At 66.1% G+C, this 223,699-nt stretch carries 211 protein-coding genes, 5 tRNA genes, 1 pseudogene and 1 riboswitch (2 of these 218 cut by a window edge); of the genes and pseudogenes, 116 read left to right on the top strand and 101 right to left on the bottom strand.

All coding sequences use genetic code 11. The features are described 5' to 3' along the window. From AC1RHV_RS23760 to AC1RHV_RS23745, 4 genes are all read right to left on the bottom strand, one after another. A protein-coding gene (locus tag AC1RHV_RS23760; protein ID WP_492302121.1) for a catalase crosses the window boundary here: on the bottom strand, positions 1–1,086 show its 5' portion. Its footprint begins 372 nt before the window's first position; 1,086 of the gene's 1,458 nt are visible here — the first part of the coding sequence; its start codon is at positions 1,084–1,086; the stop codon falls past the left edge of the window. 84 nt (positions 1,087–1,170) lie between these two features. Then, positions 1,171–1,404 (bottom strand): hypothetical protein, encoded by a 234-nt coding sequence (locus AC1RHV_RS23755; protein ID WP_192354634.1) that lies wholly within the window; start codon positions 1,402–1,404, stop codon positions 1,171–1,173. A 78-nt stretch (positions 1,405–1,482) separates the two neighbouring features. After that, positions 1,483–1,556 (bottom strand) — tRNA-Cys (locus tag AC1RHV_RS23750). A 271-nt stretch (positions 1,557–1,827) separates the two neighbouring features. Continuing rightward, positions 1,828–1,903: transfer RNA gene (locus AC1RHV_RS23745), tRNA-Gly, on the bottom strand. 229 nt (positions 1,904–2,132) lie between these two features. Between AC1RHV_RS23745 and murB the strand changes: the two genes are divergently transcribed. Then, positions 2,133–3,179: a UDP-N-acetylmuramate dehydrogenase gene (murB, locus tag AC1RHV_RS23740; protein WP_492302118.1), complete on the top strand. Its 1,047-nt coding sequence runs from the start codon at positions 2,133–2,135 to the stop codon at positions 3,177–3,179. 67 nt (positions 3,180–3,246) lie between these two features. Here the strand turns inward: murB and dapB are convergent, their stop codons facing one another. Both dapB and AC1RHV_RS23730 read right to left on the bottom strand, forming a co-directional pair. Further along, the gene (gene dapB / locus AC1RHV_RS23735) at positions 3,247–4,038 is read right to left on the bottom strand and encodes a 4-hydroxy-tetrahydrodipicolinate reductase (protein ID WP_492302117.1); all 792 of its coding nucleotides are present in this window, start codon (positions 4,036–4,038) and stop codon (positions 3,247–3,249) included. Positions 4,039–4,053: 15 nt separating this feature from the next. After that, entirely contained in the window at positions 4,054–4,590 is a 537-nt protein-coding gene (locus AC1RHV_RS23730; protein WP_054450027.1) for an outer membrane protein assembly factor BamE, read from the bottom strand. 152 nt (positions 4,591–4,742) lie between these two features. Here AC1RHV_RS23730 and fur point away from each other — a divergent pair, with 152 nt between their 5' ends. After that, on the top strand, positions 4,743–5,162 hold the full coding sequence (fur, locus tag AC1RHV_RS23725) for a ferric iron uptake transcriptional regulator (protein WP_043543731.1): 420 nt from the start codon (positions 4,743–4,745) through the stop codon (positions 5,160–5,162). A 142-nt stretch (positions 5,163–5,304) separates the two neighbouring features. On the opposite strand, the gene recN is transcribed toward fur, so the two are convergent. Together recN and AC1RHV_RS23715 are read right to left on the bottom strand one after the other, a co-directional pair. Then, positions 5,305–6,960 (bottom strand): DNA repair protein RecN, encoded by a 1,656-nt coding sequence (gene recN, locus AC1RHV_RS23720; protein WP_119450762.1) that lies wholly within the window; start codon positions 6,958–6,960, stop codon positions 5,305–5,307. 13 nt (positions 6,961–6,973) lie between these two features. Beyond that, complete coding sequence (locus AC1RHV_RS23715; RefSeq protein ID WP_054450031.1) at positions 6,974–7,873, bottom strand: NAD kinase; 900 nt, start codon at positions 7,871–7,873, stop codon at positions 6,974–6,976. Positions 7,874–8,014: 141 nt separating this feature from the next. Here AC1RHV_RS23715 and hrcA point away from each other — a divergent pair, with 141 nt between their 5' ends. The 7 genes from hrcA to dnaJ all read left to right on the top strand — a co-directional run bounded on the left by hrcA (position 8,015) and on the right by dnaJ (position 14,853). Next, a complete protein-coding gene (hrcA, locus tag AC1RHV_RS23710; RefSeq protein ID WP_054450033.1) occupies positions 8,015–9,019 on the top strand; it encodes a heat-inducible transcriptional repressor HrcA in 1,005 nt (334 codons plus the stop codon). A 45-nt stretch (positions 9,020–9,064) separates the two neighbouring features. Continuing rightward, the gene (gene hemH, locus AC1RHV_RS23705; RefSeq protein ID WP_306650454.1) at positions 9,065–10,180 is read left to right on the top strand and encodes a ferrochelatase; all 1,116 of its coding nucleotides are present in this window, start codon (positions 9,065–9,067) and stop codon (positions 10,178–10,180) included. Next, complete coding sequence (locus tag AC1RHV_RS23700; protein ID WP_013391860.1) at positions 10,170–10,403, top strand: hypothetical protein; 234 nt, start codon at positions 10,170–10,172, stop codon at positions 10,401–10,403. Before hemH ends, AC1RHV_RS23700 begins: the two co-directional genes overlap by 11 nt. Positions 10,404–10,633: 230 nt before the next feature. Further along, on the top strand, positions 10,634–11,191 hold the full coding sequence (gene grpE / locus AC1RHV_RS23695; RefSeq protein ID WP_492302114.1) for a nucleotide exchange factor GrpE: 558 nt from the start codon (positions 10,634–10,636) through the stop codon (positions 11,189–11,191). Positions 11,192–11,205: 14 nt separating this feature from the next. Continuing rightward, positions 11,206–11,610, top strand: coding sequence for a thioredoxin family protein (locus AC1RHV_RS23690; protein ID WP_054450037.1), 405 nt, complete (start codon positions 11,206–11,208; stop codon positions 11,608–11,610). An 80-nt stretch (positions 11,611–11,690) separates the two neighbouring features. Beyond that, positions 11,691–13,616, top strand: coding sequence for a molecular chaperone DnaK (gene dnaK, locus AC1RHV_RS23685; protein ID WP_054450039.1), 1,926 nt, complete (start codon positions 11,691–11,693; stop codon positions 13,614–13,616). A 109-nt stretch (positions 13,617–13,725) separates the two neighbouring features. Next, on the top strand, positions 13,726–14,853 hold the full coding sequence (gene dnaJ, locus AC1RHV_RS23680; RefSeq protein ID WP_059373782.1) for a molecular chaperone DnaJ: 1,128 nt from the start codon (positions 13,726–13,728) through the stop codon (positions 14,851–14,853). A 295-nt stretch (positions 14,854–15,148) separates the two neighbouring features. Here the strand turns inward: dnaJ and AC1RHV_RS23675 are convergent, their stop codons facing one another. Together AC1RHV_RS23675 and AC1RHV_RS23670 are read right to left on the bottom strand one after the other, a co-directional pair. Then, a complete protein-coding gene (locus AC1RHV_RS23675; RefSeq protein ID WP_119450764.1) occupies positions 15,149–15,538 on the bottom strand; it encodes a DUF4148 domain-containing protein in 390 nt (129 codons plus the stop codon). A gap of 283 nt (positions 15,539–15,821) precedes the next feature. Then, positions 15,822–18,578: a M16 family metallopeptidase gene (locus tag AC1RHV_RS23670; protein WP_119450765.1), complete on the bottom strand. Its 2,757-nt coding sequence runs from the start codon at positions 18,576–18,578 to the stop codon at positions 15,822–15,824. 120 nt (positions 18,579–18,698) lie between these two features. On the opposite strand from AC1RHV_RS23670, the gene AC1RHV_RS23665 reads away from it, so the two are divergent. The 3 genes from AC1RHV_RS23665 (at position 18,699) to AC1RHV_RS23655 (ending at position 20,600) form a co-directional block, all read left to right on the top strand. Beyond that, entirely contained in the window at positions 18,699–19,298 is a 600-nt protein-coding gene (locus AC1RHV_RS23665; RefSeq protein ID WP_492302111.1) for a GNAT family N-acetyltransferase, read from the top strand. A gap of 251 nt (positions 19,299–19,549) precedes the next feature. Further along, positions 19,550–19,927 carry a hypothetical protein gene (locus AC1RHV_RS23660; RefSeq protein WP_054450052.1) on the top strand — a complete coding sequence of 126 codons (378 nt, stop codon included), beginning with the start codon at positions 19,550–19,552 and terminating at the stop codon, positions 19,925–19,927. A gap of 115 nt (positions 19,928–20,042) precedes the next feature. Beyond that, entirely contained in the window at positions 20,043–20,600 is a 558-nt protein-coding gene (locus AC1RHV_RS23655) for a GNAT family N-acetyltransferase (RefSeq protein WP_119450767.1), read from the top strand. Between the two features lie 9 nt (positions 20,601–20,609). On the opposite strand, the gene AC1RHV_RS23650 is transcribed toward AC1RHV_RS23655, so the two are convergent. Both AC1RHV_RS23650 and AC1RHV_RS23645 read right to left on the bottom strand, forming a co-directional pair. Further along, positions 20,610–21,782 (bottom strand): vWA domain-containing protein, encoded by a 1,173-nt coding sequence (locus AC1RHV_RS23650; protein ID WP_054450056.1) that lies wholly within the window; start codon positions 21,780–21,782, stop codon positions 20,610–20,612. A gap of 42 nt (positions 21,783–21,824) precedes the next feature. After that, a complete protein-coding gene (locus AC1RHV_RS23645; protein ID WP_042796600.1) occupies positions 21,825–22,706 on the bottom strand; it encodes an AAA family ATPase in 882 nt (293 codons plus the stop codon). Between the two features lie 176 nt (positions 22,707–22,882). Between AC1RHV_RS23645 and AC1RHV_RS23640 the strand changes: the two genes are divergently transcribed. Together AC1RHV_RS23640 and AC1RHV_RS23635 are read left to right on the top strand one after the other, a co-directional pair. After that, on the top strand, positions 22,883–23,236 hold the full coding sequence (locus AC1RHV_RS23640) for a c-type cytochrome (RefSeq protein ID WP_013391872.1): 354 nt from the start codon (positions 22,883–22,885) through the stop codon (positions 23,234–23,236). A gap of 12 nt (positions 23,237–23,248) precedes the next feature. Continuing rightward, positions 23,249–23,611, top strand: a complete 363-nt coding sequence (locus AC1RHV_RS23635; RefSeq protein WP_054450058.1) for a c-type cytochrome — start codon at positions 23,249–23,251, stop codon at positions 23,609–23,611. 129 nt (positions 23,612–23,740) lie between these two features. Here the strand turns inward: AC1RHV_RS23635 and AC1RHV_RS23630 are convergent, their stop codons facing one another. Then, a complete protein-coding gene (locus AC1RHV_RS23630) occupies positions 23,741–24,166 on the bottom strand; it encodes a DUF1841 family protein (RefSeq protein ID WP_054450061.1) in 426 nt (141 codons plus the stop codon). 203 nt (positions 24,167–24,369) lie between these two features. Here AC1RHV_RS23630 and icd point away from each other — a divergent pair, with 203 nt between their 5' ends. Together icd and AC1RHV_RS23620 are read left to right on the top strand one after the other, a co-directional pair. Further along, on the top strand, positions 24,370–25,626 hold the full coding sequence (gene icd / locus AC1RHV_RS23625) for an NADP-dependent isocitrate dehydrogenase (protein ID WP_054450062.1): 1,257 nt from the start codon (positions 24,370–24,372) through the stop codon (positions 25,624–25,626). 211 nt (positions 25,627–25,837) lie between these two features. After that, a complete protein-coding gene (locus tag AC1RHV_RS23620) occupies positions 25,838–27,379 on the top strand; it encodes a methyl-accepting chemotaxis protein (RefSeq protein WP_054450065.1) in 1,542 nt (513 codons plus the stop codon). Here AC1RHV_RS23620 and AC1RHV_RS23615 read toward each other — a convergent pair. From AC1RHV_RS23615 to kdpF, 9 genes are all read right to left on the bottom strand, one after another. Then, positions 27,357–28,256 carry a 4-hydroxy-tetrahydrodipicolinate synthase family protein gene (locus AC1RHV_RS23615; RefSeq protein ID WP_119450769.1) on the bottom strand — a complete coding sequence of 300 codons (900 nt, stop codon included), beginning with the start codon at positions 28,254–28,256 and terminating at the stop codon, positions 27,357–27,359. The two genes, AC1RHV_RS23620 and AC1RHV_RS23615, sit on opposite strands and share 23 nt — an antisense overlap. Positions 28,257–28,259: 3 nt before the next feature. Continuing rightward, entirely contained in the window at positions 28,260–28,550 is a 291-nt protein-coding gene (locus AC1RHV_RS23610) for a hypothetical protein (RefSeq protein WP_054450069.1), read from the bottom strand. A gap of 177 nt (positions 28,551–28,727) precedes the next feature. Continuing rightward, positions 28,728–29,504, bottom strand: a complete 777-nt coding sequence (locus AC1RHV_RS23605) for a TorF family putative porin (protein ID WP_119450770.1) — start codon at positions 29,502–29,504, stop codon at positions 28,728–28,730. 117 nt (positions 29,505–29,621) lie between these two features. Continuing rightward, complete coding sequence (gene kdpE / locus AC1RHV_RS23600; protein ID WP_054450072.1) at positions 29,622–30,314, bottom strand: two-component system response regulator KdpE; 693 nt, start codon at positions 30,312–30,314, stop codon at positions 29,622–29,624. A 12-nt stretch (positions 30,315–30,326) separates the two neighbouring features. Beyond that, positions 30,327–33,113, bottom strand: a complete 2,787-nt coding sequence (locus AC1RHV_RS23595) for a DUF4118 domain-containing protein (protein ID WP_492302109.1) — start codon at positions 33,111–33,113, stop codon at positions 30,327–30,329. Between the two features lie 51 nt (positions 33,114–33,164). Then, positions 33,165–33,773 (bottom strand): potassium-transporting ATPase subunit KdpC, encoded by a 609-nt coding sequence (gene kdpC, locus AC1RHV_RS23590; RefSeq protein ID WP_119450772.1) that lies wholly within the window; start codon positions 33,771–33,773, stop codon positions 33,165–33,167. Between the two features lie 25 nt (positions 33,774–33,798). Then, positions 33,799–35,958, bottom strand: coding sequence for a potassium-transporting ATPase subunit KdpB (kdpB, locus tag AC1RHV_RS23585; RefSeq protein ID WP_175213866.1), 2,160 nt, complete (start codon positions 35,956–35,958; stop codon positions 33,799–33,801). A gap of 8 nt (positions 35,959–35,966) precedes the next feature. Continuing rightward, positions 35,967–37,769: a potassium-transporting ATPase subunit KdpA gene (gene kdpA, locus AC1RHV_RS23580; RefSeq protein WP_492302107.1), complete on the bottom strand. Its 1,803-nt coding sequence runs from the start codon at positions 37,767–37,769 to the stop codon at positions 35,967–35,969. Beyond that, positions 37,769–37,858, bottom strand: coding sequence for a K(+)-transporting ATPase subunit F (kdpF, locus tag AC1RHV_RS23575; protein ID WP_013391886.1), 90 nt, complete (start codon positions 37,856–37,858; stop codon positions 37,769–37,771). Before kdpF ends, kdpA begins: the two co-directional genes overlap by 1 nt. Before the next feature lie 598 nt (positions 37,859–38,456). Between kdpF and AC1RHV_RS23570 the strand changes: the two genes are divergently transcribed. Then, positions 38,457–38,735 carry a DUF4212 domain-containing protein gene (locus AC1RHV_RS23570; protein WP_054450082.1) on the top strand — a complete coding sequence of 93 codons (279 nt, stop codon included), beginning with the start codon at positions 38,457–38,459 and terminating at the stop codon, positions 38,733–38,735. Then, complete coding sequence (locus AC1RHV_RS23565) at positions 38,735–40,825, top strand: sodium:solute symporter family protein (RefSeq protein WP_175159458.1); 2,091 nt, start codon at positions 38,735–38,737, stop codon at positions 40,823–40,825. Before AC1RHV_RS23570 ends, AC1RHV_RS23565 begins: the two co-directional genes overlap by 1 nt. Here AC1RHV_RS23565 and AC1RHV_RS23560 read toward each other — a convergent pair. From AC1RHV_RS23560 to trxB, 5 genes are read right to left on the bottom strand one after another with little or no spacing between them, the layout of a single operon-like run. Beyond that, positions 40,822–41,913 (bottom strand): hypothetical protein, encoded by a 1,092-nt coding sequence (locus tag AC1RHV_RS23560; RefSeq protein ID WP_492302105.1) that lies wholly within the window; start codon positions 41,911–41,913, stop codon positions 40,822–40,824. The genes AC1RHV_RS23565 and AC1RHV_RS23560 overlap by 4 nt on opposite strands. A gap of 37 nt (positions 41,914–41,950) precedes the next feature. Beyond that, the gene (locus tag AC1RHV_RS23555) at positions 41,951–42,598 is read right to left on the bottom strand and encodes a hypothetical protein (RefSeq protein WP_175159462.1); all 648 of its coding nucleotides are present in this window, start codon (positions 42,596–42,598) and stop codon (positions 41,951–41,953) included. Then, entirely contained in the window at positions 42,595–42,924 is a 330-nt protein-coding gene (locus AC1RHV_RS23550) for a DMT family transporter (protein ID WP_054450090.1), read from the bottom strand. The genes AC1RHV_RS23555 and AC1RHV_RS23550 overlap by 4 nt, the downstream gene beginning before the upstream one ends. Beyond that, complete coding sequence (locus AC1RHV_RS23545) at positions 42,921–43,589, bottom strand: Smr/MutS family protein (RefSeq protein ID WP_054450092.1); 669 nt, start codon at positions 43,587–43,589, stop codon at positions 42,921–42,923. The genes AC1RHV_RS23550 and AC1RHV_RS23545 overlap by 4 nt, the downstream gene beginning before the upstream one ends. After that, positions 43,576–44,535: a thioredoxin-disulfide reductase gene (gene trxB, locus AC1RHV_RS23540; RefSeq protein ID WP_054450094.1), complete on the bottom strand. Its 960-nt coding sequence runs from the start codon at positions 44,533–44,535 to the stop codon at positions 43,576–43,578. The genes AC1RHV_RS23545 and trxB overlap by 14 nt, the downstream gene beginning before the upstream one ends. A 42-nt stretch (positions 44,536–44,577) precedes the next feature. Between trxB and AC1RHV_RS23535 the strand changes: the two genes are divergently transcribed. Then, the gene (locus AC1RHV_RS23535; RefSeq protein WP_119450774.1) at positions 44,578–46,962 is read left to right on the top strand and encodes a DNA translocase FtsK; all 2,385 of its coding nucleotides are present in this window, start codon (positions 44,578–44,580) and stop codon (positions 46,960–46,962) included. Next, the gene (gene lolA / locus AC1RHV_RS23530; protein ID WP_054450098.1) at positions 46,962–47,585 is read left to right on the top strand and encodes an outer membrane lipoprotein chaperone LolA; all 624 of its coding nucleotides are present in this window, start codon (positions 46,962–46,964) and stop codon (positions 47,583–47,585) included. The genes AC1RHV_RS23535 and lolA overlap by 1 nt, the downstream gene beginning before the upstream one ends. Before the next feature lie 43 nt (positions 47,586–47,628). On the opposite strand, the gene AC1RHV_RS23525 is transcribed toward lolA, so the two are convergent. The 9 genes from AC1RHV_RS23525 to AC1RHV_RS23485 form a co-directional block, all read right to left on the bottom strand. Beyond that, positions 47,629–48,042 carry a RidA family protein gene (locus AC1RHV_RS23525; protein WP_118931699.1) on the bottom strand — a complete coding sequence of 138 codons (414 nt, stop codon included), beginning with the start codon at positions 48,040–48,042 and terminating at the stop codon, positions 47,629–47,631. Between the two features lie 53 nt (positions 48,043–48,095). Next, complete coding sequence (locus AC1RHV_RS23520) at positions 48,096–49,550, bottom strand: N-acyl-D-amino-acid deacylase family protein (protein WP_192354620.1); 1,455 nt, start codon at positions 49,548–49,550, stop codon at positions 48,096–48,098. Between the two features lie 13 nt (positions 49,551–49,563). Continuing rightward, a complete protein-coding gene (locus AC1RHV_RS23515) occupies positions 49,564–50,436 on the bottom strand; it encodes a MurR/RpiR family transcriptional regulator (RefSeq protein WP_054450103.1) in 873 nt (290 codons plus the stop codon). A gap of 36 nt (positions 50,437–50,472) precedes the next feature. Then, a complete protein-coding gene (locus AC1RHV_RS23510; RefSeq protein ID WP_054450105.1) occupies positions 50,473–51,474 on the bottom strand; it encodes an ABC transporter ATP-binding protein in 1,002 nt (333 codons plus the stop codon). Beyond that, a complete protein-coding gene (locus tag AC1RHV_RS23505) occupies positions 51,471–52,478 on the bottom strand; it encodes an ABC transporter ATP-binding protein (protein ID WP_054450107.1) in 1,008 nt (335 codons plus the stop codon). Before AC1RHV_RS23505 ends, AC1RHV_RS23510 begins: the two co-directional genes overlap by 4 nt. 2 nt (positions 52,479–52,480) lie before the next feature. Further along, positions 52,481–53,356 carry an ABC transporter permease gene (locus AC1RHV_RS23500; protein WP_054450108.1) on the bottom strand — a complete coding sequence of 292 codons (876 nt, stop codon included), beginning with the start codon at positions 53,354–53,356 and terminating at the stop codon, positions 52,481–52,483. A gap of 1 nt (position 53,357) precedes the next feature. Further along, positions 53,358–54,299 carry an ABC transporter permease gene (locus AC1RHV_RS23495; protein ID WP_054450111.1) on the bottom strand — a complete coding sequence of 314 codons (942 nt, stop codon included), beginning with the start codon at positions 54,297–54,299 and terminating at the stop codon, positions 53,358–53,360. Positions 54,300–54,438: 139 nt separating this feature from the next. Next, positions 54,439–55,995 (bottom strand): ABC transporter substrate-binding protein, encoded by a 1,557-nt coding sequence (locus tag AC1RHV_RS23490; RefSeq protein WP_054450112.1) that lies wholly within the window; start codon positions 55,993–55,995, stop codon positions 54,439–54,441. Positions 55,996–56,113: 118 nt separating this feature from the next. Beyond that, positions 56,114–57,385 carry an amino acid deaminase gene (locus AC1RHV_RS23485; RefSeq protein ID WP_306650054.1) on the bottom strand — a complete coding sequence of 424 codons (1,272 nt, stop codon included), beginning with the start codon at positions 57,383–57,385 and terminating at the stop codon, positions 56,114–56,116. A 152-nt stretch (positions 57,386–57,537) separates the two neighbouring features. On the opposite strand from AC1RHV_RS23485, the gene AC1RHV_RS23480 reads away from it, so the two are divergent. The 4 genes from AC1RHV_RS23480 (at position 57,538) to AC1RHV_RS23465 (ending at position 61,630) form a co-directional block, all read left to right on the top strand. Then, positions 57,538–58,329 (top strand): deaminated glutathione amidase, encoded by a 792-nt coding sequence (locus AC1RHV_RS23480; RefSeq protein ID WP_082400636.1) that lies wholly within the window; start codon positions 57,538–57,540, stop codon positions 58,327–58,329. A gap of 78 nt (positions 58,330–58,407) precedes the next feature. Further along, positions 58,408–59,748 carry a replication-associated recombination protein A gene (locus AC1RHV_RS23475; protein WP_054450116.1) on the top strand — a complete coding sequence of 447 codons (1,341 nt, stop codon included), beginning with the start codon at positions 58,408–58,410 and terminating at the stop codon, positions 59,746–59,748. A 42-nt stretch (positions 59,749–59,790) separates the two neighbouring features. Next, positions 59,791–61,149, top strand: a complete 1,359-nt coding sequence (serS, locus tag AC1RHV_RS23470) for a serine--tRNA ligase (protein ID WP_175181159.1) — start codon at positions 59,791–59,793, stop codon at positions 61,147–61,149. 232 nt (positions 61,150–61,381) lie between these two features. Continuing rightward, entirely contained in the window at positions 61,382–61,630 is a 249-nt protein-coding gene (locus tag AC1RHV_RS23465; RefSeq protein ID WP_082400638.1) for a hypothetical protein, read from the top strand. A gap of 242 nt (positions 61,631–61,872) precedes the next feature. Here AC1RHV_RS23465 and AC1RHV_RS23460 read toward each other — a convergent pair whose 3' ends face one another. Together AC1RHV_RS23460 and AC1RHV_RS23455 are read right to left on the bottom strand one after the other, a co-directional pair. Beyond that, positions 61,873–62,202, bottom strand: coding sequence for a virulence factor (locus AC1RHV_RS23460; protein WP_119450778.1), 330 nt, complete (start codon positions 62,200–62,202; stop codon positions 61,873–61,875). A gap of 307 nt (positions 62,203–62,509) precedes the next feature. Further along, positions 62,510–63,022: an ASCH domain-containing protein gene (locus AC1RHV_RS23455; protein ID WP_054450123.1), complete on the bottom strand. Its 513-nt coding sequence runs from the start codon at positions 63,020–63,022 to the stop codon at positions 62,510–62,512. A 191-nt stretch (positions 63,023–63,213) separates the two neighbouring features. On the opposite strand from AC1RHV_RS23455, the gene AC1RHV_RS23450 reads away from it, so the two are divergent. Further along, a complete protein-coding gene (locus tag AC1RHV_RS23450; RefSeq protein ID WP_013391913.1) occupies positions 63,214–63,411 on the top strand; it encodes a hypothetical protein in 198 nt (65 codons plus the stop codon). Between the two features lie 67 nt (positions 63,412–63,478). Further along, the gene (locus tag AC1RHV_RS23445; RefSeq protein WP_175159471.1) at positions 63,479–64,675 is read left to right on the top strand and encodes an amidohydrolase family protein; all 1,197 of its coding nucleotides are present in this window, start codon (positions 63,479–63,481) and stop codon (positions 64,673–64,675) included. A gap of 10 nt (positions 64,676–64,685) precedes the next feature. Here AC1RHV_RS23445 and AC1RHV_RS23440 read toward each other — a convergent pair whose 3' ends face one another. Beyond that, positions 64,686–65,564 (bottom strand): LysR family transcriptional regulator, encoded by an 879-nt coding sequence (locus tag AC1RHV_RS23440; protein WP_054450126.1) that lies wholly within the window; start codon positions 65,562–65,564, stop codon positions 64,686–64,688. A 158-nt stretch (positions 65,565–65,722) separates the two neighbouring features. Here AC1RHV_RS23440 and AC1RHV_RS23435 point away from each other — a divergent pair, with 158 nt between their 5' ends. From AC1RHV_RS23435 to AC1RHV_RS23425, 3 genes are all read left to right on the top strand, one after another. Then, positions 65,723–66,850, top strand: a complete 1,128-nt coding sequence (locus AC1RHV_RS23435) for a mandelate racemase/muconate lactonizing enzyme family protein (protein ID WP_054450128.1) — start codon at positions 65,723–65,725, stop codon at positions 66,848–66,850. 144 nt (positions 66,851–66,994) lie between these two features. Beyond that, positions 66,995–67,975, top strand: coding sequence for a Bug family tripartite tricarboxylate transporter substrate binding protein (locus AC1RHV_RS23430; RefSeq protein WP_054450130.1), 981 nt, complete (start codon positions 66,995–66,997; stop codon positions 67,973–67,975). 98 nt (positions 67,976–68,073) lie between these two features. After that, positions 68,074–69,660, top strand: a complete 1,587-nt coding sequence (locus AC1RHV_RS23425; protein ID WP_054450132.1) for an EAL domain-containing protein — start codon at positions 68,074–68,076, stop codon at positions 69,658–69,660. Between the two features lie 15 nt (positions 69,661–69,675). Here AC1RHV_RS23425 and AC1RHV_RS23420 read toward each other — a convergent pair whose 3' ends face one another. Beyond that, complete coding sequence (locus tag AC1RHV_RS23420; RefSeq protein ID WP_054450135.1) at positions 69,676–70,515, bottom strand: IclR family transcriptional regulator; 840 nt, start codon at positions 70,513–70,515, stop codon at positions 69,676–69,678. A gap of 171 nt (positions 70,516–70,686) precedes the next feature. Here AC1RHV_RS23420 and AC1RHV_RS23415 point away from each other — a divergent pair, with 171 nt between their 5' ends. The 3 genes from AC1RHV_RS23415 to AC1RHV_RS23405 are packed head-to-tail and all read left to right on the top strand — an operon-like array spanning position 70,687 to position 73,925. Then, on the top strand, positions 70,687–72,339 hold the full coding sequence (locus tag AC1RHV_RS23415) for an MFS transporter (RefSeq protein ID WP_054450137.1): 1,653 nt from the start codon (positions 70,687–70,689) through the stop codon (positions 72,337–72,339). Positions 72,340–72,353: 14 nt separating this feature from the next. Next, positions 72,354–73,304: a carbon-nitrogen hydrolase family protein gene (locus AC1RHV_RS23410; protein WP_054450139.1), complete on the top strand. Its 951-nt coding sequence runs from the start codon at positions 72,354–72,356 to the stop codon at positions 73,302–73,304. A 3-nt stretch (positions 73,305–73,307) separates the two neighbouring features. Then, positions 73,308–73,925: a flavin reductase family protein gene (locus AC1RHV_RS23405; RefSeq protein WP_119450782.1), complete on the top strand. Its 618-nt coding sequence runs from the start codon at positions 73,308–73,310 to the stop codon at positions 73,923–73,925. Between the two features lie 79 nt (positions 73,926–74,004). Here AC1RHV_RS23405 and AC1RHV_RS23400 read toward each other — a convergent pair whose 3' ends face one another. After that, the gene (locus AC1RHV_RS23400; RefSeq protein WP_192329814.1) at positions 74,005–74,304 is read right to left on the bottom strand and encodes an EAL domain-containing protein; all 300 of its coding nucleotides are present in this window, start codon (positions 74,302–74,304) and stop codon (positions 74,005–74,007) included. Positions 74,305–75,157: 853 nt separating this feature from the next. Continuing rightward, positions 75,158–75,248, bottom strand: a tRNA-Ser gene (locus tag AC1RHV_RS23395). Positions 75,249–75,534: 286 nt separating this feature from the next. On the opposite strand from AC1RHV_RS23395, the gene AC1RHV_RS23390 reads away from it, so the two are divergent. The 3 genes from AC1RHV_RS23390 to yaaA all read left to right on the top strand — a co-directional run bounded on the left by AC1RHV_RS23390 (position 75,535) and on the right by yaaA (position 78,423). Beyond that, the gene (locus AC1RHV_RS23390; protein ID WP_054450164.1) at positions 75,535–76,752 is read left to right on the top strand and encodes a cation:proton antiporter domain-containing protein; all 1,218 of its coding nucleotides are present in this window, start codon (positions 75,535–75,537) and stop codon (positions 76,750–76,752) included. 102 nt (positions 76,753–76,854) lie between these two features. Beyond that, positions 76,855–77,637: a 3-hydroxybutyrate dehydrogenase gene (locus tag AC1RHV_RS23385; RefSeq protein WP_119450785.1), complete on the top strand. Its 783-nt coding sequence runs from the start codon at positions 76,855–76,857 to the stop codon at positions 77,635–77,637. A 15-nt stretch (positions 77,638–77,652) separates the two neighbouring features. Then, a complete protein-coding gene (yaaA, locus tag AC1RHV_RS23380; RefSeq protein WP_054450168.1) occupies positions 77,653–78,423 on the top strand; it encodes a peroxide stress protein YaaA in 771 nt (256 codons plus the stop codon). Between the two features lie 58 nt (positions 78,424–78,481). On the opposite strand, the gene AC1RHV_RS23375 is transcribed toward yaaA, so the two are convergent. After that, positions 78,482–80,704: an FUSC family protein gene (locus tag AC1RHV_RS23375; protein WP_119450786.1), complete on the bottom strand. Its 2,223-nt coding sequence runs from the start codon at positions 80,702–80,704 to the stop codon at positions 78,482–78,484. 418 nt (positions 80,705–81,122) lie between these two features. Here AC1RHV_RS23375 and AC1RHV_RS23370 point away from each other — a divergent pair, with 418 nt between their 5' ends. From AC1RHV_RS23370 to pssA, 4 genes are all read left to right on the top strand, one after another. Beyond that, positions 81,123–82,892: an acetolactate synthase 3 catalytic subunit gene (locus AC1RHV_RS23370; RefSeq protein ID WP_255423500.1), complete on the top strand. Its 1,770-nt coding sequence runs from the start codon at positions 81,123–81,125 to the stop codon at positions 82,890–82,892. 11 nt (positions 82,893–82,903) lie between these two features. Next, positions 82,904–83,395, top strand: a complete 492-nt coding sequence (gene ilvN, locus AC1RHV_RS23365; protein ID WP_054450173.1) for an acetolactate synthase small subunit — start codon at positions 82,904–82,906, stop codon at positions 83,393–83,395. Positions 83,396–83,471: 76 nt separating this feature from the next. After that, positions 83,472–84,488: a ketol-acid reductoisomerase gene (gene ilvC, locus AC1RHV_RS23360; RefSeq protein WP_013391929.1), complete on the top strand. Its 1,017-nt coding sequence runs from the start codon at positions 83,472–83,474 to the stop codon at positions 84,486–84,488. A 177-nt stretch (positions 84,489–84,665) separates the two neighbouring features. Beyond that, positions 84,666–85,439 carry a CDP-diacylglycerol--serine O-phosphatidyltransferase gene (gene pssA, locus AC1RHV_RS23355; RefSeq protein WP_054450175.1) on the top strand — a complete coding sequence of 258 codons (774 nt, stop codon included), beginning with the start codon at positions 84,666–84,668 and terminating at the stop codon, positions 85,437–85,439. A gap of 66 nt (positions 85,440–85,505) precedes the next feature. Here pssA and AC1RHV_RS23350 read toward each other — a convergent pair whose 3' ends face one another. Next, positions 85,506–86,024 carry a hypothetical protein gene (locus tag AC1RHV_RS23350; RefSeq protein ID WP_054450177.1) on the bottom strand — a complete coding sequence of 173 codons (519 nt, stop codon included), beginning with the start codon at positions 86,022–86,024 and terminating at the stop codon, positions 85,506–85,508. A gap of 312 nt (positions 86,025–86,336) precedes the next feature. Between AC1RHV_RS23350 and rpsO the strand changes: the two genes are divergently transcribed. From rpsO to AC1RHV_RS23330, 4 genes are all read left to right on the top strand, one after another. After that, a complete protein-coding gene (rpsO, locus tag AC1RHV_RS23345; RefSeq protein ID WP_006223612.1) occupies positions 86,337–86,606 on the top strand; it encodes a 30S ribosomal protein S15 in 270 nt (89 codons plus the stop codon). 90 nt (positions 86,607–86,696) lie between these two features. Next, the gene (pnp, locus tag AC1RHV_RS23340) at positions 86,697–88,859 is read left to right on the top strand and encodes a polyribonucleotide nucleotidyltransferase (protein ID WP_054450179.1); all 2,163 of its coding nucleotides are present in this window, start codon (positions 86,697–86,699) and stop codon (positions 88,857–88,859) included. Positions 88,860–89,146: 287 nt separating this feature from the next. Further along, positions 89,147–89,809, top strand: coding sequence for a hypothetical protein (locus AC1RHV_RS23335; RefSeq protein ID WP_370127071.1), 663 nt, complete (start codon positions 89,147–89,149; stop codon positions 89,807–89,809). 13 nt (positions 89,810–89,822) lie between these two features. Beyond that, entirely contained in the window at positions 89,823–91,040 is a 1,218-nt protein-coding gene (locus AC1RHV_RS23330; RefSeq protein WP_054450181.1) for a threonine ammonia-lyase, read from the top strand. A gap of 15 nt (positions 91,041–91,055) precedes the next feature. Here the strand turns inward: AC1RHV_RS23330 and AC1RHV_RS23325 are convergent, their stop codons facing one another. From AC1RHV_RS23325 to AC1RHV_RS23315, 3 genes are all read right to left on the bottom strand, one after another. Next, positions 91,056–91,619: a PIN domain-containing protein gene (locus tag AC1RHV_RS23325; RefSeq protein WP_233564572.1), complete on the bottom strand. Its 564-nt coding sequence runs from the start codon at positions 91,617–91,619 to the stop codon at positions 91,056–91,058. A 177-nt stretch (positions 91,620–91,796) separates the two neighbouring features. Continuing rightward, positions 91,797–92,486: a glutathione S-transferase family protein gene (locus AC1RHV_RS23320; protein WP_492302096.1), complete on the bottom strand. Its 690-nt coding sequence runs from the start codon at positions 92,484–92,486 to the stop codon at positions 91,797–91,799. A gap of 523 nt (positions 92,487–93,009) precedes the next feature. Further along, entirely contained in the window at positions 93,010–93,933 is a 924-nt protein-coding gene (locus AC1RHV_RS23315; RefSeq protein WP_119450836.1) for a carbon-nitrogen hydrolase family protein, read from the bottom strand. Between the two features lie 82 nt (positions 93,934–94,015). Between AC1RHV_RS23315 and AC1RHV_RS23310 the strand changes: the two genes are divergently transcribed. From AC1RHV_RS23310 to AC1RHV_RS23290, 5 genes are all read left to right on the top strand, one after another. After that, on the top strand, positions 94,016–94,960 hold the full coding sequence (locus AC1RHV_RS23310) for a LysR substrate-binding domain-containing protein (protein WP_054450190.1): 945 nt from the start codon (positions 94,016–94,018) through the stop codon (positions 94,958–94,960). A 71-nt stretch (positions 94,961–95,031) separates the two neighbouring features. Then, entirely contained in the window at positions 95,032–95,952 is a 921-nt protein-coding gene (locus tag AC1RHV_RS23305) for a LysR family transcriptional regulator (protein WP_054450193.1), read from the top strand. A 169-nt stretch (positions 95,953–96,121) separates the two neighbouring features. Beyond that, positions 96,122–97,330, top strand: a complete 1,209-nt coding sequence (locus AC1RHV_RS23300; RefSeq protein ID WP_082400642.1) for a CaiB/BaiF CoA transferase family protein — start codon at positions 96,122–96,124, stop codon at positions 97,328–97,330. A 70-nt stretch (positions 97,331–97,400) separates the two neighbouring features. After that, complete coding sequence (locus tag AC1RHV_RS23295; protein WP_492302093.1) at positions 97,401–98,360, top strand: Bug family tripartite tricarboxylate transporter substrate binding protein; 960 nt, start codon at positions 97,401–97,403, stop codon at positions 98,358–98,360. Positions 98,361–98,382: 22 nt separating this feature from the next. Further along, on the top strand, positions 98,383–99,309 hold the full coding sequence (locus tag AC1RHV_RS23290; RefSeq protein WP_492302091.1) for a hydroxymethylglutaryl-CoA lyase: 927 nt from the start codon (positions 98,383–98,385) through the stop codon (positions 99,307–99,309). 14 nt (positions 99,310–99,323) lie between these two features. Here AC1RHV_RS23290 and AC1RHV_RS23285 read toward each other — a convergent pair whose 3' ends face one another. After that, on the bottom strand, positions 99,324–99,761 hold the full coding sequence (locus AC1RHV_RS23285) for a universal stress protein (RefSeq protein ID WP_054450200.1): 438 nt from the start codon (positions 99,759–99,761) through the stop codon (positions 99,324–99,326). A 93-nt stretch (positions 99,762–99,854) separates the two neighbouring features. Further along, positions 99,855–101,411 carry an AMP-binding protein gene (locus AC1RHV_RS23280; protein WP_492302090.1) on the bottom strand — a complete coding sequence of 519 codons (1,557 nt, stop codon included), beginning with the start codon at positions 101,409–101,411 and terminating at the stop codon, positions 99,855–99,857. Between the two features lie 227 nt (positions 101,412–101,638). Here AC1RHV_RS23280 and AC1RHV_RS23275 point away from each other — a divergent pair, with 227 nt between their 5' ends. Then, positions 101,639–102,652, top strand: a complete 1,014-nt coding sequence (locus tag AC1RHV_RS23275; protein ID WP_158598566.1) for a Bug family tripartite tricarboxylate transporter substrate binding protein — start codon at positions 101,639–101,641, stop codon at positions 102,650–102,652. A 3-nt stretch (positions 102,653–102,655) separates the two neighbouring features. Here AC1RHV_RS23275 and AC1RHV_RS23270 read toward each other — a convergent pair whose 3' ends face one another. Continuing rightward, positions 102,656–103,564, bottom strand: a complete 909-nt coding sequence (locus AC1RHV_RS23270) for a LysR family transcriptional regulator (protein WP_119450841.1) — start codon at positions 103,562–103,564, stop codon at positions 102,656–102,658. Between the two features lie 87 nt (positions 103,565–103,651). Here AC1RHV_RS23270 and AC1RHV_RS23265 point away from each other — a divergent pair, with 87 nt between their 5' ends. The 10 genes from AC1RHV_RS23265 to AC1RHV_RS23220 all read left to right on the top strand — a co-directional run bounded on the left by AC1RHV_RS23265 (position 103,652) and on the right by AC1RHV_RS23220 (position 112,129). Then, positions 103,652–104,812, top strand: a complete 1,161-nt coding sequence (locus AC1RHV_RS23265) for an acyl-CoA dehydrogenase family protein (RefSeq protein ID WP_492302088.1) — start codon at positions 103,652–103,654, stop codon at positions 104,810–104,812. Further along, a complete protein-coding gene (locus tag AC1RHV_RS23260) occupies positions 104,809–105,948 on the top strand; it encodes a CaiB/BaiF CoA transferase family protein (RefSeq protein WP_310530608.1) in 1,140 nt (379 codons plus the stop codon). Before AC1RHV_RS23265 ends, AC1RHV_RS23260 begins: the two co-directional genes overlap by 4 nt. A gap of 117 nt (positions 105,949–106,065) precedes the next feature. Beyond that, a complete protein-coding gene (cobA, locus tag AC1RHV_RS23255) occupies positions 106,066–106,857 on the top strand; it encodes a uroporphyrinogen-III C-methyltransferase (RefSeq protein WP_175181167.1) in 792 nt (263 codons plus the stop codon). Beyond that, positions 106,836–107,183, top strand: a complete 348-nt coding sequence (locus AC1RHV_RS23250; RefSeq protein ID WP_082400648.1) for a c-type cytochrome — start codon at positions 106,836–106,838, stop codon at positions 107,181–107,183. The genes cobA and AC1RHV_RS23250 overlap by 22 nt, the downstream gene beginning before the upstream one ends. A gap of 7 nt (positions 107,184–107,190) precedes the next feature. Next, complete coding sequence (locus AC1RHV_RS23245) at positions 107,191–108,360, top strand: cytochrome D1 domain-containing protein (protein WP_492302086.1); 1,170 nt, start codon at positions 107,191–107,193, stop codon at positions 108,358–108,360. Further along, positions 108,350–109,348 (top strand): siroheme decarboxylase subunit beta, encoded by a 999-nt coding sequence (gene ahbB / locus AC1RHV_RS23240; protein ID WP_310530615.1) that lies wholly within the window; start codon positions 108,350–108,352, stop codon positions 109,346–109,348. The genes AC1RHV_RS23245 and ahbB (AC1RHV_RS23240) overlap by 11 nt, the downstream gene beginning before the upstream one ends. Then, a complete protein-coding gene (locus AC1RHV_RS23235; RefSeq protein WP_054450217.1) occupies positions 109,341–109,826 on the top strand; it encodes an Lrp/AsnC family transcriptional regulator in 486 nt (161 codons plus the stop codon). The genes ahbB (AC1RHV_RS23240) and AC1RHV_RS23235 overlap by 8 nt, the downstream gene beginning before the upstream one ends. Before the next feature lies 1 nt (position 109,827). Beyond that, positions 109,828–110,346: a siroheme decarboxylase subunit beta gene (ahbB, locus tag AC1RHV_RS23230; protein ID WP_310530620.1), complete on the top strand. Its 519-nt coding sequence runs from the start codon at positions 109,828–109,830 to the stop codon at positions 110,344–110,346. A gap of 13 nt (positions 110,347–110,359) precedes the next feature. Then, positions 110,360–111,499 carry a heme d1 biosynthesis radical SAM protein NirJ gene (nirJ, locus tag AC1RHV_RS23225; protein ID WP_310530622.1) on the top strand — a complete coding sequence of 380 codons (1,140 nt, stop codon included), beginning with the start codon at positions 110,360–110,362 and terminating at the stop codon, positions 111,497–111,499. Then, a complete protein-coding gene (locus AC1RHV_RS23220) occupies positions 111,500–112,129 on the top strand; it encodes a DUF4202 domain-containing protein (RefSeq protein WP_054450225.1) in 630 nt (209 codons plus the stop codon). 35 nt (positions 112,130–112,164) lie between these two features. Here the strand turns inward: AC1RHV_RS23220 and AC1RHV_RS23215 are convergent, their stop codons facing one another. From AC1RHV_RS23215 to AC1RHV_RS23205, 3 genes are read right to left on the bottom strand one after another with little or no spacing between them, the layout of a single operon-like run. After that, complete coding sequence (locus AC1RHV_RS23215) at positions 112,165–113,157, bottom strand: precorrin-2 dehydrogenase/sirohydrochlorin ferrochelatase family protein (RefSeq protein ID WP_310530624.1); 993 nt, start codon at positions 113,155–113,157, stop codon at positions 112,165–112,167. A 14-nt stretch (positions 113,158–113,171) separates the two neighbouring features. Beyond that, on the bottom strand, positions 113,172–113,519 hold the full coding sequence (locus AC1RHV_RS23210; protein ID WP_118931727.1) for a c-type cytochrome: 348 nt from the start codon (positions 113,517–113,519) through the stop codon (positions 113,172–113,174). A gap of 16 nt (positions 113,520–113,535) precedes the next feature. Next, the gene (locus AC1RHV_RS23205) at positions 113,536–115,095 is read right to left on the bottom strand and encodes a nitrite reductase (protein WP_119450851.1); all 1,560 of its coding nucleotides are present in this window, start codon (positions 115,093–115,095) and stop codon (positions 113,536–113,538) included. Between the two features lie 233 nt (positions 115,096–115,328). Here AC1RHV_RS23205 and pdxR point away from each other — a divergent pair, with 233 nt between their 5' ends. Both pdxR and ccsB read left to right on the top strand, forming a co-directional pair. Continuing rightward, positions 115,329–116,855: a MocR-like pyridoxine biosynthesis transcription factor PdxR gene (pdxR, locus tag AC1RHV_RS23200; RefSeq protein WP_492302082.1), complete on the top strand. Its 1,527-nt coding sequence runs from the start codon at positions 115,329–115,331 to the stop codon at positions 116,853–116,855. 167 nt (positions 116,856–117,022) lie between these two features. Further along, the gene (gene ccsB / locus AC1RHV_RS23195; RefSeq protein ID WP_310530630.1) at positions 117,023–118,384 is read left to right on the top strand and encodes a c-type cytochrome biogenesis protein CcsB; all 1,362 of its coding nucleotides are present in this window, start codon (positions 117,023–117,025) and stop codon (positions 118,382–118,384) included. 47 nt (positions 118,385–118,431) lie between these two features. Here ccsB and AC1RHV_RS23190 read toward each other — a convergent pair. Continuing rightward, positions 118,432–118,519, bottom strand: a tRNA-Ser gene (locus tag AC1RHV_RS23190). 115 nt (positions 118,520–118,634) lie between these two features. On the opposite strand from AC1RHV_RS23190, the gene AC1RHV_RS23185 reads away from it, so the two are divergent. From AC1RHV_RS23185 to AC1RHV_RS23170, 4 genes are all read left to right on the top strand, one after another. Next, a complete protein-coding gene (locus AC1RHV_RS23185) occupies positions 118,635–119,612 on the top strand; it encodes an NAD(P)H-quinone oxidoreductase (protein WP_054450236.1) in 978 nt (325 codons plus the stop codon). Positions 119,613–119,752: 140 nt separating this feature from the next. After that, positions 119,753–120,499 carry a triose-phosphate isomerase gene (gene tpiA, locus AC1RHV_RS23180; RefSeq protein ID WP_054450238.1) on the top strand — a complete coding sequence of 249 codons (747 nt, stop codon included), beginning with the start codon at positions 119,753–119,755 and terminating at the stop codon, positions 120,497–120,499. A 21-nt stretch (positions 120,500–120,520) separates the two neighbouring features. Further along, on the top strand, positions 120,521–121,012 hold the full coding sequence (gene secG, locus AC1RHV_RS23175) for a preprotein translocase subunit SecG (protein ID WP_054450241.1): 492 nt from the start codon (positions 120,521–120,523) through the stop codon (positions 121,010–121,012). Positions 121,013–121,177: 165 nt separating this feature from the next. Next, a complete protein-coding gene (locus tag AC1RHV_RS23170; protein ID WP_225588996.1) occupies positions 121,178–122,080 on the top strand; it encodes a MurR/RpiR family transcriptional regulator in 903 nt (300 codons plus the stop codon). Here the strand turns inward: AC1RHV_RS23170 and AC1RHV_RS23165 are convergent. Then, positions 122,074–122,913, bottom strand: coding sequence for an HAD-IIA family hydrolase (locus tag AC1RHV_RS23165; protein WP_175159513.1), 840 nt, complete (start codon positions 122,911–122,913; stop codon positions 122,074–122,076). The two genes, AC1RHV_RS23170 and AC1RHV_RS23165, sit on opposite strands and share 7 nt — an antisense overlap. Before the next feature lie 232 nt (positions 122,914–123,145). Here AC1RHV_RS23165 and AC1RHV_RS23160 point away from each other — a divergent pair, with 232 nt between their 5' ends. The 13 genes from AC1RHV_RS23160 to AC1RHV_RS23100 all read left to right on the top strand — a co-directional run bounded on the left by AC1RHV_RS23160 (position 123,146) and on the right by AC1RHV_RS23100 (position 136,175). Beyond that, positions 123,146–124,081, top strand: a complete 936-nt coding sequence (locus tag AC1RHV_RS23160) for a phosphate/phosphite/phosphonate ABC transporter substrate-binding protein (protein ID WP_054450247.1) — start codon at positions 123,146–123,148, stop codon at positions 124,079–124,081. Positions 124,082–124,098: 17 nt separating this feature from the next. Beyond that, the gene (locus AC1RHV_RS23155) at positions 124,099–124,938 is read left to right on the top strand and encodes a phosphonate ABC transporter ATP-binding protein (protein ID WP_054450248.1); all 840 of its coding nucleotides are present in this window, start codon (positions 124,099–124,101) and stop codon (positions 124,936–124,938) included. Continuing rightward, a complete protein-coding gene (gene phnE / locus AC1RHV_RS23150) occupies positions 124,935–125,954 on the top strand; it encodes a phosphonate ABC transporter, permease protein PhnE (protein ID WP_175213882.1) in 1,020 nt (339 codons plus the stop codon). The genes AC1RHV_RS23155 and phnE overlap by 4 nt, the downstream gene beginning before the upstream one ends. Before the next feature lie 86 nt (positions 125,955–126,040). Next, the gene (locus AC1RHV_RS23145) at positions 126,041–126,211 is read left to right on the top strand and encodes a hypothetical protein (protein WP_166738396.1); all 171 of its coding nucleotides are present in this window, start codon (positions 126,041–126,043) and stop codon (positions 126,209–126,211) included. 37 nt (positions 126,212–126,248) lie between these two features. Then, the gene (locus AC1RHV_RS23140; RefSeq protein ID WP_175159515.1) at positions 126,249–128,504 is read left to right on the top strand and encodes a phosphocholine-specific phospholipase C; all 2,256 of its coding nucleotides are present in this window, start codon (positions 126,249–126,251) and stop codon (positions 128,502–128,504) included. Between the two features lie 79 nt (positions 128,505–128,583). Continuing rightward, positions 128,584–130,005 carry a YadA family autotransporter adhesin gene (locus tag AC1RHV_RS23135; protein WP_119450857.1) on the top strand — a complete coding sequence of 474 codons (1,422 nt, stop codon included), beginning with the start codon at positions 128,584–128,586 and terminating at the stop codon, positions 130,003–130,005. A gap of 86 nt (positions 130,006–130,091) precedes the next feature. Next, complete coding sequence (locus AC1RHV_RS23130; protein WP_306650103.1) at positions 130,092–131,033, top strand: LysR substrate-binding domain-containing protein; 942 nt, start codon at positions 130,092–130,094, stop codon at positions 131,031–131,033. An 81-nt stretch (positions 131,034–131,114) separates the two neighbouring features. Next, a complete protein-coding gene (gene hglS / locus AC1RHV_RS23125; RefSeq protein WP_492302077.1) occupies positions 131,115–132,512 on the top strand; it encodes a 2-oxoadipate dioxygenase/decarboxylase HglS in 1,398 nt (465 codons plus the stop codon). After that, positions 132,509–133,684 carry an alpha-hydroxy acid oxidase gene (locus tag AC1RHV_RS23120; protein ID WP_492302075.1) on the top strand — a complete coding sequence of 392 codons (1,176 nt, stop codon included), beginning with the start codon at positions 132,509–132,511 and terminating at the stop codon, positions 133,682–133,684. The genes hglS and AC1RHV_RS23120 overlap by 4 nt, the downstream gene beginning before the upstream one ends. A 98-nt stretch (positions 133,685–133,782) precedes the next feature. Then, positions 133,783–134,772, top strand: coding sequence for a Bug family tripartite tricarboxylate transporter substrate binding protein (locus tag AC1RHV_RS23115; RefSeq protein WP_192352546.1), 990 nt, complete (start codon positions 133,783–133,785; stop codon positions 134,770–134,772). A 157-nt stretch (positions 134,773–134,929) separates the two neighbouring features. Next, positions 134,930–135,014 (top strand) — tRNA-Leu (locus AC1RHV_RS23110). 283 nt (positions 135,015–135,297) lie between these two features. Continuing rightward, positions 135,298–135,567, top strand: a complete 270-nt coding sequence (locus AC1RHV_RS23105) for a hypothetical protein (RefSeq protein ID WP_119450861.1) — start codon at positions 135,298–135,300, stop codon at positions 135,565–135,567. A gap of 41 nt (positions 135,568–135,608) precedes the next feature. Continuing rightward, complete coding sequence (locus tag AC1RHV_RS23100) at positions 135,609–136,175, top strand: GrpB family protein (protein WP_119450880.1); 567 nt, start codon at positions 135,609–135,611, stop codon at positions 136,173–136,175. Positions 136,176–136,206: 31 nt separating this feature from the next. Here AC1RHV_RS23100 and AC1RHV_RS23095 read toward each other — a convergent pair whose 3' ends face one another. The 13 genes from AC1RHV_RS23095 to AC1RHV_RS23035 all read right to left on the bottom strand — a co-directional run bounded on the left by AC1RHV_RS23095 (position 136,207) and on the right by AC1RHV_RS23035 (position 149,348). Further along, the gene (locus tag AC1RHV_RS23095) at positions 136,207–137,415 is read right to left on the bottom strand and encodes an NAD(P)/FAD-dependent oxidoreductase (protein ID WP_119450862.1); all 1,209 of its coding nucleotides are present in this window, start codon (positions 137,413–137,415) and stop codon (positions 136,207–136,209) included. A gap of 134 nt (positions 137,416–137,549) precedes the next feature. After that, positions 137,550–137,729 carry a hypothetical protein gene (locus tag AC1RHV_RS23090; RefSeq protein WP_054450268.1) on the bottom strand — a complete coding sequence of 60 codons (180 nt, stop codon included), beginning with the start codon at positions 137,727–137,729 and terminating at the stop codon, positions 137,550–137,552. A 256-nt stretch (positions 137,730–137,985) separates the two neighbouring features. Next, positions 137,986–138,618: a helix-turn-helix domain-containing protein gene (locus AC1RHV_RS23085; RefSeq protein ID WP_125472416.1), complete on the bottom strand. Its 633-nt coding sequence runs from the start codon at positions 138,616–138,618 to the stop codon at positions 137,986–137,988. Between the two features lie 83 nt (positions 138,619–138,701). Further along, the gene (locus AC1RHV_RS23080; RefSeq protein WP_492302073.1) at positions 138,702–140,156 is read right to left on the bottom strand and encodes an N-acyl-D-amino-acid deacylase family protein; all 1,455 of its coding nucleotides are present in this window, start codon (positions 140,154–140,156) and stop codon (positions 138,702–138,704) included. A gap of 12 nt (positions 140,157–140,168) precedes the next feature. Next, complete coding sequence (locus tag AC1RHV_RS23075; protein WP_054450273.1) at positions 140,169–141,182, bottom strand: ABC transporter ATP-binding protein; 1,014 nt, start codon at positions 141,180–141,182, stop codon at positions 140,169–140,171. 8 nt (positions 141,183–141,190) lie between these two features. Beyond that, on the bottom strand, positions 141,191–142,198 hold the full coding sequence (locus AC1RHV_RS23070) for an ABC transporter ATP-binding protein (RefSeq protein WP_054450277.1): 1,008 nt from the start codon (positions 142,196–142,198) through the stop codon (positions 141,191–141,193). A gap of 8 nt (positions 142,199–142,206) precedes the next feature. Further along, entirely contained in the window at positions 142,207–143,082 is an 876-nt protein-coding gene (locus AC1RHV_RS23065; RefSeq protein ID WP_054450278.1) for an ABC transporter permease, read from the bottom strand. Positions 143,083–143,095: 13 nt separating this feature from the next. Further along, positions 143,096–144,031 (bottom strand): ABC transporter permease, encoded by a 936-nt coding sequence (locus tag AC1RHV_RS23060; protein WP_054450281.1) that lies wholly within the window; start codon positions 144,029–144,031, stop codon positions 143,096–143,098. A 52-nt stretch (positions 144,032–144,083) separates the two neighbouring features. After that, entirely contained in the window at positions 144,084–145,655 is a 1,572-nt protein-coding gene (locus AC1RHV_RS23055) for an ABC transporter substrate-binding protein (protein WP_119448993.1), read from the bottom strand. 52 nt (positions 145,656–145,707) lie between these two features. Further along, a complete protein-coding gene (locus AC1RHV_RS23050; protein ID WP_492302071.1) occupies positions 145,708–147,153 on the bottom strand; it encodes a M81 family metallopeptidase in 1,446 nt (481 codons plus the stop codon). A 127-nt stretch (positions 147,154–147,280) separates the two neighbouring features. Next, positions 147,281–147,697 carry a RidA family protein gene (locus tag AC1RHV_RS23045; protein ID WP_054450287.1) on the bottom strand — a complete coding sequence of 139 codons (417 nt, stop codon included), beginning with the start codon at positions 147,695–147,697 and terminating at the stop codon, positions 147,281–147,283. Positions 147,698–147,726: 29 nt separating this feature from the next. Next, on the bottom strand, positions 147,727–148,863 hold the full coding sequence (locus AC1RHV_RS23040; RefSeq protein WP_175213897.1) for an NAD(P)/FAD-dependent oxidoreductase: 1,137 nt from the start codon (positions 148,861–148,863) through the stop codon (positions 147,727–147,729). A gap of 113 nt (positions 148,864–148,976) precedes the next feature. Next, complete coding sequence (locus AC1RHV_RS23035) at positions 148,977–149,348, bottom strand: tRNA-binding protein (RefSeq protein ID WP_119448997.1); 372 nt, start codon at positions 149,346–149,348, stop codon at positions 148,977–148,979. Between the two features lie 181 nt (positions 149,349–149,529). On the opposite strand from AC1RHV_RS23035, the gene AC1RHV_RS23030 reads away from it, so the two are divergent. Beyond that, positions 149,530–150,129, top strand: coding sequence for a nitroreductase family protein (locus AC1RHV_RS23030; protein ID WP_054450292.1), 600 nt, complete (start codon positions 149,530–149,532; stop codon positions 150,127–150,129). A gap of 98 nt (positions 150,130–150,227) precedes the next feature. Here the strand turns inward: AC1RHV_RS23030 and AC1RHV_RS23025 are convergent, their stop codons facing one another. Next, positions 150,228–150,995: an extracellular solute-binding protein gene (locus AC1RHV_RS23025; RefSeq protein WP_492302068.1), complete on the bottom strand. Its 768-nt coding sequence runs from the start codon at positions 150,993–150,995 to the stop codon at positions 150,228–150,230. 296 nt (positions 150,996–151,291) lie between these two features. Between AC1RHV_RS23025 and AC1RHV_RS23020 the strand changes: the two genes are divergently transcribed. The 6 genes from AC1RHV_RS23020 (at position 151,292) to AC1RHV_RS22995 (ending at position 157,964) form a co-directional block, all read left to right on the top strand. Next, on the top strand, positions 151,292–152,116 hold the full coding sequence (locus AC1RHV_RS23020; RefSeq protein WP_492302066.1) for a lysozyme inhibitor LprI family protein: 825 nt from the start codon (positions 151,292–151,294) through the stop codon (positions 152,114–152,116). 430 nt (positions 152,117–152,546) lie between these two features. Then, positions 152,547–153,269, top strand: a complete 723-nt coding sequence (locus tag AC1RHV_RS23015; RefSeq protein WP_199728259.1) for an META and DUF4377 domain-containing protein — start codon at positions 152,547–152,549, stop codon at positions 153,267–153,269. A gap of 132 nt (positions 153,270–153,401) precedes the next feature. After that, on the top strand, positions 153,402–153,908 hold the full coding sequence (locus AC1RHV_RS23010; RefSeq protein ID WP_175159536.1) for a sigma-70 family RNA polymerase sigma factor: 507 nt from the start codon (positions 153,402–153,404) through the stop codon (positions 153,906–153,908). Then, the gene (locus tag AC1RHV_RS23005; protein ID WP_492302064.1) at positions 153,905–154,888 is read left to right on the top strand and encodes a FecR domain-containing protein; all 984 of its coding nucleotides are present in this window, start codon (positions 153,905–153,907) and stop codon (positions 154,886–154,888) included. The genes AC1RHV_RS23010 and AC1RHV_RS23005 overlap by 4 nt, the downstream gene beginning before the upstream one ends. Positions 154,889–154,954: 66 nt before the next feature. Beyond that, positions 154,955–157,393, top strand: coding sequence for a TonB-dependent siderophore receptor (locus tag AC1RHV_RS23000; RefSeq protein ID WP_492302062.1), 2,439 nt, complete (start codon positions 154,955–154,957; stop codon positions 157,391–157,393). A gap of 127 nt (positions 157,394–157,520) precedes the next feature. Beyond that, positions 157,521–157,964: a CopD family copper resistance protein gene (locus AC1RHV_RS22995; RefSeq protein ID WP_054450306.1), complete on the top strand. Its 444-nt coding sequence runs from the start codon at positions 157,521–157,523 to the stop codon at positions 157,962–157,964. A gap of 40 nt (positions 157,965–158,004) precedes the next feature. Here the strand turns inward: AC1RHV_RS22995 and AC1RHV_RS22990 are convergent, their stop codons facing one another. Further along, the gene (locus AC1RHV_RS22990) at positions 158,005–158,454 is read right to left on the bottom strand and encodes a DUF6389 family protein (RefSeq protein WP_054450307.1); all 450 of its coding nucleotides are present in this window, start codon (positions 158,452–158,454) and stop codon (positions 158,005–158,007) included. A 94-nt stretch (positions 158,455–158,548) separates the two neighbouring features. After that, complete coding sequence (locus tag AC1RHV_RS22985) at positions 158,549–159,454, bottom strand: LysR family transcriptional regulator (protein ID WP_054450309.1); 906 nt, start codon at positions 159,452–159,454, stop codon at positions 158,549–158,551. Between the two features lie 133 nt (positions 159,455–159,587). Between AC1RHV_RS22985 and AC1RHV_RS22980 the strand changes: the two genes are divergently transcribed. From AC1RHV_RS22980 to mntP, 3 genes are all read left to right on the top strand, one after another. Continuing rightward, on the top strand, positions 159,588–161,171 hold the full coding sequence (locus AC1RHV_RS22980; protein ID WP_192354591.1) for a sulfatase family protein: 1,584 nt from the start codon (positions 159,588–159,590) through the stop codon (positions 161,169–161,171). A gap of 51 nt (positions 161,172–161,222) precedes the next feature. Further along, entirely contained in the window at positions 161,223–162,191 is a 969-nt protein-coding gene (locus AC1RHV_RS22975) for a Bug family tripartite tricarboxylate transporter substrate binding protein (RefSeq protein ID WP_054450312.1), read from the top strand. Positions 162,192–162,224: 33 nt separating this feature from the next. Further along, positions 162,225–162,404, top strand: a riboswitch (yybP-ykoY riboswitch). A 6-nt stretch (positions 162,405–162,410) separates the two neighbouring features. Beyond that, complete coding sequence (gene mntP, locus AC1RHV_RS22970; protein ID WP_054450314.1) at positions 162,411–162,983, top strand: manganese efflux pump MntP; 573 nt, start codon at positions 162,411–162,413, stop codon at positions 162,981–162,983. Positions 162,984–163,026: 43 nt separating this feature from the next. On the opposite strand, the gene AC1RHV_RS22965 is transcribed toward mntP, so the two are convergent. After that, a complete protein-coding gene (locus tag AC1RHV_RS22965; RefSeq protein ID WP_054450316.1) occupies positions 163,027–163,977 on the bottom strand; it encodes a LysR substrate-binding domain-containing protein in 951 nt (316 codons plus the stop codon). A 91-nt stretch (positions 163,978–164,068) separates the two neighbouring features. On the opposite strand from AC1RHV_RS22965, the gene dsdA reads away from it, so the two are divergent. Genes dsdA through AC1RHV_RS22950 form a run of 3 tightly spaced genes read left to right on the top strand, consistent with a single transcriptional unit; the run spans position 164,069 to position 168,282 of the window. Next, positions 164,069–165,382 (top strand): D-serine ammonia-lyase, encoded by a 1,314-nt coding sequence (gene dsdA, locus AC1RHV_RS22960; RefSeq protein WP_192329851.1) that lies wholly within the window; start codon positions 164,069–164,071, stop codon positions 165,380–165,382. 40 nt (positions 165,383–165,422) lie between these two features. Further along, positions 165,423–166,742: an MFS transporter gene (locus AC1RHV_RS22955; RefSeq protein ID WP_054450320.1), complete on the top strand. Its 1,320-nt coding sequence runs from the start codon at positions 165,423–165,425 to the stop codon at positions 166,740–166,742. Between the two features lie 16 nt (positions 166,743–166,758). Next, positions 166,759–168,282 carry a M81 family metallopeptidase gene (locus tag AC1RHV_RS22950; RefSeq protein ID WP_192329853.1) on the top strand — a complete coding sequence of 508 codons (1,524 nt, stop codon included), beginning with the start codon at positions 166,759–166,761 and terminating at the stop codon, positions 168,280–168,282. Positions 168,283–168,413: 131 nt separating this feature from the next. Here AC1RHV_RS22950 and AC1RHV_RS22945 read toward each other — a convergent pair whose 3' ends face one another. From AC1RHV_RS22945 to AC1RHV_RS22925, 5 genes are all read right to left on the bottom strand, one after another. Beyond that, entirely contained in the window at positions 168,414–169,643 is a 1,230-nt protein-coding gene (locus tag AC1RHV_RS22945; RefSeq protein WP_492302060.1) for a hypothetical protein, read from the bottom strand. A gap of 94 nt (positions 169,644–169,737) precedes the next feature. Further along, the gene (locus tag AC1RHV_RS22940; protein ID WP_460360282.1) at positions 169,738–170,610 is read right to left on the bottom strand and encodes a nucleotidyl transferase AbiEii/AbiGii toxin family protein; all 873 of its coding nucleotides are present in this window, start codon (positions 170,608–170,610) and stop codon (positions 169,738–169,740) included. After that, entirely contained in the window at positions 170,598–171,668 is a 1,071-nt protein-coding gene (locus AC1RHV_RS22935; RefSeq protein WP_492302059.1) for a type IV toxin-antitoxin system AbiEi family antitoxin, read from the bottom strand. Before AC1RHV_RS22935 ends, AC1RHV_RS22940 begins: the two co-directional genes overlap by 13 nt. Positions 171,669–171,778: 110 nt before the next feature. Beyond that, positions 171,779–172,297, bottom strand: a complete 519-nt coding sequence (locus tag AC1RHV_RS22930; protein WP_492302058.1) for a hypothetical protein — start codon at positions 172,295–172,297, stop codon at positions 171,779–171,781. A 14-nt stretch (positions 172,298–172,311) separates the two neighbouring features. Further along, positions 172,312–173,187 carry a leucine-rich repeat domain-containing protein gene (locus AC1RHV_RS22925; RefSeq protein ID WP_492302056.1) on the bottom strand — a complete coding sequence of 292 codons (876 nt, stop codon included), beginning with the start codon at positions 173,185–173,187 and terminating at the stop codon, positions 172,312–172,314. A 139-nt stretch (positions 173,188–173,326) separates the two neighbouring features. Between AC1RHV_RS22925 and AC1RHV_RS22920 the strand changes: the two genes are divergently transcribed. The 4 genes from AC1RHV_RS22920 to AC1RHV_RS22905 all read left to right on the top strand — a co-directional run bounded on the left by AC1RHV_RS22920 (position 173,327) and on the right by AC1RHV_RS22905 (position 176,565). Then, positions 173,327–173,908 carry a CGNR zinc finger domain-containing protein gene (locus AC1RHV_RS22920; RefSeq protein WP_054451302.1) on the top strand — a complete coding sequence of 194 codons (582 nt, stop codon included), beginning with the start codon at positions 173,327–173,329 and terminating at the stop codon, positions 173,906–173,908. A gap of 191 nt (positions 173,909–174,099) precedes the next feature. Further along, the gene (locus AC1RHV_RS22915; RefSeq protein ID WP_054451303.1) at positions 174,100–174,972 is read left to right on the top strand and encodes an alpha/beta fold hydrolase; all 873 of its coding nucleotides are present in this window, start codon (positions 174,100–174,102) and stop codon (positions 174,970–174,972) included. A 129-nt stretch (positions 174,973–175,101) separates the two neighbouring features. Beyond that, complete coding sequence (locus tag AC1RHV_RS22910) at positions 175,102–176,043, top strand: sensor domain-containing diguanylate cyclase (protein ID WP_125472439.1); 942 nt, start codon at positions 175,102–175,104, stop codon at positions 176,041–176,043. 78 nt (positions 176,044–176,121) lie between these two features. Further along, entirely contained in the window at positions 176,122–176,565 is a 444-nt protein-coding gene (locus AC1RHV_RS22905; protein ID WP_119449014.1) for a DUF695 domain-containing protein, read from the top strand. 31 nt (positions 176,566–176,596) lie between these two features. Here the strand turns inward: AC1RHV_RS22905 and AC1RHV_RS22900 are convergent, their stop codons facing one another. Further along, positions 176,597–177,457: a DMT family transporter gene (locus AC1RHV_RS22900; protein WP_119449015.1), complete on the bottom strand. Its 861-nt coding sequence runs from the start codon at positions 177,455–177,457 to the stop codon at positions 176,597–176,599. Between the two features lie 118 nt (positions 177,458–177,575). Here AC1RHV_RS22900 and AC1RHV_RS22895 point away from each other — a divergent pair, with 118 nt between their 5' ends. Then, positions 177,576–178,961 carry an aminotransferase-like domain-containing protein gene (locus tag AC1RHV_RS22895; RefSeq protein WP_175181188.1) on the top strand — a complete coding sequence of 462 codons (1,386 nt, stop codon included), beginning with the start codon at positions 177,576–177,578 and terminating at the stop codon, positions 178,959–178,961. A gap of 145 nt (positions 178,962–179,106) precedes the next feature. Here the strand turns inward: AC1RHV_RS22895 and AC1RHV_RS22890 are convergent, their stop codons facing one another. Beyond that, entirely contained in the window at positions 179,107–179,430 is a 324-nt protein-coding gene (locus tag AC1RHV_RS22890) for a hypothetical protein (protein WP_054450347.1), read from the bottom strand. 552 nt (positions 179,431–179,982) lie between these two features. Here AC1RHV_RS22890 and AC1RHV_RS22885 point away from each other — a divergent pair. Continuing rightward, entirely contained in the window at positions 179,983–181,038 is a 1,056-nt protein-coding gene (locus tag AC1RHV_RS22885) for a hypothetical protein (RefSeq protein WP_175181190.1), read from the top strand. Positions 181,039–181,105: 67 nt separating this feature from the next. Then, positions 181,106–181,534 carry a VOC family protein gene (locus tag AC1RHV_RS22880; RefSeq protein WP_054450349.1) on the top strand — a complete coding sequence of 143 codons (429 nt, stop codon included), beginning with the start codon at positions 181,106–181,108 and terminating at the stop codon, positions 181,532–181,534. Between the two features lie 38 nt (positions 181,535–181,572). Here the strand turns inward: AC1RHV_RS22880 and AC1RHV_RS22875 are convergent, their stop codons facing one another. The 9 genes from AC1RHV_RS22875 to AC1RHV_RS22835 form a co-directional block, all read right to left on the bottom strand. Beyond that, a complete protein-coding gene (locus AC1RHV_RS22875) occupies positions 181,573–182,277 on the bottom strand; it encodes an ABC transporter ATP-binding protein (protein ID WP_088138874.1) in 705 nt (234 codons plus the stop codon). After that, entirely contained in the window at positions 182,277–182,993 is a 717-nt protein-coding gene (locus AC1RHV_RS22870; protein WP_492302052.1) for an ABC transporter ATP-binding protein, read from the bottom strand. The genes AC1RHV_RS22875 and AC1RHV_RS22870 overlap by 1 nt, the downstream gene beginning before the upstream one ends. Continuing rightward, complete coding sequence (locus tag AC1RHV_RS22865; protein WP_175181192.1) at positions 182,990–184,003, bottom strand: branched-chain amino acid ABC transporter permease; 1,014 nt, start codon at positions 184,001–184,003, stop codon at positions 182,990–182,992. Before AC1RHV_RS22865 ends, AC1RHV_RS22870 begins: the two co-directional genes overlap by 4 nt. Further along, on the bottom strand, positions 184,003–184,884 hold the full coding sequence (locus AC1RHV_RS22860; protein WP_054450355.1) for a branched-chain amino acid ABC transporter permease: 882 nt from the start codon (positions 184,882–184,884) through the stop codon (positions 184,003–184,005). The genes AC1RHV_RS22865 and AC1RHV_RS22860 overlap by 1 nt, the downstream gene beginning before the upstream one ends. A gap of 69 nt (positions 184,885–184,953) precedes the next feature. Then, positions 184,954–186,213: an ABC transporter substrate-binding protein gene (locus tag AC1RHV_RS22855; protein ID WP_119449019.1), complete on the bottom strand. Its 1,260-nt coding sequence runs from the start codon at positions 186,211–186,213 to the stop codon at positions 184,954–184,956. A gap of 49 nt (positions 186,214–186,262) precedes the next feature. Next, entirely contained in the window at positions 186,263–187,492 is a 1,230-nt protein-coding gene (locus tag AC1RHV_RS22850; RefSeq protein WP_492302050.1) for a serine hydrolase domain-containing protein, read from the bottom strand. A gap of 2 nt (positions 187,493–187,494) precedes the next feature. After that, complete coding sequence (locus AC1RHV_RS22845; protein ID WP_054450358.1) at positions 187,495–188,424, bottom strand: phytanoyl-CoA dioxygenase family protein; 930 nt, start codon at positions 188,422–188,424, stop codon at positions 187,495–187,497. Between the two features lie 24 nt (positions 188,425–188,448). Then, entirely contained in the window at positions 188,449–189,996 is a 1,548-nt protein-coding gene (locus AC1RHV_RS22840) for a class I adenylate-forming enzyme family protein (protein WP_082400654.1), read from the bottom strand. Further along, a complete protein-coding gene (locus AC1RHV_RS22835) occupies positions 189,993–190,841 on the bottom strand; it encodes a phytanoyl-CoA dioxygenase family protein (RefSeq protein WP_054450362.1) in 849 nt (282 codons plus the stop codon). The genes AC1RHV_RS22840 and AC1RHV_RS22835 overlap by 4 nt, the downstream gene beginning before the upstream one ends. 165 nt (positions 190,842–191,006) lie before the next feature. On the opposite strand from AC1RHV_RS22835, the gene AC1RHV_RS22830 reads away from it, so the two are divergent. Continuing rightward, on the top strand, positions 191,007–191,972 hold the full coding sequence (locus tag AC1RHV_RS22830; protein WP_054450363.1) for an AraC-like ligand-binding domain-containing protein: 966 nt from the start codon (positions 191,007–191,009) through the stop codon (positions 191,970–191,972). A gap of 6 nt (positions 191,973–191,978) precedes the next feature. On the opposite strand, the gene AC1RHV_RS22825 is transcribed toward AC1RHV_RS22830, so the two are convergent. From AC1RHV_RS22825 to AC1RHV_RS22805, 5 genes are all read right to left on the bottom strand, one after another. Beyond that, on the bottom strand, positions 191,979–192,299 hold the full coding sequence (locus AC1RHV_RS22825) for a DUF4148 domain-containing protein (RefSeq protein WP_054450364.1): 321 nt from the start codon (positions 192,297–192,299) through the stop codon (positions 191,979–191,981). A 301-nt stretch (positions 192,300–192,600) separates the two neighbouring features. Continuing rightward, positions 192,601–193,686 carry a helix-turn-helix transcriptional regulator gene (locus AC1RHV_RS22820; RefSeq protein ID WP_119449023.1) on the bottom strand — a complete coding sequence of 362 codons (1,086 nt, stop codon included), beginning with the start codon at positions 193,684–193,686 and terminating at the stop codon, positions 192,601–192,603. Positions 193,687–193,970: 284 nt separating this feature from the next. Next, positions 193,971–195,056, bottom strand: a complete 1,086-nt coding sequence (locus AC1RHV_RS22815; protein ID WP_492302047.1) for an ABC transporter substrate-binding protein — start codon at positions 195,054–195,056, stop codon at positions 193,971–193,973. Then, positions 195,046–196,515 carry a sensor histidine kinase gene (locus AC1RHV_RS22810; protein WP_225591409.1) on the bottom strand — a complete coding sequence of 490 codons (1,470 nt, stop codon included), beginning with the start codon at positions 196,513–196,515 and terminating at the stop codon, positions 195,046–195,048. Before AC1RHV_RS22810 ends, AC1RHV_RS22815 begins: the two co-directional genes overlap by 11 nt. Continuing rightward, on the bottom strand, positions 196,472–197,179 hold the full coding sequence (locus AC1RHV_RS22805; RefSeq protein ID WP_054450369.1) for a response regulator transcription factor: 708 nt from the start codon (positions 197,177–197,179) through the stop codon (positions 196,472–196,474). The genes AC1RHV_RS22810 and AC1RHV_RS22805 overlap by 44 nt, the downstream gene beginning before the upstream one ends. A 156-nt stretch (positions 197,180–197,335) precedes the next feature. Here AC1RHV_RS22805 and AC1RHV_RS22800 point away from each other — a divergent pair, with 156 nt between their 5' ends. After that, the gene (locus tag AC1RHV_RS22800) at positions 197,336–198,676 is read left to right on the top strand and encodes a CitMHS family transporter (protein WP_054450371.1); all 1,341 of its coding nucleotides are present in this window, start codon (positions 197,336–197,338) and stop codon (positions 198,674–198,676) included. Between the two features lie 38 nt (positions 198,677–198,714). Then, the gene (locus AC1RHV_RS22795; RefSeq protein WP_054450373.1) at positions 198,715–199,455 is read left to right on the top strand and encodes an SDR family oxidoreductase; all 741 of its coding nucleotides are present in this window, start codon (positions 198,715–198,717) and stop codon (positions 199,453–199,455) included. 10 nt (positions 199,456–199,465) lie between these two features. On the opposite strand, the gene AC1RHV_RS22790 is transcribed toward AC1RHV_RS22795, so the two are convergent. Then, positions 199,466–200,431 (bottom strand): tripartite tricarboxylate transporter substrate binding protein, encoded by a 966-nt coding sequence (locus AC1RHV_RS22790; protein WP_460360272.1) that lies wholly within the window; start codon positions 200,429–200,431, stop codon positions 199,466–199,468. 41 nt (positions 200,432–200,472) lie between these two features. Continuing rightward, on the bottom strand, positions 200,473–201,804 hold the full coding sequence (locus AC1RHV_RS22785; RefSeq protein WP_492302045.1) for an arylsulfatase: 1,332 nt from the start codon (positions 201,802–201,804) through the stop codon (positions 200,473–200,475). Positions 201,805–201,900: 96 nt separating this feature from the next. On the opposite strand from AC1RHV_RS22785, the gene AC1RHV_RS22780 reads away from it, so the two are divergent. Next, entirely contained in the window at positions 201,901–202,794 is an 894-nt protein-coding gene (locus AC1RHV_RS22780; protein WP_492302044.1) for a LysR family transcriptional regulator, read from the top strand. Here AC1RHV_RS22780 and AC1RHV_RS22775 read toward each other — a convergent pair. The 5 genes from AC1RHV_RS22775 to AC1RHV_RS22755 are packed head-to-tail and all read right to left on the bottom strand — an operon-like array spanning position 202,791 to position 207,164. Further along, on the bottom strand, positions 202,791–203,585 hold the full coding sequence (locus tag AC1RHV_RS22775; protein ID WP_492302042.1) for an SDR family NAD(P)-dependent oxidoreductase: 795 nt from the start codon (positions 203,583–203,585) through the stop codon (positions 202,791–202,793). The two genes, AC1RHV_RS22780 and AC1RHV_RS22775, sit on opposite strands and share 4 nt — an antisense overlap. Beyond that, positions 203,585–204,379, bottom strand: a complete 795-nt coding sequence (locus AC1RHV_RS22770) for an ABC transporter permease (protein WP_054450381.1) — start codon at positions 204,377–204,379, stop codon at positions 203,585–203,587. The genes AC1RHV_RS22775 and AC1RHV_RS22770 overlap by 1 nt, the downstream gene beginning before the upstream one ends. Next, complete coding sequence (locus AC1RHV_RS22765) at positions 204,367–205,176, bottom strand: ABC transporter permease (protein WP_054450384.1); 810 nt, start codon at positions 205,174–205,176, stop codon at positions 204,367–204,369. The genes AC1RHV_RS22770 and AC1RHV_RS22765 overlap by 13 nt, the downstream gene beginning before the upstream one ends. Then, positions 205,169–206,092 carry an NAD(P)-dependent oxidoreductase gene (locus tag AC1RHV_RS22760; RefSeq protein ID WP_054450385.1) on the bottom strand — a complete coding sequence of 308 codons (924 nt, stop codon included), beginning with the start codon at positions 206,090–206,092 and terminating at the stop codon, positions 205,169–205,171. Before AC1RHV_RS22760 ends, AC1RHV_RS22765 begins: the two co-directional genes overlap by 8 nt. Before the next feature lie 19 nt (positions 206,093–206,111). Next, the gene (locus AC1RHV_RS22755) at positions 206,112–207,164 is read right to left on the bottom strand and encodes a LacI family DNA-binding transcriptional regulator (protein ID WP_054450386.1); all 1,053 of its coding nucleotides are present in this window, start codon (positions 207,162–207,164) and stop codon (positions 206,112–206,114) included. 221 nt (positions 207,165–207,385) lie between these two features. Between AC1RHV_RS22755 and AC1RHV_RS22750 the strand changes: the two genes are divergently transcribed. The 11 genes from AC1RHV_RS22750 (at position 207,386) to AC1RHV_RS22700 (ending at position 219,430) form a co-directional block, all read left to right on the top strand. After that, positions 207,386–208,438 carry an ABC transporter substrate-binding protein gene (locus AC1RHV_RS22750; protein WP_492302039.1) on the top strand — a complete coding sequence of 351 codons (1,053 nt, stop codon included), beginning with the start codon at positions 207,386–207,388 and terminating at the stop codon, positions 208,436–208,438. Positions 208,439–208,468: 30 nt separating this feature from the next. Further along, a complete protein-coding gene (gene hpsN / locus AC1RHV_RS22745; RefSeq protein WP_054450388.1) occupies positions 208,469–209,782 on the top strand; it encodes a sulfopropanediol 3-dehydrogenase in 1,314 nt (437 codons plus the stop codon). A 19-nt stretch (positions 209,783–209,801) separates the two neighbouring features. Further along, complete coding sequence (locus AC1RHV_RS22740) at positions 209,802–210,563, top strand: SDR family NAD(P)-dependent oxidoreductase (protein ID WP_254593310.1); 762 nt, start codon at positions 209,802–209,804, stop codon at positions 210,561–210,563. Between the two features lie 24 nt (positions 210,564–210,587). After that, on the top strand, positions 210,588–211,577 hold the full coding sequence (locus AC1RHV_RS22735) for an alcohol dehydrogenase catalytic domain-containing protein (protein WP_492302037.1): 990 nt from the start codon (positions 210,588–210,590) through the stop codon (positions 211,575–211,577). A gap of 79 nt (positions 211,578–211,656) precedes the next feature. Beyond that, complete coding sequence (locus tag AC1RHV_RS22730) at positions 211,657–212,469, top strand: ABC transporter permease (RefSeq protein ID WP_054450393.1); 813 nt, start codon at positions 211,657–211,659, stop codon at positions 212,467–212,469. Continuing rightward, positions 212,457–213,275 (top strand): ABC transporter permease, encoded by an 819-nt coding sequence (locus AC1RHV_RS22725; RefSeq protein ID WP_054450394.1) that lies wholly within the window; start codon positions 212,457–212,459, stop codon positions 213,273–213,275. The genes AC1RHV_RS22730 and AC1RHV_RS22725 overlap by 13 nt, the downstream gene beginning before the upstream one ends. Before the next feature lie 68 nt (positions 213,276–213,343). Then, the gene (locus tag AC1RHV_RS22720; protein WP_492302034.1) at positions 213,344–214,426 is read left to right on the top strand and encodes an ABC transporter substrate-binding protein; all 1,083 of its coding nucleotides are present in this window, start codon (positions 213,344–213,346) and stop codon (positions 214,424–214,426) included. Positions 214,427–214,462: 36 nt separating this feature from the next. Further along, entirely contained in the window at positions 214,463–215,281 is an 819-nt protein-coding gene (locus AC1RHV_RS22715) for an ABC transporter ATP-binding protein (RefSeq protein WP_054450398.1), read from the top strand. Between the two features lie 12 nt (positions 215,282–215,293). Next, entirely contained in the window at positions 215,294–217,522 is a 2,229-nt protein-coding gene (locus tag AC1RHV_RS22710) for an alpha-ketoacid dehydrogenase subunit alpha/beta (RefSeq protein WP_492302033.1), read from the top strand. A 23-nt stretch (positions 217,523–217,545) separates the two neighbouring features. Then, complete coding sequence (locus AC1RHV_RS22705; RefSeq protein WP_088138916.1) at positions 217,546–217,998, top strand: VOC family protein; 453 nt, start codon at positions 217,546–217,548, stop codon at positions 217,996–217,998. A gap of 61 nt (positions 217,999–218,059) precedes the next feature. Further along, positions 218,060–219,430, top strand: a complete 1,371-nt coding sequence (locus AC1RHV_RS22700; protein ID WP_492302031.1) for an alpha/beta fold hydrolase — start codon at positions 218,060–218,062, stop codon at positions 219,428–219,430. Here the strand turns inward: AC1RHV_RS22700 and gcvA are convergent. Further along, a complete protein-coding gene (gene gcvA, locus AC1RHV_RS22695; protein WP_054450403.1) occupies positions 219,393–220,304 on the bottom strand; it encodes a transcriptional regulator GcvA in 912 nt (303 codons plus the stop codon). The two genes, AC1RHV_RS22700 and gcvA, sit on opposite strands and share 38 nt — an antisense overlap. Positions 220,305–220,460: 156 nt before the next feature. On the opposite strand from gcvA, the gene AC1RHV_RS22690 reads away from it, so the two are divergent. The 3 genes and pseudogenes from AC1RHV_RS22690 to acuI all read left to right on the top strand — a co-directional run. Continuing rightward, positions 220,461–221,672, top strand: a complete 1,212-nt coding sequence (locus AC1RHV_RS22690; protein WP_492302029.1) for a CaiB/BaiF CoA transferase family protein — start codon at positions 220,461–220,463, stop codon at positions 221,670–221,672. After that, positions 221,669–222,811: pseudogene (locus tag AC1RHV_RS22685) on the top strand (acyl-CoA dehydrogenase family protein); the annotation flags it as partial. The gene AC1RHV_RS22690 and the pseudogene AC1RHV_RS22685, both read left to right, overlap by 4 nt. Positions 222,812–222,871: 60 nt before the next feature. Next, on the top strand, positions 222,872–223,699 hold the 5' portion of the coding sequence (gene acuI / locus AC1RHV_RS22680; protein WP_370528709.1) for an acrylyl-CoA reductase (NADPH). It continues 180 nt past the right edge of the window; 828 of the gene's 1,008 nt are visible here — the first part of the coding sequence; its start codon is at positions 222,872–222,874; the stop codon falls past the right edge of the window.

Here is a 223,699-nt window from a genome sequence, read left to right as displayed (position 1 = left end):
ATAACTGTGAAATGGGCAGCGAGGCGCGTTCACCGGGATCTGCGGGTAGTTCACGCCCAGCCGATAGCGCTGCGTGTCGCCATACGAGAACAGGCGGCCCTGCAGCATCTTGTCCGGAGAGAAGCCAATGCCGGGCACGATTGCCGCGGGACTGAACGCGGCTTGTTCGACCTCGGCGAAGAAATTCTCGGGGTTTCGATTGAGCTCCAGGACGCCGACTTCGATCAGCGGATAGTCCTTGTGCGGCCAGACCTTGGTCAGGTCGAAGGGGTTGAGATGATAGGTATGGGCTTCGGCGTCGGGCATGATCTGCACATACAGGGTCCAGCGCGGAAACTCGCCGCGTTCGATCGCTTCGTACAGGTCACGCTGATTGCTTTCGCGGTCCGCCGCGATGACCTGACCGGCCTCGGCGTCCGTCAGGTTCCGGATGCCCTGCTGGGTCTTGAAGGTGAACTTGACCCAGAAGCGCTCGCGGGCGGCGTTGATGAAGCTATAGGTATGGCTGCCGAAGCCATGCATGTGGCGATAGCTCTTCGGAATGCCGCGGTCGCCCATGATGAGCGTCACCTGGTGCAGGGTCTCGGGCAGCAGCGTCCAGTAGTCCCAGTTGTTCTGCGGGCTGCGCATGCCGGTGCGAGGATCGCGTTTGACGGCCCGGTTCAGGTCGGAGAATTTCAGCGGATCGCGCACGAAGAAGACCGGCGTGTTGTTGCCGACCAGGTCCCAGTTGCCCTCCTCGGTATAGAACTTGAGCGCGAATCCGCGGATGTCGCGTTCCGCGTCGGCCGCGCCGCGTTCGCCCGCCACGGTCGAGAAGCGGGCGAACATTTCGGTCTGCTTGCCTACCTGGCTGAAGATCCTGGCCTTGGTGTAGCGCGTGATGTCATGGGTGACGGTGAACGTGCCGAAGGCGCCGGCTCCCTTGGCGTGCATGCGCCGCTCGGGGATCACTTCGCGGTCGAAGTGCGCCATCTTTTCCAGGAACCAGACGTCCTGCAACAGCGCCGGCCCGCGCCGGCCGGCGGTCATCGTGTTGTCGTCGTCGGGCACGGGGGCGCCGAACGCGGTGGTGAGTTTGCTCATGATGGGCTCCTTGCGTGGTTCAACGGGGCAGCGGCCTTCAAGAGCGGGAGCATCGCAACGGGCTCGGATCCGGCCGCGCCAATCTCAGACGTAGTGCTCGATGGGGGAATGGTCTTCCAGGCGCAGCACACGACCATCGATGACGAGGGACGGCAGGCGGGTGATGCCAAGCGCCCGGGCCTGGGCGGCGGACCCGGGCTGCCGCGCGAGATCGAATGATTCGTAGCGATGCTGAGGCGTCGCGAAGGCCGCGGCCATGTTGCGGTCTATGCCCAGGCAGAGATTGCAACCGTCGTGGAACAGGGTGACTTGAATCAAGGCGATCTCCTTGGCGTGCCGCCAGGGCGGCTGCGTCCCGGCACCCGTGCCTCATGGGCCGACATGCCAGGCTGGTCTTGGAGGCGCGGGCTGGAATCGAACCAACCTCAGGAGATTTGCAATCTGCCGCATGACCACTCTGCCACCGCGCCGTTTTGTTTGTCCTAGGACGTAATGAATGGTACGGAAGCCGGGCAGGGCGCGGGCTTCTTCGAATCCACGAAAATTGTCCTGGCGTCCAGCATGAATGACGCAGGCCAAGGCCGCGTATGTCATAGGGCGTGTGACAGTGGGGGGACGGAGAGGGCGGCGCAATATGGCCGCAGGCAGCGTGGAGAGATGCCCGCGTTGCGAGCAGAAATGAAAAAAGGGCCCGAAGGCCCTTTCTCAAGGATTTCCAGAAAGAATCTGGAAATCAGAATTTGGAGCGGGAGACGAGTCTCGAACTCGCGACCTCAACCTTGGCAAGGTTGCGCTCTACCAACTGAGCTACTCCCGCATGGGTTCTGCACTTGAAACAGCCAGAACCTGTTTTCTTATTCACTCTGATCAACTTGGTTATCGATCAGAAGGCGCGCATTCTACATGATTTTTTTGAGCTTGTCTTGGCCTGGACTTATTTGGGTCTGTTCACTGCAAGCAGTTTGCGAACAAAGCCTGAAATTCAGGGCAAGCACTCAATCAAGTAATATGAGCGAAGACAGAAACTATAGCAATCCGCAGCATCCATGTCAAATTCTCCCGCCAAAGTTCTTCCGTCCCCAGCCTTGTCGCCCGTCAGCCAGGATCTCACCCGGCTGAATACGTTGGGCCTGGCGTCGCGGGCCGGGGCCTTTGTGACCCTGGAAGATGCGGCGCAGTTGCCGGCGTTGTCGCAGCTGGCGCACGAGACGTCTTCCCTGCTGGTGCTGGGGGGAGGCAGCAATCTGGTATTGCCGAGCCAGGTGCAGGGATTGGTGGCTCGCGTCGCGTTCAAGGGCGTGCGCTTGCTGGAAGCTCGTCCGGATGCCTGGCTGATCGAGGCGGCGGGCGGCGAGACCTGGCACGGCTTTGTCGAAACCTGCGTGAACCAGGGCTGGGACGGGCTGGAAAACCTGGCGCTGATCCCGGGTACGGTGGGCGCGGCACCGGTGCAGAACATCGGCGCTTACGGCGTTGAACTGCAGGAGCGTTTCCACAGCCTGACCGCCTGGGACGTGCGCGCAGGGCGCCTGGTCGAAATGAGCGCGGCCGATTGCCGCTTTTCCTACCGCGACAGCGTGTTCAAGCACGACGAGCCCGGACGCTGGGTCATCGTGAGTGTGCGTTTCGCCTTGCCCCGGCCCTGGCGGCCTGTGCTGGGCTACCCTGATTTGCAGCGCCACGCGCGGCTGGCGGCGGGACAGCCGAGCGCCCGCGCTATCTTCGACGCGGTGTGCGAGATCCGCCGCGCCAAGCTGCCCGATCCGGCGGTGACGGGCAACGCAGGCAGTTTTTTCAAGAACCCTATCGTGTCGGCGCAAGTGCGGGACAGGCTGCTGGACCGTTTTCCCGGTCTGGTGTCCTACGTCCAGCCCGACGGCGGCTACAAGCTGGCGGCCGGCTGGCTGATAGACCAATGCGGCTGGAAGGGCCGCTCGCTGGGGGCCGCGGGCGTGCATGAGCGCCAGGCTCTGGTACTGGTCAATCGCGGCGGGGCCACGGCGGCCGACATCATGGGCTTGGCGCATGCCATCCAGGCCGCGGTGTCCGAGCGCTACGGCGTGCGGCTCGAACCGGAACCCGTGGTGGTGTGAGGCCGTTTGGACCGGGCAAGAAAAAAGGACCCCGCAGGGTCCTTTTTTGCAGGCGAGGGCTTGGGCTTCAGAGGCCCAGCACCGATTGCATGTCGTACAGGCCGTTGTGCTTGCCTTCCAGGAAGCGGGCGGCGCGCAGGGCGCCTTCCGCATAGGTGGCGCGGCTGGCCGAGCGGTGCGTGATCTCGATGCGTTCGCCGGTGCCGCAGAAGGACACGGTGTGGTCGCCGACGATGTCGCCGCCGCGCAGCACCGAGAAGCCGATGGTGCCCGGCTTGCGCACGCCGGTATCGCCGTGGCGGCTCCAGGTGGCGACGTCCGGCAGGGCCACGTTCCAGGCCGAAGCAATGGTTTCGCCCATTTTCAGCGCGGTGCCCGAAGGCGCGTCGACCTTGTTGCGGTGGTGCGCTTCGAAGACTTCGACGTCGTAGCCGGAGTTCAGGATGCGAGCGGCCATGTCCAGCAGCTTGAGCGTGGCGTTCACGCCCACGCTCATGTTGGGCGCGAAGACGAGGCCGATCTTCTGGGCGGCGACTTCGATCGCGGCGCGGCCGTTGTCGTCGAAACCGGTGGTGCCGATGACGGCGTTCACGCCGTGCTTGACGCAGGCCTGCAAGTGTTCAAGCGTGCCTTCGGGGCGGGTGAAGTCGATCAGGCAGTCGGCCTGGGCCAGGGCGTCGAGGTCATCGGTGATGGCCACGCCCGTCTGCTTGCCCAGCGGCGCGCCGGCGTCCTGGCCCAGCGCGGCCGAGCCCTGGCGGTCCAGCGCCACGGCGAGCTGCAGGCCGGAGGCGTTCAGCACGGCTTCGATCAGCATCTGGCCCATACGGCCGCTGGCGCCGGCAATTGCGATACGCATAGATAGTCCTTGGTGTTACTTGAGCGGCTCTGGGGCGTTGCCGGGCTGGCCAGGGTACTGGTTGAGGGGGCTGACCGGGGCGGCGGAGTCGCGCTTGCGCTGGTCTTCCTCTTCCTTCTGGCGGGTTTCTTCTTCGATGAGGCGCTTGTCTGCCTTTTCGTCGGCGACGGCGTTGGGCGTATTGATCTGGTAAGGCTGCAGTTCTGGCTGCTTGTCGCCTTCCCAGCGGGTCAGGCGGTCGTTTTCGAACCAGACGGTGAATTTGCGTTCCTGGGCGTCGCCGTAGCCAGGCTTGTAGTAGTAGGGGTAGTCCCAGCGGTTGGCGTGCAGCACGCTGGTCAGCGTGGGGCTGCCAAGGGCGAAGCGCACCTGCTCGCGCGTCATGCCGGGCTGCAGCAGGGCGACCTGCTCCTGGGTGATCCAGTTTCCTTGCTGGACGCCGGCCTTGTAGGGGAAGCCCCACTTGTCCCCCGAGCATCCAGCCAGGGCGACGGCCAGAGCGGCCACCGCCAGGCCGGTCTTCAGCGAGCGGGAGGGAATTCGTGCAATCATGGACACTACGCGCCCCTATTATTTGGAAGCAGACAAAACCGTTATCATAAAGGTTTCATAAGGATAGTTCCGCGTGGCGGCATGATTTCGGTGAGCCGGCTCGCGGTGAACCTATCCTGCCCATGCCAACGCGGACGGAGAGCGATTACACCATGAGCGACCAAAGCGAACTGAAGAACATGGGTTTGAAGGCGACGTTTCCCCGCCTGAAAATTCTTGATATTTTCCGGAAATCGGATCAACGGCACCTGAGCGCCGAAGACGTCTATCGCGCCCTTATCGGCGAAAACGTCGAAATCGGGCTGGCCACCGTCTATCGCGTCCTGACCCAGTTCGAACAGGCCGGCATCCTTGCCCGCAGCCAGTTCGACAGCGGCAAGGCGGTGTTCGAGCTCAACGACGGCGATCACCACGATCACCTGATCTGCACGAATTGCGGCAAGGTGGTCGAGTTTTCGGACCCCGAAATCGAAAAGCGTCAGCAAAAGATTGCCAAGGACAACTCCTTCGCGCTGGAAAGCCACGCCATGGTGTTGTATGGCATCTGCGGCAGTTGCATGAAGGGCCGCTGATCCGGCCCTGCCTACGGCCCGCGGCTACGCTCGCAGCGGGTCCGTGAGATCCAAATCCCCTTCAATGTGAAGGGGATTTTTTTATGGCGCGAATCGGCCCTGTTTTTGCCGGCGTCCCGCCGTAAAGCGGCGGGCCAGCGCTTCAGTTCTGCCCGAAACCTTCCAGCATTTCGCGGGCGTGTTCGCGGGTGGTCGCGGTGAGCTTGATGCCGCCCAGCATGCGCGCGATTTCCTCGACGCGGGAGGAAGCGTCCAGTTCCTCGATGCTGGAGCGGGTGGCGCCGCGCGATTCCGCCTTGCTGACCAGGAATTGGTTGTTGGCGCAGGCCGCGACCTGGGGCAGGTGGGTCACGCACAGCACCTGATGACGTTCGCCGAGCTCGCGCAGCAGCTTGCCGACGGCCTCGGCCACCGCGCCGCCCACCCCGCTGTCGACTTCATCGAAGATCAGCGTCGGCACGCGCGCAGCGCGACTGGCGATGACCGACAGCGCCAGCGAAATCCGCGACAGTTCGCCGCCCGAAGCCACCTTGGCCAGCGGCCGCGGCGTGGTGCCGGCATGGCCGGCCACCAGGAATTCAACCTGCTCGTTGCCGTGCGCGGACGGCGCCGATTCGGCCAGCGTGGGTTCGAACTTGCCGCCCTGCATGGCCAGCGTCTGCATGGCTTGCGTGACCTGCTTGCCCAGGTCCTTGGCGACCTTGCGGCGCGCCGTCGTCAGCTTGGCGGCCGTGGCGTCGTATTGCGCCTGCGCAGCTTGCGTCTGGGCGCGCAGGGCATCGATGTCGCCCGCGGCTTGCAGCGCCTTGAGCTGCGCATGCAGCGTGTCGCGCAGCTCGCAAAGCGCGTCGGGCTCGACGCGGAATTTGCGAGCGGTTTCGAATACCAGGCCCAGGCGCGCCTCGACCGCTACGAGCCGCTGAGGATCGAGATCGACTCGGCTGACGTAGTTGTTCAGGTCCGATACGGCCTCGCTGATCGCGATGCGGGCCGATTCCAGTTCATCGTAGACGCCCTGCAAGCCGGGATCGTGGCGCAGCATCTGCTGGATGCGGTGGTTGGCCGCGGTGAGCCGGTGGTGCGCGGAATCGCCTTCGCCGTCCAGCCCTTCGAGGATCTGGTTGGCGCCATCCAGCAGGGATTGCGAATGCGACAGGCGGGTGTGCTCGGACTGCAGCGCATCCCATTCGTCGGGACCGAGATTCAGCTGATCGAGTTCGTCGACCTGCCATTGCAGGCGGTCGCGTTCGGTAGCCAGGCTTGCGGCGTCCTTTTCGGCGGATTCCAGCTGGCGCGCCAACGCGCGCCATTGCTTCCAGGCCTGGCCGACCGAGTTGCGCAGTTCGCCATGGCCGCCGTGGGCATCCAGCAGGTCGCGCTGGGCGTCGGCGCGCATCAGGCTCTGGTGCGCATGCTGGCCGTGGATGTCGACCAGGCTGTCGCCCAGTTCGCGCAATTGCGCCACGGTGGCCGGCGTGCCATTGATGTAGGCGCGGCTGCGGCCCTGGGCGTCGATGACGCGGCGCAGGGACAGTTCCGTGTCGGCGTCGATCTCGCGCTCTTGCAGCCAGGCGATCAGGCCCTTGGGGGTATCGAAGACCGCGGTGATGTCGGCGCGCGGCGCGCCCTCGCGCAGCATGCTGGCGTCGCCGCGTTCGCCCAGCGTGAGCGCCAGCGCGTCCACCAGTATGGATTTGCCTGCGCCGGTCTCACCGGAAAAGACGGTAAAGCCGGGGCCGAAATGGATCTCGGTCTGTTCGACGATGACGAAGTCGCGGATATGCAGGGTGCGCAGCATGTCGGGGCGCTTACTACTCTACGTTGTCGGAGGCTTCGGGCATCAGGTTCCAGTGCAGCTTGCGGCGCAGGGTGGAGAAGAAACTGTAGCCTTCGGGATGCACGAAGCGGATGGTATAGGGCGCGCGCTGCACGACGATGCGGTCGCCCGGCTGCAGGTCGGACCAGGTCTGCATGTCGAAATGCACGCTGGCGCCGACTTCCACGCGGCCCATGGCCGTGAGCGTCATGTTCAGCACGCCGGAGTCGGGAATGACGATGGGGCGGTTGGACAGGGTTTGCGGCGCCACCGGCACCAGCACCATGGCGTTCATGCCCGGATGCAGGATGGGACCGTTGGCCGACAGCGCATACGCGGTGGAGCCCGTGGGCGTGGCGATGATCAGGCCGTCGGCGCGCTGCGTGTACATGAAGGCGCCGTCCAGCTCCACCCGCACTTCGATCATGCCGCCGCGTCCCGCGCGGTTCAGCACCACGTCGTTCAGGGCCGACGCGGAATACATTTTCTGATCGCCGCGCCACACGCTGCCTTCCAGCAGCATGCGTTCCTCGATCTGGAAGCTGCCTTCGAGCACGCGCGCCAGCGCGCCATGCGCGTCCTGCAACGCGATGTCGGTGATGAAGCCCAGGCGTCCGTGGTTGATGCCGACCAGCGGCATGCCATAGGGAGCAAGGTGGCGGCTGGCGCCCAGCACGGTGCCGTCGCCGCCCATGACGACGGCCAGCGACGCGGTCTTGCCGATTTCCTCGAGCGTGGCGACGGGGTATTCGGTCAGCCCGGTGTTGCGCGCCGTGTCCGCATCGATGAGCACCTGCCGGCCCGCTTGCGTCAGCGCGTGGGCGAGTGCTCTCAGCGGTGTGTCCAGGCCGGTGTCCTGGTATCTGCCGATCAGGGCTACGGTAGGAAAATGCATGGCTGCTTGCGTATCAAAAAAGGCCGGACCAGAAGCCGAAACCTGCCCGGAATGGGCGGTTTAGCCGATTATATGGGGCCGCATATGTGCTTGCGGGACAAAAATCGCCTCAATTGAAAAAGATTCCCTAAAATACTTGTTATGGATGACCGCGCACGCGCACTACTGAAAGCGTTGATCGAACGCTATATCGCCGATGGGCAGCCAGTCGGCTCGCGGACGCTATCGAAAGTATTCGACTTGTCCCCGGCCACGATCCGCAATGTGATGGCGGATCTCGAAGAACTGGGACTGATCCACAGCCCGCACACCTCCGCCGGCCGCGTGCCCACGCCGCGGGGCTACCGCATGTTCGTCGATTCGCTGCTGGCGGTGCAGTCCTACCAGCTAGAACCGCACAACATGGGCGAGATGCTGGCGGCCGCCGAACCTACGCGCGCCGTCAATGCCGCCGCGGCCCTGCTGTCCAACCTGACCCAGTTCGCGGGAGTGGTGCTCACGCCCAAGCGCGCCCAGGTGTTCCGCCAGATCGAATTCATCCGCCTGTCCGATAAGCGCGTGCTGCTCATCATCGTCACGCCCGACGGCGATGTTCAAAATCGCATCCTTTTCGTTCAGCGCGACTATGCCGAAGCGGAACTGCTGGAAGCCGGCAATTTCTTCAACATGCATTTCGCCGGCAAGTCCTTCAATGTCGTGCGGCAAACCCTGTCGACCGAACTGGCGCAATTGCGCGAGGACATCTCGCGCCTGATGCAGGCCGCGGTCGAAGCCAGCGCGGAAGCCGCCGAGGACGGCGATGCCATGGTCATTTCCGGCGAGCGCAAGTTGCTGGACGTGACTGACATCGCCTCCGACATGGACCGCCTGCGCAAGATGTTCTCGCTGTTCGAGAAAAAGACCGACCTGCTGCAGCTCCTGGACGTGTCCACCCGCGCCCAGGGCGTGCAGATCTACATCGGCGGCGATTCGCAGTTGGTGCCGATGGAAGAGGTCTCGGTCATCACCGCGCCTTACGGCGTGGACGGCAAGGTCGTGGGCACGCTGGGCGTGATCGGTCCCACGCGCATGGCCTACGAGCGCGTCATTCCCATCGTGGATATCACGGCGCGCTTGCTGTCCAACGCCCTCAGCCACAACCAGTAGGTCCATCCGAAGCTACATCCTCCTTGCGGAGGAAGGGGAGTGTTTGTGTTTCTTCGCCTGTTCAAGTACCTGTGGCCTGAGCGCTATCTGCCGGAACCCGAGCGGGAGGACCCCTTCAACGAAGACCCCGCGCCGCGCGGGCCGGCCAAGGTCGGCGTGCTGCTGGTGAACCTGGGCACCCCGGACACCCCGGGTAAGCAAGACATACGCAAATACCTGGGCGAGTTCCTGTCCGACCCGCGCGTGATCGAGATCCCGCGCTATCTGTGGAAGCCCATCCTGCATTGCCTGGTGCTGACGATGCGGCCCAAGAAGCTGGAGCCGCGCTACGCCGGCGTCTGGATGAAGGAAGGCTCGCCCCTGATGGTGTACAGCCAGCGACAGGCCGATGGTGTGCGCGCGGCCCTGGCCGAGGCCGGAATCGACGCCGTGGTGGAGCTGGGCATGCGTTACGGCAACCCCTCGATCCCCGACGCCATTTCCCGGCTGCGCCGGCAGGGCTGCGAACGCATACTGACCGTCCCGCTCTATCCGCAGTACGCCGCCAGCACCACCGCCACGGTGGTGGATGCGGTCACCCGCCATGCCGGCCGCCTGCGCGACCAGCCCGAGCTGCGCTTCATCAAGCGTTTCCACGAAGAGCCGGCCTATCTGGACGCGCTGGCCGGTCGCATCGAACGCTATTGGCAAGAGCACGGCAAACCGCAGAAGCTGGTCATGAGCTTTCACGGCCTGCCGCGCTATTCGATCGAACTGGGCGACCCGTACTACCGCGACTGCATGGAAACGGCGCGCCTGCTGGGCCAACGCCTGTCGCTGCCGCGCGAACAGGTCGAGGTGACCTTCCAGAGCCGTTTCGGTACGGCCCGCTGGCTGGAGCCCTATACCGAACCGACCCTGAAGGCGCTGGCCGCCGCCGGGGTTACCGAGGTCGATGTGGTGTGCCCGGGTTTTGTGGCAGACTGTCTGGAAACCCTGGAAGAGATCAGCCTGGAGTGCCGCGACGCCTTTATCGGGGCGGGCGGCAAGCGTTTCCGCTACATCCCGGCGATCAACGACGATCCGGCCTGGATCGCAGGGCTGGCCGACCTGGTGGCACGCCACTTGCAGGGGTGGCCCACGCAAATCACGGACTTGAAGGAGAAGGCGCATGCACCATGATCCCAAGACTGGAAAGATCGTCAAAAAGGGGCAGGTCAGTACCCCGGTGGACGAAGATCAGGTGGAACACGAACTGGACGAGGCGCTTGCCGAGACCTTCCCCGCCAGCGACCCCATCGCGATCAGCCCCGAGCCGGACGAGGACCGCGCCGTGGACCGCGCCCTGAAGGACAGTTTTCCCGCCAGCGACCCGGTGGCGCCCGCACAGCCGCACAAGAAATAGCCTGGCGCAGAGGGCGTCCGCCATTTGCCGGATGGCGTCGAAAAGCGCTGAATCTATGCTTGCAGTCTGAGATTTGACGGCATTTGGCAGAAATTGGGCGGATTTGTGATTACATTCCGCCTGCCTCTGCTGGCTGGCGCCGTCAGGGAATATTTGCTTTCCCGGGCTTGAAATAGGGGTATTGGCCCCCATTCATGTCTGCGAAAGCCATACTTTTTGGAGGATTCCCCATGACGGCACCCAACGAGCCTGTAGATCAGACGCCCGAAGTCGGCCAGAACGCCGATGCGGCCTCCGCCGCCGAGGACGCCGTGCAGGCCGAGCTGAACGAGTTGCGCGCCCAGCTGGACGCCGCCCAGGCTACCGTCAATGAGCAGCAGGACCAGCTTTTGCGCATCCGGGCCGAAGCCGAGAACGTGCGCCGCCGTGCACAGGAAGACGTGTCCAAGGCGCGCAAGTTCGGCATCGAGTCGTTCGCGGAAAGCCTGGTCCCGGTCAAGGACAGCCTGGAAGCAGCGCTGGCCCAGCCTGAGCAAACCGTTGAAACCCTGAGCGAAGGCGTCCAAGTGACCCTCAAGCAGCTGACGGCCGCCTTCGAGCGCAATCTGCTCAAGGAAATCGTGCCGGCACAGGGCGACAAGTTCGACCCGCACCTGCACCAGGCCATTTCGTCCATCCCCGCCGAGCAGCCCGCCAATACCGTGGTCCAGCTGCTGCAAAAGGGCTACGCCATCGCCGACCGGACCTTGCGCCCCGCGCTGGTCGTGGTGTCCGCCGGCCAGGGCTGAGCAGGCGGCGCGCCATGACGGATCCCCGGTTCGACCCCGCCCAGATATTCCAGGTGTTCGGCATGCGGCACGTCGACACCGAGGGATTCGACGCGGCGGTGGTGCAGGCGCCGGGGACGGATCTGCGCTGCGTGTTCCTCTGGGGACAGGATTGCTATAACTGCAATATTTTCAAGCAGACCGCCTTGCTGCACCGGGACGCGCTGCTGGAGCTGGGGCTGACCTGGTTCGAAGCCGACGTCTACGCGGACGAAGCGCTGGGAAGGCGCTTCTCGCTGCATGGTGTCCCCACTTTTGTGCTGTACCGCGCTGGCAAGCGGCTGGGCCGCGTCACCGGCTGGCCCGGCCTGCCGCAGTTCACCGCGGCCATGCGCCGCCTGCAGGAAACGGCTGTAGAAAATTCCGGCCAGGCGTCTTGAAAAACCCTGCGGGCAGCCCCAGTTATGTGGGGACAAGAAGTTTCTCCCTATTTTCATAGATTCAATCAAGGTAACCGACCATGAGCAAGATTATTGGCATTGACCTGGGCACGACCAACAGCTGCGTGGCTGTCATGGACGGCGGGCAGGTCAAAATCATTGAAAACGCGGAAGGCGCTCGCACCACCCCCTCCATCGTCGCCTACATGGACGATGGCGAAACCCTGGTCGGCGCGCCGGCCAAGCGCCAGGCCGTGACCAACCCGCGCAACACCCTGTATGCGGTGAAGCGCCTGATCGGCCGCAAGTTCGAAGAGAAGGCGGTGCAGAAGGACATCAACCTGATGCCCTATGCCATCGTCAAGGCCGACAACGGCGACGCCTGGGTGGAAGTGCGCGGCAAGAAGATGGCGCCTCCCCAAGTGTCGGCCGACGTGCTGCGCAAGATGAAGAAGACCGCCGAGGACTACCTGGGCGAAGAAGTGACCGAGGCCGTCATTACCGTGCCCGCCTACTTCAACGACAGCCAACGCCAGGCCACCAAGGACGCTGGCCGCATCGCCGGTCTGGAAGTCAAGCGCATCATCAACGAACCCACCGCTGCCGCGCTGGCGTTCGGCCTGGACAAGACCGAAAAGGGCGACCGCAAGATCGCCGTCTATGACCTGGGCGGCGGCACGTTCGACGTGTCCATCATCGAAATCGCCGATGTGGACGGCGAAAAGCAGTTCGAAGTGCTGTCGACCAACGGCGACACCTTCCTGGGCGGCGAAGACTTCGACCAGCGCATCATCGACTACATCATTGCCGAGTTCAAGAAGGAGCAAGGCGTTGACCTGTCCAAGGACGTGCTGGCCCTGCAACGCCTGAAGGAAGCGGCCGAAAAGGCCAAGATCGAGCTGTCCTCGGCGCAACAGACCGAAATCAACCTGCCGTACATCACGGCGGATGCCTCGGGCCCGAAGCACTTGAACCTGAAGATCACGCGCGCCAAGCTGGAAGCGCTGGTCGAAGAACTGATCGAACGCACGATCGAGCCCTGCCGCGTGGCCATCAAGGACGCCGGCGTGAAGGTTTCCGACATCGACGACGTGATCCTGGTCGGCGGCATGACCCGCATGCCCAAGGTCCAGGAAAAGGTGAAGGAATTCTTCGGCAAGGATCCGCGCAAGGACGTGAACCCCGATGAAGCCGTCGCCGCTGGCGCCGCCATTCAAGGTTCCGTGCTGTCGGGCGACCGCAAGGACGTGCTGCTGCTGGACGTCACCCCCCTGTCCCTGGGCATCGAAACCCTGGGCGGCGTGATGACCAAGATGATCCAGAAGAACACGACCATTCCGACCCGGTTCTCGCAGACCTTCTCGACCGCTGACGACAACCAGCCGGCCGTGACGATCAAGGTGTTCCAGGGCGAGCGCGAAATCGCTGCGGGCAACAAGGCCCTGGGCGAGTTCAACCTCGAAGGGATCCCGCCGTCGCCCCGCGGCATGCCGCAGATCGAAGTCACCTTCGACATCGACGCCAACGGCATCCTGCACGTGTCCGCCAAGGACAAGGGCACCGGCAAGGAAAACAAGATCACCATCAAGGCCAACTCGGGTCTGTCGGAAGACGAGATCCAGCGCATGGTCAAGGATGCCGAGGCCAATGCCGAGGAAGATCACCGCGTTGCCGAACTGGCCCAGTCGCGTAACCAGGCCGACGCGCTGGTGCATGCCACCCGCAAGTCGCTGACCGAATATGGCGACAAGCTCGAGGCTTCCGAAAAGGAAGGCATCGAAGCCGCCATCAAGGAACTGGAAGACACGCTGAAGGACGGCGACAAGGCCGCGATCGACGCCAAGGTGGAAGCCCTGTCGACGGTTTCGCAGAAGCTGGGCGAAAAGATGTACGCCGACATGCAGGCGCAGCAAGCCGCCGGCCAGCAGCAAGCGGCCGACAACGCGAAGCCGGTGGACGACAATGTCGTCGACGCCGACTTCAAGGAAGTCAAGCGCGACCAATAATGGCCGGGCGCTGACCTGCCTCTGCCGCCCGGTAGCCGGAGAAATCCGCCTACCGGGCGTACTCATTCTGTAGCACTGAAAAGAAGGCTCGTTTTCGAGCCCACGGATCATGGCAAAACGTGACTATTACGAAGTCTTGGGCGTAGCGAAGAACGCCTCGGACGACGACCTCAAGAAGGCCTATCGAAAGCTGGCCATGAAGTACCATCCGGACCGCAATCCGGACAGCAAAGAAGCCGAAGAGAAGTTCAAGGAAGCCAAGGAAGCCTACGAGGTCCTGGGTGACGATCAGAAGCGCGCCGCCTACGACCGCTACGGCCACGCGGGCGTGGACCCCAACTCCGCCGGCATGGGCGGCGGCATGGGCGGCGGTTTCGCCGATGCGTTCGGCGACATCTTCGGCGAAATCTTCGGCGGCGGCGGCGGTGGCCGTCGTGGCGGCGGCCCGCAGGTTTACCGCGGCGCCGACCTGAAGTACGCGCTGGAAATCACGCTGGAGCAGGCCGCGGCCGGTTTCGACACCGAGATCCGCGTGCCCAGCTGGGAAAACTGCGACACCTGCCACGGTTCCGGCGCCAAGGCCGGTACCTCGCCCAAGACCTGCCGCACCTGCGGCGGCTCGGGCGCCGTGCGCATGCAGCAGGGTTTCTTCAGCGTGCAGCAGACCTGCCCGACCTGCCACGGCAACGGCAAGGAAATCACCGATCCCTGCCCCGCCTGCGACGGCGTGGGCCGCATCCGCCGCAACAAGACGCTGCAGGTCAAGATTCCGGCCGGCATCGATGACGGCATGCGCATCCGCTCCAGCGGCAACGGCGAACCGGGCATCAACGGCGGTCCTCCGGGCGATCTGTATGTGGAAATCCACATCAAGCAGCACAAGATCTTCCAGCGCGACGGCGACGACCTGCATTGCGAACTGACCATTCCGTTCACGTCGGCGGCGCTGGGCGGCGAGCTTCAGGTACCGACGCTGGGCGGCAAGGCCGAAATCTCGATCCCCGAAGGCACGCAGTCGGGCAAGACCTTCCGCTTGCGCGGCAAGGGCATCCGCGGCGTGCGCGGCAGCTACCCGGGCGATCTGTACTGCCATGTAGTGGTGGAAACGCCCGTGCGCCTGAGCGACGACCAGAAGAACATCCTGCGCCAGTTCGAGGCTTCGCTGAACGATGGCGGCGACCGCCATTCGCCGCAAAGCAAGTCCTGGACCGACCGGGTGAAGGAATTCTTCAGCTGAATTGGCTGAGGCATGCAAAAAGCCGCGATCATGATCGCGGCTTTTTTTTGCCCGGCGAGGGCGTGGGGGCGGGGGCAGCGCGCATATGAAAAGACCGCGGCTTGCGCCGCGGTCCAGTGCTACTGCTACTGCGAGTACTGCAACTGCTGTATCGACTGCAACTTCAACTTCAGCTTCTACTGCTACTTTCACAGCTACTGCTACTTCTACTGCTACTTCGACCGCCGCTGTCGCCGATAAAAACCGGCCTCAAACCATGATGCCGTCCGAGGCCGGCCGGGCCACAGCAAGCAGCTCACCGGGTGATCGGCGGGTACTCGAGTTCGCCGAACGTGTATTGGCCGCTGGCCTTGGCTTGCGCCAGTTCCTGCTGGACTTCAGCGCTGGTCTTGGCGCTGGCGGGGGCGGATACCGCCGCCGGGTATTCCAGTTCACCGAAGGTGTACTGGCCGCTGACCTTGGCTTGTTGCAGCTGGGCTTGCACTTCCTGCGAGCTCAGGCTGGTGGTCTGGGGCAGGGCGGGCGGATAGTCCAGCTCTCCGAAGGTGTACTGGCCGCTGATCTTGGCTTGCTGCAGTTCAGTGGCGACCTGGGCGCTGCTCTTGGCTTGTTCAACGCCGGCGGCTTGGGCGCCAACGCCAACCAGGGCCAGGGATAGCAGCAGGGTGGTGGTTAGGGTTTTCATGGTAGACCTCCAATTCGTCTTGGTTGGGGACCGAATCCGGCGGCCCTCCGTCGTGGTTCGTTGTGTGTTCCCGATGACTGAATTGTGCTCGTTATCCCACCTGGGATAAACCCGTATTTCTTGAAAACATCTTTCCAAATAATCGAGTAATCACGTTCGATTTTATGATTTCATCCATTTTTGGCATAGTCGGGGGGCGTTCTGGTGAATTTTGGTGAGCTGACCAGCGCCGGAAAGCCAAAAAAAGCCCCGCCGCAGCGGGGCTTGGGCGAGGCGGGCCTGGTCAGGGCGCCGGCTTCTTCTTGAAGTCGCCGGCAACCGCGGTGCTGAAACCGTCCGCGCGCAGATACTTGCGCAAAGCCGCATTGACCGAATCGGCCGTCAGCGCGGAGATCTTCTTGTCCATGTCGGCCGACCAGGCGAAGGTGCGGCCGCGCTGCATGTAATCCAGCCAGGTGCTGGCCAGGACGTCGTCCTGGGCGCGGGCCAGATTGCGGTAGTTCAGCAGGGCCGTGATGCCGTCCGAGATTTCCTTGTCCGTGAAGCCGTCCTTCAGCACGCGCGCCAGTTCTTCGCCGATGGCCTTTTCCAGGCGCTCGCGGTTTTGCGGCGCGTAGATGGCGTACATGGTCCAGCTGGCGGAGGGCTCGAACGACGAGACCGACAGCGAGCTGCGCACGTTGTACGAGAGGCCGTCGGTTTCGCGTACGCGGTTCCACAGGCGCGAGGTTTCGGAGGCGCCGAACAGGTAGTTGGCCAGGTACAGCGCGGCGTAGTCCGCGTCCGTGTCCTGCAGCTTCAGCGGCATGCGCGAAATGTAGAACGCATTGGCCTTGTCGGGCGTGTCGATGTCGAACTGCTTGGCGGGAATGTCGCGGTACGGATTGGGCACGCGCGTGTAGCCAGGAGCCTTTTTCCAGCCGGCCAAACCGGTCTTGAGCGCCTTTTCCACGGCTGCGGGCTCGAAATCGCCCACCGCCGAGTACTCGATGTTGCCGGCGCCGTAGAACTTGGAATGGAACTTGACCAGGGCGTCGCGGTTCAGGGCGCGCACGCCGGCCAGCGATTCCTCGAAGGTCGGCACGTAGCGCAGGTCATTGGCGGGCCACGGATTGTCCTGGCGGGCCAGCGCGCGTCCGGCCAGTGCCGACGGTTCGGTCATGGCGTTCTGGATCGAGGTTTCGAGCTGGCGCTGATATTCCTCCAGTTGCTCCTTGGGGAAGTTGGCGTTGCGGACGATGTCCAATGCCAGCGCGGTGAGTTCGGGCAGGTTTTCGCCCTTGGTCGACATGGCGATCTTGAGCGTGGTGCCGCCGCCGCTGAAGCCGAGTTCGGCCTGCAGCTTGTCCAGGCGGTCCTGGATGTCCTGGCGCGACAGCTTGGCCGTGCCGCGGGTCAGCAGGTCGGCCACGGCGCTGGAATTCACGCGTTGGCCGAGCAGGTCTTTTTCGTTGCCGAACTGGATCAGCATCTGCGCCTGCACCCGGTTGCCGCGCGTGGCCTTGGGCAGCAGCGCCAACTGCACGGAGCCGTTGGGCAGGTCCAGCTTCTTGCGCTGCGTCAGCTTGTCGATGTTCTCGGGCGTGGGGTCGAAGGCCGATGCGGCCTTGAAGTCCGGATCGCCCTTGTAGTCCTTGAAGACGGCCGTCAGGTCCACCCGTTGTTCTTGCGGCGCGCGCACGGGCTTCTCGGTGGGGATGTAGCGGCCTTCGATGCTGTTGCTTTGGACCAGGTAGGTGGTCGCGGCGCGCTGCACTTCGGCCAGCGTGGCCTTGCGGGCGCGGTCGCGCTGCAGGAAGAACAGGCGCCAGTCGCCGGCGGCGATGGCCTCGGACAGCGCCACGCCGACCTGTTCGGGATCGCTATAGGTCTGTTCCCAGGCAGTCAGCCATTTGCTGCGGGCGCGGTCCAGCTCCTGCTGTGTGAAGGGCTTCTTGTCCAGGGTCTCCAGCGTGCCGGTCAGCGCCTTCATGGCGGCGTCCAGGCTCTTGCCCGGCGTCAGTTGGGCGGCGAACATCGCCAGGCCCGGATCCAGGTTTTCCATGGTGAAGCCGAACACGCCCGAGGCCAGCTTGGTCGGGACCAAGGCATGGTAGAGACGGCCGGAGGGCGTGTCGGCCAGGATGGTGGCGGCCAGGTCCAGCGGCACGAAGTCGGCGCTGCCGGCGGCAGGAATGTGGTACATGGCCGCGACCAGCGGCGTGCCGCCCGTGCGGCGCAGGGTTACGGAACGTTCACCGTCCTGCACGGGTTCCACCGTGTATTCGGGCGGGAGCTTGCGCTCGGGCTTGGGCAGCTTGCCCAGCGTTTCCTCGATGTCGGCCAGGGTTGCCTGCGGGTCGAACTTGCCCGCCACGATCAGCACGGCGTTATCGGGCTGGTAGTACTCGTGATAGAAGGCGCGCAACTGGCCGATGTCCACGTTCTCGACGTCGGAACGGGCGCCGATGGTGTTCTTGCCGTAGCTGTGCCACTGGAAGGCCGCGGCCTGCATCTTCTGCATCAGGATGCGGAAGGGGCTGTTTTCGCCGCTTTCCATTTCGTTGCGGACTACGGTCATTTCCGAGTCCAGGTCTTCCTTGGCGATCAGGGAATTGACCATGGCGTCGGCCTGCCAGCCCAGGTACCACTTGAGCGTGTCGGGGTTGGCGGCGAAGCTGGCGAAGTAGTTGGTGCGGTCGCTGGAGGTCGAACCATTGGCCTGCAAGCCGCGGCGCGAGAACTCGCCCATGGCGTTGCGGGTGGTCGAGGTGCCCTTGAACAGCATGTGCTCCAGCAGGTGAGCCATGCCTGTCTGGCCGTAGTTCTCGTTGCGCGAGCCCACCAGGTAGGTCATGTTGACGGTGGTGGACGGCTTGGATTCATCGGGAACCAGCAGCACCCTCAGGCCGTTGGCCAGGCGGTATTCGGTGATGCCTTCGATCGAGGCGGCCTCCGAGACGCCCGCCGGCAGGCTGGCGGCGCCGGCCTGAAAGGCCAGGAAGGAGGAAAACAGCAGCACGCTCAGCGGGCGCGGCAGCTTCGACAGGGACAGGCGCATGGCAGACAATTCCTTTGGCATGGCAGAATCCGTTGGAGTGTATACGTTGGCAATGGTTCAGGGGCGCGGCGCGGCGTTGTCCGCGGCGCGCGGCCCGGGACCGCAAGCAAGGAAGTCCTCATGTCTCTATCCCTGGAAGTCGAAACGCCGCGCCTGGTGCTGCGCCAATGGCGCGCCGCCGACCGTGAACCTTTCGCGGCGCTGAACCAGGACCCCCGCGTCGCCGAGTACCTGCTGGCGCTGAATGCACAGGAAAGCGATGCGCTTGCCGACCGGCTGGCCGCCGGCATCGACGAGCACGGCTGGGGCTTCTGGGCCGTGGAGGCGCCAGGCGTGGCGCCCTTCATCGGTTTTGTCGGCATCAAGCCGCTGGCGCCCACCCTGCCGTTCGCGCCAGGCGTGGAGATAGGCTGGCGCCTGGCGCAGCGGCACTGGGGCAAGGGCTACGCCAGCGAAGCCGCCGAGGCGGCCTTGCGCGCGGGGTTCGAGCAGGTGGGACTGGATGAGATCGTGGCCTTCACGGCCACGGGCAACCAGCGTTCGCGCGCGGTGATGGACCGCTTGGGCATGAGGGAGGATCCGGAAGGTTTCGACCATCCCGCCGTTCCACAGGGGCATCCGCTGTGTCGACATGTGCTGTACCGCATTGGGCGTGAGGACTGGCGATTGCGGCAAATTGGTGACACAGGTGAAGCAGCCGTGCCAGTTGCGGCGGCATAAGGGTCCAGGAGGGGCGTCCGGCTGTGATGTTGCGGCGCAATATGACGAAATGACGGGGCTGATTTGAGCTGTCCCGGCCCGCGGGTGTAAGCTTTTCAAGACGCAGTACCCAGTTGCAGACGGGATGCGCGACAGCCCGCCCACAGGTTTCCCGTCCAACGCCAGACGCCGTTTTCTGCCCGGCGCCGGTGCTTGTCGTTCGCGCCTTCGCCGCCGGCATTGTGCCGGCGCACTTACCGGAGGAACGACCCATGCTGACCGAGATCGTCACGCGTGCCTTGTCCCAATTGACCGGCAGCCCATTGAGCGGCGACGGGATCAAAGGACAGTTTCAGTACGCCTATGCCAGTGATGACGGCCAATTCGTGGCCATATTGACCCATGACATGACCACCTATGTGGTGGACTTGAGCACACAACGATATTTCGCGGAGTGCGGCGGCTCGCCACGGGGCTTCGCCGGGCACGTGCTGGAAATGGAAGGCGCGGCGGCGCGCAGCCATCCCTGGCCCGCCGCCAACGATCTGTTCGACCTGGACATGGATGCGGATGAGCTTGCATGGCGCAACTGCCCTGGCTTGCGTGGCGAGCCGCCCGCCGCCCGATCTGCTGAGAGCCGCGCCGCCTGAGAGTGGCCAGAAGCGGCAAGATCCAATTGAACCGGCGGCTCCGCCGGTTTTTTTTGCCTGTAGCGGCCGAAAGCCGAATCGCCGCAAGGCCTTGCGGGTCGCTACAATTTGCGCCATGACTACGCACGCCGAAACCCGCGCGCCGGATGGCGCAACCCTGGTCGATTGCACGCATGAGCGCCATGCCGACCAGATACTGGCCATATTCAACGACGCCATCGTCAATTCCACCGCGCTGTACGACTACAAGCCGCGGCCGCGCGAGGCGATGCTGGGCTGGTTCCAGACCAAGCAGCAGGGCGGTTTTCCGGTGCTTGGGTACGAGAATGCCGACGGCGAACTGATGGCCTTCGCCAGCTACGGCACCTTCCGCGCCTGGCCGGCCTTCAAGTACTCGGTGGAGCATTCCGTGTACGTGGACGGACGTTTTCGCGGACTGGGCTTGGGCGAGGCGCTGATGCGCGAGCTGATCCAGCGGGCGCGCGCCAATCAAGTGCACGTGCTGGTCGGCGGCATCGACGCGAGCAATCAGGGCAGCATCCGCCTGCACGAGAAGCTGGGCTTCACGCATGCAGGCACCATCCGCGAGGCAGGCTTCAAGTTCGGACGCTGGCTGGATCTGGCGTTCTATCAGCTGACGCTGGATACGCCTGAAAAGCCGGTCGACGGGTGACCGGCAGTCCTACTTCGATAGCACACGCATGGCCTGTTCCAGGCCGGCGACCGTCACCGGGTACATGCGGCCCTGCATGATGTCGCGCATCAGCGCGATGGACTGGCGGTATTGCCAGGACGCGGTGGGCTCGGGATTGAGCCAGACCGATTTGGGCCAGGCGTCCAGCAGGCGGCGCATCCATTCGGCGCCGGGCTCCTTGTTGTAGTGCTCGACGGAGCCGCCCGGCTGCAGGATTTCGTAGGGGCTCATGGTGGCGTCGCCGACGATGATCAGGCGCCAATCCGGGTTGTACTTGCGCAGCACGTCCCAGGTGTCGAAGCGTTCGTTCTGGCGCCGGCGGTTGCTTTGCCACAGGCTTTCGTACGGGCAGTTGTGGAAGTAGTAGACCTCCAGGTTGCGGAATTCGCTGCGCGCCGCCGAGAACAATTCCTCGACGCGTCCGATGTGGTCGTCCATGCTGCCGCCCACGTCCAGCAGCATCAGCACCTTCACGGTGTTGTGGCGTTCGGGGACCATGCGCAGGTCCAGATGGCCGGCATTGCGCGCGGTGCTGGCGATGGTGTCGTCCAGGTCCAGTTCCATTTCGGCGCCTTGCCTTGCGAAGCGCCGCAGGCGGCGCAGCGCCACCTTGAAGTTGCGCGTGCCCAGCTCGACCTGATCGTCGTAGTCCTTGAACTGGCGCATGTCCCAGACCTTGACCGCGCTGCGGTTGCCGGCAGAGTCGCCGCCCACGCGTATGCCTTCGGGGTGGTAGCCGCCATTGCCGAAAGGCGAGGTGCCGCCGGTGCCGATCCATTTGCTGCCGCCGGCGTGGCGTTCCTTCTGCTCTTCCAGGCGCTCCTTGAAGAGCTCCATCAGCTTGTCCCAGCCGTGCTTTTCGATTGCGGCTTTTTCTTCCGGGCTCAGGCTTTTTTCGAACTGCTTGATGAGCCAGTCCAGCGGGATTTCCTTGCCTGGGGGCAGGGCGGCCGCGATGCCCTTGTAGTAGGCGCCGAAAGCCTTGTCGTAGCGGTCGTAGAGCGCCTCGTCCTTGACCAGCGTGGCGCGCGCCAGGAAGTAGAACTCGTCCAGCGTGGGCGCCATGAGATCCTGGCGCAGGGCGTCCACCAGGGTCAGGTATTCCTTGACCGAGACGGGCAGCTTATGCGCCCGGAGGTGATAGAAGAAGTCGATCAGCATTTGCGGGCTGCCGGTAGTTGCTGGCGGGTCGTTGCTGGCGGATCAGCGGCGCTGGCCGCCGCGCGTCATGGCCGCCAGGCGTTCCAGCAGGTGCACGTCCTGCTCGTTCTTGAGCAGCGCGCCGGCCATCAGCGGCACGGCCGTGGCCGTGTGCGCGTCGATCTCGGCGGCGGTCGAACCCTCGGCCAGCAACAGGCGCAACCAATCCAGCAGTTCGGAGGTGGACGGTTTTTTCTTCAGGCCCGGCGCGTCGCGCAGCGCGAAGAAGGTGTCCAGCGCCGCGCGCAGCACGTCCTGCTTCAGGTGCGGGTAGTGCACGGCCACGATGTCGCGCATGGTTTCGCGGTCGGGGAAACGGATGTAGTGGAAGAAGCAGCGGCGCAGGAAAGCGTCGGGCAGGTCCTTTTCGTTGTTGGACGTGATGATGACCAGCGGACGGTGCCGCGCGGAGATGGTCTCGCGCGTTTCGTACACGTGGAATTCCATGCGGTCCAGTTCGCGCAGCAGATCGTTGGGGAATTCGATGTCGGCCTTGTCGATCTCGTCGATCAGCAGCACCACCGGCTCAGGCGACTGGAAGGCCTGCCACAGCGTGCCCTGCACGATGTAGTTGCGAATGTCGCGGACCTTTTCGTCGCCCAGCTGCGAGTCGCGCAGGCGCGACACCGCGTCGTATTCATACAGGCCCTGATGGGCCTTGGTGGTCGACTTGATGTGCCACTGCAACAGCGGCCGTCCCAGCGCACGCGCCACTTCCTCGGCCAGCATGGTCTTGCCGGTGCCGGGTTCGCCCTTGATCAGCAGCGGACGCTGCAAGGTGAGGGCGGCATTGACGGCGAGTTTCAGGTCATCGGTGGCGACATAGTTGTCGGTCCCGTCGAAGCGGTCTGGCGAGGCGGAAGTAGCGGACTGGGCTGCGGACATGGTCTGATGGCTTCTGAGATTTGACGGTGATCAATACCATGGTAAAGGTATTAATCCTGAGCAATTATCGTACAATCAGGCGGTTTTGCTTTGGGTTCGACCCGCAACGTGTTTGCCGAGGGCCTTTTCGTGTGAGCAGGCCCTAGTCCTTAGCCATACCAAGAAGAGCCATTCCAATGAAGTTGCGAACCTCTCTGAAGTACACGGTATCCGTGTTGGCCGCGATGGCATCCTGTGCGATCGCCGGCCAGTCTGTTGCTGCAGACGCAGCAGTGGTCGGTAATGTCCAGAACGCCCGCGACAAGGTTTCCATGTGCATCGGTTGCCACGGCATCGAAGGCTACAAGGCAACGTTTCCCGAGCTGTACCACGTGCCGATGATCGCTGGGCAGAACGCCAAGTACATCGAAACCGCCCTCAACGAGTACAAGAAAGGCGCGCGCAGCCATCCCACGATGGACGCCATTGCCGGCAGCCTGTCCGACCAGGACATCGCCGATCTGGCCGCGTACTACTCGAATCTCAAGTAAGGGGGCAAACACATGAATCGCTACATGCTTGCCCTTGCGGGCGCGACCCTGGCCATGACGGGCGTTGCCGCCCAGGCGCAGGACCTGGCGGCCGGCAAGGCCGTCTTCGACAAATTCAACTGCGCTTCCTGCCACGGCGCCGACGCCAAGACGGCCGTGGATCCGGCCTATCCGACGCTGGCTGGCCAGCACGCGGACTACCTGGTTCACGCCCTGAAGGCCTACAAGCGCGGCGCGTCCGGCAGCGCGGCCACGGCCAACGTGCGCAAGAACCCCATCATGGGCGCTTTCGCGACGCAGCTGTCCGACCAGGACATCTCCAACGTGGCGGCATGGCTGTCGGCGCAGCCGAGCGACCTGGGCGTGCGCAGGTAAGCCGTCCGGATCCGTTCCGTAAACAAGAAAGCCCTCGGTCGAGGGCTTTTCTTTTTCCGCCGGGCCGTCCCAAGGAAAAAAAGCCCCCTCGGGGGGCAGCAAGCCGAAGGCGCAGCGTGGGGGCGGTGCTCAGCGGCTGGCGCGCTGGCGGATCAGGTCGATATAGGTGTCGCTGTCCAGCGGCGTGCCCAGGCGCTGCGCTTCCCACACCACCTGCCCCAGGCATTCCATGATTTCATGCGCGGCCTGGTGCGCGTCGCCGCGCGACACCAGCTGCTGGTAGGCCTGCCGGATTCCCGGCGGATGGTCGATGGACAGCTGCTCTGCAATGGCCAGATGCATGGACAGGTGCAGAAAGGGATTGGTGCGCCCCTTTTCCACCGAGTATTCGGCCGTCATGGCCTCGGGGTTTTCCAGGTCGCCGTGGTATTCGGGATGTTCGATGATCCAGTCCAGCGCGATGGCCTCGAGCGGTGTCAGCACTTCGGAGGCGCGATGCTTGCGCCAGGTTTCGATGAAGAATTCGCGGACTTGGTCGCGTGAGGGATTGAACATCTGATGGGGCTGAAAAGCGGGCTGGTGATGCATTATTTTACCGCCGCGCGCGGGCCGTCAGGCCCGCTGGCCCCTTTGCGATATAGAATTGGTTGCTATCGGCCATCCAGTGCGCGGTTCCCGTGGGCGATCTTCCCCGCCGGAACGGACGCTTCCCGATGCCGGCGCGTGCAGAAAAACCACTCGGAGCAAATGGAGCATTCATGTCCTACCAACATATCAAGGTTCCCGCTGGCGGCCAGAAGATCACGGTCAACGCTGATTTCTCGCTGAATGTGCCCGATCAGCCCATCGTCCCCTACATCGAGGGCGACGGCACGGGCGCCGACATCACCCCGGTGATGATCAAGGTCGTCGACGCGGCGGTGCAGAAGGCCTATGGCGGCAAGCGCAAGATCCACTGGATGGAAGTCTATGCCGGCGAGAAGGCCACCAAGGTCTACGGCCCCGACGTGTGGCTGCCCGACGAGACCCTGGACGTCGTCAAGGACTACGTGGTGTCGATCAAGGGCCCGCTGACCACGCCGGTGGGTGGCGGCATCCGTTCGCTGAACGTGGCCCTGCGCCAGCAGCTGGACCTGTACGTCTGCCTGCGCCCGGTGGCGTACTTCAAGGGCGTGCCCTCGCCGGTGCGCGAACCCGAAAAGACCAACATGGTGATCTTCCGCGAGAACTCGGAAGACATCTACGCCGGCATCGAATACATGGCCGAAAGCGAGCAGGCCAAGGAGCTGATCCAGTTCCTGCAGACCAAGCTCGGCGTGAAGAAGATCCGTTTCCCGAACACTTCGTCCATCGGCATCAAGCCGGTGTCGCGCGAAGGCACCGAGCGCCTGGTGCGCAAGGCCGCGCAGTACGTCATCGACAATGACCGTACGTCGCTGACCCTGGTGCACAAGGGCAACATCATGAAGTTCACGGAAGGCGGCTTCCGCGACTGGGGCTACGCGCTGCTGCAGAAGGAATTCGGCGCGACGCTGATCGACGGCGGCCCGTGGTGCAAGTTCAAGAATCCGAAGACGGGCCGCGAGGTCATCGTCAAGGACGTGATTGCTGACGCGTTCCTGCAGCAGATCCTGCTGCGCCCGGCCGAATACGACGTGATCGCCACCCTGAACCTGAACGGCGACTACATCTCGGACGCGCTGGCCGCGCAAGTGGGCGGCATCGGCATCGCCCCGGGCGCCAACCTGTCTGATTCGGTGGCCATGTTCGAAGCTACCCACGGCACTGCGCCGAAGTACGCAGGCAAGGACTACGTGAACCCCGGTTCCGAAATCCTGTCGGCCGAAATGATGCTGCGCCACATGGGCTGGACCGAAGCCGCCGACCTGATCATCTCCAGCATGGAAAAATCCATCCTGTCCAAGAAGGTCACGTACGACTTCGCGCGTCTGCTGGAAGGCGCGACCCAGGTGTCGTGCTCGGGCTTTGGCCAGGTGATGATCGAAAACATGTAATCGACAGTGCGGCTCAAAAGCCGCCTCCATGAAAAAACGCAAGGCAAGCGCGCCTTGCGTTTTTTTTATGGGCCTTGCGTTAAATCAAACGCCCTCTGCAGTCTTGGTGAAAACCCTGGTGCTGTCCCTTATTCTGACGGAATACATACATAAACCGTCACATTCTGCCTTGATTGGTTTCATTGGGCGGGTGAAGAAGGATGAGAGGACTATGAAGAATTCCAGCTTGCGCAGGGAACTGCTGTGGTTTGTGTTCGCGGTCGGCGCTGTCGTGCTGGCCCTGGGCGCCTGGGACGCCTGGGAGCGCCGCGCTGAGATGGTGGCCGAGCGCAGGAGCGAGCTGCGCCACGTCCTCGATCTGGCGTCCGGCATCGTGCGCAATGGCAAGCAAAGCGTGCGCGAGGGCATGCCCCTGGACGAGGCCAAGCGCAATGTGGCGCGCCGATTGGCGCAACTGCGTTATGGCGAGGACGGCTATGTGGGCGCCTTCGGCGACGGCTACGACCTGCTGGTGCATCCCGATCCCAAGCTGGTCGGCACCAACGTCCGGGCCGTCAAGGACAGCGCCGGACAGCCGATCTTCGAAAACCTCTATGCCCAAGGCAAGGCGGGCGGCGGCTATACGCGCTACCAGTTCCCGCGGCCGGGAACGGATCGGGCGCTGCCCAAGATCAGCTATGCCACCTACGACGCCGACTGGGGCTGGTTGTTGTTCACGGGCCTGTACGTGGATGACGTCGATCAGGCGTTCTACGGCACTTTGTGGCGGCAAGGCGGAGTGACGCTGGGCCTTCTGGTGTTGCTATTGGCGGCGGCGCTGCGCTTTTTCCGCACGCATATCCTCGGCCCGCTGGACCAGGCGGTGGTGGTGTGCGAGCGCGTGGCCAATGGCGACTTGTCGGGCAGCGTGCCGCGCAATCAGCGCGGCGAGATCGGCCGCCTGTTCGACGCCCTGGCGCGGATGCAGCAACGCCTGGACGGGGCGGTGCGCAGCATTGTGCATTCCACGGCTTCCATTGCCGCGGCCTCGCGGCAGATCGCGGCGGGCAGCATGGACCTGTCGGACCGCACCGAGAAGCAGGCCGCCGCGCTGGAGCAGACCGCCGCCAGCGTGGAGCAGATCACCGCGACCGCGCAGCAGAGCGCGCAACATGTGCGTGAGGTCAGCGCGCTGGCCGGTCAGGCAGCGCAACTGGCCAGGCAGGGTAGCGATGAAACGCAGCACGCCATCGACGCCATGCGCGAGATTTCGCATAGCTCGCAGCGCATCGACGAGATCATCCGGCTGATAGACGAGATCGCGTTCCAGACCAACATCCTGGCGCTGAACGCCGCGGTGGAAGCGGCGCGGGCCGGAGAACAGGGCCGGGGCTTTGCCGTGGTGGCGGGCGAGGTGCGCGCGCTGGCTCAGCGCTCGGCCACCGCCGCCAAGGAGATCAAGACGCTGATCGAAGCGTCGGCGGATTCGGTGGCTCGTGGCAGCCAGCGCGTCGAGCAGGCCAGCGCGACGATGGGCAACGTGCTGGAGTCCGCCGCCACCAGCGCGCCGCTGATGGGGGAGATTGCCACGGCCTCGGCCGAGCAGAGCGTGGGCATCGAACAGATCAATCAGGCCGTGACGCATCTGGACGGCGTGACGCAGCAGAACGCCGCGCTGGTGGAAGAGTTCGCCGCATCGGCTGGCGCGCTGCGCGATCAGGCGGCCGAGCTGGCGAATGCGGTGTCCGTCTTCAGGCTGTCTGCAGCCGCCTAGGCGAGCCCTGCACCACGTTCATGGCCCGCTGCAGGCGCTGCCCAAGCTCTCGGCTGGCGCTGGTCATGGGCATGCGAAGCTCATCGGTGATCAGGCCCTGCATCGAGAGGGCGCGCTTGATCGGAGCAGGATTGGGTTCGGTAAACAGCAGGCGGATCAGGCCGCGCAGGGGCTCGAAGAGTTCGCGCGCGGCCTCCGCGTGGCCGTCGCGGGCCAGCTGCATGACCTCGACATAGCGCTCGGGATAGACATGCGCGGCGGCCGGGATGGCGCCGAGGCCGCCGGCCAGGAAGTGGTCCAGCAGGGCCATATCTTCCCCGCATAGCGGCGTCAGCGTGCCGCGCCGGTTCAAGGCCGCCAGTACCGCGGGATTGCATTCCTTGACGGCGCTGAAGTTGGGCAGCGCGGCCAGCGCTTCCATGGTTTCGACCGTCATGGTGACGCCGGTGCGCTTGGGGATGTTGTACAGGATGATGGGCCGCTGCGTGGCCCAGGCAATCTGGCGGTAGTGCCACAGGATGCCGGCCTGCGAAGGGCCCAGGTAGTAAGGCGGCGGCACCAGGTAGCCGGCCGGCTGGTACTTGTCGAGGCGCCGGATGGCGGTTGCGACGCCGCGCGTGTCCACGCCGCCCGCGCCGAACACCAGCGGCAGCGCGTGCGGATCGCTCGATATGGCTTCTATCATGTCGACCTTTTCCGGCACGCTCAGCAGATTGCCCTCGCCGGTGGAGCCAAACAGCACCAGGCCGGCGATACCCGCGTTGCGGTAATAGCGGGCCAGCGCCTGCGCGGCGTCCAGGTCCACATAGCCGCCGCGCATCGGCGTGACCATGGGCAGCCAGATGCCTTCAAACGCGGTCTTGCGTGGCGTGTCCATGGCTTACTGCCCCGTCATCGCGTATGCGGGAAGCACCGGACCGAACTCGGCGCGGGGCAGGCCCGACATCACCGCGTGCATCAGCGCATCCAGCTGTCCGCGTTCGCACTGCAGTTGCAGCACGCTTTGCGCATGGACGTGATCCACCGACAGCACGTAGACGCCGATGCGTTCGCCCAATGCGCGATGCAGCGCCAGCCGCACGTTCAGTGCGTCCAGCGTGTCTATCCTGATGGTCAGCGCGACTCGTTCGACGCGGGCGTGCGTACGCTGCGCGGGCAGGATGTCGGACATGGGGGCGAGGCAGGCTTGAAGTCGGGGGATCATGGCGGGTAGCGGGACCGGAGGCGCCGCTTGCGGCGTTCCGGGGATCCGGTTGGTTAATGACGGTTCCACTATAGGAAGCGCGCCGTAAATCCTGCCGATAAAAGCGGACGCAGCGCGTAAAAAACGCGTCAACGTCCGGGGCGCTCAGAACGTCTTGGTCAGCGACAGCAAGCCCGTTGCGCGGCCCATGTCGCGGCCGCGCGTATTGGTGTAGACGGCGCGGTCCGCGTTGGTGTCCAGATAGGCCAACGAGACCGACAGGCCCCGGCCGAAGTCCTTCGTCAGCCCCAGCTTCCAGTCCGTGTAGTTGCCGTTGTCGACGTTGCGCACCAGTTGCCGGCCGACGTGCGCGTTGACGGTCAGGCCCCAGACGCCCGTATCGAAGTTGCCGGACAGGTCGAAGTACTGGCTGTGCTTGCTGTCGGCGAAGCCGAACAGGTTGGTCAGGGAGAGGGAGTACTTGAACATCAGAGGTCCATAGCCGATGCCGGCATACAGCTCGGTGGTGTCGGGACTGGTGTAGCCGGACGGATAGTCGCCAGGGTAGTAGTACTGCAGGACGCCCAGGTCGACGGGCACGTCCTGCGCGAGATTGCCCTTGTAGCCGCCGTAGAAGTCCATTTCCACGGGCGCGGACACGTCGCTGTTGCTGTCGTCGAGCCAGCTGATGCTGGAGTTCCAGTTGCCCAGGTAAAAGCCGCTGGAGTGGGCCAGGTCGAATCCGCCCTGGATGGCCGGCTTGTTATTGCTTTGCATCAGGCCGCGATAGCGGTATTGGCTGGCCAGGGTGACGTTGGCCGTCAACGTGAGGTCGGACGCGGCAGGCGCTGCGTCGGCGGGCGCGTCGGCGGCCAGTGCGTTGCCGGCTTGCGAGGCGGCCAGGGTCAGCAGCGCGAGCGCGGCCAAGGTGTGGCGGGGCATGGAATTGCTCCTACTGTTGGATGGGACCGCAACAATAGGAGCAAGCGCGTAAAGGCCGAGACAAGACTTGCGGGTTGCGCGTAAACGCGGCGTCAATGCGCGTCCGGGGCGCGCGCCTCAGCCGGCGAAGCGGTAGCCCACGCCGATCTCGGTGAGCAGGTAAACCGGCTGGGCGGGATCCGCTTCCAGCTTCTGGCGCAGATGGCCCATGTAGATGCGCAGGTAGTGGTTGCTTTCCACGTGCGACGGACCCCACACCTCGCGCAGCAGTTCGCGGTGCGTCATGACCTTGCCGCGATGCGCCAGCAGCGCCGCCAGCAGGCGGTATTCCATCGCAGTCAGGTGCACGTGCTGGCCGCTGCGCTCCACCACGCGTTTGGCGAAGTCCACGCGCACGTCGCCGAAGCTGATCTCGGAAGCATTGCCCGCGCCGCCTCTTGCGTGCCGCCGCAGCAGCACGCGCAGGCGCGCCAGCAGTTCACTGACGCCGAACGGCTTGGTGAGGTAGTCATCGGCCCCGGCGTCCAGCGCGGCGACCTTGTCGGCCTCGGCGCTGCGGGCGGACAGCACCAGTACCGGCACCTCGGTCCAGCCGCGCAGTTCTCGGATCAGGATCATGCCGTCTTCGTCGGGCAGGCCCAGGTCCAGCACCACCGCGTCGGGCTGCCGGGTGCCGGCTTCGATCAGGCCGCGCTTGACGGTTTCGGCTTCGTGGACGACGCAGCCCTCGCTTTCCAGGGCCTGGCGCACGAAGCGCCGGATGTTGGCGTCGTCTTCAATGATCAGGACGGTAGGCTGGTAATCGAACATGCGTTGCGGCGTTCAAGGGGTTTCGGATTGGATCGGAGGCGGCGCGCCCAGGGGCAGCGTAAAGACGAACTGGGCGCCGGATTCCTGGCCCGGCGCGTGTTCGACCCAGATTTTCCCATGGTGGGCGGCGATGATGGCCTCGCACACGGCCAGGCCCAGGCCGACGCCCGGGGTGGCGGACTCGCGGTCGCCGCGCGTGAATTTTTCGAAGATGCGGCGCTCAGCGCCCGGCGGCACGCCCGGGCCGTTGTCGCTGACCGCCACGCGCAGTTCGCCCTCGTGTACGTCCGCATGCAGACGCAGGGCGCTGCCGGCAGGCGTGTACTTGGCCGCGTTCTCCAGCAGATTGCAGAGCACGCGTTCGATCAGTACGCCGTCGCATTCCACCAGCGGCAGATGCGACAGGCTGTCCACGGTGACGCGGTGTGCGGCCAGCGGTTCGCGCATGGCGGCAAGCGAGGCGCCGACCAGTTCTTCGATGGATTGCCATTCCAGGCGCAGCGGCGTGTCGCGGTTCTGCAGCCGCGCCATGTCCAGCAGATTGACCACCAGCGCGTGCATGCGCTGGGCCTGGTCGCGCATGGCGCGGACGGTGTCGTGGATGTCGGGCGGCAGCGTCGCCTGCTGGCGCATCAGCGTGTCCGTCATGCCGACCAGGCTGGTCAGCGGGGTGCGCAGATCGTGCGACACGGCCGCCAGCAGCGAGTTGCGCAGCTTTTCGGATTCCATGCTGACCAGCGCCTGCTGCGCCACTTCCACGTAGTGCAGGCGTTCCAGCGCGATGGCGATCAGGGTGGCGTAGGCCTCGATCTGGCGGCGCGAGTCGGGATTCAGGAACAGGCTGCGGCGCGGAGCGGCCAGCGCCAGCACGCCGCGGGTGCGCATCGGCGCCTTCAGCGGCAGGTACAGCAGTTCGCTGTTGGACAGGGTGGAGGTGCCTGCGCCGGCCGGCTGTCCGTGGTCGTAGACCCATTGGGCCAGCGCGGATTCCAGCGGCGGCATGTCGTCCGCGGCGGGAGACGCCAGCTTCAGGCGGTCGTCCATGCCCAGGATGTATAGCGCGCAGCGCGAACCGAAGGTGGCATGCACGAAGGCGCCCGCCAGGGTGACGATCTGCTCGGGCAGCAGCGCGGACGACAATTCGCGCGCGAATTCGTAGAGGCTGCGCGCATCGGCTTCGCGCTTGACCGAAGCCTGCGCCTGCAAGCGCAGGCCGGCCGTCAACTGGCCGATCAGCAGGCCCACCGACAGCAGCACGCCGAAGGTCAGCAGATACTGCACGTCCGATACGGCGAAGGACGCCAGCGGTTGCACGAAGAAGAAATCGAACAGCCCTACGCTGATGACCGAGGCCAGCGCCGCCGGTCCGCGCCCGTGGCGCAGCGCAACGGCCACCACCGCCAGCAGGAACAGCATGACGATGTTGGTCTGGTGCAGCGCCGGGAAGGCCAGCATGGACAGCGCGGTGGCCGCGGCGCAATAGCACAGCGCCCAGGCGTAGCCCGCCAGCGGCCGCGGATTGCGCTCGTCGGCGGCCTGGCGCGTACGTTGTCCCAGCGTGAGCGGATCGCGCCCCGGCGCGGATGCGGCCGGCAGTGGCGGCGCGCCCAGGCGGATGATGTCGATCTCGGGGCAGCCCGCGGCCAGCATGTCGGCAAAGCTGTGGCGGCGCCACAGCCAGCCCGGCGAGATGGCCGCGGTCAGCAGCGCGGACAGCGACAGGCGCAGGCGTTGCAGGCCGCTGGCGCGGGTGCGGCCGATAATGGCCTTGGTGATGTTGTGGCGGCGCACATAGCGCACCACGGCGTCGACCATGTCGCCGCCGGCCAGGACTTCGCTGCGCGCGCCCAATGCATCCGCCAGGGCCAGGCTGCGCTGGATGCGCTCCTGTTCGGCCTGGGGCGGCGGGGCCGCGCGCGGTGTGTCGATGGTGACCACGTGCAGATCGCATTCCAGCTGCTGGCTCAGGCGGTGTGCGCTGCGGATGACGTACTCGGCGTCCACGTCCGGACCGATACACGCGACCACGGCTTCGCGCGTACGCCACACGGGTTCGATGGCGCGGTCGCGGCGGTAGGCCTGGACGTCGTCGTCGACGTGGTCGGCGGTGCGGCGCAGCGCCAGCTCGCGCAGCGCTATCAGGTTGCCCTTGCGAAAGAAATTGCGGGTGGCGTGGCGGGCCTGTTCCGGCAGATAGACCTTGCCTTCCTTCAGTCGGCGCAGCAGCTCGTCGGCCGACAGGTCCACCAGAATGACTTCGTCGGCCGCATCGAAGACCTCGTCCGGCACGGTTTCCCAGACGCGCACGCCGGTGATGCTGCCCACGGCTTCGTTCAGGCTGTCCAGGTGCTGCACGTTCAGCGTGGTCCAGACGTCGATGCCTGCCGTCAGGAGTTCCTGGATGTCCTGCCAGCGCTTGGCATGGCGCGAGCCTGGCGCGTTCGAGTGCGCCAGCTCGTCCACCAGCACCAGGTCGGGATGGCGGGCCAGTGCGCCGTCCAAATCAAATTCCTTCAGCACGTGGTCGCGGTACGGCACGTCCTTGAGCGGCAGGACAGGCAGGCCTTCCAGCAGCGTGGCGGTTTCGCGCCGGCCGTGGGTCTCGACGATGCCGGCCAGCACGTTGGCGCCCTGGGCGGCCTGCGCGCGCGCCGCCTCCAGCATGGCGTAGGTCTTGCCCACGCCTGCCGACGACCCGAAGTAGACGCGCAGCTTGCCGCGCACCGCCTGGCGCGCGGCGTCGTCCAGGGTCTTCAAGAGCGCGTCGGGGTCGGGACGCTCGCCAGCGATATCAGCCATGAACGCGCAGTAGGTGTGAGGGAACGGCTGGCAATACTATACGCCGCGGCATCAGCGGGCTGGACGCAATTGGTCCAGCGCCAGGTTCAGCGTCAGCACGTTGACCGCGGGGTCGCCCAGCACGCCCAGCCAGGGCTTCTCGGTATGGGCCTGGATCAGCGCGTCGACCTGCGCGCGCGGCAGGTCGCGGGCGCGCGCCACGCGCGCCGCCTGGTAGGCAGCGGCGGCCGGGCTGATGTGCGGATCCAGGCCGCTGCCTGATGCGGTGACCAGGTCCACCGGCACCGGGACCGGGTTGTCCGGATCGGCCGCCTTCAGGGCAGCGATGCGCGCCTGGATGGCATCGGCCAGCGCCGGATTGCGCGGCCCCAGGTTCGAACCGCCGGAGCCGGCGCCGTTGTACGGCATGGGCGCGGTGGCCGACGGGCGGCCCCAGAAGTAGGCAGGCGAACTGAACGACTGGCCGATCAGTTCGGAGCCGACGACGCGGTCGCCTTGCTTGATCAGCGAGCCGGCGGCCTCGTGCGGGAAGACGGCGGCGGCGATGCCCGTGGTCAGGAAGGGATAGGCCAGGCCGGTCACCAGCGACAGCGCGGCGAAGACGACCAGCGCGGGACGCAGGATGCCGCCTTGGCGCGGCAGTGTGGCGGAATTTTTCATGATGGGTTCCTTGCGGTTTCGGGGCTCAGGCCCAGCCCAGGGCGGCCAGGACCATGTCGACCAGCTTGATGCCGGCAAACGGCACCAGCAGACCGCCCAGGCCATAGATGAGCAGATTGCGGCGCAACAGCACGGCCGCGCCCAGCGCGCGATAGCGCACGCCCTTGAGCGCCAACGGGATCAGCACCACGATGATCAGCGCGTTGAAGATCACGGCAGACAGAATGGCCGAGGCCGGTGTGGCCAGGCCCATGATGTTCAGCACGTTCAACTGCGGATAGACGGTGGCGAAGGCGGCCGGAATGATGGCGAAGTACTTGGCCACGTCGTTGGCCACGCTGAAGGTAGTGAGCGCGCCGCGGGTCATCAGCATCTGCTTGCCGATCTCGACGATCTCGATCAGCTTGGTGGGGTTGGAATCCAGGTCCACCATATTGCCGGCCTCCTTGGCGGCCTGGGTGCCCGAATTCATCGCCACCGCCACGTCCGCCTGGGCCAGCGCAGGCGCATCGTTGGTGCCGTCGCCCGTCATCGCTACCAGCCGGCCCTCCGCCTGGTAGGCGCGGATCAGCTTGAGCTTGGCCTCGGGCGTGGCTTCCGCGAGGAAGTCGTCCACGCCCGCCTCGGCGGCGATGGATGCGGCCGTAAGCTTGTTGTCGCCCGTGATCATCACGGTCTTGATGCCCATGCGGCGCAGCTCCGCGAAGCGCGACTGGATGTCCGGCTTGACGATGTCCTTCAGCTCGACCACGCCCAGCGCCCGATTGCCGTCGCTGACCATCAGCGGCGTGCTGCCGCGGCGGGCCACGTCCTCAGCCAGGCGCAGGGCCTGTTCCGGCACGGTCGAGTCCTGCTCGGCCAGCCAGGCCTGCACGGCGTCGACCGCGCCCTTGCGGATCATGCGGCCATTAAGGTTCACGCCGCTCATGCGCGATTGCGCGGTGAAGGGCACGAATTCGGCATGCGCCATGGGCGCGGCCGGGGCGTGGATGGACTTGTCGGCCAGCGCCACGATGCTGCGGCCTTCCGGCGTTTCATCGGCCAGCGAGGCCAGGCGCGCGGCCTCGGCCAGTTCGCGCGCGGACACGCCGGGGGCAGGCAGAAAGGTCGAGGCCTGGCGGTTGCCGAAGGTGATGGTGCCGGTCTTGTCCAGCAGCAGCACGTCCACGTCGCCAGCGGCTTCGACGGCGCGGCCGGACGTAGCGATGACGTTCGCGCCCATCATTCGGCTCATGCCGGCCACGCCGATGGCCGACAGCAGGCCGCCGATGGTGGTGGGGATCAGGCAGACCAGCAGCGCGACCAGCACCGTGACCGTCACCACAGAACCGCCGCCAGCGGCGTTGACCGCGTAGATCGAGAACGGCATCAGGGTCACGACCACCAGCAGGAACACCACGGTCAGGCCCACCAGCAGGATGGTAAGGGCCAGCTCGTTGGGCGTCTTCTGGCGCTTGGCGCCTTCGACCATGGTGATCATGCGGTCCAGGAAGCTCTCGCCGGGGTCGGCGGCGATGCGCACGAAGATCCAGTCAGACAGCACCCGGGTGCCGCCGGTGACCGACGAGAAGTCGCCGCCGGACTCGCGGATCACGGGCGCGGATTCGCCGGTGATGGCGCTTTCGTCCACTGACGCCACGCCGGCGATGACCTGGCCGTCGCCAGGGATGATGTCGCCCGCTTCGACCAGCACTACGTCGCCCCGGCGCAGCAGGCCCGAAGGCTGGCTGACTGCCTGGTTGCGCCAGGCGCCGGGCGCAGCCAGGCTGGCGTCGGCATCGCGAAAGCCCTTCAGCAGACGGGCGTCGATGGTGGTGCGCAGGCCGCGCAGGGTGGCCGCCTGCTGCTTGCCGCGGCCTTCGGCCAGGGCTTCGGCGAAGTTCGCGAACAGCACGGTGAACCATAGCCACACGGCGATCGCCAGGATGAACCCGGCGGGCGCTTCGGCCCGGCCGCGCAGGGCCATGACCCACAGCACCGTGGTCAGGATGCTGCCGACGTAGACCACGAACATCACGGGGTTCTTCAACTGCGCGGCGGGCGATAGCTTGCGCAGGCTGTCCAGCACCGCCGGACCGATCAGGGCGCGCGACCACATGCCGAACTGGCGTTCACGCGCAACGCCAGTCGCGGCGCGGGCGGCGCCGCCGCCGGCGCCGGTAGTAGAAGTTTCAATCTTGGCCATTTTCATTCCTAGCCTTTAATTTGCAGGTGTTCCGCCACCGGGCCCAAGGCCAGTGCGGGCACGTACGTCAAAGCGCCTACCAGCAGCACCGCGCCGATCAACAGCACCACGAACAGCGGGCCGGTGGTGGGCATGCTGCCGGGACCGGCGGGCAGCCGGCGCTTGGCGGCCAGCGAGCCGGCCATCGCCAGGATGGCGACGATGATGGCGAAGCGGCCGAACCACATGGCGACGCCCAGCAGCACGTTGTAGAAGGGCGTGTTGGCCGACAACCCGGCGAAGGCGCTGCCGTTGTTGTTGGCGGCCGACGTCAGGCCATAGAGGATTTCGGAGAAACCGTGGATGCCCGGATTCAGCACGCCAGCCTGGCCGGCCGGCACCGAGACCGCCAGCGCCGTGCCGACCAGCACCAGCAGCGGGGTAGCCAGGATGACGATGGAGACCATCTTCATGTCATAGGCTTCGATCTTCTTGCCCAGGTATTCCGGGGTGCGGCCTATCATCAGTCCGGCGATGAAGACGCCCAGGATGGCGAAGGCCAGCATGCCGTACAGGCCCGAACCCACGCCGCCGAAGACCACCTCGCCCAATTGCATCAACAGCATCGGCGTCAGGCCGCCCATGGCGTTGAGCGAATCGTGCATGCCGTTGACCGCGCCGCAGGACGCCGCCGTGGTGACGGTGGCGAACAGCGAGGTGGTGGCGATGCCGAAGCGGGTTTCCTTGCCTTCCATGTTGCCGCCCGGCGAGAACGCGCTGAGCGCGCTGTCGGCGCCGGCCTGGGCCGCCATCGGATTGGGCTGCTGCTCGAAGTAGGCGGCGGATAGCGCAAACACCGCGAACAGCACGGTCATGGCCGCCAGGATCGCGATGCCCTGGCGCCGGCTGCCCACCATTTCGCCGAACGAGAAGCACAGCGCGGCGGGAATGGCCAGGATGGCCAACATCTCCAGGAAGTTCGCCAGCGGCGTGGGGTTCTCAAAGGGATGCGCGGAGTTGGCGTTGAAGAAGCCGCCGCCGTTGGTCCCCAGCAGCTTGATCGATTCCTGCGAAGCGACCGGACCCATGGCCAGGGTCTGGGTCTTGCTGACGGCGGGATCGGTCACGGCCTGTCCCTGGGCGTCCAGCACGGGCTGGCCTTGGGCGTCCACGCGGGGCTGCTCGTAATGCACCGCCTCGATCGTCTGGACTTCCTGATAGGGGCTGAAATTCTGGATCACCCCCTGGCTGACCAGCGCCAGCGCCAGGACCAGGGACAGCGGCAGCAGCACGTACAGCGTGCTACGCACCATGTCGGTCCAGAAGTTGCCCACCGTGGCCGAGCAATGGCGCGACAGGCCGCGGATCAGCGCGAACAGCACGGCGATGCCGGTGGCGGCCGAGACGAAATTCTGCACCGTCAGCGCCAGCATCTGCGTCAGGTAGCTCATCGTCGATTCGCCGCCATAGCCCTGCCAGTTGGTATTGGCCACGAAGCTGATGGCGGTGTTCAGGGCCGAGTCCGGTGACACCGCGCCCATGCCGGCGGGATTGAGCGGCAGCATGCCCTGCAGGCGCTGCAAGGCGTAGACGGCCGCGATGCCGATGATATTGAAGGCCAGCACCGCCACGGCGTAGCGCTTCCAGCCCATTTCGGCCTGCGGGTCTATGCCCGCCAGCCGGTAGATGCCGCGCTCGATTGGACGGCCCCAGGCGGTCAGCCGGGATTGCCCGTTTTCCATGGCGATGCGGATGTAACGCCCGAGCAGGGGCGCGATCGCAAGCAGGACTGCCAGGTACGCGACCAGCAATCCGACGAATTCGGCGGTCATCAGAATTTCTCCGGTTTGAACAGCGCGACCAGCAGGTACACGAACAACAAGGCGGCCGTCAGGCCGCTCAGCCAATAGAGCCAGTTCATGGCTGCTCTCCCGCAGACAAGGTTTCGCAGAACCGCAACAGGGCGAAAGTCAGCCCGGCCATGACGGCAAAGATGGCGATATAGAAGGCATCCACGTTTTTCCTCCCGGGAGCGGCGCTCCCTTCGAACGACGGGCCTGCTCGGCGAATAGGGATGCGCGCCGGGCAGGCGTAGTGACCAATCAGGACACCGGCAGGTTATGGAGCGGGGGGTAAAAACGGGGTATACGTTTGGGAGGGGGGTGTAAATGAAACGTAAAATCCCAATATTCAGTACGGGAACACCGAATTGCACCATCTTGGTGCATGGAATATGTAAATGAATGCTCCTTCTTAGGGCATTCCCCTAGTGTGACAATCCCGCATCTGGTGCAGAATCTCTTCCCATGCAGGTGAGGAGACAAAGCCCTGCATGGGCAAATACCGGCGGCACCGGTACATAAAAAAAGTAAAGCAGTACCCAAAAAAAGCAAAACGCACAACGGCTGGCACCAGGTAGTGCCGGCCGTTGTCGCATAAAAAGCCGGCATTTCAAGCGCAAAAAGGCTTTTCAAGCGCCGCGTTTCGCGATAATCAGACAGGGTTCGCTCATCCCAGCTATGTCGGAATCGCGCCTTTCATCCTCGGCACCCGCCACGACTCCCTATTGGCGCCGCAACTTGTGGCTGATCCTGGTGTTGCTCGTCGCCTGGGCCGCGCTGACCTTCATTCCCGCTTTTTTTGCCCGCAGCCTGAACTTCGATTTCATCGGCTGGCCGTTCGCGTTCTGGATGGCGGCCTATGGCGCGCCGCTGGCCTACCTGGTCATCATCGGCATCTACGCCCGGATCATGAATCGCGCCGATGAGCGCTCCGACGACACGGGAGGGCACCGCTGATGCCGTTTTTCAGCGGAGACACGCCCCAGCAATTCAGAGTCCGGCTGCGCCGCATCTACGTGCTGTACACGGCGGGCTTCGCGTTGATGATCCTGTTGATGGCGCTGGCCGAGATCCTGGGCATGCCGCGCAACTGGATCGGCTATGTATTCCTGCTGGTCACGGTCAGCCTGTACGCCGGTATCGGCATCGTCTGCCGGACCTCGGATCAGGTGGAATACTACGTGGCCGGCCGGCGGGTGCCCGCGATCTACAACGGCATGGCCACCGCCGCCGACTGGATGTCGGTGGCTTCCTTCATCGGGGTGGCCGGCACGCTCTACCTGACGGGCTACGGTGGGCTGGCCTACATCATGGGCTGGACCGGCGGCTACGTACTGGTGGCGATGCTGCTGGCGCCTTATCTGCGCCGCTTCGGCCAATACACCATCCCTGACTTCATGGGTGCGCGCTATGGCGGCAACATGCCGCGCCTGGCGGGCGTGGCCTGCGCCATACTCTGTTCCTTCACCTACCTGGTGGCGCAGATCTACGGCGTGGGCATCATCACCACGCGCATGACCGGCATTTCCTTCGAGCTCGGCATCTTCGTGGCGCTGGGCGGCATGCTGGTCTGTTCGTTCCTGGGCGGCATGCGCGCGGTCACCTGGACGCAGGTGGGGCAGTACATCATCCTGGTCATTGCCTATCTGGTGCCGGTGGTCTGGCTGTCCATCAAGCACACCAACATGCCCGTGCCGCAGTTGTCGGCCGGGGTGGTGCTGCAGCAGGTCACCGAAAAAGAAATCTACCTGCAGAACGACCCGTCCGAAATCGAGGTGCGCAGGCTTTGGCAGGAGCGCGCCGACGAAATGGGCCGCCGGATGGCGGCATTGCCAGAATCCTGGACACTGGAAAAGGACAAGCTGCGCAGCCGGCTGGCGCAGTTGACGGCGAACGATGCGCCCATGGTCGAGATCCGCTCGGCCGAACGCGAGCTGGCCGGCTATCCCCCCAGCGTGGAGGAGGCGCGTGTCGCATGGGCGCAGGCCAAGGCCGCCTTCGAGGCGCGGGCGGCGCCCGCCACACCGCATGCGGAACCGTTCCCGTCCAAGGATCCGGAAGAGCAGCGCAATATGCGCGTCAACTTCCTGGCGCTGGTGCTATGCCTGATGCTGGGCACCGCCGGCATGCCGCACATCCTGATGCGTTCATACACCACGCCTTCAGTCATCGAGGCGCGCAAATCGGTGTGTTGGTCGCTACTGTTCATCCTGCTGCTGTATTTCATGGCGCCGGCGCTGGCGCTGCTGGTGAAGTACGAGGTCTATACACAGGTGGTGGGGTCCAGCTTTCTCAGCCTGCCCAACTGGGTGCATGCCTGGAGCGCCGTCGACAGCAATCTGCTGGACGTGACCGACGTCAACCGCGACGGCATCGTGCAGTTGAGCGAAATCAGCATGGGTGCCGACGTGGTGGTGCTGGCCATGCCGGAAATCGGCGGGCTGCCCTACGTCATATCGGCCCTGGTGGCGGCGGGCGGGCTGGCTGCGGCGCTGTCCACCGCCGATGGCCTGTTGCTGACCCTGTCCAACTCCCTGTCGCACGACATGTGGTACCGCATGGTGTCGCCGCGCATGTCGGCGGCGCGCCGCGTGATGGTGTCCAAGATCCTGTTGCTGCTGGTGGCGTTCGGTGCGGCCTGGGTGGCGGCGCGCAAGCCGGCGGACATCCTGTTCATGGTGTCGGCCGCGTTTTCCTTCGCGGCTTCGTCGTTTTTCCCGGCGCTGGTCATGGGCGTGTTCTGGCGCCGGGCCAACAAATGGGGGGCGACGCTGGGCATGGCGGCGGGGCTTGCGGCGACGTTCGCCTACATGACGCACACGCATCCGTGGCTGCGCGAATGGGTGCTGGGCATTTCACGCACCCAGCCCGTGGACCTGTGGTGGGGCATCCAGCCGATCGCGGCGGGCGTGTTCGGCGCGCCGGTGGCATTCCTGACGATCATTGTGGTGTCCCTGCTGACGCCGCCTCCCGACCGGGCCACGCTGGCGCTGGTGGACTACCTGCGGCATCCGGGCGCACCCAAGCCGCAGGGCGAACGCGCCTAAGGCGCTGCGCAGGCGTCGGCCTTCCGGTTTTCCGGATCGACGCAGGAAGCCCATGCCGCCGCGGGCATCGTTTGCAGCAGGGTATAGGTCTGGCCGGGCGCCCATAGCCATTGCACGCCGCCCGGCGTCTGGCCGGCGGCCTCCCAGACCCGTTTGCGTTGCGCGCTGGTCATGGGGAACTGTCCATCGTCGCCGCTTTTGCCTTTTGCCAGCACCTGGGCGGGGTCCCGCTTGGCGTCATAGATGCTGGCCATGCCTGCGGCGGTCTGCTTGGGTTGCACGATGGTCCAGTCGTAGTTGTACGAATCCAGCGCTGGCGCTTTCCAGGCCGGACCGGGCAACACTAGTACGGCATAGTGGCCCGGACTTTCGCGGTAGGGCAGTCCCAGAACGGCGGGCTCGTCCGCCCACGCCCTCCGCTGGCGCAAGTAGCGCTGCGCCCTGCGGCCCTGAGCGTCATACGTCACGACTTCGAACGCGTCTTCGGATCTGTCTTGATAGGAAATCGTGCGCAACAGCCGGCCTGCCGCGTCATGCACGTAGCGGGCCATGGGCCGGGAGCGCGCCGAGCAATCGTTGGCGCCCAGCTCGGCCAGCCAGCCGTGGGCGTCGTAGCGCAGGCAGTAGCGCGCCGGCCGGTTGCGGCGGCCGTCCCATGCGCGCGAGCGCTCCTCGTAGCCAGTCAGCCGACCGGCGGCGTCATAGTAGAAGCGCGTTTCAGCGTCTGGCGGGGGCAGCTCGGCCTTGCCCGATGCGCGGGTTTCGTGGACTGCGTTGGCACTGTAACGGGCGATGCCGCACAAATGCTGGCGGCCGTCGGGGGCGCTTTCCCAGCGCAGCATCGTGACGCCGATGCGGGCGTGCGGCGCGGCGGCGTAGACGGACCAGTCCACCTGTTCGGCCCAGATGGCGGGGGAGGCGCGTCCGTCCGTGTCTATGGCGACGCCAGGCAGCCATGACCGGATGCGCGAGCCGTCCAGCGCCAGCAAGGTATTCGTGTCGTCCAGGGAAATGTCCATCACCCTGGTGTGGCGCTGCGCGGACGCCGCCAGTGGCTCGCAGAGCGCGCTGGCCAGCCCCGGCGCCATGGAAAGTGCCGTCAGCGCAAGCAGACGCAGAGAGCAATCAAAGCGCGGCATTGTGCAGGTAGGCGATCAGCCCCCAGAGTTCGCTGCTGACGCCGCCCAGGCGCAAGGCGTTGTCGCGGGTGTCCATCAGCAGGAAGGGGTAGGCGTTGCGTTCCAGCTTGCCCGGAGGAGGTAGTCGGTAAGGCGTGAAGTGCTCGCCCGACAGCAGGTAGGTATTGGTCATGTCGCCGACATCCACATGCAGGTACCAGACGGTCAGCTCCGCGACGTTCAGGGCAGCATCCGCTTCCGGATACAGGCCGCCCTGGCCGGCGGGGATGGCACTGTCCAGCACGGCCATGAGCACGGCGCGCGGGCCAGGCTTCGGAAAGTTTGCGCCTTCACTGCCGCGCTGCGTGAACGCCTGGCGGATGAATCCCGCGCCGCGTGAGCCGGGCACCACCGTGCGGGCGAACATCGCCTCCAGCTGGGCTTGCGACAAGGGGCCGGGGGTAGCGGACAACTGGTCCAGGTCCTGCTTGAAAGCGCTCAGCCAGGTCCGGTAGCGCACGAGCTCAGCCGCGCGGTTGAACTCCTGGGCCCAGGCATTGCCGGCCGGCAGCAAGCCCAGACAGCCCAGGCACAGCCAGGCCGCCAGCCAGCGGCGGATCCGGGAACTCGCCGTGGACCCGTCGCGGGGCTTCAATGCGAAACGGATTTCGAGAACACGTTCATCACCACCACGCCGGCGATGATGAGGCCGATGCCGATGAGCGCGGGCGTGTCCAGGTGCTGCTTGAACAGCACCGCGCCCACGATGGATATCAGCACGATACCCACGCCGGACCAGATGGCGTAGGCGATGCCCACCGGGATCTCGCGCAGGGTCAGCGACAGGAAGTAGAACGAGATCAGATAGCCGAACACCGTCACGATGGACGGCGCCAGGCGGGTGAAGCCTTCGGACCCCTTGAGCGCGCTGGTCGCGAAGATCTCGGCGATGATCGCTATGCCCAGATAGAGCCACTTCATTTGCGCGTTCCTTCGGCTTGTCGCAGCAGCACCAGCAGGGCGCCCGCGCCGCCTTCGCGCTCGGGCGCCTCGGAAAACGCCAGCACCTCGTTTTTCTGCACCAGCCAGGTGCGGGCCTTGTCCTTGAGCACCGGTTCCAGCCCCTGTGAGCCATAGCCCTTGCCGTGCACGATGCGCACGCAACGGATGCCGTGCTCCTGGCATTCGTCCAGGAACGACAGCAGGGCGTGGCGGGCCTGTTCCACCCGCAGACCATGCAGGTCCAGTTCGGCGCCTGCGCGCCATTGGCCGCGGCGCAGGTTGCGCGCGGTGTCGGGCGCGGCGTCGCTGCGTACGAAGGCGGTGCCGCCTTCGGACAGCAGATGCGTGATTTCGCCGCCGTCTGAGACGCCGGCGTCGGCGCGCGTGGGCGTTTCGCCCAGCGCGTTGGCGCGGCGCAGCGCGGGCGCAGGCTGTGCCACGGGCTTGTGCTCCACCCGGGCGGCCTGCTTGATGGGCGTGACCGACTGCATCGTGCGCTTGAACGCCGCCATGTCGTCCACGGGGGCGGTGTCGGCTTTTTTCAGCACCGCCACCCGCTGGGCCAGGGCGGCGCGTTCGCGCTCGGCCTGCAGGTCTTTCTTCAGGCGTTTCAGGTCGGCCAGGCCGACCTTACTGCCCCGCATTCTCCAGCCACCGTTGTGCGTCCAGCGCGGCCATGCAGCCGGTGCCGGCGCTGGTGATGGCCTGGCGGTAGACGTGGTCCTGCACGTCGCCGGCCGCGAACACGCCCGGGACCGAGGTCATCGTGGCCATGCCGGACAGGCCGCTCTTGGTGACGATGTAGCCGTCCTTCATTTCCAGTTGGCCCTGGAAGATTTCGGTGTTGGGCTGGTGGCCGATGGCGATGAAGGCGCCGGTGGCCGCCATGTCTTCGGTGACGCCGGTGTCGACGTGGCGCACGCGCACGCCGGTGACGCCGCTGTCGTCGCCCAGCACTTCTTCCAGGGTATGGAACAGCTTGAGTTCCATGTTGCCGTTCTCGACCTTGCTCATGAGCTTGTCGACCAGGATGGGCTCGGCGCGGAACTTGTCGCGGCGATGGATCAGGGTGACCTTGCGGCAGATGTTCGACAGGTACAGCGCTTCTTCCACGGCGGTATTGCCGCCGCCGACGACGACGACGTCCTGGTTGCGGTAGAAGAAGCCGTCGCAGGTGGCGCAGCCGGACACGCCGCGGCCCATGAAGGCCTCTTCAGACGGCAGGCCGAGGTACTTGGCCGAGGCGCCGGTGGCGATGATGAGGGCGTCGCAGGTGTAGATCTTGCCGGTGTCGCCCGTGAGGGTGAACGGGCGCTTGGACACATCGACCTTGGCAATGTGGTCGAAGATCATTTCGGTGTTGAAACGTTCGGCGTGCTTCTGGAAGCGCTGCATCAGGTCCGGACCCTGCACGCCATCGGCGTCGGCCGGCCAATTGTCGACGTCCGTGGTGGTCATGAGCTGGCCGCCTTGGGCCAGACCTGTAACAAGAACAGGGCTCAGATTGGCGCGTGCCGCATAGACGGCCGCCGTGTAACCGGCGGGGCCGGAACCGAGTATCAAAACTTTAGCGTGCGTAGGCGTGGACATGGGCGGGTATCTTTAGGTTAACGCCCAATTATAATGAGCCGCATGCCGCGTATCTCGACTGCTTCTCCGCGCGCCTCGCGCAATACCCGTAACGGGCCTTCCCCCCTGCAGACGCGCTTGTCCGCCCTGCTGCGCGAAGCCCGCTGGATCCTCTTCGCCGCCCTGGCGGCCTGGCTGACGCTGGTGCTGGCCACCTGGAATGCGGCCGACCCTGGCTGGTCGCATTCCGTCCCCGCCGGCGCCATCCACAACAAGGGCGGGACCCTGGGCGCCTATCTGGCGGACATCCTGCTCTATCTGTTCGGCTTTTCCGCCTGGTGGTGGGTAATTTTGCTGCTGCACCGGGTGCGCGCGGGCTACCGCCGCCTGGCCAGCCATCTTCGCGTTACCAATAGTAAGCAGCCGGAAGTGTTGCCCCGCGTCCACTGGGAAGAGGGCATCGGTTTCTTTCTGCTGCTGGTGGGGTCGCTGGGCATGGAAGCCCTGCGCCTGGCCAGCCGCGGCACGCATCTGCCCGGCGCCTCCGAGAACACCAGCGGCGCCGGCGGCGTGATCGGCCAGACGCTGGCCGACCTGATCGGCCGCAGCATCGGTTTCACTGGCAGCACGCTGGCCTTTCTGGTCATGCTGGCCATCGGCCTGAGCCTGTTCTTCTCGTTTTCCTGGCTGTCCATCGCCGAACGCGTGGGCTCGTGGCTGGAGGGCCTGGTGCGTCGCGTGCGCGACTCCTACGCCGCCCGCGAAGACCGCAAGGTCGGCGAGGTCGCCAAGGCCGTGCGCACCGAACAGGTCGTGGCCAAGCAGGAAAAGCTGGTCCACGAGCAGCCGGTGCGGATCGAACCCGCCATTACCGTGGTGCCCAAGTCCGAACGCGTTGAAAAGGAAAAGCAGCAATCGCTGTTCTTCGCGCCCTCGGGCGGCGCGGAAGGCGATCTGCCCGCGATCAGCCTGCTGGATCCACCCCTGGCCAACCAGGAAACGGTGTCGGCCGAAACCATTGAATTCACTTCGCGCCTGATCGAAAAGAAGCTGGCCGACTTTGGCGTGTCGGTCACCGTGGTGGCGGCGCAGGCCGGCCCGGTCATCACGCGCTACGAAATCGAGCCCGCCACGGGCGTGAAGGGCAGCCAGATCGTCAACCTGGCCAAGGACCTGGCGCGCGCGCTCAGCCTGGTCAGCATCCGGGTGGTGGAAACCATTCCGGGCAAGAACCTGATGGGCCTGGAACTGCCCAACCCGCGCCGCCAGATGGTGCGCCTGTCCGAGATCCTGGGTTCGCAGACCTACCACGCCAGCCATTCCGTCGTGACGATGGCGCTGGGCAAGGACATCGCCGGCAATCCGGTGGTGGCCGACCTGGCCAAGATGCCCCACCTGCTGGTGGCGGGCACGACCGGTTCGGGCAAGTCCGTGGGGATCAACGCCATGATCCTGTCGCTGCTGTACAAGGCGGACGCGTCCCACACCCGGCTGATCCTGATCGATCCGAAGATGCTCGAAATGAGCGTCTACGAAGGCATTCCGCATCTGCTGGCGCCGGTGGTCACCGACATGCGCCAGGCCTCCAACGCGCTGAACTGGTGCGTGGGCGAAATGGAAAAGCGCTACCGCCTGATGAGCAAGATGGGCGTGCGCAACCTGGCGGGCTACAACACCAAGATCCGCGACGCCATCAAGCGCGAGGAACCCATTCCGAATCCGTTCTCGCTGACGCCGGACGCGCCGGAGCCGCTGTCGCCGCTGCCCACCATCGTGGTGGTCATCGACGAACTCGCCGACCTGATGATGGTGGTGGGCAAGAAGATCGAAGAGCTGATCGCCCGCCTGGCGCAGAAGGCGCGCGCCGCCGGCATCCACCTCATCCTGGCCACGCAGCGTCCCAGCGTCGACGTCATCACCGGCCTGATCAAGGCCAACATCCCGACGCGCATCGCGTTCCAGGTGTCGTCCAAGATCGACTCGCGCACCATTCTGGATCAGATGGGCGCCGAAACCCTGCTGGGCCAGGGCGACATGCTTTACATGCCGCCGGGCACCGGCCTGCCGGTACGCGTGCACGGCGCGTTCTGCAGCGATGACGAAGTGCACCGCGTGGTGGAAAGCCTCAAGGCGCAGGGCGAACCCAACTACATCGAAGGCCTGCTGGAAGGCGGCCTGGACGGGGATGCGGGCGAAGGCGCCAGCAGCGTCACCGGCATCGGCGGCGACGCCGAATCCGACCCGATGTACGACCAGGCTTGCGAAGTGGTGCTCAAGCACCGCCGCGCGTCCATTTCGCTGGTGCAGCGCCACCTGCGCATTGGTTACAACCGTGCTGCCCGGTTACTGGAGCAGATGGAGCAATCGGGTATGGTGTCGGCGATGCAGTCCAATGGCAACCGCGAGATCCTGGTTCCCGCAGCCGCCGCCGCCCGAGAGGAAGCTTGATGAAGATGTTCCGCCGACTGGCCGCCGTGGCGGCCCTGAGCCTGGCGCCCGCCATGGTGTTTGCCGCCAGCGCGCAGGAGCAGCTGCGCGCTTTCGTGGCCACGGTGACCTCGGCCACCGGCTCGTTCTCGCAGTACACGGTGAACAATCAGGGCCGCACGCAGCCCGCCCAGACCGGCGTGTTCTCGTTCCAGCGTCCCGGCAAGTTCAAGTGGGCGGTGCAGAAGCCCTATGAGCAACTGGTGATCTCGGATGGCCGCCAGGTATTCCAGTTCGATCCGGACCTGGCCCAGGTCACCGAACGCAAGGTCGATGCCGCCATCGGCACCTCGCCCGCCGCCATCCTGTTCGGCTCGGGGTCGCTGGAGCAGTCGTTCGACGTTTCGGCCCTGCCGTCCAAGGATGGGATCGATTGGCTGCGGGCCAAGCCGCGCACCGCCGATGCGGGCTTTTCGCGCGTGGACATCGGCATGAAGGACAACCTGCCGGTGCGCGTGGAGCTGCTGGATTCATTTGGCCAGACCACCCGCGTGGATCTGTCCGGCATCGCAGCCAACCCACAGCTGCCGGCCAAGGAATTCCAGTTTGTCGCGCCCAAGGGTGTTGATGTCGTGAAGATGTGAAAAAAGCCTGGCAACGCCAGGCTTTTTCTTGTGTGGTGTCCGCTTAGGGACGCTTATACGCGATGCAGTCGACCTCGACCTTGGCGTCGACCACCAGCGACGACTGCACGCAGGCCCGCGCCGGCGGGTTCTCGCCGAAGTATTCCTTGAACACCTTGTTGAACGACGCGAAGTCGCGCGCGTCGTCCAGCCACACGCCGCAGCGCACGACGTGTTCGGGACCGTAGCCGGCTTCCTTCAGGATGGCCAGCACCTGCTGGATGGCCTTGTGCGATTGGGTCACGATGCCGCCTTCGACGACTTCGCCGTTGTCCATCGGCACCTGGCCGGACACGTGCAGCCAGCCGTCGGCCGCGACCGCGCGGGCAAAGGGCATGTGCGAGCCGCCCTGGCCCGTGCCGCCGGCGACGCCGTAGCGGGTGATGCCGTTGCTGTCGGCGGTGGGAGCATTGCTCATGGTTCTCTCCTTGAAATGAATGGCCGGTTTTGCACCGGGATTTCGCCCGTTGCTTACTGGAAGTTCTTGCGCAGGTCGCCGCTGCGCGGCAGCCAGCGGCCGGCGCGGTCGCCGGTGGCCTCGCCCTGGCGATAGGACAGGGCGCCATTGACCCACACCGCCTCGATGCCAGCGGCAGTCTGCACCGGCGCGGCGAAGGTGGCGCGGTCGATGACCGTGGCCGGATCGAACAGCACCAGGTCCGCGTGGTAGCCCTCGCGCACCAATCCGCGCTCGGCCAGGCCGAAGCGGGCGGCGGACAGGCCCGTCATCTTGTGCACGGCCTCCGTCAGCGGGAACAGCCCCACGTCGCGGCTGTAGTGGCCGAGCACGCGCGGGAATGCGCCCCAGAGCCGGGGGTGAGGCATGGGATCGTTGGGCAGGCCGTCGGAGCCCACCATGGTGAGCCGGTGCGAAAGCACGCGGCGCACGTCGTCTTCATGCATGTTGTGGTACACGGCGCCGGCCGGCTGCAGGCGCGCGGCCGTTTCGAGCAGGCTCAGGCCCCAGTCGGCGGCAATGTCGGCCAGCTTGCGGCGGGCCTGCTCCGGATGCGGCACGGACCAGGTGATGTCGATGTCGAACTCGTCCGTGACCTGCTTTAGGTCCAGGGTCGAGGAGCTGGCGGAGTAGGGGTAGCAGTCGCAGCCCACGTGTTGCAGGCGGCCGGCGGTCTCGAGCGCGGACAGCACTTCTTTCGTGCGGCCCCAGTTGCCGGCGCCGGCGCATTTCAGGTGCGACACCACCACCGGCACGCGGGCATGCTGGCCGATGTCGAAGGCTTCCTGCATGGCCTCCAGGATGGCGGCGAACTCCGAGCGCAGGTGGGTGGTGTAGAGCGCGCCGAATTCATCCAGCGCCTCGGCAAGCAGCTTGACCTCTTCGGTGTCCGCGTCGAACGCGGAGGCATAGGCCAGGCCGGTGCTCAGGCCGATGGCGCCATGGGCCAGCGCGTCGCGCAGCTGCTCGCGCATGGCCAGCACTTCCTCGCGAGTGGCGGCGCGGTCGAGCCGGTCCATGTGGTTGCTGCGCAGGGCGGTGTGGCCGACCAGCGCGGCCACGTTCACGGCGGGGCGCGCGGCCTCGATGGCGCGGGTGTAGTCCGCGAAGGTGGGGTAGCTGAAGTCCGCGCGGGCGCCCAGCAGGTTCATCGGGTCCGGCGGTTCGCCGCGAAGGGCCACGGGCGACGCGCTGATGCCGCAATTGCCCACCACTACGGTGGTCACGCCCTGGGACAGCTTGGGCAGCATGTCCGGCGTGCGGATGACGTTGGTGTCGTCATGCGTGTGCACGTCGATGAAACCCGGGGCCAGCGCCAGGCGGGTGCCATCGATGATCTGGCGCGCCGCCGCGCCGGGCAGGTCGCCGATGGCCGCGATGCGGCCGTCGGCCAGCGCCACGCTGGCGCGGTAGGCGGGTTCGCCGGTGCCGTCCAGGACCAGCACATTGCCTATGAGGGTGTCGTACATCTTGTGTTCCAGTTCAATCGCCCAGCGGCAGGCGGTTCGGACCGCCGCGGTGTTCGTCCAGCGCCAGCTTGATGCGGCGCAGGCGCTCCCGGTTTTCTTCCTGGTTCAGCATGGCCAGTTCGGTCGAGAGCAGGTCTATGGCCAGCATCATCGCGTAGCGCGATGCCGAGGGCTTGTAGATGAAGTCGGTTTCGTCGGTGCGGATGGGCAGCACCACGTCGGCCAGTTCAGCCAGGGCGGAGGTGGCGTCGGTGATGGCGACGATGCGCGCCTGGTACTGCTTGACGATGCGGGCCGCGCCCACGATTTCCGGCGTGAGGCCCGAGGCCGACAGGATCAGCACCGCGTCGCGTTCGTCCAGCGTGGCCGCGACCATGCGCAGCAGCACCGCATCGCTGTACACGGCAATGGGATAGCCCAGGCGCACCAGGCGCGACTGCACTTCCTGCGCCAGTACGGCCGACGCGCCGCCCATGCCGAAGACGTAGATCATGCGCGCGCCGTCCACAATGCCGGCGGCCGCCTCGAACAGTTGCTCGGTGAAGTTGGGCAGGTGGGCGCGCAGCGTGCTTTCGATGTCGGCGTAGATGCGGGCGTAGAAGGTGCTTTCCTCGGTTGGCGCGCTGGGGTCCAGGAAGCGGCTGCCCACTGTGCTGGCCTGGGCCAGCTTGAGCTTCAGGTCGCGGGTGTCGTCGCAGCCGACCGTGCGCGCGAAGCGCGAGATGGTGGCGATGCTGACGCCGGCCTTGGCCGCCAGCTGGTCGACGGTGGCGCTGGCGCCCCAGATGATGTCGTCCAGGATGGCGTCGGCGACCTTGCGTTCGGTCACGCTCAGCGAGTCCCGCCGACTGCGTATCTGGAAGACGATGTCGCGGATGATGTTCATGTGGGCTTCCTGGATCTGTTCTGGACTGGGCGATTATCAGGCGGCCAGCTCGGCGTCGCCGATGCGCGAACACGCCACATAGTGGCCCGGGCCGACATTGGCGGCCTGCGCCTCGGTGGTTGCGCAGCTTTCGATGGCGTAGGGGCAGCGGGTGCGGAACACGCAGCCGGAAGGCGGGTTGACCGGGCTGGGGATGTCGCCCTTCAACAGGATACGCGAGCGCGGCGCGCGCGGGTCCGGCACCGGCGCGGCGGACAGCAGCGCGCGGGTATAGGGATGGCGGGGGCGGGCGTAGACCTCACTGGTCGGGCCGCGTTCCATGACACGGCCCAGGTACATCACCACGACCTCGTCGCACAGGTAGTCCACCACCGCCAGGTCGTGGGCCACGAACAGCATGGTCAGGCCCAGGTCGCGCTGCAGGTCCTGCAGCAGGTTCAGCACCTGCGCCTGCACCGACACGTCCAGCGCGGACACCGGCTCGTCGGCCACGATGAAATCGGGCTCGACCGCCAGCGCGCGGGCGATGCCGATGCGCTGGCGCTGGCCGCCGGAGAACTCGTGCGGATAGCGGCGGCTGTGGTCGGCGTTCAGGCCCACGCGTTCCAGCAGCTCGCCGATGCGGGCCATGCGGCGATTCTGGGCAAGCCGGTGGGTGTCCAGCGCTTCGCCCAGGATCTCGGCCACCGTCATGCGGGGGTTGAGGCTGGCGTAGGGATCCTGGAACACGATCTGCATGCGGCGGCGCCAGGGCAGCATCTGCTTTTCGGACAGCTTGGTGATGTCCTGGCCGTCGAACAGGATGCGGCCGGCGGTGGGCGCGAACAGGCGCAGCAGGGCGCGGCCGGTGGTGGTCTTGCCCGAGCCGGATTCGCCGACCAGGCCGACGATGGTGTTGCGCGGCACGTCGAAGCTGACGCCGTCCACGGCCTTCACGACCGGCGCATGGCGCGCCTGCGAGGTGGGGAAGTGGACCTTGAGGTCCTGGATCCGCACCAGCGGCTCCTCGGCGCGGATGGGAATGGGGCTACTCGTCATATCGGATTCACCTTGATGCAGCGCGCGCGGTGGTCGGTCTGCACCGGCATGAGTTCGGGTACGGCGGCGCGGCAGTCGTCGGCAGCCAGCGGGCAGCGCGGCGCGAAGGTACAGCCGGCCGGCAGCGACAGCACGCTGGGCACGTTGCCCGGGATGGCGCGCAGCCGTTCGCCGGAGGCCAGCAGGGCGGCCGTGGGGATGCAGGACAGCAGACCGCGGGTGTAGGGGTGCGTGGGCTTTTCGAACAGGTCGTAGACGCCGGCGTCCTCGACCACGCGGCCCGCGTACATGACCGCCACGCGATGCGCGATCTCGGCCACCACGCCCAGGTTGTGCGTGATGAACAGGATGCTCATGTTCATCTCGGCCTGCAGCCGGCGCAGCAGGTCCAGGATCTGCGCCTGCACGGTCACGTCCAGCGCGGTGGTCGGCTCGTCCGCGATCAGCACGGCGGGGTTGCACGCCAGGGCCAGCGCGATCATCACGCGCTGGCGCATGCCGCCCGACATCTGGTGCGGGTACTCGTTGATGCGCCGCTCGGCCGCCGGGATTTCGACGCGTTCCAGCATTTCACGGGCGCGCCGCATGGCCGCGTCGCGGGAGCCGCCCTCGTGCTGCAGCACGGCTTCGGCGATCTGGTCGCCCACCGTGTACAGCGGATTCAGGCTGGTCATGGGCTCCTGGAAGATCATGGCGATTTCGGCGCCGCGGATCTTGCGCAGGGTGGCGGGCGAGGCCTGGGCCAGATCGTGCTGCGCGCCTTGGCGGTCGCGGAACAGGATCTTGCCGGCCTCGATGCGACCCGCCGGCTTGGGCAGCAGGCCCATGATGGACAGGCTGGTCACGGACTTGCCGGAGCCGGACTCGCCGACGATGGCCAGCGTTTCGCCGCGGGCCAGGTCGAAGGTAACGCCGTCCACGGATTTGGCGATGCCGTCGCGGCTGTGGAACCAGGTCTTCAACCCTTCCACGGAAAGCACGACGTCTCGGGTGCTTGCGGTCATGATTACAGCTCCTTGCGCAGGCGCGGATCGAGGACGTCGCGCAGGCCGTCGCCGACCAGTTGCAGCGACAGCACGGACAGGACGATGGCGATGCCGGGGAAGATCATGATCCAGTCGGCCGAGCCCATGTACTGCTGGCCGGCGTTGATCATGGTGCCCCAGGTGGGGATGTCGGGCGACACGCCCACGCCCAGGAACGACAGGCCGGCTTCGGCCAGGATCGCGTAGGCGAAGATGAACGTGCCCTGCACCAGGATGGGCGACACCAGGTTGCGCAGCACGTGCACGGTGACGATGCGCCAGGTGGGCACGCCCAGCGCGCGGGCGGCTTCGACGAAGGGCAGTTCGCGGATCACCAGGGTCGAGGCGCGCACGATGCGCGCCAGGCGCGGCGTGTAGACGATGCCCAGCGCGATCACCACGTTGACCAGCGACGGCCCCAGCGCGGCCACCAGCGAGATCGCCAGCAGGATGTCGGGAAAGGCCATCATGGCGTCGATCAGGCGCGACACGAACTTGTCCGCCGTGCGGAAGAAGCCGGCGATCAGGCCCAGCGCGATGCCCAGGATGCTGGACACGATCACGACGGAGAAGCCCACCATCAGCGACAGGCGGCCGCCGTGGATGACGCGGCTGAACACGTCGCGGCCGAAGTCGTCGGTGCCGAACCAGTGCGCGGCGCCCGGCGCCTTCAACCGGTTCATGATGGACAGCTTGAACGGATCGTAGGGGCTGATCCAGGGCGCCAGCAGCGCAGCCAGGACCAGCACGACGATCACGATCAGGCTGATCAGCACGGTCTTGCGCGACACCAGCAGGCGCAGGACCTGCCAGCGGTCGGCGCCCGCGCCGGAATTAGCGGTAGTTGCGATAGCCATATCAGTAGCGGACCCGGGGATCGACCAGCAGGTAGAGCAGATCGATGAAGAGATTGATCAGGACGTAGATGGCCGCGATGATCAGCAGCGCGCCCTGGATGACGGGGTAGTCGCGGCGCAGCACGGCCGACACCACCAGGCTGCCCACGCCGGGCAGGCCGAACACGGTTTCGGTCACGACCGCGCCGCTGATCAGCAGCGCCGTGGTCAGGCCCAGCACTGTCAGGATCGGGATCAGCGCATTGCGCACGGCGTGCTTCAGGATCACCTTGCTTTCGGGCAGGCCCTTGGCGCGCGCGGTGCGCACATAGTCGTCGCGCAGCACGTCCAGCATGCTGGCGCGGATGAAGCGGGTGATCAGCGCCGAGTTCACCAGGCCCAGCACCACCGCAGGCAGGATCAGGTGCGACAGCCGGGTCATGAGCGAGGCGTCGGGCCCGCCGTAGCCGGCCACGGGCAGCCAGCCCAGCTTGACCGAGAACACCTGCATCAACAGCAGCCCGAGCCAGAAGCTGGGCACGCTGGAGGTGAACATCGAGAACGACAGTACCGACTGGTCCAGCGTGGTGCCGCGTTTGACCGCGGACAGTATCCCCACCGGCAGCGCGATGGCGCTGGCGATCAGCAGCGACATGAGCGTCAGCAGGATGGTGGGTTCGGCGCGGTCGGCCAAGGCCGACAGCACCGGCTTGTTCATGAAGATGGATTGGCCCAGGTCGCCTTGGGCCAGCTTGCCCAGCCACGAAACGTACTGCACGGCCATCGGCTGGTCCAGCCCGAGCTGGGTGCGCAGGGCGGCGATGTCCTGCTGGCTGGCCTGCGGACCCAGCATCACGGCGGCGGGATCGCCTGGCGTGACGCGGATGATCACGAACACGATGGTCGCGACAATGAACATCACGGCCACCAGCCCGACCAGCCGGTTTAAGAGATAACGCAACACGATGGATGTCCTAAAAAAGCGTCGTATCGTGGGGAGGGGCGGCGCGCTTGTTGGAAGGGCGCGCTCTGCGGGTCATGCATTGATGCGTGGAGCGCGGCAGGAGGTCTTGTGTGCGCCTTTGCCCTGCCGCGCTACGCCATTACTTGGACTTCCAGGCGTTCCAGAAGTAGGGCCACGGCACGGCCTTGGTGCCTTGCAGCGACGGCGAGCGCGCGGCCTGGGCGTTGAAGTCGCCGACCTTGATGAAGGGCACTTCGTCGTACACGGCCTGCTGCACATCGGCCCAGCGCTTGATGCGCTCTTCCTGGTTGCTGGCCTGGTTGAAGGCGTCCAGCGCCTGGTTGCGGCGGGGGGTGTCCCACCAGCCCGGCGCGTCCTTGGACGGGAAGTCGATCAGGGCGGGTTCAGGCAGGAAGGGGCTGTGCGTGATGAAGACGTCCCACAGGGCCGGGTCCTGGCGGCGCTGCGTCAGCGTGGCCCAGTCCACCACCTGCATGTCCACGGTGAAGCCCGCGGCCTTCAGGTATTCGGCGGCGACCAGCGCCATCTTGTAGTGGAACTCGTACTGCTGGCTGGTCAGGATGCGGATCTTGCGGTCCTGCACGTTGGCGCCATCCACCAGCTTCTTGGCGCCGGCGGCGTCGCCCTTGTTGTAGACCTTGCCGCCCAGGGACGTGGCCCAGGGATAGCCCTCGGGATACAGGTCGCCGTTGAGCTTGTAGAAGTTCTTGTCGCCGAAGGCGGCGTACAGCATGTCTTCTTCGTTCAGCGCCAGCTGCACGGCCTGGCGGACCGCCAGGTTCGACATGATGCCTTGCTTGGTATTGAGCACCAGGCGCGGCCAGCCGAAGGGCTTGAGCATGACGGGGTCGGAGCGGCCGTTCTTGAGCTTGGGCAGCGATTCCACCGGCAGCGAGTCGACGTAGTCGAACTGGCCTGCCACCGCGCTTTCGACGCGGGTGTTGGCGTTGCTGACCGGTACGAAGCGGATCTCGTCCAGGTACTGCTTGCGCGCGCCGCCAAAGCCGTCAGGCTCGCCTTCGCGCTGCTTGTAGCCTTCGAAGCGGACCAGCTGGATGTACTGGTCGGGCACGCGCGCCTTCAACTGGTAGGGGCCGGTACCGACGAATTCGGTCAGGGCCGGAGCGATCTTGCCCTTGGGCATGATGACGGCGGCGCTGTTGTTCATGGCCAGCAGCGCGGTCAGGGGCGCATAGGGCTGCTTGAGCGTGATGCGGATGGTGTTGGCGTCCGGCGCTTCCATGCCGGTGATGATCTTGGCGGCCATCTTGCCGCGCGTGGCGGTCTCGGTCCAGCGCTTGAGCGAGGCCAGCACGTCGGACGAATCCATCTTGGATCCGTCATGGAAGGTGATGCCCTGGCGCAGCGGGATCGTATAGGTCAGCCCGTCGGCCGAGACTTCCGGCAGCTTGTCGGCCAGGAGCGGGGTCAGGTTCCACTTGCCGTCGAAGGTGTACAGCGTTTCGAAGAAGTGCTGGGTCAGGATGCCCACCAGGTCGGCCGTGCTGGTCATCGGATCCAGCGTGGGCGGCTCGCCTATGGTGGCAACCGAAATCGTGCCTCCCTTGATCGGCGTGGCACAGAGGGCGGGGGTCGACAATGCGGTCAAGCCAATTGCGCCGGCCAGCAGCAGGCTATTGAGCCCACCGCCTCGCCGGGAGGTACGGAAGTTCATGATTCTCTCTCCAGAGGGTCAAAAACGGGTTTTGCTTGTAGTAATTAGAGGTTTGCGCCGGAATCCCGCGATTCCTCCTGCCCGCCGGGTACCGGCGCGGTGCGGCGGGCAGGGCCGTTCAGAAGAAGGTTTCGGCCACGTCGGTAACGCGGTATTGCTCGTCCACCAGCAGCACCTGGCGCCACTTGTCGAAGGTCAGGCAGGGGTGGGAAATATCGAAGGCGATCATGTCGCCGACCTGGATGTCGTCGCCTGCGCCGATCTGCATGAAGGCGTGCTGGTCCATCATCGCGCTCAGCTTCCAGTGGCCGGGAGCCTGGCCGGGCGCGGCGTCGCGGCCGGGGCGGTACAGCGCGGCGGGCGTGGGCAGGCCGGCGTCGAAGGCGGCGTCGCGCTTGCCCATGGCGATGATGGCGCGGCCCGGTTCGGGCAGAGACTGCACGTAGGCCCAGACCTGCAAGGCCGGCTGCAGGCCGGGTTCCATCTTTTGCGCGACCGGATTGTGGGCGTTGATGCGCTCGGCGGCCGAGCGGTAGATGCCGACGTCGTGCGACAGGTAGCAGCCGGGGCGCAGCACGATTTCCAGCGGCGCGCCGATGTCCAGTTGCGAGAATTCCTCGGCCACCACATCGAACCAGGCGGAGCCGGCGCCAGAGATCAGGGCGGGGCCGTTCTTGCGCAGGCGGCCGGCGGCGGCCAGGCCGCGCAGGGCGTCGGCGGCGCGGCGCAGGAAGGCGCGGATGGCGTCTTCTTCCTGCAGCACGCCTTCGTAGACTTCGATGCCGGCCAGGGCCAGGCCGGGCCATTTGCCGATCTCGTCGACCAGCGCTTGCAACTGGGCGTCATCGCGCACGCCGGTGCGGCCACCCTGCGGGCCCAGCTCGATCAGCACCGGCAGGGTCAGGCCCTGTTCGCCGAAGTACGCGCCCAGCTGGGCCGCGTTGGCCGGGGAGTCCACTATGCAGAAAAAGGTGAAGGCCGGGTCGCGCAGCAGGTGCGCAATGATGGCCATGTTGGCGCGGCCCACCAACTGGTTGGCCATCAGGATCCGGCGCACCCCATGCTGGTAGGCGGCCCGGACCTGCGGGGCGGTTGCCAGCGTGATGCCCCAGGCGCCGCCTGCGATCTGGCGCTGGAACAGCGCCGGGCTCATGGTGGTCTTGCCATGGGGCGCCAGCTTGACCTTGTACGCTTCCATGAAGCGCTGCATCCATTGCAGGTTGTGGCGCACGCGGGCTTCGTACAGCACCGCCACGGGCAGGCTGACGTCCTCATTGAGCAGGTTCCAGTTCAGCGCCGCCACGCCGGCGGTGGTACAGGATTCCGGAAAGGCGCCCAGGCCTTTGCCGTTCACGTCCAGGGGGGCTGCGGGGAAGGAGGAGTTCGTCATGGGGCGCCTGCTATGGAAAATATTTACGTCAAACCTGGTTTTTTTCATTATCGTGAAAAGAATTTACAAGCGGGAGTTAGGAGTTTCCCGTAGTCGGCGCTGGCCGGCGGTTGGCGCGACAATAGGAAAAACCTCCGACACAAGGAAGCGTCATGCTGAAAGTTGCTTTGGGCCAGTTCGCCGTCAGCCGCGTCTGGGAAGAAAACGCCCAGGTCTGCATAGACTTGATGGAGCGCGCCCGCGCCGGCGGCGCCGGCCTGCTGGTCTTGCCCGAAGGCATCCTGGCCCGCGACATCACCGATCCGCAGATCGTCCTGAAGGCTGCCCAGCCGCTGGACGGTCCCTTCATGAGCCGCCTGCTGGAAGCCAGCCGCGGCTCGCAGTTGGCGACCATGATGTGCGTGCATGTGCCGACCGGGGAAGGGCGGGTCTGGAACACGCTGGTGACGCTGCAAGACGGCAAGATCCTGTCGCAATACCGCAAGCTGCACCTGTACGACGCCTTCAACATGAAGGAATCCACCAACGTCACGCCCGGCGTCGACATCCCGCCGCTGCTGGACATCGGCGGCCTGCGCGTGGGCCTGATGACCTGCTACGACGTGCGCTTCCCCGAACTGGCGCGGCGCCTGGCGCTGGACGGCGCCGACCTGCTGGTGCTGCCGGCGGCCTGGGTTCGTGGCCCGTTGAAGGAAATGCACTGGGAAGTGCTGGTCACGGCGCGCGCGCTGGAAAATACCTGCTATGTGGCTGCCACCGGCGAATGCGGCGAACGCAACATTGGCTGCAGCATGGTGGTGGATCCGCTTGGTGTGGTGACGGCGCGGGCGGGCGAAGCCCCGGCTCTGGTTTTCGCCGATATCGACCCCGAACGCCTGGCCCATGCCCGCAAGGTATTGCCGGTGCTGGCGAACCGCCGCTTCGCGCCGCCGGGACTGGCCTAGGACCGCTAAGGGAGGCAGGCCCGCGCCATGGTGTAATGCTGGCTTGAATTACTTGCTGTCTCCCCTCATCTTCTGCCAATGAGCAACGATCTCTTCGCGGCCGATCCTGCGCATCGGCCCTATGTGCCCCTGGCCGAGCGGCTGCGCCCGCGGACCCTGTCCGACGTGGTCGGACAGTCGCATCTGCTGGGGCCCGACAAGCCCCTGCGCGTCGCCTTCGACTCGGGCCGGCCGCATTCCATGATCTTCTGGGGGCCGCCAGGCGTGGGCAAGACCACGCTGGCGCGCCTGATGGCGGACGGCTTCGACGCGCAGTTCATCGCCATCTCGGCGGTGCTGGGCGGGGTCAAGGACATCCGCGACGCGGTCACCGTGGCGCAGGTGGCGCAGGGCCAGGGACGACGCACCATCCTCTTCGTCGACGAGGTGCACCGCTTCAACAAGGCGCAGCAGGATGCCTTCCTGCCCTATGTGGAAAGCGGGCTGTTCACCTTCATCGGCGCCACCACCGAAAACCCCTCGTTCGAGGTCAATTCGGCGCTGTTGTCGCGGGCGCGGGTGTACGTGCTGCAATCGCTTACCGCCGAGGAGCTGCAACAGCTGGTCGACCGCGCCGTGCAGGCCCTGAACGACGGGCTGGAAGAGGGCGAGCGCATCCATGTCGAGGCCGACGCGCGCGAACAGCTGGCGGCCTGGGCCGACGGTGACGCGCGCCGCCTGATCAGCGCCGTGGAAGTGGTGGCCGAGTCGGCCCAGGCCGCCGGCCGCGATACGGTGGACGCGGCCTGGCTGGAGATCTCGCTGTCGCAGAACCTGCGCCGCTTCGACAAGGGCGGCGACGCGTTCTACGACCAGATCAGCGCACTGCACAAGTCGGTGCGCGGCTCCAACCCAGACGCCGCGCTGTACTGGTTCTGCCGCATGATCGACGGCGGCGCCGATCCCAAATACCTGTCGCGCCGGCTGGTGCGCATGGCGGTGGAAGACATCGGCCTGGCCGATCCCCGCGCCACCGACCTGGCCGTGAACGGCGCCGATATCTACGAACGCCTGGGCTCGCCGGAAGGCGAACTGGCGCTGGCGCAGGCGGTGGTCTACATGGCCTGCGCGGCCAAGTCGAACGCCGTCTACAACGCCTACAACCAGGCGCGCAAGTTCGCGGCCGAGCACGGCAGCGCGCCGGTGCCGATCCACCTGCGCAATGCGCCCACCAAATTGATGAAGCAGCTGGGCCATGGCAAGGCCTACCGCTACGCGCACGACGAGCCGCACGGCTACGCCGCCGCCGAGCAATATTTCCCCGATGGACTCAATCCCTCCTTCTATCGGCCGACCGATCGCGGCCTGGAGGCTAAAATCCAGCAAAAGCTGGCATTCCTGCGCGAGCTGGACGCACAGGAACGCGCCAAGAAACGGTAACGGGCGTCGCCCGTTGCTTCACGCAACCTCACCGATATCACCATGCTAGACCCGATACTGCTGCGCAAAGACCTGCAAACCGTCGTAGACCGCCTCAAGAGCCGTGGCGTGTCCTTCGACACGGAACGGTTCAATGAGCTGGAATCCCGCCGCAAGGCCGTCCAGACTGAAACCGAGTCCCTGCAAGCCCGCCGCAACGCGCTGGCCAAGCAGATCGGCCAGCTCAAGGCCAAGGGCGAGGACGCCAGCGCCGTCATGGCCGAATCGCAGGCCGTGCCCGTGCGCCTGAAGCAGCTGGAAGAAGAGCTGGCCGCCTTGCAGCAGCCGCTCAATGAACTGCTGATGTCGGTGCCCAACCTGCCGCACGCCAGCGTGCCGCTGGGCGAATCCGCCGACGACAACGTCGAAGTGCGCCGCTGGCTGCCGGGCGCGGCCGGCGCCGACGGCAATCCGCCGGCCCTGGCGTTCGAGGCCCGCGACCACGTCGCCATCGGCGAGCCCCTGGGGCTGGACTTCGACATGGCCGCCAAGCTGTCCGGCGCCCGCTTCTCGTTCATGCGCGGCCCGATTGCGCGCCTGCACCGTGCGCTGTCGCAGTTCATGCTGGACCTGCAGACGGGCACGCACGGCTACACCGAGTGCTACACCCCCTACATCGTCAATGCCTCGACGCTGTACGGCACGGGCCAGCTGCCGAAGTTCAAGGACGATATGTTCGCGGTGTCCAAGGGCGGCGGCGACGACGATCCCAAGGTCGATGACCAGGGCAAGCCGTACGTGCGTGAAGACCAGTACCTGATCTCCACCTCGGAAATCACCTTGACCAGCGTGGCGCGCGACACCATCCAGGCCGCTTCCGACCTGCCGCTCAAGCTCACGGCGCACACGCCGTGCTTCCGCTCGGAAGCCGGCAGCGGCGGCCGCGATACCCGCGGCATGATCCGCCAACACCAGTTCGACAAGGTTGAAATGGTGCAGATCACCCAGCCCGATCAGTCCTACGAGGCGCTGGAAGACATGGTGGGCCATGCCGAGCGCGTGCTGCAACTGCTGGGCCTGCCCTACCGCGTTGTGCTGCTGTGCACGGGCGACATGGGCTTCGGTTCGGCCAAGACCTATGACCTGGAAGTGTGGCTTCCCGCGCAGAACACCTGGCGCGAGATTTCCTCGGTGTCGAACTGCGAAACCTTCCAGGCCCGCCGCATGCAGGCGCGCTTCCGCAATGCCCAGGGCAAGCCGGAATATGTGCACACGCTCAACGGTTCGGGCCTGGCCGTGGGCCGCGCGCTGGTCGCCGTGCTGGAAAACCACCAGCAGGCAGACGGCAGCGTGCTGATTCCGGAGGCGCTGCAGCCTTATATGGGCGGCCTGACGGTGCTGAATCCGGCACCGAAAGCCTGACGTTTTTCAGCTGTCCATCCGTCATTTGGCGGAGTAAAAGACGGAGCCTTCGGGCTCCGTTTTTTTTTATTATCTGTACATATTCCTGTCGCCTCGGGCCTTTAAGCTGCCTGCGCGAGTGTTTGATTATGATGTGAGCAATTGTGTATTCCAATAAAAGGGCCGGATAGTTACGGCACAATATGCCCCGTGTGCTACACGCTTCATTCACTTAAATAACAAGGAGTTGCCCATGACTTCAAGAATGATTGGAGATTTTCGTGTGAGATGCTCCGTGGCTCAGGAAGACGAGCAGGGCTACCGTGTGCAGATATGGACGCGCCGGGTTGGCGGCACCGCGCCGGAAAAGTGCTGGACCGTGCCCGGACAGGCGCCGTTTTCGAGCCTGCACGAAGCCGAGCAGGAAAGCCTGCAACTGTTCCAGGGCATCAACGGCGTGCGTTTCAACGGTGAACCGGAGTTTGCCCATGCGTCCGCATAATGGTTGGTGGCGGTCGTCGAGCGAGCCCCGCCGTTGGATCGATCTCGTTCAGGAAACGCCGCGGTGGAGCGATGCCAAAGCCAGCAAGGCTCCGCAGCAACCGGTGGTGTTGGTCGGCAAACCCGTGCAGGCTCCTGCGGCCTGAGGTGCTTTCCGCGCGGCACCGGACATTGCCCCGCAGAAAAAAAGGCCACTCGCAAGAGTGGCCTTTGCTTTTTCCGGCGCCTGGCGGCCGTCACGCATTAATCGCGGTCGTGTCCACGACCACGGCCGTGGTGGTGGTCATGTCCGCGTCCGCGGCCATAGTAATAGCCGCGGTCGTAATAGCGGCCGCCGCCGCGGTAGTACACCGGCGCCGGGTAGACCACCGGCGGCGCGACATACACCGGCGCGGGGCGGTAATAGACGGGCGGCGGGGGCGGCACATACACGGGCTGCGGCGCGACGTAGACCGGCGCGGGGTATACGATCCCCGGTATGCCGATCGAGATGCCGACGTCCACGCGAGCCAAGGCGACGCTGGAGATCAGCAGACCAGCGGCACCAGCACCAGCGATAAGCCATTTTTTCATCTTGCACCTGCCTGCCGCTTGACGCAGCAAAGTTGAGTATTCGTTGATGCCATTTTCGGGCTTTTCGATCAGGCAGACGTAAGCGGGCCCGCGTCAATCGCGACAATCCGCAACCGTCCCCGCCCATATGGCATGCGGCTTGCTGCTACGCAACAGCGTGAGTCCGCTCTGATGCGGCCGCGATTGAAATGGATTGAAATCGCCTGGAATCAGGTGAAGCCGGGTGGCCAGGTTACAGGCAGTCACCATCCGCCCCTGTTTCCGCGTAACGACGTTGCGCGGGCGCACCAGTTTTTTGGGGCAGGAGCTAGGCGTCCAGCTCCCCATCGGCCTGTTGGCGACGGAATTCGACCACCCAGACCCACGGGTTCGCTGCCCAGGCGTGCGAGCCGTAACGCTCGCACCAGGTCAAGGCGAAGGCGGTCTGCAGCGGCACGCCCGGCAACAGGGCGGAGCTTTGGTACAGGGCTTGCGTGCCTTCGGCGCGGGCATCGGCTTCGGACAGGGTTTGCAGGCGCTGGACGCGCACCCCCACGATAACGGCGGTGGCGAAGGTATTGCCGGCTTCGTCGGTCAATTCGATACTGTCGCCGGATTTTCCAAATGGGCACCTGACCCAGCTGGAGGTCTTGCGCAATTCGGATGGATTATCCAGCGACGGGCCCATGGCCACCCATCTGCCGGAATCCGCGGCGTCCGCATACCAGACCGTGGTCAGTTTGGTCGGTTGCGGCTTCAGGATGCGCCGGCTCTGCACTTTACGGCCGTCCAAAACAGCTTGTTTAAGCGGCTCGCTGAATTGAAGAGACTGCCTTTTCATACGCTCGCGGTTCCTCCAACGGTCAAAGCATATGCGCCAATGCGGCGACAGCCTGGTCGACGCATGCCTACTGTGCGGGCGGTTTGGGCCTGGAATCGGGAAGTATGCCGCCTCAAGGCCATCATGTCAGGCATGAGCTGGATTTATGTGTCTTTTTGAATACGGCGCGGGGATGTTTGTATACTCGAAACATGACTACGAACCTGCATGATCTCAAGCCGGGTTACTACTGGTACACCATGGCAAATGACCCGCTCGCCATCATTCATATCCATGAGGATGGCGGCGCCACGCTGATGGGTACGGATTACCGCATCGGCGCCGAAGGCGTGGCCGACATGGTCCGCCAGGGTGAACGTTTCTTCTGGATAGAACCGCCCCAAGCCTGAGCTTGATGGCGCGTGCCGCCTGGTCTGCGCAAGGCCGGCCGCCACGCGCGGCGCCTGGAATCCTGCCATGACCAATCTGTTTTTGAAGAATGTCCGCGCCCCGCAAGGAGGCGCGGTGGACGTGCTGGTGCGCGACGGGCGCATTCAGGGTATCGGGCCGGGCCTCGCCGCCGCGCCCGGCATGCCTGTCGAGGACGGCGCAGGCGCCTTGCTGCTGCCTGGCCTGGTCGAAGGCCATACTCACCTGGACAAGACCACCTGGGATTCGCCCTGGTACGTGAACGAAGTGGGCCCGGCGCTGACCGACCGCATCGAGAACGAACGCGTCTGGCGCGCCCGCAGCGGCCATGACGCGGCCAGCCATTCGCGCGCCCTGGCGCTGGCCTTCCTGCGCGAAGGCACGACCCGCATCCGCACGCACGTGGACATCGATACCGACGCCGGGCTGCGCCATCTGGAGGGTGTGCACGCCACGCGCCAGGAGCTGGCCGGACGCGTCGAGATCCAGACCGTGGCCTTTCCCCAGTCGGGCCTGCTGGTCCGGCCCGGCACGGCCGAGCTGCTGGACCAGGCGCTGGCGCAGGGCGCGGATGTGCTGGGCGGGCTGGATCCCTCGGCCATCGACCGGGATCCGGCGAGGTCGCTCGACGTGCTGTTCGGCCTGGCGGACAAGCATCACAAGCCCGTCGATATCCATCTGCACGAGCCGGGCGAACTGGGCGCCTTTACCCTGGACCTGATCCTGGACCGCGTCCAGGCGCTGGGTATGCAGGGCAAGGTTGTCATCAGTCACGCCTTCTGTCTGGGAGGCGTCGACGCCAAGCGGCTGGACGGCCTGCTGCGGCGGCTGGCCGCGCTGGACGTGGCCTTGCTGACGACCGCGCCGCCGTCGCGGCCAGTGCCGGCCGTGCGCGCCTGCCGCGAGGCGGGGGTGACGATCTTCGGCGGCAACGACGGCATCCGCGATACCTGGACGCCTTATGGCAGTCCCGACATGCTGGCGCGCGCCATGCTGATCGGGCTGCGCAACGACCTGCGGCGCGACGACGAGGTCGAATGGGCGTTCGATTGCGTGACCGCCGCCGCGGCCCGCGCCTGTGGTTTCAGGGACTATGGCCTGGCGCCGGGCGCGCGCGCCGACCTGGTGCTGGTCGACGCCAGCTGTATTGCGCAAGCCGTGGCAACGCGCGCGCCGCGCCGCCTGGTGGTGTCGGGCGGCGTGGTCGTGGCGCGCGACGGCCGCGACGCAAACGCACAGGGCTGATCTTCCGCGCTCAGTCCAGGCCGAGCTGGGTCTCGGCCATTTCCACGAAGGCCTGCATCAGCGCCGAACGCACGCCGGAGCGCAGCCAGACCGCGCCCACGGTGCGCACCGGGCAGGGCGGCGGCAAGGGCCAGCGCCTGACGCGGGCTGACGGTTCACCGGTGGTCGCCCAATCCGGCAGCAGCGCCACGCCCAATCCTTCCGACACCAGTTTGGCAATGGAATCGATTCCATCCAGCTCGAAGCGCACGTGCGGCCGCAGGCTGCGCGCACGCAGGTAGTCGTCGGCCATCTTGCCGCCCACCACGCTGCGGTCATAGCAGATATAGGGTTCGCGAGCGATGACTTCCAGCGGATCGCGCACCTTCATGTCGGCCGGCGTGACCAGCACCAGCGGTTCTTGCCGCAGGTCGCGCCAGGCGCAGGTCTTGGGGATGGCGAATAGCGGATGCACCAGCAGCGCGCCGTCCAGTTCGCCGGACAGCACCTTGCCGTAGAGCAGGGTGGTGGGCGCGGGTTCTATGTAGATTTCAATGTGGGGATGGCGCGCGGTCCAGGCGCGCAGCACGGGCGGCATGATGCCGGTCAGCGCGGTGGGCGTGGCGCCCAGGCGCAAAGGGCCCGCCGGCAGTTCGGTGTCGGACGCGGCCGAACGCAGGTCGCGCACGTCGCGCAGGATGGCGCGGGCGCGCTCCAGGATCCGCATGCCGGCCTGGGTGGGCTTCACGGTGCGGCCGGAGCGCGCGATCAGGGCGCTGCCCATGTCCGCTTCCAGCGCGCGCAGGCGCTGCTGCACCGTGGCGGGCGTCAGCCCCTGGTGGCGCGCGGCCTGGGCGATGGAACCCAGCTCCACCACGTGCACATAGGTTTGCAGAAAGCGCGAATCCACGAACCAGCTTCTCCTGAAAAGATGTTTTTTCCATATTCTAAAGATGGATGAAGATAATTGTTGTTTTCTTTTGTCGGGGCAAGAATACGTTCAGAGCGTTGAGGCCCCGCAAGCCGCGCAGGCCCCGCCCGACCATCCCGATTACCAAGGAGCCAGTTGTGCCCATCATTGAATCCATAGACGTGTGCGCCGCCGCGGTGCCCCTGGACAAGGTCACCTCGTTTTCGAACCGCACCGTGTCCACGCGGCACTACGGCCTGGTGAAGGTTCGTTCCTCCGACGGCGTGGAAGGCATCGGCTTCTGCTACGTGGGCAGCGCCGGCGGCGCCATCTTCGAAGCCGCGGTGCAGAACCTGCTGGGCCCCGTGCTGCTGGGCAAGGATTCGCTCGCTGTCGAAGGCCTGTGGCAGGCGATGTACCAGGAAGCCCTGCTGCAAGGCCGGCAAGGCACGGTAATGCGCGCATTGAGCGCCCTGGACATCGCGCTGTGGGACCTGAACGCCAAGACCGTCGGCCTGCCGCTGCACAAGTACCTGGGCGCGGTCGAGCTCGAAACCGTGCCGGCCTATGCCAGCGGCGGCTATTACCTCGACGGCAAGACGCCCCAGCACCTGGGCGAGGAAATGGCGAGCTACGTGGACAAGGGCTTTCGCGCCGTGAAGATGAAGACCGGCCGCCTGTCCCCGGCCGAGGAAGAGGCGCGCCTGAAGGCGGCGCGCGAGGCCATCGGCCCCGACGTCGAGCTGATGATGGACTGCAACAACGCCTGGCAGGACGTGACCCAGGCCATGCAGTACATCCGCCGCTTCGAACAGTACGATCCGTACTTCATCGAAGAACCCTTCGGCCCCGACGACATCGACAGCCACGCCAAGCTCGCGCGCCTGACGCGCCTGCCCATCGCCACCGCCGAGATCGGCTACGGCCGCTGGTATCACAAGGAGCTGCTGGACAAGGGCGCAGCCGGCATCCTGCAGACCGACGCCGCCGTCTGCGGCGGCATCACCGAATGGAAGCGCATCGCCGCTACCGCTGCCAGCTACGGCGTCGTGGTTTGCCCGCACTGGTTCCATGACGTGCATGCGCCGCTGGTCGCCGCGACGCCGAATGCACGCTACGTCGAATTTTTCTGGGACGATCAGGTCCTGAACTTCCGCAGGCTGGTCGACCGCCAGTTGACGCACAAGCAGGGGCGCGTGGTGTTGCATCAGGAGCCCGGCCTGGGCTTCGGCTTCGACGAGCGCATGGTCGAGCGCTACGGCAAGTGGAGCCGGGTCGCTGGTTGAGGGCAGGGCGCGCGGCCTGCCGGCCGCGCGCAGCAGCGCAGGAGCATCGCAGCCAGGCCGCGCCAGACGGCCGCTTGCGGTGAGCGGTGACAGAGTTTCGAGAACCAGTCGCCGGCCATCGGACCGGCGCGCGAGGAGACAGCAATGCAACGTAGGCAATTCATGACCGGCGCCGCGGCGCTGGGAGCCGCGCTGGTCCTGCCGGCGGCGGCGCGGGCGCAAGACCTGCCGCAGGGGCCGGTGAAGATCGTGGTGGGCTTTCCCGCCGGCGGCGGCACCGACGTGCTGGCGCGCCTGCTGGGGCAGAAGCTGGGCGTGATGTGGAATATTCCCGTCATCGTCGAAAACCGCGCGGGCGCGGCCGGCATCATTGCCGCCGAACAGGTGGCGCGCCAGCCCAACGACGGCAACACGCTGTTGATGGCGCACGTCAACAGCCACGGCATCGCGCCGGGCCTGCAACCCAAGCTGGCCTATTCGGTGGACCGCGACTTCACGCCCATCGCGCTGGTCGGAAAGACGCCCACCATCCTGATCGGCGGCGCCTCTCAGCCCGCCAAGACGCTGCCCGAGCTGGTCGCGCTGTGCAAGGCGCAGCCGGGCAAGATCGTGTTCGGTTCGGCCGGCAGCGGTTCGGCGCAGCACCTGGCGCTGGAGATCTTCAAGGCCCGCGCCGGGATTGACGTGCTGCACGTGCCCTACAAGGGTTCGGCTCCCTTGATGAACGACCTGCTGGGCGGCCACGTGCAGTACTGCTTCGAAGGCATGACCACCGCCACGCCGCTGGTGCAGTCCGGCAAGGTGATCGCGTTGGCGCAGACTCTGCTGCAGCGCTCCAAGAGCCACCCCAATGTGCCGACCGTGGCCGAACAGGGCTATCCCGGCTTCGAGGCCAGCATCTGGTTCGGCATGGTCGGTCCGGGCAAGATGCCCGCCGCCATGGTCCAGCGCATGAACCAGGACATCGACCGGGCGCTGGCGATGCCGGATGTGCAGGAAAAGCTGGCGCAGGTGGGCGCGGAGGATGGCGGCGGCAGCGTCCAGCGCTTTGCCGACTTCATGAAGCAGGAGCAGCAGAAGTACGCCCAGACCATCCGCGACGCGAAGATCGTGGCGGAAGGCTGAAACGCCGGCTGCGAGCGGAAATTGATGGAGACACTGCCCCCTCAAAAAGTGTAAAAAGATATAACCTCGCCAGCCGGCGATCCCTGGGGACGGCCTCGATGCCGCGCAAGTTTGTAATCGGCATCGCCATCGCTCTCGCCGCCGCCGCGGCGCTGTTGCCCATCGGCTTCGCGCTGCACATGTCCTGGTCCCGCGCCGTCGCGGGCGAACAGCGCTATCTGGACGACCAGGCCCAGCGCATCCTGAGGGACACGCAGGACTTGCTGGACCAGACCGTGACCACGCTGCGCGATCTGGACGGGCTGGCATTCGAACCCTGTTCACCCCAGCACATCCGCCATATGCGGGCCCTGGCCCTGAGGGACCGGGCTGTGGATGATCTGGCCTACGTGGCGGGCGGCATCGTCCAGTGCACCACCTGGGGCGTGCCCAGCTACGAAGAGCCGCTGGTTCCGGCCCAGGTCGAACTGGCCAATGGTGGACGCCTGTTGCTGGACGCAGTGCCCGTCTTGAGCCCCGGCATCAGGATGGTGGCCGTGCGCCACGGCGATTACAGCGCCTTGTTCGAACCAGGCCGGTTCACCGAAAAGGCGCTCACGGACGGCGCGCAACTTGCCGTGGTCCTGCCGGGCGTGGGCATGCTGGGCACCCGCAACGACCCCGATCTCGTGCTGGTATCGCAGGCGCTGAATGGCGGCAAGCTGGACATCGACGAGGCCTATCTCAGCGCCGTCGCCCGCAATGCGGACCTGGCCGTCGTCCTGCTCGAACCTCAAACCGAAGCGCTGGACATGCTGCCGCGCGAACGCCTGTTCTGGTTGCCCATGGGGACGCTGGTCGCGGCAGCCATGATCGCACTGGTCGTCTGGCTGTCGCGCCGGCGCCTGTCGATCGCGGGCGAATTGGCCGCCGGCATCAGGCGGCGGGAATTCGTCGTCCACTACCAGCCCATCATCGACCTGCGCACTGGCCGCTGCATCGGCGCGGAGGCGCTGGTGCGTTGGATCAGGCGCGGCGGCAAGACCCTGAGACCTGATCTGTTCATCTCGATCGCCGAGGACAACGGCCTGATGGCCCGCATCACCGAAGAGGTGTTTCGCCTGGTGATCCGGGATATGGAGGATCTGCTGGGCGAGGACCGGGGAGCGCACATCTCGGTCAACCTGAGCGCCAGCGATCTCAAGGATGGCGGGGCGTTGCGGGTGTTGCAGCGCATGCTGGAAGGCACGGTCATCGATCCCCGGCAGATCTGGCTGGAAGCCACCGAACGCGGCTTCATGGACGTGGACAAGGCCTGCAGCGTGATCGAACAGGCCCGGGCGCAAGGCCATGCCGTGGCCATCGACGACTTCGGCACGGGTTACTCCAGCCTGTCCTATCTGCAGCGGCTGCCGCTCGACTCGCTGAAGATCGACAAGTCTTTCGTCGACACCATCGGCACCGATTCCGCGACCCACAAGGTCACGGACCACATCATCGACATGGCCAAGTCGCTGAACCTGCTGACCGTGGCCGAAGGCATCGAACGTCAGGAACAGGAAGACCACCTGAAAGCGCGCGAGGTGGATTTCGGCCAGGGCTGGCTGTACGGCAAGCCCATGCCGGCGCCGGAGTTCATCGCTTACTACAAGAAAAACGTGGCCAGCACGCCGCCGCCCAGCCGGCTGCCCGACGCGCGGAGGTGAGGGCGGCAGAAGCGCCTAGCGCGCCTGCGGCTCCACCCAGCCTGCCGTTGCCGAGATCGAGCGGGCTTTTTCACTGAGCAGCCGCGCCGTGTCGGATTGCAGGTCGTCGTCGATGGCGCCCACCGGGCCCATCAGCGTGATGGCCGCCTTCATCTCGCCCAGCATGTCGAAAATGGGCGCGGACAGCGACGTGAAGTGCGGCAGCAGCGCGTCGCGGCAACGGCTGAGGTGGTGTTCGAGCACTTCCTCGCGGATGGCCTGCACGTCCTTTTGCGTGTAGGACTTGCCGCCATATCCGTCCGAACCGGCCGAGGCCATTTCCTGTTCCAGCAGTTCGCGCGTGCTGGCTTCCGGCAGGTGCGCCAGGAAGTTGCGGCCCAGCGCCGAGGACAGCAGCGGCAGCACGCTGCCCACGCGCAGTTCCAGCAGGGGGCGGCTGCGGGCGCCTTCGACGCGGTAGACGATGGTCGGGCCCTTGTTGCCCCACACGCCCAGGAACACGGTGTGGCCGGTGACCGCGGCCACTTCGGCCATGATGGGCCGGGCGGTGGTGAACACGTCGAACTGTTCCAGGGCCGCCAGGCCCAGCCGCAGGGCATAGGGACCCAGGCCGTAGTGCCCCGTATCCGCATGTTGCTGCACCACGCCCACCTTCTGGAAGCTGACCAGGTAGTAGTGGACGTTGGGTACCGTCAGTTCACAGGCATCCGCGATTTCCTTCAGGGGCAGGGGGCGGCCGGCCTTGCGGATGACGTCCAGGATCCGGAATCCCACTTCGATCGACTGGATGCCCCTGCGCGCGGCGGCAGGCGCCTGTTCCGCGTTCTTTTCCATCTTGCCGGCGGGCCTTGCCATTGCTGCCTCCACTGTTTTTCTGGCGGGAGTGTAGCAGCGGGGCGGACCCTTGCCGCCCGGGCGCGCGGGCGGCTTCGCCGGGTTTCCCCTAGTTTTTCAGGTCCTGGGTTAAGTTTGATAATAGTTAATGAATACAGCATTATCAATCTAAAGCGATTGGGGAAAGCAAGCATGGAAGCGAATGTGGCAATGCCGCGGATCGACGCCGGTCCGACGCTCAGCAGGAAAGAGGAACGCCAGGTGGTGGTGGCCTCGACCCTGGGCACCTTGTTCGAGTGGTACGACTTTTTCATTTACGGGACCCTGGCCGTCTTCATGAGCCAGGTGCTGTTCCCGCAGGACAACCCCACGGTGGCACTGCTGGCCGCGCTGGGCGCGTTGGCGGTGGGCTTCATCATCCGGCCCCTGGGCGCCGTGATGTTCGGCTACCTGGGCGACAAGCTGGGCCGCAAGTACACCTTCCTCATCACCGTGGTGATGATGGGCGGCGCAACCGTCCTGATCGGCTGCCTGCCCACCTATGAATCGGCCGGCCACCTTTCATGGATCCTGCTGCTGACCCTGCGCGTGGTGCAGGGCCTGGCGGTGGGCGGCGAGTACGGCGGCGCGGTCATTTATGTGGCCGAGCACTGCGAACCCAAGCGCCGAGGCCTGCTGACGGGCTGGATCCAGATCACGTCCTCGGCGGGCCTGATCCTGTCCCTGATCGTGATTCTGTGCACCCAGGCATCCATGAGCGCCGAGGATTTCCGCCAGTGGGGCTGGCGCCTGCCGTTCATCCTGTCGATCGTAATGCTGGCGATTTCGATCTACGTGCGCGCCAAGCTGCACGAGTCGCCCGTGTTCACGCGCATGAAGCAGCAGAACCGCCTGTCCAAGAACCCGGTCAAGGAGACCTTCGGCCAATGGTCCAGCCTGCGGCTGGTGCTGCTGGCGCTGATCGGCGTCACCGCCGGCCAGGGCGCTACCTATTTCACCGGCCAGTTCTACGTCATGATCTTCATGCAGCAGGCCGTGCAACTGGACCAGACCAGCGTCTACACGCTGATCCTGATCGGTTTCATCATCGGCGCGCCGACCTTCGTGCTGTTCGGCTGGCTGTCGGACCGCATCGGCCGCAAGTGGATCATGATGGTCGGCTTGTTCGTCGCGGCGCTGGGCTACCACTCCATGTTCGACGTGCTGCTCAAGGCGGGCAACCCGGCCCTGGCGCAAGCCATGCAGACCACCCCGGTGCGCGTGCATGCCGACACCAGCGGCGGCGCCTGCGATTTCGGACTGCAGGCCGCCATGATCGGCAGCCATGCCGACCACAAGAAGGTCTGCGTGCAGGCCAAGAAATTCCTGGTCGGCAAGGGCATCAACTTCGAATACGCCGCGCCGCTGCCCGGGCAGAGCATCGCCATGAGCGTGGGCGGCACGACCGTCAACGGCTTTGACCGCGCCGCCTACACCAGCGCGCTGACGGCCGCCGGCTATCCGGAGCGGGCCGACCCCGCACGCGTCGACCGCACGACCATCATCCTGATCCTGGTGCTGATGACGGCCGTGGTCGCCATGGTCTACGGCCCGGTGGCGTCCTATCTGGTCGAACTGTTCCCGGCCCGCATCCGCTATACGGCGCTATCCTTCCCGTACCACATCGGCGCCGGCATCTTCGGCGGCATCGTGCCCTTTACCGCCACCTACCTGGCTCAGGCCAGCGGCAATATCTTTGGCGGTCTGATGTATCCAGTCGTCGTGACCGCGGTGGTCGGCGTCATCGGCAGCCTGTTCCTGCCGAACACCCGCGCCCGCGCCATCGACGAAGACGCTGCACACTGAGAAAGAGGAGAGACATGTCCACGCAACAGAGCTTCAAGGCTGCCGTCATCCAGGCGGCCTCCATTCCCACCGACAGCGTCGCCTGCGCCGAAAAGGCGGCATCGCTCATCCGCCAGGCGGCCGAGCAGGGCGCCCGCGTGCTGGTGTTCCCCGAGGCGTTCCTGGGCGGCTATCCCAAGGGCAACTCCTTCGGCGCGCCCATCGGCATGCGCAAGCCCGAAGGCCGCGACGCCTTCGCCAGCTATCACAACCAAGCCATCCGGCTGGATGGCGAAGAGGTCGCGCTGGTGGCCCAGGCCGCGGCCGACACCGACAGCTTCGTGGTCATGGGCTGCATCGAGGCCGATGGCGGCACGCTGTACTGCACGGTGCTGTACTTCAATGGCCGTGAAGGGCTGGCGGGCAAACACCGCAAGCTCATGCCCACCGCCGGCGAACGCCTGATCTGGGGCTTCGGCGATGGTTCCACCATGCCCGTCTTCGACACGCCCTACGGCAAGATCGGCGCGGTCATCTGCTGGGAAAACTACATGCCCATGCTGCGCATGTACATGTACAGCCAGGGCGTGGCGCTGTATTGCGCGCCCACCGCCGACGACCGCGATTCCTGGATTCCCAGCATGCGCCACATCGCGCTGGAGGGGCGCTGCTATGTGCTCACGGCCTGCCAGCATCTGCGCCGCGATGCCTATCCCGACGATTTCGAATGCGCGCTGGGCGACGCACCCGACACCGTGCTGATGCGCGGCGGCAGCGCCATCATCGATCCGCTGGGCGAAGTGCTGGCAGGGCCGGATTTCTCAGCCGAGACCATCCTGTACGCCGACATCAACCCCAACCAGATCCTGCGCGGCAAGTACGACTTCGACGTCTCGGGCCACTACGCCCGCCCCGACGTGTTCCAGCTGCAGGTCGACACCCGTGAAAAGCGGGCCGTCTCGGCGCTGAATGCCGGGGAGGCTTGAATCATGCATTTTGATTTCAGCGCCTTGCCGACGCAGACGGTCTACAACGTGCTGACCTCGACCGTCACCCCGCGCCCGATCGCGTGGCTTACCACCATTTCGGACAAAGGCGTTGTCAACGCGGCTCCCTTCAGCTTCTTCAATGTCATGGGGCCTCAGCCGCCGACGGTCGCCATCGGCCTGATGCGCCATGCCAGCGGCGAACTGAAGGATTCCGGCGCCAACATCATCGAGAACGGCGAGTTCGTGGTGAACCTGGTGCCGGAGTCGCTGGTTGCGCAGATGAACCAGACCTGCGCGGATTACCCGGCGGACGTGGACGAGATGGCGGCGGCCGGCCTGACCGCGCTGCCGGCTACACACGTGCGTCCCCCGCTGATCAAGGGCAGTCCGGTGTCGCTGGAGTGCGTCAGCCAGGCAACCATCGTGACCGGCCCGCGCCAGCTCGTGGTGATCGGCCGGGTGCTGGGCGCGCACGTCGACGATGCCTATGTGCAGGACGCCGAGCGCGGCTACATGGACACGCCGGCCATGGGGCTGATCGCGCGCATGCACGGCGGCGGCTGGTACGCGCGCAGCACGGACCTGTTCCAATTGGCGCGGCCAACGGCGCCCTTGTGATAGTCAGGCGGGGCGGCCCCGCCTTCGCTTGCTGCAATGGATGCGCAGAGCGTAGTGGCCCGCGGGGCGACGGGAGCGCTCACAGGAAGTCGGAAACTTCGCACGGTCTGCCAAACAGAAAGCCTTGAAAGGCTGAGCAGCCAATGTTCCGTAGATAGGCAAATTGCTCGGCCGTTTCCACGCCCTCGGCGACCACATCCACCTCCAGGGCCTGGGCCAGCATGACGATGGCCCCGACTATGCCCTGATCCTTCTTGCTCACGACAACTTCGTCGATAAAGGTCTTGTCGATTTTTATTCGGGAGATCGACAGGTATTTCCGGTTGCTCAACGCATCCTGCAGCGCATGGAATGACTGAATGGCAGCATGGTGATACATGGGCCCTCTCTAGCTGTTGGAGGGATTGCGGGCGTCGAAAGAACTGGGCGTCGGCCTAGGTTAGGAGAATGCCGCAGCCGGGTCTTGCCATTCGATGCCAAGTACGAAGCAGCCGTTCAAGCCGGTCTCGAAAAGGCATGGGAGACGCCGATCTTCCTGTCTTGACAGGTATTGCCTCGCTCTGAATACTCCTGGCGCGCCGATGGGGGGCTCGAGTCTGCGGCTTGCCATATGGTGCCAAAGTGACATGGGTCCATATCTGGCGATGGGGCGCTGTCGGCCCATTTCGATGCTCGCGCCGGTGGGGCTGCGCTTCGGATCCCTCCGTCCGGCCACCGGCTCAAGGCATCTACCCATGAACGGGGTCCAAACCCAACGCATTAGGCAACTGCCAGCCGAGGGCCCCGGAGCCATCCGAAGCGCAGCCCCACCGGGGCGAGCATCGGAATGGCGCAGGGCAGCCTCGGCGGCTAAAGGACTCTGGCATCCGCAAGCTCGAAGCCCTACCGCCCCGCACTTCGGTTTTGTGAGGCAGCGTTCTTGAGTCGCCGCCGTCCGGACTGCGGGATTCCGATGCTCGCCCCAGTGGGGCTGCGCTTCGGATCCCTCCGTCCGGCCACCGGCTCGCGGCATCTGCCCATTACGGGATCCAAAACCAACGCATTAGGCGCCTACCAGCCGAGGACCCCCGGAGCCATCCGAAGCGCAGCCCCACCGGGGCGAGCATCGGAATGGCGCAGGCTTGCCTACACGCAAGCCGGCGCGCGCCGAGCCTGTGCGTTTTTAGTTTTTATGAAGTCCGAAGGAAAAAGAAAAAGGCCAATCCCGAGGGATTGGCCTTTTTTGCAATACTTGGCGGAGAGGGTGGGATTCGAACCCACGGTACGGGGATACCGTACGCCTGATTTCGAGTCAGGTACATTCGACCACTCTGCCACCTCTCCGTGGCTGGGTTTCGTAACGGTGGTGTTCCTGGCTGGCCTGGGTTACCCCAAGGGCCGGGTCTTCCACTAAAGATCCCTGGTCGGAAGGATCTTCGTTGTCGAAGCAGCGAAGCCCGCAATTCTACAGGATTTTTTTTGTTTGTGTAAAGGGGTTGGTTGAAAGTCCCCCACAGCGGGTTTCAACCGGCTTTCAGCGGCGGCGATCTTTGCCCAGAATTCCGACATGCCCGGCGTCCCTGCCCGGCACTCTTCTTTTCTCGGCGCTCATCCCGGAACCGCTAGTCCCATGGATCTCATCCTTATCCTTTTGCTTGCGGCCGTGCTGTGCGTGCCCCTGACCCAGCTGCTGGGCCTGGGCGCGATCCCGGGCTATCTGCTGGCCGGCGTGCTGGTGGGGCCGTCCTGCCTCAGGCTCGTCACCAATGTGGACACCATGATCAATGTGTCCCAGTGGGGCGTGGTGATGATGCTGTTCATCATCGGGCTGGAGCTCTCGCCCAAACGCCTGTGGGCCATGCGCAACGAAGTCTTCGTGCTGGGTTCCTTGCAGATGCTGGCCTGCGGGCTGCTGCTGGCGGTGGTGTTCGGCGCGGCGCTGCGGCATCTGGCCGGCATGGAATGGCAGGCGGCAATCCTTTGCGGGCTGTCGCTGGCCCTGTCGTCCACGGCGGTGGCCTTGCGGCTGCTGGACGAACGCGTGCTGACGCGCACGCCCCTGGGCAGGTCGGCGCTGGGGATACTGCTGTTCCAGGACATGGCGGCGATCCCGATGCTGGTGGCGGCGGGCCTGCTGGGTTCGGATGGCGCCTCGGCGCCTTCCTTCAAGGAGGCGCTGATCGCCGTGGTGGTGGTCGCGGCGGCGTACCGGCTGCGGCTGCTGGGCTGGGCTGCCAAGGCGCAGTTGAATGAATTGTTCACGGCCGCCGCCCTGCTGATGGTGGTGGGCGCTGCTCAACTGTTCGACTACGCCGGCCTGTCCGCGGGCCTGGGCGGGTTCCTGGTGGGCGTGCTGATGGCCGAGTCGCGCTATCGGGATGACCTGGAAAAGGCCATCGACCCGTTCAAGGGGCTGCTGCTGGGCCTGTTCTTCGTAGCCATCGGCATGTCCGTGAATCTGAAGGTGGTGGCCAACCACTGGCCCTTCATTCTTGTAGGCGTATTCGCGCTGCTGCTGGTCAAGGCCTTGATTCTGTACGGCTTTTCGCGCTTTCTGGGCCTGCCGCGCTATCACCGCCTGCTATTCGCGCTGGCGCTGGCGCAGGGCGGGGAGTTCAGCTTCGCCATCTTCAACGAAGCCTGGGACAACAATCTGATGAACCTGGAACAGCGCGACTTGCTGTCCGTCATCGTGGCGATTTCGATGGGCGTGGTGCCGATGCTGATCAAGCTGCTGGAACGCATACCCGAGAACCGGGGCGGCATGGCCGATCTGCCGGCAGCGGAACCGGTCCAGGACGAGGCGCCGAAACCTCCTGCGCCGCGCGATCCTCCTCCCGCTGCTTGACCCTGCGGGCCGTACGGGCATGGCATGATTGCCGTCATGCCGGGCAGCTACACTTGACCCTTGCTTGGCCCGTCCAATGTGCCCGACCACAGGAGAATGCTCATGCTTAAAGGAAAAGTCGCCCTTGTCACCGGTTCCACCAGCGGCATCGGCCTGGGTATCGCCACTGCCTTCGCCCAGCAAGGCGCCGATATCGTCTTGAACGGCTTCGGCGATGCGGCCGAAATCGAAAAGCTCCGCGCCGGCCTGGCCGACAAGCATGGCGTGAGGGTCATCTACGACGGCGCCGACCTGTCCAAGGGCGCGGCCGTGCGCGAGCTGGTCGAGAACGCCGTGCGCCAGTTGGGCCGCATCGACATCCTGGTCAATAACGCCGGCATCCAGCACACCGCGCTGATCGAGGACTTCCCCGCTGAAAAATGGGACGCGATCCTGGCGCTGAACCTGTCGGCAGTGTTCCACGGCACCGCCGCCGCCCTGCCGCACATGAAGAAGCAGGGCTTCGGCCGCATCATCAACATCGCCTCGGCCCATGGCCTGGTGGCTTCGGCGAACAAGTCGGCCTATGTCGCCGCCAAGCACGGCGTGGTCGGCTTCACCAAGGTCACCGCGCTGGAAACGGCCGGCCAGGGCATCACGGCCAACGCCATCTGCCCGGGCTGGGTACGCACTCCGCTGGTCGAAAAGCAGATCACCGCGCTGGCGGAAAAAGATGGCGTGGACCAGGAAACCGCCGCGCGCGAACTGCTGAGCGAAAAGCAGCCGTCGCTGCAATTCGTGACGCCGGAGCAACTGGGGGGCACCGCCGTGTTCCTGGCCTCGGACGCCGCCGCGCAAATCACAGGTACGTCCGTCTCGGTCGATGGCGGCTGGACGGCACGCTAAAAAAGGAATTCCCGAATGCTGTTTTTGCTTTCTCCCGCCAAGAAGCTGGATTACGACTCGCCGCTGCACATCGAGACGCATACCCAGCCGCTGTTCGTGGACCAGGCCGCCGGCCTCATCAAGGTGCTGAAGACCAAGTCGGCCGAGGACATCTCCGAGCTCATGAGCTTGAGCCCGGCGCTGTCCGAACTCAACGTGCAGCGCTATGCCCACTGGAAGCGCAGCTTCACGCAGGCCAACTCGCGCCAGGCGGTGCTGGCCTTCAACGGCGACGTCTACGAAGGGCTGGAGGCCGCGACCCTGTCGGCCAAGCAGCTGGACTGGGCGCAAGAGCACGTGGCCATCCTGAGCGGCCTGTATGGCGTGCTGCGCCCGCTGGACCTGATGCAGCCCTACCGCCTGGAAATGGGCACGCGCTTGGCCACGCCCAAGGGCAAGAACCTGTACGAGTACTGGGGCCCGGCCATCGCTGACTATCTCAACGAACGGCAGGCCGGCCAGAAGGCGCCCGTGATCGTCAACCTGGCGTCCGAGGAATACTTCAAGTCGGTCGACCTGAAGACGCTGAAGGCGCGCGTCGTGCAATGCGTATTCCAGGACTGGAAGAACGGCGCCTGGAAGGTCATCAGCTTCCACGCCAAGCGCGCGCGCGGCCTGATGGCGCGCTACGCGATCCTGCACAAAGTGTCCAAGCCCGAAGGCCTGCAAGGCTTCGACCTGGAAGGCTACAAGTTCGACGCCTCTGCCTCGTCGGAAGACAAGCTGGTGTTCCGCCGCAAGGTCTGATCCGGTCCCGGGCCTTGCGCCCGGGACTCCCCATTCCCGTCAGAGCCATCCACGCCGGTCACGCTGCCGCCGCCACCGGCGGCGCGTGCGTGGGATCGGCCAGCGCGTGCAGTTCCTGGCGGATCATGTGCGCCGCCTTCAGCATCTGCTTGACCGGATAGACCAGCGCCGCCTGTTCGCCTTCCGTGTCGAACTGGGTCGGCAGGCCGGCCGGCGCCTGCGCGCGGTTCTCATCCAACAGGTCCACCATGCCGGTCAGCGCCCGCTGTACCGCTTCGGGCGTAGCCGGCAGGCTGGCCAGAATGGGGATGGCCGCTGTGATCTGCGAAGCCAGGATGTGGTTCTGGATCAGCAGGTTGTTCAGCTCAGGCACGCTTACCTGATGCGACGTGGGCTCGCTCATCATCCGGTAGAAAGCCTCGGCGAAATTGCTGAAGGAGATGTGCACGTTCTTGCGCGCCAGCCGCCAGGCCAGGTCGGCGTCCGTGACCGCTGGAGTCTCGCCGGCGGCGGCGCCCACGGGCGCGCCGTGGGCCTGCATGGCCTCGACGTAGCGCAGGCCGGCGATCAGGTATTCGCGGTTGGCGCGCGTGGCCGCGGCCGCCAGCGGTTTCAGGTAGCGGGCCTCCCACCAGGGCAGGATGTAGCTGCAGATCAGCGCCAGCGCGCAGCCGATCAACGTGTCGATGGCGCGTTCGCCGATCACCGACATGGACACCGTGCCCGGCGACACGAAGTGGAACACCAGCACCACGAACAGCGTGTTGAAGGTGGCGCTGGCCATGTAGTTCAGCTGCACCAGGCTGTTGCCCATGATGCAGGCGCCCAGCAGCGCGGCGAACAGCAGTTCGGGCCGGTCGGTCAGGTTGAACAGCAGCAGGGCCAGGATGCAGCCGATCAGCGTGCCCGTCAGGCGCCAGCTATTGCGCTGGCGGGTCAGCGCGAAACCCGGCTTCATGATGATGACGATGGTCAGCATGATCCAGTAGTTGTGCGCGGAAAACGCTGGCGAAAGCCATTGGCTGGCCAGCGTCATGGCGATGGCCGCGGCCGCGGTGACGCGCAGCGCATAGCGGAAGTGCGGCGAATCCAGGCGCAGGTTGCTGGTCAGGAGCCCCACGCGGAATTCCTGCCGCGAAATGAAGCGCGTCAGCGACTTGTTGATGCGCAGCACGTCGGTGGGCTTGGCGTCGGGCGAAGCGGCGGTGTGGTCGGCCAGGCGGTCGACGATGCGCGCCGAATTGCGCAGCCGGCGCAGCACCTGGACGATCAGCGCCAGCATCTCGGGCTCGCGCTCGCCCAGGCCCTGCTGCTTGAGCTGTTCGATCTCGTATTCGATGGCGCGCAATTCGGCCTTGGCGCTGCTGCGGTACTGCACCTTGCGCCCGCGCGACACGTCCAGCGCGATGCGGTTGAGCTCCAGCGACATCTTCACCAGCGCATCGCGCATGAACATCAGGCAGTCGCTGCCGGCCAGCGCGCGGCGCAGCGCCGCGTAGTCGGTATGCGTGGCCACCAGCGTATCCAGCAGCTGCAGCATATCGACGAACATGTTCCAGATCATCACGCGCTGGCGGTCGCCCAGGCCTTTGCCGCGGGGCAGGGCGCGCAGCACCATGTCGCGCGCCGCCTGGTGCTTTTCCGTCATGACGGATTGGCGCTGGATCAGCTCGCGGTAGGCGTCGTCCAGATCGGCGGTTTCATCGTAGAAGGTGGCGCGCGCCGCCACGTAGTCGGCGGTGGCGAAGAGCGCCACCGACATGGCCTGCTGCTCCTCGCGCAGCCAGAACAGGCGCGAGAACCCCAGGCTGAATGCGACGTAGAACAGCGCCCCGCCCAGCGTGGCCGCGGCGTGCGCCAGCACCTCATGGGGCGCCAGCGGCGAATGCATGGTCAGGGTCATCAGCAACAGGCCGGCAAAGCCGATCAGCCCGCCGCGTTTGCCGAACACCGTGAACATCGAATAGACGAAGCACTGCGCGATGACCGCCAGCCAGATCAGCACGGGGTGCGATGACGCCAGCCCTGTGATGATGACCGTCAGCGTGCCCAGCGCGGCGCCGCCCAGCATCTCGTTGGTGCGGTGGCGCTGCGGCCCGCCCGGCTGGTCGATGATGGCCAGGCATTGCGCCCCGAACGTTGCAACCAGACCCGTGGTGTAGTTGCCGAACAGGCCGCCCAGCACCAGCACGGGCAACAGCATCCCCACCCCCTGACGCACCCCTCCGAAGAAGTAGTGGCTGTAGAGGAAGCGGCGGATGCTGGCAATGCGCAAATCCATGAGGCGGCGGCTCGGTTTCGGATGACGAAACAAGTATAGAGAGACTGCCTAAATTTTTGGGGTCGGATAGTTACCGAACCTTCCAAGCAACGGTCGAAGAAAAGTCGATTTGCTACCTTTGACGCAACGCGGTAAATTGCTCCACTTGCATCGGTCTGCCTATCCGAAACCGGTGCGTTGAGGCGGATTGCCAGGGTCACCTCCCAGCCATCCCGCAGCAGTTACACCTGCCGTTGGCCGCGCCACAAGCGTGTGTTGCCAAGGCTTCCATTTCGACCTCCAGCGTCCCCCAGGGGCGTTTGCACTGCGTTCTGTCGAGCGTGTGCCGGGTCGGCAAGGTGTCCGGGTGGCGTGGCTCCGTGAGCCGCAAAGCGCCGGATCATGTTGTCGGGACCGGTATGGGTTCAGTTGCCGCCGTATCCGGGCGAGCAGCAGTCAGGGTTGCAGGGCCGGTACTGAAAGGAATGACAACATGGAACTGAATGGCGCCGATATCGTCGTGCGCTGCCTGGCCGATGAAGGCGTGGAACACGTTTTCGGCTACCCCGGCGGCGCGGTGCTTTACATCTACGACGCGATTTTCAAGCAAGACAAATTCCAGCATATCCTGGTTCGTCACGAGCAGGCCGCCGTGCACGCCGCCGATGCCTATTCGCGCTCGTCGCAAAAGGTCGGCGTCTGCCTCGTGACCAGCGGACCGGGCGTGACCAATGCCGTCACCGGCATCGCCACCGCCTACATGGATTCCATCCCCATGGTCATCATCAGCGGGCAGGTGCCCACTGCGGCCATTGGCGAGGACGCCTTCCAGGAATGCGACACCGTCGGCATTACGCGTCCCTGCGTCAAGCACAACTTCCTTGTGCGCGACGTCAAGGACCTGGCCGAAACCATGCGCCGCGCGTTCTACATCGCGCGCACCGGCCGTCCCGGCCCGGTGCTGGTGGATATCCCCAAGGACATCACCATCGCGCAGTGCAAGTACACGCCGCCCAAGGGCGAGATCTCGATGCGCTCCTATGCGCCCGTCAACAAGGGCCACCAGGGGCAGATCAAGAAAGCCGTGCAGATGCTGCTGGCCGCCGAGCGTCCCATGATCTACACGGGCGGCGGGGTCATCCTGTCGAACGCCGCGCCCGAGCTGAACAAGCTCGTGTCGCAACTGGGCGCGCCCTGCACCAGCACCCTGATGGGTCTGGGCGGCTACCCGGCCAGCAGCGGCCAGTTCGTCGGCATGCCCGGCATGCACGGCACGTACGAGGCCAATATGGCGATGCAGCACTGCGACGTGCTGCTGGCCATCGGCGCCCGTTTCGACGACCGCGTGATCGGCAACCCCAAGCACTTCGCCCAGAACGCCCGCAAGATCATCCATATCGATATCGATCCCTCGTCGATCTCCAAGCGCGTGCGCGTGGACGTCCCGATCGTCGGTAACGTCAAGGACGTCCTGGCCGACCTCAGCGCGCAGTACGACATCGCCGCGGCCGAGCACAAGCCCGCTCCGATCGCCAAGTGGTGGGAGCAGGTCGAGTCCTGGCGCGGCAAGGAATGCCTGAAGTTCGCCAACTCGGACGAGGTCATCAAGCCGCAGTTCGTGGTGGAAAAGCTCTGGGAAGTGACTGGCGGCGACGCCTTCGTGACTTCCGACGTGGGCCAGCACCAGATGTGGGCCGCGCAGTACTACAAGTTCGACAAGCCGCGCCGCTGGATCAACTCCGGCGGCCTGGGCACCATGGGCGTGGGCCTGCCGTACGCCATGGGCGTGCAGATGGCCAATCCTGGGCACGACGTCGCCGTCATCACGGGCGAAGGGTCGATCCAGATGAACATCCAGGAACTGTCGACCTGCCACCAGTACCGCCTGACGCCGAAGATCATCTGCCTGAACAACCGCTTCCTGGGCATGGTCCGGCAGTGGCAGCAGATCGACTACGGTTCGCGCTATTCCGAGTCCTACATGGATTCGCTGCCCGATTTCGTCAAGGTGGCCGAGGCCTATGGCCACGTGGGTCTGCGCATCGAACGACCGGCGGACGTCGAGCCGGCGCTGCGCGAAGCGTTCAAGAAGCACAAGGATCGCCTGGTTTTCCTGGACTTCATCACCGACCGCACCGAAAACGTGTGGCCGATGGTCAAGGCCGGCCGCGGGCTGACCGAAATGCTGCTCGGCTCTGAAGACCTGTAAGGAGGCCACCCATGAAGCACGTGATTTCCGTCCTCCTCGAAAACGAACCCGGCGCGCTGTCGCGCGTGGTGGGCCTGTTTTCCGCGCGGGGCTACAACATCGAGACCTTGACCGTGGCGCCCACCGAGGACTCCACGCTGTCGCGCATGACCATCGTGACCACCGGTTCCGATGAAATCATCGAGCAGATCACCAAGCACCTGAACCGCCTGGTGGATGTGGTCAAGGTGGTCGACCTGACCGAAGGCGCGCACATCGAGCGCGAGCTGATGCTCGTGAAGGTGCGCGCGGTCGGCAAGGAGCGCGAGGAAATGAAGCGCATGGCGGATATCTTCCGCGGCCGCATCATCGACGTGACCGACAAGTCCTACACCATCGAATTGACCGGGGTGCAGGAAAAAGTACAGGCCTTCCTGGAGGCCCTGGACCGCAGTGCAATCCTTGAAACCGTGCGCACCGGCGTGTCCGGCATCGGACGCGGTGAACGGATTTTGAAGATTTGACCGGCCTTCCAGGCCAAGCCGCACCCTACATCTGAATTAAACAAATATCCAAAATACTGGAATCTGGAGCACAACCATGAAAGTTTTCTACGACAAAGACTGCGATCTCTCCCTGGTCAAGGGCAAGACTGTTGCCATCATCGGCTACGGCTCGCAAGGCCACGCGCACGCGCAGAACCTGCATGAGTCCGGCGTGAAGGTCGTGGTCGGCCTGCGCAAGGGCGGCGCCTCGTGGAATAAGGCCGCCAACGCCGGCCTGGAAGTCAAGGAAGTCGCCGACGCGGTCAAGTCCGCCGACATCGTCATGATGCTGCTGCCCGACGAGAACATCGCCTCGGTCTACAACAAGGAAGTGCACGCCAACATCAAGCCCGGCGCCGCCCTGGCGTTCGCCCACGGCTTCAACGTGCACTACGGCCAGGTCGTGCCGCGTGAAGACATCGACGTCATCATGATCGCCCCGAAGGCCCCGGGCCACACCGTGCGCAACACCTACAAGCAAGGCGGCGGCGTGCCCCATCTGGTGGCCGTGTACCAGGACAAGTCGGGCGCCGCGCGTGACGTGGCCCTGTCGTACGCCAGCGCCAACGGCGGCGGCCGTGCCGGCATCATCGAAACCAACTTCCGCGAAGAAACCGAAACCGACCTGTTCGGCGAACAGGCCGTGCTGTGCGGCGGTACCGTCGAACTGATCAAGGCCGGTTTCGACACGCTGGTGGAAGCCGGCTACGCGCCCGAAATGGCGTACTTCGAATGCCTGCACGAACTGAAGCTGATCGTCGACCTGATCTATGAAGGCGGCATCGCCAACATGAACTACTCGATCTCGAACAACGCCGAGTTCGGCGAGTACGAAACCGGCCCGAAGATCGTCACCGACGAAACCCGCAAGGCCATGCGCCAGTGCCTGACGGACATCCAGACCGGCGAATACGCCAAGAAGTTCATCCTGGAAAACACCGCCGGCGCTCCGACGCTGACCTCGCGCCGCCGCATCAACGCGGAATCGCAGATCGAGCAAGTGGGCGGCAAGCTGCGCGCCATGATGCCCTGGATCGCCGCCAACAAGCTGGTGGACAAGTCCAAGAACTGATCCATGCCATTGCGCGGGGCCTGCCCCGCGCAATCAGGGTCGAAGCGGCATGCCTGCGAGGGCATGCCGCTTTTTTTGCAGGCTTCCCCTCGATTGGCCAGGCACGCGGCTTGCTCCGCCCCGCAAGCGGGGCCAGATGGGTTAACCTTTCAATGTTCGTTGTAAGTTATTGAGACCATGCCCAATTTTTCCATGCGCGATTCCGAGAACCGCCACCGCAGCATCTACCTGCTGCCCAACGCGTTCACCACCGCGGCACTGTTCGCGGGGTTCTACGCCGTCGTGCAGGCCATGAACGACCGCTTCGAAGTGGCCGCCATCGCCATTTTCGCGGCCATGGTGCTGGACGGCATGGATGGCCGGGTTGCCCGCCTGACCAACACCCAGTCCGCCTTCGGCGAGCAGTACGACTCGCTGTCCGACATGACCTCCTTCGGCGTTGCGCCCGCGCTGGTCATGTACGAATGGATCCTGAACGACCTGGGCCGCTGGGGCTGGCTGGCCGCGTTCGTCTATGTCGCCGGCGCCGCGCTGCGCCTGGCGCGTTTCAACACCAACATCGCCGTGGTCGACAAGCGCTACTTCCAGGGCTTGCCCAGCCCGGCTGCCGGCGCGCTGGTGGCGGGTTTCGTCTGGCTGGCCGTGGACAACAAGCTGCCCATCCATGACAGCCTGATGGCCTGGGCGGCGTTCACGCTGACCATGTACGCGGGCATTTCCATGGTGTCGAATGCGCCGTTCTTCAGCGGCAAGAGCTTCGCCCTGGGCCGCAGCGTGCCGTTCTGGGGCATCCTGCTGGTGGTGGCCGTGTTCGTGTTCGTGTCCAGCGATCCTCCGGTCGTGTTGTTCGGCCTGTTCGTGCTGTACGGCCTGTCGGGCTGGATCATGTGGGCCTGGCGCTGGAACCGCGCGCGCCGCCTGACGCAGGAACGCCGCAACCAATCGTCCTGATTGGTGCACGCCTTGAAAACAAAACCCGCCTGATGGCGGGTTTTGTTTTTGAGAGAGGCGGGGGAATCAGCGCCACATGAACCGGTCGTCGTCGTACATGGGGTCCGGGCCGGGATGGAAGTGCGTCAGCTTGCTGCCGTCGCGGCTCATGTAGACATACATCAGCGAGTTCCAGACGCCGTTTTCCTTGTAGCGGTACGACCAGACCACCTCGCGCTTTTCTCCCAGGCCGGCTTCCTCGATCTTGGCGGGCGGGCCGAATTCGCAGCGCACGCGGTCGGGACCCCATACGCCTTCGCTCAGCACCTTGAAGTGTTCGTCCGTCAGCAGCGGCACCACCTGGCCCACGCGTCCGTCCGCGCCGACGTTGGTGCCCCAGGCGTACTGGCCCATGGGCTGCTGGGTCCAGATCACGCGCCGCCCGCCATTGGCTTGCGGGCATTCGAAGTTGGGCCGGCCGAACTGGGCTTGCACGTCGGCGTAGGGCGTGCCGGGAGGAATCTGGGCCATGTTTGCGCAGGCGGCCAGGCCGGCCAACGCGGCGGCAGCCAGTGCCAGGCGCGCGCTTCTGTAATATTTAGACATATCTTCTCCTTACGTGGCATCGCGGCCTGCGGCGGGGCAGGCGGCCCTCATTGGGGTAATTCTAGCGAATCGGCTATAATCATCGAGCTTTATCAAGTGTATTGATCTTGCAACATCCTTTGCGCTGGCCGCAGAGCTGGTCCAGGTGCCAGGCCCCGGTGTCGAAACACCGCGTCCAACACCCGGATTCCAGGCTTCTGTTTGAGTCATCAATGGCAGCAGTGAGAAAGCGAATTCCGCCAGGTTCGCGCAAATTTTTTCCAAACCACGTCAGGGCACCTCGGCCCTGTCGCATGTCCGAAGAGGTCATAAATGTCTGTAGCTGACATCAAGAAATCCGATATCGTCGCGCAATTCCAACGCGCTCAAGGCGATACCGGCTCCCCCGAAGTTCAGGTGGCTCTGCTCACCGCCCGCATCAACGAACTGACCGGTCACTTCAAAGAACACATGAAGGACCATCACTCGCGCCGCGGTCTGCTCCGTATGGTCAGCCGTCGCCGCAAGCTGCTCGACTATCTCAAGGGCCGCAATCCCGATTCGTACCGCGCACTGATCGAAAAACTCGGTCTGCGCAAGTGATCGACGGGGCTGGCTCCCCATGACGCAACCGTGGTCGGTGCGACGTATGTCGCGACGGCCACGGTTTTTCATTTGTAAGGAATAATCGTCATGTTCAACAAAGTGACAAAATCGTTCCAGTACGGCCAGCACACGGTCGTCCTGGAAACTGGCGAGATCGCTCGCCAGGCCTCCGGCGCCGTTGTGGTGTCGATCGAGGACACCGTCGTCCTGGCCACCGTCGTGGCTTCCAAGAAGGCCAAGCCGGGTCAAACGTTTTTCCCGCTGACCGTTGACTACATCGAGAAGACCTACGCCGCCGGCCGCATCCCGGGTGGCTTCTTCAAGCGCGAAGGCAAGCCCTCCGAGAAGGAAACGCTGACCTCGCGCCTGATCGACCGTCCCCTGCGTCCGCTGTTCCCCGAAGACTTCTACAACGAAGTCCAGGTGGTCATCCACACGCTGTCGGTCAATCCTGAAATCGATCCCGACATTCCCGCCATGATCGGCGCCTCGGCCGCGCTGGCCATCTCGGGCATCCCGTTCAACGGCCCCATCGGCGCCGCGCGCGTGGGTTACATCGATGGCCAGTACGCCATCAACCCGACCGCCTCGCAGCTGAAGTCGTCCAAGCTGGACCTGGTCGTCGCCGGCACCGAAAACGCCGTGCTGATGGTGGAATCCGAAGCCGACCAGCTGTCCGAAGAAATCATGCTGGGCGGCGTGGTCTACGGCCACCAGCAAATGCAGGCCGTCATCAACGCCATTCATGAACTGGTGAAGGACGCCGGCAAGCCCGATTGGGACTGGCAAGCGCCCGCCAAGGACGAAGCCCTGATCGCCGCGGTCACCGCAGCTGCCCAGGAAGGCCTGAACGCCGCCTACCAGATCCGCGAAAAGCAGGCCCGTACGACCAAGCTGCGCGAAGTGTCGGCTGACGTGTCGGCCAAGCTGGCCGCCGCCGCCGCCGAAAAGGGCGAAGCGCTGCCGGACGCCGTCGCTGTCGACAACATCATGTTCTCGCTGGAATCCGCCATCGTGCGCGGCCAGATCCTGAACGGCGAGCCGCGCATCGACGGCCGCGATACCCGCACCGTGCGCCCCATCAGCGTGCGTCTGGGCGTGCTGCCCCGCGCACACGGCAGCGCGCTGTTCACCCGCGGTGAAACCCAGGCGCTGGTCGTGGCCACGCTGGGCACCAAGCAGGACGAGCAGATCATCGACGCGCTCATGGGCGAATACCGCGACCGCTTCATGCTGCACTACAACATGCCTCCGTTCGCCACCGGCGAAACGGGCCGCATCGGTGTGCCCAAGCGCCGCGAAATCGGCCACGGCCGCCTGGCCAAGCGCGCGCTGATCCCGCTGCTGCCGGCTCCGGAAGACTTCCAGTACACCATCCGCATCGTGTCGGAAATCACCGAGTCCAACGGCTCGTCGTCGATGGCTTCGGTCTGCGGCGGCTCGCTGGCCATGATGGACGCCGGCGTGCCGGTCAAGGATCACGTGGCCGGCGTGGCCATGGGCCTGATCCTGGACGGCGGCAAGTTCGCCGTGCTGACGGACATCCTGGGCGACGAAGATCACCTGGGCGACATGGACTTCAAGGTTGCGGGCACCGAGAACGGCGTCACCGCACTGCAGATGGACATCAAGATCCAGGGCATCACCAAGGAAATCATGCAAGTGGCGCTGGCTCAGGCCCGCGAAGGCCGCCTGCACATCCTGGGCAAGATGAAGGAAGCGCTGGACGGTTCGCGCGGCGAGCTGTCGGCTTTCGCTCCGCGCATGCTGACCATCAAGATCAACCCCGAGAAGATCCGCGATGTGATCGGCAAGGGCGGCGCCACCATCCGCGCGCTGACCGAAGAAACCGGCACGCAGATCGACATCTCGGACGACGGCACGATCGTGATCGCCAGCGTCGACGAAGCGCAGGCCAAGGAAGCCCAGCGCCGCATCGTCGAACTGACCGCCGACGTCGAAGTGGGCCAGATCTACGAAGGCGCCGTGCTGCGCCTGCTGGATTTCGGCGCCATCGTGCAAGTGCTGCCGGGCCGTGACGGCCTGCTGCACATCTCGGAAATCGCCAACTACCGCATCGCCAACATCAACGATGTGCTGAAGGTCGGCCAGCAAGTCCGCGTCAAGGTCATCGAGGCCGACGACAAGGGCCGCCTGCGCCTGTCCATCAAGGCGATTGGCGGCATCGAGCAGCAGCAAGCCGCTGCGGCTCCCGAAGCTGCCCCGCAATCGGAACCGCAAGCTGAATAAGCCTGCTTGACCGGTAGCATGAAACGGCGCCTGCGGGCGCCGTTTTTCATGGGCCGGCGCGCACGCTTGTGGCCGGCATGATTCATCTTCTTGCTTCTTCAGACCCCGGACATCTCCCAACTGCGCTTACCTTCCTGTAAAGTCTTGCGCGAGAGCGAGGCCCCCCGACCACGGAGGATGGCCTGCGCGACGTGGCAAAGAAGGGGGAAACGGATGGGCAAGGCATGACGGCGTGGGCCAGATCCGCCAGTGCCGCGGCGCTGCTTGCGGCCGTGCTGAGCGGCTGCATGAGCAGCCCCGCGCCGGGCAAGGGCGGTCCCAAGAGCGAGGACATGTCCGCCGACCAGTTCGGCCAGACCGACTTCAACCGCACCGTCACGCTGGAGGTGCGCGACAACCTGGCCAGCCTGTATGTCCTGCTGGACAAGCTCTACCGCCGCAATCCGCGCGAATGGCGCAAGTCCGGCGCGCCCGACCTGGCCAAGGCGGTGTCGCTGGTCAAGCATTCCATCGAAGTCCGCATCCCGCCCAAGGACCTGGCGGGACTGCGCGACATCCAGATCCTGGCCGTGTCCCTGGACCCCAACTATTCGGGCGACCGGGTCGGCGCTTTCATCTACGGCCTGGCCGACACCATCATCGCCGCCCACAACGGCAAAACCCGCCTGTACGCCACCGACGCGCTGGACGGGCAGCGGGTCTACAATGCCGCACGGAACGTCGAGGCAGCCGCCTGGCTGCTGGCGTCGCGCCGCAATACCCAGGGCGAACCCTTGCTGCTGGCCAACGAAATGTCCCAGAACGCCACCAACCTCAGCTTTGAACGCGAATTCGGCGCCATCATCGGCCGCCTGGATCTGATCGCGAACCTGCTGGGCGAGAACACGCGGCGCATCGGGATCAACTACGCGCAGGGCCTGCTGCTGTTCAATTTCCTGCCGGTGCGCTAACAGGATTTCCATTGTGATCGATATCGCCTCCATTCAGACCGCCCGCGAGAACCTGCGCGGCCAGGTGCTGAAGACCCCGTTTACCCTGTCCCGCACGCTGTCCGACATCTTTGGCGCGGAGATCTGGCTGAAGTTCGAGAACCTGCAGTTCACGGCTTCGTTCAAGGAGCGCGGCGCGCTCAATCGCATGCTGACGCTGTCGGAAGCAGAACGCGCCAAGGGCGTGATCGCCGTGTCCGCCGGCAACCACGCGCAGGGCGTGGCCTACCATGCCCAGCGCATGGGCGTGCCGGCTGTGATCGTGATGCCGCGGTTCACTCCCACCGTCAAGATCGCCAACACGCGCCGCTTCGGCGCCGAGGTGGTGCTGGCCGGCGACACCTTCGACGATGCCAAGGCGCGCGGCTACGAGTTGGCGCAGGAGCGCGGCCTGATCATGATCCACCCGTACGATGACGAGGCGGTCATATCGGGGCAGGGCACGGTGGCGCTGGAGATGCTGGAAGACCAGCCGCAGCTGGACACCCTGGTCGTCGCCATCGGCGGTGGCGGCCTGATCTCCGGCATTGCCACCGCGGCCAAGGCGCTCAAGCCCGGCATCGAGATCATCGGCGTGCAGACCGAGCGCTTTCCGTCCATGTACGCCGCCGTCAAGGGCGTGTCCATGCCGCAGGGCGCCTACACCATCGCCGAAGGCATCGCGGTGAAGTCGCCGGGCGCGCTGACCCAGCCCATCGTCACCCAGCTGGTCGATCGACTGGAGCTGGTCAGCGAAAGCGATATCGAGCACGCCATCGTAGTGCTGCTGGAGATCGAGAAATCGGTGGTCGAAGGCGCGGGCGCCGCCGGCCTGGCCGCGCTGCTGCGCGCGCAGGAAGAGGGCAGCGACCGCTACAAGGGCAAGCGCATCGGCCTGGTGCTGACGGGCGGCAACATCGACCCGCTGATGCTGGGCGAACTGATCGAGCGCGGCATGGTGCGCGCCGGCCGCCTGGCGCGCATCCGCGTGGACCTGCGCGATCTGCCGGGCGCGCTGGCACACGCCACCAAGCTCATCGCCGACGCGCAGGCCAACATCACCGAAGTGCACCACCAGCGGGCGTTCACGTCATTGCCGGTGCGCAATGTCGAGGTGGATTTCGTGCTGCAGACGCGCGGCCACGAGCACATCCAGGAAGTGATCGACATACTGAACGCGGCGGGCTTTGCCGCCAGCAACCACGACCACTGAGCACGCTGGCGCGGTTCAGGCGCCGCCGTTCTGCGCGGCGTCGCGCGCCAGCAGGTTCTTCAGGCCATACAGGCGCTCGCGGTGCAGCGTCGCCAACAGCGGCTCGGGTTCGCGCCCCAACGCCACATAGTCCGCGGGCACCTGTGCCGCCGCCGCACGGATGGCGTCGGGCGCGGCCTGCCACCATTGCGTCAGCATGCGGTCGGGGTTGTAGACGTCCAGCCCCTGGCGCCGCAGTTCGGAACGGTTGAAATCCTTCAGATTCCAGGTCAGCACCTGCACCACCGGCGGCTGTTGCAGGCCGCAGCGCGCGCGCCGCGCCAGGCCGGCCGCGATCACGTGGAAGTCCTTGGGGTCGCTGTAGCGCAAGGAGGCCTCGTAGACCTGGGTGTCCGTCTCGCGGGCGCCGGGAAAGCGCGCGTTCATGTCGTCCCACATCTCCATCATCACCTCGGGCGGGATCTCCCAGATGCGCGAGGCGTTGCGGCGCCATTCCTCGCCGATGCGGTCGGTCCAGACCGGCGTGTACACGCCGGCTTCGGCCAGCCTGAGCAGCAGGCGGCGCAGGATGCCTGACATGAGGACGCAGGCGTCGAGGACGATGAAGGGCGGGGAGGAGGAAGCGGCGGTCAAGTGAGGTCTGAAGCCCCGCCGGCGCATGGCGGGCAGGGCAAAAACGTGGAAAACGAGGCGCAAGAATAACGTTTTTGGAAGCCGTCCGGGGCGGGCGGCCGCGCGCGGGAAGGGCGTCAGGCCTTAACCGAGTTCGGCGCGCACGGCATTGCACAGGCTCACCAGGTTGCGCCGCGACACCAGGCACTGTTTGAGCGGCGTGTCGATGGCGTAGAAATAGATATTGGCAAGAAAGCCGTAGAGCCCCGCGTCCCCGCTACCCGGATTGGGGCCGAACATGAAGCCGTTGTCGCCCAGCAGGCTGGAGACGGCCTCCAGGTCGGCGATCCCGCGCGCATAGGCGTCTTCGGGGGCGTAGCGGCCTATGCCTTGGTAGTGGTAGCGCTGGAAGTTGTATTGGCGGGCGCCTTCCAGCTGCTCGGGCGTGACGTCCGGGTGGGCGTCCAGCAGCGCGCGGCGGAAGGTCGGCCAATAGCGGTCATCGCGCCAGCGCGAATAGGACATGACCCAGTACAGGTCGTCCAGCGCGCGGCGCACCAGCAAGTCCTGGCGCTGCTGCTCGGGCGTGAGGGAATCGTCGATGGTCAGTTCGTACTGGCGCTTCAGATAGGCGATGATGGCGTCGCTGTCGCCGATGCGCAAATCGCCGTCGGCGATGTAGGGCAGCTGGCCACGCGGGGCGGACTGTACGTCCAGCGTATGCCGGTGGTCGAACGGCAGCCGGCAGAGCTTCAGGAAGGCGTAGATCTTCAGGCCGTAAGGGTTGTTGTCTTCCAGCCCATAGAGTCCGGGGTACGAGTAGAGGGTGATCATGGCGCGCTCCCTGGTTACCGGACTAGATTAGATCGGCGGGGGCAATTTTGCGCGCTTCAGTTTGACGAGGCAGGCGTTCGCCGGTTTGCGACGAAGGATGGACGCCTGGCCTGTGGCGGGGTGGTGCCCGAGACCGGAATCGAACCGGTACGGCCGCGAGGCCGAGGGATTTTCTTACCACTTCGGCTTTCGCCGCCAGCGCGGATGCGCTGTTCGTGGTCTGGAGCACGCCTTCACCATAGCCTTGCGGCCTTAGGTGCCCGCCGTCTGCTCTCTACACCTTCCCCGGTCATGCGACCTGGGCTTGGCTCGGCGTTGGCTCGGAACGGGTCCAGGGCATTCGCCGAGTTTGACGGGCTACACCTTTGGAGTTTCCCCCAAAGGGCTCAAATTAGTTCAAGTCCCTTGTGTCTACCAATTTCACCACTCGGGCGTTGCGCGGCCCGGAAGGGCCGGCAGCGGGCGAGACTATACCATCCCGGCGCCAGGTGCCCGGATTGCGGGCTCCCGTCAGCCGGGGCGTTCAGGAGACGAAGCGCACGGCGGGGCGCGGGCGTTCGTCCACGGTCAGGGAAAAGACGTCGGGGCGCGAGTAGTGGCCCACCACGTCGAAGTCGTAGCGGGCGCGCACCAGTTCCGCCGTGTCGACCTGGGCGGTCAGCAGGCCGGCCTTGCCGCGCAGCGGGCCCGCCAGCACGTCGCCCAGCGGGCCGACGATGACCGAGCCGCCGTTGATCAGAGGGCGGTTGGCGTCCCAGCCCGGTACGTCCTGGCCCAGTTCGGCGGGCGAGGGCTGCACCTGGCAGGCGCTGACCACGAAGCAGCGGCCTTCGTGGGCGATGTGGCGCATCGAGCACTGCCAGATGTCGCGTTCGTCCACGGTGGGCGCGCACCAGATTTCCACGCCCTTGGCGTACATGGCGGTGCGCAGCAACGGCATGTGGTTTTCCCAGCAGATGGCGCCGCCGATGCGGCCGGCTTCGGTGTCGACGACCGGCAGGGTCGAGCCGTCGCCTTGGCCCCAGATCAGGCGTTCGGTGCCGGTGGGCATGAGCTTGCGGTGCTTGGCGGCGAGGCCGGTAGCAGGTTCGAAGAACAGGGCGGTGCAATACAGCGTGTTGCCGCCGCGTTCGATCACGCCCACCACCAGGCTGGCCCCGGTGCGCTGCGACAGGGCGGCGAGCGCTTCGGTTTCGGGGCCGGGCACGTCGATGGCGTTGTCGTAATAGCGGGCATAGGCCTCGCGACCTTCGGGCAGGCGGTAGCCCAGGCGGGTGCCGAAGATCTCGCCCTTGGGATAGCCGCCCAGCAGCGCTTCGGGCATGACCACGAGCGAGGCGCCAGAGGCGACGATCTCGCCCTCGTAGGCGAGGATGTCTTCCAGGGTGCGGGCTTTGCCCTCGGGGGAGGAGCCGATCTGCAGGGCGGCGACGGTTTTCGTGGTCATGGCGGGGGTCTCGGAACGTGGCAATGGGCTTCAGTGTCCGGCCGGCCCTAAAATCAATCAATCCTGGTCAGAGATAAATGATATGAACCAGATTGATATCGAGTCAGCCGACCTGAACCTGCTCAAGATCTTCGAGGCCATCTATGACGAGGGTGGAGCGGGACGTGCCGCGCTGCGCCTGGGCGTGACGCAGTCCGCTGTCAGCGCGGCGCTGGGCCGCCTGCGCGCGCTTTACGGAGATCCCCTGTTCACGCGCACCGGCAGAGGGCTGACGCCCAGCCTGCGGGCGCGCGAACTGCGGCCCGTCATTGGCGAAGCCCTGGACAAGTGCCGTCAGAGCCTATCGCTGGCGCGGCCTGGCGCGGCGGGCTTTGCCGGCAGGTCGGTGACGCTGGGGCTATCGGACGATTTCGAGATCGCACTGGGACGAGACGCGATCCACGCGCTGGCGCAGAGCGCGCCGGGGCTGCGCCTCATCTTCCGCCAGACCCACAGCCGGCTGGCGGCCGACATGCTGATGGCGCGCGAGGCAGACCTGGTGATCGCTTCGGGCGGACTGGCCTCGCAGGCCTTGCAGCGCGTGACGGTCGGGCAGGGCGGCTATGCCTGCCTGCTGGATCCCGCCAGCGTGGCGCCAGGCCAGACCACCTTGTCGCTGGAGGAATTCATCCGCCGCCAGCACATTCTGGTGTCGTCCGGCGGCTTCATCGGGGTGGTGGATGAAGTGCTGCACGGGCTGGGACTGACGCGCCGGGTGCAGGCCTCGACCACGCATTTTTCGGCGTTGGCGTTCCTGTTGCGGGGCAGCGATGCCCTGTCGACCTTGCCCGCGCACGCGGCGCGCGGCCTGGCTGCCGCTTCCGGCCTGCGCATGCTGCCCTGCCCGGTCGCGATGCCGGGCTATGCCATCGAAATGGGCTGGCGCGCCGACGCCTTGCGGGATGAGGCGGTGGCCGTGGTCAGGCGCGGTTTGCTGGGCTTGCTGACTGGCTACGCATGGGAGGGCGGTATGGGCGTGCGGGGTTAAAGGCGCAAGGCGCCCCGGACCGGGAAAACCCCGATCCCTGCGCAGGCGCGCAAGGCACGACACTTCCCGGCATGAAGCCCGTCCCGTCTCCCCCGCCGCATCCCCGCGATATCGATCCCGTCTCGCTCCGCCTGTTCCTCGCAGCGCTGGAGGAAGGCAGCCTGGCGCGCGCCGCCGCCCGCGAGAATATCGTTCCTTCCGCCGTCAGCAAACGTATGTCGGAGATGGAGGATGCCTTCGGCGTGCCGCTGCTGGAACGCGGGGTCAGGGGCGTGCAGCCCACGCCGGCAGGCAATGCGCTGGCCACGCACGTGCGCATGGTGCTGCAGAGCATGGACCGCATGCGCCGCGAGATGGCGGGCTTTGCGACCGGCGTGCGCGGCAGTATCCGGCTCGCGGTTAGCGTGGCGGCGCTGTCCGGCGAACTGCCGGCGCAGATCCAGTCCTTTCGCCGCGCCTATCCCCAGATCGATATTTCCCTGGAAGAGGGCACCACCCAGGAGGTGTTCCGCGCGGTGCTCGACGGCCAGGCCGACGTGGCGGTGGGTTCCGATTTTGGTCATGACGGTTTGCAGGTCTTTACCTGTGGCCGCTGCGATCTGGCGGCGGTCGTGCCCGGCCAGCATCTGCTGGCCGACCGCGACACGCTGGACTACGCGCAATTGCTGCCCTTCGAGCAGATCGAACTGAACCGCGACAACGGCATCAGCGCGGTGTTCGAGCAGGCGGCGCAGGATGCGGGCGTGGCGCGGCGGATCAGCGCGCGGGTCAGCTCGCATGAAACCATCTGCATGCTGGTGGCGCGCGGCATGGGCGTGGCCGTGGTGCCCATGTATCTCAAAGCGCGCCACGCCAACCTGGACATCCGCTTCATTCCGCTCTCCGGAGCCTGGTCCAGCACTTCCTTGTGCATCGCCGTGCTGGGGCTGGACGCCTTGCCGCCCGCCGCTCGCGTGCTGTTGGCGCATCTGGGCGTGGCGGAGGCCGCCTGAAACGACGGGCCTCAGGGCTTTCCCGGACGTTCCCAAACGAGAATGCCCCCGTGCTGAAAGAGCGCTACCCGCTGATCCGGCTTGCCGCCGATGATGGGGCATGGGGCGGCGGCATGCATCGATCTTGCCGTTGCCTGTTTTTCAGCGCATCAGGCCCGAGGATATGCAGATGGCAGCAACACCGGCTTCACCCTTCATGGACCACACCGAATTACCGCTGCGCGGCATCAAGGTGCTGGAGCTGTCCCACATGATCATGGGCCCGGCGGCCGGCCTGGCGCTGGCGGACCTGGGAGCCGAGGTCATCAAGGTGGAGCCGATCGAAGGCGACCGCACCCGGCGCCTGAAGGGCTCGGGCAGCGGCTACTTCCCGGTCTTCAATCGCAACAAGCAAAGCCTGGCGATCGACCTGAAGGCGCGCGAGGGGCAGGCCGTGGTGCGCCAGCTGGCCTTGCAGGCGGACATGGTGGTGGAGAATTTTCGCGACGGCAGCCTGGCCCAGTACGGGCTGGACTATGAGTCGCTGTCGGCCGAGAACCCAGGGCTGATCTACGTATCGCTCAAGGGCTTTCTGTCCGGCCCCTACAAGCAGCGCACCGCGCTGGACGAAGTGGTGCAGATGATGGGCGGGCTGGCCTACATCAACGGCGGCGCGGACACGCCCCAGCGCGTGGCGGCCTCTGTCAACGACATCCTGGGCGGCACCTTCGGCGTGGTGGGCGCGCTGGCGGCGCTGCACGACCGCCACGCCACGGGGCGCGGCAGGCATGTGCGCTCCGGCCTGTTCGAGAACAACCTGCTGCTGGTCGCGCAGTTCATCGCGCAATACCAGCTGACGGGCGCGGCGCCCAAGCCCATGGGCGCGGAGCGCCGGCCGCCCTGGGGCGTGTATGACGTGTTCGAGACCGCCGACGGCCGCGTGTTCGTCGCCGTGGTGGGCGATGCGCAATGGCGCAACTTCGCCCAGAAATTCCTGCCGCCCGAGTGGGCCGCCGATCCGCGCCTGGCCACCGCCGTCGACCGCGAGGCGGCGCGGCCCTGGCTGGTGCCGGGCGTGGGCGAGATCCTGAAGACCTGGAAGACCGACGAGCTGTGCGCGGCACTGGAAGCCGCCGGCCTGTCCTATGGCCCGATACGCCAGCCGCACGACCTGCTGGACGATGCGCACCTGAACGCCGGCGGCGCGCTGCTCAAGACCCGGCTGCCGGACGGCGGGGAGATATCCGCGGCGGCGCTGCCCATCGAGTTCGACGGCCTGAAGGCCGGCAAGCGTTCCGATCCGCCGCGGCAGGGCGGCGACACGCAGGCCATCCTGCAGGGCCTGGGCTGGGATGCCGCGCGCATCGAGGTCCTGCGCAGCGCAGGCGTTATTGCATGAATGGGCGGTAGCGCCCGATATCGGTCGAGGCGGCGCAGACCGCCAAGACTTCCATCAAAGAGGAGACAAGATGATCCGCAGACTGTTCGCGGTGGCCGCGCTGGCCGCCGCCTGTGCCGCACACGCCCAGGACTATCCCAGCAAGCCCATCCGCATCATCATCCCGTCCACGCCGGGCGGAGGCACCGACTACATCGGCCGCCTGATGAGCACCAAGCTGCATGAACTCAACGGCTGGTCAGTGATTCCCGAGAACAAGCCGGGCGCGGGCACGGCGCTGGGCCTGGCCGAAGCGGCGCGCTCGCCTGCCCAGGGTTACGACCTGGTGATCGGCCAGTCCGACAACGTCACCCTGATTCCGCTGCTGATGAAGGTGTCGTACGACCCGGTCAAGGACCTGGCGCCGGTGGCGCTGGTGGCCACTACGCCCATGGTGCTGCTGGTGTCGGACAGCTCGCCCTACAAGACGCTGCCCGAAGTGATCGACGCCGCCAAGAAGGATCCGAACAAGATCTCCTATGGCACCTCGGGCACGGGTGGCGGCGTGCACATCGCCATCGAAATGCTGCAGCACGCGGCCGGCTTCAAGATGCAGCACGTGCCGTACAAGGGCTCGGCCCCGGCGCTGGCGGACCTGATGGGCGGACACCTGCACTTCGCGGGCTCTTCGATTTCGTCGGCGGCCACGCTGATCAAGTCCGGCAAGGTGCGCGCGCTGGCAGTCACTTCGCCCAAGCGCAATCCGGCGCTGCCGGAGGTGCCCACGGTCGCGGAGCTGGGCTACAAGGATTTCAGCGTGGTGACCTACTACGGCGTGCTGGCCCCGGCCAAGACGCCGTCCGCGGTCGTGTCGCGCCTGAATAGCGACTTCAACAAGCTGCTGGCGCGCAAGGACGTGCAGGAGGCGCTGGCCTCGCAAGGCCTGGAAACCGATCCGGTGTCCACCGAACAGTTTGCCGCGTTGATCAATTCGGACATCGCCAAGGCGCGCCAGACCATCGAAAGCGCGGGCATCGTGGTGCAGCAGTAGGCCGGCCGGGAAAGGACAGCACATGAACCAGGAAATCAGGCTTTGCGAAGTGGGTCCGCGCGACGGGCTGCAAGTGGCCAAGGGCATGATGTCCGCGGCCGACAAGCTGCGCTGGATCCGGCAGCTGGCCGACGCCGGCCTGCGCGAGATCGAGGCGGGCAGCTTCGTGTCGCCGCGCTTGGTGCCGCAGATGGCCGATACGGGTACGGTCCTGCCCGACGTCCTGAAGATCGAGGGCTTGACGGTGGTTGCCCTGGTCTGCAACCTCAAGGGCGCCATTGCGGCCTACGAGGCTGGCGCGCACGCGCTGTCGTTTCCTGTCTCCGTTAGCGACACGCATAGCCGCGCCAACGTCGGCAAGGGCACCGACGCACAGGTGGAGGTGCTGGCCTCCATCGTCGATTGGGTGCGGGCGCAGCCGCGGCCCGTGCGCATCGATGCGGCGGTCGCCACCGCCTTCGGATGTTCGATGGAAGGCGTGGTGCCGGTGCGCCGTGTCGCGCAGGTGGCCGCCGCCGCCGCGTTGGCCGGCGCCGACGAGATCTCGCTGGCCGACACCGTGGGCTATGCCCATCCGGCGCTGGTGCGCGATGCGGTGCGCGCCGCGCAGGACGCCGTGGGCGCGCGCCTGGTCAAGCTGCACCTGCATGACACGATGGGGCTGGGCCTGGCCAATGCGCTGGCCGGGCTGGACGAAGGCATCCGCGCTTTCGATTCCTGCCTGGGAGGCCTGGGAGGCTGTCCCTTCGCGCCTGGCGCGTCGGGCAATATCGTCACCGAAGACCTGGTCTTCATGCTGGAAAGCATGGGCTACCGCACGGGCGTGGATCTGTCGCGGTTGCTGCAGGCGCGGCCCTTGCTGGCCCAGGCGCTGCCGCAGGAAAGCCTGCGCAGCGGCGTGGCCGCCGCTGGCATACCGAAGACCTACGGAGCGCGCGCCGCGGTCTAGCCCAAGCGCCGGTCTTAGCGGTAGACGATCACCGGCAGCGTCGAATGCGCCATCACCTTCTGCGTCTGGCTGCCCAGCAGCACGGCCGCCAGTCCGCCGTGGCCGCGCGAGGCCATGGCGATCAGGTCGCAGCCTTGCGTCATGGCGATATCGATGATGGTCTGCGCCGGGTTGTTGCTTTCGCGCATTTCGGTGGTGCAGGGCACGCCCGCGGCGCTGGCTTGCGCGGCCGCTTGCGACAGGTACGACTTGGCGAGCTCCTGGGCCTCGCGCTCATATTCCGTATGCACGCCCTCCAGGTGCACCGTTTCCATGGAGGTCGGGCGGTAGGCGCTGTACACCGTCAGCACCGTGACGCTTGCGCCCAGGGCGCTGGCCAGGCCCAGTCCTTGCGCCAGGCCGGCATAGGAACGCTCGGATCCGTCGATGGGGATGAGTATGTGCTTGTACATGACAACCTCCTGAGGGTGTGGAGGGCGGCGCGAGTCCGCGCGGCCCTAGGAGCGTGAACAGCATCTATCCCCATACTACGCCTAGTGGTGCCCTTAGCCCACCTTTCTCTCCTCATGCGCCCAGTGCGCGTCCCTCAGTTGCTTGCGCGCGAGCTTGCCGTTGGCGTTCTTCGGCAACTCCGCCACCAGTTCGATGCTGCGAGGCTTCTTGAAATCCGCCAGGTGCTTGCGGCAATGCTCGATCAGATCGGCCGGGGTGGTGGTGTCGCCAGGCTTGAGCACGAGCACAGCCTTGACGGACTCGCCCCACACCTTGTCGGGCACGCCGAAAACGCAGGCTTCGTACACGCCCGGATGCTGATACAGCGCCTGTTCGACTTCAGTAGGGTAGATATTGAATCCGCCCGAGATGATCATGTCCTTCTTGCGGTCCACGACATAGAGGAAACCTGCATCGTCCATCCGAGCCAGGTCGCCGGTATGCAGCCGGCCATCGCGCAGGGCTTGCGCGGACAGCTCGGGTTCGCGCCAATAGCCTGCGAAGATGTCGGGGCCGGTGGCGGTAATCTCACCGACCTCGCCGGGCGCGACCTCACGGCCGTCTTCGTCCAACAGACGAACCTCGCTTTCGCCGAATGGACGCCCGCAGGAGAACAGCCGTTCCGGGTGGCCCGACATGGCTGCGGCATGGTCCAGGGCACTCAGCAGCACCAGGCCGCCGGTGGTTTCACCCGCGCCATAGCCCTGGCTGAGCTTGGGTCCCAGGGCTTCCCAGGCTTCGCGGATGCGGGCCGGCGCCATCGGCGCGCCGCCATAGGAAATCTGTCGCAGCGCGCTCAGGTCGTGCTGATGGAGCCGCGGATGCGCGATCAGCATGTTGACCATCGTGGGCACCATGAAGCTGAAGGCGGCGCGATGCCGGGCAGCGGAGGCCAGGAAGCTCTCGGGGTCGAACCGGTCATGCAGCAGGATCGTTCCGCCCTGGAACAGGAAGGGCTGCATGAACATGCCGCTGGCGTGGGTAATGGGGCCGGCGAGTGCCAGCACTTCGCCGGGATTGGCGCGCATGCGGCCCATCACGACCTTGCGCAGCGACGCCAGGCGGTTGCCTACCGTCTGCATGGCGGCCTTGAGCTTGCCCGTCGAGCCCGACGTAAAGTGCAGCACGGCCAGGTCGCCGGGTTGCATCGGCACGTCCGGGTTGCTGTCGGCGGCCGATTCCAGCAGGCGTTCGTATGAGCGCCAGCCTTCGATGTCGCTGGCGCCCATCACCAATCGATGCCGCACGTTCTCCAAGCCGTCCAGCAGGGATTGCGCTGCTTCCACATGGGCTGGGTCCACAATGAAGGCCGCTGCATCGGCATTGTTGACCGAATCCAGCACCTCCTGGTTCGACAGGCGCGCGTTCAGGGCCACTTTCACCAGTCCCGCCTTGTACAGCGCGCATTCGAGTTCGATGATCTCCGGGCAATTCCAGGCCAGAATGGCGACGCGGTCGCCTTTCTTCAGTCCCAGGCCCAGTAAGGCGTTGGCCAGGCGGTTGGAGCGAGTTTCCAGCTGTCCGAAGCTCAGCGTCCTGTCGCCGAAAATGACGGCGGGACGGTCGCGCCAATAGCGCGCATTGCGGGTGGTGTATCGGCCTTGGTTCATGGTGTGTCCGTGTCTGGGGGTTGGCTTGCCGCTATCCTGCGGGGCGGCAAGGCGCCCGCGGATAACCAGGACGCGAATCCTCATGCCGCGCCGTTATCGTGCGGGTGCGATTCCCCTGCGTTATGGAAATCGTTGGATGCGGCATGACGTTCAGGCGGCCTGCGGGTTACCTCTATGCGAAAGCGGGGCCAGCATCGGTCCCGCCTTGCACAAGAACAGGAGACAACATGAACCAGCGAAATTTCCGCCTGCGGGACAGGGCGGCCCGTTGCCTGGCGGCCGTCAGCCTGGGGCTTGCCGCGCTCATGGCGGGACCCGCGCAGGCGGCTGGCGCCGGGGCTGCCGGCTACCCCGATAAGCCCATACGCTTCATCGTGCCGTTCTCGGCTGGCGGCCAGTTCGACTACATCGCCCGCCTGGTCGCCGTGCCCCTGGGCAAGGAACTGGGCCAGACCATCATCGTCGAGAACGTGGGCGGGGGCGGCGGCAATCTGGGCGGCGCCAAGGTCGCGAACGCGCCTGCGGACGGCTACACCCTGCTGGAGTACGGCGGCAACTTCGCGATTGCCAAGCATCTTTCGCCCAAACTGTCGTTCGACCCCATCGCGGATCTGGCGCCTGTATCCGGACTCAGCATCGCTCCGCACGTGGTCCTGGTCAGCAGCGCCTTGCCGGTCAAGACATTCCAGGAGCTGCTCGCATACGCCCGCGTCAATCCAGGCAAACTGAGCTACGGCAGCCCGGGGGTGGGCTCATCCATGCATCTGACGTTTGAAACGCTCAAGCAGCATTTCGGCCTGGACGCCATACACGTGCCCTATCGGGGTGGCAGCAACGCGCTCAATGACCTGGCAGGCGGCCAGATCGATATCGGCATCGTCGCGGTCGCGCCCGCCATGCCCTTTATCGCCTCAGGGAAGATCCGCGCGCTGGCCGTCACCAGCGCCAAGCGCGCCGCTTCCCTGCCAGAGGTGCCTTCGGTGGCCGAGCTGGGATATGCCGGCTTCGACAGCGGCAGCTGGGCGGGAATCGCCGTGCCGAAAGGCACGCCGCAGGAAATCATCGACCGGCTGAATGCCGCCGTCGGCCGCGCGATGCAGGATGCCCAGGTGCTGGAGGCCTTGGCGTCGCAATCGTTCACGCCCATACCCGGCACGCCGCAGCAGCTGCGCAAGCTCATCGATGATGAGTCCGCCCGCTATGGGCCGCTCATCGACAAGCTGGGCTTGCAGGCGGATTGAGGGCTAGGCGCCCGCCCGGGCCCGGGCATGCTCCCGCAGGATTTCCAGCAGCCGCTGCGTCAGCGGCGACTGGTAGCTGTTGCGCCGCGTCAGCACGCCGATCTGCCGATGCCATGTCATGTCGTCCAGAGGCAGGATGCTCAGGCCCTGGCCGGCATGCGCGGACAGGGTGATTTCGCTGACCAGCGTCAGCAGGTCCGTGCTGTGCAGGATGCCCAGCAATCCCGATACCGACGCGTTGGATTCGATCGTCACGTTGGGCGGCGCCGACCCGTGTTGCTCGAACTTGGCTTCCAGCCAGCGCCGTGATGCCGCCTGCGGTCCCGGCAGCATCCACTGGCACCCCGCCAGATCGGCAAAGCGGATCTTGCGGCGGCCCAGCAAGGGATGGCCCGGGCGCACGGCAACGAAAAGCTTGTCTGCGAACAAGGGTTCCCGTTCGAACTCCGCCGCGGAGGCGGATTCGAACAGCGAACTGATGGCGAAGTCCAGGTCTCCCTGCCGTAACGCTGGAATCAAGGCATCGTTCAGGCTGACCATGACCTGGACCTTGGCGGCGGGTCGTTGCGCCAGCAGTTCGATGCAGGCCGGATTGAAGAACGATTCCGCGAGCAGCGGCGTGACGCCGACGCGCAGCAAGCCGATGCTTCCGCGGTGCAGGTCACCCGCTTCCTGCATGGCGTCGTCGAGTTCCCGCCTTGCCTGCATCGAGCGCTGGTAGAACGCGCGTCCTGGAATTGTCAGCTCCATGCCCTTGGGCGTGCGGACAAAGAGCTGCAGTTTCAGTTCTTCTTCCAGGCGCCGGATGCCCTTGGTCAGTGCAGGCTGGCTGACGCCTATGCCGTCGGCGGCCCGGCCGACATGGCCCAGCCGCGCGACCGCCAGGAAATAGTCCAGATCTTCCAGCCTCATGATTCCGCCAGGTTATTGAAAACGAAGAAAAGATAATTGCGAGGATGCCGGGCGCTGTCAAGCTGGGGACTACTCAAAGGAGACGACATGGCCCAAGACGACAAACAGGCGCTGACCGGCCTGCGCACCCGGTTGCAGCAGTACCTGCAGGACGAACTCATACCGCTGGAACAGTCGCTCGGCCTGGGGTACGAGGACAAGTTCGGGCGCGACCTGGTGCAGTCCGTGTGGAAACGATGCCGGGCGCTGGGATTCTATGGAGCGCAGCTGCCGCGCGAGCTGGGCGGGCAGGGGCTGTCCTACCGCGACCTGTGCGTGCTTAAGGACGACGTCGCGGCATCCGGCGCCATCCTGTTCCCCCATGTGCTGGGGGATTGGGGCGGTCCTTCGCGCATCGGCAACCTGGTCCAGTATGCGACCCCGTACCAGCACGACCGCTACATCATGCCCGTGGTCAACGCCGAGCGCGGCGCCTGCTTCGCCATGACCGAGCCGCAGTCGGGCTCCGACGCTACCCGCTTGCAGACCGTCGCGGTGGCCGACGGCGGCGATTACATCGTGACCGGGGTCAAGCACTACATTACCGCCTCGACGTTCGCCGATTTCGCCATCACCATGTGCGTCACCGATCCTGACCGGGGCGCGGAAGGCATATCCGCGATTTTCATCGATCTGGACAGCCCCGGCGTACGGCTGGTGCACGATTGCGTGCCGATGACAGGCCAGTATGTCGATGCGGACATCGTGCTGGATCAGGTCCGGGTGCCGAAGAAGAACCTGATCGGCAAGGAAGGGCAGGGTTTCAAGATCGCCATGAACCGCGTCAGCGTAAACCGCCTGCTGCATTGCCCGACCATGATAGGCCTGGCGCGCCAGGCTTTCAGGCTGGCTGTGGACTACGCCAAGCACCGTCAGCAGTTTGGCGGCCCCATCAGCCGCTTCCAGGCCATCCAGCACATGCTGGCCGACATGGCGACGGCCCTCTATGCCTGCGAACAGATGGTGCTTGCCACGGCAGAGCGTGCCGACTCGGGCGAGGACGTGCGCGATGCGGCGTCGATGTGCAAGCTGTTCGTGTCCGAGCGTTGCTTCGAAATTGCCGACAAGGCCATGCAGATCCATGGAAACGTGGGAGTGACGAAGAACCATCCGGTGGAGTTCATCTTCCGCCGCCTGCGCCTGTACCGCATCGTCACTGGAACCAGCGAAATCCAGCGCAATACCATCGCAAAGGGGATACTCGCATGAGCGCCGGCGCAGAGCAGGGGGCGGCGGGCTACCTGAGCGGCATGTCTGTGCTCGACCTGGGCCAACTGCACCCTGGGCCGTACACCGCCATGTTGCTGGGACAGTTGGGGGCAACCGTGATCAAGGTGGAAAAGCCGCAGGGCGACACCGCTCGCCAGTTGGGAGCCGAGACCTTCGCCAAGTACAACCGGGGCAAGCAGTCCATCTGCCTCGATCTGAAGCGCGAAGAAGACAAGCGCGTCCTGCTGCAACTGGTGGCAGGCAGCGACGTCGTGGTGGAGGGTTTCAGGCCTGGCGTAATGGCCAATCTGGGACTGGACTACACGCAATTGGCGCGCGTCAATCCGCGGGTGGTGCTGTGTTCGATTTCGGGATTCGGGCAGACAGGGCCCTATGCGCAACGGCCCGGCCATGACGTGAATTACATGGCCCTGGCCGGATACTGGGCCGTGCCGTCGCAGGTGCGCGATGTCATGGCGCGGCCGCGATTGCGTCTGTCGGATTACTGCGCAGCCATGCACGCCGCGCTCGCGATACTGGCTGCCGTGCAGGACGCGCGCGAGTCCGGCGTGGGGCAGCATTTGGACGTGTCAATCCATGACACCATGACGGCATGGATGGCCCCTGCATTGCAGGCGATGAACGGTCCCGCTGGCCCGGAGGTGGCGCATCTGCCCCATGTCATGCCTGACAACGACGTCTTCGAGACGGCGGACGGCCGGCATCTTGCGCTCGGCATTCTGGAGGAATCGTTCTGGCGCAACCTTTGCGTGGCGCTGGCCCCGGTTTGCCCGGATCTGAACGCGCCGGGCTACCAGACGAGGGCGGGGCGGATGCGCGACAAGCGGGCCTTGAACGATCGACTGCGTGAATTGTTCAAGAGCCGCAGCCTGGCGGATTGGGAACGCCTGTTCGACGGTCACGATATCCCCTGGGCGCCAGTACTGCGGCACGATGAAGTGTTCGAGGACCCGCACGTCAGACATCGCGGGGTCGTTGCCGATACGCCGGCAGGACGCGTGGTGGGCTTCCCGGTGAAGTTCTCCAAACCCCTGCCGTCGATGGCGCGGGAGGTCCCCGGCCTGGACCAGCATCGCGCACAGATCCTGGCGCGTTTGCGCGCCCAGGCGTCCTGAACGCCCCTGGCGCACCCATTGCACTTGCGTCGACCGTACCTATTGCAGCCGCCTGTCGCTTCCTACACTTCCTCCTGAAGCCTTATTTTGCGCAGCCTGGCTGCAAGGGAGGGAGTAGTGAGCGGAACGGTTTACCTGGTTGGCGCCGGTCCGGGCGATCCCGAATTGCTGACGGTGCGCGCCTCGCGGCTATTGCAGCAGGCCGATGCCGTGGTCTGCGACAGGCTGGTGGGCGGCGGCATCCTGCCCCTCATCAATCCCGCCGCGCAGTTCCATGACGTAGGCAAGATGGCGGGCGACTGCCGCCACCGGCAGGAAGACATCCATCAGCTGCTGTTGGCGCTGGCGGGGTCTTGCTCCCGCGTCGTGCGCTTGAAGGGCGGCGATCCGTTCATTTTCGGGCGCGGCGGCGAGGAGCTGCTGTTCCTGTCGCGGCACGGCGTGCAGGTTGAGGTCGTGCCGGGCATCAGCGCCGCCAACGGCTGCGCGGCAGCGCTGGGCATACCCCTGACGCATCGGGGCGTGGCGGCCAGCGTGCGTTTCATCACGGGTCATCTGCGGGACGACGCCGGCCTTGAACTGGACTGGAGTTCGCTGGCCGATCCCACCTGTACCCTGGTGTTCTACATGGCGGTGGCCAACGCCGCCGAGATCGTCGCGTCCTTGCAGCGGCATGGGCGCGGCGGCGACACGCCGGCCGCGCTGGTTCATTCCGGCACCACCGAAGCCCAGGACTGGACGGTGGCCCCCTTGCGCCAGATTCCGCAGCTGGTGGCCGGCTTCAAGCCGCCCACGCTGCTGGTGGTCGGCGACGTGGTGCGACTGGCGCAGCGCGCCTGGTCCGCCGCCGCGGCGGGACAGCTGTTGTTGCGTGACGCGGCCGAGCCATGCGCCCCGGTCGCGGCCTGACATGCCTGGCGCTGGCCTGTTGCACGGGGCTGGGAGCGGCGGTGGGCCGGACGCAGGCGGCGCCGGACCTCGATCCCGTCGATCAGCAGCGACTCATACACCTGGTGCGGCAGGACTGCGGCTCCTGCCATGGATTGCGCCTGAATGGCGGCCTGGGGCCGGCGTTGACGCCGCAAGCGCTTGCTGGCAAGCCGCCGGCCTATCTCGAACAGGCGATTCTGCACGGGCTGCCCGGCACCGCCATGCCCGGGTGGCGCGGCATGCTTGCGCCCGACGAAGCCGCCTGGATCGCCGCGCGGCTGCTCAAGGGCTTTCCAGAGGAATAAAACGTTCATGAAACTGCGTTTCCTGCTCGTCCTGGCCGCCGTTGTGCTGGCCGGCTGCGCCGCGGCCACCGACCCGCGCGGCACCAACGACCTGGGCATGGTGATAGAGCGTGCCGACGGCGCCGTCTCCATCGTCGAAACCAGCGGACAGACCCGGCTGGCGCGGGTCGAAGGGCTGGGCGACCTTTCCCATGCGCACATCGCCTATTCCCGCGATGGCCGCTACGGCTACGTCTTCGGCCGGGACGGCGGGCTGACCAAGGTGGATCTGCTGCGGAAACGCGTGGACCGTCGCAGCATCCAGTCCGGCAATGCGATCGGCGGCGCCATTTCGCAGGACGGGCGGCTGATCGTGGTGCAGAACTACACGCCCGGCGGCATCAAGGTCTTCGACGCTGTGACCTTGCGCCAGATCAGCGAAGTGCCCGCCGAGTATGCGCCGGGCAGGCGCTCCAAGGTCGTCGGCCTGGCGGACCTGCCTGGACAGAAGTTCGCCTACGCGCTGTTCGACGCGGGCGAGATCTGGATCACGGATCTGTCGGACCCCGCCCGGCCGGCCACACAACGCCACAAGGCCGGTCGCCAGCCCTACGACGCGCTGGTCACCCCGGACGGCCGCTATTACATCGCCGGGTTGTTCGGCGAGGATGCGCTGGCCATGATGGACCTCTGGCATCCGGAGGCCGGCGTGCGCAAGATCCTGCAGGGCTATGGGCGCGGCGAGGAAGCGTTGCCGGTCTACAAGATGCCCCACCTGCGAGGCTGGAGCGCGGCGGGCGGACGCCTGTTCCTGCCCGCCATCGGCAGGCACGAGGTGCTGGTGGTGGATACCGCCACCTGGCAGGAGACTGGCCGCATCGCCACGCTGGGCCAGCCGGTGTTCGTCATGGCGCAGCCCGATGGCCGCCGCGTCTGGGTCAACTTTGCGGTGCCGGACAACGGCCAGGTACAGGTCATCGACACCGAAACCCTGGCCGTGGTCCGGACGCTGGCACCCGGCCGCGGCGTGTTGCACATGGAATTCACGCCGCGAGGAGAGGCGGTATGGCTGTCGGCGCGCGACGATGACCGGGTGGTGGTGTACGACACCCGGACGCTGCAACGCGGCGCCACGCTGGACATTCCCAAGCCCAGCGGCATTTTCTTCACCAACAGGAGCGGCCGCATTGGCTTCTGAACTGTCCGATTCCGATCTGCGTCTGCTCGATGGCTGGCAGCGGGACTTTCCGCTGGTCTCGCGGCCCTACGCCTTGCTGGCCGAGCGCGTCGGCCTGGATGAAGACACGGTGCTGGCGCGCTTTCAGCGGTGGCAGCGCGAGGGGCTGGTGAGCCGTGTCGGTCCGGTGCTGCACCAGTCCTGCTTTGCCAGCGCGCTGGTCGGCATGCACGTGCCGTCCGCCCGCCTGGATCAGGTTGCCGCCTACGTCAGCAGCCTGCCACAGGTCAATCACAACTACGAGCGCGAACATGCCTTGAACTTGTGGTTCGTCGCCGCCTGCCGCAAGCGTGGCGCGTTGGCGCGCTTGCTGGCGCGGATCGCACAGGCCTCCGGCTGCGAGCCGCTGGCCTTGCCCATGGAGGCCGAGTACCACATCGACCTGGGTTTCAGTCTGAGCGCGCCACAACAACGCACGACGCCGCAGCGCAGCGGCGGACGAGCCGTGCTGCCACCCGCCGGCAGCGCGCAAGAGGCCTTGCTCCATGCCGTGCAGGATGGGTTGGACCTTTGCGCGCACCCCTATCGCCGGTTGGGACTTCTTGCGGGGCTGGATGAGGACGAGACGCTGCGCCTGCTGGAGCGCTGGCAGCGCGCAGGCCTGTTCCGCCGTTTCGGCGTGGTGTTGAGACATCGCCAACTGGGCTTTCGCGCCAATGCGATGTGCGTCTGGAACGTGGACGACACGCGGGTGGATGCGCTGGGGCAGCGGCTTGGCGCCGAGCCCGGCGTCACGCTTTGCTACCGGCGCACGCGGCGCTTGCCGCAATGGCCCTACAACCTCTTCTGCATGATCCACGGCAAGGAGCGGAAAGCGGTGCGGGCGCTGCGCAATGCCATCGCCGGCCGCCTTGGACTTGATGCCTGGCCGCATGCCGTGCTGTTCTCGACCAGGTGTTTCAAGCAGCGCGGTGCGAGGTTCGTGCCGGAAGAGGCGACGCATGGTTAGGCCCAAGGACATTACCGCGGGCGTGCCGCTGGGCTTGGACGCTGCCGACCGCAAGCTGATCAACCGCCTGCAGGGGGGCTTTCCGATCAGCCCGCGTCCGTTCGCGGACGTCGCGCGGGCGCTGGGGCTGGACGAAGACGCCGTGATCGCGCGGGTAGCCCGCTTGCGCGAGTGCGGCGCGCTGAGCCGTTTCGGCCCGCTGTTCCAGATCGAGCGCGCCGGCGGCGCGTACTGCCTGGCGGCGATGGCCGTGCCGCAGGCGCAATGGGAGCGGGTCGTGGCCCTGGTCAACCGCCGGGTCGAAGTGGCGCACAACTACCGCCGCGAGCATGCGCTGAACATGTGGTTCGTGCTGGCGGCGGCTGATCCCGCCGAAGTTGCCGCCTGTTTGCGCGCCATTGAGCAGGAGACGGGCCTGCCCGTGCTGGCGTTTCCGAAGGAGCGCGAGTACTTCCTTGAAATGAAGCTGGAGGTCTGAGATGGACGCAGCCGGCCTGACTCCGTTCGAACGGTCCCTGGTCCGCGCCACGCAGGAGGGGCTGCCGATCCGGCGGGATCCATACCGGGCCGTGGCCGCGCGGCTGGGCGTCACCGAAGCCGAGGTGATGGCGCAGTTGCGCGACATGCTCGCGCGCGGCGTGATACGGCGCATCGGCGTGGTACCCAACCACTACGCGCTCGGATTCGTGGCCAACGCCATGTCGGTCTGGGACGTGGACGACGGTCAGGCCGACGCTGTGGGAGCCTGGTTGGGCCAGCGCGCGGACGTGAGCCATTGCTACCGGCGTCCCCGGCATCCGCCGCTGTGGCGCTACAACCTCTACGCCATGCTGCACGGGACCGATCGCGCGGCGGTGCTGGCGCGCATCGATGAAGTCGCCGAGGCCTTGCACGCGCGCTTTCCGGACGCCCTGCGTGCGCAGGACGCGCTGTTTTCCTCGGCAATCCTGAAAAAGACCGGCCTGCGCCTGAAAGAAGGCCAGGGGCCGGCAGCATAGCGAGGAATTCCGCATGTTCCGCATCTCCGCCTTCGTGTCTGAACTGCTGCGTCCCACGCCGCTTGCGCCGCGCCGTGGGGCGGCCGGGCCCGTGGTGATCTGGAACCTGATCCGGCGCTGCAACCTGCATTGCCGGCATTGCTACTCCGCTTCGGTCGACAAGGACTTCGCCGGCGAATTGGACTACGCCGAGGTCTGCGCAGTCATGGACGATCTGCATGCCTACGGTGTGAGGGCGCTGATCCTGTCTGGCGGCGAACCACTGTTGCGGCCGGACATTTTCGATATTGCGCGCCGGGCCAAGGCCATGGGCTTCTACGTGGGCCTGTCGTCCAATGGCACTCTGATAGACGGGCGCAACATCGAGTCCATCGCCGGTTGCGGCTTCGACTACGTGGGCATTTCGCTGGACGGCCTGGGCGCGACGCACGACCGCTTCCGGGGCGAGGCGGGCGCGTTCGATGCCTCGCTGGCAGGCATCCGGCTGTGCAGGGACCGCGGCCTCAAGGTCGGCATCCGCTACACCCTGACCCAGGGCAACGCCGACGATCTTCCCGGGCTGCTGGCATTGCTGGACGCCGAGAATGTCGACCGCTTCTACTTTTCACACTTGAACTACGCCGGCCGCGGCGGCCGCAACCGGGGCGAGGACAGCCATCACCGCATGACGCGCGCGGCCATGGAGCGGATCTTCGAAACCTGCCTGGAACAAGCCGCGGCCGGCAGACCGCGTGAGTTCACGTCCGGCAACAACGATGCCGACGGCGTGTTCTTCCTGCACTGGGTGCGTCGCCGGTTCCCGCAGAGCGCGCCGCATATCGAGGCCAGGCTGCGCCTGTGGGGCGGCAACGCCAGCGGCATGAACGTCGCGAACATCGACAATCGCGGCAATGTCCATGCCGACACCATGTGGTGGCACTACACTCTGGGAAATGTGCGCTTGCGGCCCTTTTCGGAGATCTGGTCGGATCCCGCCGAACCCTTGCTCAAGCTGCTTCGGCTGCGGCCGCGGCCCGTCAAGGGACGCTGCGCCAGCTGCGCCCACCTGGACATCTGCAACGGCAACACCCGCATCCGTGCGCAGAAGCAGTCGGGCGACCTCTGGGCCGAGGACCCCGGCTGTTATCTGACCGAAGACGAGACAGGAGTGTGAATGGAATTCCCGCCCAACCCGGTGGATGCAGAAGACGCGCCGCTGCAGCGCGCCTGGCAGCTGTTCGATGAGTACAACCGGCGCGATCCCAATCTGGTCGCCTGGAATGGCGCGATGCAGCCGCGCGAATGGCTGCACGCCCAATTCCTCCACGCCTGGGTGACGAAGCTGGCCCCGCAGGCCGGCTCTGCCTTGCGGCTGGCCGCCCGCTGCCAGCACATCGGCCGCTGGGAGGTCCCGCGCGAGGCCTGTCCGGCCGGCAGGGCTGGCTATCTGCAATGGCGCAATACGCTCAAGGAGCATCACGCGGACGTCGCCGCAAGGCTGTTAGCCAGCGCAGGCCATGACGCGCAAACCATGCAGGCGGTGCTGAAGATCGTGCGCAAGCAGGGCATCAAGCGCGATGCCGACGTCCAATGCATGGAGAACGCGCTGTGCCTGGTGTTTTTGGAGCACCAGTACGAGGAATTCTGCGAACGCTATCCGGACAAGGTCGTCGCGGTGTTGCAGAAGACCTGGCACAAGATGGACGAAGCCGGCAGGCAGGCGGCTGCGTCGCTGTCCTTCAGCGAGCGGGGCCAGGCTTATCTGGCGGCTGCGCTGGCGGGCGGCGAGGAAGCGGGGACCTGACTTCCTGATCGCGGCGCTGGTCCGGGGCCGGACGTTCACAGGACGTTGCATGCCACGCCGCAAGCCGATATTCGTCGCGCCAGCAGCTTCGCGTCATGCGCGGTTCCCAGCAGCAGGACGGCGCGCTGGCCCGCCTGCACCTGGCGGGCCAGCCAGTCCAGTCCCGCGCCTGCGGCCACGGCCGGATCAGGCTGCAGGCCCGGGCCTTTCAGCTCGATTCTCGCCGCGTCCCGCCGTGCCTTGTCCAATATGGCCGGATTGACCGCCGGCACGTGCGCGACCAGGTCGGCCTGGTTCAGCAGGCGCAAGGCGCGCAGGGTCAACAGATCGGCGGGGCCGTCGGCGGCTGCCAATATCGTCGCGCTGCCTGTGCGGGGCAGGGTATCGGCCTGCATCGCGGCTTCGAGGGCCAGACCGGCCTGCCTGCCGTCGCCGGCCGCCAGCAACGAGGGCAGCGGGCCGTCCAGCATCCAGTCGTAGAAGTCGCGACGTTGCTCCAGGTCGCGGAAGCGCGCAACGATGCGGTTGCGATAGCGTGCCGCGAGCCGGGCCAGATCTCCCGTGCTTTCGTCGAGCAAGGCTTCGAGCCGTTCGCGGATGCGCCGCGCCAGCACGGGCGCACAGCCTCCTGAAGAAATCGCCACCACCAGCGGAGAACGGTCCAGGATGGCGGGCACTTGTATCGTCGAAAGAACGGGATCGTCGACCACGTTGCAGGGGATGCGGCGCGCAAGCGCCGCCGCGGCAACCGCCTGGTTCGTGCCGCCGTGATCGGTCGCGGCCACCGCCAGCCAGGCGCCGTCCAGGCAGGCCGGCGAGAAGACGTCCGGCATATGCTGGAACTGGTCCTGGTCCGCGGCTGCGCGCAGCCAGGGCGTCAGGGCCGGCGCCGCCACGGCAACGGCGGCGCCGGCCCTGAGCAGCAGCCTGATCTTGCGTTCGGCCACGGCCCCGCCGCCCACCACGACCACCCGCCGGCCGGTCAGGTTGAAGTACACCGGGAAGAGCATCGCGGATGGCGCGTCCATGGCGGCCTGCTCCCTTACTTGCGGCTGGAGAAGTACTGGGCCAGTTCCTGGATGGCTTCGGGGCTCAAGGGCTCGGCCATCGAACTCATGACCGGGTCATTGCGCTCCCGGGTCTTGAAGGCATTGAGCTGTTTGACCAGGTACTCCGTCTTCTGCCCTGCAAGATTGGGGTACAGGCCGACGGCGCTGATGCCGTCCGCGCCATGGCAGGAGGCGCATAGCGGCAGCATGGCGGAGACGCGGGGCGAGAGCGTGTCGGGATTGCCGCCGGCGACCAGGGCGGGCTGCCCGTCGGCGGCCAGCGCGTGCGCGGCGGCCTGGGACAGCAGCAGTGCCGTGAGTATGCGGAATAGCGTTTTCATATGTGGGTTCCTCGGCTCAGAATTTGCGCGTTTCGGACAGGCCGATGGTCAGCCAGCGGGTGCGGGCGCGGGAAAAAATGCCCGAGGGGCTTTCCATCTTGTGTTCCGCCACCAGCTCCAGGGTCTTGCTGTCGTAGATCTTGATGCGGTCGCCCCAGTAGCCCGAGCTGACATAGAGGTAATTGCCGGTGCGGTTGTAGTCGGGGAAGAAGGCATGCCCGCCCACGTCCAGCGTCTTGGCCACTTCCAGCGTGTTCTTGTCGATCAGCTGGATCCAGGCCGCGCGCTTGTCCTTGTCGACGATGTCCACCGCCACGTAGGGCGCGTTCGGATGCGCGGCGGGCGATTCGGTGGCTCCGGCCACCGGGATCTGCTTGACCACGGAAAAGTCCTTGGTGTCCCAGACCGTGACCACGGAGCCCTTTGCGCAGGTGCCGATGTTGGTGCCGAAGGCCAGGAAGCGGCCGTTGACTTCGGTCACCGCGCCCGATCCGACGTGAGGCTGGCAGCCGGCGGGTATGTCGCGCACCACCTTGTCGTCCTTGAAGTCGATCGCGACGATCTTGTTGTCGTCATAGGACGCGACCATGGAGTAGCGCCCGTCGGGCGTGAGGAAGGTGTCATGCAGCATGCGGCCGACCTTGGTCAGCTTGGTCACGGGCATGTCGGGCTTGTCGGGGTCGATGATCCAGATCTGGCCAGCCTGGCGCAGCGTCAGCGCGAACTTATTGTTGATCCGGCTGCCGATGACGGGCCCGCCGGCCGATTTGACGAACTTGCCGTCCGGATCTTCGCCCTCCAGGTCCATGTACTTGACCGGTTCCAGCGTGTCCGCCTTCAGGATGGCGACGCTCTTGGGCACGAACGAACTGATGGCCAGCCACTTGCCGTCGTTGGACAGGGCGATACCGGGGCCGGTCAGGCCGACCTTGGCCTTGCGCACGATCTGCAGCGAGTACAGGTCGATCTTGTAGACCATGCCGTCGTCGCTCTTGAGCCAGGCCCAGCGTTCCGCCACGGGGCTGAAATCCATGATGTGCGGCGCCACCGGCGTGGCGATCTCGCCGACCACCTTGTTGGTCTTGCCGTCCAGGAACACGGTGCGCGCATTGTTGCCCGCGTCGCCACGCCCATAGCGTCCGCGCGCCATGACCACCATCAGGTCGTAGACGGTGTCGATGGCGTAGGTCGGCTTGGCGGGCAGGGTGGCTTCGTCTACCACCACCTGCACGCTGGCGCGGATCTGGTCCAGCCCCCATTTGGGATCGTCCGCCGTCTGCGTCTTGATGAGCCGGGCCAGCGCCCGGATCTCTTCGTCGGACAGGCGGCCCACGAAGGGCGGCATCAGCGTGTCGGGGATGCCGGTCATGATGGTGCCGCGCAGCGCCGCCTCGCTCTGGACCAGGCGGTCGCTGGTCAGGCCCGGCGCGATGTAGCCGCCGCGGTCGGCGCCATGACAGACGGCGCAGTTCTGCTGGAACAGCTGATTCGCCTTGAGGTACTCCCCGGTCGGCGCACTCCAGGCGGCGCCGGCCGAGACGAACAGCAAGGCCGCGCTCAATAGCTTGGTGTGCATGTCGATCTCTCCCGTAAGGTTTTGCCGAAACTGCGGCACATGCACTGTGTCATCGCGGCGCCGGGCCGATAAGGCACGGCTCACGCCTGCGCAATGGTTACGGTCCAATCTGTTTTTTGACATAGGACAAAGTGAGGCTGTGGCCAAAGCACTACCGTGATAGCAAACGGAGCGCGGCCGGCCCGCGCCGCTTCGAAAGGCCGGCGCCATTTTTTGTCCTGTGGTTGTCCGCCATGTTTTCACTCCCGCTCTCTCTATCCCGCCAGGATGCAAAACCCTACAAGCAGCAGATCGCCGACCAGATCGAGGCGTTGATACGCGCCGGACGGTTGCAGGAAGGGGACAGGCTGCCGGCCATCAATCGGATGTCATCGCTGCTGCAGGTATCGAAGAACACCGTGCTGGGCGCGTATGAACTGCTGATCGATTCCAGCTTGATCCAGAGCAAGCCCAGCCGCGGCTATTTCGTGACGTTGAATCGCAGCCTGGTCATCAATCCGCGTTGCCCCGATTTCGTCCAGGACCGTCCGCCGGTCTACGCGGACGCCGTCAGCCAGGCTCTGTCCAGCGGCGTCTGCGGCCAGTCGCCGCCGATGCCCCTGCGCTATGACTTCAAGGTCGGCCGTCCCTCGGTCCACGCCTTTCCGCTGCGCCAGTTCATCACGCTGTCGAACCAGCTGCTGCGGCATGCGGGCTGCGCCATGGCCGAATATGCGCCGCCGGCCGGCCTGTGGGGCTTGCGCGTGCAGATTGCCGATTACCTGTCGGCGGCCAAGGCGTTGAAGGTCGAACCGGAACAGGTGCTGATCACGGCCGGCAGCCAGGAGGCTTTGAGCCTGATCGCCTCGCATTTCCTCGACCGCCACGGCAGGGCGGTGTTCGAGTCGCCCTGTTACGCGGGGTTCAGGAATCTGGTGCGGCGGCATGGCGCGCAGGAGGCGCTGGTTCCGGTGGACGGGCAGGGACTGCGCACGGATCTGTTGCCGGAAGGGCCGGCCAGGCTGGCCTATGTGACGCCGTCGCACCAGTACCCCCTGGGCCACGCCATGTCGCTGTCTCGCAGACGGCAGTTGCTCGAATGGGCGGGCCGCAGCGGCGCGCTGATCATCGAGGACGACTACGACGGCGACTTTTGCTATGAGTCTGTACTGCCCATGCCGCTGGCCGCGATGAGCCCCCGGCAGGTCGTGTACCTGGGGACGTTCTCCAAGACGCTGGGGCCCGGCCTGAGGCTGGGATACATGGTTTGCCCGCCTGCGCTGGTCGACGATTTCGTCGAACGCAAGGCTTTGCTCAACAACGGCAGTCCATGGCTGACGCAGGCCGTGCTGGCGCGCTACTTCGATGAGAACTGTTTCGCGCGCCACCTGCAGACCTTGCGGCGGCGCTACCAGGCGCAGCGCGACGAACTGCTGCGCGGCATCCGCAAGGTCTGGGGCGGACGCGGCCGGATCAGCGGACAGAATTCAGGGATGCACCTGGCCTTCGAACTGCCGGCGGACAGCCCAGGCGCCGACGCGGTCGCCGCGGCCGCGCTGGCGCAGGGCGTGAGGCTGTATCCGCTGGCCCAGGCCGCCGCCTGTGCGGCCGAGGGCGCCGAGCCCCGATATCTGCTGTTCGGCTTTGCCGGTCTGGATACTGGCGAGATCGCCCAGGCCATGGCGCGCGTGCACGCGGCTTGCAAACAATTGCAGGAATCCTGTCCGGACCGGGCGGCGTCTCGCCCGTCTTTGGACGAAGCGCGCTGCGCGGGTGTATAGCACGCCTGCCGCGTTTCCGGTAGGGACGGTGGCGCAGCGCGGGGACCGGCGGCATCGCTATGCGGCGCTGCCGCGTCGTTCGTAGAATCAATTTGTCCTATGACAATATAAGATTCGTTCGGCCTGTGGGCAACCTGGGGCGGACGGTCACGCATGGAGATGCTGCGATGCCGATTACCGCTACCGGGCCCGTCCCGTTGACTTCCCGCCGGCCCGTGCCGGAGGTTCCGAATGCCGCAGCCCGGACCGGCAGGCGCCTGAACCGGACCGATGCCGCGTTCCTGCTGATCTGCCTTGCCGGCTGCGCCTATGCGTTGGCGGAGTTCGGCCCGTTCCTGAACGGCTACGAGAAAGCGATGCTGATCGGCGCCGTGCCGGCCCTGGCCTGGCTGGGATGGTTGTGGCGCCCCTTGCGGACTCTGGCCCTGTCCAGCGGCGCCAGCGCGCTGCTGGCCGTGCGGCTGTATGCGGGCGGGGCAGGGCTGCTGCAGGGCGACCTGGGGCGCGCCGAAAGCGTCTTCCTGCTCAAGTACCTGCTGTCGTCGCAGTCGTCCATACTCTGGATGAGCTGCCTGTTCGTGCTGGGCACGCTCTGCTACTGGGCGGGACTGGCCCGGCCCGCGATCGCCTGGCTGGGCACTGTCCTGACGTGGGGCGGGGTATGGGCAGGGCTGACCGGCCTGCTGGTGCGCTGGCGCGAAGGGCATCTGCTGGGACCGGATGTCGGACACATTCCAGTCAGCAACCTGTACGAGGTATTTGTTTTTTTCGCGCTGGTCACGGCGCTGTTCTACCTCTACTACGAGGCCCGCTACGCCACGCGGGCGCTGGGCGGCTTCGTCATGTTGGTGGTTGCCTCGATGGTCGTCTTCCTGTCCTGGTATTCGCTCACGCGCGGCGCCCATCAGATCCAGCCGTTGGTCCCCGCGCTGCAAAGCTGGTGGATGAAGCTGCACGTGCCGGCCAATTTCATTGGCTACGGCACGTTCTCGCTGGCGGGCGCGGTGGGTTTCGCCTACCTGGTCAAGCTGCACGGGCAGAGCGCCGCAGGCAAGCGTCTGATTCCGGTTTTCCTGCTGGGTGCGCTGCTATGCGCCGAGCCGATGATCTTCGGCTCGCGGCGGCTGCCGCCTGTGTGGATGCTGTATTTCGGCGCGGGCGCCATCCTCGTGGGCGCGGTGCTGGCGCTGCGCCGGCCGATTGCCCGCCGGCTGCCGTCCCTGGAGGTGCTGGAGGACATCATGTACCGGGCCATCGCGCTGGGTTTCGCCTTTTTCACCGTGGCCACCGTGCTGGGCGCGTTGTGGGCCGCCGACGCCTGGGGCGCGTACTGGCAATGGGATCCCAAGGAGACCTGGGCGCTGATCGTATGGCTGAACTATGCCGCCTGGCTGCACATGCGGCTGCTAAAGGGATTGCGGGGAGAGGTGGCGGCCTACTGGGCGCTCGCCGGCCTGGTGGTGACGAGCTTCGCCTTCCTGGGGGTGAACATGTTCCTGTCGGGGCTGCATTCGTACGGCAGCCTATAGGCCCCTGCCGCCTTGCGGGCGGCGATGCGCGCTGGCATCGGGTGTCTTGGCGGAAGCGGTGAGATTCGAACTCACGAACGGTTGCCCGTTGCCGGTTTTCAAGACCGGTGCAATCGACCACTCTGCCACGCTTCCTGGTATTGCGTATATTCCGGCGATCCGGCCATCAGGCAAACAATCTGCCAGGCCGGGAACACGATACGCCGTAAAGGGCGCAATAATAATCCATTTGCTGCAAAGGAGGCACGCGATGCACGCCGTAGAAATCTCTCGCCCTGGTGGCCCCGAGGTCCTGGTCCCCGTGGAGCGCCCCACGCCGGAAACCGGCGCGGGTGAAGTTCTGATCAAAGTCAGCGCCGCAGGCGTCAATCGTCCCGACGTGTTCCAGCGCAAGGGCAACTACGCGCCGCCGCGCGGCGCCTCGGACCTGCCGGGCCTGGAAGTGGCCGGCGAAATCGTCGGCGGCGACCTGGCGGGCAGCGGTTTCGCCATGGGCGACAAGGTCTGCGCCCTGGTGGCGGGCGGCGGCTACGCGGAATACTGCGTGGCGCCCGCGGCGCAATGCCTGCCCATCCCCAAGGGTCTGTCCGACATCGAGGCCGCCGGCCTGCCGGAAACCTATTTCACGGTCTGGAGCAACGTCTTCGACCGCGGCCGCCTGTCCGAAGGCGAGGCGCTGCTGGTGCACGGCGGCGCCAGCGGCATCGGCACCACGGCCATCCAGCTGGCCCGCGCCATGGGCCACAAGGTCTATGCCACCGTCGGCAGCGACGACCGGGCCCGCGCCGTGGAAGCGCTGGGCGCCGAACGCGGCATCAACTACAAGACCCAGGATTTCGTGAAGGAAGTGCTGGACGCCACCGGCGGACGCGGCGTGGACGTGATCCTGGACATGGTGGCCGGCGATTACATCGGCCGCGACATGCAGTGCCTGGCCGACGACGGCCGCATCGTCATCATTGCCCAGCTGGGCGGTTCCCACGCCAATGTGGACACGGCCCAGGTCATGCGCCGCCGCCTGACCATCACCGGCTCGACCTTGCGTCCCCGTCCGGTCGCCTTCAAGGGCGCCATCGCCCGTGCGCTGCGTGAACAGGCCTGGCCCTTGCTGGAAAAAGGAGCCATCAAGCCCATCGTGCACGCCACCTTCCCGCTGGCCGAGGCTTCCCGCGCCCATGCCATGATGGAAAGCGGTGAAAACATCGGCAAAATCATCCTGACCATGTAAGAAATGGGGGGCGCTCGGCGTAGCGTCCCGCAACAGGATACAATCACGGGTTTCGCCTGGAATTTTTTCCAGGCAGGCCCGTGGGCGGTTGCTACGCAGCCCTTGGCTCGCCCCAGTCCAACCGATACAGATACCTCGCCATGACTTCAGTCGAAAACCGCGCCCGCCTCGTGCTGGGCAACTGGAAGATGCACGGCAACCTGGCCGAGAACGCCGCGTTGCTGACCGAGCTGCGCGCCGCGGATGCTGCGAGCCACTGCGAAATCGGCATCTGTGTGCCGTTCCCCTATCTCGCGCAGGCGGCGTCGGCCCTGACCGGCAGCAGCGTGTCCTGGGGCGCGCAAGACGTCAGCGCCCATGAAAAGGGCGCCTACACCGGGGAAGTCTCCGGCGCCATGCTGAAGGAATTCGGCTGCCGCTGGGCCCTGGCCGGCCACTCCGAGCGCCGCGTGCTGCACGGCGAGACCGACGAAGCCGTCGCCGCCAAGGCCCAGGCCGCGCTGGCCGCCGGCCTGACGCCGGTGGTGTGCGTGGGCGAGTCCCTGGCCGACCGCGAAGCCGGCAACACGCTGGCCGTGATCGAACGCCAGTTGAAGCCCGTGCTGGCGCTGGGCGCCGAGGCGGTTTCGCGCATGGTCCTGGCCTATGAGCCCGTCTGGGCCATCGGCACCGGCCGCACCGCCAGCCCCGAGCAGGCGCAGGAAGTCCATGGCGCCATCCGCGCCGCCCTGCGCGCGCTGGGCGCCGCGCAGGTGCAAGTGTTGTACGGCGGCAGCGTCAAAGCTGCCAATGCCGCCAGTTTGTTCGCCATGACTGATATCGACGGAGCCCTGGTCGGCGGCGCGTCGCTCGTGGCCGAAGAATTTTTGCGAATCGCCGCTATCTAAGTTTCCGTTCCGGAGTCTGTAATGCCCTTGATGCTCAAAATCCTGCTGGCCGTCCAAGTGATCTCGGCGCTGGCTATCATCGTCCTGGTCCTGCTTCAGCAGGGCAAAGGCGCCGACATGGGGTCCGCCTTCGGCAGCGGCTCGGCCGGCAGCCTGTTCGGCGCCACCGGCGCGGCGAACTTCCTCTCGCGCGCGACCAAGTGGGCCGCCGTGGTCTTCTTCGCGTCCACCGCCGGCCTGGCTTATGTCAGCCACAAGGGCAATAGCGGCCCGGCCGTCGACTCGGGCGTGATGCAGAGCTTCCCGGCCGACCGTTCGGTGCCGCAAGTGCCGGGCGCGGCGCCTGCTCCCGCTGGCTCGTCGGTTCCCGGCGCCGCCTCGGTTCCCGGCGCGGGTTCCGTGCCCGCCGCTCCGGCCAAGCCCGACGCGTCGGTGCCCTCGGCCCCGGCCGCTCCCGCCACCCCGGCCGCTCCGGCCGCAGGCGAAAAGCCCGCCGAAACGCCCGCGAAGTAAGGCACAGCAAACGGAAAGGCCGGCACATGCCGGCCTTTTTCATGGGCGGCGCGCGCCTGCCCGGACATCCTGTCATCGGCGGCCGTTAGCATGCGTCGTCGCCGCGCCGGCAGCGGGTAGGGTATCGTTGCCTGCGCACCCGGTTCCCGTCTCTCGATCTCCGCCATGGCCACATCCAAACGCACTCCCCGAACCCCGACCGCCGCCGATCAGCAGCGGGGCTCGCCGCAGGCCATGCTGGCGCGCATCCAGAGCCTGTTGCCCTCGATGGGGGCGGCCTCGCAGCGCATTGGCGAGTTCGTCATACGCAACCCCGCCGAGGTGGTGCACATGTCGGTCAGTGAAGTGGCCGAGCGCACCCAGTGCAGCGAAGGCAGCGTGGTGGGCTTTTGCAAGCTGCTGGGGGCCACGGGCTTTCAACAGCTGAAGATCGCGCTGGCGCAGCAGATCGTGCAGCCGGTGCAGTACATCCACGAAGACCTGGCCGCCCAGGACACGCCCGAGCAGGTCGTCAGCAAGATCTTCCATAGCAATATCCAGACCCTGCAGGAAACCGAATCGGTGCTGGACGTGGCAGCGCTGTCGGCCGCGGTGGACCTGATACGCGGCGCCCGCCGCGTTGAAATCTACGGCATCGGCAGCTCGGCCGTCATCGCGCACGACGCGCACTACCGCATGCTGCGCATCGGGCTGCATGCCACCGCAGTGACCGATTCCCACGTGCAGGCCATCAGCGCGTCGCTGACCGGGCCGGACGTCGCTGTGCTGACCATTTCGCACTCGGGCAGCACGCACGAGACGGTGTTGGCGACGCGGCTGGCCAAGGAAGCCGGCGCGCGCACGATCTGCATCACCAATTTCGGCAAATCGCCGATCCAGGAGCATGCGGACGTGGTGCTGCACACCATGTCGCGCGAGACCCGTTTCCGCACCGAGGCCATGACCAGCCGGCTGGCCCAGCTCGCCATCATCGACACCCTCATCGCTTGCCTGGCCTTGTCCGACTACGACAAGGCCGTCTCCACGCTGCGCAGCACCTTCGACGTGCTGTCGAACAAGCGCTACTGATCGTCTTCAATGCCCGCCGGCAGCGCATGTCGGCGCGGGCATGCGCTGTCCAGCAGCCTCGCCACGTCCGGCGCATCCGCGCAGGGCGCATTGCCCACCAGCAGGTAGCCGATACCCAGGCGTACCGCACCCAGCCCATCGGTGCGCACGTTGTCGCCGATCACCGTGACGTCCGCAGGCGCCAGGCCCAGCCGGCGCAATCCTTCCTCCAGCAGCATGGCTCCCGGCTTGCCGAGTATGTGCGGCCGCGCGCCGGGCGCGCAGGCCAGCACCGACTGCAATAGCGCGCCCGTCTCCGGGACGATGGCGCCTTGCGGGCCGGGATGGGTGAGGTCGCCGTTGCTGACCATCAACGCCGCGCCCCGCGCCAGCTCGCCTGCCAGGGTCTGCAGCGTCCCGTAGCCGAAGGAGAGATCGCGCGCCAGCAGCACGATGTCCGCATCGCGGTCGACCAACGCCAGCCCCAGTCCGGCCGCGAAACTGCGCAATGCGTCCGAGGCGCAGAGCAGCACCGCGGCCCGCGGGTTTTGCCGGGCGATATGGCGCACGGCCTGTTCACCGGCCAGGACCAGCATTCCGGCCTGCACCGGCAGGCCCATCGCCCGTAAACGCGGCGCCAGGTCCGCCGCCGTGTCGGTGGAATTGTTGGACACGATGACGCAGCGCCCTGCCCAGCGGGTCAGCAGCTCGCTGGCGCCCGGTATCACTTCATGCCCCCGGATCAATGTCCCGTCCAGGTCCAGGATCAGGCCGCGCGATCGGGCGGTCCAGGGCGGTTCTGCCGTCGGCGCTTGGGGGGGAGAAGCGAGGGGAGTACGGGCAATGCGGGTCATGGATCGGCGTGGTGGCGTCGAAGCGCGTGCAGGGTTGAAAGAAGTGGGCGCCCGCTACGGTTCGGGCCTGCCCGGCGGCTGTGATTCTATCTGAACAAAATTCAAAAATTCATTTTTTTGATTTGAGAAATTTTCATTTGCCTGTCATGTGCGGTGACTAATCTGCGTTCCGGAATCAGCGCCGAGCACGCTGCGCCCCGATGGCAACCTCAACAAGACTAGGAACAGAAAAATGAAGATCCGCACCTGCGCGCCCGCCCTGGCGCTGGTTTCCCTGCTGGCCGCCGCGCCTCTCGCACAAGCCCAATCCCTGGCAGACGGCTCGCAGCAACGTCCGCTGCGCGTGCTGCTGATACCCGCCGACGGCGGCACCGAGTCGGGCACCAAGGCCGACTACGCGCCGATCTTCAACGCGATCACGCGCAGCACCGGCCTGCATTTCCAACTGACCGTGGGCCAGTCCTACGGCGCCGTGGTCGAAGGCATGTGCAACCAGTTGGCCGAGGTCGCGTTCCTGGGTCCGGTTTCCTACGTGCAGGCGCATGAGCGCCAATGTGCGCAATTGCTGGCCGTGGGCGTGCAGAAGGGCGAATCCGCCTACTACGCCGCGATGTTCGCCAAGGCTGATTCGCCGATCAATACGTTGGCCGATCTGAAGGGCAAGCGCGCCGCGTTCGGCGACGTTAATTCGGCCTCCAGCTTCACCTTCCAGGTGGCATCCATGATCAAGGACGGCATGGACCCGGCCAAGGACCTGGCGGCGCTGCAACTGACCGGCAGCCACGCCAGCAGCCTCGCCGCGCTGGTGCAGGGCCAGGTCGACGCGGCCGCGCTGTCGTTCGATTCCTTCGACAAGGCGGTGCGCCAGGGCGCGGTGGACCCGAAGTCCGTGAAGGTGATCTTCAAGAGCGAACCCATCCCGTATCCGCCGTTGGCGATGAACACCAAGCTGCCCGAGACGCTGAAGGCCACGCTCAAGCAAGCCTTTGCCACGGTCCATCAGGCGCCCGGCGTAACGCCTGACATGGTGCGCGGCTATGGCGGCGCCAAGCTGGATCGTTTCGACACCGAGTTCTCCGAGGCGCAGTTCGCCGGCCCGGCCTCGAAGATGGCCCTGCTGACCGACGAGATCAAGGGAGAAATCCTGCAGAAGGCGGCACAGCGGTGATCGGCGGAGCAAGCGAAATGGACATGCTGCGCTATGACGCTGTAGGCATGCGCTATGCCGATGGGACCGCGGCGCTGAACTCGGTGTCGCTGCAGGTGCCGCGCGGCCAGTTCTGCGTGATCCTGGGCGCCTCGGGCGCGGGCAAGTCGACTTTGCTGCGCATGGCCAACGGCTTGACCGCGCCCACCCAAGGCGAAGTGTGGGTCGATGGCACGCAGGTGCAGCCCTCGACGCTGGCGGCCGTGCGGCCACGGATCGGCATGGTGCATCAGCACTTCAACCTGGTGTCGCGCGCGACGGTCGCGACCAACGTGCTGTCGGGCGCGCTGCCCGGCTTGCCGGCATGGCGCGCCTATCTGATGCGCTTCCCCGCGGAATTGCGCGAACGGGCCTGCAAGCTGGTGCGCGAAGTCGGCCTGCAGCCCGAGCACCTGCAACGCCGCGTGAGCGAATTGTCCGGCGGCCAGCAGCAGCGCGTGGGCATCGCCCGAGCGTTCATGCTGGCTCCGGCCTTGCTGCTGGCCGACGAGCCGGTGGCCAGCCTGGACCCGCGCATCAGCCGCGACATCCTGGAGTTGTTGCGCAATCAGGCACGCGAACGCGGCGCCACCGTGCTCTGCAGCCTGCATCAGGTCGACCTGGCCCGCGAGTTCGCCGACCGCATCGTGGCCCTGCGCCATGGCGTCATGGTGTTCGACGGACCGGCGGGCGCGTTCGATGAGGCCACTGCCCGTGCGCTGTATCAGGCGCCGCAGGCGGAAAGCGGCATGGCCGCGCTTGCGGGCCGCGGCCATGCTGAACCTCGCATGGCCAGGCCGATCCGGCCGGCGGTGCTGTCGGCGGGAGGCGCGCAATGAACACGCATGCATTGAAGACGCCGGCCGACAACGCGGCCTGGCGCCTGGATCCGCCCTATGGCGCCCGCGCGCTGCTGATCGTGATCGCCGCGCTGATGCTGTTCCTCTACACCGGGCAGCGGGTCGAGATGGGTCGCATGGCGGCGCTCACCCTGGACGGCGCGCTGGCGGCGGTGGGCCTGAAGGAGCAGTCCCAGGTCACCTCGGGCCTGGGCGCCCTGGCCGACAACCTGTTCCCGCTGCAGGTCTCGTACCGCACCGAGACTTCGCGCATAGAGGGCTTCGACCCGGACAGGCTGCCGTGGCTGGCGCATGTGGAAACGGTGCAGGTGACCGAGAGCCGGCTGAATCCGCACACGCTGAAGATGGAAGACGAGGTATCCACGCAGACCTATCTGGTCGAGCCGCTGGGCTATCTATGGCGGGTGGCGGTGAAGATGGTAGAGACCTTCGAGATCGCGATCTGGGCGACCTTGCTGGCCGTGCTGGGCAGTGCGCCGCTGGCCTATTGCAGCGCCCGCAACTACGCGCCCAACCGCCTGCTGTACGTGGCGGCGCGCGCCATCGTCAGCATGTTCCGTGCGATGCCCGAGCTGATCTGCGCGCTGTTCCTGGTGCTGGCCTACGGCTTCGGCCCGATTGCCGGGGTGCTGGCGCTGGCCATCCATTCGATGGGATTCCTGGGCAAGTTCTACGCCGAGGACATCGAAACGGCCGACACCAAGCCGCAAGAGGCGCTGGCCGCGATCGGCGCCAGCAAGCCGCGCGTGCTGGCCTACGCAGTGCTGCCGCAAGTCATGCCCAAGTTCACCGGCTACACCCTGTACATCCTGGACCGCAACGTGCGCATGGCGACCGTCGTGGGCCTGGTGGGCGCGGGCGGCATCGGCCAGGAACTCAAAGGCCGCTACGACATGTACCAGTACGCCCACGTCGGGACCATTCTCGTCGTGATCTTCATCACCGTGTTCTTGCTGGACCAGGTCGCCGCCCGCTTGCGGCGCCGCTTGAGCTGAGCCGGCGCGGCGGCCAGCCAGGCCGCCCCGCCCCGATAGGTTTTCTGCCGGACGGACCCGGCAATGTTCCCTGACCAGGAGTTTTCATGACCCCGTACTTTGCACTGGGCCGCGCCCTTGTTGCGGCCATCGCCTTGAGTTTGACCCTTGCCGCCTGCGGCGGCGATGACGACTCGGATGACGGCGCGACCACGCCGCCCGAGACCGGACAGCCAGAGACGCCGCCGCCCGCGCCGCAATTGCGCTGCGCGCCCTGAACGCCCGATCCGCCCAACCCCACGCAAGAGTAGCCCCATGACCAAGACCTATCCCTCGCATCCCGCCAGCGCGTCCCCGGCCTTGCCGGGCCGCCGGCAGTTCTTCCGCGCCTCGGCCCAGGCGGCCGGCGCCCTGTCGGCAATGGCCTTGCTGCCCGCCTCGATCCAGCGCGCGCTGGCGGTGCCGGCCGCGGTTGAAAGCGGCACCATCAAGGACATCAAGCACATCGTGATCCTGATGCAGGAGAACCGCTCGTTCGACCACTATTTCGGCACCATGCGCGGCGTGCGCGGTTTCGGCGACCGCTTCCCGATTCCGCTGGCCAGCGGCAAATCGGTGTTCTTCCAGCCCGACCCCAAGGGCGGCCAGGACATCCAGCCCTTCCGCCGCGATTCCAGGACCAGCAACGCGCTGATCGGATCGGGCACGCCGCACAATTTCCCGGACCAGCAGGCAGCCTGGAACCAGGGCAAGATGGACCAGTGGATCCAGTACAAGAACCAGGCCACCATGGGCTTCTTCATGCGCGAGGACATTCCGTACCAGTTCGCGCTGGCCGACGCCTTCACGGTCTGCGACGGCTATCACTGTTCCATCCTGACCGGCACCGATCCCAACCGCATCGTGTTCTGGTCAGGCGCCAACGCCAATCCCGAACTGCGCAAGCTGGGCGTGAACAGCACCGACACCGATTCGGAACCCGTCAACTCGCGCTGCTGGCCTAATCCGTCCAACTGGGTGGCGGGCCGCGCGCAGCTGGCCGACGGTTCGGGCCAGGTCGACCCCGCGACCGGCGCCTACAACTACAAGTACGTGAACAGCGCCTTCAAGTGGGACACCTTGCCCGACCTGCTGCAGCGCGCCGGGGTCAGCTGGCACATCTACCAGAACATGAACAACAACTGGACGGGCGCCATGCACGGCTGCCTGGCCTTCAAGAGCTTCCGCACCGCGCAGCCGGGTTCGCCGATCTATGAACATGGCCTGACGGGCGGCCCCGAGAAGAACGACGGCGCCGTCAACTTCCTAGCCCAGCTCAAGCAGGACGTGGCCAATGGCACTTTGCCGCAGGTGTCGTGGGTGTTGCCCACGCAGGCCCTGGCCGAGCATCCTGGCAGCAGCGAAGGCGTGGCCGGTGCCGCCGATTTCATCGCCGACGTGCTGGACGCGCTGACCTCCAATCCGGAAGTCTGGAGCAAGACCGCACTGTTCGTGACCTTCGACGAGAACGACGGCTTCTTCGATCACGCCGCCATGCCCGCAGTGCCGTCCTATGACGCCAATGGCGTGCTGATGGGCAAGTCCACCGTGCCGCTGGAGGGGGAGTATTTCGATGCCTCGGTGGGCAACTACCTGAAGGCCGACGACAAGATCACCGGCAACATCCGGCCGTGGGGCCTGAGTTCACGCGTGCCGATGTACGTCGTGTCGCCGTGGAGCAAGGGCGGCTGGGTCAATTCCCAGGTGTTCGACCATACCTCGGTGGGCCGGTTCCTGGAGCAGCGCTTCGACATCAAGGTCGACGCCATCAGTCCTTGGAGCCGCGCGGTCTGCGGCGACCTGACCACCTGCTTCGACTTCGTCAGTCCCAACGATCCGCGCGTGCCCACGCTGCCCGACACCAGCAACTATCCCGCGGTCAACGCGGCGCAGAAGCTGTTGCCCACCACCGCCGTGACCCAGGCGCCCGCAATCCCGCAGCCGCTGTTCCAGGAGACCGGCACGCGGCTGTCGCGCGCGCTGCCCTATGAACTGCACACCAGCGCCCGGTTGGGGGCGGATGGCGCGGTCGAACTGCTGTTCAGCAACACGGGCGAAGCCGGCGCGGTGTTCCATGTGTACGACAAGCGCAACCTGGACCTGATCCCGCGGCGCTACACCGTCGAAGCCGGCAAGACGCTGTCCGACACCTGGACCGGCGGCGACTATGACCTGTGGGTGTACAGCAGCAACGGCTTCGTGCGGACCTTCTCCGGCAATACGCAGCGTGGCGCGGCCTTGGAAGTGCAGGTCTGCTACGAGCCGGCAGGCAGCGCGCTCTACGTGAAGGTGTCCAACCGCGGCACGGCCAGCCTGCAGGCGAACCTGCAATCCAACGCCTACCGCAAGGACGGCCCCTGGACCCTGGCGGTCGAGCCGGGCAAGGTCGCCGAACACCACTGGTCCATCAAGGAAAGCGGCAACTGGTACGACTTCACCGTCACCGCCGAAGGCTTCGAACGCCGCTTCGCGGGACGCATGGAGAACGGCCGCGCGAGCGTCAGCGATCCGGCCATGGCGCTGCATCTGTGATGGCTCAGGCATGAGCGGGCCGGGCGCGCATCGGGGTGCGCGTCCGGCCGGTCCGCAACAACAATCGATCAACATACAAATGAAGCACACATACGCAATTCTGGCCGCCAACGGCTTGTCGGTGGCGGTTCTGGTGGGCGCGCTGGCCGGGGGATCGGCCGCGCAGGCGCAGACCGCGCCGCCTGTGAAGTGGGACGGCAGCAACCTCGGTTATGGGCCGGGCGCCGCTCAGGGCGTGACGGGCAAGGGCAATCACGCGATCGGCAAGAACGCTGGCGCCAACGTGAAAGGCAGCAACAACATCGGCCTGGGCAATGGCGCGGGCCAGGACGTGAGCACCAACTGGAACCTGGCGATCGGCGAGGGCGCGGGCTCCAAGGTCGGCGGCAAGAACGCCAACCAGGCCATCGGCTATTACGCCGGCACCAATGTGCAGGGCGGCTGGAACCAGTCGTTTGGCCGAAGCGCCGGCCAGAACGTCACGGGCGACTACAACGATGCGTTTGGCTTCTGGGCCGGCACGGATACGGTGGGCAACAACAATGCCGCCTATGGCACCAACGCCGGGCGCAATGTCACCGGCAACGGCAATTCGGCCTTCGGCCAGGAAGCGGGCCGCAACGTCGTCGGTGACGGCAACCTGGCGCTGGGCCAGAACGCGGGGCAGAACGTGGAGGGCGAGGGCAATCTGGCGCAGGGCAAGAACGCCGGGCAGAACGTGACCGGCGCCAACAACACGGCTGCCGGCGCCTACGCGGGCTATGGCGTGCAGGGCGACGGCAATACGGCTGGCGGGCTGGCTGCGGGGCGCGACGTCGTGGGCAATAACAACGTGGCGCAGGGCACGGCCGCGGGGTCGGGCGTGCGGGGCAACGACAACGTGTCGATAGGCTCGAACGCCGGACGCGGTTCCGTTGCCGACCGCAGCGTGTCGGTGGGAGCGGATTCGTCCGCGGCCACGCAGAGCGTCGCGGTCGGCGCAGGCGCGGTGGCCAGCGCGGGCAACAGCGTGGCGCTTGGGGCGGGGTCCTCGGCGGCGCGCGGCGCGCAGGAGAACTACGAAGCCTACGGCATGGCGCAGCCCCAAAGCTCCACGGGCGAGGTGAACGTGGGTGGACGCCAGATGACGGGCGTGGCCGCAGGCAGCGAGGACACCGATGCCGTCAACGTGGGCCAGCTGCGCGCCGCAAGCAGCGCAAGCGAGGCGCGCGTGGGCGCCGTCGAGCATTCCCTGCAGAACCTGCGCAGCGATCTGGAGTCCCAGGAGCGCATGCTGAGCGCGGGGGTGGCTGCGGCCATGGCGACGGCTTCCTTGCCGCAGGCCTACTTGCCCGGCCGCAACATGCTGTCCATGGCGGGCGGCACCTGGAACGGCGAATCGGGTTACGCCCTGGGGCTGTCGCGCGTGTCCAGCGGCGGGCGCTGGGTCTACAAGGTGTCGGCCAACGGCACGTCCCGCGGCGACTTCGGCGGCGCCGCGGGGGTCGGATACCAGTGGTGAGGCCGGGCCTGCGATAATGCCGCAAGCGCGGCGGCCGGCGATGGAACGCGGGCCGCCGCCAGCACAGGCATACCCGGATCGGCCCCATGGAAAAGCGTTTGATGCCATCGATGATGGCGCTGCAATGTTTCGAGGCGGTGGCGCGGCACATGAGCTTCACGCGCGCCGCCGAGGAACTGCACATGACCCAGAGCGCGATCAGCAAACAGATCGCGCAGCTGGAGGCGCTGCTGCGCAACCCGCTGTTCCTGCGGGTGCGGCGGCGCCTGCAACTGACGCCTGCGGGAGCCTTGTACCAGTCCGAGGTCAGGGCCATCCTGAACCAGGTGGACATGTCCTCGCGCTACATCCTGACCTACGGCAGCGAGACTCAGGTGCTGACCATCGGCACCCAGCCCACCTTCGGCGCGCGCTGGCTGATTCCGCGCCTGCAGGGCTTCATGGCCGCCCATCCCGACATCCAGGTCAAGGTGCGCAGCGAAACGCGGCCCTTCGACCTGATGCAGGCCAAGATCGACATCTCCTTCTTCTTCGGCCATGGCACCTTGCCGGGCGCCCAGTGCCGGGAATTGTTCGAGGCCGAGGTCGTGCCGGTGTGCGCGCCCGGCTTTCTTCCGGGTGACAGGGTCGACAGCCTGGAGGTGCTGAGCGCGCAGGCGCTGATCCAGTGCGCCTCGCGTCCGGAGGCCTGGCACGACTACTTCTCGCGCCAGCAATTCCAGTCCGACCGCAGCTACCACGGTCCCCGCTTCGATACCTTCTACATGTGCGTGCGCGCTGCGGAGGGCGGTTGCGGCGTGGCGTTGACGCCGCGCCTGCTGGCCGAAGAAGAGCTGCAGGCCGGCAAGCTGGTGATTCCCTGGGACTACGTGCAGCCCAGCGACGGCGCGTACTTCGTCGCCTATTCCGAGCACTCGGCCGAAGTGCCCAAGATCAAGCAGTTCGTCGCCTGGGTTGAGGAAGAGGCCGCGCGCAAGCGCGAGCGCGACGCCCAGCGGGCGCGGTCCATGAAAAAACGGACTGATTAAGCCGATTTTTTTCATTTGATCGCACGCGCGGCGCATGATTTCATGCGGGCCATCCTTGTTTACCGATGTGCCGAGCCCGCCATGAGTCAGAATTTCGTCAATCCGGACCAGATCCGCGCCTGGTTCTCCCGCGCCATGTCCGACATGTACAAGTCGGAAGTGCCGCTGTACGACACGCTGCTGGACCTGGTCGCCCAGGTCAACGCCAAGACGCTGGCCGAACAGCCCGAGTTGGCCGCCCAACTGGCCCGCACGGGCGAGATCGAGCGCCTGGACATCGAGCGCCACGGCGCGATCCGCGTCGGCACCGCGCAGGAACTGGCCAACATGCGGCGCGTGTTCTCCGTGATGGGCATGCAGCCGGTGGGCTACTACGATCTGTCGCCGGCCGGCGTACCGGTGCATTCCACCGCCTTCCGTGCCACCCACGAAGCCTCGCTGCAGGCCAGCCCCTTCCGCGTCTTCACCTCGCTGCTGCGGCTGGAACTGATCGCCGACGAGGCCCTGCGCGAGAAGGCCGCGCGCATCCTGGCCGCGCGCCAGATATTCACCGCGCGTACGCTGGAACTCGCGGCCCGCTTTGAGGCGCAGGGCGGACTGGTTGAAGCCGAGGCCCGCGAATTCGTGGCCGAAGCCCTGCACACTTTCCGCTGGCACAGCGAGGCCACCGTCAGCCTGGAAGACTACGAGGAACTGCACGGCCAGCACCGCCTGATCGCCGACGTGGTGGCCTTCAAGGGCCCGCACATCAATCACCTGACCCCGCGCACGCTGGACATCGACGAGGCCCAGGCCGAGATGCCGCGCCGCGGCGTGTCCGCCAAGGCCGTGATCGAAGGCCCGCCGCCGCGCAAATGTCCGATCCTGCTGCGCCAGACCAGCTTCAAGGCGCTGGAGGAGGCGGTCCTGTTCGCCGGCGCCGACGGCCAGTCCGCGGCCGGCAGCCACACGGCGCGCTTCGGCGAGATCGAGCAGCGCGGCGTCGCGCTGACCCGCAAGGGCCGCGCGCTCTACGACCAATTGCTGGACCTGGCCCGCAGCCGCATCAGCGGCGCGCCCAACGAAGGCAATGCCGCGGCCTACATGCAGAACCTGCAGGACTGTTTCGCCGCCTTCCCGGATGACTATGACGCGCTGCATGCGCAGGGGCTGGCCTATTTCCGCTATTTCCTGACCGGCAAGGACGGCGCGGATGCGCAAGCCAGCCTGCAGGACCTGATCGCCCAGGGCTACATCCGCTTCGAGCCGCTGGTGTACGAGGACTTCCTGCCCGTCAGCGCGGCCGGCATCTTCCAGTCGAACCTGGGCGACAAGGCCCAGGCCGAATACGCGCAGAACGCCAGCCAGGCGGCTTTCGAGCAGGCCCTGGGCGCCCAGGTGCAGGACGAGCTGGCGCTCTACCAGGACACGCAGGACCGTTCGCTGGCCGCCTGCATGCAGGCGCTGCGCGCACAGGCCGGCTCGCCGGTGGCCGCATGAGCCGTCTGGATCGTTGCCTGTCCGTGCGCGACTTCGAACGCGAGGCGCGGCGCATCATGCCGCGCTGCGTCGAAGGCTACGTCTGCGGCGGCACCGAGGACGGCGCCTCGCTGGCCGAGAGCGTGCGCGCATTGAGCGACGTGGGTTTCCGGCCGCGCGGCCTGCGCGTGGTGGACCAGCGCAGCAGCCAGGTCGAACTCTACGGCCAGCGCTACGCCATGCCGGTGGGCTTCGCGCCTACCGGGTTCTCCGCCATCGTCATGCATGAGTGCGACCTGGCGCTGGCGCAGGCCGCCCAGCAGGCCGAGATTCCCTTCATCATCAGTGGCGCTTCCAGCGTGCCACTGGAACGCTTGCAGGAGGCCACGGGCAAGCGCTGCTGGTACCAGGCCTATCTGCCGGGCAATACCGAGCGCATCGGCAAGCTGATGGCGCGGCTGCGCCAGGCCGAGATCCCGGTGCTGGTCGTGACCATCGACACCTGCGTCGGCGCCAACCGCGAGAACCTGCAGAAGCTCTCGTTCACCGTGCCCTTCAAGCTCAGCCCCAGCGTGATGCTGGACGGCATGCGCCACCCGCGCTGGAGCTTCAACGTCTTCCTGCGCACGCTGCTGGGCAGCGGCATCCCCAGGTTCTCGAACCTGTACGAACAGATCGGCCCGCCCATCACCCAGGACCCGCCCAACGGCTTTCGCGGCGAACGCGACAAGCTGTCGTGGGAACACATCCGCTGGATCCGCGAGAACTGGCCGGGCAAGCTGGTGCTCAAGGGCGTGATGCATCCCGATGATGCGCGCCTGGCCTGCGCGGCGGGCGCCGACGGCGTGATCGTGTCGAACCACGGCGGACGCCAGCTGGATGGCTGCATCTCGCCCTTGCAGGCGCTGCCCGACGTGGTGGCCGCGGTGCCGCCCGGCTTCCCGGTCATGGTGGATGGCGGTTTTCGCCGCGGCTCCGACGTGCTCAAGGCCGTGGCCCTGGGCGCGCGCATGGTCTTCACCGGCCGGCCCCAATTGTTCGGCGCGGCCGTGGCCGGCAGCGCCGGCATCCGCAAAGTGGCGGACATATTCCGCAGCGAGATCTCGACCAACATGGCGCTGCTCGGCTGCGCGACGCTGGCCGATCTCACGCCGGACCTGATCGCGCCCTTGCGGCCGGCAGGCGCTGCCTGACGCGGGCGGCTGTGCCGCCCCGGGCAGCAGCGCCCGCACAACAACAAAAAACGGTGCGCATCCCCATGCGCGCCCATCCGTTTTCGACAGGAGGAAACATGAAGAAGATCTATACCAAACTGGCCGGCGTGGCGGCAGTGCTGGCGTGCATCGCCAGCGGACCGGCGCAGGCCCAGGCCGGCGCCTATCCGACCAAGCCGGTGCGGCTGGTCGTGGGCTACGCCCCGGGCGGCACCACCGACATCAGCGCGCGCATGATCGCCGACGTGCTGGGCAAGGAGTTCGGCCAGACCTTCGTGGTGGAGAACAAGCCCGGCGCCAACAGCAACATCGGCGCCGAGTCCGTCGCCCGCTCGGCGCCCGACGGCTACACGCTGTTCGTCGGATCGATTTCCACCGCGATCAACCAGTCGCTCTATTCCAAGATGTCCTATGACGCGCTCAAGGACCTGGACGCCGTCGCCCTGCTGAACGTGGTGCCCAACATCCTGGCCGTCAACGCCAGCGTGCCCGTCAAGTCCGTGCAGGAATACATCGCCTACGCCAAGAAGAACCCGGGCAAGCTCACCTGCGCTTCGCCCGGCAACGGCTCGTCCGCCCACCTGGGCTGCGAACTCTTCAAGATGAAGACCGGCATCGACATCCTGCACGTTCCGTACCGCGGCAGCGGCCCGGCCGTGGCCGACCTGCTGGGCGGACAAGTGGACTCGATCTTCGACAACCTGCCGCCGCTGCTGCCGCACGTGCGCGCGGGCAAGTTGACCGGCCTGGCCGTCACCACCGGCAGCCGCGTGCCGTTTGCCCCGGAAATCCCCACCATCGCCGAATCCGGCGTGGAAGGCTTTGACGTGGCAGCCTGGTTCGGCGTGTACGCGCCGGCCGGTACACCGCCCGAAATCGTCCAGAAGGTCAACGCCGCCATCAACAAGGCCCTGACCTCCGACGCCGCGCTGGCCGCCAGCTACCAGACCAACGGCTTCCTGATGCCCCCGCCGCCCAACACGCCGCAAGCATTCAAGGCCTTCATGGAAAGCGAAACCCGCAAGTGGGGCGAAGTCGTCAAGGCGACCAACCTGCAGATCAACTGATAGGCGGGGGGAGGGGGCGTTCGCGGCTCCTCTGGATAGTACTTGGGGACGGATCGATGGCATGCCAGCGACAAAGCGGCACGGAACCACCCGTTTCCCAATTTGCGTGATAGAATGTTCGACTTTCCAGGAAAGCACGCTTTTCTGGCTGAAGTTAGCCGACGTGGTGAAATTGGTAGACACGCTATCTTGAGGGGGTAGTGGCGAAAGCTGTGCGAGTTCGAGTCTCGCCGTCGGCACCAAGAATTTGTTCCAGGGGTCGCCCCTGGAAAACGCAAAAGACCCGCATTCCTTTGACCAGGATGCGGGTTTTTTCATTTCGCGGTGTTCCCTGCGCCGCGGCAACTATCGGGAACGCAAGGCCAGCCAACTGCGGCAGTCTACCCGCAATCAAAGGCGCTGCCATATGCCGCGAGCAGAGTCTTGCACCCTCAGACCGGCAATGTTTCGAAGCAATTGCCCGTGAATCCCTGATTCCAAGAGCCTGCTATAAAGTCGGCTACAGCTTTTCTGCAGGACCAGGAAATGTCCATTCAAACGTTGAGCCGCTGTGGTGTGGCGATTTTCGCGGCTGCGCTGATGGCCGGCTGCTCGTCCAGCGGTTCCAAGACTTCGGATCAGGCTGCCGCCAAGTCGTATTCCTCCTCTGCCCGCGCCGGCGGCGAGTGCGCGAGCCGCAGCAAGTGCATCTACAAGGGTGCCTACGAATCAGGGGAACGGAACTACGCCGAAGCGGAAGCCAAGCGCCTGAACATGGCCGAGCTGGAGCGCCTGCGTCGCGCTTTCGGCAATTGAACCCGGCAGGAAACCGGCGCGCGCCCACGCCGGAAGAAATCATGCGGCACTACGACTCGGATCCGGACGAGGATCCCTGGGTCCGTGGCAAGCCGGCGCCGGAATTGGTCGCGGTCGTACCCTATGACCCCGATTGGCCGGTCCGTTATGGCCAGCTTGCGACGCAGGTGCGCGAGGCCTTGGGACCGGCGGCGCTTGCGGTCGAGCATATGGGATCGACGGCGGTTCCGGGCCTGCCGGCCAAGCCGGTGATAGATATAGACCTGACAGTGGCCGACCCCGTCCAGGAGGACTCTTATGTCCCCGCGCTGGAGGCGGCCGGTTACGCGCTGGTCTTGCGGGAGCCGTCCTGGCACCAGCACCGTCTTTTGCAGCTGGCCGCGCCGCGCGTGAACCTGCACGTGTTCGGCCCGGACTGCCCCGAGAACGTCCGCCACCGGATGTTCCGCGACTGGCTGCGCCAGCACGACGCCGATCGCGATCTGTATGCCCAGGCCAAGCGCGAGGCGGCGGTCGGCGCGATGCAGGTCATGGACTACAACAAGCGCAAGGAAGCCGTCCTGCGCCAGATCTACCAGCGCATGTTCCGCGCCGCCGGCTTCATCTGAGGCGCGCCGGCGCGGACTTTCTCCATCCGCCTCAGTAGTGGCTTTTGAGCGGCACGGCCGGATCGGCCAGCACGTCGCGGGGCGGGTTCAGACCCAGCTCCAGCAGCTTGCGCGCCGCCAGGTGGTCCATCGGGGCGTTGATCGATTCGACGCAGACCAGATGGCCGTCGGCAAAGTGCAGGATCGAGAAGCTGCCGGGCTTGGCGCCCGGGCGCAGGACGCGCTCGGTGTCCGGCGGCGCCAGGCCGGCGATCTGCAGGCGCAAGGCGCCCTGGTCGGACCAGAACCAGGGCAGAGCGTGATACGGCGTCTTGGTGCCGAGCAGCACGCCGGCCAGGGTGCGGGCCTGGTCGTTGGCGTTCTGCACCGACTCCAGGCGCAGGGTCTTGCCCCAGCGCGCATACGGAAACGAGGTGCAGTCGCCGATGGCGTAGATGCCGGGCGCCGAGGTTTGCATCAGCCCGTCCACCACGATGCCGTTCAGGCAGTCCAGGCCCGCGGCCTGCGCCAGCGTGATCTCGGGGACGGCGCCGATGCCGGCGACCAGCAGGTCCACCGGATGCTCCACGTCGTTGACGACTACGCTGCGCACGCGGCCGTTCTCGGTCCGGATGTGTTGCAGGTCGGAGGACAGGCGCAGGTCGACGCCGGACTCGTGCAGCACGCGGGCGACGTGGTCCGAGGCTTCGGGCGACACGGAGCGCGCCAGCAGGCGCGGCGCGGATTCGAAGACGGTGACCGGGCGTCCCAGGGCGCCGGCCGTGGCCGCGATTTCCAGGCCGATGAAACCGCCGCCCACGACCGTGACCGAAGGCGCGTCGGCGATCGCGGCGCGCAGGCGCGCGGCATCGTCGGCGTTGCGCAGGTAGATCAGGTTCTGGAGCTCATCAGGGACGTCCGGCAGGCGCCGCGCGCGCGTGCCGGTCGCCAGCACCAGCGCGTCATAGTCCAGCTGTTTGCCCGAAGCGAGCGTCAAGCGGCGCGCGTCGCGGTCTATGCCGACCGCGGGATCGGCCAGCAGCACCTGCACGCCGGCGTCAGCGTAGACCGCCTCGGCGCGCAGCAGCTGGATCGGGGCTTCCGGATCCTTGATGTAGGTCTTGGAGAGCGGCGGGCGGTGGTAGGGCAGCGAGGCCTCTTCGCACACCAGCGTCAGGCTGCCGGGAAAGCCGCCTTCTATCAGGCTGGCGCACAATTGCGCCGCCGCGTGGCCGCCGCCGACGATTACCACCTTCTGCATGCATGACTCCTGTTCTGCCTGGCCCGGTCTCGGGCCGAATCGGCAATGCTACCGCAGGTGGCAGCTGGAGGAAGTGCATGAAAGTGGGCACTGCGCGTCCGAACGAGATCGGGTCGCAGCGATTGAGGACGGGTTCAGGCGCCCGGCAGCATGTAGCGGGCGGAAACGGCCAGGATGCGCTGCGCGGATTCGCGCAGCCTGCGCGCTTCGCGGTGGGCGTGGAGGGAAACCACGGCGTCGTAGCGGCGCGCGCTGAGCGGGCCGGCCAGCAGCACCGGGCGGCGGGTAAGTATGGGGGATATCAAGCGTTGCATGTGGAGCATTCCTGCGGGCGTCAGGCCCTGTCGATGCCAGGTATCGTAAGGCGGCCAGGGGCGGCGGCCAACGAAATACCTTTTATATGAATATCCGGCGCGCGCCCGGGATCGGGGGCTGGCGGATATCCGGACGCCAGTATCGCCCGCGAGTATGACAGCCATATGCCAGTGCTGCGCGCGGCCGCCCGGCAGGGAACGGGCAGGCCGGCGCACAGGCGTTCCGGTCGGCCGCGCCCTTGGCGTGGCTGCCGCCTCAGGGCGCCTTCAGCCGCGACGGCACTTCGCCCACATCGCTGCACACCGCCAGCACTTCGGCGGGCTTCTTGCTCATGGACAGGTACACGTGGCCGATGCTGCTGTCGAAGTAGGCGGTCTCCAGCTTGCCCAGCACGACGCTGTCGCCGTTTTCGAACTGGATGCGGACCTTGCCCGACAGCACCAGCGCGAATTCCTGGCCCGGGTGCCGGATGTAGTCCTCGAACTCCACCACCTTGCGCGAGTCGATGAGCGCCAGCATGGGCGTCATCTTCTTGCCGGGGTATTCGCCCATGAGCAGGCGGTAGTGGTAGTTCTCGGTGACGTAGTCGCGGGCGTCGCTGAGCTTGTTCTTGACGAAGGTGGGGGCGACGGCGGCCTGCGAGGCGTCCGGCAGCATGAACATGCGGGTCATGTCTATGCCGAGCGCGCCGGCCAGCGCGGCGAACTTCTCGTAGCTGAGGGCAATCTGCCCCAGCTCTGCCTTGGACAGCGTCGAGACTGCGATGCCGCTGGCGCGGGACAGCGCCTGCAGGGTCATCTTGCGCGCCTTGCGCTCGGCCCGCAGGCGAGCGCCCATTTCTTCCTTGCCGACGATCTCGGGCGGGGATGTAGTGCCGGGTAGGGCCATGTAGCGATCTGGCAGGTAGGAGGTGGTTGGGGCAGGGCCCGCAAGCCCCGCTGCGTATGCCGGATTGTAAGGGCTGGCCGGGATCAGGCACCCGCCCGGTTGAGGACGCGGCCCGCGTGCTGGCCGGTGAAGGCCTGGCCTTCCCAGACGGGCGCGCCGTTGACGTACACCGAGTGGATGCCCGCGGCGCGCTCGGTGGGACGATCGAAGGTGGCCGAGTCGGCCACGGTGGCGGGGTCGAAGACCACCAGGTCGGCGTAGTAGCCGGGCTGCACCTGGCCGCGTTCGGCCAGGCCGAACTTGGCGGCGGTCAGGCCGGTCATCTTCCAGACCGCGGTTTCCAGCGGGAACAGGCCCAGGTCGCGTGAGTAATGGCCCAGCACGCGTGGGAAGGTGCCCCACAGTCGCGGGTGCGGACGCTCGTCGTGGGGCAGGCCGTCGGAGCCGATCATGGTGGGGCCGAACGCCAGGATGCGCTGCACGTCGGGCTCGTCCATCATGAAGTAGATGGCGCCTGCGGGCTGCAGCTCCGGCACCACGTCGTACTTGGACTTGCCGCGCTCGGCGGCGATTTCCTCCAGGTCGCGCCCGCTCAGTTCGGGAAAGGGCTTGCACCAGGTGATGAGCGTGCGGCCAGCCAGCAGCACGCGGTCCTGCTTGAGCATGGTGGAGCCGGCCACGTAGGGATAGGGGTCCAGCGACACGTCCTGGCTGGCCATGGCGGCCTCGATCAGCGCCAGCGTTTCCTTGGAGCGGCCGAAGTTGGGCTTGCCCATGACCTTGTGGTGCGAGATCACCACCGGCACGTCCAGTTCGCGGCCGATGCGGAAGGTCTCTTCCAGTGCCGCCACGATATGTTCGCCTTCGTCGCGCATGTGGGTGGCGTAGACGCCGCCATGCGTGCCCAGCGGGCGGCACACCTCGATGATTTCCTCGGTGCTGGCATGGGCCGCGGGCGGATAGAACGCGCCGGTGGAAATGCCGATGGCGCCGCTGGCGAGCGCGTCGTCGGCCAGCGCCTGCATGGCCTGGATTTCCGCCGCCGTGGCTTCGCGCTTCAGATCGGGCATGACGGCGGCGCGCAGGGTGGAATGGCCTACCATGCAGGCGGCGTTGACCGCGGGCGGCGCGGCGCGCAGGGCCTCCAGGTAGTCGGAGAAGCGCTCGAAGCGGAACGAGCCGCCTTCGTCCAGCAGGTCCAGCGGCGCGGGCGGGTTGGCGTGCGCCAACGGCGCCAGGCTGATGCCGCAGTTGCCGGTGACCACGGTGGTGACGCCCTGCGAGATCTTGGGCGTCATGTCGCGGTGCTTGAGCAGATAGTTGTCGTCGTGCGTGTGCGAGTCGATGAAACCCGGCGACACCACTTTGCCGGCCACGTCGATGCGCCGCCGGGCACTGCTGGCGCTCAGGTCGCCGACGGCGGCGATGCGGTCGCCGCGCACGCCGACATCGGCCAGCCGGCCCGGCGAGTTGGTGCCGTCGATGACGGTGCCGCCGGCAAGGATGTAGTCGAACGGGGTGGCGTCGGTCTGGGACATGCGTATCTCCGGCTAAACGGGGGTGGCGAAGTGGCAGGCGACCTGCTGTTCGGGGGCGATCTGGCGCGGCTGCGGCGCTTCCTCGGCGCAACGCGGCTGCGCCATCGGGCAACGGGTGCGGAAGGCGCAGCCCGAGGGCGGCGACAGCGGGCTGGGAATCTCGCCCTTGAGCACTTCCACGGGCTTGCGCTCGCCCTGGCGGGCCGAAGGGACGGCGGCGAGCAGGGCGCGGGTATAGGGATGGGCGGGCCGTTCGAAGATGGCCTCGCGGGTGCCGGTCTCGACGATCTTGCCCAGGTACATCACGGCGACGCGATGGCTGATGTGGCGCACCACGCTCAGGTCGTGCGAAATGAAGACATAGGTCAGCCCCAGGTCGCGCTGCAGGTCCATCAACAGGTTGATGACCTGCGCCTGCACCGACACGTCCAGCGCCGACACCGGTTCATCGCAAACGATCAGGCCCGGGTCCAGCGCCAGCGCGCGGGCGATCACGATGCGCTGGCGCTGGCCGCCGGAGAACTCGTGGGGATAGCGGTCGGCGGCGTCCGGGCGCAGGCTGACGCGGGCCAGCAACTGCGCGACTCGGTCGCGGATGGCCGCGCGGCTGTGGCCGAAGGCGCGCAGCGGCTCGCCGATGATGTCGCGCACCCGCATGCGCGGGTTCATCGACGAGAACGGATCCTGGAAGATGAACTGCATGCGCTGGCGCATGGCGCGCAGCTCGCGGCTGTTCATGGCGGCCAGGTCGCGGCCTTCCAGCAGGATGCGGCCTTCGGTGGGATCGGTCAGGCGGATCAGGCATTTGCCGGTGGTCGATTTGCCGCAGCCGGATTCGCCCACGAGGCTCAGCGTCTGGCCGCGCGGCACCGACAGGGAAACGCCGTCGACCGCGCGCAGCACCTTGGCGCCGCTGCCGCTGTCCACGGGGTAGTGTTTCTTCAGGCCGACGACTTCCAGCATGGGCGGGGCGTCGGCGGCGGGCGCGGACACGGCGCTCGCAAGGGGGATGTCGTGCAGATTCATGGCGGGCCTCAGGCGGTCAGGGCGGCGGGGGCGGGTTCGGCCGCGCGGGCCCAGCACCAGACGCGGTGGCGGCTGCCGGCATCGGCGGCCGGAGGCGCCTGCTCGGAACAGCGCGGTTGCGCCTCCGGGCAGCGCGCCGCGAAGGCGCAGCCGCGCGACTCGGGCGTCATCACTGGCACGATGCCAGGCAGCTCGGCCAGCCGCGCCGTATGGTCCTGGCCGTCGGCGAAGTCCGGCAGGGAGCGGATCAGCGCCTGGGTGTAGGGATGCTGCGCACGGTCCAGGATGTCGTCGACGCTGCCTTCCTCGACCTTGCGCCCGGCGTACATCACGATGACGCGCTGGCACATCTGCGCGACCACGCCCAGGTCATGGGTGATCAGCACGATGGAGGTGCCCAGCCGCTGCTGGATTTCCCGCAGCAGGTGCAGGATCTGCGCCTGGATGGTGACGTCCAGCGCGGTGGTGGGCTCGTCGGCGATCAGGACCTTGGGCTGGCAGGCCAGCGCCATGGCGATCATGGCGCGTTGGCGCATGCCGCCCGACAGCTGGTAGGGATACTCGCGCACCCGGCGCGCCGGGTCGGAGATCTGCACCAGCTCCAGCAGCGATTCGGCCTGCGCCATGGCCTCGCGCCGCGACAGGCCCTGGTGCAGCATGAGCGATTCGCTGATCTGCCGGCCCACCGTGAACACCGGGTTCAGCGAGGTCATGGGTTCCTGGAAGATCATCGAGATCTGGTTGCCGCGGATCGCGCGCATGGCCTTTTCTGGCAGCGCCAGCAGATCCTGGCCGTCGAACTCGATGCTGCCGCCGGCCACTCGCCCGGGGGCGCGCAACAGGCGCATGATGGACAGGGACGTGACGCTCTTGCCGCAGCCGGATTCGCCGACCAGGCCCAGGGTTTCACCGGGCATCAGGTCGAAGGACAGGCGGTCCACGGCAAGCACTGTGGTTTCATCGCCATCGAAACAGGTGGTGAGGTCGTGCACGCGCAAGACGGGTTGGGTTTGCATGGGCGCTCCTACAGCTTTTTCGCCAGGCGGGGATCGAGCATGTCGCGCAGCCCGTCGCCCACCAGATTGACGGCCAGGACGGCCACGCCCAGGAACAAGCCCGGATACAGGATGATGTGGAAAGCCACGGCCACGAAGTTGCGGCCTTCGGCCATGATGTTGCCCCAGCTCGGGATCTGCGGCGGTATGCCCACGCCCAGGAAGCTCAGCACGGCCTCGGTCAGGATGGCGGACGCCGCGATGAAGGTGGCCTGCACCATCAGCGGGGCGAACAGGTTGGGCAGGATGTGGCGCAGCAGAATCGCGGGCACGCGCGTGCCGGACGAAATGGCGGCCTCGATATAGGGCTGCTCGCGTATCGTCAGCACCAGCGCCCGCACCAGGCGCACCACGCGCGGCACCTCGGGGATGACGATGGCGATGATCACGGTGCCCAGGCCGCCCTTCAGCGTGGCCATCAGGGCGATGGCCAGCAGCACGCCCGGAATGGCCATCAGGCCGTCCATGATGCGCATGATGAAGGCGTCGATGCGCCGGAAGTAGCCCGCGGCCATGCCCAGGGCCACGCCGGCGACGGTGGAGACCACCGCCACCACGATGCCGACCACCAGCGAGACGCGGGCGCCCCAGACGGTGCGCGAATAGACGTCGCGGCCCAGCGCGTCGGTGCCGAAGAAGTGTTCGGACGATGGCGGCTTCATGCGCGCCAGCGGATTGATGTCCTGCGGATCGACGGTGGCCAGCCAGGGCGCGGCCAGCGCAATCGCGGCCAGCGCCAGCAGGATGGCGCCGCCGATGTAAAGCATGGGATGGCGGCGCAGCGAGCGCAGCACGCGGCGATGGCGCGGCCGGCGCGCGGGCAGGGACAGGGTAGTGGTCGTCATGCGTAGTCCCCGTTCAATAGCGGATGCGCGGATCGAAGAGCCGGTAGCTCAGGTCGACCAGCAGGTTGATCAGGACATAGATGCCGGAGGCCACCAGCAGCACGCCCTGGATCACGGGATAGTCGTGGCGCAGCACGGCGTCGATGGTCAGGCGGCCCAGGCCGGGAATCGCGAATACGGTTTCCGTGACCACGACGCCGCCGATCAGCAGGGCCACGCCCACGCCGATGGTGGTGACGATGGGATTGGCGGCATTCTTCAGCGCATGCCAGACGATGGGGCCAGCCGCCAGGCCCTTGGCGCGGGCGGTGCGGATGTAGTCTTCGGACAGGGCTTCCAGCATGGTGGCGCGCGTCATGCGCGTGAGCAGCGCCATGTAGACCAGGCCCAGCGACAGGCAGGGCAGCACCAGATGGCGCAGGTAGGGCACCACGCCGTCGGCCAGGGGCTTGTAGCCCTGCACCGGCAGCCAGCCCAGCTTGATCGAAAAGCCGTAGACCAGGCTGTAGCCGATCAGGAACACCGGCACCGAGAATGCGCAGACCGCGCCTATCATGACCAGCCGGTCGAGCCAGCGGCCCGCGTGCCAGGCCGCCAGCACGCCCAGCGGAATCGCCGCGATCACCGCGAACAGCATGGTGAAAATGGCGATGGACAGCGTCGGCCCCATGCGCTGGCCGATCAGCTGCGAGACCGGCATCTGTGTCGACATCGACGTGCCCAGATCACCAGTGGCGATGTGGCTGACCCAGATGCCGAACTGCTGCAGCAATGGTTTGTCCAGCCCCAGGTTCTGGCGGATCTTCTCCACGTCGTCGGCGGTGGCGTTGTCGCCCGCGATCACCGCCGCGGGATCGCCCGGCGACAGGTGGATCAGCAGGAACACCACGACCGCGACCACGGCCATGACAGGAATGACGGCCGCGATGCGGCGCAGTATGTATTTCACGCTGGTTTTCCCCCGGCTTGTGGCCGGGCGCACATGGCACCCGGCGCCCGCCTTACGGCTTCTCGATGTTCCACATCACCGGGATGCCGGTCTTCAGCAGTTCGGTGTGCTGCAAGCCGCGGAACGCGGACACGGGCTTGAATTCCCCCCACATGACATACGGCACGCTCTGGTAGGCGCGCGCCTGCATCTGCGCGGCGATGTCCTTGCGCTTGGCCGGGTCCGTTTCGCGGATCCAGCTGGTGCGCAGCGCGTCCAGTTCCTTGTCGCAGGGCCAGCCCGGCAGGCTGTTGCCGCAAGCGGCGGACATCCAGGGATTGGTCACCGGCGTGCTGGCGTCGTAATAGCCGCCCCAGGTCAGGAAGACGTTCCAGCCGCCTTGCGCGGGCGGATCCTTCTTCAGGCGGCGTCCGGCCAGGGAGGCCCAGTCCATGGATTGCAGGTCGACGTTGATGCCGGCCTTCTTCATGTTCTGCGTCAGCACCATGACGGCGGGCGCGCTGAGGTGGTCCGTGGGGTACAGCACCACGACTTTCTCGCCCTTGTAACCGGCTTCCTGCAGCAGTTGCTTGGCGCGCGCCGGGTCGGTCTTGGCGTACGGCGCCGCGCCCGCGTCGCTGGCCAGCGGCGAGCCGCAGACAAAGAGGCTGGGGCAATAGTCCACGCGGTATTTCTCCGGGTAGCCCATGGCCGACAGCATTTCCTTCTGGTTCACCAGGTGGTAGAGCGCCTGGCGGGCAAGCTGGTTGTCGAAGGGCGGATGCAGCGAATTGAGGATAACCATGCCCTGCGTCGCGACGGACGTGTTCAGGGTGATGTCCTTGTTGGTCTCCAGCACGGGCAGGAAGTCGGGCGTGGTCTGTTCGATCATGTCGACTTCGCCGTTCATCAGGGCGGCGGTGGCCGTGTTGCCGTCGGGAATGTAGACCCACTCGACGCGGTCCACCTTGACGTTCTTGCCGCCCGCCAGGCCGTCGGCAGGTTCCGTGCGCGGCACGTAGGCCGGGTTTTTCACGTACACGACCTTGTTGCCCGGCACCCATTCATCGCGCTTGAAGAGGAAGGGGCCCGAGCCGACCATTTCCGTGACCTGGGTGTTCGGGTCCGTCATGGCCAGGCGCTTGGGCATGATGAAGGGCGGCATGCCGGAAGGCTTGGACAGGGCGTCCAGCACCAGGCCGAAAGGCTCCTTCAGCGTCAGCGTGAAGCTGTTGTCGCCGGTCACCGCGAGTTCGGCGCCCGCGGCCATCATGGCCTGGCCCAGCGTGTCCTTCTTGGCCCAACGCTGGATCGACGCCACGCAGTCCTCGGCCTTGACGGGCGTGCCGTCATTGAACTTCAGGCCTGGGCGCAAGGTGAAGCTCCAGCTCTTGCCGTCCTCGGACACGGTCCAGCTGTCCACCATCTGCGGCTTGACTTGGCCCTTGCTGTCCTGCGAGAACAGGGTGTCGAACACCATGTAGCCGTGGTTGCGCGTGATGTAGGCCGTGTTGAACAGCGGGTCCAGCGTCTTGAGGTCCGCGTGCGGCACCAGGCGCAGGGTCTTGGTCTGCGCCAGCGCGCCGGTGGCGGCCCCCATGGCCAGCAGGGCGGCTGCGCCCAGCAAACTGAAACGTCTGATCATTGTTATCCCCTTCGTTATTCCCATGCCCTGGTCGGGCGGCGATCGTTGAGCCTCAGGCCTTGAACGGCCACTTCGGCAATTTGCGCTTGGTGTAAGGCAGCGCGTTGTAGTCGGTGGTGATGGCGCCCGGCGTTTCCACGTAGATGACGTGGCGGCCGACCTGCGAATACGAGGCGTAGAAATGCTGCGACGATTTCACGATGATGAGCTTCATGGCCTGCAGGTCCACGCCGAACTGCGTGAACAGGTCGGTGCCCATGGCCTGGGTGCGGTTGGTGGTCAGGGCGATGGTCACGCCCTGGCTGCGCACGATGGCCACGTCGCCCAGCAGCGCGGGCGTGCCGGCCAGCCCGGTCATGATGGCGTCGCGCTTGAGCGCCACGATTTCGCAGTCCAGGTCCAGCGGCTGTCCCGATACCGGCGCGACCTTGCCGCCGATGCGCAGCTGGATGCGCGCGCCTTCGCCAGCTTCGAAACAGAGCTGCACCGCCACCGGATCCCAGAAGGGGCCGGTCGCGACGTCGGTGATGCCGCGCGCCAGCACGCGTTCCAGGATGAAGGTGGCGTCGCTGGGGGCGCCGCCGCCCGCGTTGTCGGCGGAATCGGCCAGCACCACCGGAAAGTCGTTCAACGCCAGGGCCTGGTCCAGCGCTTCGTCGGCGCCGGGGTAGGGCGGCGCCAACTGGTCGCGAAAGCCGATGATCTCTTCGCCCAGCGCGCGTGCCAGGGCGTTGGCCTGGGCCTGGTCGCCGTCGGTATAGACCAGCACCTTGGAACCCATGTCGGGGGTGTCGCCCCACGGGAAGCCATGCGCGATGGACACCGACAGCACGCCTTCCTTGCCTTCCATCGCGAGCAGGCGGTCGACGAAGCTGCGCATGGGTTCGCGGCTGGTGTGCATGATGGAGATCATTTCGCAGTCGTACACGGCGCGCGTTGGCTTGATGCGGCCTGCGGCGCGCGCCACGCACAGGTCCACCAGGTCGTAGGCGCGTTCCAGGATGTCGGTGTGCGGATATTCCTTGAAGCACACCAGGAAGTCGGCGCTTTCCACCATGTCCGCCGTCATGTGGCAATGCGGGTCCAGTTCGGCGCCGATCACGGTGTCGGGGCCCACGATCTCGCGCGCGCGGCGCAGCAGGTCGCCTTCGCAGTCGTCGTAGCCGTCGGCCACCATGGCGCCGTGCAGGCCGAACAGGGCGATGTCGACGCGGCCCGCGCGCTTCAGGTCGCCCAGCAGTTCGTCGCGCAGGGTTTCGTAGGCGTGGCGGGTGGTGATGCCGGCCGGCGTTGCGCCGGCGGTCAGGCCTTCGATCAAGGTCCAGTCCTTGCCTTGCGCGCGCTGGCGCGCCGCCCACAGCGGCCCCGAGAACATCTGCATGCGGTCCGGATGCTGGCCTGCGGGGTAGTAGCCGCGCGCCCGATAGGCCGACAGCCCGGTCGGGATGGGAGAGAAGGTGTTCGTCTCGGTCGCCAGGGACCCGGAAAAGATTTTCATGCTGCCGCTCCGCGTAAGGATGTGCACATGGGGGCGCAGGCGTTGCCGCGAGCGCAAGGAAAAGACCGCACCGCCTGGCGCGAGGGCCGGGCAGTGTCAAACCATCGGACAGGCCCGCGGGGCGGGATCAGGCTTCGGACACGGGGCCCGGCGTGTAGCCGCCGTGCGCGACTGCCGCGCCCAGCCAGGCCTGCACCTCGATTTCCACGTCCACGCCCATGGCCAGCTTGGCCTCGACCGTCGAACGCGAAGGGAAGTCGGACGAGAAATGGCTGCGGTAGGCGTCGTTGAACTGCGCAAAGAGCTCCAGGTCCGACAGCCATACCGTCACGCGCACCACGTCCTTGAGGGTGGCGCCCGCCAGGGCCAGCGTTTCCTTGATGCGCTCGATGGCGGCATGGGTCTGGGCGGTGATGTCGCCGCGCACGACCTGGCCGTTGGCGTCCATCGGGATCTGGCCCGACAGGAACAGGAAGCCGCCGGCCTGGGTGGCGCGGGAGAACGGCAGGGGCAGGGGGCTGGGGTAGCGGGCAATGGTGGTCATGGTGGACTCTCGCAGGCAAGGGGGTGGGTTCAGCGCAATCGCGCAGGACGCACGGCTTCGGCATTCACGCCGTGCGCATGCAGATGGGCGGGCAGCGGCTGGCGCGTGAGCAGCGCGGCAGCCAGCTCAGAAGTCGCCGCGGCCGTCTGGATACCATAGCCGCCTTGGGCCGCCAGCCAGAAGAAGGCGGGCGCATCGGCATCCCAGCCGACCACGAAATCGCCGTCGCGCACGAAGGAGCGCAGGCCGGCCCAGGTGTGCTTGGGGCGGCGGATGGTGAGCGAGGTCGCGCTTTCGATGCGGTAGATGCCGGTGGCGACGTCCAGTTCTTCCGGCACCACGTCATGCGCGGCGACCGGATCGGCGTTGGCCGGCGATCCCAGCAATTGGCCGGCATCGGGCTTGAAGTAATAGCTTTCGTCGACGCCGACCACGGCCGGCCAATGGGCAAAGTCCACGTCCTGCGGGCCGGAGAACGTGAAGGCGGTGCGGCGGCACGGCTGCAGGCCGACAGGCGAGGCCCCGCAGAGGGCCGCGGTATGGTCCGCCCAGGCGCCCGCGGCGTTGACCAGCGCTCGCGCACGCAGGCTGCGGCCATCGGCCAGCGTCAGCGTCCAGACGTCGCCCGCATGGGCGGCCGACACGACTTCGGCATTGTTGTGCAGCACTGCGCCCTGGCGCGACATGCCGCGCAGAAAGCCCTGATGCAGCGCGTGCACGTCGATGTCGCGAGCGTCCGGTTCTTCGATGGCGCCGCAGATCTGGTCGGCGCGCAGACAGGGCACGCGCTCGACGGCCGCTTCGGCGTCGATCAGCGCCACATTGGGCGATTGGCTGCGGAAGTCGTCATAGACCTGGCGCAGCAGGTCCCGCTGTTCGGGCGTGGCGATGTACAGCACGCCGCGCGGGCTGAGCAGCGGATGCTCGCTGAAGCCCTGCGGCGGATTTTCGTAGAAGGCGCGGCTGGCGCGCGTGAGCGCCTTGATCTGGTCCGTGCCGTAGGTTTCCATGAACATGGCCGCGGAACGGCCGGTGGAGTGGTAGCCCGGCTGGGCCTCGCGTTCCAACACGGCCACCGAGGCCGTGGCGCTCAGGCGGTAGGCCACGGAAGCGCCGGCGATGCCGGCGCCGATCACGGCGTAATCGAATAGGGGTTCTGCTGTCATTTTGTCGGAAGCGAGAATTCTCTTATTTGATAATTCTCGAATACGATAGTTTTTTGACGGCAGACAAGTAATAGGGGAAAGCCCCGATGGAGGAAACTCCGGGGCCCGGGAGGTCAGGTCAGGCGGGTGCCATTGGGAACCTGATCGTCCGGCACTGCCAGCACGATGCCGCCGGACTCGTCCGCGAAACCCAACACCAGCACTTCGGATTTCATCGGCCCGATCTGGCGCGGCGGAAAGTTCACCACCGCCATGACGCGCTTGCCCGTCAGCTGTTCCAGCGTGTAGCGATCGGTGATCTGCGCCGAACTCTTGCGGATGCCCACGCCGGCGCCGAAATCTATCGTCAGCTTGTAGGCGGGTTTGCGCGCCTCGGGAAAGGCCTGCGCCGACTGGATGGTACCGATGCGGATGTCGACCTTGAGGAAGTCGTCAAAGCCGATATCGGCGGCGGCGGGGGTGTTCGGGTCTTGGGTGTAATGCACGTTGGGTCCTTGGATTGGGCTGTCCGTCACCTTGCGCAGAGCCGATTTGGTCGATAGGCGGAACAGTTTGTTCCGCGCAATGGGGTGTTTTTTGGCTTCCTGGACGTATTCGGGACAATTGCCGGTCGGTAGAATTCGCTATGCATTTTCCTCTATCTACTCGTCGGAAGGCCACAACGTCATGAGCAACGCTTATCTGGACGCCCTCAAGCAGCGTCGCACGCAGTACTCGCTGGGCCGCAACCTGTCGATCTCCAAGGAGGAACTGACCTCCCTGATCCAGGAAGCGATCAAGCACAGCCCCTCGTCGTTCAATTCGCAAAGTTCGCGCGCCGTGATCCTGTTCGGCGCCGAGAGCGAAAAGCTCTGGAACATCGCGATCGAAGAAGTGCGCAAGGTCGCGCCGGCCGAGAGCTTTGCCCAGACCGAAGCCAAGCTCAAGAGCTTCGCCGCGGGCGTGGGCACCGTGCTGTTCTTTGAAGACCAGGGCGTGGTGCAGGGCTTGCAGGAAAAATTCGCGCTGTACGCGGACAACTTCCCGGTCTGGTCCGAGCAGGCGGGCGGCATGGCCCAGTTGTCGGTCTGGAGCACCCTGGCCAGCGCCGGCGTGGGCGCCAGCCTGCAGCACTACAACCCGCTGATCGACGCCGCCGTCGCTCGCGAATGGAACGTTCCGGCGTATTGGAAGCTGCGCGCGCAGATGCCGTTCGGCTCCAACGAAAACGGCTTCGGCGAAAAGGCGTTCATGGACGATGCCGAGCGCTTCCGCGTGGCCGGCTGAGTTTTCGGGACGCCTTGCGCGTCCCGGTCCGAGCGCATCGGAAAGCCCGCAATTCCCAGGGAATCGCGGGCTTTTTTACGTCCGGCTCCTGGCGGACCTCAATCCGTCTTCCAGCCCCATTTCTTGAAGATCGCCCGGCCTTCGGGCGCAGTCAGGAAGTCGATAAAGGCCTGCGCCTGGGCATTGCCCTTGCCTTTCCTGGTCACGACGGCGCTCGCGTCGCGATAGATGCGGTAGGGCTCTTCCACCTCGACCATGCTGGCGAGCTCGGGGTTGGACACCTGCCAGATGTTCCAGATCAGCCAGGCGTCTATGGTCTTGTCCTCGGTCCATTGGGTGCGCGCCTGTGCGCTGTTGCCGGCCTCCGGCAGCACGAGGTTGGCGCGGAAGGCGCGCACGGTTTCGATGTCGCCAAGACGGCCGGCCACGTCTTCCCACAGCCCCGTCTGGCCCGCGCCGGACACGGCCATGACCTTGATGCCGGGCTTGAGCAGATCCTTGAAGCCCTTGATCGCCTTGGGATTGCCCGGACGCACCAGGATGGCCGAGGGCCTCAGGTACAGCGTGCGGGCCTCGCGCAGCTCGAACACGCCGGGCAGCGCCGAGGCGAAACCACTCATCATGTTTTCGGCGCCGCTGTAGATCACGTCGGCGTCCTGTTTGGCCTTGTCGGCCCAGGCCGGCGTGGGGCCCGCGGTGACGCTGACGTCAATGCCGTGCAGCTTGCCGAACGCAGTGGCCGCTTCCTTCATCGCGGGCGCGGGACCGCCGGGGCCGTACACGTTCAGGCCCGGAGCGGCCCAGGCGCTGCCGGCGGCGGTGCAAGCCAGGGCAATGCCGCAGGCAAACGATCTGATCGACTTCATATCAAGACTTCCATTTCTGCGCTGACCGACGCCGGGCGTCCGGCGCGTTCGGCTGGTTGATCCGTGGCGTGCTGCGTGGTCTCTTGCGCGGCTTGCCACTGAGTAGACGAGCAGGGGAAGGGGAATATTCCAATGGACTGTGCAATCCGCGCTGCGTTGCAGAGCGTTGAACTCTGTTTCCAGTCTGTTAAAAAGTCGCGTGCAAAATTGCAGCCTTGCTGCCGCCTTGCGATGAATGGCTTAACGGTCTGCAAGCATCGAAACGCTGCGCAGCGCATTCTCAAAGAGAACGTCACATGAAATCTGGAATCCCCGTGGGCCGCCTGCTGTGCGTCGCCGGCCTGTTCGCGTTTGCCGCGCCCGCCTATGCGATCGATTGCGCCAAAGCCGCCAGCGCCGTGGAAAAGCTGATCTGCTCGGACCGCAAGACCGTGGCGGCGGACGCCGAGTTGAACCGGGCTTACGCCGCGATTCTGAAACAGGCTCCCGACGGAGATATCCGCGCCATGCTGGCGCACAACCAGAAGCGCTGGATTGTGGCGCGCGACCGCGCGCTCACGAACCTGATCGAGGACCCGGGTTCGGTTCCCGACGGCAAGACGGCCGCAGGCGTCGCTCGCGATTTGATCCAAAGCCGCACGGCGCAGCTCAAGGAGACGCACAAGGGCGCAACGCTCCCCGACATGATCGGCAGCGCAGTCCGCCAGCAGCAGTTCCAGGCGCAATTCACCGGCGGCGCTTACGCCGGCTACTCGACTTCTTGCGACGTCTTCCCAGGCGAAAATGCCTACTACGGCTGCTTCGCGACGCGGCATTACCAGAATAATGACCGCATTTGCTCGGTCGACGAGTACTGGGCGTCGGGCGGCGTCTACACCAAGCGCTATGTCGCCAACGTCGTGGACGGCAAGCCGCAGTTGGCGGCATCCTGCTCGTTCAGCAGCTCGGACGAGGCATGCTCCGATAAGGCGGGCGAGACAAAATGGAACATGAAGCCGAAAAAGCCAGACTTTTCCTATCCAGCCCAGCCGCTGCCCAAGATCGATGGAGAGATCGTGGGCGATGACGACTATGAGTGGGCCCGAGCCTGCCTGACGGGCGCGGCCTACCCTGCCAATTGACGCTGGCGAGCCGATCGCGAGCGCGCGATCGGCCTTGTATTGCGGTGGTTTGCGCGTATTGCGTGCAGTTCCCGGTGGATTGGCAATACTTGCAGTATTTTGAGGGTTATGTATTTAGTTGTAAGGCAAGCAGAACCTCACGGTGATCCGCTGGCAGGCAAGAGCGCTATACGGATGGCTAGGGAAAACCCGTAAATTGCGTTGCTCAGAGGGTGTGTTTCAGGCCGGATCTGCGGCAAGATTTTGAAACCGACTGGATGGCTGCGTGTTTAAAACGTCCATCCCGCGAACGTAGAATCCCGTTTTTCATCAGTGCCATTCGGCTGACAGGAAACGAACCATGAAGAAAACCATCCTCCTTGCGTCCGTATGCGCCGCGCTGCTGCAAGCTTGCGCTCCGACTTCCTCTCCCCGTGAAGGATCGTCCTCCATGCCCACTACCGCCACCACGCCCGCCAGCCCTGAAGTTAGCCTGCCCGCCTATTACTGGCGCCTGGCTTCCGCCACCGATGCAGCGGGCAAGCCGATAGCCGCGCTCCAGGCTGGCGTCGAACATCAACTGCGCCTGTCGTTCACGCAGGACGCCTTGAACATCCGCGGCGGCTGCAATGCGCAGTTCGGGGGCTACACCTACAAGAACGGCGTGCTGCAGGTGGCGAACCTCGCGTCGACCATGAAGGCCTGCGACCAGAGCCTGATGCGCCTGGACGCCGAGATCGGCCAGCGCATGAAGGGCGACCTGCGCGCCACGCTCAGCGGACACGCTTCCGAACCCGGACTGGAGCTGGTTGCGCAGGACGGCAGCGTCCTGAAGTTCGTCGGCGAACCTACGCCCGAGACCCTGTACGGCAGCGCCGGCGAAATCATGTTCCTTGAAGTCGCTGCGAAGAAGGCCGAGTGCAGCCACCCGCTGATTCCCAATTATCAGTGCCTGATGGTGCGCGAGCGCCGCTACAACGAAGCCGGCGTGCAGCAGCCTACCCAGGACAAGTGGCATCCGCTGTATCAGTCCATCGAAGGCTTCCAGCACCAGGATGGCGTGCGCACCGTGCTGCGCGTGAAGCGCTACGACTGGAAGAACCCGCCCGCGGATGCGCCCAAGCAGGTGTATGTGCTGGACATGGTGGTGGAGCAGGACGCGTCGAAGAAGTAAGACGCCAGCTTCCCTCTGGATTTCCCCATTGCGCCCGGCCCCTGGATTCAGCGGCCGGGCGCAGTCATTTCACCCGGTGCAGGGTACTATGTTGTAAATTGTAGTCATTCTCATTTATAACCGTGCGTCTTCATGGCCGCCTCCGATCCCTCTCCGCGGCACCCCCTGCATACGCTGTACCAGGAACACCAAGGCTGGCTGCAGGGCTGGCTGCGTAAAAAACTGGGATGCGCTTTCGACGCCGCCGACCTGGTGCATGACACCTATCTGCGTGTGCTGGCCCGCCGCGATCCGGGCGACATTCGCGAGCCGCGGTCCTATCTGGCGACCATCGCGCACGGTCTGATGGTTAACCATTTGCGGCGCAGGGATCTCGAACGCGCCTATCTGGAAACGTTGGCGCAGCTACCCCAGGCGCTGTCGCCGTCGCCCGAGGAGCGCGTCCTGGCGCTGGAAGCCCTGTGTGAAATCGATGCCATGCTGGATGGCTTGCCCGTCCCGGTGCGGCGCGCTTTCCTGCTTTGCCAGCTTGAAGGCCTGACGCACGCGGATATTGCCAAGACGCTGGGCGTATCGGTCGGCTCGGTGCGGCAGTACATCGCGCGCGCTTTGCGCCAATGCCTGGAGTTCGCGCCATGAGCGCCGGCGAGGCAGGGCGCATCGATTCGCGCGCGCTGGACGGCGCGGTGGACTGGTTTCTGCGGCTGACCTCGGGCAGCGCCAGTCAGGCGGACCGAGAGGCGTGGCAAGCCTGGCGCCAGGCCGATCCTGAACACGAGCGCGCCTGGCAGCGCACCGAAGCGCTTACGCGCCGTTTTGAGGCGTTGCCCAAGGGCATGCTGCCCGTGTTGGGGCGACCGCGCTCGTCCGCCCGCCGCGCCGCGCTGGGCAAGCTGCTGGTGCTGATCGGCGCCGGAGGCGCCATCGGCTACGCGCAGGTCGATGAAGCCTGGCGCGGCTGGGTGGCGCAATACCGCACTGCTGTCGGCGCCCGGCGCGAGGTGATGCTGGCGGACCATAGCCGCGTGGTGCTCAATGCCGCCACCGCCATGGACGTCCTGTTCGATGCCCAGCAGCGGCTGATCGCGCTGCACGGCGGCGAAATCCTGATCGAAACCGCGCCGGACCCGCAACAGGTTTCCCGGCCGTTCATCGTGCGCACCCGCGAAGGCAGCATCACCGCATTGGGTACGCGCTTCGTGGTCAGGCGCGACGATGGCGTATCGGCGGTACAGGTTCTGGAAGGCGCCGTGCGCGTGGCGCTAGCGGGCGCTTCGGCGGATGCGGCGCGCATCGTGCCCGCCGGCATGGGCCTGCGCTTTGGCGGCGGCCATATCGATGACGCCCAAGCGCTGACCGGCGACCCCGCCGCCTGGCAGCGCGGCATGCTGCAGGTCGACGGCATGCCTTTGAATGAATTCCTGCGCGAGCTTCAGCGTTACCGCACGGGCTGGATCGATTGCGCGCCCGAAGTGGCGCATCTGCCGATTTCCGGCGCCTTCCCGCTGGCCGAACCCGACCGGGTGCTGGCCACGGTGGCGGACACCCTGCAACTCGGCCTGCGCCATCGCACCCGCTACTGGGTGTCGCTGGTGCCGCGCGGCGGGACTATTTTGTAACGGCGACTAGCACTTTCTGCGTCTTATCTGGCTACGAGGGTAAGACCAACATCTGGAGTGCATGTCATGCCCCGTCAGCTACCCCCGTCGCGCGCAAGCGTCTCCTTCCCCGCCTTGCTCGCGGCAGGCGTATTCGCGCTGCCTCTGGCCGGGTTGATAACGCCTGCCCAGGCGCAGACGCAGGCGGGGCAGGTGAGCGTAGCCATCGAGCCCGGGCCGCTCAGCGCGGCGCTGTCGGCCTACGCAGCCCAGGCCGGCGTCCTGCTGTCGTTCGATCCTGCTCTGACGCGCGACCTCCAGTCGCCGGGATTGCGCGGCAGCTATGGCTTCGAGGAAGGGCTGCGCCAGCTGCTGGCCGGCAGCGGGCTGGAACCGGCGCGGCGCGCGGACGGCGGCTACACGCTGCGCAGATTGCCGCAGGGCGAAGTCACGGCCTTGCCCGCCGTGACCGTCACCGGCGCTGGCGACGAAGGTCCCTCCGAAGGGACAGGCTCCTATACCGTGCCGGCAACCAGCGCCGCCACCCGCATGCCGCTGTCGCTGCGCGAAACCCCGCAATCCATCAGCGTCGTCACACGCCAGCAGATGGACGACCAGAATCTGAACACGCTGGATGAGGTGATGCGCCAGACTCCCGGCATCGCCGTCGACCGGCTGGATGAGCGCGTGCAATTCACCTCGCGCGGCTTTGCGTTGAACACCATGCTCGACGGCGTACCCACGCTGTCGTTCAAGACGCCGTCGGCCGAGGCGGGCATGATCAACACCGCCATCTACGATCGGGTGGAAGTCGTGCGCGGCGCCGCCGGCCTGCTCAACGGCGTGGGCGAGCCGGGCGGTTCGGTGAACCTGGTGCGCAAGCGCCCCACGTCGGAGTTTGCCGGACACGTCACCGGCGGCGTCGGCCGCTGGAACAGCTACAACGTCGAAGCGGATCTGGGCGGCCCGTTGAACAGCGCCGGCACGCTGCGCGGCCGGGTGGTTGCCGCCCGCACCGCGGGCGACAGCTTCATCGACTACAAGAAGCGGTCCGACGATGTCTTCTACGGCATCCTCGAGGCCGACATCCTGCCGCGCACCACGGTCAGCCTCGGCTACGAGCACCAGAAGACCGCCATCGACGGCGCGAACTTTGGCCAGGCGCCGCTGTTCTACAGCGACGGCACGCGCACGAACTTTCCCCGGTCCTTCAATCCCGTGACGCCGTGGAGCCAATGGGACATGTATACGGACCGGATATTCGCGACCTTGGACCACCGCTTCGGCAGCGGCTGGCACGTCAAGATGGACGCCAGCCGCCTGAAAAACGAAAGAAAAGCCGCCTGGGGCTACGTCCTCGCGTATCAGCCCGTCGATCCGTCCGGCGCGTCCACCATCGAATTGCGCGACAACCCCGCAAGCTCCACCAACAAGTCCTTCGACGTCTACGCCGAAGGGCCGTTCCAGGCATTCGGCAGGGAGCACCGGGCCGTCCTGGGGCTGAGCTACAACCGCTACACCAGCGAACTCAACCTGAACTCGGCGAATCCCGCCGGCTGGGACCGTCGGCGCGTGAATCTCTACGAGCTGCGCGACGTGCCGCGGCCCGCCATGCCCTACACTTTCTACAACACCTTCCTGGATGCGAAGGAGACCGCCATCTACGGTTCCGCGCGCCTGAAGGTGGCCGAGCCGGTGTCGCTGATCCTGGGCGCGCGGACCACCTGGTACGAAGAAAACTCATCGGCCTACAACGGCCCCGCCAACACCTGGACCCACAACCCCACCGCAAAGGAAAACGGCGTCTTCACGCCTTATGCCGGCGTGGTCGTGGACCTGAGCAAGGATTATTCGGCCTACGCCAGCTACACCCGGATCTTCATTCCCACCACCTCGCGCGACGCCAGCGACGTGGTGCTGCCTCCTCAAACCGGCCAGAACTATGAAATCGGCCTGAAGGGCGAACACCTGGACGGCAAGCTGAACACAAGCTTCGCGATATTCCGCACCCAAGAGGAAAACGTTGCGGTGGAGGATCCGTCCAGCCCGCCGCTGCCGGACGGGAGCACTCCCTACCGCGCCGTCAAAGGCGCGCGCAGCAAGGGTTTCGAGCTGACCGCATCCGGCGAAGTGGCGCCGGGCCTGCAGCTGATGGGCGGCTACACCTACTTTGCCAAGCGCGACGCCGAAGGTGCATTGCTGTTGCCGAGCACGCCGCAGCGGCTGTTCCGCCTGGCCGCCAGCTACAGGCTGCCGGGCGAATGGAGCAAGCTTACGATCGGCGGCAACGTCAGCTACCAGAGCGGCATCTACTACGACGAAGCCGGCGGGCTAGGGCGCGCCAGCCAGGGCGGCGTCACGCTGTTTGGCCTGATGGCGCGCTATGACTTCAACAGGCATGTGTCCGCGTCCGTCAACGTGGAAAACCTGACCGACAAGTATTACTACAGCGGTCTGGGGGGCTACAACGGCTACAACTACGGCACGCCCAGGAACGTCTGGATGAAGGTGAGCTACAAGTTCTGAGGACCGGGCAAGCCAGGCGGCGGGGGCGCGCGGAGGCTTTCGCGCGGGGCGGGTTTGATGTTTGTCATGTCCGCGGCTTCCGGGTTGATGGGACAATCCTCGTTGATGGCCATTCCCGATCGCAGCCATGAACACCTACCCCTTGCTGCTCATCCTGCACCTGCTTGCCGCCTTCCTGTTCGTCGGCACCGTTACGTTCGAGGTGCTGTTCCTGGAACCCGTGCACAAGCGCCTGCCGCCCGACGTGCGCCGCGCGCTGGGCAGCCAGCTGGCGCCACGCGTGCGGGCCGTGCTGCCGTGGTCGGTCGTCGTGCTGTACCTGGCCGGCCTGGGCCTGGCCTGGCAATACCGCAGCGCGCTCGCCAACCCGTTTGCATCGTCCTTCGGCGTCCTGCTGTCGCTGAAGATCGCGCTTGCCTTGAGCGTGCTGGTCCATGTCGCGACCGCCTTGACGCTCGCTCGCCGCAAGCGCCTGACTGGCGCATTGAGCCGGCGCATGCATATCAGCGTGTTCTGCCACATGGTGCTGATCGTGGTGTTGGCCAAGGCGATGTTCCACGTGGCCTGGTGAGCGCGGAGGCCGCGGCGCCGTAGGAGCCCCTGCCGCAGTGCTATGCCGGCAATGCGAGCGGCTCAAGCGTTCCGTAGCCTTCCTCCCCATATACCAGCGCCGGCAGCGGCGAACGGCCCTGGCCGTTCGTTTCCCATAGTTCCGCCACCCATTGCATCGCCGTATCGACGATGACGTCCTGGACGTTGAAACCACCTTCGTCCGACGCGAACAGAGGAACCTCGGGCTCGATGCCGTCTTCCGTGTGGCGCACGTCGAACAGGTAGCGGTGGCCTTCGATGGCCTTGTTGAGCACGAACAGGTCCGGGCCTTCCAGGCTGGCCACCACGGAGAATGTGCCTTCGCCGTCCTGGTCGGGGAACACCACGAAGTGGATCTCGCGCGCCTTGGGCGGCAGGGCGGCGATCAGCGCTGTCAGTGTGGCGCGCGCCGCGGCGTCGTGGGCGCGCAGGATGCGCAGCAGTTCGGTTTCGTATTCGGATCGGTTCATGGCATTCCGTTCAGGACTGGTTGGCGCATTTTGTCGCCGACCTCTGGAGAGGCGGCAGGGAGTGCCGTGGATTATCTGCCATTTCCTGTCGCCGTCACCGCGCCAGCCGCAGGCACTCCATGAAGTACGCCGCATGTTCCGAGGCCAGCGCGGCGTCTCGCCACACCATGCCTGTAATCCCGCGGCTGCGCATCGCCAGCGGCAATACCTTGATCATGTGCTGCTTGGCGAAATGCTTTGCCAGCCGCTCGGAGATCGGCAGTACCAGATCCGATCCGTCCAATAGCGCCAGGTTGACCAGCACCGACGACGATTCCACCTGATGCCAGGGCGCGGGCTGGCCGGCCAGCGCCAGTTCGTAATCGATGCGTATCCGCATCGGTGTTGAAGCGCCGGGCGCGATCCAGGGGTATTCCTGCACGTCCTCCCATGTCACCTTGCGCTTGTTCGCCAGCGGATGCGCCGTGCCCACGGCCAGGCAGATGGGCTCGCCGTACAACTCTTCGTAGTGCAGGTTGCGCGGCAGCGAGTGCTGTTCCAGGCGTCCCACCAGCACGTCGAACGTGCCTTCCTGCATCAGCGGCAGCAGGTAGTCCAGCGTGTTCTCGGCCAGGCGCAGCAGCACGCGCGGATAGCGTTCGCGAAAGCGCCGGATGCTGGGCGGCAGCAGCACCGGCGCGATATTGGGCGTGACGCCCACTGCCAGCGTGCCGGTGGCGCCGCGGGCCAGCTGCGCCATGGTGTCCTGGGCGCGGCCCAGCTTGCCCAGGATCTCGCGCGCATGCGTGCGCAGTTCCAGTCCATACAGCGTGGGTTCGATGCCGCGCGCGTGGCGCTCGAACAGCGTCAGGCCGATGTCTGCTTCCAGGTCCTTCAGCCACTTCGACAGCGCCGGCTGTGTGATGTTGAGTTCCGACGCGACCTGGCTCAGGTTGCGGGTTTCGCACAGGCGCACCAGGATGGCCAGGTGGCGCAGGCGGATGCGGTGGGTCCAGTCCATGCGGGCATCCTTGAGGCATAAATACAGGGTTATGGCTCGGTAATATTAATTCATTATCAATTTATGTCTCCTCTACACATAATGGCCTGACAACAGAGCCAAGCCGGCGCAAAGCTGGCGGCGAGGAGACACGATGCAGCCGAATTTCCTGCTATTCATCACGGATCAGCAGCGCGCGGACCATCTGGGTAGCTATGGCAACCCCATGCTGCGCACGCCGGAGCTGGACGCGCTGGCGGGGCAGGGGTGGTCGGCGGACCGCTTCTATGTGGCGTCGCCCATCTGCATGCCCAACCGCGCCACCCTGATGACGGGCCGCATGCCCTCTGTGCATGGCGTGCGCCACAATGGAATTCCGCTGTCGCAGCGCGCCACCACGTTCGTCGACCGCTTGCGCGGCGCGGGCTATTCCACCGCATTGATCGGCAAGTCGCACTTGCAGAACATGACCGGCAAGCCCGCCGTCTGGCCGCCGGCGAGCGACGGCGCGCAGGGCGAGGCCTGGATCGCCGAGCCCGGCAACTACGATCAGGAATGGGGCCCGCTGTGGCGCACGGATCCTGGGCATGATCTGCAGACGCCGTTCTACGGCTTCGAGCGCGTGGCGCTGGCGGTGGATCACGGCGACCAGGTCTGGGGCCATTACGAGCGCTGGCTGGCCCGCGAACATCCCGAGGCGCGGCGCCTGTGGGGGCCCGAGCATGCCCTGCCCGCGCCCGGCTATGTGCTGACAGAGCATCATCAGGCCTGGCGCACCCGCGTGCCGGAAGAATGCTCCACCACCGCCTACATCGGCGACCAGACCATCGCGCAGTTGCGCGACAACGCGGCCAACGGCAAGCCCTTCTTCATCCAGTGCTCGTTTCCCGATCCGCATCATCCTTTCACGCCTCACGGCAAGTACTGGGACATGTACCGCCCGGAAGACGTGACCCTGCCCGAGTCGTTCCACGCCAGCGCCGCGCCGGGCCACCAGCCGCCGCCTCACGTAGCCTGGATGCACCAGCAGCGCAATCAGGGCAAGGCCGTCAAGCACACGCCCGCCATCTTTGCCTGCACCGAGCGCGAGGCGCGCGAGGCCATCGCGCTGAACTACGGCTCCATCAGCCATATCGACGCCACCATCGGCCGCGTCATGCGGGCGCTGCGCGCGACCGGGCTGGACCACAACACCATCGTCATCTTCACCAGCGATCATGGCGACTACTTCGGCGACCACCAACTGCTGCTCAAGGGGCCGATCCATTATCAGAGCCTGATCCGCACGCCCTTCATCTGGCGCGATCCGCAGGCGGCGCCCGCCGCTGCGCGCAGCCAGGCACTGTGTTCCACCGCCGACATCCCCGCTACCGTGCTGGCGCGCGCGGGCCTGCCTGCCTACAACGGCATGCAGGGCGCATCGTTGCTGCCGCTCATGTCGGGCGAGACCGAGCGCGTGCGCGACGCGGTGCTGATCGAGGAAGAGGGCCAGCGCACCATGTTCGGCTTTCCCGGCCGCACCCGCATGCGTACCTTGCAGACGCCGCGCCACAGGCTCAGCGTCTATGCCGATGCCGCCTGGGGCGAACTCTACGATCTACAAGAAGACCCCCACGAACTGCGCAACCTGTGGGACGACCCCGCCGCCGGCGCGTTGCGCGCAGAACTGCTGCTGGAACTGTCGCGCAGCATGATCCGGCACGCCGAGACCAGCCCGCATCCCACCGCCATCGCCTGATTCCGCCGCCACGGCGCCTGCCTGCGGGTTGGCGCCATCCAGGAGAAAAGCATGATCAAGTCCTTGTTGCTCTGTACGGCGCTGCTCGTGGCCGCAACCTCGGTCGCGGTGGCGTCCGACTATCCGTCGCGTCCCGTGCGCCTCATCGTCAACTTCCCGCCCGCGGGCCCGCTGGACCTGGAAGCCCGCGCCATCGCGCAGCATGCCGGCAAGATCCTGGGCCAGACCATCGTCGTCGAAAACCGCTCCGGCGCGTCCGGCAACATCGGCGCCCAGTCCGTGGCCCAGGCCGCGCCCGACGGCTACACGCTGCTGATGACGCTGGACACGCTCATGACCGTCAACCCATACATTTTCAAGGGCTTGGACAAGGACGTCACCCAGCGGCTGGAACCGCTGAGCCTGGCCGGCTCCTTCGGCCTGGCGCTGGCGGTGCGCCCCGAACTCGGCATCAATACGCTGGACGAATTCCTGCGCTACGCCAAGGCCAATCGCATCACCTATGCCTCAGCCGGCTACGGCAGTCCCGGCAACCTGGCCTTCGAAAAGCTCCGTCTCGCGGCTGGCATGGAAGTCGCGCATGTGCCATATCGCGGCAACGCGCCTGCCGTGAACGCGCTGCTGGGCGATCAGATACAGGCCGCCTTTCTTGCCACGCCCGGCGTCCTGCCGCATGTACGGGCAGGCAAGCTGAAGGCCTTGGCGGTGTCGGGCAAGGAACGCGACGCCGACCTGCCTGAAGTCCCCACGGCGGCGCAGTCGGGCGTGGCTGGCTTGAAAGACTATGACGTGTCGTTCGCCTTCCTGGTCATGGCGCCCAAGGGCACGCCCAAGGAGGTCGCGCAGGTCTGGGAAGACGCGCTGGCCAAGGTCTACGCCATGCCGGAGTTCCAGCAGAGCATGGCCGTGCTGGGCATGCGCGGGCCGTTCGCAGGCAAGGCGCGGGCACAGGCATGGGTGGACAGGGAGGCCAAGGGCTGGAAAGAGGTGATCGCGAAGGCGGGAATACGCGGGGAATAGCGCTGTAACACGCCGGTCAGCAGGCTCTGCTAGACTGGTTTCACTCTTTGGGGAGTAGCCTCCCTGCGGCCAGTTCCGCAGGGGCTTGCGTCAACATTCTTGGCTTCCTCGGCCATGGCGCAAGCGGCATCCATGCTTGGCGAGACCACGGATTTTTCGCGCGATGCCGGGCGGCGCGGAGGATCCGTGCCGTTTCCGCCCAGCAGGATCCCCACTCCAATGAATCCCATCGCCATCATCGTTCTCGCGTTCGCCATGTCCACGGACGCGTTCGCCGCGGCCATCAGCAAAGGCGCCGCGCTCTACAAGCCCCGATTTCCGGAGGCCCTGCGCACAGGGCTGATCTTCGGCGTGATCGAAGCCATCACGCCGGTGATAGGTTGGGGACTGGGCTCGGTCGCGGCAAAGTATGTGGTCGCCTGGGACCATTGGATCGCGTTCGCGATGCTCTGTATTCTGGGTTTGCTGATGATACGCAACGGCCTCAAGGAAGAGGACGAGGACGCCGCGCCCGTCACCCGGCATTCCTTCTGGCTGCTGGCGGCTACGGGCCTGGCCACCAGCATCGACGCCATGGCGGTCGGCGTGGGCCTGGCGTTCGTGGATGTGAACATCGTGGTGGCGGCCATCGCCATCGGCTTGGCCACGACGCTGATGGTGACGATAGGCGTGATGCTCGGACGCGTGCTGGGCAGCGTCGCCGGGAAGCGGGCCGAGATCCTGGGTGGAGTCGCGCTGATCGGTATAGGCGCGGCAATACTTTATGAGCATCTGAGCGCCGCAGCGGCTTGACGCCGCACGGGAAGGTGGCGCTCGTCGGCTTCGCGGATGATGCTTATCCGCGAGTACCCCCGATCAAGGCCGAACGCGCGCTGTCGAAGTTGCGGCACTCGGATTTCAACCACTCGGAAAAGATCCGGGTGCGCCGCTCTTCAGGCCGGCGCGACAGCAGCACATAGCGCGCCGGCGCGGGCACGTGCTTGCCGAACACGTCTACCAACCGTCCGCTGCGCAGTTCGTCGTAGACCATCGCGCTGCGCCCGATAGCCACGCCCTGGTGATTCAGCGCGGCGCCAATGGCCAGGCTGGCCAGATTGAACTGCGGCCCGTCCAGGTGGCGGATCCACCCCGGCCGATGCGCTTGCATCCAGGTGCGCCACTCGATGAACTCCGCGGCGCCGACCCAAGGAGAGGCGTCGTGCAGGAACTCGACGCCGTCGAGCGATTTGCCGGTGCGAAACGCGGGGTGCGCGGCCAGGTATTCGGGCGTTGCGACCACGAGCAGATACTCGTCCAGCAAGGCGTCCGCCTGTAAATGGCTGTAGTGCGCCGGGTCATAGCGGATGGCGAGGTCTATGTCTTCTTCCTCCATCAGCTTGCGGTCCAGCAGTTGGAACTCCGCCTTCAACCGGACTGATACCTCCGGCTGTAGGCGATGGAATTCCGTCAGGCGCGGCATCAGCCATTGCAGCGCGAACGACGGCAGGCAATTGACCTGCAGCGCGGACGCCGGCAAGCCCAGCCGCTCGATTTCCTGCTGAATGTCGCCAAGCGCACGGCTGACCGTCGTGTACAGCGATTCGCCCTTGGGCGTGAACTTCAGGCCGCGTTGCTGGCGGACAAACAACAGGTAGCCCAGGCGGTCTTCCAACTGCCGGATCTGCTGGCTCACCGCGCTTTGCGTGAGGTTCATGGCCGACGCCGCCCTGGTGAAGCTGAGATGGCGGCCGGCCATGTCAAAACACCGCAGGGCTCCCAGGAGTGTCGAGTCGAAATGGGCAGACATAAGTCAAACTAATGGCTGAATTAGAAATGATCGCTATTCTTGCATGCCTTCGGAATCTACGATTTGCGCCGAACCATCAACCCGCAAGTCCATGATGACCGCCAATTTCGATCCTCAGCTATTAGAAAATCTTCAATCAAGAACGCCTTTGCTATGGCTCAACCCGGCTAGGGGAGGGCTCTTGCCCGGCTCCGCGCCGTCCCTGGCCCTGATCGATGAGGCCGAAAACCGCCTGGCGCGTTGCGCGCCGCTGCTGGCCGCGCTGTTTCCCGAGCTTGCCGCTGCGGGCGGGCATATCGAGTCCCGGCTGATGCCCGCCAAAGCCTTGCAGCAGGCGCTGGGCGCCGGGGAGGTGTCGGGCAGCTGGTATCTCAAGCGCGATGATGAACTGCCAGTCGCCGGGTCCATCAAGGCGCGCGGCGGCTTTCACGAAGTGCTGGCCATTGCCGAGTCGATCGCGTTGGAGCACGGCCTGCTCAAGGATGAGGCGACGGACAGGCGCATCATGGCGACGCCGCAGGCTCGCGCCTTGTTCAGCCAGTATGCCGTGACCGTGGGCAGCACCGGCAACCTGGGCATGAGCATCGGCGTCATGGCCGCCGCGCTGGGATTCGATGCCGTGGTGCATATGTCCGCCGATGCCAAGGAATGGAAGAAGGACCGCTTGCGCAAACGTGGCGTGCGCGTGGTGGAGCATGCCGGCGACTATGCCGAGGCCGTCGCGGCCGGGCGGGCGCAGGCGCTGGCCGCGCCCCGCAGCCATTTCGTCGACGATGAGCAATCCGAGCTGCTGTTCTTCGGCTATGCCGCAGCGGCCCGCGGACTGGCGCGGCAACTGGCTGAAGCAGGGCGCGTGGTCGATGCGGCGCACCCTCTGTTCGTGTACATCCCCTGCGGCGTCGGCGGCGCGCCGGGCGGCATCAGCCATGGCCTGAAGGCGCTGTTCGGCCCCAACGTGCATTGCTTCTTCGCCGAACCCGTCGCGTCGCCGTGTTTTCTGGTGCAGCTGGCATCGGGCGCGGATTCCCCCGTGTCGGTCTACGACATCGGCCTGGACAACCGCACCGAGGCCGATGGCCTGGCCGTGGGCCAGGCTTCCGAACTGGTGGCGTCGCTGATGAGGCCCCAGCTAGGCGGCGTCTTCACCGTGTCGGATGACGAGCTCTACCTGAACCTGCTGGCGCTGAAAGACACCCTGGGCGTCGAAGTCGAGCCGTCGGCCGCGGCCGCGGTCTCGGGGCCTGGCTGGCTGGACTCTGCCGCAGGGCAGGTCTATGCGTCGGGCATCGATATGTCCGCAGCCACTCATGTCATCTGGGCCACCGGCGGTTCGCTGGTGCCCCCCGAAGCGCTGCGCGGCTTCCAGGAGCACGCCAGGCAACTCAGCCAGCGCCGCGCGGCATAAGCCGCAGCACCCAAAAAACGACATACCAAGGAGAAAACCCGTGAGCGGAAGTGCAACCCTCCCCGCCGGCCGCGCAGCGCGCCCGGACCAGCAAGCCTTTGAGGACGCGACCTACAGAAAGGTCGCGCTGCGGTTCATTCCCTTTCTGATGCTCTGCTATGTGGTCGCGTACCTGGACCGCATCAACATCGGCATCGCCAAGCTGAACATGCTGGCCGACCTGCAGTTCAGTGAGGCTGCCTATGGCCTGGGCGCAGGATTGTTCTTCATCGGCTACATGTTGTTCGAGGTGCCCAGCAACCTGATCATGCACCGCGTGGGCGCGCGCCTGTGGATCGCGCGGATCATGATCTCCTGGGGCATCCTGTCCGGCATCATGGCCTTCGTCACCGCGCCCTGGCAGTTCTACACGGTGCGCTTTCTGCTGGGCGTGGCCGAGGCCGGGTTCTACCCTGGCGTGATCCTTTACCTGACCTATTGGTTTCCCAACCGCCGCCGCGCCAAGATGACGGCGATCTTCCAGGCCGGCATACCGGTGGCCGGCCTTATCGGCAACCCGCTGTCGGGCTGGATCATGGAACGATTCCATCTGGTCGGCGGACACCCCGGCTGGCAATGGCTGTTCGTGTTGGAAGCGCTGCCCACCATTCCGCTGGCCATCGGCGTGCTGCTGATCCTGACCAACCGCGTACAGGATGCCGCGTGGCTCACGCCGGAACAACGCCAGCTGATCGAGCGGGACATCGCTGCCGACAACGCGGGCCGCGAGCACATGCCGCTGCTGCAGGCGCTGCGCGACGCGCGCATCTGGAAGATCGTCGCCATGACCTTTCCGGCGATGATGGCGCTGTACACGCTGGGCTTTTATCTGCCCACGCTGATCAAGGATGCCGGCGCCGAGGGCGGCTTGCGCATCGGCCTGCTGAGCGCCATTCCGTATCTGGTCGCCATGGTGGCGATGGTCCTGGTCGGGCGCAGTTCGGACCTGCGCCGCGAACGCCGCTGGCACCTGGTCTTCATCCTGGTGCTCGGCGCGGCGGGGCTGGTCGCCAGCGTGTCCGCCGGCACCAACCTGACGCTGGCCGTCATCTCGTTGTCGGTGGCCGCCGCCGGCATCATCAGCTTTTCTCCCATCATGTGGACGCTGCCCACCGCCTTCCTGGGCGGAGCCACCGCGGCTGCGTCGATCGGCATCATCAACAGCCTGGCCAATCTGGGCGGCTTCGTCAGCCCCTACCTGATCGGCTGGATCCGCGACATCTATCACAGCACTGCGCCAGCCATATACATCATCGCGGGTTCGCTCCTGGTCAGCGCCTTGATTGCGCTGAGCTTCGACCCCAAGAAAGTCAATCGCTGAAGGCAAGGAATACGCCATGGAAAACGTTAAAGATGCCGCGCCGCGACTCGCCGTCGCCGGCCTGATCCATGAAACCAATACTTATGCCGCCGAGGTCGCCGGCCAGACGCCGTTACGCGCGTTCGAGCAGTACGGCGGGGACGAGATACTGCAAGCCTTCGACAAATCGAATCACCAGGTCGGCGGCTTCATCGAAGGCGCCAGGCAGACGGGCGCCGAACTGATCTGCACCTTCGTCGGCCAGGCCACGCCCTCGGGCACGATCGAGGCCCAGGCCTACGCCGAAATGAAACGCAGAATCCTGGACGGTATCCGCGCCGCTCTGCCTGTCGACGGAGTGTTGCTGGCGCTGCATGGCGCGGGCGTCGCCGATGGCATCGAGGACATCGAAGGCGATCTGTGCCTGGCGGTCCGCCAGCTGGTTGGCGCCGATGTCCCGATTGCCGCTGTCTATGACCTCCATGGCAACATGACCGAGGCCATGCGGCAGGCTTGCGATCTGACCTTGCCTTGCAAGCTGTATCCGCATACTGACTTTCACGACCGAGCGGTCGAGGCGGTGGCGCTGTTGCTCGAGATCATCGGCGGCCGCCTCAAGCCGGCAACCGCCATGCGCCTCTTGCCCATGCTGCCCTACATCGTCACGACGCAGGAAGGCTTCATTCCCGCCGAGGTCAATGCCGTATGCGCCAAGCTGGCCGCGCTGCCGGGGGTCATCGACTGTTCGTGGTTCCACGGCTTTCCCCTTGCGGATATCGCCGCGCCTTGCCCGGCCGTGGTCTGCACCACGGCGGGCGATCAGGCGCTGGCAGAGCGCTGCGCGAATGAAGTCGCGCAATGGATCTGGTCGCACCGCGAAGCGTTCCGGCCGTCACTGCCAAGCCCGGAGCAGGGCGTCGCCATGGCGCTGGCCGCCTCGCACGGTCCCGTCGTCGTCAACGAGTACGCGGACAACCCCGGCGGCGGCACGCCCGGCGACGGCACCTACCTGTTGCGCGCCATCCTGGACGCCAAACCCGTGGCCGGAACCTGCTGTTTCGCTTCCATCAACGATGCGTCCGTCGTCGAGCAGGCCCGCCAGGCCGGCGTCGGCGCGACCATCAGCGTGTCGCTGGGCGCCAAGCAGGGCCGCTTCCAGGGGCAGCCGCTGCGGGTGCATGCCTATGTGAAAGCCATCACCGACGGCCGCTTCGTCAATCGCGCGGGCTCGATGTTCGAAGGCGTGCGCTTCGACCTCGGCGCCATGTGCCGCCTGGTCATCCAGGGCGTGGACGTGATTGTCGCCTCGCGCGCCGAACAGATCTACGACGAGGAGCCATTCTTCCTGCATGGCATCGACGTGACCGCATACAAGCTGATCGCCATCAAGGGCGCCAACCATTTCCGCGCGGGCTACCGCCGCCTTGCGGCGCAGATCATTTCTGTCGATAGCGTGGGCTTGAGCACTGCCGACATCACCTCGTTCCCACGGGAACGGCTCGCAGGCGAATACTGGCCGCTGGCGGACATCGCCGACTACGCGCCGTATTCCAACGCGTAGCGGCTTTGCACCTACGATGACTTGCCGAAGTGCTCTTTGAACCAGGACTGTTCCTGGTACGGCGACTGCTGGCCGTTGACCCGCCGGCATGCAGACGATGATTCAGGCCGGCGGACAGTCCGCCGGCGTGCTCAATCTGTCGCCAGATACGCCTGCCCGCCCGGCTTCAGATAAGGCGCCAGCGCCTTGAACGGTACGCTGGCATGCGTGCCCAGGCAGGCGCCCGCCGAGTGCCCGACCCCGGACACGGACAGGCTCAGCGCGCCGGGCGCCTGGACGCCCAGCGCCAGATAGTCGGGCCAGAGGTCCGCGCAGTCTTCCAGATTGGGACGATCCTCGGATTGTTGGACCGTTGTTCCCGCCTTGACCGCTTGTTGCACCAGCGCGAGCAGGGCAGGGCTTTTTTCGCCGCCGAAGCTGCGCTTGCCCGGCACATAGGCGTCGAACACGCGATTCCAGTCCAGGTACTCGCCGCGCAGCAGATCGTAGGTATAGGGTTCGAAATGGTTGTACGGATGGGCCCCGCCGCAGTCCAGGCTGCCCGATTCGGTCACCGTCATCAGCGCGCGCGACAGCCAGGTGACGTGCACTTCTTCTTCATCGAACCCGCCCAGCGTGCCCGCGCCGGGATTGTCGCTGGTGTAGGCCGATGCCATGCAACCCAGCGCGCCCAGGCTCTTCTGCCAATGACGCTGTTCCAGCAGAGTGTTCGTGCGCTGCAGGACCTGCGCATCGGGATGCCGGCTCAGCCGGGGATAGCTGAACTTGGTGCGCGGGTCGCGCCACATGCGATAGGCCACGGCGCCGTCGCCGATCTCCTTGCCGACCGGCTGGGCGTATCCGGTCAGTTTCAGCGTCTCGTAGGGCGCGCGCGTGGCGTTGATGCCTGCCTGGACATCGATGTCGCCGAGATTGACCTGACTGGCGCGGGCCAGCTTGCGGTCCTTTTCCAGCTGCCCGGTGTCGTACTGCGCGACCCGCTTCAGGTCGAAGCGTAGCTGCTTGCCGTTGCCGGCGTCAGTCCAGATACCGCGGAAGCCGTTTGCGTCGCGCGTGCCTTGCCAGCTTGCGGCCTGATCCGCCGGCTTGCCTTCCTGGCGGGGCTTCGGTTCGAAGAGCTCCTTGGCCGTGCCTTGCAGCGGAATATCCACGCCGTGCCTGGCGTAGAAATAACGGCCGGTCAAGGTGCCGTCGGCAGCCGCTTCTGTGTCCAGCTCCAGCACGATGTCGCCGGCGCCTTGCAGTGTTCCGGTGTAGACGGTGCGGGGCGCGGCATGGGCCTGGGCTGCGGTCAGCAATAGCATGGAAAGCGTCAGCGCGGTGAGGTATGAATGGCTGGGGGCGGAGAGTGAGCGAAGCATCTGAGAGAGCATCCAAGGCCGCGAGGCGACTGCGTTGATGGAAGAAATTTCGGTTTTCGGGCGATGTGGTGAGCGTTTGCGAGATTTGAACCTGCTATTGAGTCCGCAGTCCCAAAGCCCGCAGCCAAGCGTCCACTTGCCCGAAGGCATCCTGCTGCCATTGATCCGCGGTTCGTTCTCCCAACACATTCGCGTCCTCGACAAACCGACGCACACAAGTTGGTCCGAAGCCATCGACGGTATCGAACTTGGCTGCGATGTTGGTGTAGCCTTTGACGCCGGACTCATGCTGCAGCAGAGGGAGGCAATCGTCCGCCAGCACCTCGGCGCCGCCGGCATAGTTGCGGATACAGTAATAGATGTCGTAGGCGTCCTTTTGCTTGTAGCGGCCTTGGATGGCGTGGCCTTTCATTGCGAGTAGCGCCGGGATGGAGCAGACGGCGACTTCAACGCGGTTAGTTCCGCCGTTAGGCATCGATCCAGCGATAGCGACCATTTGGTAGAACCGTAGCGCGAGATCCGCTCCATCGGCGCGCTGTACCGCGAATTCGCTGATCAGCGCAGGCGAGTTCCTCACGATCTCGGCTTGCCTGGGCATGAGAAAGTCAATCACTACATCAATGGCAGGACCGCCGTCGTCCGCCTGGATCTGTCGCACCAGTTGGAATCGCCTGAGTTCCTTGCGCTGTGCATACCCTTGGCTCAATAGCGATTCGACCAGGTGCGCGTACTGACCATCGCCCAGCGCTTCGGCATCCAAACCCAGGTCCACATCCAGGGTGCCGACGTGGGGCATGTCTTCATTGCCCAGCAGCAGCCATGGCACGGCGCCGCCTACGACGGCAAAACGTCCCTTGAAGCTTCCAAGGATCTGTCCGATTTCGATAAGGACGGATTTGACTGCCGCCGTTGTGCGGTCGTCGTACTCGCTCGCTAACTGTGCCTCGCCACGCGTCATTCGTGCCATTGGAGCCTTTCCCGTCGCAGGTGATCGGCGGCCTCCTGTCCGCGTTCGCCTGCCACGCTGAGGTCCAGATAGGTCTGGATTGGGCTGGTGCAGACCACGCCGGGCGCCGGTTGCACAGTGTCACGGAACAGCCCCGGATCGTCCAGTACGGTCACCACCAGGTTTTCTCCCTTGCCGGCGGTTTCGAGCTTGAGTCGTGATCGCAGGAGTTCAAGGCCTGCAGCATCAGCATAGAAATAGTGTGTGCCAGTCCGTACAAACGGCGCCAGCCAGCGGGCTGCAGTGAACGAAGCGCGTGCGACCTGGCTTGTCGCGCCGGGTGACCCATCGTGCAGCGCCGCATCAAACGCCGTTCCGTGCAAAGTGGTATAGAAAGTCAGCCGTTGACCGGCCGGAGATTCGTAGGCTTCACGCCAGGCGTCCACAAGTGCGTCGGGCCTAGACAGGAACATTCCCTCGGGGCCCAGCTTCGCCCATTCGCGATCCAGCAGGCTATTGCGCACATTGCTGACGTGCCCCAGGCTGACGTCCGCGGCTTGCGCCAATTCGGCAACCCGCCAACCGCGGGAGGAATTGCGCAGCATGACTTTGAGTATCTGGACTGATTTCGGTTTGAACAGCGACCGCAGTCCCCGCCGTTCTATCACCGGCTTCTTGGCTACCTGCCGTGAGATAAAGATGGTAGCGAAGGCAAGCCGAGCATTCCCTTCGAAATCGAGGTGCGCCACGCCGAACTCGCGGCACAACTCCTGAACCTGCGGCGACAGATAAGGCGCAATCAATATGGGCGTAACGTGATCGGACTGCCGTCCCACGTATTCACGCAACGAAAGTACGGCCAGGCGCGCGTGCCGCGGTTGTCCGCTGGGCAGTACCGTCGCGACCAGCTTGTGCCGGTTGCCGAATGTCGTCAGTTGGGCGGCGAGCTCGATTGCTGAGCTTGGATTTCGAGGGACGAGAGTGACCTCCAGGCTCTCGACGGCGGGTATTTCCTCCAACAGCGATCGGAGGGTACTCGCAGCTTGATCATCGATTTTCACTGGATTGTGCATTTTCATCGTCTGCTAAAAATAGCATTTTCAGTGAAAGTGTCAACGATAGTTTCACTGGAATAGTTATTTTCAGCCCGTGTTGAAATAGGAAAAAACAATGAAATTCGGTCTGCGTTCTACGCTTCGCCCTTTCCTTGAGTCGCAGGGGGTTGTGTTGGCCAGTCGGAGCAGCCCAGCAACGCAGCCGCCTCGCCATCCGCCAGCATCTGCTCAAACAGGTCTCCAAGACCGCTGGCCACCTCGCTGACCGCCTCGAACTCGGGCTCGACGCCATGCACGATCCTTCCCGAAATCCGGTCGATCGCGAGAAACTCGTAATCACCGTCCACGCTCATGAAGATCGGCACATGGCGCGCCCAGAAGGTCTCGACGGCGTGCCGGTCGGCATCGCTGATGGCGGCTTCCAGGCTGATGTCGCGAAAGGCGTCCCACCCGAAGGCGCTGTCGGCGGTTCCGGCATAGTCGGCCGCGCTCAGGAACCAGCGCGTATCGTCCGCGCTGCTCAGTTGCGTGTACAAGGACAGGAACGCTGCGTGTTCCGAGGCGTCTGCCCGCGCAGCCGTGGGTGTCGCGCGTAGCACCGTCCAGCCCCGCGCGGCAAGCAAGCCCAGGAAACGTTCGTGCAAGATGCTCATCGGGTCCGCCATGGCTATCGCGTCGCCGCGATGTTCGCGCGCGGCAAGCGCGCCTTCAAGGTCTGTGCCAACTCGCCCAATCCCACATCGCCGCAGCCGACCAGCGTCAGCTCCCGCAATCGGGTCAGCATGTCCAGCACGCCGATATCCGCAATCCGTTTGCAGTACTGAATGTCCAACCGTTCCAGGTTTTCAAGGGCGCTGATCGGACCGATCTTCTCCAGCGCACCAAGGTTCTTCAGGCGCAAAGAGCGCAATCCTGTCAGTTGCTCGATGCCGGACAGCGTCTTCAAACCACGGCCCGCCAGCAAGCCCAGCGCCAACAGCGGCAGTCCCGCAATGCGGTCGAATATCGACGAATCGAACGGCACGTTCCAAAGGTTCAGTTCCTTGAGCGGCAGGCTCAAGGCGCGGTCCAGCAGCATGCCGCGCCGGTCTGGGACCATGGACAAGGAAATCAACGCCGGAAAGTCTTCCGGCTCGAACCGCAACGTGGCGCCCACTGTCAGCGCCTCCAGCCTGGGCAGCGGGCCGGCCTGCCAGGTGTACGTGCCAGGCTCGGGATGGATGGAAAGATGGCGCAGGCTGGCAGGGAGCATGTCTCCGCGCAATCCCGTCAGAACGCTGCCCGCGACCGCGCCGGGGCCGATGGACAGGTGCGCCAGCGCCGGCAGCCGGGCGAGGAGTCCGGGCAGTTCGTGCAGCGGGTCGCCCGGCGGCGCCCATAGATGCACGTCTTCGATCGAGGCCAGGACGGCCTCTTGCGGCGGAGCATCGTAGAGCACGACGCGTTCATCCGCGCCGGCGAATTGCGAGTGCTGGCGGCTGTGCATGAAGCGCCAGGTCTGGGCGCGGTCCGGGAGAGGGATCGAAAACGGGATGAAGGACATGTGGCTTTCCGAATCCGTGAAAGGCTAGTTTACGGTGCTCATCGTCCGGGCGGAAAACTGTGCGATGACCGATGGGATGCTCTTCCTCCGTAACTTGATAGTCGCAAACTAAGTGGTTACATTCAAGATGGAGAACATCATGACCACCACTACCCCCACGCCAGAATTCCGCCTGCTTGGCGACCACGCGGCGTTAGATCTGATCAACACCGTCGAGCAATCCGACGATGGCCCTCGCGATCGCCTGCAATCAGACGACGATGTGCGAGCCTGGCTGGAGGCCTTGGGTTTTTCGCCCGCCCAGCGCAAGACCCCGAAGGGTCTGCTCGAATCCGCGAGGACATTGCGCGAGACGGTGCGCGCATTGGTCGCCCAGAGAAAGGCCGGGTTGCCGCTCAAGCTCAGCCCGCTCAACCGGGCGCTCGCCGCCGGAGGCAGCCATCTTGAGGTTTCCGTGGTGGCGGGCGCGCCCAGCCTTGCCCGTCGCTATGAAGCGGCTACGCCCGATCAATGGCTGCTTCCGGCCGCAGAGGCCGCCGCGGACTTGCTCGTGCATGGGGACTTCGAGCTGGTGCGCAAATGCGAAAGCCCGCTCTGTTCCCTCTGGTTCTACGACCGTACTCGCTCCCATCGCCGCAGGTGGTGCAGCATGTCGCTTTGCGGTAACCGCCACAAGGTGGCGGCATTTCGACAGAGGGAAGCCCAGGACGCTGCTTCCTGAGCGCTTGCTAGCCCACCCATCCGGCCGCCTGGCCGGATTTTTTTTTGAATGAGTCTCTCCATGTCATAGCTTTGAACTATTTAGGTAACCATTAAAACTTAATTTGACGGGTTACTAAAAAGGCGTAAGAATGGCCCGCACAGCCTGCAGGAATTCCGCTATTGATCCAGCCCCAGACCACGGAGATCGTCATGTCCAGCCCCCCAGAAAACCAGATCCAAACGCGCCGTTTGCAAGCCGACGGCCTGAACTTCTTCTATCGCGCGGCGGGCAACCCCGATGCGCCCGTGTTGCTGCTTCTGCATGGTTTCCCCAGTTCTTCGCACCAGTTCCGCAATCTGATCCCGATTCTGGCCACGCGTTTTCACGTGATTGCGCCGGATCTGCCTGGCTTCGGCTTCACGGAAGTACCTGGGGAGCGCGGCTACCGGTACACGTTTGACGACTTGGCCGTGTCGCTCGGCGCGTTCGTCGATGCCTTGGGCCTGAAACGCTATGCGATGTACGTTTTCGACTATGGCGCGCCTGTCGGGCTGCGCCTGGCGCTTGCCCACCCCGAGCGGGTGACCGGCCTGGTCTCTCAGAACGGCAACGCTTATCTCGAAGGGCTGGGCGATGCCTGGGCGCCAGTCCGCGCCTATTGGGCGGAGCCGACCGCGGCCAACCGGCAGGTCATCGCGGATGCCGTGCTGAACCTGGAAGGAACGAAGTGGCAGTACGTGCATGGCGTCGCCAATCCGGACGACGTGGCTCCGGAAAGCTACACGCTCGATGCCGCCTTGCTTGAGCGGCCTGGCAACAAGGAAATCCAGCTCGATCTGTTCCTGGACTACGCCAACAATCTGAAGCGGTATCCGGATTTCCAGGCGTTCTTCCGCGCGGCGAAAATTCCGACGCTCGCTATCTGGGGGCGCCACGATCCGTTCTTCATACCGCCCGGCGCCGAGGCGTTCAAGCGGGACAATCCGGAAGCGCAGGTCGAGTTGCTGGATACCGGGCACTTTGCGCTCGAGACGCATGCGGCATATATCGGGCGCCGGATTATCGAGGTGTTGGCGCCTTGAGGGATTCTGAAAGAGGCCGCGAATGCGGCCTTTTCAATACGGCTACCTTTCGGCGTTCATCACGCACGCGCCACGGCCGACGGATTCACGCTAAAGTGCCCGTTCATTTGAATCGAGGATGGATAGGGTATGTCAAACGAAAGCCCGCTTCTTGATGACAACGCGGTGTACCGAACCTTGCTCGAGTCCACCAAGGCAATTCCCTGGAAGATCGATTGGGCCACGAAGCAATTCGCCTATATCGGTCCGCAGATCGAGGCGTTGCTGGGCTGGAAGGCCGACAGCTGGGTGAGCGTGGAGGACTGGGCCATGCGCATGCACCCGGAGGATCGGGACTATGTGGTGAATTTCTGCGTCACCCAATCCCAGGCCGGCGTCGATCACGAGGCGGACTACCGCGCGCTGACCAAGGAAAACGGCTACGTATGGATCCGGGACGTGGTGCACGTAGTGCGCAATGACAGCGGCGAGGTCGAAGCGCTGATCGGCTTCATGTTCGACATCACCGAACGCAAGAAGACCGAGGAAAAGCTGCTGGCCTTGCAGAAGGAGCTGGAGGCGCTGTCCTTCAAGGACGGTTTGACGAATATTGCCAACCGGCGTCGCTTCGATAGCGGTTTTGAATTGGAGTGGGAGCGCGCGCGCAGCGAACGAAAGCCGCTGTCCATCCTGTTGTTCGACGTCGATTTTTTCAAGCAATACAACGATCTGTATGGCCACACCCAAGGCGACCAATGTCTGGTGGATATCGCCCAGACCCTGAGTTTGGCGCTGGATGGACCTCGCGATCTCGTTGCGCGCTACGGTGGCGAAGAGTTTGTCGTGCTGCTGCCGGAAGCCGATGCCGGAGTGGCGCGAAAAGTCGCTGAACGCTGCCAGCGCTTGCTCAAGAAAAAGGCTATCGTGCACGCGCTGTCGCCGCACGACAGGCGCGTCACGGTCAGCATTGGAGCCGGAACGGCGGTGCCAGACGGACAGAGCGACCGTGCTGGCTTCATCAAAGCCGTCGACCAGCAGCTATATGCAGCCAAGAAAAACGGGCGGGACCGCATCGAGCATGTGCAGTTGTAGAGCCGACCGTGAACACAAGGTTTTCTCAGTAACAAGCGCTGAACCTTCTGGTCCGGCGTCTATACAGGAATTGATTCAATGAGCAGTATTTTCCCAGGTGATCTGTGGGCAGTGGGTGAAGCACAGGTCGAAGGTTTGACGGTCATCGTTCGCTTTCGCACCGGCTTGCCGTCGGCGACTGATCGTGAGATCAATGAGAACCTGGTCATCATCTCTTGGCCGTACCAGGGCATCGAGTCCGGCATGCCCAATGACGAAGACAAGCAGAGCCACAATAGCTTTGAAGAGGCCATCGAGAAAGGCTTTGAGAATTCCGATATCGGGGTGCAGGTGGCTTGCCTGACTGGAAATCACCACAAGGAATGGCGTTACTACACGCGTGACGTCGAGGCCTTCCTGGATGCATTCAACGCATGCCTGGCGGGGCATCCGGTCTATCCCATACAACTGCGCATGTACAAGGATCCTGATTGGAATGCCTTGTCGGGCTTGCAGCCCCAGGGTTCAGATCAGCTTCATTGAAAGAGGTCAGGCGGCGCTTGCGCGCCGCCTGCTACGCATAGCGCTTGGCGCCCGCCACGCAAACCACCGCCGCCAGCGTCACGACCAGCATCGTCCAGCTGACCTGCTCATGCAGCAGCGCGGCAGCCAATCCCAGCCCCATGAAGGGCTGGAACAACTGCAACTGCCCCACCGCCGCAATTCCGCCCTGCGCCAGCCCGCGGTACCAGAACACGAACCCGATAAGCATGCTGAACAGCGACACGTAGGCGAGGCCTATCCACGCCGGCGTGCCGACGTGCTCGAACGAGGCCGGCATGGTCAGCAGCGCGATGGGTAGCATGAGGGGCAGAGACAGCACCAGCGCCCAGCTGATGACCTGCCAGCCGCCCAGCTTGCGGGACAGCTTGGCGCCTTCGGCATAGCCCAGGCCGCAGACGATGATGGAGGCGAGCATGAGCAGGTCGCCGGTGGGCGAGGCCTCCAGGCCGCCCCAGGCGGCATAGCCCGCGACGCAAGCCGCGCCGACGATGGAGAACATCCAGAACGGCGGACGCGGGCGTTCGCCGCCGCGTATCACGGCGAAGATCGCGGTGCTGAGCGGCAGCAGGCCGAGGAAGACGATGGAATGGGCCGAGGTGACGTGCTGCAGGGCCAGCGCCGTCAGCAGGGGGAAGCCGACCACCACGCCCAGTGCGGTCAGCGTTAGCGAGGGGAGGTCGGACAGGGTAGGCCGGCGTTGGCGCAGCAGCATCAGCAGGGCCAGGCCAAGCAGGCCCGCGATGGCGGCACGCGCGCAGGTCAGGAAAATGGGATCCAGGTCCGCCACGGCGACCCGGGTCGCGGGCAAGGAGCCCGCGAAGATCACTACGCCGATAAAACCGTTCACCCAGCCGCTGGTGGCCTTTTGCATCTGAAGCTCCTTGATACCGGGCTCCAGTACAGCACGGCCTGAGCGCGCAGTCCAAGCACAATCCAGTACAATTTCAAGAAACTGTTATGTATTGAAAGCCAGTACGGCGGAGGATTCCATGGCGCGCGGCGGCACTCTCATCAAGCAGGTCATGGGCGAGATCCAGGGGCGGATTGCGGCCCGCACAGCCTTGCCTGGCTCCCGGCTGCCTTCGGTAAGAGTGCAAGCCAAGACGCTGGACGTATCGGTGTCCACAGTGGTGGAAGCCTACGAGCGGCTGGCGGCGGAAGGCGTGCTGGTGTCGCGCCCCGGCTCCGGGTTCTATGTGGCCGGGCAGGTGGCGCCGTTGGCGCTGACCGAGATGGGGCCGAAGCTGGACCGGGAAGTCGACCCGCTGTGGGTATCGCGTCAGTCGCTGGCGGCGGACGCGGATAGCTTGCGGCCGGGCTGCGGCTGGCTGCCGGTCAGCTGGATGTATGAAGACGGGTTGCGGCGCGCCATGCGTGGCATGGCGCGCGCCGAAACCGCGGAACTGACCGAGTATGGAACGCCGTTGGGCCATGCGCCCCTGAGGCAGCTGTTGGCGCGGCGCATGGCGGGCATGGGGATAGAGGCAGGGCCCGAGCAGATCATGCTGACCGATTCGGGGACTCAGTCCATCGACCTGATCCTGCGCTTTCTGCTGGAACCGGGGGACACGGTGCTGGTGGACGATCCCTGCTATTTCAACTTCCATGCGCTGTTGAAGGCGCATCGCGTCAAGGCGGTGGGGGTGCCGTACACGCCGAACGGTCCGGATGTCGCGGCGTTCGAAGCGGCGCTGCGCGAGCATTCCCCGCGGCTCTACATCACGAACTCCGGCATACACAATCCGACGGGGGCGACTTTGTCGCCCTTGGTCGCGCACCGTCTGCTGAAGCTGGTGGACGATTCCGAGCTGGTGATCGTCGAGGACGACATCTTCGCGGATTTCGAGAACACGCCCGCGCCGCGGCTGGCTGCGTTCGACGGGCTGTCGCGGGTCATACATATCGGCAGCTTCTCGAAGACGGTGTCGGCGTCGGTGCGTTGCGGCTACATCGCGGTGCGGTCCGATTGGGTGGAAAGCCTGACCGACCTGAAGGTCGCCACGACTTTTGGCAGCAGCCGGCTGGCGGCCGACATCATCTTCAGGACGCTGACGGGCAGCGGCTACCGCAGGCACATGGAATCGACCCGGCTGCGCCTGGCGCAGCAGATGGACAAGACCGCCGCAAAGTTGCTGAAGCTGGGCATCAAGCCCTGGCTGACGCCCCGGGCGGGCATGTTTCTGTGGTGCCGCCTGCCCGAGGGCAAGGACGCGGCTACTGTGGCCCGTCTGTGTCTGAAGGAAGGGGTGTTGGTGGCTCCCGGAAATGCGTTCAGCCAGTCGCTGGCTGCGGGAGATTTCCTGCGGTTCAACGTTGCGCAGTCCACGGACGAGCGGATATTCACGGTGCTGTCCAAGGCGTTGAGCGCGGCTTGATGCAAGGGGCACGGTTGGTTGCCTGAAGTACTGGCAGCCGGCATTCACGAAAAATTTCCGTGTCGCCTGATACCTTTTGCTTTCTCGACTGACAGGCGCAGGCAATCCAGCGGCCCGCCTGGCCGCCGGACTGTCGTATTGATGACTACAGGTAGGCGAGCGTGATGATGTAGCCCTGGGCGTCCTGTTGCCCGGCGTGGCGCGCCCTGAGCGGCACGGTCTGCACGTCGACCTTCACTCGATTGGCGCTTACGCGGTAGCGGTCGGCGGGCTTGCCAGCGGCGCGGGCGCGTTCAGCATCGCATTCCACGCGGACGGTTGCTTTTCGGGATTGAACCTGCGGTGTGCATGACGCAGCCTCGACGATGGCGCCGTGGAAATAGATGGTTCCATCCGCGGCGCGGGCTGCGGGCAGGACGCTGGACGCGCACAGCAGAAGCAGGGAAAGGCGATATTGGAGCTTGGACATGACAGCGACTCCTTGCGACTGGAAACGGAGGGGGGGCTATGTCTGTCTTCACTTCTTTAACGGCATCCGGCAGCGAAAGTTAATCGCAATCCGCCTTCGGGCCGCGTTCGCGCGTGCGAGCGGTGCCTGGCTTGCAACTGCAACGCAGGCGCGTCAGTCCGCACGGCGATAGGCCGCCGTGGCGGAAAGTCCGCGGCTGGACCGCCTTTTTTGTAAGGAGAGAGTCGGCTCGCTACGCGAACACCGGAAGGACTATGGGCGGCATCGTGGGCTCCTTTGATCGCGCCCTGGAGGACGCGGTGATGGTCAGGGACCTGGAACGGACTGTCGGCCAATATGAAATGCGTGGTTTCATTGTCGCAGGTCGCGGGGAAAAATCAATACCTGGCGTCCGGCGCATGCGATCACTATCTTCCGGATTCTGGCGACGGGATGTTTCGCACCGTATTCGCTCTGGCTCGAATGCTCGCTGCTGACGCGTCCTGCGCCGCTTCAGTAAACTCCGGGGCTGCCGCGCGGCGCTCACCGCCGCTTTCATGCTCGCTGATCTCCATGACTGCTTCCGACACGACATTCGCCGCCGCGCTTCGTACTCCCGTCTCCACCGCCGACGATCTTGATCCGCTGGATCAGTTCTTCCAGCGCCCCGAGGTACGCGCCTTTTTAGCCCAGGCCCGCAAACCTGGGCAGGCGGAAGTCTGCTTGCGGACCTGCGCCGATCTGCTGCCTACGCTGCACCCGGGCCGCGCCGCTGCCGTGGCCTTGATGTGCGGTTCGCTGGTGGAAGACGGCGCCGATCCGGCAATACTCTTTCCCGTCCTGCAGGACTTGCTGCGGCAGTGGCTGAGCACCCTGAGTCCGTATTGCGCGCAGGAGGTCGAGGACGACGACGATGAGGTGGAGGAGGCCGACCGCCGGGCTTGGCAGGATGCCAGGTCGCGGATGGCCGACGTACCCGAGGGCAGGCGCTGGGAAGTGGAAGCCTTGCATCAGGCGGCAGACCTGCTGGTGCTGCCGATGATGACCATGGTCTTGCGCGACCGCCGCAATCACGCCGCCCTGGTGTCCGACGCGGAGCTGATGGCGCTGCTGCATCCCATGGCCACCAGCAACGACAGCCTGCCCTTCGAGCATCTGCACTATCTTTGGCTGGCCTCGCAGCTGGGCTACGAGGAGGAGTTGGTAGTGGTGCTGCCGACTTCCATGACGGGCTTCATTGCGCGGGCGCATGCCGTCAACAACAACTTCCACGCCTTCACGCTGTTGCAGATCATCATCGGCGAACACGCGCAGGCCTTGGGCGTGAAGCGCGAGATCGCAGCGCGCGAACCGGACCAGGACAGTGATACCGCGGACTTCCAGTGGTTGCAGGCTGATGCCTACGCCGGCGGCGAGCTGGTCAACGCCATGCGTTACGCCTGGGGCGAGGCGGCGTTGCGGCACAACCTGTCCCGCCACGGCAAGCGAGTGCTCATCGCGTTGGAAACGGCCGAGGGCATGAAGCGCAATTGGTCGGGGTTCAACGGCGCCATGCATGAAGCGCAGCAACCGTCCATGACATTCACGCGCTATCTCACGCGTGACGAGGTGGCTTCGTATCTGGCTTGATCCGGCGCGGACGGGGCCGCATGGCGGGCGGTATATTCGAAAGCTCCCCTTCCAACAGGAGCGCCACATGCAGACCAATGAAATCCATCGGGGCCGGCTGATCGACCACATCCAGCTGGTGGTGCGGGACCTGGCAGCCAGCCAGCGGTTCTATCAGGCAGTCTTCGATGCGCTGAAAGTGCCGATGGGCGGCACGGGCGACGGCTATTTCTGGGCGGACGAGCTATTCGTTTCCACGCCCGACAACAAGGCTGCGGCGGGGCAGTTGACCGGACGCCATCATCTTGCGTTCCAGGCGCAGGACCAGGCCATGGTCGCTGCCTTCTACAAGGCGGCGCTGGCCCATGGCGGCACGGACAATGGCGCGCCGGGCTTTCGGGACTACCATCCAGGGTATTACGGCGCTTTCGTGCTGGATCCGGACGGCAACAACATCGAGGCCGTGTTCCATGGCGAGGCGCAGCGCAGCGCGCCTTCGGTGAAAGTGACGTTCTGAGCGGCGCGCGTTTGGCTCAGGCGCGTGCCGCCCCGTAATCACACGCCCAGGTAGGCGCGGCGCAGCCCCTCATCGGCCAGGAGTTCAGCGCCCGGCCCGGACATGACGATTTCACCGTGCTCCAGCACATAGCCGCGCGCGGCCATGCTGAGCGAGCGGTGCACGTCCTGCTCCACCAGCAGGATGGTGATGCCACGCGCGTTGATGAGCGGCAGCTTGTCGAAGATGTCCTTGACCATGATGGGCGCCAGGCCGATGGACGGTTCGTCCAGCAGCAGGAGCTTGGGCGAGGTCATCAGCGCGCGGCCGATGGCCAGCATCTGCTGCTCGCCGCCGCTGAACGAGCGAGCCAGCTGGCGGCGCCGTTCCCGCAGACGCGGGAACAGCTGATAGACCCAGTCCAGGTTGTCGCGGCTGCGGCGCTTGTCGCGCAGTACGTCGGCGCCGACCAGCAGGTTGTCCTCGACGTCCATGTGGCCGAACAGGCGGCGGCCTTCCATGACCTGGGCCATGCCCAGGCGCGCCACCAGGTGCGCGGGCAGGCCGCTGATGCGCTCGCCCAGGAAGCGGACCTCGCCGGCCAGCGCGGGCAGGGAGCCCATGACGGTGCGGATCAGCGTGCTTTTGCCGGCGCCGTTGGCGCCGACCAGGCTGACGATCTCGCCTTCGCCCACGTGCATGTCCACGCCGCGCAGCACCTGCACGTCGCCGTAGCCGGCGTCCAGTTGACGGATCTCCAGCATCACGCGGCCTCCCCGAGATAGGCGCGCACCACCTGCGGATCGCGGGCGACCTGCTGCGGCAGGCCATCGGCGATCTTGCGCCCCTGCTGGATGACGACGATGCGGTCGGATAGTTGCATGATGGCCTTCATGTTGTGTTCGATCACCAGGACGCTGATGCCGTCGCAGCGCAGGGAAAGGATCAGCGCCACCATTTCCTCGGTCTCCACCGGCGTCAGGCCCGCCATCACTTCGTCCAGCAGCAGCAGGCGGGGCTGGGTCGCCAAGGCCTTGGCGACTTCCAGGCGCTTGCGGCCCGACAGCGTGAGAGTGCGCGCGATCTGATGCTCGCGTCCGGCCAGGCCGACGCGCGCCAGCACGGCCTGGGCGACTTCCTCGGCCTGGGCTGGAGCGCGGTGGCGCAGGAAGGCGCCGATCATGGCGTTCTCCAGTACCGTCATGTCGCCGAATGGCTTCACGATCTGGAACGTACGTGCGAGTCCAGCGGCGCAGATGCGCGCCGGATCCTGGCCGTTGATGCGGCTGCCATTGAAGTGGATGTCGCCGCTGCTGGGCGGCACGAAGCCGGATGCCATGGCGAACAGTGTGGTCTTGCCGGCGCCGTTGGGGCCGATCAGGCCGACGATCTCGTCGGCGCCGACGGCGAAGCTGACCTCGTCGGAGGCTCGCACGCCGCCGAAATTGCGGCTGACATTATGGAACTCGAGCAGGTTCATTGTGTGCCCCCCATCGCGGGACCGGCGGTCTTGGCTGGCGTGCCGGCCACGCGCGCAGGCGCCTTGGCGCGTCGGGACAGTATCGCCATCAGTCCTCGCGGCTCCCAGCGGATGATGATCATCAGCAAAAGGCCATACAGCATCATGTCGGCCCCCACCATGCCCCCGGTCAGGGAGCGCGCCAGCTCTTCGCCAGGCAGCAGCAGCAGCGCGCCCAGCACCGGGCCCCAAAGCGTGCCGCGGCCGCCGATGATGCAGACCACGGCGATGACGACGCTGAGATTGGCGCCGAATACCTTATCGGGGCTGATGTAGAGGACGAACTGCGCATAGAAGGTGCCGCCCAGCGCGGTCATGGCCGCGCTCAGCATGGCTGCGGTCAGCTTGTAGCGCCGCACCGGCACGCCCAGCGCCATCGCCGCGTCCTGGTCGTTGCGCACGGCCGTCAGGCAGTAGCCGAAGCGGCTGCGCAATACATGGCGGTTGATCAGCAACGCGGCGATGGTGAAGGCCAGCGCCACGATGTAGTAGTAGGCCTTGCCGGTATGCTGGAAGTACAGCGGAGCGTCGCGCAGCAGCGTGACCTCCATGCCGCGCGGCCCGCCCAGCAGGGTGTCGGCGTTTTCCACCAGCGTCTTGAGCACCATGCAGGAGGCGATCGTGGCCAGCGCGAAGTACGCGCCGCGCAATTGCAGGCAGGACAGCCCCACGATCAACGCCGCGCCCATGGCCACGACGGCGCCGGCCCACATGCCCAGCCAGGGACTGATGCCCAGGTTCACGAACAGCCAGGTCGAGGTATAGGCGCCCAGCCCGAAATAGGCGGCATGGCCCAGCGAGAGCTGGCCGGCGATGCCGCCCAGGATGTTCCATGACAGCGCCAGATAGGCGTACAGCAGCGTCATGGCGCCAACCGACAGCAGGTACTGGTTGCCGCTGGCCAGCGGCAGCAGCGCCAACAGGCCCAGCGCGGCGATGCCGGCGGCCGAAGTCTTTGTGGTCTTGGCCATCATTCGTTCTCCACGCCGAACAGCCCGCTGGGCCGGAAATACATGGTGGCGAGAAACAGCAGGAAGATGAGCGCCTCGGCATAGGTGATGGGGATCAGCTGGCTGCCGACCGATTCCAGCACGCCAACCAGGATGCCGCCCCAGAACGCGCCTGCCACCGAGCCGATGCCGCCCAGCACGACGATGACGAAGGCGCGCAGGCCGAAGATGTCGCCGACGAAGGGGTTGACGGGATAGAGCGGCAGCAGCAGCGCGCCGGCCGCGCCCAGCACCAGCAGGCCGATGGCGAACGACAGCCGGTAGACGCGGGCGCTGTCTATGCCCAGCACGCTGGCGGCTTCGCGGTCCTGTCCGGTGGCGCGGATGGCGCGGCCTGTGCGCGTGTGGCGCAGGAACAGCACCAGGGCCGCCGTGATCAGGCAGGCGAAGAACAGGCCGGCGATCTGCGGATAGGTGAAGATCAGGTCGCCGGGCATCCAGACTTCGTTGGCCCAAGGCGCGTCGATGGTCCGGCTGTCGGGGCCGGCCAGCGCCAGGAAGGCGTTGTCCAGGAAGATCCACAGGCCGGTGGTGAAGATCAGAACGCCGATCGGCTCGCGCGAACTTTCCTTGCGGTAGATGCCGTCGATCAGCCAGCGCTGGCAGGCATAGCCGACGACGAACAGCGCGGCCGCCGTGAGTGGCATGGCGGCCAGCGGATGCAGGCCGAAGTGGCTGGTGAGCGCGAAGCAGACGTACATGGACATCATCAGGAAGGCGCCATGGGCGAAATTGATGATCTTCATGACGCCGAACTGCAGGCTCAGGCCCAGCGCGATCAGGCCGTAGACGGCGCCGCTGGCGATACCGCCCAGCAAGGCCTGGAGTAGGGTAGTGGTCAAGTGGAGGCTCCTAGCGGTAACGGGGCGCCGGCGCCACGCGCAGGGCGTGGCGCGGCGACGCCAGGTCGGTCAGGGCTGAGCGGCAGGCCAGACCATCTTGTAGGATTTGGAGGCCAGGTTCTCCGGCCACACGGTGCGGTACTGGCCGTCGGGCGTGATCTGCTGCATGACGTAGCGCTTTTCGGGGTTCTGGCCCTTGGCGTCGATCACGATGTCATAGCCCACCAGCTTGTTCAGGTCGGTGCCTTGCAGCTTGGTCTGGGCCAGGGCGTCGCGGATGGCTTCGGGATCCGCCTTCCCGGCGCGCTCCAGCGCGTCCTTGATGACCCAGACCGCGGCGTAGGCGCTGACCGACAGTTCGTTGGGATCGACCTTGTAGGCGGCGACGAAGTCGTCCCAGAACTTCTTGGCGAACGGCGTGGTGATGGACGACTCGTAGCCGGCCCAGCCATTGGTGGTGTAGACATTGCCCGCGATGTCCTTGCCGACCAGCGGGATGAAGGTACTGTCGATCTGGCCGGCCGCGCTGCCGACGTAGGTCGAGCCCACCCGCATCTGCGCCAGCAGTTTGTGCAGCTGCACGGCGTCGGCGCCATAGGAGGTCACGGTGACGACGTCGGGCTTCTTGCCCTTGATCTTCAGCACCAGCGGACGCAGGTCAGGCGAGTTGGGCGGGTATCCCTCGTCCAGCACCAGATCGATGCCGGCTGCCTTGAACTTGGCGCGCAACGTGTTGGCCATGTCCTGGCCCCAATCGGTGTTCTCGTAGACCATGGCGACAGTCTTGGCCGGCTTGCCGGTGGTCTTGCCCGCGTAGTCGATGAAGTCCGCCATGCTTTCGGCGTTGCCCGAGGCCGGGATCTGCGTGGGACGGAACACGTACTTGAAGCCGCGTTCGGTGATGTCGGCCTTGGCGGCCAGGTCCACCACCCATGGCACGCGGTTCTTTTCCGCGACGGCGGTGGCGGGGAAGGTCACGCCGCTCTGGAAAGCGCCCAGCAGCACCGGGGTCTTCTCGCGGGTGATCAGGCGTTCGACCTCGGTCATGGCGACCTTGGCATCGCCCCGGGTGTCCACCTCGACCAGCTGCAGTTGCGCGCCGCCCAGCGACTTGATGCCGCCGGCGTCGTTGATGTGCTTGACGGCCAGATGCGTGGCGCGCGACATGTCTTTGCCAATGGAAGCGGTGGCGCTGCCCGACAGAGGAATCAGATAGCCGATCTTGACGGGCTCGGCAGCCAGGGCGGCGCCCTGGACCAGCAACGTGGCGCCGGCTGCGGCGAACAGACGCCGCAGGGCGGCGGGGCGATAGGGGTTGCTCGTGTTCATGAGGATTTGTCTCCAGGTTTTTTTGTGATTCGAGAGTGCGGCGCGGGCTTCAGCCTGGCGGCCCTGCGCCGAGTGCCGCGTGCGTCGCGCACACCAGGCGATGGGCGCGTTCATCGAGCAGCACCGTGCGTCCCATGCGGTTCATGGTGTAGGCAAAGGAAAGCCGGCGCTGCGGCCAGGCGAAAGCCAGCGACCCGCCAGCGCCCGTGTGGCCGTAGGCCTCGTCGCCGAAGCAGGCGCTGTCCAGGCCTTGCGCGCGGTTATCCATCTGGCGCATGAAGCCGCTGGCGTAGCGCGTGGGTACGCGCAGGCAGGCGTCGTCGTCCGTGCGCGCCGACAGGGCCGTGGCCGCGGCCAGCGTGTCCTCGCGCAGCAGGCGCACGCCGTCGCGCTGGCCGCCCAGCGCCAGTGTGCCGTACAGACGCGCCAGGCTGCGCGCATTGCCGATGCCGCCAGCCGCGCATAGTCCGGCTGCGTGGCCGGCGCGGCTGTTGAAGCCGGAAGGGCGCCAGCCGCCGGTGTTCTTGGCGTACAGCGCGGTAGGGCTTTCGGGTTCGTCCTTCAGGGACTGCTCGAAGGGACTGAACGGCGCTTGCGGCGCGGGCGGCGGCACGATGGGTGCGACCCGGGCTTCCTCCGTTTCCGGCAGGCCGATCCAGAAGTCCAGGTCCAGCGGCTGCGCGATATGGCGGCGGAAGAATTCGCCGGGCATGCAGCCGCTCAGCCTGCGCACCAGCTCACCGACCAGCCAGCCGTAGGTCAGGCCGTGGTAGGCCACGCGTTCGCCCGGAGCCCAGAAAGGCGCGGCCCCGGCCAGCCGGCGGGTCATGCCCTCCCAGTCGAAAGCGGCGTCAGCGGGTAGCGGCTCACGCAGCGCGGGCAGGCCAGCGGTATGGTTGAGCAGCATGCGCGGGGTGGTGGTGGCCTTGCCTGCTGCGGCGTATTCGGGCCAGTAGCGGGCGACAGGGGCGTCCAAATCCAGCTCTCCCGCCTCGGCCAGCATGTGGGCGCAGAGCGCCGTGGCCGGCTTGGTATTGGAGAACACGATACAGACCGTGTCGCGCTGCCAGGGCTGGCTGCGGTCCGTGTCGGCCCATCCTGCCCACAGGTCGACCACCGGATAGCCGTCGACTTCGATGGCGACGGACGCGCCGAGCTCGCCACCGTCCTGGAAGTTGCGCGCGAATGCTGCGCGTACTGGTTCGAAGGCGGGATCGCAGTAGCCGTGTATGGCCGGCGCCGCGGGTGCAAGCGCCGGAGACGAGGTTGCGGCGGCCATGGTCAGCGCGTCAATGGCGCGCGCGCGCCGTAGCCCAGCAGGTAGCGCGCGTCGTTGGACAGCGCGGCCGCGACGCCTTCGGGCAGCGTGCTGGTGAAGTCGGCGAAGCCGCGCAGCCAGGACACGTTGTAGTTGCAGAGTATGGCGCGGCGCTCGCGGTCGGTATGGTTCGGGCCGGAGCGGTGCCAGGTGTTGGACAGCCAGATGGCGACCGAGCCGGCGGGTGCGGTCAGCGTGACCTCGCCGTCCAGCGGGCCGCTGCCCCACGGTGGCGACTTGCGCAGCTTGTGGCTGCGCGGCATGACCCGCGTGGCGCCGTTGTCGGCGGTGAAATCGTCCAGCATCCAGACGTTCTGCAGCGTCAGCGGAAACTCCGGCAGCGGCTCGGCGATCTGGCCCAGCGGCGCATCCACGTGCCAGGCGCCGCCGCCTGTGCCGGGGCCGATGCTGGTGGCCTGGAAGTCGTGCAGGTTGCAGTCCTGGCCCATCACGCTGCGCACCATGGGCAACACCGCCGGGTGCTCGATCAGCGGGATCATGTCGGGCGCCTTGTTCAGCAGGTTCCAGACGCGTTGCGACTTGTCGTCGTCGAACAGGGTGGGCAAGTGCAGGAAGTTCTTCGACACTTTGTTGATGGGCACCGGCCAGCGCGTGTTTTCGTTGTCGCGGCGATACTGGTGCACGCGCGCCACCATGCGCTGCGCTTCCATGTCGCTCACCGTGTAGTGGCGCTTATAGTAGGCCAGGATGTCGTCATCGTCCTCGTGCCGTTCGTCGTCCAGCGGGAACGGATCGGCGCGTTCCGCGGCCATCAGTCCGGCCACGCATTCGCGCGCCTGTTCCAGCTGTGCGGCGTCCAGCACGTTTTCAATGACGGCGTAGCCTTCTTCGGCGAGCTGGTGTTGCAAAGCCTGCAGATCGAGTTGCTTCATGTTCCTCCCCTTTTATGTGGAATGTCACTGCGAATTCGGGCCGGGCACGGCCACGGGCGCGAGCGCGCTGCGTGCGAGCTTGCCTATGCTGGTGCGCGGCAAGGCTGCCGTCGCGCCGATGCGGCGCGGCACTTTGTAGCCGGCCAGGTGCGCGGCGCAATGCGCCTGCAGGGCGGCCATGTCCAGGCGTTGGCCGGGGGCGGGCGTGACCCAGGCGTGGACCACCTGGCCCAGCCGCTCGTCGGCCACGCCGAAGGCGGCCGCTTCGCCGACTTCGGGGCGCGACAACAGCACCTGTTCCACTTCCAGCGGATAGACCTTGAAGCCGCCCACGTTGATGCAGTCGTGCCGGCGGCCCCGCAGATGGAGATAGCCCTCGTCGTCCAGGATGGCGACGTCGCCGGTGTAGAACCAGCCTTCGCGCAGCGCTTGCGCGGACTCCGGCGCCGCTTGGCGGTAACCTGCCATCACGTGCGGCCCGCGCACGCGTATTTCGCCGGGCTGGCCCGGCGGCATGACGCGGCTGGCGCCATCCAGGTCCACCACCTGCAGTTCGCCGCCTGGCACGGGCAAGCCCACCGAACCGGGTTTGCGTGGACGGTGCATGGGATTGAAGGCCAGGCAGGGACCCGCCTCGCTCATGCCGTAGCCCTCATGGATGGGGCAACCGGCGCGCAACTCGAAACGCGTCAGGGTTTCGCGCGGCAGCGGCGCCGCGCCGGAGAAGCAGGCGCGCAGGCTGCCGAGTTTTTCAGGCTGGAAGGCCGTGCTCAGCAACAGGTCATGGAAGATTGCGGGCGCGCCCGGCAGCAGGGTCACGCCGTGGGCGGCGATGGCCTCGATGGTGCGGGCGGCATCGAAGCGCCGCATCACCACCAGCTCGCCGCGGGCATGCAGGCTCAAGTAGAGCGACATGGAGACGGCCGACACATGGAATAGCGGCATCACGCAGAGCACCACCTCCGAATCGCGCCGCGTCGGCAGCCAGGCTTCGCGCTGCGCGATGTTGTAGGCGATCTGCCGGTGCAGGATGTTGACGCCCTTGGGGCGTCCGGTGGTGCCGCCGGTGTATTGCAGCGTGGCCAGATCTTCATGCCGCGGCAGGTCTTCGGGCAGGGCGCAGGCCTGCGGCAGCATCTCCAGCAGGCCGGCGCCGTTGCCTGTGCGGAGAATGGCGCCGGCATCCAGGCCCGGGCACACGGCGCTCAGATCCAGCTTCACGCTGTCGTCATGCAGCAGCATGCAAGGCTCGGCGTCTTCCAGCATATAGGCCAGCTCGCGCTCGCGATAGCCTGGGTTCAGCGGCACGGCCTGCGCGCGCAGCGCATGCACTGCAAAGGTGGCAACGGCCAGGTCCAGCGAGTTCTGCATCAACAGGGCCACCCGGTCGCCGGGCCGCACGCGTTCGCCCAGGCGGCGTGCCAAAGCTCCAGCCAAGCCGGCGTATTGCGCATAGTTCAGGCGCACGCCTTCGAAGGACAGCGCGGGAAGATCGGGCGCTTCGAGAGCGGCGTCGCGCAGCAGATGGATCACCGAATCCGGGACCCTGGGCAGGGCGGGGGCGTTCATCATGCCTTGCGCTCGGCAGCCTTGCGGGCGGCCTTGGCGTCGCTGGCCTGCCAGACCGTGGGCCGGCCAGCGCCGCCCAGCAGGGTGATGGGGTCGGCATTGTCGATGTGGCCGTACTGCCCCTTGTAGATGCTGTAGCCGCACAATTCCTGCAGGCGGCGCGGGAAGCTTCTCGCCACCTCGGCCGGAATGCCGAGCTGCAGGTTTTCCTGTTGCCGCATCCATCCGGCGCAGTAGTAGCACGACAACGCGTAACGGCGGGCGTTGCTGTTGTTGGCGCCGCCCTTGTGCCACAGCGCGCTGTCGAACAGCATGACACTGCCCGCCTTCATGGTGGCCTGCACGGTGTCTATGTCCTGCGCGCCGTAGGGCGGAGACGAATCGTAGCGATGACTGCCGGGCACGATGTGGGTGGCGCCGTTCTCGGCCGTGAAATCGCTCAAGGCCCAGATGGCATTGACCGCCAGCGGCGGGCGCGGGCGCGGCAGCGCCAGTTGCTGGGTATCTTCGTGCAGGGGCTGGGCGCCTTGGCCCGGCGCCAGCGTCAGTGAGCACAGCGACGACAGCAGCAGCTCGCGGTCCAGCAGGCGTTCGGCCAGGCTCAGCACGTCGGGCTGCAGCGGCACGTCCCAGAAGCGTGGATCGTAGACCAGCAGGTTGTTGATGCGCACCGTCTTGCGGCCTTCGAACGAGGTCTGGGCGTAACCGAGGTTGTGCTCGGCCTCGATCCGGATCAGGGCTTCCTGCAACTGGCTGACCTGCTCGGGCGGGATGATTCCCGGCAGCACCACGAATCCGTCGCGTTCAAAGGCTGCGATCCGCTCGTCGAGCGGTTCGGGCGTGGACATCTTTTGTCTCCTGATTGGGCCTGGATCTGAGTCCGGCGATATAGGTCTGTGCGTATAATCGGCCGGTAGTCTTCGCCCTGCCAGCGCGTAGCGTCCACGGCAGTGGCGCAAAGCGTCCATCCCCTAGAAGATGGCGGCCCCAGTCGGCATGATCCGGTACTCAACATGAGCGCGCAGGCCTACCACCACACCACCGATGTCATAGCGCCGCAGGAGCAATTCGCGTATTGGCGCGATGCAATCTGCGATGCCTACGTGCCGCTCGAACCCGAGCGTGACGCCGCGCGCAGCTTTCGCGGCCAGATCGACGGCCTGCTGCTGCCGGACCTGCACGGCTCGACCATCACCGCCCAATCCCATGTGGTCAGGCTGTCCGCGGCCGGTCTCTCGGCGCGCAAGCAATCCCCATTCTTCGCCAATTTGCTGTGCGCGGGAGAGGCCCTGGTTTCGCAGGACGGAAGCGCCATGCGGGCGCGGGCTGGCGACGTCTACGTGGTGGATTGCGCTTCGCCCTGGGAAGTCGACTTCCGCACCGATTTCCGCATGTTCTGCATAGAAATCCCGGAAGGCCTCTTGCGGCCGCAACTGGGCCGGCGCGGGCGGCTGGCCATGCCGGTGCTGGACGGAAGTTCAGGGGCAGGGCGGGTGCTGGCCAGCTACATGCGCCTGGTCAGCGAACTGCCGGCAAACGAGTTGCAGCAGGTGCAGGCGCTGATGGTCAGGCATTGCAGCGAACTGCTGTCACGGACGCAGCTCGAAGGGGCGGATGCCGGCGCGCAGATCGCCGAACGGGTGCGCCACGAAGTCCTGGACCGCATTCTGGCGCTGGTGCAGCGGCGTTTGGCCGATCGCGGCCTGACGCCGGCTTCGGCCAGCGAGGAGCTCGGCATCTCCCGCAGCTATCTGTTCAAGATCATGGCCGAGCATGGCCTGAGCTTCAGCGCTTACGTGCGGCAGTGCCGGCTGGAAAGGTGCCGCCTGGCCATCGAGGCCCAGCCTGGCCGCTCCATCGCGGACATCGCCGCCAGCTGGGGATTCGAGGAAGTTTCCACGTTCAATCGGGCGTACCGCGCGCACTATGGCCGCTCGCCAGGCAGCGAGCGCGGCGGTGCGCCCTTGCGGGCTCAATAGCGCGCATCACCATTTGCCCTGGCCCTGCGACTGCTGCATCTGCGGTGCGTTGGCAGGCCTGACCGTGTCGACATACTTCCGGTAGGCGGCGACATACTCGGGGCTATTGATGTCAGGGGTGCTGTCGCTGTCCCAGTTTCTTTCAACGCCGGATTGCTTCCAGGCGGCCAGGTCGCGTTCGACTTGATCGCGGCTGAGTTGGACGTCGGAGGGCGGAGCTGCGGTGGTTGGGGCGGCGGACATTTGCGCGGCCACGGGGCCGGAGAGCAGGGCGCAGGCCGCCAGGACGACGGGAATCATGGCGCGGACGGTTAGGGCAGTTTTCATGAAATGCTCCTGATGACGAGAGTGACCGCAGCATTGGAGACCGGTGTCCATGGGGGCTCGCGGCAATGCAGCCCGGTGCAGGGACAGCTGCGCAACCGGATTGGCGCATTGGTTTTTTTCTTGGGCAGGCCGGCCCGGCCCGCGGCGCGCGCGGACACGCACCTGGCGCTGGGTTCCATCGCCAGGTTTACGACTCGGGCCGGACCGGGCGTCCGGGCCTCATGCCTTTGTGCTCATCGTAGGACGGCGCGGGTGGGCGCCACATACTCAATATTGGGTACGTCATACCGATGGCGCGCGCTCAGAGCAGCGAGGCGAGCCTGACCAGTTCGGACTGGCGATTGCATTCCATCTTGTTGAGCAGGGACGCCACCTGTTTACGCACGGTCAGCACCGAGGCGTGGCGCAGGGTCGCGACTTCCTCCACGCTGTGTCCCATCGCAAGACCGGCCAGCACAGCGGCTTCCGCGTGCGTGATCGAGAACACGGATTCCAGTCTGTCGACGTCCGGTTGGGAAAAGGCGCTTTTTCTGCGCATGCGCACCAGCAGCATGCGGCTGCCGATCAGGCTCAGCGCTTGCGGGGCCGCGCTGATGTCGATCCAGGTCAATTCGCCCCATCCGGCGGCTGCCGCCAGGGACCGCGCCTTGCCGTCGCGCGCGACCGCCTGGCAATACGCGTCGAACAAGGCCTGTATCTTCGCGTCGGGATGGCGCAGCTTGCCGCCGCGCACGTTCCAGCCATGGCCGTCGCTCAGATAGTGCATGGCGAGGGCCGATCTCTTGTCTACCATCGCGTCGTGGCTGACCAGCAGCACGGCTTCGCCGACATCCGAGAGTGCGCTTTCGATGGCTGTCCAACCGATGGCGAGCGCCTTTTCGCGTTGGGCCAACCGGCTTTTCAGCAGGCGGAAGTAATGGGCTACGTCGCCGGACTGAAGCCGTTCGCTGGCCTTGTCGTCCACGGTCGAGCGTTGGAAGGCGATGGCGGCGCGCAGCATGGCGCTGGATTCGATTACCAGGCACAGCACTTGCGCCATCCGGTGCTTGAGCATGAAGTCCGTGTAGAACTCGGAACGCTGCAGCTGCTTGTGGCCGCACATGTTGGCGGTATCCAGCCACGTGCCCACGGGCAGCAGCCGCGAATCCTGTTCGACGATGTCGCAGCTGTAGTAATGGTTGCGGTAGTCCGTGGCGGCGGCTTCGGGAAAGCTGACGGTGGACAGGTCCAGCAGCTTGTGGCGGGCATCGAAGACGATCAAGGTGCCGCTGTCCGCGCCCACCATGTCGCGGGCGGTCAGCAGGATGTCATGCCAGGGCGGATCGGGATCCGCCAGACGGTCCAGGGCTTCGATCGCGCGCCGGACGGCAATCTGGTGTTCGGCCATTTCGTGCCTCCAACTCTGGTTCAGACGCAAACGCTGTCACGTATCACAGATCGTTGTAGAGGTGGCTCCGGCCAGATCGGGGGAGCGCTGCGCGGCGGTGATTTGCCGGCATGGGAGAGGCTGGCCGGCCTGGATTGCCGCGGCGCTGCCACAAGGAAATTATCCTCGCAAAACCCCGGGGCGGATGAAAAAAGTGGGTGCATTGTCCGGACAAAAAGGGTCCGGATTCAGAGGTGGTCTTGGTGTACCGGGTTGTGTATACCAGTGCGGGCGGGGAGATCGCGTCAGTGGTGGGGGCCGCCGGGCGGACGGACCGCCGCGCGCCACAGATCCAGGAAATGCCGCTTCTTGAGTGCATCCAGATACACCAACAGTCCTACGCCCAGCGCCACCGGCCGCACGCCCGCTTCCGGGTTGGCCGATGCGCTCACGGGCCGCATGCCCGATTGCCGCGCGACCATTTCCTGGCCCCGCGGCGACAGCAGATAGTCCAGGAACATCGCGCCCAGATCCGCCCGCGGCGCCTGTCGCGGAATGATGGCGGAGCGCGACAGCATCAACGTGTAGTCCTGCGGATAGACGATGGCCAGCGGTGCGCCCAGGTCGATGCGGTGCAGGGTGTAGGACTCCAGCAGGTTGTAGGCCAGCGTGATCTCGCCGCGTTCGAGCTTGTCCAGCGCGTCTTCGGTGGACGCGTGCACGGCCACGCCGTTGCGGCCCAGTTCGGCCAGCAGCGCGCCAGCCATGCTGTCCAGCCGCGTGTCCTGCGTGGCCGCCAGGTAGCCGATGCCGCTGCCCTCGACGTCGTAAGTGGAGATGGCGCCGGCCAGGGGCTGGTCCGGCGCCTGCAGCAGGGACAGCAGCTCGCGCCGGGTGCGCGGCGCCCTTGCGGACGCGAGCTTGCTGGTGTTGTAGACCATGACGATGGGATCGGTGCCGATGCTGAAGACCTCGTCGCGCCAGTTGGCCCAGGCGGGCAGGGCGCGGGTCTCCGGCGAGATGTGGGGTTGCGCGTAGCCGTCGTTGACCAGTTTGGTCTGCAGGTCCATCGCGCTGCTGATGACGATGTCGGGGCCGGATCTGGTTGCCGGCGCCTGCGTGGCGCGGGAAACCGTCCCGGCATACAGCTCCTGCGTGGACAGCTCGGTGTATTCCAGGCGCAGGCCGGGGTTGAGCCTGCTGAAGTCTTCCAGCACGCCGCGGAACACCTGCACGCTGTTGGATGCGTGCACGACCAGTACGTTCCTGCTGTCCGCGGGCCCCAGCGTCAGGCCGTCGGCGCTGGTTTCCGCGGCGTTGCCGGCAGCAAAGGGCAGCAGCGCGGTGAGCGCCGCCAGCAGGCGCAGGGGTTTCAGGAGATCAAGCTTCATGGGGGCGGGGCGGCAGCGTGACCACGGCGTCCAGGCCGCCGCCCACGCGGTTGCTCAGGGCCAGCCGGCCCTGATGGATGTCGACCACGCGCTTGATGATGGACAGGCCCAGGCCGGCGCCGGACGCGCGCGGGTTGGGACCGCGCACGAAGCGCTCGAAGGCGGCGTTGGCCAGCGCCGGCGGTATGCCCGGACCCTGGTCGGATACGGATATGCGCCAGCCATCGTCCTCCGGCTCCAGCCGCACGTCGATGTGGCCGTCGTCCGTGGCGCCGTGACGCAGGGCGTTGTCGATAAGGTTCTTGAACGCTTCGCGCAGCATCAGGCTGTCGCCCAGCACGGTGGGCGGATTGCCGGGCGCGGTGGCGGGCAGATGCAGGCGCACGTCGGGCTGGGGATCGGCTTGCGGGACCGTGTCATACACCGCCTGCCGCAGCAGCTCGGCCAGGTCCACCGGCTGGAACTGGCGCACGTTGCTGCGGTGGATGACGCTGGCGTCGCTCAGCAGCTGGTTGACCAGGCGCGAGAGTTTCTCGGCGTTGCGCAGCACGGCCAGCAGGCTGCGGCGCTGTTCGGCGGGATCTTCCTCGTCCAGCGCCACTTCCATCTGTGCGTGCAGCGCGGCCAGCGGCGTGCGCAGCTGATGCGCGGCTTCGGCGATGAAGAGGCGCAGGGTGTCCAGGTTTTCCGACAGGCGCGCCATGAAGCCATCCAGCGAGTGCACCAGCGTGTCGAGTTCCTCCGGCACGGGAGCGGCGATGGGATGCAGGTCCGCCGCGCTGCGGGCGGCCAGTTCGCGCTCGATACGGCGGATGGGCGACAGCGAGCGCAGCAGGCCCCAGTAGGCCAGCGCCAGCGCCGCGGCGGTAAAGCCGATCAGCGCCAGCGTGCCTTGCCACAAGATGCCCGCTGCCAGCGCGTTGCGGGCTTCGCGGGTCTGCGCGACCTGGATGAGGGCGGTCTCGGCATTGCGGGGACCGGCGATCTTGCGTTCCATCCAGGCGATGCGCACCGGCTCGCCCTGGTAGCTGGCGTCGTACAGGCGGGGCGAGTACGCCGGGCCTTCGCTGCCACGGGCGGGCGGCGCTGGCAGGTCCGCATAGCCGGAAATCAGTGCGCCGCCCGCGTCGCCGACACGATAGAACACGCGGTCGCGCGGCGCCTGCTCCAGCAGCGCCAGCGAGGCATAAGGCATGTCCATGCGCCACTCTCCCTGCACCAGCTGCAGGCTGTCGGCGATGGACAGCACCGAGGAACGCAGCAACTGGTCGTAGGTGGTGTCGGCGGTCTGATTGGCGTAGCCGCGCACCAGCAGATACAGCGTGGCCAGGGCGGCGACGAACAGCGCAAGCAGCATGGCCAGCAGGCGGCGCTTGATCGAGAGGCGGCCCTGCGCGGCGGCAGGCGTGGCGGGGTCACTCCCGGCCGGGGCCGGGCGCGGCGGGGCGGTCGTGGTCATCGGTGGCGGTCAGGAGGTAGCCGGTGCCGCGCTGCGTTTCGATGCGCAGCGGCGAGCCTTCGAGCTTGCGGCGCAGCCGGGCGATGTAGACCTCGATGGCGTTGGGCGCGGCATCGTCGTCGAAGGCGAACAGCTTGTTGGCGATTTCGGTCTTGCTGACGGCGCGGTTCATGCCGGCCAGCAGGATTTCCAGCAGGCTGTATTCGCGCTTGGGCAGTTCGATGCGCTGGCCGGCCAGCGTGACCTGGCGCGCGGCGCTGTCGATGACCAGCTCGCCAAAGCGCAGCATGCCGGACGCCTGGGGGCTGGGGCGGCGCAGCAGGGCGCGGCAGCGGGCTTCCAGCTCGCGGAAATCGAAGGGCTTGGCCAGGTAGTCGTCGGCGCCGGTATCCAGGGCGTGGACGCGGTCTTCGATATCGATGCGGGCGGTCAGCGCCAGCACGGGCGTCTTGCTGCCGCGGTCACGCAGGCGGTGCAGGATGTCGAAGCCCGACATGCGGGGCAGGCCGATGTCCAGGATGACGAGGTCGAAGGTTTCGTATTGCAGCACGCCGTCAGCGCTGAGGCCGTCGTTCTGGCAGTCGACTGCATGGCCGAGACGGCGCAGCCGGCGCACGAGTGCGTCGGCCAGGTCCGCGTCGTCTTCGATCACCAGTATGCGCATAGGGGCGATTGTCGCATGGCTGGACTAGCCCCCCCGCGCCGCACCCGCGTTCAAAAACGACAGGTTGCCGACAGCTTTTATTTCTAGTCTTGCGGTCGCGCATCCCCAGCCGGAGGCGCGTTTACGCATAACAACGACTAGTCGGAGATAACCCTCATGCTTCTGACCCTGCTTGGCTTCGGCATGGTGATCACGTTCATGACGCTGATCATGACCAAGCGCCTGTCGCCGCTGGTGGCGCTGATCCTTGTCCCCATTATTTTCGCCCTGCTGGGCGGATTCGGCTCGGGCATCGACAAGATGATGCTGGACGGCATCCGCAAGATCGCGCCTACCGGCGTGATGCTGATGTTCGCCATCCTGTATTTCGGGGTCATGATCGACGCCGGCCTGTTCGATCCCATCGTGGGCCGCATCCTGCGCGCGGTGAAGGGCGATCCGCTGAAGATCGTGGTGGGCACGACCGTGCTGGCGCTGGTGATTTCGCTGGACGGCGACGGTTCGACCACCTACATGATCGTGGTGGCGTCGATGCTGCCGCTGTATCGCCGCCTGAAGATGAACGCGCTGTCCATGACCTGTCTGGCGATGCTGGCCAGCGGCGTCATGAACCTGACGCCCTGGGGCGGCCCGACGGCGCGCGCCGCAAGCGCCTTGCACGTGGACGCGGGCGACATCTTCGTGCCGCTGGTGCCGGTAATGGGCGTGGCCATTGTCGCCATCCTGATCCTGGCGTTCTGCCTGGGCCTGCGTGAACGCCGCCGCCTGGGCGTGCTGTCGCTGCCGGACGGCGCTTCGCTGCACGCCGGCTATGACGAGGACGGTCCCAAGAACCTGCCCGAGATCGAGGTCGACCAGGACCTGCGCCGCCCCAAGCTGCTGTGGGTGAACGCCGGACTGACGCTGGCCCTGATGGTGAGCCTGGTGATGGGCGTGCTGCCGCTGCCGGTGCTGTTCATGATCGCCTTCGCGATCGCGCTGGTCATCAACTATCCGGACCTGGCCGAGCAGCGCCGCCGCGTCGCGCAGCACGCGGGCAATGTGCTGTCGGTGGTGTCGCTGATCTTCGCGGCCGGGATCTTCACCGGCATCCTGTCGGGCACGGGCATGGTCGAGGCGATGTCGCGCAGCCTGCTGGCGGTGATTCCGGACGCCATGGGCCCGTACCTGGCCGGCATTACCGCCCTGGTGAGCCTGCCCTTCACCTTCTTCATGTCCAACGACGCCTTCTACTTCGGCGTGCTCCCCATCCTGAGCGAAGCGGCCCAGGGCTACGGCATTTCGCCGGTCGAGATGGCGCGCGCCTCGCTGATCGGCCAGCCCGTGCACCTGCTGAGCCCGCTGGTGCCTTCGACCTACCTGCTGGTCGGCCTGGCCGGCGTGGACTTCGGCGACCACCAGCGCTATTCGCTCAAGTGGGCCACGATGGTCTGCCTGGTGATGCTGGCCGCGGCGCTGGCGTTCGGCCTGTTCCCGCTGGTCGGCCAGATCGGCTGAGCGGCGGCGCGATACCGTCTTTTCAAAAGGGGAAGTACATGGCTTTGCGCATTGCTTACGTCACCAGCGGAATGGGCCACACGGGCACCGCGATCTGCCAGGCGCTGCACAACGCGGGACACCGCGTGGTGGCAGGCTGCGGGCCGCGCTCCTCGCGCAAGGACCACTGGCTGAAGGAACAGAAATCCCTGGGCTACGACTTCGTCGCCTCAGAGGGCGACGCCACGGATTGGGCCTCGACCGAGGCGGCCTTCGCCAAGGTGCGGCGCGAGGTCGGCGAGATCGACGTGCTGGTGAACAATGCCGGCGCCATGCTGGACATGCGCTTTCGCCAGATGAGCCAGGCGGACTGGTCGGCGGTGCTGCGCAGCAATCTGGACACGCTGTTCAACACCACCAAGCAGGTGGTCGACAGCATGGCGGATCGCGGCTGGGGCCGCATCATCAACATCGGCTCCGTGGCCGCGGAGAAGGGCCAGATCGGCCAGATCAACTACGCCACCGCCAAGGGCGCCGTGATCGGCTTCACCCGTTCGCTGGCCCAGGAAGTCGCGGCCCGCGGCGTCACCGTCAACCTGGCCTCGCCGGGCTTCATTGCCGACGACACCGTGAAGGCGTTCCCGCCGGCGCTACTGGACCGTATCGTCGAAAGCGTGCCGGTGGGCCGGCTGGGTACTGCCAAGGATCTGGCGGGGTTGTGCGCGTGGCTGGCGTCGGATGAGGCGGCGTTCGTGACGGGAGCCAACTACGCCATCAATGGCGGCGTGTATATGAGTTGAGGGAAGGTCCTCAATTCGCCAGCTTCACCGCCCCGCTATCGATCAGCTTCTGCCACTTGGCGCTGTCCGCCTGGATGAATGACTGCAATTCCTCTCGCGAGCCGCCGCCGGCGATCATGCCGGCGTTTTCCAGGGCGGCCTTGAATTCGGGCGTGGCGACGGCGGCGCGCAGCGCGGCGTTGACCTGATCGAGCTGCGCGGCCGGGATGTCCTTGCTGGCCGCGACCGAGAACCACTGGGTGGCGGCGTAGCCCTTGAAGCCGGACTCTTCCACCGTGGGGACGTCGGGCAGGCTGTCCAGGCGGTAGGGCGTGGTGACGGCGTAGGCCTTCAGCGTGCCGGCCTTGATCTGCGGCATGACCGGTGCCGAACCCAGGATCGCCAGGGGGATCTGGCCGCCGGCCACGTCGGCCACCGCCTGGCCGCCGCCCTTGTAGGGCACATGCACGATGCGGGTGCCGGCATATTGGTTGAGCAGTTCGCCCGCCAGGTTTTGCGATGTGCCGTTGCCCGAGCTGCCGTAGCTCCAGGCTTCGGGCCGCTGTCGGGCATCGGCCAGCACGTCCTGCAGGGATGCCCGGGCGTCCTTGGCGGGACCGACAATGACCATGGGGCCTTGGGCCATCAGGATGACGGGCGCCAGTTCGCGGCCGATCTCGGGCTGGGGCGTGGGGTAGATCAGCGGGCCGGGCACGGTCAGCAGATAGCCGTCGCTGGCCTTGCTGCGCGCCACCAGCTGCAGGGCGATCGCGCCCGCCGCGCCGGGGCGGTTTTCCACGATAACGTTCAAGCCGCTGCGCCGCGCCAGTTCCTGCGCGGCGATGCGGGTCAGCACGTCGGCGGTGCCGCCCGGAACGAAGCCGATCACCCAGGTGATCTGCTTGCCGGGCCATTCCAGCTTGGCGTCTGCCGCGCCGGCGGTGGCGGTCAGCGCGGCGCCCAGCAGCAGCGCGCAGCAGCGGATAGCGAATTTCATGATTTCCCCTTTGTGTTTTTTTGCTCAGGCCGCCGCGCGTCTCAGCTCGGATCCGGCTTGCCGGGCGGCGTATTCGGATGCGCGGCGCAGGACTGATTGAAGGACTGCACCATTTTCAGGATGGGCCCCAGCACCCAGGTATTGAAGATGAGGATGTCGCTTTCTTCCTTGGGGTCCTGCTTCAGGTTGAAGAGGTACGGCGACTCCAGTTTTCCCTTGCCTTCGTTGACCTTGGGTTCCCAGTAGAAATGCAGCTTCCAGTCGCGCCATTTGACCGCGCGCAGGTCGTTCTTGATGTAGAACAGGAAGCCCTCGCGCAGCGAGGTCGGGCTGGCGCCGGTGAAGAAGTCGGTCTGGTCTATGCCGTCGATGGGACGGTCCTGCGGCATGGACGCGCCGCCGATGCGCGACAGCGTGGTGTACAGGTCGGTGACGTGCACGATCTCGTTGGAGACCTGGCCGGGTTGGACCTTGCCCGGCCAGCGGATCATGAAGGGCACGCGCAGGCTGCCTTCCATGGCCGTGTGGTAGGTGCCGGTCCAGGGACCGGCGGTGCCGCGGTAGGGCTTGCGGAATTCCGGGCCATTGTCGCTGCAGAAGATGAACACGGTGTCGTCGCGCAGCTTCAGTTCATCCACCGCCTGCACGATCTGGCCGACGCGGTGGTCCATTTCCACCATGGAGTCGGCGAAGTCGCCGGCGCCGGTGCGCCCCGCGAAGTCCGGGTGCGGCAGGGTGGGAAAGTGCAGGTGCACCAGCGGCAGGTACAGGAAGAAGGGGCGGCTGGCCTCTGCATGCTTGCGCATGAAGCCGATGGACCGGTCGACCAGTTCGGCGTCGATGCCGCGGCGGGTCTCCAGATCGTAGACCTTGACGTTTTCCGAAGGCGAGCCGGCCTGGCCCTGCATGATGTGCGGGATGTCGGCGACCGAGGGATCGAAGCCGATGGACGAGGTGAACTGGCTTTCGTCCGTGGTGCGCGGGATGCCATACCACTCGTCGAAGCCGCGATCGGACGGATAGCGGCCGGGGATGTCGCCCAGGTGCCACTTGCCGTAATGCGCCGTGGCGTAGCCCTGGCCGGACAATTGCTGGGCCAGCGTGATTTCATCGCGCGCCAGGCCTTGTGGCAGGCCGGGAGGGACGGATTGCAGGCAACCGGTGCGGATGGGATGGCGCCCGCTCATCAGCGCGGAGCGCGTGGGCACGCAGTCGCTTTCCACGTTGAAGTTCTGCAGCAGCAGTCCTTCCGAGGCCAGCCGGTCGATGTTGGGGGTGGGCGCGCCGCGCAGCGCGCCGCCGCCGTAGCAGCCCAATTCGCCCCATCCCAGGTTGTCGGCCACGATCAATACGATATTGGGCTTCTTGTCCACGCGCTGCGTCTCCTGTCTGCGGGTTTATCCAGGGATTCTAGGAGCGCAGGCCTGGCTTAATATTCCTGAAGCTGAGTCTATGCATAACCAACGATTATGAATCTGTCCCTGCGCGACATCGAGTACTTCCTGGCCGTGGTGGAACACGGCAACCTGGACCGCGCCGCGGCCGCCTGCGGCGTCAGCCAGCCGGCGCTGTCCAAGTCCCTGCAACGGCTGGAAGCCGATACCGGGCTGGCGTTGCTGGACCGCGGCGGCCGCGGGCTGCGCCTGACCTCGGCGGGCCTGGCGTTCCGCGAGCATGCGCAGCGGCTCTGGGCGGAGTACCGCGACGCCGTGCGCAATGCGATGGAGCTGCGCCTGGGCGAGGCCGGGCTGCTGCGTATCGGCGCGACCGGCGCTACCGTGGACAGCGTGGTGATGCCGGCGCTGCGCCGCCTGCTGCCGCGCCGGCCCGCGCTGCGGGTGCAGCTGACGCAAGGCCAGTCGGACGATCTCAACGAGCAGGTCGCGGGCGGCAGGCTGGACCTTGCGGTGACACCGATCTATGCCGACGTGCCGGGCTCGCTGCATCAGGAATCGATACGCGAGGACGGCCTGTGCGTGGCCGCCAGCCGCAAGCATCCGCTGGCGTCGCGGCGCAAGCTGGCGTTGCGCGACCTGGCAGGCCAACGCTGGATCCTGCCCATGCAGGGGTCGGTGGCGCGCCAGGCGCTGGAGGCCCGCTATGCCGAGGCGGGCCTGCCGCAACCTGCGGCGGCGCTGGAGGTGCAGCATTTTTCCGGGGGCGCGCTGGCGTTGTTGGCGGCCTCGGACCTGCTGGCGCTGATGCCGCATAGTGCGCTGGGTCCAGGCATTGCGGAACTGCCGGTGGCGCTGGGCCGGCCTCTGCGGCGCAGCATGGCGCTGGTTACGCGGCACGGCGCCACCTGGTCGCCGCTGATGCAGGAGTTCCGCGCGGCGGTGCTGGAGGCCACGCCCCGCGCTTAGCCAGCTTGCGGAAAGCCCCCGTAGGGCGCCCATCCAGATCCTGCGATGACGCCGCCGTCGCAGGGGATGGTGGCGCCAGTGATGACCGAGGCCGCCGGCGACAGCAGGAAGAACACCACTTCCGCGATCTCGCGCGGCTGCATCAGGCGGCCCAGCGGCGTGGCGTTCAGGATCGGCGTCATGTCACGTTCCCCCTGCCGTTCCTTGGGTTTCAGGAAGGGCGTGTCGGTCCAGCCGGGCGCGATGGCGTTGACCCGCAAGCCGCGGCGCGCCCAATGCACCGCGAGGGCTTCGGTCAGGTTGACCACGGCGGCCTTGGCCGGGCCATAGGCCAGTACCGGGCCGGGGCGGAACGACAGCACGGACGCCACGTTGACGACCGCCCCGCGCCCGCGTTCGGCCATCGCGCTGCCGAATACGCGGCAGGCGATATAGGTGCCTTTCAGGTGGGAATCCACCACACGGGCCCAGGCCTCCACCGGATAGTCTTCGATGGCGGTTGGAACCTGGGCGATACCGGCGCAGTTCACCAGTCCGTTGACCGCGGGTAGGAGGGCGGCAAGCCGTTCCTGAGTGGCCCGCAGTCCGGCCTCGTCCAGCACGTCGCCCGGGGCGGCCACCGCGCGCGGCCCCAGTTCCCGCGCCAGCGTATGCGCGGCTTCCTGGTTGAGGTCAAGGATGGCCGCGGAGCCGCCCGCTTCGATCACCCGCCTGCATACCGCCGCGCCGATGCCGCTTGCGCCGCCTGTGACAATGACCGACAAGGTTGAGTCTGGCGTTGCGTGGTCCATCAACGTCCCCAGCGCGCCTTCAGGCGCTGTTCAAACATGCGCAGCGCAACGTCGATGCAGATGCCGACGATGCCGATGGCGATCATGCCGGCCATGACGATATTGGTGGCGACGTTGAGCTGCCCCTGGACCATCATGTAGCCGATGCCGTTGCCCACCACGATCAGTTCCGCGCCCACCAGCGATTGCCAGCCGATGCCGGCGCTGACGCGCAGGCCGGCCAGGATGGAAGGCAGGGACGCCGGCAGCAGCACTTCGGCCACGATGCGCGGGCCGCTGGCGCCCAGCGTGCGCGAGGCTTCCAGCAGTCGCGTGTCGACGAACTTGGCGCCGCGGTAGGCGCTGATCAGGCAGGGCGGAAAGGCGCCGGCGAAGATGATCAGGGTGGGTCCGCCGATGCCGGTGCCGAACCACAGGCCGGCGAACGGCACCCAGGCGATGGGCGCCACGAAGCGCAACGCATCGAAGAACGGACTGACCACGTCGTCCAGCCAGCGGTACCAGCCCATCAGCAGGCCCAGCGGTATGCCTACCGCCGCGGCCAGCAGGAAGCCGCAGGCGAAGCGGTAGAGGCTGGCGCCCAGGTGCGTCCAGAGCGTGGCGCCGGAATAGGGTTCGCTGCTGTACTGCGCGATGGTCTGCAGCACGGTCAGCGGGCCGGGCAGGTAGTTGGGCGGGAACACGCCCGCCACGCTCAGCAGATGCCAGGCCAGGAAGAAGCCGGCCAGCCCCAGGCAGGACAAGCCGAAGGTGAAGGCGGGCGGGTCGCCCGAGGCGCGTGTCAGCGTAGCCATGGCAAGGCCCTCTTTTCGATCCATTCCAGTCCGCGTGTCATCACCGCGCCCAACAGGCCCACCCAGACCATTGCGTACAGGATCATGCCGGGCCGGATGTCCAGCGCCGCGGTGTCCAGCACCTTGCCCAGGCCGATGAAGGCGCCGATGAGTTCGGCTGCCACCAGCGTCATCCACGCGGTCTGCAGCGACAGCCGCAGGCCGGTGAAGATCATGGGCATGGAGCCGGGTATCAGGACCTCGCGCAGCATGCGGACGGGATTGCCCGCGCCGTGCACGCGCGCGGCCTCGATCAGCGTGGGGTCGATGTTGCGCACGCCTGCGTAGGTGTTGATGACGGCAGGTGTGAACGAGGACACCCAGATCAGGAAGATCTTCGCCGGATCCCCCAGGCCCAGCCACAGGATGGCCAGCGGGATCCAGGCCAGTGGCGGAATCGGGCGCAGCAGCGAGAACACCGGCCCGACCAGCGCGTCGATGCGCTTGCTGAATCCCATCAGCAGCCCTAGCGGCACGCCGGTGCCGATCGCGACCAGGAATCCCAGGAATACCAGGCGCAGGCTGTGGCCGATGTGCTGGAACAGCGTGCCGCCGGCATAGCCGGAATCGCGCGAGAGCTGCACCGCGGCCTGCCAGGTGGTGAGCGGGGTGGGAAAGCGCGCGCCATTGACCAGGCCCAGCGCCGACACGATCCACCAGGCGGCAAAGGCGATGGCGACGGCCGCCACGCCCACGGTGATTCGGCGGCGCGATGCGCGCGGCCGCCGCGCGGGCAGGGTTGCGATGTGCTCACTCATGGCCGGACCCCGTCGCCTGGCGGTCCAGATGGGCCACGTCCTCGAGCAGCAGCAGCATGGCGGTGCAATCCTGCTCCTGCCGTCCCCATGATTTGGCCAGCGCGAACATCTCGCGGGCGTAGCCGCCCAGGCCCAGCGGCGCACCCACCGAGGCGGCCAGGTTCATGGCCAGGTTGATGTCCTTGTAGCCCATGCGCATGGGGAAGTCGGGGCTGATGTCGCCCGCCAGCACCTTGCCGGGAAAATTGGTCAGGAGCTGTCCACGCCCCGCAGTGGTGTTGGACAGCACCTTGACGACAGTGGCGCGGTCCAGCCCGAGCTTGGCGGCGAACATCAGCGCTTCGCCCGTCAGCACCATGCCGACCATGGACATGTAGTTGTTGACCAGCTTGAGCCGGATGCCCGAACCGAAAGGGCCCACGTGCACGATCTCGTTGGCCATGGCGGCGAAGATGGGCGCGGCCTGGTCGAAGTCGGCCTGCGCGCCGCCGGCCATGATCAAGGCCTTGCCCTGCGCCGCCTCGCGCGGCGTGCGCCCCACGGGGGCATCCATGCAACGCAGGCCCAGGGCTGCGAGATCGGCGGCGATGCGGTCCGTCTCGACCGCGTCGCCCGTGCTCATTTCAATGACCAGGGCGCCCGGATTCAAGCCCGCCGCCGCGCCATCGGCGCCGAACAAGGCGTCGCGGACGTGGGTCGAGGTGGGCAGCATGGTGATCGCCACGTCGCAGCCGCGGGCGGCGTCCAGTGGCGTGGCGGCCCGCCGGAAGCCGGTGTCGGCCAGGCGCTCCATGGCTGCGGGAACGACGTCGTAGCCTGATACTGCATACCCTTGCGCGGCCAGGTTGCGCAGCATCGCGCTCCCCATGACGCCCAGGCCCAGGAATGCAATGCGGGGTGATTCGATGTGTTCCATGGGGCTTGCTCCGTTGTGGTCAGCGGCCTAGCCGCGCACTGGTGCTGCTGCGCGGCGGCGCGGTGGTGTCGCGGACGATCAATTCCAGTTCGATGCAGACGTTTTCGGGCGGCGTGTCGGCATCGGCGGCCAGCAGGATCTGGGCGGCGCGCTGGCCCAGCTCGAAGGCCGGCACGTTCAGGGTGGTGATGCCGGGCCGGCAATGGGCCGCCATTTCGATATTGTCGAAGCCCGTGATCGAAATCTGCTCGGGCACGCGCAGGTTTTGCCACAGGCATTCCTGCAGCGCCCCATAGGCCAGGATGTCATTGCCGCACATGACCGCGGTGGGCGGCTCGGGCAGGCGCAGCAGGGTGGCCATGGCGCGGCGGGCTTCGGGCACGGTGTAGGGCTTTTCGATGACGTATTGCGGCGGCAGTTCGATGCCGCGGCGCGTCAGGGCGCGCGTGAAGCCGGCGACGCGGTCGGCGGCGCGGTCGTTGTCCTTGGAGATGCCGGCGATCACGCCAAGTCGGCGGTGGCCGATGTCCAGCAGGTAGTCGGCGATGCGCTGCGCAGCCGCGGCGTTGTCCCAGCCCACCATGGGCCAGGAATCGGCGGCGTCGTAATGGCAGGTGGTGACGAAGGGGATGCCCTTGGAGTGCAGCAGTTCGTAGAGTTCCGGGTCGCGGCTACGCCCGACCAGCATCATGGCGTCCACGCCGCGCTCGATCAGCGCGCGCACTTCACCCGCTTCGCGCGCGGGGCTGTAGTTGGTGCTGGCCAGCAGCAGCTGATAGCCGTGTTCGTGGATCGCTTGCTGCATGCCGTCGACCAGCTTGGCGAACAGGGCACTGTCCACCGTGGGGATGATGGCGCCCATGGTCCGGGTCTTGCGGGAAGCGAGCGAACGGGCTGCGCCGTGCGGCACGTAGCCAGCCTCGGCCAGCAGGGCCATGGCGCGCGCGCGCAGGTCGGGCCGCACTTTTTCCGGGTGGTTCAACACCCGCGACAAGGTTGCCGACGAGATGCCGCCGGCGGCGGCGATGGACTTCAGGGTGTCCCCGGATAGGGGAGCCGACTTTCGCTTCATGTTTTGAAAGCGCTTTCAGAAATTTGATGGTGTGAATATACAGTTATTGAAACGCGATGGTCTATCTCTAGGGTTTTCTCGGGGTTGAACGAGATTCTTCCGCGCTTATTCTTTGTATGCGCTTTCAAAAAACGAGCCCGGACGCAGATTCGGGCCTGCTATCCGGGGAATGTCGCGGCAGCTCGCGCATGCAGACCGGAATCCACTATCGGAGACTAAGCATGTCGAGAATCCCCCGCATCCTGGGGCTGTGCCTGGCGCCGCTGGGCGCCTTGTTGTTGAGCCCGTCCGTGTCGGCCCAGACGCCGACTCCCATCAAGGTCAGCTACCAGATTGCCTATTGGGCGCTGCCGATCTACATCGCCACGGAAAAGAACTGGTGGGCGGAAGCCGGCCTGAAGCCGGAGTTCGTGGTGTATCCGGCGGGGGCGCAGCAGATTGCCGGCGCCGCATCCAAGTCCTGGGACGTGGGCGGAACGGGGTCGCCGCCCGCGGTGCTGGGCGCGCAGCGCTATGGCATCGTGACCCTCGGCGTCACTAATGACGAGTCGACCGCCAACGGCGTGATGGCGCGCAAGGAAAACGCCGCCGCCGTGCGCAGCAACGCGGCCAAGGAAGTGAAGGGCAAACAGATCCTCCTCAGTCCGAACTCGACGGGCGAATACGCCACCATGGCCTGCCTGAAGAAATGGGGCATGCAGCGCAGCGATGTCAGCGTGGTGACGCTGGCCCCGGCGCAGCTGGTGTCCGCCTACACCGGCGGCAACGGCATGCTGGCCGGCACCTGGGCGCCCAATTTCTATACGCTCAACGAACAGATCGGCGCGGAAGTCGTGTGCAGCGGCAAGGACGCGGGCGTGATGATTCCTGGCGCGCTGGTGGCCCGCGGTGAATTCGCCCAGCAGAATCCGGACGCGGTCGCCAAGTTCCTGGCGGTGTACTTGCGGGCCGTCAGCTTCGAGAAGAACAACAAGGCGGAAGCCGTGGGCTACCTGCGCAAGCTGTTCCAGGCCAACGGCATCAAGCTCAACGACGGTTACCTGGGACAGGAGCTGGAACGGCCGATCTTCACGCTCGACGAGCAGCTCAAGCTGATGTCGCGCACTGGCGGCAAGTCCACGCTGGACAACGCCTACGAGGCGCTGTCGGGCTACCTGAAGAGCGTGGGCACGCTCACCGAGGTGCCGGACCCCAAGGCCTACATCACGGACGACTACATGAAGCGCGTCGACCAGACCCCGGCGCTCAAGACTTTCGCCAACAAGACCAACTGAGCTTCATCCATTCTTCCGCGAGGCCATACCATGGCAGTAAGCAAGCTCAAGTCCGCGTCCAGGCAGCCCCAGGCCAACGAGGCCGCCGCGCGCGAGGTCGCCGCCGAGATGCTGGCGAACATCAAGTCGGGCGGCGAGGCCGCGGTGCGCGACTACGCCCGGCGGCTGGATAAATGGGAGGGGGACATCCTGGTCGGCGCCACCGAGATGGAACGGCGCACCGCGTCCATTCCCGACGGCATCAAGCGCGACATCGAGTTCGCCGCCGGCCAGGTGCGCAAGTTCGCGCAGGCCCAGATGGCCTCGGTGCGCGAGTTCGAGCTGGAACTCGCGCCGGGTCTGGTCGCAGGCCAGCGCCTGATACCGGTCAACGTGGCGGGCTGCTATGTGCCCACCGGGCGCTACGCGCACATCGCCTCGGCCTACATGAGTATTGCCACCGCCAAGGCGGCCGGCGTGCCCATGGTCATCGCCTGCTCCACGCCGTACCGCGGCGAGGGCATACATCCGCAAGTGCTGTATGCCATGCAGGTGGCGGGCGTGGATGCCGTGATGACGCTGGGGGGCGTGCAGGCGATCGCCGCCATGGCCTATGGCCTGTTCACCGGCAAACCGGCCGATATCATCGTCGGGCCGGGCAACAAGTTCGTGGCGGAAGCCAAGCGCATGCTCTTCGGCAGCGTGGGCATCGACGTGTTCGCCGGGCCTTCGGAGGTCTGCATCATCGCCGACGCGTCGGCGGATCCGGCTATCGTCGCCTCGGATCTGGTCGGGCAGGCCGAGCATGGCCACGAGTCGCCGGCCTGGCTGATCGCCACCGACCGCAAGCTGGCCGAAGCGGTGCTCAAGCAAGTGCCCGAACTGATCGCGGCCCTGCCGCCCACCGCAAGGGACGCGGCCGGCGCCGCCTGGCGCGACTACGGCGAGGTGGTGCTGTGCGATACGCGCGAAGAGGCGGTCGAGGTCTCGGACCGCTACGCCAGCGAACACCTGGAGGTCCATTGCGAAGACCTGGACTGGTGGTTCCGGCATCTGACCTGCTATGGCTCGCTGTTTCTGGGCGAGGAAACCACGGTGGCGTTCGGCGACAAGGCCAGCGGCACCAACCACATCCTGCCCACCAAGGGCGCGGCGCGCTATTCGGGCGGCCTGTCCGTGCACAAGTTCATCAAGACCGTCACCTGGCAGCGCATGACGCGCCAGGCCAGCCGTGACACCGCCCAGGTGACGGCGCGGATCTCGCGCCTGGAAGGCATGGAAGCGCATGCGCGCACGGCTGACGACCGCCTGGCCAAGTACTTCCCCAAAGAGTCCTTCGAACTGGGCGAACCCGTGCGGGAGTAAAGCCATCATGCAGAATGACATGTCCCGCCTGTTCGACCTCGACGGCCGCGTCGCGCTGGTAAGCGGCGGCAGTTCCGGCATAGGCCGGGCCATTGGCCTGGCGCTGGCGCGGGCCGGCGCCAGCGTGGTGCTGGTGGCGCGGCGCGAGCACGAGCTGGCTTGCGCCGCCAGCGAATTCGAAGCGCAAGGCCTGCGTGCGCGCGCGTTGCCCTGCGATCTGGCCGACCGCGATGCGTTGCGCGACTTTGCCGACCGCGCGGCGCAACCTTTCGGCGCGCCCGACATCCTGGTCAATGCCTCGGGCATCAATGTGCGCAAGTCCTTCGAGGACACGGCTGACGATGATTGGGACCGCTCGCTGGCGATCAACCTGACCGCACCGTTCCTGTTGACCCGCGCGCTGGCGCCGGCCATGCGCGAACGCGGCTGGGGCCGCATCATCAACATTACCTCGCTGCAGTGCGTGCGCGCCTTTCCCGACAGCGCGCCCTATGGCGCGTCCAAGGGCGGCCTGATGCAGCTGACCCGAGCCATCGCCGAGTACTGGTCGCGCCACGGAGTCACCTGCAACGCGATCGCGCCGGGCTTCTTCGAGACGCCGCTGACCGCGCCCGTGATGAGCGACCCGGCCCGCGTGCAGGCCCTGGCGGGCAGCACCATGATCGGCCGCAATGGCCGGCTGGAAGACCTGCACGGCGCGGCAGTGTTCCTGGCGAGCGAGGCGTCGGCCTACATAACCGGGCAGACCCTGTTCATAGACGGCGGCTTTTCGGCCCGCTGACCGGCATCTCCATGGAGCCTCGCCATGAAAGCCCTTGTCTACACCGCGCCCGGCCAGCTGACCTTCCGCGATGAGCCCGATCCCGCGCCAGCGGACGGCGATGCGCTGCTGCGCATCGAGGCCGTGGGCATCTGCGGCTCGGACATGCATGCCTACCATGGGCATGATCCCCGCCGCAATCCGCCGCTGATCCTGGGCCACGAGTTCGTCGGCACGCTGGTGGGCGGCAGCCGCGCCGGCCAGCGGGTCACCGGCAATCCGCTGATCCACTGCGGCCAGTGCGATTTCTGCGTGCAGGGCCGCAACAATCTCTGCCGCAACCGCGGCATGGTGGGCATGACGCGTCCCGGCGCCTTCGCCGAGTTCATGGCCATACCCGAACGCTGCCTGATATCCGTGCCGCAGGACATGCCGGCCGCCGCGGCCGCGCTGACCGAACCCGCGGCCACGGCCTTGCACGGCGTGGCGCTGGCGCAGCGGGCGTTGTTCCGGCCATTGGCCGAAGCCCGCGCGCTGGTCGTGGGCGGCGGCGCCATAGGCCTCCTGACGGCGCTGCTGCTGCGCAGCCAGGGCTGCCGCGTCAGCTTGGCGGAGACCAATCCCTTGCGGCGCGCTTCGGCGCAGCAGCACGCGGGCTGCACGGCCTTCGATCCGCGCGAGGCGGCACCCGAACCGGGCGCATATGAACTGGTGGTGGACGCGGTAGGCAGCAAGCTCACGCGCGCCGCGGCGCTGGCCGCGGTGCAGCCGGGCGGCGTCATGCTGCACATCGGCCTGCAGGACTGGGCCAGCGAGATCGACATGCGGCGGCTGACGCTGGAGGAGATCACCCTCATCGGCGCCTATACCTACACCAGCGCGGATCTGCGCGCCACGGTGGACGCGCTGCATCGCGGCGTCTTCGGCGACCTGTCCTGGATCGAGGAGCGCGAACTGGGCGCGGGCGCGCGGGCTTTCTCTGACCTCGATGGCGGACGCGCGGCGTCGGCAAAGATCGTGCTGAGGACGCATTGACATGGCCCGCCATCCTCTTTCCCCGCCCGTCGTCGGGGGCGTACCGGCCGCTATGGCCCTGCTCGATCGGAGTGCCGCGATGACCGTCGCCAGGCCTCCCGCCCCTCCACCCGCGCCGGTGCGTCGACGCCTGTCCCTGCGCTGGCTGGTCAGCGGCGCGTCGGTCGCGGCGCTGCTCCTGGCCTGGTACCTGGCCACCGGCCCTTTGGAATTGTTGAGTCCGGTGCAGCTGCCGTCGCCCAGCGATGCCTGGGACGCACTACTGGAGATCGCAGGGGACGGCTATGCCGACGGCACGCTGTGGCAGCACATCGTGGCCAGCACCGGACTGGTGCTGTACGGGTTTGCAGCGGCGGCGCTGACGGGCGTGCCGCTAGGGATCCTGATGGGGCAGAACCGGCTGGTCGAGGCCTACGTCAATCCGGTGTTCCAGATCGTCCGTCCCATTGCGCCCATCGCCTGGATTCCGCTGACCATCCTGTGGTTCGGGCTGGGCACCAGCGCCAAGGTCTTCGTCATCTGGCTGGCAGCTTTCGCGCCGACCGTGATCAATACCTACACCGGCGTGCGCAACATCGACGACACGCTGCTCCAGGCGGCGCGGGTCAATGGCGCGGCGGGCCGCCTGATGCTGCTGGACGTCATCGTTCCAGGCGCGTTGCCCGCCATCTTCACGGGCCTGAGGACCTCGTTGCAGGCTTGCTGGATGGTGCTGGTGGCGGCCGAGCTGGTCGGCTCCTTCGTCGGCCTGGGCCACGTGCTGATCATCGCCACCCGCGACCTGAACTCGGGAATGATCGTGGTGGCCATGGCCGCCGTGGCCGGCATGGGCATGCTGATGTCGGCCCTGCTGGCGCAGGTCGAACGCAAGGTGATGCCATGGAAAGCCTGAACCGCGCCGGCCCGTCGCGCGCGCACGCCCTCGTGTCGCGCCGCGTGCTCGAACGCTGGCTGATGCCGGCGCTGGGCATCGCCACCTTGTTCGGCGGCTGGGCATTGCTGTCCGGGCTGGGCCTGGTATCGCCGGCCTTCCTGCCTGGACCGCTGACGGTGCTGCGCAGCATGGCCGAGCACACGCGCGAACCCTATGCGGGCTCGGTGCTGCAGATGCATCTGCTGGCCAGCCTGGAGAAATTCCTGATCAGCTTCTCCATCGCGGTCCTGCTTGGTGTCCCGCTGGGCTTGTTCATGGGGCGTTTCAAGGCGCTGGATTGGGCGGTGACGCCGGTGTTCGAAGCCTTCCGCTTCATTCCCCCAATCGCCTGGGTGCCGTTCGCGATCTTCTGGTTCGGCACGGGCTTCCTGTCGCCCACCCTGGTGATATTCGCCGGCGCCTTCGCGCCCTGTGTACTGAACGCCTATCGCGGCGCCAGGCAGATCGACCGCGCCTTGATCGAGGCCGGCCAGATGCTGGGGGCTGGGCGCTGGGCGACGTTGACGGAAATTCTGCTGCCGGCCGCATTGGCGCACATCGTCGCTGGCATCCGCGTCGGCGCGGGGTTCGGCTGGCAGTCCTTGATCGGCGCGGAACTGATCGTGGGTTCGACCGGGCTGGGCTACATGATCGTGCAGGGCGGCAGCAATCTGGAACCCGCCATCGTGATCAGCGGAATGATCACCATCGGCCTGATAGGCGCGGGCATCGACTACGGCATGCGCGCCTTGCAGCGCAGGGTGCAGCGCGACTGGTCGCGCTGACCCGGGAAAAAAGGAGGGAGTACAGGCAGGCAGTGCAGGCAGCGTCATTTCATACTGGAGAGAGACAGATGAAACACTACAAAGGCCTCAAGGCCTTGGCAGCGCTCGTGATCGGGTGCTGGCTGGGGGGACCCGGACAGGCGACGGCCCAGGCCGCGCCGGCGGGCGAGGAACTGTTCACCATCCGCATCGGGCAGCAGCCACAGCGGTGGGCGCTGGAGTGGTACATCGCCAGCGAGAAGGGGTGGTGGAAGGAGGTGGGACTGAAGCCTGAGATCTCGACCTTTGCTTCCGGCGCGGTCGAAATCGCGGCGGGCGCGTCTGGTTCATGGGACGTGGGCGGGGCGGGCAATATTCCGTCGCTGCTGGGCGCGTCGAAGTACGGCCTGCAGACCATAGGCATCGCCGACGGCGAGGCCGCCATCATCACGCTGATGGCCACCAAGGACCGGGCGGATGAGTACCTCAAGAACCCGGCGCTGCTCAAGGGCAAGACCATTCCAGTCACCAGCAACTCCACGGGTCAGTGGGGCGCGGCGCAATGCCTGTCACAGAAGTTCGGCCTCAAGCCCGACGACTACCGCTTCGTGAACCTGTCGCCGCCCGACATCAATGCCGCGGTAATGAGCGGCAAGTACGACATTTCCTCGGTGTGGGCGCCCAACACCTACATCCTGGAAGAGGCCATAGGCGCAAAGGTGATCTGTACTGGCGCCGAGCTGAAAATGCCTATCCACAGCTACCTGTTCACGACGCCGGCCTTCGCCAGGAAGCATCCCGACAAGGTCGCCCGCTTCCTGGCGGTTTACCTGCGCGCGGTGGCCTGGCAGCGCGCGCATCCCGAGGAGGCCAAGGCGTATCTGAAAGCCTTTTTCGGCAGCGTGGGCGTGAAGTTCCCCGACAAGTACCTGGCGCAGGAATTGCGCGACCGTCCGGCTTTCGACCTGGCGGAGCAGGCCAAGCTGTTCGCGCCGGGCCCCGGCGGGTCCTCGGAGATCGTGGAGTGGTGGAACAGCGTGGGGGAATTCATGGTGTCCGTGGGCGTGGTCAAGAAGATCCCTGATCCCAAGACCATGGTCACGGGCAAGTATCTGCAGATGATCCAGGACGATCCCAAGCTCAGGGCCTTCGTCTCCGACGTCGCCAGGTAAGCCGGCGGCCGCGGCTCTCAACAAAGGAACGCAAGCATGAGTCAGATTACTTTCGAGCGGGTGCAGCGCACTTTCAGCCGGGGCGGGGAAAGCTTCCTGGCCCTGGACGACGTGAGTTTCGAGGTGGGCGAGAGGGAGTTCGTTTCCATCGTCGGACCGTCTGGCTGCGGCAAGACCACGCTGATGCGCATGGCAGCCGGCCTGGAGTTTCCCTCGGCCGGCAGCGTGCGGGTGGGTGGCAAGGAAGTCGAGGAACCGGGACCGGACCGCGCCGTCGTGTTCCAGCAGTTTGCGCTGTTTCCCTGGAAGACCGTGACCGAGAACATCGGCTTCGGCTTGAAGTGCAAGGGCGCCTCGCGCGAGGCGCGGGCGCGGACCGTGGCGCGCTACATCGAACTGATGGGCCTGGCGGGCTACGAGCAGGCCTATCCGCACCAGCTGTCCGGCGGGATGCAGCAGCGCGTGGCCATCGCCCGCAGCTACGCGCTGGATCCCGACGTGCTGCTGATGGACGAGCCCTTCGGCGCGCTGGACGCCCAGACCCGCGTGGTCATGCAGGAAGAACTGGTCAAGTTGTCCCGCCTCAATCCGCGCACCGTGCTGTTCATCACCCACAGCGTGGAAGAAGCGGTGTATCTGTCCGACCGCGTGGTGGTGCTGACCGGCCGCCCGGGACAGATCAAGGAAATCATCAACGTGGCCGACGTGCGCAAGCGCGAGGACTGGGACAGCATGGAGCGGATCGAGGACGTGATGGACATGGAGGCATTCGTGCACCTGCGCACGCACATCTGGAAGCTGCTGCGGGCGCAGGAAACCGAACCGCTGGATGCCGCCCTGGCCGCGGCTCACTGAAGGGAAGCGTAGATGAAGCACATCAATGAAGGCGCGGCGCCTGCCGCGAAACCCTCGCGGCTTGCCGCCCTGCACACCGACACGCCGTGGTGGCGGCTTACCGCCACCGCCGCGGATGCGGGGGCCATCGCGCCGCGCGAGATGGTCCGCATGCTGGAGCAGTTGATACTGATCCGGCGCTTCGAAGAGAAGCTGCTGAAGCTCAGCGTGGCCGGCATCCTGCATGGTCCGGCGCATTCCAGCATCGGCCAGGACGGCGCCGCCGTGGGCGCCATGTCGGCGCTGGAGTCGGCCGACAAGATCAACGGCACCCACCGCATGCACCACCAGTTTCTTGCCAAGGCGCTGAACCACGCCACACCGGCGGACTATTCGCCGTTGGACTCGGAAACGCTGGATTCGCACCGTGAGGTGGTCTACCGGACCTATGCCGAGATCCTGGGCCTGACGCCTGGCTATTGCGGCGGCCGTGGCGGTTCCATGCACCTGCGCTATCCCGAGGCCGGCATCTATGGGTCCAACGCCATCGTGGGCGGCAATCCGTCGCATGCGGTGGGTTACGCCTTTGCCGACAAGCTGCGCGGCCGCGACCATGTGTCGGTGGCCTTCTTCGGCGACGGCGCCATGCAGAGCGGGGCGGCCTACGAGGCCATGAACCTTGCGGCGCTCTACAACACGCCCACCATTTTCTTCGTGGAAAACAACCTGTACGCCGTGTCCACCCACGTGTCGGAACAGACCCGCGAAACCCGCTTGTCGGCGCGCGGCCTGTCCCTGGGCGTGCCGGCGATAGAGTTCGACGGCATGGACGTGGTCGCTGCGCGCCTGGCCATGCAGGAAGCCCGGGCCATCATCCGCCGCGACGGCGGGCCGGTGCTGCTGGAGGCGCAGACCTACCGCTACCTGCACCAGTCGGGCGCGCTGAAGGGCAGCGCCTTCCGCTACCGCGACAAGGGCGAGGAAGAAGCCTGGGGCGCGCGCGATCCCATTTCGACGTTTCCCGAGCAGCTGAAGTCGCTGGGTCTGATCGACGATGCCGGCATCGCCCGCCTGGAGCGCCGCGCGGAAGAACTGATAGACGGCGCGCTAGGGCGGCTGCTGGAGCACTACGGCGACGAGGCGGCGCAACGCATCCGGCCCGAACTGTGGCCGGACCCGGCCAGCGTGGACAGCGGCATCCGCGGCAACCTGGGCGAACTCGCGGGTCAGCGCGCCATCGAGCTGGAGGAGCAGACGCCAGCGAGTCTGGCGGACGCCAAGTTCCAGGACGTGATTTCGCGCGCCATGCTGCTGAACATGCAGCGCGACGACGGCATCTTCATCCTGGGGGAGGATGTGCATCGCCTGAAAGGCGGCACGGCTGGCGCTACCAAGGACATCGGCGACCATTTTCCGGAACGCCTCATCGGCACGCCCATCTGCGAGAACGGCTTCACCGGCCTGGCGCTGGGCGCGGCGTTGAACGGCATGCGGCCGGTGGTGGAGATCATGTACCCCGACTTCGCGCTGGTGGCGGCGGATCAGCTGTTCAACCAGATCGCCAAGGTGCGCCACATGTTCGGCGGCAAGTTCGCGGTGCCGGTGCTGGTGCGCAGCCGGGTCACGGCGGGCACCGGCTACGGTTCGCAGCATTCCATGGACGCCAGTGGCCTGTTTGCCCAGTATCCAGGGTGGCGCATCCTGGCGCCGTCGCGTCCCTACGATTACATCGGCCTGCTCAATGCCGCGCTGCGCTGCGACGATCCGGTCCTGATGGTGGAATACAACGACCTGTTCAAGACGGTGGGCAAGGTGCCGGCCGAGGACTGGGACTACATCGTGCCCATCGGTCGGGCTCGGGTGGCGCGTGAGGGCACGCGCTGCACCATCCTGACCTATGGCGTCATGGTCGAGGTCTGCTGCCAGGCGGCGGAGCGCACGGGCATCGATGCCCAGGTGATAGACCTGCGCACGCTGGATCCGCTGGGCATCGATTGGGACACCATCGCGGCCGGCGTCATGCGTACGCAGGCGCTGATGATCGTGGAGCAGACTACCCGCGGCACCTCGATCGGCTCGCGGGTCGCGAGCGAGGCGCAGTCGAGGCTGTTCGACTGGCTGGACCACGAGATCGTGCACGTCACGGGCGCCAATTCCTCGCCCGTGGTCTCCAAGGTGCTGGAGCGCGCCGCGCTGGCGGACGCGCAGGCCGTGGAGACGGCCCTGAAATCCATGGACAGCCGCCGCGGCGGCGCCCGCTGAACCGGACGCCATCGGAGAGAAAAATGCTCAAAGACAAACTGCTTGCCACGCATCACACGGCTGTCTGCGTCAATGATTTCGAACGCGCGCGCAATTTCTACACCGGCTTTCTTGGCTTCGAGCTGGAGGGCGAGATGGACCACCGCAGCGAGCCTGCGCTGGGCGAAGTGGTCGGCCTGCCGGGCGCGACCATACGCTGGGCCATGCTGCGCCACGGCGGACACCGGGTGGAACTGTTCAAGTACTACACGCCGGACGGCGACAGGCAGCCGCGCCGCCAATGCGATTTCGGCTACAGCCACATGGCGTTCGAGGTGGAGGACGTGGATGCCGTATACGAGCAGGCCACGCGCGCCGGCTATGAAAGCGTGTCTTCGCCGCGCGTCATGCGGCAAGGGCGCACCAAGGTGTTCTATCTGATGGAGCCTGAAGGCGCCATCACGGAGTTCATCCAGTTCATGAATCCGGCGGCCTGACGCCGCGCTGCGTCACGCTCCGCCGGCCGGGGCGCGCGCATCGATCTTCTGAGGAACAAGCATGACGAGAACGCTGGATATGGTCGTCCCGCCGACGGGCGAGGCCCTGGACGCCGCCCGCCTGGTCGCCTGGATCGTGGCGCCTGGCCAGGCCTTCAAGACGGGCGACGTGCTGGTCGAAATCGAGACCGACAAGTCCATCATCGAGGTGCCCGCGCACGACGACGGGATCATGGTGGAGCATCTGGTCGCGGTGGACGGCATCGTCAACGCGGATACGGTGATCGCACGCGTGCAGATGGAAGGCGAGGCTGCGCCGGCGGCGAGTGCGGCCGGCGTGCCGGCTCAATCCACAGCGGCAACGCCTGCGGCGGCCGCTGCCGCCCCGGCCGCCGCGCGGGCGCCGGTGGCGTCGCCGTCGTTGGCGCGTCCACTCGCGCAGCCTTCAGGAGAGCGCAAGTTCGCCACCCCTGCCGCCCGCCGCGTCGCGGCCGAGCGCGGTATCGCGTTGGACGCGGTTGCGGGGACCGGGCCCAACGGTCGCGTGACGGTGGCGGATGTCGGCCTGGCAAGCGGCAACGGACAGGAGGGCATGCTGGCCCGCGGCGCGCCAGGAGCAAAGCGCGAAGCCTGGGCGGCTACCCGCCATGGCGACATACGGTTCACGGTGTGGGAGGGGAGCCGTCCGGACAGCCAGACGGCGGTGCTGATCCACGGCATGTTCGGCGACCGCGACGCCTGGGCCAGCCTGGCGCATGCGCTCAGCCGCGCCGGACTGCGCGTGCTGGCGATGGATCTTCCTTGCCATGGCGCCACGCGTTCGCAGGCCACGCGCTTCGAGCATATCGTCGATGCGGTGGCCGACACGGTCGCATCCCAGTGCATCGGCCCCGTGAACCTGATCGGCCATTCTTTTGGCGCGGCGGTGGCGGCCCGGGCGGCGTCCCGCCCCGGCATGGCCGTGGACAGCCTGGTGCTGATCGCGCCGGTCGGCCTGGGCACTGAAATCGACCAGAGCTTTCTGACGGGCATGACGCATGCCGGCACCAACGAAGCGGCACAGCGCGAGCTGCAGAAACTCACCGTCTCCGGCATGACGCCGTCGGGAAACTTCATCGACGCCCTGCGCCAGAGCACGCAGGCGCGGCGCGAGCCCCTGATCGAGCTATGCCGGGAAGTAGGCTGGAACGGCGTGCAGCAACTGAGCATCGCGGCCGACCTGGCCAGCCTGCAATGCCGCTGCACGCTGATCCACGGCCGGCGCGACGCCGTCATCCCATGGCGCCACGCGCTGAACGCACCGGCCAGGACCGCGCTGCACCTGCTGCCGGATGCCGGCCACATGCCGCAATGGGAGGCCGGCAAGCTGGTGGCGGATATCGTGTTGGAGGCTTTCAACCGCCAGGCACCAGCGTCTCCATATGCTTGTTGAAGCGTTCGCCTTCCACCATCAGCCAGTCGCAGAAGGTCTTCAGCAAGCGGTCGTGGCGGCGCTCTTCGCGGATGATGAGGAAATAGCCCGGCGACTGCACCGTCAGCGGGCCGAAGGGCGCCAGCAGCCGGCCGTCCTCGATGTCGCTGGCCACCAGCGATGAATAGCCTATGGTCATGCCCAGGCCGTCGAGTGCGGCCTGCAGGGCGAAGTACAGGTGTTCGAGCTCCAGCGATTCGGCCGGCACGACCCGGCTGTGCTGCACGCTGGCCAGCCAGTCGTTCCAGGCGCTACGCCGCGCGCGGCAGTGCAGGAAGGTGTGGCGCGACAGGTCGGTGATGCGTTCCAGCGGCAGCCGCTGCAGGAGGCCGGGCGCGCATACGGGAAAGAAGCTCTCGTTCAGCACTCGGCGCTTGTAGAGGCCGGGGGTGGGCTCGGCCTCGCGCCGGATCACCACGTCCAGATTCGCGGGCAGGCGGCTGAAGGGCTCCAGTCCGGTGGATATCTCTACCTCCACCTCGGGATACTGCTCACGGAACCGGGCCAGCCGGGGAAACAGCCAGCGCATGGTGAAGGTGGGCAGGGCATTGACCCGCAGCACCTCGCGCGAACGCAGGCTGCGCGAGGCCGAGGCGATGGCGTCCAGCGCCGGGCTGATGGTGTCCAGATAGAGCCGGCCCTGATCCGTCAGTTCGATCTTCTTGCCCAGGCGGCGGAACAGCTTCACACCCAACCAGTCTTCCAGCGCCTTGATCTGATGGCTGATGGCGCCATGCGTGACGGATAGCTCGTCCGCGGCCTGGGTGAAGCTCAACTGGCGGCCCGCCGATTCGAAGGCGCGGATGGACGTCAGCGGCGGCAGTCTGGGTTTCATTGTGAAATTACCTCACAACAGTCGCTAGAAATGATGCCTGGCCCCGGCGTCCGCCCCGTGCTGGAATACGCCGCAAGGTTGCATACCGGGAAATCGGGGCGGCGGATGCCGTCCCGGAACACGCTGTGAATTTAACTCACCGGAAAGGGAGCAGGCATGCTGCAGGGCAAGGTCATACTGGATCTGACGTGGGTGCTGGGCGGGCCGTTTGCCGGCCAATTGCTGGCGCAACTGGGTGCCGAGGTCATCAAGGTCGAACCGGTGGGCGGCGATTATGCGCGCTCGGTGCCTCCCGTTTCCGACGTGCAGGATTCGCCGTTCTTCCTGTCGGTGAACCGGGGCAAGCGCAGCGTGGCGCTGGACCTGAAGCATCCTTTGGGCCGCCAGGCGTTCCAGGATCTGGTGCGCGAGGCGGATGCGGTGATCTATGGCTTCGCCTCGGACGTGCCGGCACGGCTGGGACTGGATCACGACACCCTGGCCGCAATCAATCCACGCATCGTGGTCGGCCAGCTGATCGGGCTGGACGACCGAGGTCCCTATGCAGGCGCGCCAGCGTTCGACCTGATGCTGCAGGCCATGTCGGGTTTGATGAGCATCACGGGGGAGGCCGGCGGCAAGCCGGTGCGCGTCGGTTATCAGGTGGCGGATCTGGCGGGCGGGCTGTACCTGGCGCTGGCTGTCGCCGCTGCGCTGGTGCAGGCGCAGGCCAGCGGCGTGGGAGAGCAGGTGCAGGTGTCGCTGTTCGATGCGCAGATGGCCATGCTGACCTGGCAGGCCCAGGGCTATCTGCAGGGCGGTCCCGTGCCGCGCGCCAGCGGGGCGCGTCACGGCATGATCGCGCCCAGCGACATTTACCGCACGTCGGACGGGCGCTGGATCGCCTTGGCGCCCACCGGCGATGCGTTCTGGCAGGCCTTGTGCGCCGCGATCGGGCTGCCGGAACTGGCCACGGACGCCCGCTACGCCACGCCCGCGGCGCGCGTGGCCAACGTGGATGCGCTGACCGAGGCCTTGTCAGGCGCCATCGGCGCGCGCAGCGCGCAGGAATGGCTGGATATCTTCGAGGCGCGGCGCGTGCCCGCCGCGCTGGTGTTGGGCGTGGACGAGGCGCTGGCGCATCCGTTGGCGGCGTCGCGCGGCATGGTGGAAGAGGTGGCCAGGCCGCAAGGCGGCGAGCCCGTTCGCATGCTCGGCAATCCCTTCAAGTTCGCAGGCCAGCCGCAGCTGGACTATCCGCCGGCCCTGGGGCAGGACACCGAGGCGTTGCTGCGCGCCATGGCGGGTTATGACGACGCCAGCCTGGCCGCCTTGCAGGCGGCGGGCGTGATCCGGACTGGCGCCGCGACAGCGGGAGCAATGCAATGACCGCCGCCGCGGACGAGCGCGACGCAGGCTTGCGCGAGGACGAGCGCGCGCTGCTGCGCGGCCTGGCGTCGTTTGCGCAGGAGGCGGTAGCGCCGCTGGCCGTGGCGGGCAGCGGCGCGCAGGATTGGGCCGGCGTCCAGATCCGCGACGCATGCCGGCGCGGATATGGCGGCATCGAGATCCCGGCGCGGGACGGCGGGCTGGGACTGTCCTACCGCATGCGGGCCCGGGCGGCGGAGACGCTGGCGGCGACGGATTTTGCCTTCGCCTTCGCGTTCATCAATCAGCACAACGTGGCCTTGCGCATTGCCGAACATGGCAGCGCCGCGGCGCGCGAGCGTTACCTGCCGGGGCTGCTGGCGGGCGACCTGATCGGGGGCACCGCCATGTCGGAGCCGCGCGCGGGCAGCGATTTCGCCGCCGTCGCCACGCGGGCGCGGCGGCAGGATGGCGGCGGGTGGATCCTGGACGGCGAAAAGGCCTGGGTGGCCAATGCCGCGGGCGGCGAGCTGGCGCTGGTGTTCGCGCAGACCGATCCGGCGCGCGGGCCGGCCGGCATCGCCTGCTTCATCGTCGACCTGCGTGCGCCGCAATGCCTGCGTCTGACGGACGCGGCGCTGGAAGGCCTGGGGGCGGCCGGCATCGCCGGCATCCGCCTGGAAGGCTATCGGGCCGAGGACAGCGACATGCTGTATGCGCCGGGCCAGGGTTTCCAAATGGCGCTGGCCGGCGTGAACAAGGCGCGCACGCACATCGCGGCGATGGCGGCGGGCCTGCTGGACAGCGCGTTGAGGCTGGCGGTGCGCCACGCGTCCGCGCGCCAGGCTTTCGGCCGCCCCATCATCGAACAGCAGGGTTTGCGCTGGTCGCTGGCGGACGTGTCGATGCGGCTGCAGATCCTGCGCATGTTGACGGACCGCGCCGCGGGCCTGATCGATGCCGGTTCGGACGAGGCGGTCCCGGCCGCGGCCATGGCCAAGAAATACGCCGGCGAGGAATGCCTGGACGGCGTTTCCGCCTGCATCCAGGCCCTGGGCGCAACGGGCTTGCTGCCGGCGCAGGGCATGGGACGGCGGCTGTTGGCGGCCAAGGCATTGTGTTTTGCCGACGGCACCACCGAAATGATGAACGAGCGTATCGCGGCCGGCCTGGCCTTGCGATTCGCAGGGACGGCGCCTGCCACGGTGGCTGGCGCAACGATGCACAGGGAGGAAGGAATGTCGTATCAGGCCTTGAAGCTGACGCGAGGCGAGGACGGCGGCACGCAGGCGCGCCTGACACAGATCGCGCAAGACGAGCTGCCTGAGGGCGAAGTGCTGGTGGAGGTGGCGTACTCGTCGCTGAACTACAAGGACGCCCTGGCGATCACCGGAAAGTCGCCGGTGGTGCGCAGTTTTCCCATGGTGCCTGGGATCGATTTCGCCGGTACCGTGCGCCGCAGCGCCGATCCGCGCTTCAAGCCGGGCGACGCGGTGCTGCTCAATGGCTGGGGCCTGGGCGAGACGCGCTGGGGCGGATTGGCGCAAGCCGCGCGCGTGCCAGCCGACTGGCTGCTGCCCTTGCCGGCGGGCCTGGATGCCCGCCAGGCCATGGCCATCGGCACGGCGGGCTACACGGCCATGTTGTGCGTGATGGCGCTGGAACGCCACAACGCCACGCCCGAAGGCGGGCCGGTGCTGGTGACAGGCGCCAACGGCGGCGTCGGCACCGTCGCCATCGCGCTGCTGGCGGGCAAGGGATACACGGTCACGGCGAGCACCGGACGTCCGCAGGAAGCGGACTACCTGCGGAGCCTGGGCGCCAGCGGCATCCTGGACCGCGCCGCGTTGTCGGCGCCGGGCAAGCCGCTGCAGAAAGAGGCTTGGGCGGCGGCGGTCGATTGCGTCGGCAGTCACACGCTGGCCAACGTGCTGGCCGGCATGCGGTACGGCGCGCCCGTGGCGGCCTGCGGACTCGCCCAGGGCATGGATCTGCCGGCCACCGTGGCGCCGTTCATCCTGCGCGGGGTGACGCTGATCGGCGTGGAC

The sequence above is a fragment of the Achromobacter sp. GW823-FHT04E03 genome (assembly GCF_058796095.1).
Note: the sequence above shows the minus strand (reverse complement) of the source record. Positions and strands in the feature narration are given on the sequence as shown.

Bases quoted from the DNA above. Each gene is read 5' to 3' on its own strand.
- murB (WP_492302118.1), top strand. From the start codon at position 2,133: ATGTCAAATTCTCCCGCCAAAGTTCTTCCGTCCCCAGCCTTGTCGCCC.
- dapB (WP_492302117.1), bottom strand. From the start codon at position 4,038: ATGCGTATCGCAATTGCCGGCGCCAGCGGCCGTATGGGCCAGATGCTG.
- AC1RHV_RS23730 (WP_054450027.1), bottom strand. From the start codon at position 4,590: ATGATTGCACGAATTCCCTCCCGCTCGCTGAAGACCGGCCTGGCGGTG.
- fur (WP_043543731.1), top strand. From the start codon at position 4,743: ATGAGCGACCAAAGCGAACTGAAGAACATGGGTTTGAAGGCGACGTTT.
- recN (WP_119450762.1), bottom strand. From the start codon at position 6,960: ATGCTGCGCACCCTGCATATCCGCGACTTCGTCATCGTCGAACAGACC.
- AC1RHV_RS23715 (WP_054450031.1), bottom strand. From the start codon at position 7,873: ATGCATTTTCCTACCGTAGCCCTGATCGGCAGATACCAGGACACCGGC.
- hrcA (WP_054450033.1), top strand. From the start codon at position 8,015: ATGGATGACCGCGCACGCGCACTACTGAAAGCGTTGATCGAACGCTAT.
- AC1RHV_RS23700 (WP_013391860.1), top strand. From the start codon at position 10,170: ATGCACCATGATCCCAAGACTGGAAAGATCGTCAAAAAGGGGCAGGTC.
- grpE (WP_492302114.1), top strand. From the start codon at position 10,634: ATGACGGCACCCAACGAGCCTGTAGATCAGACGCCCGAAGTCGGCCAG.
- AC1RHV_RS23690 (WP_054450037.1), top strand. From the start codon at position 11,206: ATGACGGATCCCCGGTTCGACCCCGCCCAGATATTCCAGGTGTTCGGC.
- dnaK (WP_054450039.1), top strand. From the start codon at position 11,691: ATGAGCAAGATTATTGGCATTGACCTGGGCACGACCAACAGCTGCGTG.
- dnaJ (WP_059373782.1), top strand. From the start codon at position 13,726: ATGGCAAAACGTGACTATTACGAAGTCTTGGGCGTAGCGAAGAACGCC.
- AC1RHV_RS23675 (WP_119450764.1), bottom strand. From the start codon at position 15,538: ATGAAAACCCTAACCACCACCCTGCTGCTATCCCTGGCCCTGGTTGGC.
- AC1RHV_RS23670 (WP_119450765.1), bottom strand. From the start codon at position 18,578: ATGCGCCTGTCCCTGTCGAAGCTGCCGCGCCCGCTGAGCGTGCTGCTG.
- AC1RHV_RS23665 (WP_492302111.1), top strand. From the start codon at position 18,699: ATGTCTCTATCCCTGGAAGTCGAAACGCCGCGCCTGGTGCTGCGCCAA.
- AC1RHV_RS23660 (WP_054450052.1), top strand. From the start codon at position 19,550: ATGCTGACCGAGATCGTCACGCGTGCCTTGTCCCAATTGACCGGCAGC.
- AC1RHV_RS23655 (WP_119450767.1), top strand. From the start codon at position 20,043: ATGACTACGCACGCCGAAACCCGCGCGCCGGATGGCGCAACCCTGGTC.
- AC1RHV_RS23650 (WP_054450056.1), bottom strand. From the start codon at position 21,782: ATGCTGATCGACTTCTTCTATCACCTCCGGGCGCATAAGCTGCCCGTC.
- AC1RHV_RS23645 (WP_042796600.1), bottom strand. From the start codon at position 22,706: ATGTCCGCAGCCCAGTCCGCTACTTCCGCCTCGCCAGACCGCTTCGAC.
- AC1RHV_RS23640 (WP_013391872.1), top strand. From the start codon at position 22,883: ATGAAGTTGCGAACCTCTCTGAAGTACACGGTATCCGTGTTGGCCGCG.
- AC1RHV_RS23635 (WP_054450058.1), top strand. From the start codon at position 23,249: ATGAATCGCTACATGCTTGCCCTTGCGGGCGCGACCCTGGCCATGACG.
- AC1RHV_RS23630 (WP_054450061.1), bottom strand. From the start codon at position 24,166: ATGTTCAATCCCTCACGCGACCAAGTCCGCGAATTCTTCATCGAAACC.
- icd (WP_054450062.1), top strand. From the start codon at position 24,370: ATGTCCTACCAACATATCAAGGTTCCCGCTGGCGGCCAGAAGATCACG.
- AC1RHV_RS23620 (WP_054450065.1), top strand. From the start codon at position 25,838: ATGAAGAATTCCAGCTTGCGCAGGGAACTGCTGTGGTTTGTGTTCGCG.
- AC1RHV_RS23615 (WP_119450769.1), bottom strand. From the start codon at position 28,256: ATGGACACGCCACGCAAGACCGCGTTTGAAGGCATCTGGCTGCCCATG.
- AC1RHV_RS23610 (WP_054450069.1), bottom strand. From the start codon at position 28,550: ATGTCCGACATCCTGCCCGCGCAGCGTACGCACGCCCGCGTCGAACGA.
- AC1RHV_RS23605 (WP_119450770.1), bottom strand. From the start codon at position 29,504: ATGCCCCGCCACACCTTGGCCGCGCTCGCGCTGCTGACCCTGGCCGCC.
- kdpE (WP_054450072.1), bottom strand. From the start codon at position 30,314: ATGTTCGATTACCAGCCTACCGTCCTGATCATTGAAGACGACGCCAAC.
- AC1RHV_RS23595 (WP_492302109.1), bottom strand. From the start codon at position 33,113: ATGGCTGATATCGCTGGCGAGCGTCCCGACCCCGACGCGCTCTTGAAG.
- kdpC (WP_119450772.1), bottom strand. From the start codon at position 33,773: ATGAAAAATTCCGCCACACTGCCGCGCCAAGGCGGCATCCTGCGTCCC.
- kdpB (WP_175213866.1), bottom strand. From the start codon at position 35,958: ATGGCCAAGATTGAAACTTCTACTACCGGCGCCGGCGGCGGCGCCGCC.
- kdpA (WP_492302107.1), bottom strand. From the start codon at position 37,769: ATGACCGCCGAATTCGTCGGATTGCTGGTCGCGTACCTGGCAGTCCTG.
- kdpF (WP_013391886.1), bottom strand. From the start codon at position 37,858: ATGAACTGGCTCTATTGGCTGAGCGGCCTGACGGCCGCCTTGTTGTTC.
- AC1RHV_RS23570 (WP_054450082.1), top strand. From the start codon at position 38,457: ATGTCGGAATCGCGCCTTTCATCCTCGGCACCCGCCACGACTCCCTAT.
- AC1RHV_RS23565 (WP_175159458.1), top strand. From the start codon at position 38,735: ATGCCGTTTTTCAGCGGAGACACGCCCCAGCAATTCAGAGTCCGGCTG.
- AC1RHV_RS23560 (WP_492302105.1), bottom strand. From the start codon at position 41,913: ATGGCGCCGGGGCTGGCCAGCGCGCTCTGCGAGCCACTGGCGGCGTCC.
- AC1RHV_RS23550 (WP_054450090.1), bottom strand. From the start codon at position 42,924: ATGAAGTGGCTCTATCTGGGCATAGCGATCATCGCCGAGATCTTCGCG.
- AC1RHV_RS23545 (WP_054450092.1), bottom strand. From the start codon at position 43,589: ATGCGGGGCAGTAAGGTCGGCCTGGCCGACCTGAAACGCCTGAAGAAA.
- trxB (WP_054450094.1), bottom strand. From the start codon at position 44,535: ATGTCCACGCCTACGCACGCTAAAGTTTTGATACTCGGTTCCGGCCCC.
- AC1RHV_RS23535 (WP_119450774.1), top strand. From the start codon at position 44,578: ATGCCGCGTATCTCGACTGCTTCTCCGCGCGCCTCGCGCAATACCCGT.
- lolA (WP_054450098.1), top strand. From the start codon at position 46,962: ATGAAGATGTTCCGCCGACTGGCCGCCGTGGCGGCCCTGAGCCTGGCG.
- AC1RHV_RS23525 (WP_118931699.1), bottom strand. From the start codon at position 48,042: ATGAGCAATGCTCCCACCGCCGACAGCAACGGCATCACCCGCTACGGC.
- AC1RHV_RS23520 (WP_192354620.1), bottom strand. From the start codon at position 49,550: ATGTACGACACCCTCATAGGCAATGTGCTGGTCCTGGACGGCACCGGC.
- AC1RHV_RS23515 (WP_054450103.1), bottom strand. From the start codon at position 50,436: ATGAACATCATCCGCGACATCGTCTTCCAGATACGCAGTCGGCGGGAC.
- AC1RHV_RS23510 (WP_054450105.1), bottom strand. From the start codon at position 51,474: ATGACGAGTAGCCCCATTCCCATCCGCGCCGAGGAGCCGCTGGTGCGG.
- AC1RHV_RS23505 (WP_054450107.1), bottom strand. From the start codon at position 52,478: ATGACCGCAAGCACCCGAGACGTCGTGCTTTCCGTGGAAGGGTTGAAG.
- AC1RHV_RS23500 (WP_054450108.1), bottom strand. From the start codon at position 53,356: ATGGCTATCGCAACTACCGCTAATTCCGGCGCGGGCGCCGACCGCTGG.
- AC1RHV_RS23490 (WP_054450112.1), bottom strand. From the start codon at position 55,995: ATGAACTTCCGTACCTCCCGGCGAGGCGGTGGGCTCAATAGCCTGCTG.
- AC1RHV_RS23485 (WP_306650054.1), bottom strand. From the start codon at position 57,385: ATGACGAACTCCTCCTTCCCCGCAGCCCCCCTGGACGTGAACGGCAAA.
- AC1RHV_RS23480 (WP_082400636.1), top strand. From the start codon at position 57,538: ATGCTGAAAGTTGCTTTGGGCCAGTTCGCCGTCAGCCGCGTCTGGGAA.
- AC1RHV_RS23475 (WP_054450116.1), top strand. From the start codon at position 58,408: ATGAGCAACGATCTCTTCGCGGCCGATCCTGCGCATCGGCCCTATGTG.
- serS (WP_175181159.1), top strand. From the start codon at position 59,791: ATGCTAGACCCGATACTGCTGCGCAAAGACCTGCAAACCGTCGTAGAC.
- AC1RHV_RS23465 (WP_082400638.1), top strand. From the start codon at position 61,382: ATGACTTCAAGAATGATTGGAGATTTTCGTGTGAGATGCTCCGTGGCT.
- AC1RHV_RS23460 (WP_119450778.1), bottom strand. From the start codon at position 62,202: ATGAAAAAATGGCTTATCGCTGGTGCTGGTGCCGCTGGTCTGCTGATC.
- AC1RHV_RS23455 (WP_054450123.1), bottom strand. From the start codon at position 63,022: ATGAAAAGGCAGTCTCTTCAATTCAGCGAGCCGCTTAAACAAGCTGTT.
- AC1RHV_RS23450 (WP_013391913.1), top strand. From the start codon at position 63,214: ATGACTACGAACCTGCATGATCTCAAGCCGGGTTACTACTGGTACACC.
- AC1RHV_RS23445 (WP_175159471.1), top strand. From the start codon at position 63,479: ATGACCAATCTGTTTTTGAAGAATGTCCGCGCCCCGCAAGGAGGCGCG.
- AC1RHV_RS23430 (WP_054450130.1), top strand. From the start codon at position 66,995: ATGCAACGTAGGCAATTCATGACCGGCGCCGCGGCGCTGGGAGCCGCG.
- AC1RHV_RS23425 (WP_054450132.1), top strand. From the start codon at position 68,074: ATGCCGCGCAAGTTTGTAATCGGCATCGCCATCGCTCTCGCCGCCGCC.
- AC1RHV_RS23420 (WP_054450135.1), bottom strand. From the start codon at position 70,515: ATGGCAAGGCCCGCCGGCAAGATGGAAAAGAACGCGGAACAGGCGCCT.
- AC1RHV_RS23415 (WP_054450137.1), top strand. From the start codon at position 70,687: ATGGAAGCGAATGTGGCAATGCCGCGGATCGACGCCGGTCCGACGCTC.
- AC1RHV_RS23410 (WP_054450139.1), top strand. From the start codon at position 72,354: ATGTCCACGCAACAGAGCTTCAAGGCTGCCGTCATCCAGGCGGCCTCC.
- AC1RHV_RS23405 (WP_119450782.1), top strand. From the start codon at position 73,308: ATGCATTTTGATTTCAGCGCCTTGCCGACGCAGACGGTCTACAACGTG.
- AC1RHV_RS23400 (WP_192329814.1), bottom strand. From the start codon at position 74,304: ATGTATCACCATGCTGCCATTCAGTCATTCCATGCGCTGCAGGATGCG.
- AC1RHV_RS23390 (WP_054450164.1), top strand. From the start codon at position 75,535: ATGGATCTCATCCTTATCCTTTTGCTTGCGGCCGTGCTGTGCGTGCCC.
- AC1RHV_RS23385 (WP_119450785.1), top strand. From the start codon at position 76,855: ATGCTTAAAGGAAAAGTCGCCCTTGTCACCGGTTCCACCAGCGGCATC.
- yaaA (WP_054450168.1), top strand. From the start codon at position 77,653: ATGCTGTTTTTGCTTTCTCCCGCCAAGAAGCTGGATTACGACTCGCCG.
- AC1RHV_RS23375 (WP_119450786.1), bottom strand. From the start codon at position 80,704: ATGGATTTGCGCATTGCCAGCATCCGCCGCTTCCTCTACAGCCACTAC.
- ilvN (WP_054450173.1), top strand. From the start codon at position 82,904: ATGAAGCACGTGATTTCCGTCCTCCTCGAAAACGAACCCGGCGCGCTG.
- ilvC (WP_013391929.1), top strand. From the start codon at position 83,472: ATGAAAGTTTTCTACGACAAAGACTGCGATCTCTCCCTGGTCAAGGGC.
- pssA (WP_054450175.1), top strand. From the start codon at position 84,666: ATGCCCAATTTTTCCATGCGCGATTCCGAGAACCGCCACCGCAGCATC.
- AC1RHV_RS23350 (WP_054450177.1), bottom strand. From the start codon at position 86,024: ATGTCTAAATATTACAGAAGCGCGCGCCTGGCACTGGCTGCCGCCGCG.
- rpsO (WP_006223612.1), top strand. From the start codon at position 86,337: ATGTCTGTAGCTGACATCAAGAAATCCGATATCGTCGCGCAATTCCAA.
- pnp (WP_054450179.1), top strand. From the start codon at position 86,697: ATGTTCAACAAAGTGACAAAATCGTTCCAGTACGGCCAGCACACGGTC.
- AC1RHV_RS23335 (WP_370127071.1), top strand. From the start codon at position 89,147: ATGAGCAGCCCCGCGCCGGGCAAGGGCGGTCCCAAGAGCGAGGACATG.
- AC1RHV_RS23325 (WP_233564572.1), bottom strand. From the start codon at position 91,619: ATGTCAGGCATCCTGCGCCGCCTGCTGCTCAGGCTGGCCGAAGCCGGC.
- AC1RHV_RS23320 (WP_492302096.1), bottom strand. From the start codon at position 92,486: ATGATCACCCTCTACTCGTACCCCGGACTCTATGGGCTGGAAGACAAC.
- AC1RHV_RS23315 (WP_119450836.1), bottom strand. From the start codon at position 93,933: ATGACCACGAAAACCGTCGCCGCCCTGCAGATCGGCTCCTCCCCCGAG.
- AC1RHV_RS23310 (WP_054450190.1), top strand. From the start codon at position 94,016: ATGAACCAGATTGATATCGAGTCAGCCGACCTGAACCTGCTCAAGATC.
- AC1RHV_RS23305 (WP_054450193.1), top strand. From the start codon at position 95,032: ATGAAGCCCGTCCCGTCTCCCCCGCCGCATCCCCGCGATATCGATCCC.
- AC1RHV_RS23300 (WP_082400642.1), top strand. From the start codon at position 96,122: ATGGCAGCAACACCGGCTTCACCCTTCATGGACCACACCGAATTACCG.
- AC1RHV_RS23295 (WP_492302093.1), top strand. From the start codon at position 97,401: ATGATCCGCAGACTGTTCGCGGTGGCCGCGCTGGCCGCCGCCTGTGCC.
- AC1RHV_RS23290 (WP_492302091.1), top strand. From the start codon at position 98,383: ATGAACCAGGAAATCAGGCTTTGCGAAGTGGGTCCGCGCGACGGGCTG.
- AC1RHV_RS23285 (WP_054450200.1), bottom strand. From the start codon at position 99,761: ATGTACAAGCACATACTCATCCCCATCGACGGATCCGAGCGTTCCTAT.
- AC1RHV_RS23280 (WP_492302090.1), bottom strand. From the start codon at position 101,411: ATGAACCAAGGCCGATACACCACCCGCAATGCGCGCTATTGGCGCGAC.
- AC1RHV_RS23275 (WP_158598566.1), top strand. From the start codon at position 101,639: ATGAACCAGCGAAATTTCCGCCTGCGGGACAGGGCGGCCCGTTGCCTG.
- AC1RHV_RS23270 (WP_119450841.1), bottom strand. From the start codon at position 103,564: ATGAGGCTGGAAGATCTGGACTATTTCCTGGCGGTCGCGCGGCTGGGC.
- AC1RHV_RS23265 (WP_492302088.1), top strand. From the start codon at position 103,652: ATGGCCCAAGACGACAAACAGGCGCTGACCGGCCTGCGCACCCGGTTG.
- AC1RHV_RS23260 (WP_310530608.1), top strand. From the start codon at position 104,809: ATGAGCGCCGGCGCAGAGCAGGGGGCGGCGGGCTACCTGAGCGGCATG.
- AC1RHV_RS23250 (WP_082400648.1), top strand. From the start codon at position 106,836: ATGCGCCCCGGTCGCGGCCTGACATGCCTGGCGCTGGCCTGTTGCACG.
- AC1RHV_RS23245 (WP_492302086.1), top strand. From the start codon at position 107,191: ATGAAACTGCGTTTCCTGCTCGTCCTGGCCGCCGTTGTGCTGGCCGGC.
- AC1RHV_RS23235 (WP_054450217.1), top strand. From the start codon at position 109,341: ATGGTTAGGCCCAAGGACATTACCGCGGGCGTGCCGCTGGGCTTGGAC.
- ahbB (WP_310530620.1), top strand. From the start codon at position 109,828: ATGGACGCAGCCGGCCTGACTCCGTTCGAACGGTCCCTGGTCCGCGCC.
- nirJ (WP_310530622.1), top strand. From the start codon at position 110,360: ATGTTCCGCATCTCCGCCTTCGTGTCTGAACTGCTGCGTCCCACGCCG.
- AC1RHV_RS23220 (WP_054450225.1), top strand. From the start codon at position 111,500: ATGGAATTCCCGCCCAACCCGGTGGATGCAGAAGACGCGCCGCTGCAG.
- AC1RHV_RS23215 (WP_310530624.1), bottom strand. From the start codon at position 113,157: ATGGACGCGCCATCCGCGATGCTCTTCCCGGTGTACTTCAACCTGACC.
- AC1RHV_RS23210 (WP_118931727.1), bottom strand. From the start codon at position 113,519: ATGAAAACGCTATTCCGCATACTCACGGCACTGCTGCTGTCCCAGGCC.
- AC1RHV_RS23205 (WP_119450851.1), bottom strand. From the start codon at position 115,095: ATGCACACCAAGCTATTGAGCGCGGCCTTGCTGTTCGTCTCGGCCGGC.
- pdxR (WP_492302082.1), top strand. From the start codon at position 115,329: ATGTTTTCACTCCCGCTCTCTCTATCCCGCCAGGATGCAAAACCCTAC.
- ccsB (WP_310530630.1), top strand. From the start codon at position 117,023: ATGCCGATTACCGCTACCGGGCCCGTCCCGTTGACTTCCCGCCGGCCC.
- AC1RHV_RS23185 (WP_054450236.1), top strand. From the start codon at position 118,635: ATGCACGCCGTAGAAATCTCTCGCCCTGGTGGCCCCGAGGTCCTGGTC.
- tpiA (WP_054450238.1), top strand. From the start codon at position 119,753: ATGACTTCAGTCGAAAACCGCGCCCGCCTCGTGCTGGGCAACTGGAAG.
- secG (WP_054450241.1), top strand. From the start codon at position 120,521: ATGCCCTTGATGCTCAAAATCCTGCTGGCCGTCCAAGTGATCTCGGCG.
- AC1RHV_RS23170 (WP_225588996.1), top strand. From the start codon at position 121,178: ATGGCCACATCCAAACGCACTCCCCGAACCCCGACCGCCGCCGATCAG.
- AC1RHV_RS23165 (WP_175159513.1), bottom strand. From the start codon at position 122,913: ATGACCCGCATTGCCCGTACTCCCCTCGCTTCTCCCCCCCAAGCGCCG.
- AC1RHV_RS23160 (WP_054450247.1), top strand. From the start codon at position 123,146: ATGAAGATCCGCACCTGCGCGCCCGCCCTGGCGCTGGTTTCCCTGCTG.
- AC1RHV_RS23155 (WP_054450248.1), top strand. From the start codon at position 124,099: ATGGACATGCTGCGCTATGACGCTGTAGGCATGCGCTATGCCGATGGG.
- phnE (WP_175213882.1), top strand. From the start codon at position 124,935: ATGAACACGCATGCATTGAAGACGCCGGCCGACAACGCGGCCTGGCGC.
- AC1RHV_RS23145 (WP_166738396.1), top strand. From the start codon at position 126,041: ATGACCCCGTACTTTGCACTGGGCCGCGCCCTTGTTGCGGCCATCGCC.
- AC1RHV_RS23140 (WP_175159515.1), top strand. From the start codon at position 126,249: ATGACCAAGACCTATCCCTCGCATCCCGCCAGCGCGTCCCCGGCCTTG.
- AC1RHV_RS23135 (WP_119450857.1), top strand. From the start codon at position 128,584: ATGAAGCACACATACGCAATTCTGGCCGCCAACGGCTTGTCGGTGGCG.
- AC1RHV_RS23130 (WP_306650103.1), top strand. From the start codon at position 130,092: ATGGAAAAGCGTTTGATGCCATCGATGATGGCGCTGCAATGTTTCGAG.
- hglS (WP_492302077.1), top strand. From the start codon at position 131,115: ATGAGTCAGAATTTCGTCAATCCGGACCAGATCCGCGCCTGGTTCTCC.
- AC1RHV_RS23120 (WP_492302075.1), top strand. From the start codon at position 132,509: ATGAGCCGTCTGGATCGTTGCCTGTCCGTGCGCGACTTCGAACGCGAG.
- AC1RHV_RS23115 (WP_192352546.1), top strand. From the start codon at position 133,783: ATGAAGAAGATCTATACCAAACTGGCCGGCGTGGCGGCAGTGCTGGCG.
- AC1RHV_RS23105 (WP_119450861.1), top strand. From the start codon at position 135,298: ATGTCCATTCAAACGTTGAGCCGCTGTGGTGTGGCGATTTTCGCGGCT.
- AC1RHV_RS23100 (WP_119450880.1), top strand. From the start codon at position 135,609: ATGCGGCACTACGACTCGGATCCGGACGAGGATCCCTGGGTCCGTGGC.
- AC1RHV_RS23095 (WP_119450862.1), bottom strand. From the start codon at position 137,415: ATGCAGAAGGTGGTAATCGTCGGCGGCGGCCACGCGGCGGCGCAATTG.
- AC1RHV_RS23090 (WP_054450268.1), bottom strand. From the start codon at position 137,729: ATGCAACGCTTGATATCCCCCATACTTACCCGCCGCCCGGTGCTGCTG.
- AC1RHV_RS23085 (WP_125472416.1), bottom strand. From the start codon at position 138,618: ATGGCCCTACCCGGCACTACATCCCCGCCCGAGATCGTCGGCAAGGAA.
- AC1RHV_RS23080 (WP_492302073.1), bottom strand. From the start codon at position 140,156: ATGTCCCAGACCGACGCCACCCCGTTCGACTACATCCTTGCCGGCGGC.
- AC1RHV_RS23075 (WP_054450273.1), bottom strand. From the start codon at position 141,182: ATGAATCTGCACGACATCCCCCTTGCGAGCGCCGTGTCCGCGCCCGCC.
- AC1RHV_RS23070 (WP_054450277.1), bottom strand. From the start codon at position 142,198: ATGCAAACCCAACCCGTCTTGCGCGTGCACGACCTCACCACCTGTTTC.
- AC1RHV_RS23065 (WP_054450278.1), bottom strand. From the start codon at position 143,082: ATGACGACCACTACCCTGTCCCTGCCCGCGCGCCGGCCGCGCCATCGC.
- AC1RHV_RS23055 (WP_119448993.1), bottom strand. From the start codon at position 145,655: ATGATCAGACGTTTCAGTTTGCTGGGCGCAGCCGCCCTGCTGGCCATG.
- AC1RHV_RS23050 (WP_492302071.1), bottom strand. From the start codon at position 147,153: ATGAAAATCTTTTCCGGGTCCCTGGCGACCGAGACGAACACCTTCTCT.
- AC1RHV_RS23045 (WP_054450287.1), bottom strand. From the start codon at position 147,697: ATGACCACCATTGCCCGCTACCCCAGCCCCCTGCCCCTGCCGTTCTCC.
- AC1RHV_RS23040 (WP_175213897.1), bottom strand. From the start codon at position 148,863: ATGACAGCAGAACCCCTATTCGATTACGCCGTGATCGGCGCCGGCATC.
- AC1RHV_RS23030 (WP_054450292.1), top strand. From the start codon at position 149,530: ATGAGCAACGCTTATCTGGACGCCCTCAAGCAGCGTCGCACGCAGTAC.
- AC1RHV_RS23025 (WP_492302068.1), bottom strand. From the start codon at position 150,995: ATGAAGTCGATCAGATCGTTTGCCTGCGGCATTGCCCTGGCTTGCACC.
- AC1RHV_RS23020 (WP_492302066.1), top strand. From the start codon at position 151,292: ATGAAATCTGGAATCCCCGTGGGCCGCCTGCTGTGCGTCGCCGGCCTG.
- AC1RHV_RS23015 (WP_199728259.1), top strand. From the start codon at position 152,547: ATGCCCACTACCGCCACCACGCCCGCCAGCCCTGAAGTTAGCCTGCCC.
- AC1RHV_RS23010 (WP_175159536.1), top strand. From the start codon at position 153,402: ATGGCCGCCTCCGATCCCTCTCCGCGGCACCCCCTGCATACGCTGTAC.
- AC1RHV_RS23005 (WP_492302064.1), top strand. From the start codon at position 153,905: ATGAGCGCCGGCGAGGCAGGGCGCATCGATTCGCGCGCGCTGGACGGC.
- AC1RHV_RS23000 (WP_492302062.1), top strand. From the start codon at position 154,955: ATGCCCCGTCAGCTACCCCCGTCGCGCGCAAGCGTCTCCTTCCCCGCC.
- AC1RHV_RS22995 (WP_054450306.1), top strand. From the start codon at position 157,521: ATGAACACCTACCCCTTGCTGCTCATCCTGCACCTGCTTGCCGCCTTC.
- AC1RHV_RS22990 (WP_054450307.1), bottom strand. From the start codon at position 158,454: ATGAACCGATCCGAATACGAAACCGAACTGCTGCGCATCCTGCGCGCC.
- AC1RHV_RS22985 (WP_054450309.1), bottom strand. From the start codon at position 159,454: ATGGACTGGACCCACCGCATCCGCCTGCGCCACCTGGCCATCCTGGTG.
- AC1RHV_RS22980 (WP_192354591.1), top strand. From the start codon at position 159,588: ATGCAGCCGAATTTCCTGCTATTCATCACGGATCAGCAGCGCGCGGAC.
- AC1RHV_RS22975 (WP_054450312.1), top strand. From the start codon at position 161,223: ATGATCAAGTCCTTGTTGCTCTGTACGGCGCTGCTCGTGGCCGCAACC.
- mntP (WP_054450314.1), top strand. From the start codon at position 162,411: ATGAATCCCATCGCCATCATCGTTCTCGCGTTCGCCATGTCCACGGAC.
- AC1RHV_RS22965 (WP_054450316.1), bottom strand. From the start codon at position 163,977: ATGTCTGCCCATTTCGACTCGACACTCCTGGGAGCCCTGCGGTGTTTT.
- dsdA (WP_192329851.1), top strand. From the start codon at position 164,069: ATGATGACCGCCAATTTCGATCCTCAGCTATTAGAAAATCTTCAATCA.
- AC1RHV_RS22950 (WP_192329853.1), top strand. From the start codon at position 166,759: ATGGAAAACGTTAAAGATGCCGCGCCGCGACTCGCCGTCGCCGGCCTG.
- AC1RHV_RS22945 (WP_492302060.1), bottom strand. From the start codon at position 169,643: ATGCTTCGCTCACTCTCCGCCCCCAGCCATTCATACCTCACCGCGCTG.
- AC1RHV_RS22940 (WP_460360282.1), bottom strand. From the start codon at position 170,610: ATGGCACGAATGACGCGTGGCGAGGCACAGTTAGCGAGCGAGTACGAC.
- AC1RHV_RS22935 (WP_492302059.1), bottom strand. From the start codon at position 171,668: ATGAAAATGCACAATCCAGTGAAAATCGATGATCAAGCTGCGAGTACC.
- AC1RHV_RS22930 (WP_492302058.1), bottom strand. From the start codon at position 172,297: ATGAGCATCTTGCACGAACGTTTCCTGGGCTTGCTTGCCGCGCGGGGC.
- AC1RHV_RS22925 (WP_492302056.1), bottom strand. From the start codon at position 173,187: ATGTCCTTCATCCCGTTTTCGATCCCTCTCCCGGACCGCGCCCAGACC.
- AC1RHV_RS22920 (WP_054451302.1), top strand. From the start codon at position 173,327: ATGACCACCACTACCCCCACGCCAGAATTCCGCCTGCTTGGCGACCAC.
- AC1RHV_RS22915 (WP_054451303.1), top strand. From the start codon at position 174,100: ATGTCCAGCCCCCCAGAAAACCAGATCCAAACGCGCCGTTTGCAAGCC.
- AC1RHV_RS22910 (WP_125472439.1), top strand. From the start codon at position 175,102: ATGTCAAACGAAAGCCCGCTTCTTGATGACAACGCGGTGTACCGAACC.
- AC1RHV_RS22905 (WP_119449014.1), top strand. From the start codon at position 176,122: ATGAGCAGTATTTTCCCAGGTGATCTGTGGGCAGTGGGTGAAGCACAG.
- AC1RHV_RS22900 (WP_119449015.1), bottom strand. From the start codon at position 177,457: ATGCAAAAGGCCACCAGCGGCTGGGTGAACGGTTTTATCGGCGTAGTG.
- AC1RHV_RS22895 (WP_175181188.1), top strand. From the start codon at position 177,576: ATGGCGCGCGGCGGCACTCTCATCAAGCAGGTCATGGGCGAGATCCAG.
- AC1RHV_RS22890 (WP_054450347.1), bottom strand. From the start codon at position 179,430: ATGTCCAAGCTCCAATATCGCCTTTCCCTGCTTCTGCTGTGCGCGTCC.
- AC1RHV_RS22885 (WP_175181190.1), top strand. From the start codon at position 179,983: ATGACTGCTTCCGACACGACATTCGCCGCCGCGCTTCGTACTCCCGTC.
- AC1RHV_RS22880 (WP_054450349.1), top strand. From the start codon at position 181,106: ATGCAGACCAATGAAATCCATCGGGGCCGGCTGATCGACCACATCCAG.
- AC1RHV_RS22875 (WP_088138874.1), bottom strand. From the start codon at position 182,277: ATGCTGGAGATCCGTCAACTGGACGCCGGCTACGGCGACGTGCAGGTG.
- AC1RHV_RS22870 (WP_492302052.1), bottom strand. From the start codon at position 182,993: ATGAACCTGCTCGAGTTCCATAATGTCAGCCGCAATTTCGGCGGCGTG.
- AC1RHV_RS22865 (WP_175181192.1), bottom strand. From the start codon at position 184,003: ATGGCCAAGACCACAAAGACTTCGGCCGCCGGCATCGCCGCGCTGGGC.
- AC1RHV_RS22855 (WP_119449019.1), bottom strand. From the start codon at position 186,213: ATGAACACGAGCAACCCCTATCGCCCCGCCGCCCTGCGGCGTCTGTTC.
- AC1RHV_RS22850 (WP_492302050.1), bottom strand. From the start codon at position 187,492: ATGGCCGCCGCAACCTCGTCTCCGGCGCTTGCACCCGCGGCGCCGGCC.
- AC1RHV_RS22845 (WP_054450358.1), bottom strand. From the start codon at position 188,424: ATGAAGCAACTCGATCTGCAGGCTTTGCAACACCAGCTCGCCGAAGAA.
- AC1RHV_RS22840 (WP_082400654.1), bottom strand. From the start codon at position 189,996: ATGATGAACGCCCCCGCCCTGCCCAGGGTCCCGGATTCGGTGATCCAT.
- AC1RHV_RS22835 (WP_054450362.1), bottom strand. From the start codon at position 190,841: ATGTCCACGCCCGAACCGCTCGACGAGCGGATCGCAGCCTTTGAACGC.
- AC1RHV_RS22830 (WP_054450363.1), top strand. From the start codon at position 191,007: ATGAGCGCGCAGGCCTACCACCACACCACCGATGTCATAGCGCCGCAG.
- AC1RHV_RS22825 (WP_054450364.1), bottom strand. From the start codon at position 192,299: ATGAAAACTGCCCTAACCGTCCGCGCCATGATTCCCGTCGTCCTGGCG.
- AC1RHV_RS22820 (WP_119449023.1), bottom strand. From the start codon at position 193,686: ATGGCCGAACACCAGATTGCCGTCCGGCGCGCGATCGAAGCCCTGGAC.
- AC1RHV_RS22815 (WP_492302047.1), bottom strand. From the start codon at position 195,056: ATGAAGCTTGATCTCCTGAAACCCCTGCGCCTGCTGGCGGCGCTCACC.
- AC1RHV_RS22810 (WP_225591409.1), bottom strand. From the start codon at position 196,515: ATGACCACGACCGCCCCGCCGCGCCCGGCCCCGGCCGGGAGTGACCCC.
- AC1RHV_RS22805 (WP_054450369.1), bottom strand. From the start codon at position 197,179: ATGCGCATACTGGTGATCGAAGACGACGCGGACCTGGCCGACGCACTC.
- AC1RHV_RS22800 (WP_054450371.1), top strand. From the start codon at position 197,336: ATGCTTCTGACCCTGCTTGGCTTCGGCATGGTGATCACGTTCATGACG.
- AC1RHV_RS22795 (WP_054450373.1), top strand. From the start codon at position 198,715: ATGGCTTTGCGCATTGCTTACGTCACCAGCGGAATGGGCCACACGGGC.
- AC1RHV_RS22790 (WP_460360272.1), bottom strand. From the start codon at position 200,431: ATGAAATTCGCTATCCGCTGCTGCGCGCTGCTGCTGGGCGCCGCGCTG.
- AC1RHV_RS22780 (WP_492302044.1), top strand. From the start codon at position 201,901: ATGAATCTGTCCCTGCGCGACATCGAGTACTTCCTGGCCGTGGTGGAA.
- AC1RHV_RS22775 (WP_492302042.1), bottom strand. From the start codon at position 203,585: ATGGACCACGCAACGCCAGACTCAACCTTGTCGGTCATTGTCACAGGC.
- AC1RHV_RS22770 (WP_054450381.1), bottom strand. From the start codon at position 204,379: ATGGCTACGCTGACACGCGCCTCGGGCGACCCGCCCGCCTTCACCTTC.
- AC1RHV_RS22765 (WP_054450384.1), bottom strand. From the start codon at position 205,176: ATGAGTGAGCACATCGCAACCCTGCCCGCGCGGCGGCCGCGCGCATCG.
- AC1RHV_RS22760 (WP_054450385.1), bottom strand. From the start codon at position 206,092: ATGGAACACATCGAATCACCCCGCATTGCATTCCTGGGCCTGGGCGTC.
- AC1RHV_RS22755 (WP_054450386.1), bottom strand. From the start codon at position 207,164: ATGAAGCGAAAGTCGGCTCCCCTATCCGGGGACACCCTGAAGTCCATC.
- AC1RHV_RS22750 (WP_492302039.1), top strand. From the start codon at position 207,386: ATGTCGAGAATCCCCCGCATCCTGGGGCTGTGCCTGGCGCCGCTGGGC.
- hpsN (WP_054450388.1), top strand. From the start codon at position 208,469: ATGGCAGTAAGCAAGCTCAAGTCCGCGTCCAGGCAGCCCCAGGCCAAC.
- AC1RHV_RS22740 (WP_254593310.1), top strand. From the start codon at position 209,802: ATGTCCCGCCTGTTCGACCTCGACGGCCGCGTCGCGCTGGTAAGCGGC.
- AC1RHV_RS22735 (WP_492302037.1), top strand. From the start codon at position 210,588: ATGAAAGCCCTTGTCTACACCGCGCCCGGCCAGCTGACCTTCCGCGAT.
- AC1RHV_RS22730 (WP_054450393.1), top strand. From the start codon at position 211,657: ATGACCGTCGCCAGGCCTCCCGCCCCTCCACCCGCGCCGGTGCGTCGA.
- AC1RHV_RS22725 (WP_054450394.1), top strand. From the start codon at position 212,457: ATGGAAAGCCTGAACCGCGCCGGCCCGTCGCGCGCGCACGCCCTCGTG.
- AC1RHV_RS22720 (WP_492302034.1), top strand. From the start codon at position 213,344: ATGAAACACTACAAAGGCCTCAAGGCCTTGGCAGCGCTCGTGATCGGG.
- AC1RHV_RS22715 (WP_054450398.1), top strand. From the start codon at position 214,463: ATGAGTCAGATTACTTTCGAGCGGGTGCAGCGCACTTTCAGCCGGGGC.
- AC1RHV_RS22710 (WP_492302033.1), top strand. From the start codon at position 215,294: ATGAAGCACATCAATGAAGGCGCGGCGCCTGCCGCGAAACCCTCGCGG.
- AC1RHV_RS22705 (WP_088138916.1), top strand. From the start codon at position 217,546: ATGCTCAAAGACAAACTGCTTGCCACGCATCACACGGCTGTCTGCGTC.
- AC1RHV_RS22700 (WP_492302031.1), top strand. From the start codon at position 218,060: ATGACGAGAACGCTGGATATGGTCGTCCCGCCGACGGGCGAGGCCCTG.
- gcvA (WP_054450403.1), bottom strand. From the start codon at position 220,304: ATGAAACCCAGACTGCCGCCGCTGACGTCCATCCGCGCCTTCGAATCG.
- AC1RHV_RS22690 (WP_492302029.1), top strand. From the start codon at position 220,461: ATGCTGCAGGGCAAGGTCATACTGGATCTGACGTGGGTGCTGGGCGGG.